The sequence below is a fragment of the Streptomyces sp. NBC_01497 genome (assembly GCF_036250695.1).
Lineage (GTDB): Bacteria > Actinomycetota > Actinomycetes > Streptomycetales > Streptomycetaceae > Streptomyces.
Genome location: NZ_CP109427.1, coordinates 5,641,853 through 5,872,538 on the forward strand (window position 1 = coordinate 5,641,853; position 230,686 = coordinate 5,872,538).

The 230,686-nt window shown below is 71.9% G+C and carries 194 protein-coding genes, 7 tRNA genes and 3 pseudogenes (1 of these 204 only partly in view); 136 read left to right on the forward strand and 68 right to left on the reverse strand.

The genetic code is table 11. The annotated features are described in order from the left end of the window. Position 1: 1 nt before the first annotated feature. A complete protein-coding gene (locus tag OG310_RS23715; RefSeq protein WP_329457887.1) occupies positions 2-1,249 on the reverse strand; it encodes an acyltransferase family protein in 1,248 nt (415 codons plus the stop codon). A gap of 469 nt (positions 1,250-1,718) precedes the next feature. Between OG310_RS23715 and OG310_RS23720 the strand changes: the two genes are divergently transcribed. Next, positions 1,719-1,913 carry a hypothetical protein gene (locus OG310_RS23720; protein ID WP_329457888.1) on the forward strand — a complete coding sequence of 65 codons (195 nt, stop codon included), beginning with the start codon at positions 1,719-1,721 and terminating at the stop codon, positions 1,911-1,913. Positions 1,914-2,288: 375 nt separating this feature from the next. On the opposite strand, the gene OG310_RS23725 is transcribed toward OG310_RS23720, so the two are convergent. The 3 genes from OG310_RS23725 to OG310_RS23735 all read right to left on the reverse strand — a co-directional run bounded on the left by OG310_RS23725 (position 2,289) and on the right by OG310_RS23735 (position 5,144). Further along, positions 2,289-2,483, reverse strand: coding sequence for a hypothetical protein (locus tag OG310_RS23725; RefSeq protein WP_329457889.1), 195 nt, complete (start codon positions 2,481-2,483; stop codon positions 2,289-2,291). A 1,201-nt stretch (positions 2,484-3,684) separates the two neighbouring features. Beyond that, complete coding sequence (locus OG310_RS23730) at positions 3,685-4,344, reverse strand: YdcF family protein (protein WP_329457890.1); 660 nt, start codon at positions 4,342-4,344, stop codon at positions 3,685-3,687. Continuing rightward, positions 4,344-5,144, reverse strand: a complete 801-nt coding sequence (locus OG310_RS23735) for a GntR family transcriptional regulator (protein WP_329457891.1) — start codon at positions 5,142-5,144, stop codon at positions 4,344-4,346. Before OG310_RS23735 ends, OG310_RS23730 begins: the two co-directional genes overlap by 1 nt. Before the next feature lie 161 nt (positions 5,145-5,305). On the opposite strand from OG310_RS23735, the gene OG310_RS23740 reads away from it, so the two are divergent. The 13 genes from OG310_RS23740 (at position 5,306) to OG310_RS23800 (ending at position 13,046) form a co-directional block, all read left to right on the forward strand. Further along, positions 5,306-5,635 carry an SCO3933 family regulatory protein gene (locus tag OG310_RS23740; protein WP_329457892.1) on the forward strand — a complete coding sequence of 110 codons (330 nt, stop codon included), beginning with the start codon at positions 5,306-5,308 and terminating at the stop codon, positions 5,633-5,635. Between the two features lie 5 nt (positions 5,636-5,640). Continuing rightward, positions 5,641-6,990: an FtsK/SpoIIIE domain-containing protein gene (locus tag OG310_RS23745; RefSeq protein WP_329457893.1), complete on the forward strand. Its 1,350-nt coding sequence runs from the start codon at positions 5,641-5,643 to the stop codon at positions 6,988-6,990. An 84-nt stretch (positions 6,991-7,074) separates the two neighbouring features. Further along, positions 7,075-7,260 (forward strand): hypothetical protein, encoded by a 186-nt coding sequence (locus OG310_RS23750; RefSeq protein WP_329457894.1) that lies wholly within the window; start codon positions 7,075-7,077, stop codon positions 7,258-7,260. 66 nt (positions 7,261-7,326) lie between these two features. Next, positions 7,327-8,016: a DUF2637 domain-containing protein gene (locus tag OG310_RS23755; protein ID WP_329457895.1), complete on the forward strand. Its 690-nt coding sequence runs from the start codon at positions 7,327-7,329 to the stop codon at positions 8,014-8,016. Positions 8,017-8,035: 19 nt separating this feature from the next. After that, positions 8,036-8,224 carry a mobile element transfer protein gene (locus tag OG310_RS23760; protein WP_329457896.1) on the forward strand — a complete coding sequence of 63 codons (189 nt, stop codon included), beginning with the start codon at positions 8,036-8,038 and terminating at the stop codon, positions 8,222-8,224. A 15-nt stretch (positions 8,225-8,239) separates the two neighbouring features. Further along, positions 8,240-8,590, forward strand: coding sequence for a SpdD protein (locus OG310_RS23765; RefSeq protein ID WP_329457897.1), 351 nt, complete (start codon positions 8,240-8,242; stop codon positions 8,588-8,590). Positions 8,591-8,595: 5 nt separating this feature from the next. Next, the gene (locus OG310_RS23770) at positions 8,596-9,138 is read left to right on the forward strand and encodes a GGDEF domain-containing protein (RefSeq protein ID WP_329457898.1); all 543 of its coding nucleotides are present in this window, start codon (positions 8,596-8,598) and stop codon (positions 9,136-9,138) included. 94 nt (positions 9,139-9,232) lie between these two features. Further along, on the forward strand, positions 9,233-9,415 hold the full coding sequence (locus OG310_RS23775; RefSeq protein WP_329460338.1) for a hypothetical protein: 183 nt from the start codon (positions 9,233-9,235) through the stop codon (positions 9,413-9,415). Between the two features lie 5 nt (positions 9,416-9,420). After that, positions 9,421-9,594 (forward strand): hypothetical protein, encoded by a 174-nt coding sequence (locus tag OG310_RS23780; RefSeq protein ID WP_329457899.1) that lies wholly within the window; start codon positions 9,421-9,423, stop codon positions 9,592-9,594. Positions 9,595-9,656: 62 nt separating this feature from the next. Then, positions 9,657-10,298 (forward strand): DNA methylase, encoded by a 642-nt coding sequence (locus OG310_RS23785; RefSeq protein ID WP_329460339.1) that lies wholly within the window; start codon positions 9,657-9,659, stop codon positions 10,296-10,298. Continuing rightward, positions 10,295-11,692 (forward strand): replication initiator protein RepSA, encoded by a 1,398-nt coding sequence (gene repSA, locus OG310_RS23790; protein WP_329457900.1) that lies wholly within the window; start codon positions 10,295-10,297, stop codon positions 11,690-11,692. The genes OG310_RS23785 and repSA overlap by 4 nt, the downstream gene beginning before the upstream one ends. Continuing rightward, entirely contained in the window at positions 11,689-11,901 is a 213-nt protein-coding gene (locus tag OG310_RS23795) for a helix-turn-helix domain-containing protein (RefSeq protein WP_329457901.1), read from the forward strand. The genes repSA and OG310_RS23795 overlap by 4 nt, the downstream gene beginning before the upstream one ends. Beyond that, positions 11,901-13,046 carry a tyrosine-type recombinase/integrase gene (locus tag OG310_RS23800; RefSeq protein ID WP_329457902.1) on the forward strand — a complete coding sequence of 382 codons (1,146 nt, stop codon included), beginning with the start codon at positions 11,901-11,903 and terminating at the stop codon, positions 13,044-13,046. The genes OG310_RS23795 and OG310_RS23800 overlap by 1 nt, the downstream gene beginning before the upstream one ends. 64 nt (positions 13,047-13,110) lie before the next feature. On the opposite strand, the gene OG310_RS23805 is transcribed toward OG310_RS23800, so the two are convergent. Continuing rightward, positions 13,111-13,184, reverse strand: a tRNA-Gly gene (locus OG310_RS23805). Positions 13,185-13,457: 273 nt separating this feature from the next. On the opposite strand from OG310_RS23805, the gene OG310_RS23810 reads away from it, so the two are divergent. From OG310_RS23810 to clpX, 5 genes are all read left to right on the forward strand, one after another. After that, positions 13,458-13,534, forward strand: a tRNA-Pro gene (locus OG310_RS23810). A gap of 192 nt (positions 13,535-13,726) precedes the next feature. Continuing rightward, positions 13,727-15,145, forward strand: a complete 1,419-nt coding sequence (tig, locus tag OG310_RS23815) for a trigger factor (RefSeq protein ID WP_329457903.1) — start codon at positions 13,727-13,729, stop codon at positions 15,143-15,145. Positions 15,146-16,063: 918 nt separating this feature from the next. Then, positions 16,064-16,669 (forward strand): ATP-dependent Clp protease proteolytic subunit, encoded by a 606-nt coding sequence (locus OG310_RS23820; protein WP_329460340.1) that lies wholly within the window; start codon positions 16,064-16,066, stop codon positions 16,667-16,669. A 47-nt stretch (positions 16,670-16,716) separates the two neighbouring features. Continuing rightward, complete coding sequence (locus tag OG310_RS23825) at positions 16,717-17,391, forward strand: ATP-dependent Clp protease proteolytic subunit (RefSeq protein WP_329457904.1); 675 nt, start codon at positions 16,717-16,719, stop codon at positions 17,389-17,391. Between the two features lie 211 nt (positions 17,392-17,602). Beyond that, positions 17,603-18,895, forward strand: coding sequence for an ATP-dependent Clp protease ATP-binding subunit ClpX (gene clpX / locus OG310_RS23830; RefSeq protein WP_329457905.1), 1,293 nt, complete (start codon positions 17,603-17,605; stop codon positions 18,893-18,895). Between the two features lie 192 nt (positions 18,896-19,087). Here the strand turns inward: clpX and OG310_RS23835 are convergent, their stop codons facing one another. Then, positions 19,088-20,176, reverse strand: coding sequence for a hypothetical protein (locus OG310_RS23835; protein ID WP_329457906.1), 1,089 nt, complete (start codon positions 20,174-20,176; stop codon positions 19,088-19,090). A gap of 137 nt (positions 20,177-20,313) precedes the next feature. Between OG310_RS23835 and OG310_RS23840 the strand changes: the two genes are divergently transcribed. The 18 genes from OG310_RS23840 to obgE all read left to right on the forward strand — a co-directional run bounded on the left by OG310_RS23840 (position 20,314) and on the right by obgE (position 46,400). Further along, a complete protein-coding gene (locus OG310_RS23840; protein ID WP_329457907.1) occupies positions 20,314-22,935 on the forward strand; it encodes a valine--tRNA ligase in 2,622 nt (873 codons plus the stop codon). A gap of 192 nt (positions 22,936-23,127) precedes the next feature. Then, complete coding sequence (gene folC, locus OG310_RS23845) at positions 23,128-24,642, forward strand: bifunctional tetrahydrofolate synthase/dihydrofolate synthase (RefSeq protein WP_329457908.1); 1,515 nt, start codon at positions 23,128-23,130, stop codon at positions 24,640-24,642. Positions 24,643-24,651: 9 nt separating this feature from the next. Beyond that, positions 24,652-25,026 carry a DUF4233 domain-containing protein gene (locus tag OG310_RS23850; RefSeq protein ID WP_329457910.1) on the forward strand — a complete coding sequence of 125 codons (375 nt, stop codon included), beginning with the start codon at positions 24,652-24,654 and terminating at the stop codon, positions 25,024-25,026. A 199-nt stretch (positions 25,027-25,225) separates the two neighbouring features. Continuing rightward, positions 25,226-25,642, forward strand: coding sequence for a nucleoside-diphosphate kinase (gene ndk, locus OG310_RS23855; RefSeq protein ID WP_329457911.1), 417 nt, complete (start codon positions 25,226-25,228; stop codon positions 25,640-25,642). Between the two features lie 294 nt (positions 25,643-25,936). Further along, a complete protein-coding gene (locus tag OG310_RS23860; protein ID WP_329460341.1) occupies positions 25,937-26,956 on the forward strand; it encodes a rod shape-determining protein in 1,020 nt (339 codons plus the stop codon). A 158-nt stretch (positions 26,957-27,114) separates the two neighbouring features. Further along, positions 27,115-28,140: a rod shape-determining protein MreC gene (mreC, locus tag OG310_RS23865; protein WP_329457912.1), complete on the forward strand. Its 1,026-nt coding sequence runs from the start codon at positions 27,115-27,117 to the stop codon at positions 28,138-28,140. Between the two features lie 9 nt (positions 28,141-28,149). Beyond that, positions 28,150-28,830, forward strand: a complete 681-nt coding sequence (gene mreD, locus OG310_RS23870; RefSeq protein ID WP_329457913.1) for a rod shape-determining protein MreD — start codon at positions 28,150-28,152, stop codon at positions 28,828-28,830. Beyond that, positions 28,827-31,094 (forward strand): penicillin-binding protein 2, encoded by a 2,268-nt coding sequence (gene mrdA / locus OG310_RS23875; RefSeq protein WP_329457914.1) that lies wholly within the window; start codon positions 28,827-28,829, stop codon positions 31,092-31,094. The genes mreD and mrdA overlap by 4 nt, the downstream gene beginning before the upstream one ends. 3 nt (positions 31,095-31,097) lie before the next feature. Next, a complete protein-coding gene (gene rodA / locus OG310_RS23880; protein ID WP_329457915.1) occupies positions 31,098-32,297 on the forward strand; it encodes a rod shape-determining protein RodA in 1,200 nt (399 codons plus the stop codon). Between the two features lie 125 nt (positions 32,298-32,422). Continuing rightward, positions 32,423-33,970, forward strand: a complete 1,548-nt coding sequence (locus OG310_RS23885) for a CYTH and CHAD domain-containing protein (protein WP_329457916.1) — start codon at positions 32,423-32,425, stop codon at positions 33,968-33,970. A gap of 175 nt (positions 33,971-34,145) precedes the next feature. Beyond that, positions 34,146-36,083, forward strand: coding sequence for a TIGR03960 family B12-binding radical SAM protein (locus OG310_RS23890; RefSeq protein WP_329457917.1), 1,938 nt, complete (start codon positions 34,146-34,148; stop codon positions 36,081-36,083). Between the two features lie 201 nt (positions 36,084-36,284). Beyond that, positions 36,285-36,731: a BP74-related protein gene (locus OG310_RS23895; RefSeq protein ID WP_329457918.1), complete on the forward strand. Its 447-nt coding sequence runs from the start codon at positions 36,285-36,287 to the stop codon at positions 36,729-36,731. 239 nt (positions 36,732-36,970) lie between these two features. Beyond that, the gene (locus OG310_RS23900) at positions 36,971-37,513 is read left to right on the forward strand and encodes a GNAT family N-acetyltransferase (RefSeq protein WP_329457919.1); all 543 of its coding nucleotides are present in this window, start codon (positions 36,971-36,973) and stop codon (positions 37,511-37,513) included. An 815-nt stretch (positions 37,514-38,328) separates the two neighbouring features. After that, positions 38,329-39,120 carry a TIGR03936 family radical SAM-associated protein gene (locus OG310_RS23905; RefSeq protein WP_329457920.1) on the forward strand — a complete coding sequence of 264 codons (792 nt, stop codon included), beginning with the start codon at positions 38,329-38,331 and terminating at the stop codon, positions 39,118-39,120. Between the two features lie 237 nt (positions 39,121-39,357). Then, positions 39,358-43,254 carry an Rne/Rng family ribonuclease gene (locus OG310_RS23910; RefSeq protein WP_329457921.1) on the forward strand — a complete coding sequence of 1,299 codons (3,897 nt, stop codon included), beginning with the start codon at positions 39,358-39,360 and terminating at the stop codon, positions 43,252-43,254. Positions 43,255-44,188: 934 nt separating this feature from the next. After that, entirely contained in the window at positions 44,189-44,509 is a 321-nt protein-coding gene (gene rplU / locus OG310_RS23915) for a 50S ribosomal protein L21 (protein ID WP_329457922.1), read from the forward strand. A gap of 14 nt (positions 44,510-44,523) precedes the next feature. Beyond that, a complete protein-coding gene (gene rpmA / locus OG310_RS23920) occupies positions 44,524-44,778 on the forward strand; it encodes a 50S ribosomal protein L27 (protein ID WP_329457923.1) in 255 nt (84 codons plus the stop codon). A 170-nt stretch (positions 44,779-44,948) separates the two neighbouring features. Next, positions 44,949-46,400, forward strand: coding sequence for a GTPase ObgE (gene obgE / locus OG310_RS23925; protein ID WP_329457924.1), 1,452 nt, complete (start codon positions 44,949-44,951; stop codon positions 46,398-46,400). Positions 46,401-46,453: 53 nt separating this feature from the next. Here obgE and OG310_RS23930 read toward each other — a convergent pair whose 3' ends face one another. Next, the gene (locus tag OG310_RS23930; RefSeq protein ID WP_329460342.1) at positions 46,454-48,091 is read right to left on the reverse strand and encodes a stealth conserved region 3 domain-containing protein; all 1,638 of its coding nucleotides are present in this window, start codon (positions 48,089-48,091) and stop codon (positions 46,454-46,456) included. A gap of 603 nt (positions 48,092-48,694) precedes the next feature. On the opposite strand from OG310_RS23930, the gene OG310_RS23935 reads away from it, so the two are divergent. The 13 genes from OG310_RS23935 (at position 48,695) to OG310_RS23995 (ending at position 65,463) form a co-directional block, all read left to right on the forward strand. Further along, a complete protein-coding gene (locus OG310_RS23935; protein ID WP_329457925.1) occupies positions 48,695-50,194 on the forward strand; it encodes a bifunctional cytidylyltransferase/SDR family oxidoreductase in 1,500 nt (499 codons plus the stop codon). 150 nt (positions 50,195-50,344) lie between these two features. After that, positions 50,345-52,459, forward strand: a complete 2,115-nt coding sequence (locus OG310_RS23940) for a hypothetical protein (protein WP_329457926.1) — start codon at positions 50,345-50,347, stop codon at positions 52,457-52,459. A gap of 300 nt (positions 52,460-52,759) precedes the next feature. Further along, the gene (locus OG310_RS23945; protein ID WP_329457927.1) at positions 52,760-53,827 is read left to right on the forward strand and encodes a glucose-1-phosphate thymidylyltransferase; all 1,068 of its coding nucleotides are present in this window, start codon (positions 52,760-52,762) and stop codon (positions 53,825-53,827) included. Then, positions 53,824-54,810: a dTDP-glucose 4,6-dehydratase gene (gene rfbB / locus OG310_RS23950; protein WP_329457928.1), complete on the forward strand. Its 987-nt coding sequence runs from the start codon at positions 53,824-53,826 to the stop codon at positions 54,808-54,810. The genes OG310_RS23945 and rfbB overlap by 4 nt, the downstream gene beginning before the upstream one ends. A 148-nt stretch (positions 54,811-54,958) precedes the next feature. Continuing rightward, complete coding sequence (rfbD, locus tag OG310_RS23955; protein WP_329457929.1) at positions 54,959-55,861, forward strand: dTDP-4-dehydrorhamnose reductase; 903 nt, start codon at positions 54,959-54,961, stop codon at positions 55,859-55,861. A gap of 92 nt (positions 55,862-55,953) precedes the next feature. Next, on the forward strand, positions 55,954-56,748 hold the full coding sequence (locus tag OG310_RS23960) for a class I SAM-dependent methyltransferase (protein WP_329460343.1): 795 nt from the start codon (positions 55,954-55,956) through the stop codon (positions 56,746-56,748). A gap of 227 nt (positions 56,749-56,975) precedes the next feature. Next, positions 56,976-58,985, forward strand: a complete 2,010-nt coding sequence (locus OG310_RS23965) for a glycosyltransferase family 2 protein (protein WP_329457930.1) — start codon at positions 56,976-56,978, stop codon at positions 58,983-58,985. A gap of 51 nt (positions 58,986-59,036) precedes the next feature. Next, the gene (gene rfbC, locus OG310_RS23970; protein ID WP_329457931.1) at positions 59,037-59,639 is read left to right on the forward strand and encodes a dTDP-4-dehydrorhamnose 3,5-epimerase; all 603 of its coding nucleotides are present in this window, start codon (positions 59,037-59,039) and stop codon (positions 59,637-59,639) included. Positions 59,640-59,925: 286 nt separating this feature from the next. Then, positions 59,926-61,011 (forward strand): glutamate 5-kinase, encoded by a 1,086-nt coding sequence (gene proB / locus OG310_RS23975; RefSeq protein ID WP_329460344.1) that lies wholly within the window; start codon positions 59,926-59,928, stop codon positions 61,009-61,011. Between the two features lie 153 nt (positions 61,012-61,164). Continuing rightward, complete coding sequence (locus OG310_RS23980) at positions 61,165-61,716, forward strand: hypothetical protein (RefSeq protein ID WP_443078719.1); 552 nt, start codon at positions 61,165-61,167, stop codon at positions 61,714-61,716. A gap of 184 nt (positions 61,717-61,900) precedes the next feature. Beyond that, on the forward strand, positions 61,901-63,184 hold the full coding sequence (locus OG310_RS23985) for a glutamate-5-semialdehyde dehydrogenase (RefSeq protein WP_329457932.1): 1,284 nt from the start codon (positions 61,901-61,903) through the stop codon (positions 63,182-63,184). A gap of 109 nt (positions 63,185-63,293) precedes the next feature. Continuing rightward, entirely contained in the window at positions 63,294-63,920 is a 627-nt protein-coding gene (locus tag OG310_RS23990) for an SCO2584 family spore wall biosynthesis protein (RefSeq protein ID WP_329457933.1), read from the forward strand. 433 nt (positions 63,921-64,353) lie between these two features. After that, on the forward strand, positions 64,354-65,463 hold the full coding sequence (locus OG310_RS23995) for an SCO2583 family membrane protein (protein WP_329457934.1): 1,110 nt from the start codon (positions 64,354-64,356) through the stop codon (positions 65,461-65,463). 455 nt (positions 65,464-65,918) lie between these two features. On the opposite strand, the gene OG310_RS24000 is transcribed toward OG310_RS23995, so the two are convergent. Next, complete coding sequence (locus tag OG310_RS24000; RefSeq protein ID WP_329457935.1) at positions 65,919-67,064, reverse strand: M48 family metallopeptidase; 1,146 nt, start codon at positions 67,062-67,064, stop codon at positions 65,919-65,921. Between the two features lie 200 nt (positions 67,065-67,264). On the opposite strand from OG310_RS24000, the gene OG310_RS24005 reads away from it, so the two are divergent. From OG310_RS24005 to OG310_RS24035, 7 genes are all read left to right on the forward strand, one after another. Further along, entirely contained in the window at positions 67,265-67,423 is a 159-nt protein-coding gene (locus OG310_RS24005; protein ID WP_329457936.1) for a hypothetical protein, read from the forward strand. Positions 67,424-67,507: 84 nt separating this feature from the next. Further along, positions 67,508-67,657, forward strand: a complete 150-nt coding sequence (locus tag OG310_RS24010) for a hypothetical protein (protein WP_329457937.1) — start codon at positions 67,508-67,510, stop codon at positions 67,655-67,657. A gap of 37 nt (positions 67,658-67,694) precedes the next feature. Next, positions 67,695-68,309 (forward strand): nicotinate-nucleotide adenylyltransferase, encoded by a 615-nt coding sequence (nadD, locus tag OG310_RS24015; RefSeq protein ID WP_329457938.1) that lies wholly within the window; start codon positions 67,695-67,697, stop codon positions 68,307-68,309. Positions 68,310-68,361: 52 nt separating this feature from the next. Further along, positions 68,362-70,281, forward strand: coding sequence for an LCP family protein (locus OG310_RS24020; RefSeq protein ID WP_329457939.1), 1,920 nt, complete (start codon positions 68,362-68,364; stop codon positions 70,279-70,281). A gap of 386 nt (positions 70,282-70,667) precedes the next feature. Then, entirely contained in the window at positions 70,668-71,099 is a 432-nt protein-coding gene (gene rsfS / locus OG310_RS24025; RefSeq protein ID WP_329457940.1) for a ribosome silencing factor, read from the forward strand. Further along, complete coding sequence (locus tag OG310_RS24030; protein ID WP_329460346.1) at positions 71,096-71,782, forward strand: histidine phosphatase family protein; 687 nt, start codon at positions 71,096-71,098, stop codon at positions 71,780-71,782. Before rsfS ends, OG310_RS24030 begins: the two co-directional genes overlap by 4 nt. 73 nt (positions 71,783-71,855) lie before the next feature. After that, positions 71,856-71,928, forward strand: a tRNA-Ala gene (locus OG310_RS24035). Positions 71,929-72,166: 238 nt separating this feature from the next. Here the strand turns inward: OG310_RS24035 and OG310_RS24040 are convergent. Then, positions 72,167-73,210: a helix-turn-helix transcriptional regulator gene (locus OG310_RS24040; protein WP_329457941.1), complete on the reverse strand. Its 1,044-nt coding sequence runs from the start codon at positions 73,208-73,210 to the stop codon at positions 72,167-72,169. A gap of 249 nt (positions 73,211-73,459) precedes the next feature. Here OG310_RS24040 and OG310_RS24045 point away from each other — a divergent pair. The 11 genes and pseudogenes from OG310_RS24045 to holA all read left to right on the forward strand — a co-directional run bounded on the left by OG310_RS24045 (position 73,460) and on the right by holA (position 87,795). Continuing rightward, positions 73,460-74,822 (forward strand): annotated as a pseudogene (locus OG310_RS24045) (MFS transporter). Positions 74,823-75,164: 342 nt separating this feature from the next. After that, the gene (locus tag OG310_RS24050; protein ID WP_225012619.1) at positions 75,165-75,398 is read left to right on the forward strand and encodes a hypothetical protein; all 234 of its coding nucleotides are present in this window, start codon (positions 75,165-75,167) and stop codon (positions 75,396-75,398) included. Positions 75,399-75,562: 164 nt separating this feature from the next. Continuing rightward, positions 75,563-75,635 (forward strand) — tRNA-Ala (locus OG310_RS24055). A 252-nt stretch (positions 75,636-75,887) separates the two neighbouring features. Next, on the forward strand, positions 75,888-78,773 hold the full coding sequence (gene leuS, locus OG310_RS24060; protein WP_329457942.1) for a leucine--tRNA ligase: 2,886 nt from the start codon (positions 75,888-75,890) through the stop codon (positions 78,771-78,773). Positions 78,774-78,902: 129 nt separating this feature from the next. Beyond that, complete coding sequence (locus OG310_RS24065) at positions 78,903-79,592, forward strand: hypothetical protein (RefSeq protein ID WP_329457943.1); 690 nt, start codon at positions 78,903-78,905, stop codon at positions 79,590-79,592. A 505-nt stretch (positions 79,593-80,097) separates the two neighbouring features. Beyond that, a complete protein-coding gene (locus tag OG310_RS24070; RefSeq protein ID WP_329457944.1) occupies positions 80,098-80,943 on the forward strand; it encodes a DegV family protein in 846 nt (281 codons plus the stop codon). Between the two features lie 450 nt (positions 80,944-81,393). Beyond that, positions 81,394-82,788, forward strand: coding sequence for a helix-hairpin-helix domain-containing protein (locus OG310_RS38585; RefSeq protein WP_443078720.1), 1,395 nt, complete (start codon positions 81,394-81,396; stop codon positions 82,786-82,788). Beyond that, positions 82,785-85,343 (forward strand): ComEC/Rec2 family competence protein, encoded by a 2,559-nt coding sequence (locus tag OG310_RS24080; protein WP_443078721.1) that lies wholly within the window; start codon positions 82,785-82,787, stop codon positions 85,341-85,343. The genes OG310_RS38585 and OG310_RS24080 overlap by 4 nt, the downstream gene beginning before the upstream one ends. A 164-nt stretch (positions 85,344-85,507) precedes the next feature. Then, on the forward strand, positions 85,508-86,407 hold the full coding sequence (locus OG310_RS24085; RefSeq protein ID WP_329457945.1) for a YceI family protein: 900 nt from the start codon (positions 85,508-85,510) through the stop codon (positions 86,405-86,407). A 114-nt stretch (positions 86,408-86,521) separates the two neighbouring features. Beyond that, the gene (locus tag OG310_RS24090; protein ID WP_329457946.1) at positions 86,522-86,770 is read left to right on the forward strand and encodes a hypothetical protein; all 249 of its coding nucleotides are present in this window, start codon (positions 86,522-86,524) and stop codon (positions 86,768-86,770) included. A 38-nt stretch (positions 86,771-86,808) separates the two neighbouring features. Continuing rightward, the gene (holA, locus tag OG310_RS24095; protein ID WP_329457947.1) at positions 86,809-87,795 is read left to right on the forward strand and encodes a DNA polymerase III subunit delta; all 987 of its coding nucleotides are present in this window, start codon (positions 86,809-86,811) and stop codon (positions 87,793-87,795) included. Between the two features lie 948 nt (positions 87,796-88,743). On the opposite strand, the gene rpsT is transcribed toward holA, so the two are convergent. Continuing rightward, positions 88,744-89,010, reverse strand: coding sequence for a 30S ribosomal protein S20 (rpsT, locus tag OG310_RS24100; protein WP_329457948.1), 267 nt, complete (start codon positions 89,008-89,010; stop codon positions 88,744-88,746). A gap of 283 nt (positions 89,011-89,293) precedes the next feature. Here rpsT and lepA point away from each other — a divergent pair, with 283 nt between their 5' ends. From lepA to hemW, 4 genes are all read left to right on the forward strand, one after another. After that, on the forward strand, positions 89,294-91,165 hold the full coding sequence (lepA, locus tag OG310_RS24105; RefSeq protein ID WP_329457949.1) for a translation elongation factor 4: 1,872 nt from the start codon (positions 89,294-89,296) through the stop codon (positions 91,163-91,165). 261 nt (positions 91,166-91,426) lie between these two features. Beyond that, positions 91,427-93,316, forward strand: a complete 1,890-nt coding sequence (locus OG310_RS24110; RefSeq protein ID WP_329457950.1) for an AMP-dependent synthetase/ligase — start codon at positions 91,427-91,429, stop codon at positions 93,314-93,316. A gap of 962 nt (positions 93,317-94,278) precedes the next feature. Then, positions 94,279-96,438: a SpoIIE family protein phosphatase gene (locus OG310_RS24115; RefSeq protein ID WP_443078889.1), complete on the forward strand. Its 2,160-nt coding sequence runs from the start codon at positions 94,279-94,281 to the stop codon at positions 96,436-96,438. A 161-nt stretch (positions 96,439-96,599) separates the two neighbouring features. Further along, positions 96,600-97,832 carry a radical SAM family heme chaperone HemW gene (gene hemW, locus OG310_RS24120; RefSeq protein WP_329457952.1) on the forward strand — a complete coding sequence of 411 codons (1,233 nt, stop codon included), beginning with the start codon at positions 96,600-96,602 and terminating at the stop codon, positions 97,830-97,832. Between the two features lie 60 nt (positions 97,833-97,892). On the opposite strand, the gene OG310_RS24125 is transcribed toward hemW, so the two are convergent. Then, a complete protein-coding gene (locus OG310_RS24125) occupies positions 97,893-98,726 on the reverse strand; it encodes a DUF3097 domain-containing protein (RefSeq protein ID WP_329457953.1) in 834 nt (277 codons plus the stop codon). A 188-nt stretch (positions 98,727-98,914) separates the two neighbouring features. Continuing rightward, on the reverse strand, positions 98,915-99,784 hold the full coding sequence (locus tag OG310_RS24130) for an MBL fold metallo-hydrolase (RefSeq protein ID WP_329457954.1): 870 nt from the start codon (positions 99,782-99,784) through the stop codon (positions 98,915-98,917). Between the two features lie 241 nt (positions 99,785-100,025). Between OG310_RS24130 and hrcA the strand changes: the two genes are divergently transcribed. The 13 genes from hrcA to OG310_RS24195 all read left to right on the forward strand — a co-directional run bounded on the left by hrcA (position 100,026) and on the right by OG310_RS24195 (position 112,677). Beyond that, positions 100,026-101,042, forward strand: a complete 1,017-nt coding sequence (gene hrcA / locus OG310_RS24135) for a heat-inducible transcriptional repressor HrcA (RefSeq protein ID WP_329457955.1) — start codon at positions 100,026-100,028, stop codon at positions 101,040-101,042. Continuing rightward, complete coding sequence (gene dnaJ / locus OG310_RS24140) at positions 101,043-102,182, forward strand: molecular chaperone DnaJ (protein WP_329457956.1); 1,140 nt, start codon at positions 101,043-101,045, stop codon at positions 102,180-102,182. It begins immediately after the preceding gene. A gap of 558 nt (positions 102,183-102,740) precedes the next feature. Next, positions 102,741-103,814 (forward strand): nitronate monooxygenase, encoded by a 1,074-nt coding sequence (locus OG310_RS24145; RefSeq protein WP_329457957.1) that lies wholly within the window; start codon positions 102,741-102,743, stop codon positions 103,812-103,814. After that, a complete protein-coding gene (locus OG310_RS24150; protein ID WP_329457958.1) occupies positions 103,811-104,557 on the forward strand; it encodes a 16S rRNA (uracil(1498)-N(3))-methyltransferase in 747 nt (248 codons plus the stop codon). The genes OG310_RS24145 and OG310_RS24150 overlap by 4 nt, the downstream gene beginning before the upstream one ends. 185 nt (positions 104,558-104,742) lie before the next feature. Next, positions 104,743-105,102: a histidine triad nucleotide-binding protein gene (locus OG310_RS24155; protein WP_329457959.1), complete on the forward strand. Its 360-nt coding sequence runs from the start codon at positions 104,743-104,745 to the stop codon at positions 105,100-105,102. A gap of 15 nt (positions 105,103-105,117) precedes the next feature. Then, positions 105,118-106,029, forward strand: coding sequence for a ribonuclease Z (locus OG310_RS24160; protein ID WP_329457960.1), 912 nt, complete (start codon positions 105,118-105,120; stop codon positions 106,027-106,029). 115 nt (positions 106,030-106,144) lie between these two features. Then, positions 106,145-107,215, forward strand: coding sequence for a carbohydrate kinase family protein (locus tag OG310_RS24165; RefSeq protein WP_329460348.1), 1,071 nt, complete (start codon positions 106,145-106,147; stop codon positions 107,213-107,215). 218 nt (positions 107,216-107,433) lie between these two features. Beyond that, entirely contained in the window at positions 107,434-108,465 is a 1,032-nt protein-coding gene (locus OG310_RS24170) for a PhoH family protein (RefSeq protein WP_329457961.1), read from the forward strand. Positions 108,466-108,487: 22 nt separating this feature from the next. Then, on the forward strand, positions 108,488-108,985 hold the full coding sequence (gene ybeY, locus OG310_RS24175) for an rRNA maturation RNase YbeY (RefSeq protein WP_329460349.1): 498 nt from the start codon (positions 108,488-108,490) through the stop codon (positions 108,983-108,985). Continuing rightward, a complete protein-coding gene (locus OG310_RS24180; RefSeq protein ID WP_329457962.1) occupies positions 108,982-110,286 on the forward strand; it encodes a hemolysin family protein in 1,305 nt (434 codons plus the stop codon). Before ybeY ends, OG310_RS24180 begins: the two co-directional genes overlap by 4 nt. Beyond that, on the forward strand, positions 110,283-110,684 hold the full coding sequence (locus OG310_RS24185) for an MmcQ/YjbR family DNA-binding protein (protein WP_329457963.1): 402 nt from the start codon (positions 110,283-110,285) through the stop codon (positions 110,682-110,684). Before OG310_RS24180 ends, OG310_RS24185 begins: the two co-directional genes overlap by 4 nt. Before the next feature lie 237 nt (positions 110,685-110,921). Then, positions 110,922-112,331 (forward strand): WXG100-like domain-containing protein, encoded by a 1,410-nt coding sequence (locus OG310_RS24190; protein WP_329457964.1) that lies wholly within the window; start codon positions 110,922-110,924, stop codon positions 112,329-112,331. 4 nt (positions 112,332-112,335) lie between these two features. Further along, the gene (locus tag OG310_RS24195; protein ID WP_329457965.1) at positions 112,336-112,677 is read left to right on the forward strand and encodes a hypothetical protein; all 342 of its coding nucleotides are present in this window, start codon (positions 112,336-112,338) and stop codon (positions 112,675-112,677) included. A 114-nt stretch (positions 112,678-112,791) separates the two neighbouring features. On the opposite strand, the gene OG310_RS24200 is transcribed toward OG310_RS24195, so the two are convergent. The 5 genes from OG310_RS24200 to OG310_RS24220 all read right to left on the reverse strand — a co-directional run bounded on the left by OG310_RS24200 (position 112,792) and on the right by OG310_RS24220 (position 116,292). Continuing rightward, a complete protein-coding gene (locus OG310_RS24200) occupies positions 112,792-113,577 on the reverse strand; it encodes a class I SAM-dependent methyltransferase (RefSeq protein ID WP_329457966.1) in 786 nt (261 codons plus the stop codon). Between the two features lie 71 nt (positions 113,578-113,648). Further along, entirely contained in the window at positions 113,649-114,818 is a 1,170-nt protein-coding gene (locus OG310_RS24205) for a 4-hydroxybenzoate 3-monooxygenase (protein WP_329457967.1), read from the reverse strand. A gap of 139 nt (positions 114,819-114,957) precedes the next feature. Beyond that, complete coding sequence (locus OG310_RS24210; RefSeq protein WP_329457968.1) at positions 114,958-115,167, reverse strand: DUF397 domain-containing protein; 210 nt, start codon at positions 115,165-115,167, stop codon at positions 114,958-114,960. Between the two features lie 91 nt (positions 115,168-115,258). After that, entirely contained in the window at positions 115,259-115,468 is a 210-nt protein-coding gene (locus tag OG310_RS24215; RefSeq protein WP_329457969.1) for a DUF397 domain-containing protein, read from the reverse strand. After that, positions 115,465-116,292, reverse strand: a complete 828-nt coding sequence (locus OG310_RS24220; RefSeq protein WP_329457970.1) for a helix-turn-helix domain-containing protein — start codon at positions 116,290-116,292, stop codon at positions 115,465-115,467. The genes OG310_RS24215 and OG310_RS24220 overlap by 4 nt, the downstream gene beginning before the upstream one ends. 324 nt (positions 116,293-116,616) lie before the next feature. On the opposite strand from OG310_RS24220, the gene OG310_RS24225 reads away from it, so the two are divergent. The 10 genes from OG310_RS24225 to OG310_RS24270 all read left to right on the forward strand — a co-directional run bounded on the left by OG310_RS24225 (position 116,617) and on the right by OG310_RS24270 (position 131,898). Continuing rightward, positions 116,617-116,913 carry a hypothetical protein gene (locus tag OG310_RS24225; RefSeq protein ID WP_329457971.1) on the forward strand — a complete coding sequence of 99 codons (297 nt, stop codon included), beginning with the start codon at positions 116,617-116,619 and terminating at the stop codon, positions 116,911-116,913. Positions 116,914-117,132: 219 nt separating this feature from the next. After that, complete coding sequence (locus tag OG310_RS24230; RefSeq protein ID WP_329457972.1) at positions 117,133-121,533, forward strand: carboxypeptidase regulatory-like domain-containing protein; 4,401 nt, start codon at positions 117,133-117,135, stop codon at positions 121,531-121,533. Between the two features lie 312 nt (positions 121,534-121,845). Beyond that, positions 121,846-122,220, forward strand: a complete 375-nt coding sequence (locus OG310_RS24235) for a cytidine deaminase (RefSeq protein WP_329457973.1) — start codon at positions 121,846-121,848, stop codon at positions 122,218-122,220. Positions 122,221-122,270: 50 nt separating this feature from the next. After that, on the forward strand, positions 122,271-123,230 hold the full coding sequence (gene era, locus OG310_RS24240) for a GTPase Era (RefSeq protein ID WP_329457974.1): 960 nt from the start codon (positions 122,271-122,273) through the stop codon (positions 123,228-123,230). A 545-nt stretch (positions 123,231-123,775) separates the two neighbouring features. Next, complete coding sequence (leuA, locus tag OG310_RS24245; RefSeq protein WP_329457975.1) at positions 123,776-125,524, forward strand: 2-isopropylmalate synthase; 1,749 nt, start codon at positions 123,776-123,778, stop codon at positions 125,522-125,524. Between the two features lie 279 nt (positions 125,525-125,803). After that, on the forward strand, positions 125,804-126,451 hold the full coding sequence (locus OG310_RS24250) for a tellurite resistance TerB family protein (protein WP_329457976.1): 648 nt from the start codon (positions 125,804-125,806) through the stop codon (positions 126,449-126,451). Positions 126,452-126,969: 518 nt separating this feature from the next. Then, entirely contained in the window at positions 126,970-128,538 is a 1,569-nt protein-coding gene (locus OG310_RS24255; protein ID WP_329457977.1) for a hypothetical protein, read from the forward strand. A 4-nt stretch (positions 128,539-128,542) separates the two neighbouring features. Then, positions 128,543-130,039, forward strand: a complete 1,497-nt coding sequence (locus tag OG310_RS24260) for an NADH-ubiquinone oxidoreductase-F iron-sulfur binding region domain-containing protein (RefSeq protein WP_329457978.1) — start codon at positions 128,543-128,545, stop codon at positions 130,037-130,039. A 77-nt stretch (positions 130,040-130,116) separates the two neighbouring features. Further along, a complete protein-coding gene (gene recO / locus OG310_RS24265; protein WP_329457979.1) occupies positions 130,117-130,893 on the forward strand; it encodes a DNA repair protein RecO in 777 nt (258 codons plus the stop codon). A 177-nt stretch (positions 130,894-131,070) separates the two neighbouring features. After that, complete coding sequence (locus OG310_RS24270; RefSeq protein WP_329457980.1) at positions 131,071-131,898, forward strand: isoprenyl transferase; 828 nt, start codon at positions 131,071-131,073, stop codon at positions 131,896-131,898. 62 nt (positions 131,899-131,960) lie between these two features. On the opposite strand, the gene OG310_RS24275 is transcribed toward OG310_RS24270, so the two are convergent. Further along, the gene (locus OG310_RS24275) at positions 131,961-132,380 is read right to left on the reverse strand and encodes a Fur family transcriptional regulator (protein ID WP_329460350.1); all 420 of its coding nucleotides are present in this window, start codon (positions 132,378-132,380) and stop codon (positions 131,961-131,963) included. Between the two features lie 149 nt (positions 132,381-132,529). Between OG310_RS24275 and OG310_RS24280 the strand changes: the two genes are divergently transcribed. Together OG310_RS24280 and OG310_RS24285 are read left to right on the forward strand one after the other, a co-directional pair. Then, entirely contained in the window at positions 132,530-133,912 is a 1,383-nt protein-coding gene (locus OG310_RS24280; RefSeq protein WP_329457981.1) for a glycine--tRNA ligase, read from the forward strand. Between the two features lie 230 nt (positions 133,913-134,142). Next, positions 134,143-134,343 carry a DUF6243 family protein gene (locus tag OG310_RS24285; RefSeq protein WP_329457982.1) on the forward strand — a complete coding sequence of 67 codons (201 nt, stop codon included), beginning with the start codon at positions 134,143-134,145 and terminating at the stop codon, positions 134,341-134,343. Positions 134,344-134,549: 206 nt separating this feature from the next. On the opposite strand, the gene OG310_RS24290 is transcribed toward OG310_RS24285, so the two are convergent. Next, positions 134,550-136,076 carry an MFS transporter gene (locus OG310_RS24290; RefSeq protein WP_329457983.1) on the reverse strand — a complete coding sequence of 509 codons (1,527 nt, stop codon included), beginning with the start codon at positions 136,074-136,076 and terminating at the stop codon, positions 134,550-134,552. A gap of 102 nt (positions 136,077-136,178) precedes the next feature. Between OG310_RS24290 and OG310_RS24295 the strand changes: the two genes are divergently transcribed. After that, positions 136,179-137,135 carry an MmyB family transcriptional regulator gene (locus tag OG310_RS24295; RefSeq protein WP_329457984.1) on the forward strand — a complete coding sequence of 319 codons (957 nt, stop codon included), beginning with the start codon at positions 136,179-136,181 and terminating at the stop codon, positions 137,133-137,135. Positions 137,136-137,211: 76 nt separating this feature from the next. Here OG310_RS24295 and OG310_RS24300 read toward each other — a convergent pair whose 3' ends face one another. Then, complete coding sequence (locus OG310_RS24300) at positions 137,212-138,705, reverse strand: MFS transporter (protein WP_329457985.1); 1,494 nt, start codon at positions 138,703-138,705, stop codon at positions 137,212-137,214. An 88-nt stretch (positions 138,706-138,793) separates the two neighbouring features. Here OG310_RS24300 and dusB point away from each other — a divergent pair, with 88 nt between their 5' ends. The 4 genes and pseudogenes from dusB to OG310_RS24320 all read left to right on the forward strand — a co-directional run bounded on the left by dusB (position 138,794) and on the right by OG310_RS24320 (position 141,813). Next, complete coding sequence (gene dusB, locus OG310_RS24305) at positions 138,794-139,966, forward strand: tRNA dihydrouridine synthase DusB (protein WP_329457986.1); 1,173 nt, start codon at positions 138,794-138,796, stop codon at positions 139,964-139,966. A 311-nt stretch (positions 139,967-140,277) separates the two neighbouring features. Next, positions 140,278-140,466, forward strand: a pseudogene (locus OG310_RS24310) (aldo/keto reductase); the annotation flags it as partial. A gap of 119 nt (positions 140,467-140,585) precedes the next feature. After that, entirely contained in the window at positions 140,586-141,005 is a 420-nt protein-coding gene (locus tag OG310_RS24315) for an aldo/keto reductase (protein WP_329457987.1), read from the forward strand. 121 nt (positions 141,006-141,126) lie between these two features. After that, positions 141,127-141,813, forward strand: a complete 687-nt coding sequence (locus OG310_RS24320) for a hypothetical protein (protein ID WP_329457988.1) — start codon at positions 141,127-141,129, stop codon at positions 141,811-141,813. Positions 141,814-141,850: 37 nt separating this feature from the next. On the opposite strand, the gene OG310_RS24325 is transcribed toward OG310_RS24320, so the two are convergent. Then, a complete protein-coding gene (locus OG310_RS24325; protein WP_329457989.1) occupies positions 141,851-142,612 on the reverse strand; it encodes an SDR family oxidoreductase in 762 nt (253 codons plus the stop codon). Positions 142,613-142,800: 188 nt separating this feature from the next. Between OG310_RS24325 and OG310_RS24330 the strand changes: the two genes are divergently transcribed. After that, positions 142,801-143,736 carry a helix-turn-helix transcriptional regulator gene (locus tag OG310_RS24330; RefSeq protein ID WP_329457990.1) on the forward strand — a complete coding sequence of 312 codons (936 nt, stop codon included), beginning with the start codon at positions 142,801-142,803 and terminating at the stop codon, positions 143,734-143,736. Positions 143,737-143,778: 42 nt separating this feature from the next. Here OG310_RS24330 and OG310_RS24335 read toward each other — a convergent pair whose 3' ends face one another. Beyond that, positions 143,779-144,582, reverse strand: coding sequence for a GntR family transcriptional regulator (locus OG310_RS24335; protein WP_443078890.1), 804 nt, complete (start codon positions 144,580-144,582; stop codon positions 143,779-143,781). 309 nt (positions 144,583-144,891) lie between these two features. Between OG310_RS24335 and OG310_RS24340 the strand changes: the two genes are divergently transcribed. The 7 genes from OG310_RS24340 to OG310_RS24370 all read left to right on the forward strand — a co-directional run bounded on the left by OG310_RS24340 (position 144,892) and on the right by OG310_RS24370 (position 154,524). Next, positions 144,892-146,055 carry an ABC transporter substrate-binding protein gene (locus tag OG310_RS24340; protein ID WP_443078891.1) on the forward strand — a complete coding sequence of 388 codons (1,164 nt, stop codon included), beginning with the start codon at positions 144,892-144,894 and terminating at the stop codon, positions 146,053-146,055. Beyond that, positions 146,055-146,963 carry an ABC transporter permease gene (locus tag OG310_RS24345; RefSeq protein ID WP_329457993.1) on the forward strand — a complete coding sequence of 303 codons (909 nt, stop codon included), beginning with the start codon at positions 146,055-146,057 and terminating at the stop codon, positions 146,961-146,963. Before OG310_RS24340 ends, OG310_RS24345 begins: the two co-directional genes overlap by 1 nt. Beyond that, on the forward strand, positions 146,951-147,997 hold the full coding sequence (locus tag OG310_RS24350) for an ABC transporter permease (protein ID WP_329457994.1): 1,047 nt from the start codon (positions 146,951-146,953) through the stop codon (positions 147,995-147,997). Before OG310_RS24345 ends, OG310_RS24350 begins: the two co-directional genes overlap by 13 nt. A gap of 8 nt (positions 147,998-148,005) precedes the next feature. After that, a complete protein-coding gene (locus OG310_RS24355) occupies positions 148,006-149,130 on the forward strand; it encodes an ABC transporter ATP-binding protein (protein WP_329457995.1) in 1,125 nt (374 codons plus the stop codon). A 152-nt stretch (positions 149,131-149,282) separates the two neighbouring features. Next, positions 149,283-149,960: an HAD family hydrolase gene (locus OG310_RS24360; RefSeq protein WP_443078892.1), complete on the forward strand. Its 678-nt coding sequence runs from the start codon at positions 149,283-149,285 to the stop codon at positions 149,958-149,960. Positions 149,961-150,450: 490 nt separating this feature from the next. Further along, positions 150,451-153,087, forward strand: a complete 2,637-nt coding sequence (gene ppdK / locus OG310_RS24365; RefSeq protein ID WP_329460352.1) for a pyruvate, phosphate dikinase — start codon at positions 150,451-150,453, stop codon at positions 153,085-153,087. Between the two features lie 687 nt (positions 153,088-153,774). Continuing rightward, complete coding sequence (locus OG310_RS24370) at positions 153,775-154,524, forward strand: GNAT family N-acetyltransferase (protein ID WP_329460353.1); 750 nt, start codon at positions 153,775-153,777, stop codon at positions 154,522-154,524. Between the two features lie 217 nt (positions 154,525-154,741). On the opposite strand, the gene pcaB is transcribed toward OG310_RS24370, so the two are convergent. The 5 genes from pcaB to OG310_RS24395 all read right to left on the reverse strand — a co-directional run bounded on the left by pcaB (position 154,742) and on the right by OG310_RS24395 (position 159,086). Beyond that, the gene (gene pcaB / locus OG310_RS24375) at positions 154,742-156,004 is read right to left on the reverse strand and encodes a 3-carboxy-cis,cis-muconate cycloisomerase (protein ID WP_329457996.1); all 1,263 of its coding nucleotides are present in this window, start codon (positions 156,002-156,004) and stop codon (positions 154,742-154,744) included. Next, positions 155,991-156,611: a protocatechuate 3,4-dioxygenase subunit alpha gene (gene pcaG / locus OG310_RS24380; RefSeq protein ID WP_329457997.1), complete on the reverse strand. Its 621-nt coding sequence runs from the start codon at positions 156,609-156,611 to the stop codon at positions 155,991-155,993. The genes pcaB and pcaG overlap by 14 nt, the downstream gene beginning before the upstream one ends. Further along, entirely contained in the window at positions 156,611-157,381 is a 771-nt protein-coding gene (gene pcaH / locus OG310_RS24385) for a protocatechuate 3,4-dioxygenase subunit beta (RefSeq protein ID WP_329457998.1), read from the reverse strand. Before pcaH ends, pcaG begins: the two co-directional genes overlap by 1 nt. Beyond that, complete coding sequence (locus tag OG310_RS24390) at positions 157,378-158,115, reverse strand: CoA-transferase subunit beta (protein ID WP_329460354.1); 738 nt, start codon at positions 158,113-158,115, stop codon at positions 157,378-157,380. Before OG310_RS24390 ends, pcaH begins: the two co-directional genes overlap by 4 nt. A gap of 125 nt (positions 158,116-158,240) precedes the next feature. Beyond that, positions 158,241-159,086: a CoA transferase subunit A gene (locus tag OG310_RS24395; protein WP_329457999.1), complete on the reverse strand. Its 846-nt coding sequence runs from the start codon at positions 159,084-159,086 to the stop codon at positions 158,241-158,243. Between the two features lie 189 nt (positions 159,087-159,275). Here OG310_RS24395 and OG310_RS24400 point away from each other — a divergent pair, with 189 nt between their 5' ends. After that, positions 159,276-159,719, forward strand: a complete 444-nt coding sequence (locus tag OG310_RS24400) for a MarR family winged helix-turn-helix transcriptional regulator (RefSeq protein ID WP_329458000.1) — start codon at positions 159,276-159,278, stop codon at positions 159,717-159,719. A gap of 177 nt (positions 159,720-159,896) precedes the next feature. Here OG310_RS24400 and OG310_RS24405 read toward each other — a convergent pair whose 3' ends face one another. Further along, positions 159,897-160,556 (reverse strand): class F sortase, encoded by a 660-nt coding sequence (locus tag OG310_RS24405; RefSeq protein ID WP_329458001.1) that lies wholly within the window; start codon positions 160,554-160,556, stop codon positions 159,897-159,899. Between the two features lie 310 nt (positions 160,557-160,866). Beyond that, entirely contained in the window at positions 160,867-161,601 is a 735-nt protein-coding gene (locus OG310_RS24410; RefSeq protein WP_329458002.1) for a hypothetical protein, read from the reverse strand. Positions 161,602-162,115: 514 nt separating this feature from the next. Between OG310_RS24410 and cutA the strand changes: the two genes are divergently transcribed. Both cutA and OG310_RS24420 read left to right on the forward strand, forming a co-directional pair. Further along, complete coding sequence (gene cutA, locus OG310_RS24415) at positions 162,116-162,481, forward strand: divalent-cation tolerance protein CutA (protein WP_329458003.1); 366 nt, start codon at positions 162,116-162,118, stop codon at positions 162,479-162,481. Then, positions 162,478-162,909, forward strand: a complete 432-nt coding sequence (locus tag OG310_RS24420) for a gamma-glutamylcyclotransferase family protein (protein WP_329458004.1) — start codon at positions 162,478-162,480, stop codon at positions 162,907-162,909. The genes cutA and OG310_RS24420 overlap by 4 nt, the downstream gene beginning before the upstream one ends. A gap of 16 nt (positions 162,910-162,925) precedes the next feature. Here the strand turns inward: OG310_RS24420 and OG310_RS24425 are convergent, their stop codons facing one another. Then, positions 162,926-163,555, reverse strand: a complete 630-nt coding sequence (locus OG310_RS24425) for a SanA/YdcF family protein (RefSeq protein WP_329458005.1) — start codon at positions 163,553-163,555, stop codon at positions 162,926-162,928. Between the two features lie 640 nt (positions 163,556-164,195). Here OG310_RS24425 and OG310_RS24430 point away from each other — a divergent pair. The 4 genes from OG310_RS24430 (at position 164,196) to OG310_RS24445 (ending at position 170,992) form a co-directional block, all read left to right on the forward strand. Further along, positions 164,196-165,656, forward strand: a complete 1,461-nt coding sequence (locus OG310_RS24430; protein WP_329458006.1) for a deoxyguanosinetriphosphate triphosphohydrolase — start codon at positions 164,196-164,198, stop codon at positions 165,654-165,656. Between the two features lie 558 nt (positions 165,657-166,214). After that, on the forward strand, positions 166,215-167,486 hold the full coding sequence (locus OG310_RS24435; RefSeq protein ID WP_329458007.1) for an NAD(P)/FAD-dependent oxidoreductase: 1,272 nt from the start codon (positions 166,215-166,217) through the stop codon (positions 167,484-167,486). 72 nt (positions 167,487-167,558) lie between these two features. After that, positions 167,559-169,499 carry a DNA primase gene (gene dnaG / locus OG310_RS24440; RefSeq protein WP_329458008.1) on the forward strand — a complete coding sequence of 647 codons (1,941 nt, stop codon included), beginning with the start codon at positions 167,559-167,561 and terminating at the stop codon, positions 169,497-169,499. A 413-nt stretch (positions 169,500-169,912) separates the two neighbouring features. After that, positions 169,913-170,992 (forward strand): RNA polymerase sigma factor, encoded by a 1,080-nt coding sequence (locus OG310_RS24445; RefSeq protein WP_443078722.1) that lies wholly within the window; start codon positions 169,913-169,915, stop codon positions 170,990-170,992. Positions 170,993-171,159: 167 nt separating this feature from the next. Here OG310_RS24445 and OG310_RS24450 read toward each other — a convergent pair whose 3' ends face one another. The 5 genes from OG310_RS24450 to OG310_RS24470 all read right to left on the reverse strand — a co-directional run bounded on the left by OG310_RS24450 (position 171,160) and on the right by OG310_RS24470 (position 177,557). Further along, positions 171,160-171,330, reverse strand: coding sequence for a hypothetical protein (locus OG310_RS24450; protein ID WP_329458009.1), 171 nt, complete (start codon positions 171,328-171,330; stop codon positions 171,160-171,162). 336 nt (positions 171,331-171,666) lie between these two features. Beyond that, positions 171,667-173,598 (reverse strand): ABC transporter ATP-binding protein, encoded by a 1,932-nt coding sequence (locus OG310_RS24455; protein ID WP_329458010.1) that lies wholly within the window; start codon positions 173,596-173,598, stop codon positions 171,667-171,669. Then, complete coding sequence (locus OG310_RS24460; RefSeq protein WP_329458011.1) at positions 173,598-175,331, reverse strand: ABC transporter ATP-binding protein; 1,734 nt, start codon at positions 175,329-175,331, stop codon at positions 173,598-173,600. The genes OG310_RS24455 and OG310_RS24460 overlap by 1 nt, the downstream gene beginning before the upstream one ends. Positions 175,332-175,615: 284 nt before the next feature. Further along, the gene (locus tag OG310_RS24465) at positions 175,616-177,148 is read right to left on the reverse strand and encodes a xylulokinase (RefSeq protein WP_329458012.1); all 1,533 of its coding nucleotides are present in this window, start codon (positions 177,146-177,148) and stop codon (positions 175,616-175,618) included. A gap of 106 nt (positions 177,149-177,254) precedes the next feature. Further along, the gene (locus tag OG310_RS24470; RefSeq protein ID WP_329458013.1) at positions 177,255-177,557 is read right to left on the reverse strand and encodes a YtxH domain-containing protein; all 303 of its coding nucleotides are present in this window, start codon (positions 177,555-177,557) and stop codon (positions 177,255-177,257) included. Positions 177,558-177,768: 211 nt separating this feature from the next. Between OG310_RS24470 and OG310_RS24475 the strand changes: the two genes are divergently transcribed. From OG310_RS24475 to OG310_RS24485, 3 genes are all read left to right on the forward strand, one after another. Next, positions 177,769-177,841 (forward strand) — tRNA-Asn (locus OG310_RS24475). A gap of 5 nt (positions 177,842-177,846) precedes the next feature. Further along, a tRNA-Asn gene (locus tag OG310_RS24480) sits at positions 177,847-177,919 on the forward strand. A 167-nt stretch (positions 177,920-178,086) separates the two neighbouring features. After that, positions 178,087-178,160: transfer RNA gene (locus OG310_RS24485), tRNA-Ile, on the forward strand. A 253-nt stretch (positions 178,161-178,413) separates the two neighbouring features. Here the strand turns inward: OG310_RS24485 and OG310_RS24490 are convergent. The 7 genes from OG310_RS24490 to OG310_RS24520 form a co-directional block, all read right to left on the reverse strand. Further along, positions 178,414-179,580 (reverse strand): glycosyltransferase, encoded by a 1,167-nt coding sequence (locus OG310_RS24490; protein ID WP_329458014.1) that lies wholly within the window; start codon positions 179,578-179,580, stop codon positions 178,414-178,416. A gap of 432 nt (positions 179,581-180,012) precedes the next feature. Continuing rightward, complete coding sequence (locus OG310_RS24495) at positions 180,013-180,549, reverse strand: hypothetical protein (protein ID WP_329458015.1); 537 nt, start codon at positions 180,547-180,549, stop codon at positions 180,013-180,015. Positions 180,550-180,770: 221 nt separating this feature from the next. After that, positions 180,771-181,649, reverse strand: a complete 879-nt coding sequence (locus OG310_RS24500; protein WP_329458016.1) for a geranyl diphosphate 2-C-methyltransferase — start codon at positions 181,647-181,649, stop codon at positions 180,771-180,773. 15 nt (positions 181,650-181,664) lie between these two features. Continuing rightward, positions 181,665-182,936: a family 2 encapsulin nanocompartment cargo protein terpene cyclase gene (locus OG310_RS24505; protein WP_329458017.1), complete on the reverse strand. Its 1,272-nt coding sequence runs from the start codon at positions 182,934-182,936 to the stop codon at positions 181,665-181,667. 132 nt (positions 182,937-183,068) lie between these two features. After that, positions 183,069-184,481, reverse strand: coding sequence for a family 2B encapsulin nanocompartment shell protein (locus tag OG310_RS24510; RefSeq protein WP_329458018.1), 1,413 nt, complete (start codon positions 184,479-184,481; stop codon positions 183,069-183,071). 395 nt (positions 184,482-184,876) lie between these two features. Then, complete coding sequence (locus tag OG310_RS24515; RefSeq protein ID WP_443078723.1) at positions 184,877-187,648, reverse strand: NPCBM/NEW2 domain-containing protein; 2,772 nt, start codon at positions 187,646-187,648, stop codon at positions 184,877-184,879. 95 nt (positions 187,649-187,743) lie between these two features. After that, positions 187,744-188,493, reverse strand: coding sequence for a helix-turn-helix domain-containing protein (locus OG310_RS24520; protein ID WP_329458020.1), 750 nt, complete (start codon positions 188,491-188,493; stop codon positions 187,744-187,746). Positions 188,494-188,671: 178 nt separating this feature from the next. On the opposite strand from OG310_RS24520, the gene OG310_RS24525 reads away from it, so the two are divergent. Continuing rightward, entirely contained in the window at positions 188,672-190,267 is a 1,596-nt protein-coding gene (locus tag OG310_RS24525) for a phytoene desaturase family protein (protein WP_329458021.1), read from the forward strand. 209 nt (positions 190,268-190,476) lie between these two features. On the opposite strand, the gene OG310_RS24530 is transcribed toward OG310_RS24525, so the two are convergent. The 11 genes from OG310_RS24530 to OG310_RS24580 form a co-directional block, all read right to left on the reverse strand. After that, complete coding sequence (locus tag OG310_RS24530) at positions 190,477-190,803, reverse strand: hypothetical protein (RefSeq protein ID WP_329458022.1); 327 nt, start codon at positions 190,801-190,803, stop codon at positions 190,477-190,479. 68 nt (positions 190,804-190,871) lie between these two features. Next, complete coding sequence (locus OG310_RS24535) at positions 190,872-191,429, reverse strand: hypothetical protein (protein WP_329458023.1); 558 nt, start codon at positions 191,427-191,429, stop codon at positions 190,872-190,874. A gap of 527 nt (positions 191,430-191,956) precedes the next feature. Beyond that, entirely contained in the window at positions 191,957-193,573 is a 1,617-nt protein-coding gene (locus OG310_RS24540; protein WP_329458024.1) for a fused response regulator/phosphatase, read from the reverse strand. Beyond that, entirely contained in the window at positions 193,570-195,126 is a 1,557-nt protein-coding gene (locus OG310_RS24545) for a sensor histidine kinase (RefSeq protein ID WP_329458025.1), read from the reverse strand. Before OG310_RS24545 ends, OG310_RS24540 begins: the two co-directional genes overlap by 4 nt. Continuing rightward, positions 195,123-196,385 carry an ATP-binding protein gene (locus OG310_RS24550; RefSeq protein WP_329458026.1) on the reverse strand — a complete coding sequence of 421 codons (1,263 nt, stop codon included), beginning with the start codon at positions 196,383-196,385 and terminating at the stop codon, positions 195,123-195,125. Before OG310_RS24550 ends, OG310_RS24545 begins: the two co-directional genes overlap by 4 nt. After that, complete coding sequence (locus OG310_RS24555; RefSeq protein ID WP_329458027.1) at positions 196,373-196,795, reverse strand: ATP-binding protein; 423 nt, start codon at positions 196,793-196,795, stop codon at positions 196,373-196,375. The genes OG310_RS24550 and OG310_RS24555 overlap by 13 nt, the downstream gene beginning before the upstream one ends. Then, positions 196,792-197,166 (reverse strand): STAS domain-containing protein, encoded by a 375-nt coding sequence (locus tag OG310_RS24560; protein ID WP_329458028.1) that lies wholly within the window; start codon positions 197,164-197,166, stop codon positions 196,792-196,794. Before OG310_RS24560 ends, OG310_RS24555 begins: the two co-directional genes overlap by 4 nt. Continuing rightward, positions 197,163-198,014, reverse strand: a complete 852-nt coding sequence (locus tag OG310_RS24565) for an STAS domain-containing protein (RefSeq protein ID WP_329458029.1) — start codon at positions 198,012-198,014, stop codon at positions 197,163-197,165. The genes OG310_RS24560 and OG310_RS24565 overlap by 4 nt, the downstream gene beginning before the upstream one ends. Positions 198,015-198,405: 391 nt before the next feature. Continuing rightward, entirely contained in the window at positions 198,406-198,834 is a 429-nt protein-coding gene (locus tag OG310_RS24570; protein WP_329458030.1) for a hypothetical protein, read from the reverse strand. Continuing rightward, entirely contained in the window at positions 198,831-199,544 is a 714-nt protein-coding gene (locus OG310_RS24575; RefSeq protein ID WP_329458031.1) for a hypothetical protein, read from the reverse strand. Before OG310_RS24575 ends, OG310_RS24570 begins: the two co-directional genes overlap by 4 nt. Beyond that, a complete protein-coding gene (locus tag OG310_RS24580; protein ID WP_329458032.1) occupies positions 199,535-200,083 on the reverse strand; it encodes an RNA polymerase sigma factor in 549 nt (182 codons plus the stop codon). The genes OG310_RS24575 and OG310_RS24580 overlap by 10 nt, the downstream gene beginning before the upstream one ends. A 402-nt stretch (positions 200,084-200,485) precedes the next feature. Between OG310_RS24580 and OG310_RS24585 the strand changes: the two genes are divergently transcribed. The 4 genes from OG310_RS24585 (at position 200,486) to OG310_RS24600 (ending at position 203,578) form a co-directional block, all read left to right on the forward strand. After that, positions 200,486-200,962 carry an Asp23/Gls24 family envelope stress response protein gene (locus OG310_RS24585; protein WP_443078893.1) on the forward strand — a complete coding sequence of 159 codons (477 nt, stop codon included), beginning with the start codon at positions 200,486-200,488 and terminating at the stop codon, positions 200,960-200,962. A 118-nt stretch (positions 200,963-201,080) separates the two neighbouring features. After that, positions 201,081-201,389 (forward strand): hypothetical protein, encoded by a 309-nt coding sequence (locus tag OG310_RS24590; protein ID WP_329460536.1) that lies wholly within the window; start codon positions 201,081-201,083, stop codon positions 201,387-201,389. A 516-nt stretch (positions 201,390-201,905) separates the two neighbouring features. Continuing rightward, positions 201,906-203,015, forward strand: a complete 1,110-nt coding sequence (locus OG310_RS24595; RefSeq protein ID WP_329458033.1) for an SRPBCC family protein — start codon at positions 201,906-201,908, stop codon at positions 203,013-203,015. Positions 203,016-203,068: 53 nt separating this feature from the next. Continuing rightward, complete coding sequence (locus OG310_RS24600) at positions 203,069-203,578, forward strand: hypothetical protein (RefSeq protein ID WP_329458034.1); 510 nt, start codon at positions 203,069-203,071, stop codon at positions 203,576-203,578. 628 nt (positions 203,579-204,206) lie between these two features. Here the strand turns inward: OG310_RS24600 and OG310_RS24605 are convergent. The 3 genes from OG310_RS24605 to OG310_RS24615 all read right to left on the reverse strand — a co-directional run bounded on the left by OG310_RS24605 (position 204,207) and on the right by OG310_RS24615 (position 207,531). Then, on the reverse strand, positions 204,207-204,872 hold the full coding sequence (locus OG310_RS24605; protein ID WP_329458035.1) for a histone protein: 666 nt from the start codon (positions 204,870-204,872) through the stop codon (positions 204,207-204,209). Positions 204,873-205,192: 320 nt separating this feature from the next. Beyond that, positions 205,193-206,308 carry a PP2C family protein-serine/threonine phosphatase gene (locus OG310_RS24610; protein WP_329458036.1) on the reverse strand — a complete coding sequence of 372 codons (1,116 nt, stop codon included), beginning with the start codon at positions 206,306-206,308 and terminating at the stop codon, positions 205,193-205,195. 641 nt (positions 206,309-206,949) lie between these two features. Continuing rightward, on the reverse strand, positions 206,950-207,531 hold the full coding sequence (locus OG310_RS24615) for a glycoside hydrolase domain-containing protein (RefSeq protein WP_329458037.1): 582 nt from the start codon (positions 207,529-207,531) through the stop codon (positions 206,950-206,952). A 125-nt stretch (positions 207,532-207,656) separates the two neighbouring features. On the opposite strand from OG310_RS24615, the gene OG310_RS24620 reads away from it, so the two are divergent. Next, a complete protein-coding gene (locus OG310_RS24620; protein WP_329458038.1) occupies positions 207,657-208,475 on the forward strand; it encodes a hypothetical protein in 819 nt (272 codons plus the stop codon). A gap of 200 nt (positions 208,476-208,675) precedes the next feature. On the opposite strand, the gene OG310_RS24625 is transcribed toward OG310_RS24620, so the two are convergent. The 3 genes from OG310_RS24625 to OG310_RS24635 form a co-directional block, all read right to left on the reverse strand. Beyond that, positions 208,676-210,337 (reverse strand): GAF domain-containing sensor histidine kinase, encoded by a 1,662-nt coding sequence (locus OG310_RS24625; protein ID WP_329458039.1) that lies wholly within the window; start codon positions 210,335-210,337, stop codon positions 208,676-208,678. Positions 210,338-210,466: 129 nt separating this feature from the next. Beyond that, positions 210,467-211,510, reverse strand: coding sequence for a rod shape-determining protein (locus tag OG310_RS24630; protein ID WP_329458040.1), 1,044 nt, complete (start codon positions 211,508-211,510; stop codon positions 210,467-210,469). Between the two features lie 162 nt (positions 211,511-211,672). Further along, the gene (locus tag OG310_RS24635; protein WP_329460356.1) at positions 211,673-212,362 is read right to left on the reverse strand and encodes a hypothetical protein; all 690 of its coding nucleotides are present in this window, start codon (positions 212,360-212,362) and stop codon (positions 211,673-211,675) included. Between the two features lie 115 nt (positions 212,363-212,477). Between OG310_RS24635 and OG310_RS38590 the strand changes: the two are divergent. Together OG310_RS38590 and OG310_RS24640 are read left to right on the forward strand one after the other, a co-directional pair. After that, positions 212,478-212,714: pseudogene (locus tag OG310_RS38590) on the forward strand (SCO2400 family protein); the annotation flags it as partial. A gap of 351 nt (positions 212,715-213,065) precedes the next feature. Continuing rightward, positions 213,066-213,581, forward strand: a complete 516-nt coding sequence (locus tag OG310_RS24640) for a hypothetical protein (RefSeq protein ID WP_329458041.1) — start codon at positions 213,066-213,068, stop codon at positions 213,579-213,581. Between the two features lie 88 nt (positions 213,582-213,669). Here OG310_RS24640 and OG310_RS24645 read toward each other — a convergent pair whose 3' ends face one another. Then, positions 213,670-214,116 carry a MarR family winged helix-turn-helix transcriptional regulator gene (locus OG310_RS24645; RefSeq protein WP_329458042.1) on the reverse strand — a complete coding sequence of 149 codons (447 nt, stop codon included), beginning with the start codon at positions 214,114-214,116 and terminating at the stop codon, positions 213,670-213,672. A gap of 178 nt (positions 214,117-214,294) precedes the next feature. Between OG310_RS24645 and OG310_RS24650 the strand changes: the two genes are divergently transcribed. The 3 genes from OG310_RS24650 (at position 214,295) to OG310_RS24660 (ending at position 216,774) form a co-directional block, all read left to right on the forward strand. After that, positions 214,295-215,314 (forward strand): NADP-dependent oxidoreductase, encoded by a 1,020-nt coding sequence (locus OG310_RS24650; RefSeq protein WP_329460357.1) that lies wholly within the window; start codon positions 214,295-214,297, stop codon positions 215,312-215,314. 86 nt (positions 215,315-215,400) lie between these two features. Beyond that, positions 215,401-215,829 carry an organic hydroperoxide resistance protein gene (locus tag OG310_RS24655; RefSeq protein ID WP_329458043.1) on the forward strand — a complete coding sequence of 143 codons (429 nt, stop codon included), beginning with the start codon at positions 215,401-215,403 and terminating at the stop codon, positions 215,827-215,829. A gap of 72 nt (positions 215,830-215,901) precedes the next feature. Beyond that, positions 215,902-216,774, forward strand: coding sequence for an EI24 domain-containing protein (locus OG310_RS24660; protein ID WP_329458044.1), 873 nt, complete (start codon positions 215,902-215,904; stop codon positions 216,772-216,774). A gap of 144 nt (positions 216,775-216,918) precedes the next feature. On the opposite strand, the gene OG310_RS24665 is transcribed toward OG310_RS24660, so the two are convergent. After that, on the reverse strand, positions 216,919-219,402 hold the full coding sequence (locus tag OG310_RS24665) for a beta-glucosidase (protein WP_329458045.1): 2,484 nt from the start codon (positions 219,400-219,402) through the stop codon (positions 216,919-216,921). A gap of 292 nt (positions 219,403-219,694) precedes the next feature. Here OG310_RS24665 and OG310_RS24670 point away from each other — a divergent pair, with 292 nt between their 5' ends. Further along, the gene (locus tag OG310_RS24670) at positions 219,695-220,285 is read left to right on the forward strand and encodes a TetR/AcrR family transcriptional regulator (RefSeq protein ID WP_329458046.1); all 591 of its coding nucleotides are present in this window, start codon (positions 219,695-219,697) and stop codon (positions 220,283-220,285) included. A gap of 122 nt (positions 220,286-220,407) precedes the next feature. Here the strand turns inward: OG310_RS24670 and OG310_RS24675 are convergent, their stop codons facing one another. Then, the gene (locus OG310_RS24675) at positions 220,408-221,379 is read right to left on the reverse strand and encodes a GDSL-type esterase/lipase family protein (protein WP_443078724.1); all 972 of its coding nucleotides are present in this window, start codon (positions 221,377-221,379) and stop codon (positions 220,408-220,410) included. A 295-nt stretch (positions 221,380-221,674) separates the two neighbouring features. On the opposite strand from OG310_RS24675, the gene OG310_RS24680 reads away from it, so the two are divergent. Together OG310_RS24680 and OG310_RS24685 are read left to right on the forward strand one after the other, a co-directional pair. Beyond that, the gene (locus OG310_RS24680) at positions 221,675-222,169 is read left to right on the forward strand and encodes a DUF3145 domain-containing protein (protein WP_329458048.1); all 495 of its coding nucleotides are present in this window, start codon (positions 221,675-221,677) and stop codon (positions 222,167-222,169) included. A gap of 85 nt (positions 222,170-222,254) precedes the next feature. Next, positions 222,255-223,130, forward strand: a complete 876-nt coding sequence (locus OG310_RS24685) for an NAD(P)-dependent oxidoreductase (RefSeq protein WP_329458049.1) — start codon at positions 222,255-222,257, stop codon at positions 223,128-223,130. 200 nt (positions 223,131-223,330) lie between these two features. Here OG310_RS24685 and fabF read toward each other — a convergent pair whose 3' ends face one another. The 5 genes from fabF to OG310_RS24710 all read right to left on the reverse strand — a co-directional run bounded on the left by fabF (position 223,331) and on the right by OG310_RS24710 (position 228,283). Next, on the reverse strand, positions 223,331-224,593 hold the full coding sequence (fabF, locus tag OG310_RS24690; RefSeq protein WP_329458050.1) for a beta-ketoacyl-ACP synthase II: 1,263 nt from the start codon (positions 224,591-224,593) through the stop codon (positions 223,331-223,333). Positions 224,594-224,717: 124 nt separating this feature from the next. Beyond that, entirely contained in the window at positions 224,718-224,966 is a 249-nt protein-coding gene (locus tag OG310_RS24695) for an acyl carrier protein (RefSeq protein WP_329458051.1), read from the reverse strand. Between the two features lie 71 nt (positions 224,967-225,037). After that, on the reverse strand, positions 225,038-226,039 hold the full coding sequence (locus OG310_RS24700; protein ID WP_329458052.1) for a ketoacyl-ACP synthase III: 1,002 nt from the start codon (positions 226,037-226,039) through the stop codon (positions 225,038-225,040). 15 nt (positions 226,040-226,054) lie between these two features. Further along, positions 226,055-226,996, reverse strand: coding sequence for an ACP S-malonyltransferase (locus OG310_RS24705; protein WP_329460358.1), 942 nt, complete (start codon positions 226,994-226,996; stop codon positions 226,055-226,057). Between the two features lie 87 nt (positions 226,997-227,083). After that, positions 227,084-228,283, reverse strand: a complete 1,200-nt coding sequence (locus OG310_RS24710) for a PucR family transcriptional regulator (protein ID WP_329458053.1) — start codon at positions 228,281-228,283, stop codon at positions 227,084-227,086. A 42-nt stretch (positions 228,284-228,325) separates the two neighbouring features. Here OG310_RS24710 and OG310_RS24715 point away from each other — a divergent pair, with 42 nt between their 5' ends. Then, positions 228,326-229,000: a pirin family protein gene (locus OG310_RS24715; protein WP_329460359.1), complete on the forward strand. Its 675-nt coding sequence runs from the start codon at positions 228,326-228,328 to the stop codon at positions 228,998-229,000. A gap of 71 nt (positions 229,001-229,071) precedes the next feature. On the opposite strand, the gene OG310_RS24720 is transcribed toward OG310_RS24715, so the two are convergent. Next, positions 229,072-230,040, reverse strand: coding sequence for an alpha/beta hydrolase (locus OG310_RS24720; protein WP_329458054.1), 969 nt, complete (start codon positions 230,038-230,040; stop codon positions 229,072-229,074). Positions 230,041-230,276: 236 nt separating this feature from the next. On the opposite strand from OG310_RS24720, the gene OG310_RS24725 reads away from it, so the two are divergent. Continuing rightward, positions 230,277-230,686: the 5' portion of a MarR family winged helix-turn-helix transcriptional regulator gene (locus OG310_RS24725; RefSeq protein WP_443078725.1), read on the forward strand. Its footprint extends 106 nt past the window's final position; only the first 410 of its 516 coding nucleotides appear in the window; its start codon is at positions 230,277-230,279; the stop codon falls past the right edge of the window.

The following is a 230,686-nucleotide window of genomic DNA, read 5'->3' on the forward strand; positions in this document are numbered from 1 at the left end:
CTCAGCCACCGGCCCGGAACGCCCACGCCATGTCCGGCTCGGTCGCCCAGCGAAACGCCCGCCGGACCGGCGGACTGCACAGGACCGTCACGACCGCCGCCGCTGTGACGGACACCACGACCTCGCCCGACGGGGCGCTCAGCCACGGGTTGTCGAAGACCCCCGCGAACCCGAGGCCCTTGATCACGAAGCCGTGCAGCAGGTAGCCGCAGATCGTCCCCGTGCCCAGCACCGTGAACCACATGTGCCGGCCGGGCACCCAGGACAGGAAGCACGCCGTCAGCAGCATCGAGCAGAGGAACAGGCCCAGTTCCATGGCGGGCCCGGTCCACCACGCGTGATGCAGCTGCTGCGCGCTGGTGTTGTGGTAGAGCCAGCCGGACGCGAAGCTCGGGGCGATCACGTACGAGAAGGCCAGCGCCGCCAGGACCACCGGCACCGTGAGCATCCTCACTTCGCGGCGCCGCACCAGCTGGAAGTGCTCCGGCTTCAGGCACAGGCCGAGCACGAAGTACGGGAGGAACTGCAGCACCCGCTGGAGGTCCAGATCGGTACCGATCGACGGGCAGAACGACGCGAGCATCGCGATCACCAGTGCGACCGGCAGGGGGTGGCGGATCGCCTGCCACAGGGGCGTCGTGAGCCGCCAGACGAACAGGGCGATCAGGAACCAGGTGAGGAACCAGGGGTCCTGGAGGCTGATGGTCAGGTGGTGCGGCTTCTCCCCGGCCCAGCGCAGCAGCGAGTACGCCGTCTCGAAGATGACGTACGGCACCGCGACGCCCGTCACCAGCCGTTTCAGCTGGTGCGGCCTGGCCGTGAAGGTCCGGGAGAAGTAGCCGGAGATGACGATGAAGGCCGGCATGTGGAACGTGTAGACGACCATGTACAGCGCCTTGGTCGTGCGGCTGCCGTCCATGATCGGTTCCCACGAGTGGGCCACCGCCACCAGCACGATCGCCAGGTACTTCGCGTTGTCGAAGTACGCCTCGCGCTTCTTCGCGGCGGGCTTCGCGCGGGCGGCCGGCCCGGCCGTGGCCGCGGGCCTGTCGCGGGAACCGGTCTCCGTGCGCGGCGCGATGGTGGACGTCACACGTCCCGAAGACGTAGCTCGCGTGGACGGATGGCCCGTGCCCGGCGGCGTGTCGGCCACCGTGGTCGATGCGTTCGCGACGGCCGTGCGGGCGGATTCCTGCTGCCCGTCGCCCGGCCGGGAGGTCTTCTCATATCCCTGTGACGCCTGAACCATTTGACGCACCCTAGACCCGCACAATGCATTTCGTAAAACCGCTGTACCTGATGGCCCATAGGAGCGGGAAACTGACAACAACCGTGCGCTATGCCCTGATTCATCCGTCTTCAAGCGGGCATATCGGCACGCTCCGACGTGAGACCCCATCGCACCTCAATTGCCTTCCCGGCGCCCTGGTCGGCGTCGTCCATACATGCTGTGCTTTACCTGTGTGCGCGCTGAAACGATCGCGTGCGATTCATTTGATTTTCCCGGCGCATTGATCACGGCTGGATGCCGCGCACCGGCGGAAGGTTGCGGTTGCGATGGTTTGCGGGGCCTGAGGGATGGCGTGTTCTGGCCGTCGATGATTCGTCACTGGGCAGCACGGACACAGGGGTTGGTGGCACGATGGGTGCCAGCGGGGTGCGAGACGGAGCGCGGTCCCGCGGCCGGCTAGGCGGACCGACCGAGGGTGTGATCAGTTATGGCCGTTTCAGTGTCCGTAGCGGTGGTGTTGGCGCTCATCCTGGTGCTGATGATCCGCAGCAAGTCCATCAAGGGCGGACCCGCCATCGTGGCGATCCTGTTCGGTTTCTTCCTTGCGTCGACGGACATCGCTCCGTCCGTGAACAGGTTCATGAACTCGATAGGGGACACGATCAGCCAGATCCACTTCTGACCTGTCCCCGGCCGTCTCCGGTCGCCCGCCACCGTCTCGTCGCGCCGGCGGGCCACCGTGAGCGGCGGGCCACCGTGACGAGGGCGCTCACGGTGCCACCGCCGCGCGCGAGCGCGACGGCGACGACCGGAGTGGGAACGGGAAACAGCGACGGCCCGGCAGGCGGGACGAGACCGCCTGCCGGGCCGACGTCATGGCGGCAGGCGTCCACGTGCACGCCGGGGCGGGCAACGGGAACCCGGCCCGCTCAGCCGGCTCGGGACACTTTTACGCGGTCCCCCCGACCGCCGGGACGCCGGCCCGCGGGGGAGTGGCTGGGCCGCCGCGGGCCCCGGGGTCACCGACCGATCGGGTTCGCGTGGGCCGCGCTCGTGCTCAGTCGCCGTCGGGCAGCTGATCGACGGGGTTCCCCGCCGACTCCCGCCGCTGCGCCACCGCCGCGGCCAGGGCCAGCAGGGCCTCGACCTGAGCGTGCGCCAGGAGTTGGTCCGGGCTGCGGCCGCCCCGCCACTTCTCACTTGCGTCCAGTAGTTCCCGAGCCCTGTGAGCATGCGCGGCATGGTCCGACACAAGAACCCCCCGTCGTGTTCGAGGTCTTTACCGTAGCGATCGCGGCAGGCCGGCGCTGCAGTTTGCACGGAGGCGCCGGGCGCGGGCGACCGCGTCCCCTCAACTCAACGCGCCCCCGGGGCCGTCGTGGGGGCGTACAAGGGTGAACGGTCCATGGGCGCGGGGGCCGCAGGTCCGGACGCGGGCCGACCGAAGGCCGGAAACGGCCGGGGGCCGGGCCGGGGAGATGAACCCCGGCCCGGCCCCCGGCCGATGGAGCGGGCGACGGGAATCGAACCCGCGTAGCTAGTTTGGAAGACCTGCTACGTTGCCCAAGCCTGACCTGCGAGTCCTGTGACCTGTGCATGTAGTGCTGCCAGACCTTGGGACCCCGCAGTTCCCCGCCGCGTCCCCTTGCGCCGGGCACGCAACGGGCACGTCACATCAGCTTGAGGATGATCGGTGTCAGGGCCGTTATGGCGCTGGCGAGCGCTGTGATGAGAGACACGACGTCGGTGACTCTCCGATGTTGAGTCGGCCGACTCACCTGGGGTAACCTCACGCTACCGCTAAAGTCTTGTTCACTCACGACTTTGGTGGGCGGGCGATCGTCATGCGGCATGTGATTGATCCTCGTTGACAGGCTGTAGGGCACGGATCTTGGCGGAGCGTGCCGTACGGCCACTTTGGCGTTCAATTCTCGGAGATTTTAGCGTACTTGCCGCTCGCCTCACGCGGCCCAACTTCCCCGACCACCACTCGCCCTTGCTCCCATCCCGTCCGCCTTCGACCCACACACCGTGGAGCGGGCGTGGTTCATGGCGTCCAGGTGGAGCGCGCCACTGTACGAACGACCTGGACGCCATGGGCCGCGTCTGCTCGGCTCTGCCTGGGTCGAAGGTGGTCGGGATGGGAGCCCCCCACGCTCACCCCGACGATGCCGGCACTCGCAGGACGGGCCATCCCACCCCGGACGCATGAGCGCCCCCGCCGGAGGCATGTCCTTGTCCGTGAGCTGCCGTAGGGCCTTCGGTTCGTCTCCTTCTGGCCCCGGCCCTTCCCTCTCGTGGGCGCGCGTCGGCGCAGCGCGGGCGGAGCGGGCCGAAGGCAGGAGCGGCGCCCGGAGCGGAGCCGGGAAGCGCGCCCGGCGGAGCGGAGCGCAGCCGGGTGCCTTGATGAGGTAGAGAAACCTGTAACAGCCCCTGGCTTCGGGTCGGTTGGACTACACGCCTGCCGGGTCGATGAGGCGGCTGGTAAAGCCCGCGTGGCACAGCCGGTCGTAGGCCTGCATCACATCGTCCGGCACTGTCTGGCCGATCATGTAGCCCTGCTCTGGGTAGATCAGTAGCCGCTGAAGCGCACCCACGAGCATGTCGATGACCAGGCGGCCGTCTCCTATGGAATCGACGTACTCGCCGAACGTCATCGGGGTGGACGCGCTGATGATCTCGACTTCCGGCCACACCTTCCGGGCGGTGGCGTATGCCCGCCTCTCTTCATACGGCTTGCTGACCAGGAGCACGGAGGAGACGGTTACGCCGGCCTCTTCCAGCACGGCCTTGGAGAAACGGATGTTCTCGCCGGTGTTCCTCGCCCTGGGCTCGACGAGTACGGCGGAGCCGGGTACGCCGAGTTCCAGCGCCCGTTCCCGGTAGTGGACTGCCTCGCCACGCGGCATGCGCTCACGCGTGGTCGGGCTGGTCGCTCCGGTGAAGACAAGCAATGGGGTCAATCCGCGCTTATAGAGGCTGACCGCTGTGTCGGCCACGCCCAGGTCATGGCTACCCAAGCCGATCGCGACTGAGCAGGGCCTCAGGGTGTGGCCGACCTGGTGGTAGTCCCACAGACGTTGTGCGTCGTCCCATGCTTGCGTCGAGATCATTACTGCCCCTTCTCCCGCTTCGCGGAGTCCGGGACCTTGAAGTCGTACTCCCAGGCAAAGCGCGAAGCAGCGTGCACACCAATGGCGAACTCCACCACTGTGTCAGAGGCGGTGTAGGTCGTCCGGTGCAGCTCTACGACAGGCTCACCCGGAGGGAGCTGCAAAAGCTTCACCTCCTCGGAGGACGGCGGACGAGCGAAGATCCGTTCTTTCATGTGGTCGATCTCGTACCCGGCGTCGTACAGCACTCTGAACCCACCGCCACGTCCGGCAGGGCCGGGGGTCGGGTCCACGATTCGCGTGCCCTCGACGTGCTCCGGTCGGTAGTAGCTCGTGAGCGTGTGGGTCGGCTGGTCGCCTTCCTTCACGACGCGAGCGCGCGCGTAGACCTCTGCGCCCTCAGGTAGACCGTGTGCTGCCGCGACGAGCGGCGGGGCCTCGATGCGGCTCACCGTTTGGGTCTGCTCGTTCCGGCGGTAGCTGCGTCCTGACGCCACCCGGTCCGCGATAAACGCCACCTCGTCACCGTCACGCCACTTGGCCTTGTCGTATCGGGCAATACCGAGCCGCTTGAGCGGCACTCGCTGGCGTACGACCGTGCCGTGACCTCGTGACGACGTGACCAAGCCTTCGGCCTCAAGGGCTTTGTAGGCCTGGTGGACGGTGGACTTAGAGCCCTCGCCGTTCTCGACCAGTTCCCTGATCTGCGGAAGCTGTGTGCCAGGCGGGTATTTGCCCTGCTCACCCCGCTTGATCTCTTCAGCCAGCTTGTCCGCCAGCTCCCGCCACTTTGGCGCCATTGGGCGTCTCCTCTCGACAGATCTAGTCAAACACAGTCCCAGGACTGTTGACAGTCCTAGGACTGCGAGTCATAGTCTTCCTAACGCGTTCGCAGTCCTAGGACAGCGAGCCGCGCGGCCTTATTTGGGCTGCGCCAACGCATCGACTCAGGGAGTACTACATGCCGTCCTTCAAGATCGACGTTTCGACCGCTGTGGTGTTCGTGGCGACTGCGCCGGCGCCGAAGCTCGTCAACAAGCAGACCGGTGAGATTGCGATGGACCGGGAGACCGGTGCTCAGCTCGCGACGGTGGGTCTGCTGATCTCGGATGAGGGGGAGGGCAACCTCTACCAGGTGACCGTGCCGTCCACGGGTATCCCGGAGGGACTCGCGCCGGGTACTCCGGTGTCGGTGATCGGCCTCAAGGCGCGGGACTGGGAGAACGAGTTCAACGGGCAGAAGCGCCACGGGATCAGCTTCCGCGCGGTCTCCATCGTGGCGGGGGCCTGATCCCCATGACGGACGTGTCCACGCTGCTCGAACTCTCCGGCGTCGCCGCCGGTGCGGGCGGGATCGGCTATGCGAAGGTCCGCGCTCCTCGCGTGTACTGGTCGCTGGTGGGCCTGCCCGTCGCGATAGGCCGCTTCACCACCACCTACTCCTCGACCATGGACGTGTGCGGCCTGACGGTGCAGCCGTCGCGTCTGCGGGCGTTCCTGGTCCGCAATGTGGCCCGGCGCTCGGAGGTGCAGCCGGTTCCGCCGAAGGTCCGCCGGGTGCGGGGCACGTCGACGGGGATGCGGGTCACGCTGCGTCTGCCGGCCGGTTTGGAGCCTGCCGACGTGGCCGCCGCGTCCGAGCGACTGCGTCACGCCTGGGGTGTCCACTCGGTGCACGTCACCACGACCAAGCCCGGCTTCGTGGAACTGCGGATGACCGGCTACGACGTCCTGCGGCGGGTGCGGATGCCGCGCCGGGTGCCCTCGGGCCCCATGGTGGTGCCGGTCGCGCAGCGCGATGACGGGTCGGCGTTCGTGCGGGACTACCGCAAGGTTCCGCACGCTCTGACTCTCGGGGCGAATCAGTCGGGCAAGTCCATGTACCAGCGCAACCTGGTCAAGGGCCTCGCCAAACTCCCGGTGGGCCTGGTGGGGATCGACTGCAAACGCGGTGTCGAGCAGCGCCCCTACGCCGCACGGCTGTCGGCTCTGGCGACGAACCGGGATGAGGCTGCCGGCCTGCTGGACGTCCTGGTCTCGGAGATGGAGACCAGGTTCGACCTGCTGAGCGAGTACGGCGTATCCGACCTGTGGGAACTGCCCGCAGAGGTGCGTCCGGTGCCGCTGGTGGTGCTGGTGGATGAGGTCGCGGAACTCTTCCTCACCTCGGCACGGAAGGAGGAGGAGCGCCGGGACGGGATGGTCATGCAGATGGTCCGTCTCGCCCAGATGGCTCGCGCCGTGGGGATCTTCCTGGAGGTGTGTGGGCAGCGTTTCGGCTCCGAACTCGGCAAGGGTGCTACCGCTTTGCGTGCTCAGCTCACGGGCCGGGTCGTGCACCGGGTCAACGACAAGCAGACCGCTGAGATGGGGCTCGGGGACATCGCCCCGGAAGCCGTGTTCGCTGCGACCGCCATCCCTGCGGATCGCCCTGGCGTCGCGGTGGCCGGTGACTCCTCCGGTGGCTGGTCCCGCATCCGCACACCGGAAACCACCCCCGCCGAAGCCGGCGCCGTCTGCCGCGCCTTCGCCCACCTCACCCCGGACCTGCCGTTCCTGGCAGCGTTCCGGCCCATCGTGCCCGCCGATCCGGCCGCACCAGTCGAGGGCCCGTCGCTGGTCAAGCCCCGGCCCGTCACCGACTAACACCCCCTGCTCCACCGGTTGGCGTGACCGTCTCGCGCCAGGTCCCTACCCCGCCCATGCCTGAAACCGGAAGGGAGAACCGCCATGGCCCGCAAGACCACCACCCGCTCCGCCGCGAAGGTCCCGGCTGAACCGTCCGCCTGCACGTCGTGCAAGGGCTCGGGGCAGGTTGCCCGGACCGTCCGCGTCGGCCGCCGGCAACGCGTCGTCGGCCAACAGGAGGGCCTGTGCCTGACCTGCCTCGGCTCCGGACTGGACCCCAACGCCTGACCACCCGGGCGCCGGGCGGCCACCTCGACCGCCCGGCCCCTCAACCTCTGAAAGGAGGTGTCCGGTATGCCGCGCATCCGCTTCGACGCCGTGTTGATCCAAGCAGTGATCGCCGGAGCACTGTCCTTCGCCCACCTGCACGACCTGGCCGAAGCCGCCGGACAACATGGCTGGAAAGCCTGGGCCTACCCCATCAGCGTCGACCTGCTGTTGATGGCCGCATGGCGCCGCATGCGCACCCTGCACGCCGACAAGCAGCCGGCTGGCTCCGCGTGGGCCTGGTTCGTCGTCGCACTCATCGCCTCGCTCGGGGCGAACGTCTCGACCGCCGGCCTACTCGACCTGCACGCCGTACCCGCCTGGCTGCGCATCCTCGTCGCCGGATGGCCCGCCATCGCCTTCCTCGGCGGCACCCTGCTGGCCCACAACCCCACCTCGACGCCCGACGAAATGCCGGTCGAGCTGGCGCCGGAACCGGCCGCTGACCTGATGACTGTCGAACGCGAGGCTGACCAGGCCCCAGAACTGCCCGCCCCCGAACCGGCACCCGCACCCGATCCCGCTCCGAAATCGATACTCCCGGAGCCCGCTACCCCCTCACCCCCGGCGGTTCCTCCGGCCCTGCTCGACCACGCGCGCAAGCTCGCCGACACCCACCACGCAGCAACCGGCCAGTCGATCGACGCGGACACCCTCCGTCTCCGCCTTGGCGTCGCCGGCCCCCTCGCAGCCTCCATCGCCGCGCAACTCGCCTGACACCGAAGGGACGTTCCTCATGCCGCGTCCGCGCCGCTTCTACGACGTGATCCGCATCGGCCCCGTACAGGTCGGCTCGCACTACGACGGTCACGGCCGCACCAAGCACACCGCGACCTGCACGGCGCCCGGCTGCAACTTCTCCACCGACAAGCCCGACAGGTCCGGCGCCGAACTCGCCGCCCGCACCCACCGCTGCAACCCCTGAGGAAGGACAAGCCCCGTGTTCACGCCGAAGTACCCCCGCCCCGACACCGCCCCCAACCCCACCACCCTGCCGCCCCTGGCGCCGCTCGTGCCCACCTCGGACGGCCACGTCCCGGCCTGCACTTGCAGCCACACCCACACCCCGACCACCCCCACCCCGGGCCCGGCTCCGGTTGCGATGCGGCCGACGGTTCAGTTCACGCCCGGCGCCCTCGTCGCCCTCGCGGCCGGCGGTACCGCGGCTGTTCTGGTGATCGGCACGGTTCTGGTCTCGATACTCCTCGCCGTCGCCATCACGGGCGCTTCGGTCGCGGTGTGCGCCATCGTCATCCGCTCCCTGCTCAACAGCCAGCACAAGGCCCGGTGAGCCCCATGGACCCGATGTTCCTCGCGGCCGTGGCACCCGTGACCGGATGGGCCCTGCACGGCGGGCTGCTCGCCCGGCGCCTGTCCACCGCCCGCCGTGACCCGCTCACCGGCCTCCACACCCGTGCCGGCTTCACCACGCGGGCCGAACGCCTCATCCGCCGTTCGCCCGGCGCCGTGGCGGTCCTGGTCGACCTGGACGACTTCAAGCAGATCAACGACACCCACGGACATGCGGCCGGAGACGCGGTCATCGCCGCTACTGGCCTTCGGCTCGCCGCCTGGACCACCCGGCACGGCGTCGCCGCCCGTCTGGGTGGAGACGAGTTCGCCGCGCTGGTCGTCGGTGAGCCGCGTACCGCCGGGCTTCCGGCGCTAGCTGCCGCCCTCAACCGGCCGGTCCTCTACGACGCCGGTGTACTCCCGGTCTCCGCCTCGATCGGCGTCTGCCGCCTGACCGACCTCACCATGCCCCGCCTGACCGACGCGCTGTCTGCCGCTGACGCCGCCATGTATGCGGCCAAGGGCCACGGACGACGCAACCGATAACGGCCCCCGGGGCGGCCTCAACCGCCAAGTTTCCGCCGCCCCGGGCGCCTGCAACCCCCACCAGATCCAACGGACCCGAGAGGGAAACCCCATGATGCCCGACCACGCCCCGACCCTGCCCGTCTGCCGCCACTGCGACGGCTTCCCGACCGTCCACATCACCACCGGCACCCGCCGCCCGGACGGCACCCGCGCCACCCTCGCCGCCGTCTGCCCGGCCTGCAAGGGCACCGGCCACACCCTCCCCGCCGCCGCCCTCGCCCGCGCCGGCCGGTGAGCCTCGTGGCCCTCCTGAACTGGCGCTCCCCGGAGCACTACGACCACACCGGCGACCAGCCCTGCGTGCTGTGCGACAAGCCCACCCCGCTGCGCTCCGACCGTGGCAAGCCCGTCCACAAGGTGTGCGCCGAAGCCTGGATCGACGCCCACCCCCCGAAGAAGGAAGACGAGCGGTGACCACCTCCGCCACCGGTCCCCGCCGGGTCCTGGATCTGTTCTGCTGCTCCGGCGGTGCGGCCATGGGCTACCACCTGGCCGGCTTCGAGGTCGACGGCATCGACATCACCCACCGGCCCCGCTACCCCTTCACCTTCCACCGTGCCGACGCCCTGACCCACCTCGCCCACCTGATCACCACCGGCGACATCGCCCGGTACACGCTCGTGCACGCCTCCCCGCCCTGCCAGGACGGATGCGCCCTCACCGTGGGAACCAACCGCTCACGCGGCTGGGGACGCGACCACGTCCAACTCATCCCCGAACTGCGCACCCTCCTCGACGCGACCGGTCTGCCGTACGTGATCGAACAGCCCAACGGCAAAGCCCCGATCCGCGCCGATGTGCGCCTGTGCGGCGAAGCGTTCGGCCTGGGCGTGCTGCGGCATCGCTCTTTCGAGCTGGGCCGCTGGGCCACCGCACAACCGGCCCACCCTCGGCATCGCGGCTATGTGCGCGGCCACCGCCACGGCGTCTACCGGGACGGCCCCTACGTCGCCGCCTACGGCTCTGGTGGCGGCAAAGCCACCGTGCCCGAGATGCAGACGGCCATGGGGATCACCTGGACCGACGTGCGCGAGGAACTGACCGAAGCCATCCCGCCGGCCTTCACCCGCTGGATCGGCCACGCCTTCACCACCGCCCGACAGGAGATCCTCGCGTGAACACCACCGCCACCCTCGCGGCGGCGGGCCTCGACCCGACCACCCTCCACGACCTGTTCAGGGTGGCCGGGTCGGACGGCTTCGACCGCTGGCAAGAACAGATCCGCCGCACCGGCGGCTGCGCCGAACCCATCCACCTCATCGGCTCCACCAAGACCATCGACCCCACCACCGGCACCGTCCTGCACTCCTACTCGACCGACAAGGAGCCTGGTGGGCGTCTGCGGGTCGCGTGCGGCAACCGGCGCGCTTCCCGGTGCCCGGCCTGCGCCTGGACCTACGCCGGCGACACCTACCACCTCATCCGCGCCGGCCTCACCGGCGACGAGACCAAAGGCGTCACCACGACCGTGCGCGACCACCCCCGCGTCTTCGCCACCCTCACCGCGCCCTCGTTCGGGCCGGTCCACAACCGGCCCACCTCCGGCCGCTGCCGCTGCGGCACCCGGCACCCCGAAGGCGCGTCCGAACTTGGAACCGCGCTCGACCCGGCCACGTACGACTACGCGGGCGCGGTCCTGTGGAACAACCACGCCGGACACCTCTGGCGCTACGTCACCATCTACCTGCCCCGCGAACTCGCCGCCCGCGCCGGCATCACCCAACGCGAACTCAAAGAAGAGCTCCGGGTCTCCTACGGGAAGGTCGCGGAGTACCAAAAGCGTGGCGCCATCCACTTCCACGCCGTGATCCGCTTCGACGGACCAGACGGCCCCGACACCGCCCCGCCGGCCTGGGCCACCATCGATCTCCTCACGGACGCTCTGCGGGCTGCTGCTGCGCGTGCTGAGGTCGCTCTGCCGGCGTCGGGCGAGTACCCCGCGCGGGTCCTGCGGTGGGGGACGCAGCTCGACGTCCAGCCCATCGGCGCCTTCGGCCACGGCGAAGCCCTCACGGAACAAGCCGTCGCCTCCTACGTCGCCAAATACGCCACCAAAGCCGCTGAGACCACCGGGACCGTGGATCGCCGGATCGGGGAGCTGTCCGAGCTGGACAAGCTGCCGGACCTGCCCGACCACACCCGCCGGCTCATCCAGGCCTGTTCCGAACTCGACCCGGCGTATCCGGATCGCAAGCTGTGGCGCTGGGCTCACATGCTCGGCTTCCGGGGTCACTTCTCCACCAAGTCCCGCCGCTACTCCACCACCCTCGGTGCCCTGCGACAGGTACGCGCCGACTACCGCGCCACTCAGCAACGCGAAGCCCTCGGCCTGCCCGACCCCGACGACGACCCAGAGGCGACCACGCTCACGCTCGCGCACTGGACCTATGCCGGCCATGGTCACACCCCCGGCGAATCCTGGCTCGCCGCCCAGCTTCACCGAGACATCCAGCACAACCGCGACTCCGCCCGCGAACACCGCGCCGAACTGGACGACCTGGAAGGGGAATGATCAACGTGACTGACCGCCTGCTCACCGTGGACCAAGTGGCCGGCCTGCTCGGTACGACCGTGCGCTTCCCGCGACGGCTGATCGAGGAACGCCGCATCACGTTCGTCAAGATCGGCCGTCACGTCCGCATCCCCGAGAGCGCAGTGGAAGCGTTTGTCACGGCTCACACGGTCATGCCGTCGGCTCGACGTCTGCGGGGTGTGGCTTGATGGCAAGCAAGAAGCGTTCGTTCGGCCGTGTGCGAAAGCTGCCTTCGGGGCGCTATCAGGCGCGGTACCTCGGTCCCGATGGCATCGACCGCCCGGCGCCCCACACGTTCCGAACCAAGCGGGACACGGATGACTGGCTTGCTGAGCGCCAAGCCGAACTCCGGGGCGGCGACTGGTCCGATCCCGACGCCGGGAAGGTGGCCTTTGGCGGGTACGCCAAGACGTGGATCGAGGAACGAGGTATCGGGGCCTCGACTGCGGATCTCTATCGGTCCCTGTTGCGTAACCATCTGGTACCGACCTTCGGCACGGTCGCCGTTGCTGACATCACCCCCGCCATGGTGCGAGCCTGGCGCGTCGCCCGGCTGGGCTCTGGTGTGGGGCCCTCGACGGTCGCCAAGTCGTACGCCCTCATGCGAGCGGTGCTTATGACGGCGGTCGAGGATCAGTTGATCCGCCGCAACCCTTGCCGGGTCAAGGGCGCCAGCACCACGCAGACACCCGAACGCCCTACAGCGACCGTTCAGGAGGTCTACGCCGTCGCGGGGGCAATCCAGCCTCGGTACCGTGCGCTCGTGCTTCTGGCGGCCTTCTCCGGGCTGCGTTGGGGTGAGCTGGTCGGGTTGCGCCGGCGGGACCTCGACTTTCAGGCGGGCACTCTTCGTGTGCGCCGGAATGTGGCTGAACTCCACGACGGTTCCCGGCTGATCAAGGAGCCCAAGAGCGCGGCCGGCAAGCGCACGGTGGCGATTCCGAACGTGATCACGGGCGAACTCTCGGCGCATCTTGCGGTCTACGCCGAACCTGGTGCGGATGGACGCGTGTTCGTAGGGGCCAAGGGTGCGACGCCTCGCCGGAACCACTTCAACAGGCTGTGGCGGCGAGCATGCGCGACGGCTGAGATCGCGGGTCTGCACTTCCATGATCTTCGCCACACGGGGAACACCCTGGCGGCGGCCACCGGGGCCAGTACGCGCGAGTTGATGACGCGCATGGGGCACAGCACGGCTCGTGCGGCACTGATCTATCAGCACGCCACTGCCGAGCGCGAACGACTGATCGGCAACGCTGTGAGCGCCGCTGTCGAACAGGCGCGAAAACAAGATCCCGACGCGAACGGGCATGCGGCGGGCACGTCGGACTGAGCGGAGATCACGAACGACTGAGGGCCAGGCCGGAGGATGAACCTCTGACCTGGCCCTCAGTATGTGGAGCGGGCGACGGGAATCGAACCCGCGTAGCTAGTTTGGAAGACTAGGGCTCTACCATTGAGCTACGCCCGCGCGGGCCCGGCATGCCCCGAGGGGCGGTCCGAGCGCGTACGCAGAGCATCGTAGCGGTTCCGGGCCGTTCTCCGCACGCCGGTACCCGGTGGGTCCCCGTGGTGCCGGACGGAGCGCCCGGCACGGGATGGACTGCGCGCCGTCCCGCTCACGCTCCCGTGACCAGCGCGCCCCCGGCCGGGAAACACCAGGCCCCGTACGTGGTGGGACGGCTCTCGCGCAAAAGGAGTCCGACGCAGTGCCTCCGGGCATGTACCCTACGTGTCGCACCGACGGGGTGTGGCGCAGCTTGGTAGCGCGTCCGCTTTGGGAGCGGAAGGTCGTCGGTTCGAATCCGGCCACCCCGACCAGTCGACAAGTCGCGCGTATCCGTAGATCGCGTTGTGGGGCGCTTCATGCTTGCGGTTACTATGCAAGCTGCGTGCCCGTGTGTCTGACGTGTCTCCGAGGACCCCCAGGAGCCGGGCCGCTCAGCAGGCCGCCGCACATGTACGAGTGCGCGGCAGGCACACCCGAGAATCAGCCACCAAGGAGACCGAACCGTGAAGAGCGCCGTGGAGACCCTGAACCCGACCCGGGTTCGGCTCACTGTCGAGGTGCCCTTCGAGGAGCTCAAGGACAGCCTCGACGCGGCGTACAAGAAGATCAACGAGCAGGTCACGGTGAAGGGCTTCCGTAAGGGGAAGATCCCGGCCCGCGTCATCGACCAGCGTTTCGGCCGCGGTGCTGTGCTGGAGGAGGCCGTCAACGACGCCCTTCCGAAGTTCTACACCGAGGCGGTCAACGAGGGTGAGCTGAATGTCCTCGGCCAGCCCGACGTCGACATCAAGGAACTGAAGGACGGCGAGCTGCTCTCCTTCACCGCCGAGGTCGACATCCGACCCGAGATCACGATCCCGGACTACTCCGGCATCGAGGTCACGGTGGACGCGGCCGAGGTCAGTGACGAGGACGTCGACAAGTCGGTCGAGCAGCTGCGTGACCGCTTCGCCTCCACCAACGCGGTCGAGCGCGCCGCCGCCGAGGGCGACGTCGTGACGCTCGACCTGGAGGCCAAGATCGACGGCGAGGTCCTGGAGGACGGCGTCGCGAACGGCATCGACTACGTGATCGGTTCCGGCGACCTGCTCGACGGCATCGACGACGCGGTCACCGGCCTGGAGGCGGGCGGCGAGGCCACCTTCACCTCCGAGCTCAAGGGCGGCTCCGCCGAGGGCAAGCCCGCCGAGGTCACCGTCAAGGTCACCGAGGTCAAGGCCCGCGAGCTGCCGGAGCTGGACGACGAGTTCGCCCAGACGGCCAGCGAGTTCGACACCCTGGAGGAGCTCAGGGCGGACAGCCGCAAGCGCCTCGTGTCGATGAAGCAGTACGACCAGGCCACCCAGGCCCAGGAGCGTGTCCTGGACGAGCTGCTCAAGCTCGTCGAGGTGCCGATCCCCGAGAAGCTGCTCGCGGACGAGGTCGAGACCCGCAAGCACAACCTGGAGCACCACCAGCTGCCGCAGATGGGCGTCGAGCTGGAGCAGTACCTTGAGATCCAGGGCAAGACCCAGGAGGAGTTCGACACCGAGACCTCCGAGCAGGCGGTCAAGGGCATCAAGACCCAGTTCATCCTGGACGAGCTGGTCAACAAGGAGAAGCTGAACGTGAACCAGGAGGAGCTCACCGAGCACCTCATGCGTCGCGCGCAGTCCTCCGGCATGAGCCCCGACCAGTTCGCGCAGGCTGTCGTCGAGGGTGGCCAGGTGCCGATGCTCGTCGGCGAGGTCGCCCGCGGCAAGGCGCTCGCCGTGGTCGTGGAGGCGGCGAAGGTCGTCGACACGAACGGCGAGACGGTCGACCTGGACGACGACGAGGACGACGAGACCGAGACGGTCGAGGGCGCCACGGAGTCCGTCGAGGCCGCGGAGTCCGCCGAGACCCCCGAGGCCGGCGACGGCGAGGACAAGCCGACCGCCTGATCGCGGACCACGCACCACGGACGGGCCCCGGACGCACACCGCGTCCGGGGCCCGTCGCGTTCCGTCGCGCACGCACCCGCGAGTGCGCGCCCGTGCGCGCACGCGCGCACGAGAACAGGTCCGTGGCCCGTGCACGCACCCGCGGGCCACATTCACGCGAGAGCCCGTGCCCGCCGGAGCGCCCCCGGTGGTCCGCGACCGGCCGAGCGCTGCCGTCGGCTCCCTGCCCCGGCCGGATCCCCGTCGGCCCGCGCCCGCCTCGCCGCCTGCGCCCGGCCGGCCGAACCCGCCGCGCGCACCACCGCCGCCGGCCCGCACACACGGCCCCGCAGAGCGCCCCGGGAGGCCCGGGGGAGGCCCCGGGGGAGGCCGGACCGGCACACCACCCCGGACGGCCGACGGGCTCGCGCACACACCCCACGCGGCTCCCGCACAGGCGCCTCCGTGCCCCCGTGCGCGCCGCGCGCCACCGCCGTCCGGGACGGTGTGCCCGCACACCGCGGGGCCGGGCCGCCCCGCGGTGTCGGCGCCGCCCGGGCGCGCCCCCGCGCGCCCCCAGAGTCCCCGCTTCCGCGCACCGCCGGCAGGGGTCGGGGCACCCCCGCGAGCATCCGTACAGGCGTGCGGGTGCCGCCGCGTCCGGGCCGGTCAAGGGTGCGGGCCGCCCCCGCCGGGCGGCCCCGCCGGCGGTCGCGGTACGGTCATCCGCACCCGTCGCCGGGGCCCAACTACCTTGCGCTCCGAGCGAACAGCTACGGAACCGGGATGGCGCCCGCCGACCTGGGGGTTAGGGTCCATGAGTACGAGAGCCGGAGAAGTCGTCCGGGTGCAGTGCGGCCCGGCCTCCGAATCTCGGGACGACGACGCTGAGACGGCCGATGCCGTCAGAGACGAGCAGGTGGACACGTGACGAATCTGATGCCCTACGCCGCCGGAGACCCGTCCATCGGTGGGGGCCTCGGCGACCAGGTCTACAGTCGGCTGCTCGGCGAGCGGATCATCTTCCTCGGCCAGCAGGTGGACGATGACATCGCCAACAGGATCACCGCGCAGCTTCTCCTTCTCGCGGCCGAGCCCGAGAAGGACATCTTCCTCTACATCAACAGCCCCGGTGGGTCCGTCACGGCCGGTATGGCCGTCTACGACACCATGCAGTACATCCCCAACGACGTCGTGACCATCGGTATGGGTCTCGCCGCCTCCATGGGGCAGTTCCTGCTGACCGGTGGCGCCGCGGGCAAGCGCTTCGCGCTGCCGAACACCGACATCCTCATGCACCAGGGATCCGCGGGCCTCGGTGGCACCGCGTCCGACATCAAGATCCAGGCCGAGCAGCTGCTGCGCACCAAGAAGCGCATGGCCGAGATCACCGCTCGTCACACCGGCCAGACCGAAGAGACGATCATCCGCGACGGCGACCGCGACCGTTGGTTCTCCGCCGAAGAGGCCAAGAACTACGGCATCATCGACGAGATCATCTCCGCTGCCTCGGGAGTTCCGGGCGGCGGCGGCACCGGGGCCTGAGCCACCCGCCCCGGCCCGTCCCCCGAAGGTCTCCCTAGGTCACAGGAATGGTGAACACCGACATGAACAACACTTCCGCGAGCGGCCTGTACACGGGCCCGCAGGTGGACAACCGCTACGTCGTCCCGCGTTTCGTCGAGCGCACCTCGCAGGGCGTCCGCGAGTACGACCCGTACGCCAAGCTCTTCGAAGAGCGCGTGATCTTCCTCGGCGTGCAGATCGACGACGCGTCGGCCAACGACGTCATGGCGCAGCTGCTGTGCCTGGAGTCCATGGACCCCGACCGTGACATCTCCATCTACATCAACAGCCCCGGCGGCTCGATGACGGCCCTCACGGCCATCTACGACACGATGCAGTTCGTGAAGCCGGACATCCAGACCGTGTGCATGGGCCAGGCGGCCTCCGCCGCCGCGGTGCTGCTCGCCGCCGGCACGCCGGGCAAGCGGCTCGCGCTGCCCAACGCGCGGGTGTTGATCCACCAGCCGTCCAGCCAGACGGGCCGCGAGCAGCTCTCCGACCTGGAGATCGCGGCCAACGAGATCCTCCGTATGCGCACGCAGCTGGAGGAGATGCTGGCGAAGCACTCCACGACCCCGATCGAGAAGGTCAGGGACGACATCGAGCGGGACAAGATCCTCACCGCCGATGACGCGCTCGCCTACGGTCTGGTCGACCAGATCGTTTCCACCCGTAAGACCACGGCCGCCGCAGCGGCCTGACCGGCGCGCGCTCTTGGCGCGGTTCTCCCAGCCGTCCCCGGGGTCATCCCGGGGCCGCCTTACGACGACCGTACGGATGTCGTACGGTCGTCCGGGTGCAAGGTGAACCGTGCCAAGAGGGGCCCGAACACGGGGCCGGGCAAGGTACCGTCGGATATGAGGCACAGGAGCCGCTGAACCAAGCTGCTCCCAGGCGAAGGGGAAGCACCTCGTGGCACGCATCGGTGATGGCGGCGATCTGCTCAAGTGCTCGTTCTGCGGCAAGAGCCAGAAGCAGGTGAAGAAGCTCATCGCAGGGCCCGGGGTGTACATCTGCGACGAGTGCATCGATCTCTGCAACGAGATCATCGAAGAGGAGCTCGCGGAGACCTCCGAGGTGCGCTGGGAGGAACTGCCCAAGCCGCGCGAGATCTACGAGTTCCTTGAGGGCTACGTCGTCGGGCAGGAGCCCGCGAAGAAGGCCCTGTCGGTGGCGGTCTACAACCACTACAAGCGGGTGCAGGCCGGCGAGAACGGCAGCGGTTCCGGCCGTGAGGACGCCATCGAGCTCGGCAAGTCCAACATCCTGCTGCTCGGTCCGACCGGCTCCGGCAAGACCCACCTCGCGCAGACGCTCGCGCGCATGCTCAACGTCCCGTTCGCCATCGCCGACGCGACGGCGCTGACGGAGGCCGGCTACGTCGGCGAGGACGTCGAGAACATCCTGCTGAAGCTGATCCAGGCCGCGGACTACGACGTCAAGAAGGCCGAGACCGGCATCGTCTACATCGACGAGATCGACAAGGTCGCGCGTAAGAGCGAGAACCCGTCGATCACCCGTGACGTCTCCGGTGAGGGCGTGCAGCAGGCGCTGCTGAAGATCCTGGAGGGCACCACCGCCTCCGTACCGCCGCAGGGCGGCAGGAAGCACCCGCACCAGGAGTTCATCCAGATCGACACGACGAACGTGCTGTTCATCGTGGGCGGCGCGTTCGCCGGGCTGGAGCGGATCATCGAGTCGCGGGCGGGGTCCAAGGGCATCGGTTTCGGTGCGACGATCCGCTCGAAGCGCGAGCTTGAGGAACGCGACATGTTCCAGGAGGTCATGCCGGAGGACCTGGTGAAGTTCGGGATGATCCCGGAGTTCATCGGCCGCCTCCCGGTCATCACCTCCGTGCACAACCTGGACCGCGAGGCGCTCAAGCGCATCCTGGTCGAGCCGCGCCACGCACTGGTCAAGCAGTACCAGCGGCTGTTCGAACTGGACGGCGCGGAGCTGGAGTTCGAGCCCTCCGCGCTCGAAGCCATCGCGGACCAGGCGATCCTGCGCGGTACGGGCGCGCGCGGCCTGCGGGCCATCCTCGAAGAGGTCCTGATGTCGGTGATGTACGAGGTGCCGTCCCGCAAGGACGTGGCCCGCGTGGTCATCACCGAAGAGGTCGTCCACTCGCACGTGAACCCGACGCTGGTACCGCGCGAGCCGCGGATCGTGAAGAACGACGGACGGCACGAGAAGTCCGCGTGACCCAGGGCATATGAAGCACACCGCGACCACGCGGGGCGCCCGGCCGGCTGACATCGATCAGCCGGCCGGGCGCCGTCGTGTGCGGGGCGCGGTGCCCATGACCCGGGTGTACGTCAGGCCTTGACGCGCACGTCGTTCAGCCGGCCGGGCGCCGTCGTGTGCGGGGCGCGGTGCCCGTGACCTGGGTGTACGTCAGGCCTTGACGCGCACGTCGTTGCGGAGCTTGGCGGTGGTCTCCGCGACCTCCGAGACCGGGGTCGTCTTGCCCGCGAGCACGGATGCCACGTCGGTCGTCGTGGCGAAGCCGAGCGTGCTGTGGTCGGCCCACACGCAGATGGGCAGCGTGATCTCCTTGGGTCCCGCGCCGGAGCCGTCGCCCTTGACCTTGATGTTCTGGCACTCCATGACCGCGTCCTTCAGGCCGGCCGGGGTGACCTTCTGGGGGGTGCCCACCAGGGTCTCCCCGCCGCTCTTGTCGGCCGTCGACTCCTTCTTCGCGGAGTCGAAGAACGCGTCGAGGGTCTTCTGCGGGTCGTCGATCTGCCCGTAGACGCCGCCGTAGTCGAGCCCGATCTGTGCGAGCGGGTTGCTCTTGTCACCCTTGACGTAGGCGGCGGAGATGTCCTTGGGGTTCTTGACCCCCGCGCTCCTCGCGTCGGCCAGGTCGTCCGAGGCCGAACTGTCGCTGCCGGGCTTCTTCGTGAACTGGCCGTCCAGCACGGTCGCGGGGGCGGTCAGCTTGTGCGGGCCGTCGTCCGCGATGTCCGAGCCGCTGCCGCCCGACGTCAGGAAGTAGACGCCGCCGGCGATGACGGCGCACGCGACGACGACGGCGGTGATGACGAGACCCGTCTTCTTCTTCTTCTTGGGGCCGTCACCCATCGGCTGGGTCGGGTAGGGGCCGGAGCCGTAGGGCGGCTGCTGGCCGTAAGGATTCTGCTGCCCGTACGGCGGCTGACCGGGCTGTCCTGGCTGCCCCGGCTGGCCGGGCTGACCGTACGGACCGGGCTGGGCATACGGGTTGGGCCCCCCGGGCCCCGGTACGCCCTGCTGCGGCTGACCGTAGGGCCCGGTGGGCGGCTGCTGCGGGTAGCCGTAACCAGGCGCCGGGGGAACGCCGGGCTGCTGCGGCACTCCGGGCTGCTGCTGCGGGTAGCCGGGGCCCGGCTGCGGTCCGCCCTGCTGCGGCTGCCCGTAAGGGCCGCTTTGTCCGTACGGCCCGGGCTGCTGCGGCTGTTGAGGCTGCGGCCCCCCGTAAGGCCCGGGCTGGTTGTCACTCATGCGGTCCGATCCCCTCGTATGGATGTAGCTGACCGACATCCTGACGGATGTGAGCACGACATGGGGGTCCCGGGGTCACACCGTTACGCTCGGCAATCCGTTTCGGAGTGGCCCCGGGACACCTTTAAACTGGCCCCGTGACCGAGAACTCAGCGCAGCAGCCACCAGCACCCCGTGAATTGCCGACCCAGTACGCGCCGGCGGAGGTAGAGGGGAAGCTGTACGAGCGCTGGGTGGAGCGGGGTTACTTCGAGGCGGACGCGTCCAGCGACAAGGACCCGTACACGATCGTCATCCCCCCGCCGAACGTCACCGGTTCCCTGCACCTCGGCCACGCCTTCCAGCACACCCTCATGGACGCCCTCACGCGCCGTAAGCGCATGCAGGGGTACGAGTCCCTGTGGCTGCCCGGCATGGACCACGCGGGCATCGCCACGCAGAACAAGGTCGAGCAGCAGCTCGCCGAGGAGGGCAAGTCCCGCCAGGACATCGGCCGCGAGGAGTTCGTCCGCCGCACCTGGCAGTGGAAAGAGGAGTACGGCGGCCGGATCCTCGGCCAGATGCGCCGCCTCGGCGACGGTGTCGACTGGTCGCGCGAGCGGTTCACGATGGACGAGGGCCTCTCCCAGGCCGTCGGCACGATCTTCAAGCGCCTCTTCGACGACGGCCTGATCTACCGCGCCGAGCGCATCATCAACTGGTGCCCCCGCTGCCTCACCGCGATCTCCGACATCGAGGTCGACTACCAGGACGACGACGGCGAACTCGTCTCGCTGAAGTACGGCGAGGGCGACGACACCGTCGTCGTCGCCACCACCCGCGTCGAGACGATGCTCGGTGACACGGCGGTCGCGGTCCACCCGGACGACGCCCGGTACGCGCACCTCATCGGCAAGCGGATCAAGCTGCCGCTCACCGACCGCACGATCCCGGTCGTCGCGGACGCGCACGTCGACCCCGAGTTCGGCACGGGCGCGGTCAAGGTGACCCCCGCGCACGACCCGAACGACTTCGCGATCGGCCGGCGTCACGGCCTGGAATCCATCACGATCATGGACGAGCGCGCCGTGATCACCGTCCCGGGACCCTTCCAGGGCCTGGACCGGTTCGAGGCGCGCTCCGCGATCGTCGAGGCGCTGCGCGAGCAGGGCCGGATCGTCGCGGAGAAGCGGCCGTACGTCCACAGCGTCGGGCACTGCTCGCGCTGCGGGACGACCGTCGAGCCGCGCCTCTCGCTGCAGTGGTGGGTCAAGGTCGAGCCGCTGGCGAAGGCCGCGGGCGACGCGGTCCGCGACGGCCGCGTCAAGATCCACCCCGAGGACATGTCGAAGCGGTACTTCGACTGGGTCGACAACATGCACGACTGGACGATCTCGCGCCAGCTGTGGTGGGGCCACCGCATCCCCGTCTGGTACGGGCCGAACGGCGAGACCGTCTGTGTCGGACCGGACGACGAGGTCCCCACGGGCGAGGGCTGGACACAGGACTCCGACGTCCTGGACACGTGGTTCTCGTCCGCGCTGTGGCCGTTCTCCACGCTGGGCTGGCCGGAGCGCACGCCGTCGCTGGAGAAGTTCTACCCGACGGACGTCCTGCTCACGGGCCACGACATCATCTTCTTCTGGGTCGCCAGGATGATGATGTTCGGGCTGTACGCGATGGACGGAGTGCCGCCGTTCCACACCATCGCGCTGACCGGCCTGGTCCGCGACGAGAACGGCAAGAAGATGTCGAAGTCGTTCGGCAACGTCGTGGACCCGCTGGACTGGATGGACGCCTACGGCGCGGACGCGGTGCGCTTCACCCTCGCGCGCGGCGCCAACCCGGGCGCGGACGTCCCGATCGGCGAGGACTGGGTCCAGGCGTCCCGCAACTTCGCCAACAAGGTCTGGAACGCCACCCGGTTCGCGCTGATGAACGGCGCCACGGTCGAGGGTGACCTGCCGCCCGCCGAGCAGCTCTCGGCGACCGACCGGTGGATCCTGTCCCGGCTGAACCGTACGGTCGCCGCGGTCGACGCGTACTACGACGACTACCAGTTCGCGAAGCTCAGTGACGCGCTCTACCACTTCGCCTGGGACGAGGTCTTCGACTGGTACGTCGAGCTGTCCAAGACGACGTTCGCCGCGGGCGGCGAGGGCGCCGCGGCCTCCCGCCGGGTCCTCGGGGAGGTCCTGGACGTCACCCTGCGCCTGCTGCACCCGATCGTGCCGTTCGTCACGGACACCCTGTGGACGACGCTGACCGGACGCGAGTCCGTCGTCATCGCCGAGTGGCCGGCCGACAGCGGCTTCCGTGACGAGGTGGCGGAGCGGGAGATCCAGCACCTCCAGGAGGTCACGACCGAGGTCCGCCGCTTCCGCGCCGACCAGGGCCTCCAGCCCGGCCAGCGGGTGCCCGCCCGGCTCGACCTGTCGGGCACGTCGCTCGCCGCGCACGAGCCCGCGATCCGCGCGCTGCTGCGCCTGCAGCCGGAGGGCGACGACTTCCAGGCCACGGCGACGCTCCCCATCGCGGGTGCCACGGTCGCGCTCGACCTGTCGGGCACGATCGACGTGGCGGCGGAGCGCAAGCGCCTGACGAAGGACCTGGGCGCCGCCGAGAAGGAGAAGGCGCAGGCCAACGGGAAGCTCTCGAACGAGGCGTTCCTGGCGAAGGCGCCGGACCAGGTGGTCGACAAGATCCGGGTCCGCCTCGCGAAGGCGGAGGCCGACATCACCCGCATCACGGCGCAGCTGGCCGGCCTGCCGCAGGCGTGAGGCACCACCCGTGACGGGCGGCGGGGCCGCCCGTCACGGTCTCGCCCGTCCGCACCGGGCAGGGTCGGGCCCGCCGCCCGCCCCGTGGGGACGACCGCCCGCACCCGTACGACAGCCGGGCCGCACCGGCACGCGGGGCGGCGGACCCCGCCCCGCACCGACCGGCCCCCGCGGCTCCGTAGACTGGGGTGTGTGAGTGAGACCCCCCAGTCCGGCGAGCACGACGAGCACGACGACGACTTCGACGCCATCGTCGCCAACGAGACCACCCGCGACCCCGACCTCGCTGTGATCGAGGCCGGCAGCCGTACCCTGCGGGCGCAGGCCGGCCCGCCCGATGGCGATGTCCCGGGCCGTCCCGAGGACCCCGAGGTCGACGCGGCGCTGCGCGCCGCCGAGGCGGAGCTCGCGAACCGCTGGGGCGAGACCCGGCTCGACCCGTCCACGGTGCGCATCCGGGCGCTGCTCGACCTGCTCGGTGATCCGCAGCGCGCCTACCCGTCGATCCACATCACGGGAACCAACGGCAAGACGTCCACCGCCCGCATGATCGAGGCGCTTCTCGGCGCGTTCGACCTGCGCACCGGCCGGTACACCAGCCCGCATGTGCAGTCGATCACCGAACGCATCAGCCTGGACGGGGCGCCGATCCCCGCCGAGCGGTTCGTCGAGGTGTTCGAGGAGCTCAAGCCGTACATCGAGATGGTCGACGGCGGCCAGGAGCACCGGCTGTCGTACTTCGAGGTGTTGACGGGCATGGCGTACGCCGCGTTCGCCGACGCACCGGTCGACGCCGCCGTCGTCGAGGTCGGGATGGGCGGCACCTGGGACGCGACGAACGTGATCGACGCGGGTGTCGCCGTGATCACCCCCATCTCCCTGGACCACACGGACCGTCTCGGCTCCACGCCCGGCGAGATCGCGGGCGAGAAGTCCGGGATCATCAAGGACGGCGCGACGGTGGTGCTCGCGCAGCAGCCGGTCGACGCCGCGCAGGTGATCCTGAAGAAGGCCGGCGAGCGGGGCGCGACCGTGGCCCGCGAGGGCCTGGAGTTCGGTGTGCTCGCCCGGGAGATCGCCGTCGGCGGGCAGCTCATGACGCTGCGCGGCCTCGGCGGCGAGTACGGGGAGGTCTTCCTGCCCCTGCACGGAGCGCACCAGGCGCACAACGCGGCGGTGGCGCTCGCGGCCGTCGAGGCGTTCTTCGGCGTCGGCGCCACCCGGCAGGACCCACTCGACCAGGAGCGGGTCCGCAAGGCCTTCGCGACCGTCACCTCGCCCGGCCGTATGGAGGTCGTGCGGCGCTCGCCCACGGTCGTCCTGGACGCCGCGCACAATCCGGCGGGCGCACGCGTCGCCGCCGAGGCCGTCAGCGAGGCGTTCGACTTCAGCCGCCTGATCGGTGTGATCAGCACGAGCGCGAACAAGGACGTACGGGGCGTGCTGGAGGCCCTGGAACCCATCTGCGCCGAGCTCGTCGTCACGCAGAACTCCAACTACCGGGCGATGAGCGCGGACGAGCTGGCCGCCGTCGCCGTCGAGATCTTCGGCGACGACCGCGTACAGGTCGAGCCGAGGATGGACGACGCACTGGAGGCGGCGATCACCCTCGCCGAGGAAGAGGGCGAGTTCTCGGGTGCCGGTGTGCTCGTGACAGGTTCGGTCATGACGGTCGGCGAGGCCCGGCTGCTGCTCAAGAGGGGCTGACACACGGTCATGCGTACGCTCTGTTCATCGACCCTGCTCGCCGAGTTCTTCGTGATCGGCTTCGCGGGCCTGGTCGCGATGAAGTCCGATTCCCTGTCGATGACGGCCGTGTGGACGGTGTGCGGCGTCGCGATGCTGCTGTCGCTGCTGCTGTGCGGCGTGATCACCCGCCCGGGCGGCGTGCAGCTCGGCTGGGTGCTGCAGGCGGCACTGCTGCTCAGCGGGTTCGTGGTGCCGATGATGTTCATCCTCGGCGTGGCCTTCGCCGCGCTGTGGTGGGCTTCGGTGCACTACGGGCGGATCATCGACGAGCACAAGGCCCGGTGGGCCGCCGCGCTCGCCGAGAACGAGGCCGCGCGGGACGGCGCCGCGGCGCCCGAGTAGCGTTCCGCGCCCCGATTAGCGTTCCGCGCCCCGGGTACGGCGCCGGCTCCGCGCCGTACCCGCACGTCACCCGCGCGGCCCGTGCCGCCTTCGCCGCGCTGTCACCCGCCCGGCCGAGTGCGGGCGGCGGGAGCAGCACCGGTAGCCTCGCAGCACCGTGTCGCGTTCTGTGTCACCCGTTACCCAAGGAGCCGCACCCATGACGACCCAGCGCACCCTCGTCCTCCTCAAGCCGGACGCCGTACGGCGGCACCTCGTCGGTGAGATCATCGGACGGATCGAGCGCAAGGCCGGCTGGAGCCTCGCCGCCATGGACCTGCGCAGCCTCGACCAGGAGACCCTGGAGCTGCACTACGGCGAGCACCAGGGCAAGCCGTTCTACGAGCCGCTGGTGGAGTTCATGGCGTCCGGCCCGGTCGTCGCGCTCGTCGTTCAGGGGGAGCGCGTCATCGAGGGCGTGCGCGCTCTCGCCGGACCGACTGACCCGATCGCCGCAGCGCCGGGGTCCATCCGGGGGGACTTCGGCACCATTGTCCGGGAAAACCTGATCCACGCGTCGGACTCCGAGGAGTCCGCCATTCGGGAACTGAAGATTTTCTTTCCCGGCCTTTCCTGAGCGGCTGTCAGCCGAATAGCCTGTCCGCCTGGGGCGACCGGAGGAATTCGGTCGCCCAGGGGATTGTCCCGCCCGCTTCCGGGAACGCAACGCCGCGACACTTCGTCACCCTTACTGAGGTGGGCCACCGCGCCGATCCGGGGTTGACGGCACTACGATGACCTCAAGCCCAGCGAGCCACCGGCTTCGCGTGCTTCACCACGCTTCGCGTGCTCCACCACCCACCTCGCCATCCTGAAAAGCCATCAACAGCTTCGATTTGGGAAGGCCAGACGCATCCTCATGGGGAACAAGATGTCGTTCATCGGCCGTGACATGGCTGTCGACCTCGGGACCGCCAACACGCTGGTGTACGTCAGAGGCCGGGGGATCGTACTCAACGAGCCGTCCGTCGTCGCCATCAACACCAACACCGGGGGCATTCTCGCGGTCGGTTCCGAGGCGAAGAAGATGATCGGCCGGACACCCGGCAACATCGTGGCCGTCCGGCCCCTGAAAGACGGCGTGATCGCGGACTTCGAGATCACCGAGCGCATGCTCAGGTACTTCATCCTGAAGATCCACAAGCGCCGCTATCTCGCCAGGCCCCGCGTCGTCATCTGCGTGCCCTCCGGTATCACCGGGGTCGAGCGCCGCGCCGTCATCGAGGCGTCCACCCAGGCGGGCGCGCGCCAGGTGCACATCATCGAGGAGCCCATGGCCGCGGCCATCGGTTCCGGGCTGCCGGTCCACGAGGCCACCGGCAACATGGTGGTCGACATCGGCGGCGGCACCACCGAGGTCGCGGTGATCTCGCTCGGCGGGATCGTCACGGCGCAGTCCATCCGGGTGGCCGGCGACGAGCTCGACAACGCGATCATCCAGCACATCAAGAAGGAGTACTCGCTGCTGCTCGGCGAGCGGACCGCCGAGAGCATCAAGATCACCATCGGTTCCGCGTTCGACCTGGAGAAGGACGAGCACACCGAGATCCGCGGCCGGGACCTGGTCTCCGGGCTTCCCAAGACCGTGGTCATCTCCGCCGCCGAGGTCCGCAAGGCCATCGAGGAGCCGGTCAACGCCATTGTGGACGCGGTCAAGACGACGCTCGACAAGTGCCCGCCCGAGCTCTCCGGCGACGTGATGGACCGTGGGATCGTGCTCACCGGCGGCGGCGCGCTGCTGCGCGGACTCGACGAGCGGCTGCGCCACGAGACGGGCATGCCGATCCACATCGCCGAGAACCCGCTGGACTCGGTGGCGCTCGGTTCCGGCAAGTGTGTCGAGGAGTTCGAGGCGCTCCAGCAGGTGCTGGACGCCCAGCCGCGCCGCTGACCGGTCGTCGGCCCCCGGGGCCGCCCGCGGCGGGGTCCGTTCGCGAGCGGTGACCCACATGTCAGCGAGAATCCGCCGTACGGACGCTGTCGCGCCGTACGGCGGGTCGTTGATACACAGGCAGGACAATTCCTACGAGGAAGGCACGGCCGCCGCACGTGAGGGACACAAAGGAGAGCCGGCTGCTCCTGGTGCTGCTGATTGTCGTCGCGTTCGCCCTGATCACCGTCGACATCCGCGGGGGCGAGAACTCACCGGTGGACGGGGCGCGCCACGCGGCCGCCACCGCGTTCGGGCCCGTGGAGAACGGTGTGGCGGGCGCCGTCGACCCGGTGGGCAACGCCATAGCTGCGGTACGGGACTCGAACACCCGGCACAACCGCATCACCGATCTGGAACAGCAGAACGCGCAGCTGAAGCGTGAGCTCGGCAGTGACGACCAGAACCGCAACAAGGCCCGCGAGCTGGACAAGATCCTCAAGGTGGCCGGCGCGGGACAGTACGGGGTGAAGGGCGCTCAGGTCGTCGCCATAGGAGCGGCGCAGGGCTTCTCCTGGACGGTGACCCTCGACATCGGCTCCCGTGACGGCATCCAGCGCGACATGACCGTCCTCAACGGGGACGGCCTGGTCGGCAGGGTCACCACGGTCGGCCCGAGGACGTCCACGGTGCTGCTCGCCAACGACCCCGACTTCACGGTCGGTACGCGGATGGAGCGCAGCGACGAGCTGGGCTTCGCGACGGGCCAGGGCGACCGGCCCATCTCCGTCCAGCTGTTGAACGCCAAGGCCAAGGTCAAGGTGGGCGACCGGCTGGTCACCTTCGGATCCAGCAAGGACAAGCCGTTCGTGCCGGGCGTGCCGGTCGGCCGGGTCGTACGCGTCGATCCGTCGGGCGGCGACCTGACGCGGACGGTGTACGTGCAGCCGTTCGTGGGCTTCACGAAGCTCGACGTCGTCGGCGTCGTGGTGCAGGCCCCGCGCCAGAACCCGCGGGACACGGTCCTGCCGCCGAAGCCCAGGACCCGGCCCACGCCCACCGTCACGGTCACGGTCACCCCGTCCGGCACCACCGGGCAGGGCACCGGAACGGGCGCCGGGCAGGGCGACGGCCAGGGGACGGGCGACGGCGGCGACACCGTGCCCGACCCGAACGCGAACGCGAACGCCGACAACCAGGAATAGAGCTGCTCCATGCGCATCAACCGGATTCTGCTCTCGGCCGCGCTCGTCGTGGTCGCCCTGGTCCTCCAGGTATCCGTCCTCGCGAGACTCCACCTGCCCGGCGCCGTGCCCGACCTGATGCTGCTGGTCGTGCTCGCCCTGGCCTTCGTGTACGGGCATGTCGGCGGCGCCCTCATCGGGTTCGGCGCGGGGCTGCTGACGGACCTCGCGCCGCCCGCCGACCACGCGGCCGGGCGGTACGCGCTGGTGCTGTGCGTGGTCGGCTACCTGGCGGGCCTCGTCCGCCCGGAGAAGGGCCAGATCAGATCGGCCCTCGCGCCGATGCTGGCCGTGGTCTGCGCGGCCCTCGGCTCGACGCTGCTGTACGCGGGTGTCGGTGCGCTCGTCGGGGACACGGCCGCCCGCCATGTCGGCCTCGGGGGGCTGCTGTTCACCTCCGCCGTGTACGACCTGCTGCTGGCGCCGTTCACGGTGCCGTGGATCATGGCACTGGCCAGGAAGGCCGAGAACGATCCGATGGCGGAGTCGCAGAAGGGCTCGGGTCTCGGCGTGGGCGCCGACGTCGCCGCGGGCTGGATCGGATCCGGCACCGGGCTGAAGATCGGCGGCCAGCGCGGGGGACTGCGCGTCAGAGCCGCCCGTAACCGCGCGGCCAAGGCGGGGCGCATCAAGGGGGTCAAGCGACTGTGAGCAACATTCCCGAGACCGGGCGGACTCCCCGGGTGAAGGTCCGGGTGATCGTCATCCAGGTCCTCGTCTTCTCGCTCCTGCTCACGCTGGGCGGGCGGCTCTGGTACCTCCAGATCCGCAACGGCCAGCAGTACACCCAGGAAGCCGACAACAACCACGTGCAGCAGGTCGTGCAGCCGGCGGTGCGCGGCTCCATCGTCGACGACCAGGGCGTCCCCCTCGCCGACAACGAGACCCGCCTCGTGGTCTCCGCCAGCCGCACCGAACTGCTGAAGCAGCCCGACGACGGGCGTGCCGTGCTCACCCGGCTGGCCACCGTCCTCGGCATCGACCCCACCGACGCGATCGACAAGGTGAAGCTGTGCGACGCGAAGACGCCGCAGCCCTGCTGGAACGGCTCCCCGTACCAGCCCATCCCGATCACCGACAAGGCCACCACCCAGCAGGCGCTGCAGATCATGGAGCAGCGTGAGGACTTCCCCGGCATCACCGCCGAACCCACCGCCGTACGCAGTTACCCCGGCCCTGTCGGGGTGAACGCGGCGCAGGCCCTCGGCTACCTCGGTCCGGTGACGGACAAGGAGGTCGCGGCGTCGGAGAAGACCGACAACCCGCTGCTGCGGTCCGACAACGTCGGCCGGGCCGGCCTGGAGAGCGAGTACGACCAGCAGTTGCGCGGCAAGTCCGGTGTCACCCGCTACGAGGTCGACAACCTCGGCCGGGTCATCGGCAAGGCGGGCGCGACGCCCGCGCAGCCCGGCAGCAACCTCGTCACCAGCATCGACTCGCGGGTCCAGGCGCTCACCGAGAAGGAACTCGCGGAGGCGATGAAGGGTCTGCGCAAGCAGTACGACCCCGTCACCCACGAGAACTTCAAGGCCGACTCGGGCGCCGCCGTCGTCATGGACGTCCACACCGGCCGGGTCATCGCGATGGCCAGCAACCCCACGTACAACCCGAACGTGTGGACCGGCGGCATCTCATCCGCCGAGTACAACAACCTCACCGACAAGAAGTCGAACTACCCGCTGCTCAACCGCGCGACCCAGGGCGAGTCGGCGCCCGGCTCGACCTTCAAGGTCATCTCCACGAGCGCCGCCATCAACGCCGGATACGCTCCGGACGGCGGCTACCCGTGCACCTCCTCGATGACCGTCGGCGGCCGGGAGTTCAAGAACTTCGAGGGCGAGAACTACGGCGACATCAGCATCGCGAAGGCGCTGGAGGTCTCCTGCGACACCGTCTTCTACGACCTGGCCTACGACCAGTGGAAGAAGGACGGCGGGATCAACCCGAAGCACCCGAAGGACTGGTTCTTCAAGACGGCCCACGCGTTCGGCCTCGGCAAGAAGACCGGCATCGACCTGCCCAACGAGGTCTCAGGACGGGTGCCCGACCGGACGTGGAAGCAGAACTACTGGGACGCCAACAAGGTCGCCTGGTGCAAGGACGGCAAGAAGGACGGCTCGTACGTCCAGCAGATCGAGTTCGAGAACTGCAAGGACGGCTACCAGGTCCGTCCCGGTGACTCGCTGAACTACGCGATCGGGCAGGGCGACACGCTGCTCACCCCGATCCAGGAAGCCGTCATGTACTCGGCGATCGCCAACGGCGGCACGATGTACCAGCCGAGCATCGGCAAGGCGGTCGTCAGCGCCGACGGCAAGAAGGTCGCCCCGATCACGCCCAAGGTGACCGGGCACCTGCCGGACACCAAGAAGACGATCTCGTACATCAACGACGCGCTCGAAGGCGTGGTCACGAGCGGCACGGCGGCCTGGCAGTTCGGCGGCTGGCCGCAGGACAAGATCGCCCTGCACGCCAAGACCGGTACGGCGGAGGTCGCCGGCAAGCAGAGCACCGGCTGGCTCGCCACGTACACCAAGGACTACGCGGTGATCATGACGATCTCGCAGGGCGGTACGGGTTCCGGCTCCGCCGGTCCCGCCGTCCGCAAGATCTACGAGGCGATGTACGGCATCGGGGCCGACGGCACGGTGAACCCGAAGGACGGCATCCTGCCGAAACCGGTGAGCGCGATGCCGAAGATCCAGTCGGACGGTTCGATCGACGCGCCGGTGCTCAAGCCGTACAAGGCGCCGAAGAAGAAGGAACCGGTCGACCCGAACGCCTCGGCCAGTCCGAACGCCACGGCGACCTCGAACGCCTCCGTGCCGCCGGCGCAGCCACCCGCCGACACCGGGGGCGGCGGCAACCAGCAGATCGCCGCGGGCCTGCCCGCGAGCATCGTGCGAAGGGACTGAGCCATGACCGGTACCAGTGGCTTCTCGGTCTCCGGGTACGGGCCCCAGCGCACCGGCTGGGCGCGGATGGCCGCACGCGACTCCGTCGTGCGCAAGCTCGACTGGCCGCTGCTGCTCTCCGCGATCGCGCTCTCCCTCATCGGCTCGATGCTGGTGTACTCGGCGACCCGCAACCGCACGGCGCTCAACGGTGGCGACCAGTACTACTTCCTTGCCCGCCACCTGATGAACACCGGCATCGGCCTCGGGCTGATGATCGGGGTCATGTGGCTCGGCCACCGCACGCTGCGTGGGGCGGTGCCGATCCTCTACGGCCTGTCGATCCTGCTGATGCTGGCCGTCCTCACCCCGCTCGGCTCGACGATCAACGGCGCGCACTCGTGGATCGTGATCGGCGGCGGCTTCTCGGTCCAGCCGTCGGAGTTCGCCAAGATCACCATCCTGCTCGGGATGGCGATGATCCTCGCCTCCCGTGTCGACGCGGGTGACACCGAGCACCCGGACCACCGCACCGTCGCCAAGGCGCTCGGTCTGGCCCTGGTGCCGATGGCCGTCGTCATGCTGATGCCCGACCTCGGCTCCGTGATGGTCATGGCGGTGATCGTGCTGGGCTGCCTGCTGGCGTCCGGCGCGCCGAAGCGGTGGATCCTCGGCCTGATCGGCGCGGGCGTCGTGGGCGCGGTGGCGATCACCGCGCTCGGCATCCTCGACCAGTACCAGATCAACCGGTTCGCGGCCTTCGCGAACCCGGACCTGGACCCGGCGGGTGTCGGCTACAACACCAACCAGGCGCGGATCGCGATCGGCTCGGGCGGGCTGCTGGGCAAGGGCCTCTTCCACGGCTCGCAGACCACCGGGCAGTTCGTGCCCGAGCAGCAGACCGACTTCGTCTTCACGGTCGCGGGCGAGGAGCTCGGTTTCGTCGGGGCGGGCCTGATACTGCTGCTGCTCGGCGTCATCCTGTGGCGCGCCTGCCGCATCGCCCGGGAGACCAGCGAGCTGTACGGCACGGTCGTCGCGGCGGGCATCATCGCATGGTTCGCCTTCCAGGCGTTCGAGAACGTCGGCATGACGCTGGGCATCATGCCGGTGGCCGGTCTGCCGCTGCCGTTCGTCTCGTACGGCGGCAGTTCGATGTTCGCCGTGTGGATCGGCGTGGGGTTGCTGCAGTCCATCCGGGTGCATCGGCCGATAAGGGCCTGACGCCGGGAGCGGCACCGCGGGACGGCCCGCGTCAGGGGCCGGCCGTGCAGGAGACTCGGTCCGGCCGATGGGGCCGCCCCGGCGCAGTGCGCTTAGGGGCGGCCCTTCTCGGTTACACGCCCTGTATGGCGGACACCACGCGCGAAGTCGAACACAAGTACGTATTTCCCGGCGAGGCCCAGGGAGACGGCCCACCCGCGCTGCCCGATCTGACGGGCGTCGCGGGAGTCACCGCCGTACGCGCCGAGGGCATCACGGAACTCGACGCCGTGTATCACGACACCTCCGACCTGCGGCTCGCCGCCGGCCACGTCACCCTGCGCCGCAGGGAAGGCGGCCACGACGAGGGCTGGCACCTGAAATTCCCGGTGGGCCCCGGCGTACGCGACGAACTGCGCGCCCCGCTCTCCGACCACCTGCCCGACGATCTCGCCCGGCTGGTGCGCTCCAGGACGCGGGGCGCGGACGTCGCCCCCGTCGTCCGCCTGCGCACCTCCCGCGCGATCACCCGGCTGCTCGGCAAGGGCGGCGCGCCGCTGGTCGAGATGGCGGTCGACGCGGTACGGGCCGAACGCCTCGGCGCGGGCGCCGGCGCGGGCCCCGCCGTCTCCACCTGGACCGAGGTGGAGGCGGAACTCGAACCCGGCGCGGACCCCGCCGTCCTCGACAAGGTCGACAGGAAGCTCCGCAAGGCCGGCCTCGCGCCCGCCCCCTCCGCGTCCAAGCTCGCCCGGGCGCTCGCCGAGACCGGCCCGCCGGCGCCCGAGGCCCGGCAGGAACGCGGACCGTCGACGGCCGGCGACCACCTCCTCGCGTACCTGCGCGAACAGGCCGAGGCGATCGCCGCGCTCGATCCCGCCGTCCGCCGCGACCTGCCCGACTCCGTCCACCAGCTCCGCGTCGCCGTGCGCCGCCTGCGGTCCGCGCTGCGCAGCTACGGCCGCATCCTCGACCGCGCCGTCACCGACCCGCTCGGCGGCGAACTGCGCTGGCTCGGCGCCGAACTCGGCGTCGACCGCGACAACGAGGTGCTCGCGGCCCACCTGCGCGCCCGCGTCGACGCGGTCCCCGCGCCCCTGCTGCTCGGCCCGGTGGAAGCACGACTGCGGCGGTGGACGGCGGCGAGCGGCAGCCGCTCCCGCGAACTCACCCTCGCCACCCTCGACAGCGACCGCTACCTCGCCCTCCTCGACTCCCTGGCCGCGCTGCTCGCCGATCCGCCGCTGCGGGGGGCCGCGGGCGCCACCCCGCGCACCGCCCTGCCGAAGGCCGTGCTGAAGGAGTACGGCAAGCTGGCGCGCCGCGTCGCGTACGCGCTGGACCTCCCGGCCGGTAAGGAGCGGGACCTCGCCCTGCACAGCGCCCGCAAGGCCGCCAAACGCGTCCGGTACGCGGCGGAGGCGGCCGCGCCTGGCGCGGGGAGGCCGGCGAAGGTGTTCGCCCGCCGGATGAAGAAGGTGCAGCAGCTCCTCGGCGAGCACCAGGACGGGGTCGTCGCGCGTGAGGCCGTCCGCGACCTGGCGATCCAGGCGCACGCCGGCGGCGAGACCGCCTTCACCTGGGGCCTGCTCTACGCGGGCGAGGACGAACGGGCCCGGGCCGCGGAGCGCGCACTGCCCCGGGTATGGGCCAAGGCGTCGAGGCCCGCGGCCCGCGCCGCTCTCAAGCGCTGAGCGGCGGCCCGCCCGGCGGCGCGGCCCCGGGCCCCGGCGGACGGCGGCCGGGGGCGCACGCGGCGCGGGGTACGCTGACTAATCGCCCCGGCGCCCTGGTGCGTCCCGCATCCCGCGCGCGGGGGCGAGCCGCCCGCTCGGGCGTACCACACAGCCGGCCCACGAAAGATCCGCGATGCCTGCCGATTCGGTCTTCCCGCAGCTCGAAGCTCTGCTCCCGCATGTACAGAAGCCGATCCAGTACGTGGGCGGCGAGCTGAACTCCACGGTCAAGCCGTGGGAGGAGTGCGACGTGCACTGGGCGCTGATGTACCCCGACGCCTACGAGGTCGGCCTGCCCAACCAGGGCGTCATGATCCTCTACGAGGTGCTCAACGAGCGCGAGGGCGTCCTCGCGGAGCGCACGTACAGCGTCTGGCCGGACCTGGAGGAGCTGATGCGCGAGCACGGCGTCCCGCAGTTCACGGTCGACAGCCACCGGCCCGTCTCCGCCTTCGACGTCTTCGGTCTCAGCTTCTCCACCGAGCTGGGCTACACGAACATGCTGACGGCCCTGGACCTCGCGGGCATCCCGCTGCAGGCCAAGGACCGCACCGAGGACCACCCCGTCGTGCTCGCGGGCGGCCACGCCGCGTTCAACCCGGAGCCGGTCGCGGAGTTCGTGGACGCGGTCGTGATCGGCGACGGCGAGCAGGCCGTCCTGACGATCACCGACATCATCCGCGACTGGAAGGCCGAGGGCCGTCCCGGCGGCCGCGAGGAACTGCTGCTGCGCCTCGCGAAGACCGGCGGCGTGTACGTGCCGGGCTTCTACGACGTCGAATACCTGCCGGACGGCCGAATCGCCCGCGTGGTGCCGAACAGGTCCGGCGTGCCGTGGCGCGTGTCCAAGCACACCGTCATGGACCTCGACGAGTGGCCCTACCCGAAGCAGCCGCTGGTGCCGCTCGCCGAGACGGTGCACGAGCGGATGTCCGTGGAGATCTTCCGGGGCTGCACGCGCGGCTGCCGGTTCTGCCAGGCCGGCATGATCACCCGCCCGGTGCGCGAGCGCTCCATCACCGGCATCGGCGAGATGGTCGACAAGGGCCTGAAGGCGACCGGCTTCGAGGAGGTCGGCCTGCTGTCGCTGTCGTCCGCGGACCACAGCGAGATCGGCGACATCGCCCGGGGGCTCGCGGACCGGTACGAGGAGGACAAGGTCGGCCTCTCCCTGCCGTCCACCCGGGTCGACGCGTTCAACATCGACCTGGCCAACGAGCTGACGCGCAACGGCCGCCGCTCGGGCCTGACCTTCGCGCCCGAGGGCGGCAGCGAGCGCATCCGCAAGGTCATCAACAAGATGGTCTCCGAGGACGACCTGATCCGTACGGTCGCCGCCGCGTACGGCAACGGCTGGCGCCAGGTGAAGCTGTACTTCATGTGCGGCCTGCCGACCGAGACCGACGACGACGTGCTCCAGATCGCCGACATGGCGATGAACGTCATCCAGAAGGGCCGCGAGGTCTCCGGCTCGGGCGACATCCGCTGCACGGTCTCGATCGGCGGCTTCGTACCCAAGCCGCACACGCCCTTCCAGTGGGCGCCGCAGCTGTCCGCCGAGGACACGGACTCCCGCCTGAAGAAGCTGCGGGACCGGATCCGCGGCGACAAGAAGTACGGCCGCTCCATCGGCTTCCGCTACCACGACGGCAAGCCCGGCATCGTCGAGGGCCTGCTGTCCCGCGGTGACCGCCGCGTGGGCGCCGTGATCCGCGCCGTGTACGAGGACGGCGGCCGCTTCGACGGCTGGCGCGAGCACTTCTCGTACGACCGCTGGATGGACGCCGCCGCCAGGACCCTCCCGGAGCAGGGCGTCGATGTCGCCTGGTACACGACCCGTGAGCGCTCCTATGAAGAGGTCCTGCCCTGGGACCACCTGGACTCGGGTCTGGACAAGGACTGGCTCTGGGAGGACTGGCAGGACTCCCTGGACGAGACCGAGGTCGAGGACTGCCGGTGGACCCCGTGCTTTGACTGTGGCGTCTGCCCGCAGCTCGACCTCGACATCCAGGTCGGCCCGACGGGCAAGAAGCTGCTGCCGCTGACCGTGGTGGGCGGCGCGGGCAACTGACCTCCCGGCTCCGGGGCACGCGTGTCCCGGAGCCGTGTGCGGTGCTCTCCCGTATGAGCGAATCAGGCGGCTCTGTGGTCACAGCGGGCCACCGGGTCGCGTGAACGAGCCGACGAACCGTGCGCTCTGCGTAGTCGGTGCCTTACGTTCGGTGTCCACGGTCGTGGTGAACACGGCCCCACAGGCACGGAGTTGCCCCGAATGCGACGTAAGACCCGCAAGCTCGGCACCCTGGCGGTCGCCGCACTGCTGTCCCTCGCCGCGGCATCCACCGCACGGGCGGCAGACACCAGAGCTCCTTTCGACGGCGCCGCGTACTTCAACCTGAGGGACACCACCGGCTCCGACTTCGTCGTCAAGCTCACCGATCCCGCCAGGATCCGGGAAGCACGCGAGATCGTCGACAAGGGCGAGCGCAAATACCTCATCGGCCGCATCGTCAAGCAGCGGGCCGACTACAACCGCCGCTGGGACTTCCACTACAACCCGGACACCGTCAGCTTCGCCGACCAGGTCATCGAGGTGTGCGACGCGACGATCCCCTACGTCGAGGACCACCTCGACGAGGCCGGCGGGCCCTTCCTGCCCGGCCTGTACTGGTGCCCCTGGAGCGGCCGCCTCACGAGGGAACTCCCCGCCGCCCCCTGACCCGCCACCTCCCCGGCCCCCGGCCGTCACCGCTCCCTGACCCGCCGCCGCCCGGGCCCCGGCCTCCACGGCTCTTGACCCGCCGCTCCCATGGCTCCGGCCCCGGTCGCCCCCTCACCCCCCGGGCGGCCGGGGCCGGTTCGGTCAACGGCGCTCCGGTGCGGCGCGGCGCGAAGGGCATGCGGCCGTGCGGGGGAAAATGGCCGGTGGGACGGTTTCCGGCACGGCAGAATGGGGCGATGTCACCTCGTCTCGTCGCCCCCGACGCCCGCTTCAGGGCCTCGTTCCTCGCCGCCATCCAGGAGTTCGTCACGGGTGCGGAGGGCGACAGCGGACAGGTCGTCGCCGGGCAGGAGATGGAGCGGTACGGGGCGGGATGGGCGCGGCCCGCGGTGTTCGCGTCGTATGTGGACGGTCTCAACGCCGAGCGTTTCGAGGAGACTCCGCGCGTCGAGGGGTGGGTGCCGTGCACGCACCTGTGGTTCGTGGAGGGGGACGAGTTCCTCGGACGGCTCTCGATCCGCCACCGCTTCACCCCCTTCCTGCTCGAATTCGGCGGGCACATCGGCTATTCGGTCCGCCCGTCCGCCCGGCGGCGCGGCCACGCCACCGCGATGCTGCGCGCATCGCTGCCGCTCGCGGGTGAACTCGGCCTCGATGAGGTGCTCGTGACGTGCGACGCCACCAACGTCGCGTCGAAGAAGGTGATCGAGGCGGCGGGCGGCAGGTTCGAGGACCGGCGCGGAGAGAAACTGCGCTACTGGATCGGCACCGGACTCTGAGACGCGTCACCCCGTCGGCCCGCTCGGCTGCCGGCCCGCCGGTCCGCCGCCGGCGGCGCGGTGTGTTCGAGGCGCTGGGATCCGGCGCGGCGGTGGTGCGGCGGGTGCGGATTCGGCTCGCATGTCACCCGGCCCCGCGGCCCCGTTCCTTGACTCGCCATGGCGGAAGGGATGTTGGACGGTCCGGCCGGCACTTTTGGTCCGGGCGGGGGCGCGGCGGCGGGTGGTGTGCCGGCGATGCGGTCGCGGGTCCGCGGTGTCCGCTGTTCGATGGGGTGTCGGTGTGTCCGGTGTGATCGGTGTGGACCGTGTGGTGGTGCCCTCCGCGCGGGCTGTGTCCGCACTGGGTCCCGTGGGTTCGCGCCGTAGGTGTCACAGGTGTCACAGGCGTCACAGGTGTCGTGTGGGGCGGTGGGGGCGTCGGTGTGCGGTACCCCCGAGCATCGGCAGCACCGGGGCCGGAGGGCCGTCCCACGGGGCCGACGTGCACCCCGCGCCGTTTCGCCCCCGGAGCGTGCCCGCCCGGTCGCCGGGGAATGCCGGAGGGCCGGCGCGGACCGGGACGGCGTCCGCGTCCACCCGGCTGCCGGAGCCTCGGGAACCGGACGGAGCCCCACCGCGTACTCTTGGTGGTACGCAGTACAACGTCCGTCCCCGGCGCGGGGCCCGCACCCGAATCACCTTGAGCGATCAGGACTGATGCCGGAGACGGAGCCAACCGCACGCCCAAGGGCCGCGCCCGAGCGCACGGCCCCGCACCGAGGAGAGAACCACTGGGCAAGCGACAGCCCGAAGGCCCGCCGCCCGCACCCGCGGTGCAGCGCATCCGACTGCGCTACACCAAGCGCGGCCGCCTCCGGTTCACCAGCCACCGTGACTTCCAGCGCGCTTTCGAGCGGGCTCTGCGCCGCGCCGAGGTACCTATGGCGTACTCGGCGGGGTTCACGCCGCACCCGAAGGTGTCGTACGCCAATGCCGCACCCACCGGCACGGGCAGCGAGGCCGAGTTCCTGGAGATCGCGCTGACGCAGCCGCGCGACCCGCAGGCCCTGCGGGAACTGCTCGACGCGTCGCTGCCCACGGGCCTCGACATCGTCGACGCGGTGGAGGCCCGGGTCTCCGGACTCGCCGAGCGGCTGACGGCTTCCGTGTGGGAGCTGCGGCTGGACGGGGTCGAGGCAGCCGAGGCGGAGCGCGCCGTGGGCGTGTTCCTCGCGGCGGACGCCGTCGAGGTGGAGCGTCGTACGAAGAACGGCATGCGGGCGTTCGACGCGCGCGGCGCCGTCGTCGACCTGCGGGTCGTGCCGGAGTCCGCGACGGACTCCGGCTCCGCGGGGGCGGGCCCCTGTGCGATACTGCGCCTGGTTGTTCGGCACGAAACACCCGCCGTACGACCCGACGACGTCCTGTCCGGTCTCCGAGCTGTGGCCGACCTGGCGCCGCCGGTCCCCGCAGCGGTGACCAGGCTGGCGCAGGGGCCCCTCGACGAGGAGTCCGGCACGGTGACCGACCCGCTCGCGCCTGACCGCGAGGCGGAGCCGGCGGGCCACAACACGGCCCCCGGAACCGCCGCCGCGACGGCGGGAGTGGACCCGGTCTCCGCATAGGACGGTCGTCACCGCGCAGCCCTCGAATCCGGGAGCCACCTGGATCGGGCAGCGCACCGACCAGAAGACTTTCGCCAGGCCGTACCCGCGTCACATGCGGGTAGGGAACCGGCGAGCCAGACACAGAGTTCCCGTGCGGCGCCCGCGCCCCGGGCGGTGGCGGACGCGCAGTGCGCGGACCGCCGCCGGACCGGAATCAGGCGCGGCGCCCGGGAACGTGACGGGAGAAACGCCCGGATGTCCATTGACCCCACGTCCTCCGGCACGGCCGGTAGGACCACAGAAGAGAACAACAGCCCCAGCGACACCCTGCCGCCGCGCCGCAAGCGCCGCGTGGCGTCGCGCCCCGCGGGACCGCCCACCGGCGACCCCGTAGCCGCGGAGACCACGGCCGCCCCGGCCGCTGCCGCCGCCCCCGTCGAGGAGCAGGCCCAGGCCGCGTCCGAGGACGGGACGGCGCGCCCGCGCCGCCGCGCCACCCGCAGGGCCACGTCCCCCGCCGGCGCTCCGCAGGGCCAGGCAGCACCGACGGAGCCGGAGACCGCCGAGGTCCCGGCCGAGGAGGCGCCCGCGCCGCGTGCCCGGCGTCGTGCGACCCGTAAGGCGACGGCGCCCGAGGCGACGGTCGAGGAGACGGCTGCCCCCGAGGTGGCTGAGGCTCCGGCCGAGGAGGCGCCCGCGCCGCGTGCCCGGCGTCGTGCCACCCGTAAGGCGACGGCGCCCGAGGCGACGGTCGAGGAGACGGCTGCCCCCGAGGCCGCCGAGGTCCCGGCCGAGGAGGCGCCCGCGCCGCGTGCCCGGCGTCGTGCGACCCGTAAGACCGCCGCTCCCGAACCGGAGCCGCAGCAGACAGCCGCCGCCGAGGCCGAGGAGACGGCCGCCGAGGCCGTCGCCGTCTCCGAGGAGGCGGCGCCCGAGCCCGCGCCGCGGGCGCGCCGCCGGGCCACCCGCAAGTCGACCGCCCCCGAGACGACGCCCGAGGAGGCGGCACCCGCCGCCGAGGCCGTCGCGGAGGAGCGCCCCACGCGCTCCCGCGGCCGCCGCCGGGTCGCCGAGACCGAGACCGGCGCGGTGGCCGAACAGACCCCGGCGCCCGCACGGGGCAGCCGCAGGACGGCGCGCCCGAGCGTCGCCGTCTTCCGGGCGCCCGTCTTCACCGAGCCGATGTTCCAGACGCCGGAGACCGCGGCCGCCGCCGCTGCCGCCGGCGGCACGGTCGCCGCCGACGAGGAGGACGACGAGCAGGCAGCCGACACGGCCGCCCCCGTCGCCCCCGTCCCCGCGGTCGAGGAGCAGGGTCCCGGCCGCCGCAGGCGCCGTCGCCGCGGTGAGGCCGCTGAGGCCCCCGAGCAGGAGACCCCCGCCGAGCAGCCGCGTGCCGCGGCCGAGCAGGACCGCGCCACCGACGAGGCCGACGACCGCGACGGCAACGCGGACGACTCCGACGGCGCGGACAGCGACGACGGCGACGACCGGCCGTCGCGCCGCCGCCGCAGGGGCGGCCGCAGGCGCCGTCGCGGCGAGTCCGCCGACGACAACGCCGGCGAGCACGACGAGACGCCGTCGTCCCGCGCCGAGCAGGGCGAGCACGATGACCGCGCGTCCGACGACGGGCACGACGACTCCGGGTCCGAGGGCCGGCGCAGGCGGGGCGGCGTCGACCGTACGGACGCCGGTGAGCACCCGGACGACACCGAAGAGCACGACGACGAGGACGACTCCGACCACGACGACCACGGCTCCGGCTCGTCCAGCAGCCGTCGCCGGCGCAGGCGCCGCCGTCGCAGCGGCGACGCGGGACCCGAGACGGACAACGGCAACGGCGGCGACGACCCGGAACGCACGGTCGTCAAGGTCCGTGAGCCGCGCAAGAAGGAGGAGCGCGGCACCGGCGTCGACGAGGTCCAGTCGATCAAGGGCTCCACGCGTCTGGAAGCGAAGAAGCAGCGCCGTCGCGAGGGCCGCGAGCAGGGCCGCCGCCGGGTGCCGATCATCACCGAGGCGGAGTTCCTGGCGCGCCGCGAGGCCGTCGAGCGCGTGATGGTCGTACGGCAGAGCGGCGAGCGCACGCAGATCGGCGTCCTTGAGGACGACGTGCTGGTCGAGCACTACGTCAACAAGGAGCAGGCCACCTCGTACGTCGGCAACGTGTACCTGGGCAAGGTGCAGAACGTGCTGCCGTCGATGGAGGCCGCGTTCGTCGACATCGGCAAGGGGCGCAACGCGGTCCTGTACGCCGGTGAGGTGAACTTCGAGGCGCTCGGCCACTCCGGCGGCCCGCGCCGCATCGAGACCGCGCTCAAGTCCGGCCAGTCGGTGCTCGTGCAGGTCACGAAGGACCCGATCGGCCACAAGGGCGCCCGCCTGACCAGTCAGGTCTCGCTGCCCGGCCGGTACCTCGTCTACGTGCCCGAGGGCTCCATGACGGGCATCAGCCGCAAGCTGCCCGACACCGAGCGCGCACGACTCAAGACCATCCTCAAGAAGGTCGTCCCCGAGGACGCGGGCGTCATCGTCCGCACCGCGGCCGAGGGCGCGAGCGAGGACGAGCTGCGCCGCGACGTCGAGCGGTTGCAGGGCCAGTGGGAAGAGATCAAGAAGAAGTCCAAGGCGAGCGGCAGCACGAACGCGCCGACGCTGCTGTACGGCGAGCCGGACATGACGGTCCGCGTCGTCCGCGACATCTTCAACGAGGACTTCTCGAAGGTCATCGTCAGCGGCGGCGAGGCGTGGGACACCATCCACGACTACGTCGAGCACGTCGCGCCCGACCTGGCCGACCGGCTCCAGCGCTGGACGAGCGAGGTGGACGTCTTCGCGACGTACCGCATCGACGAGCAGCTGATGAAGGCGCTCGACCGGAAGGTCTGGCTGCCCAGCGGCGGCTCCCTGGTGATCGACAAGACCGAGGCCATGATCGTGGTCGACGTCAACACCGGGAAGTTCACCGGCCAGGGCGGCAACCTGGAGGAGACGGTCACCAGGAACAACCTGGAGGCGGCCGAGGAGATCGTGCGCCAGCTGCGGCTGCGCGACCTCGGTGGCATCGTCGTCATCGACTTCATCGACATGGTGCTGGAGTCCAACCGGGACCTGGTGCTGCGGCGCCTGCTGGAGTGCCTGGGCCGCGACCGTACGAAGCACCAGGTCGCCGAGGTCACCTCGCTCGGCCTTGTGCAGATGACGAGGAAGCGCGTCGGGCAGGGACTGCTGGAGTCGTTCTCCGAGACCTGCGTGCACTGCAACGGACGCGGTGTGATCGTCCACATGGAACAGCCGACGGCCCCGGCCGGCGGCGGGTCCGCGAGCGGCTCCGGCGGCAAGCGGGGCAGGAAGCGCCGCGGCGGTTCCGGCGGCGCGGACCACGACCACGAGCACGAGTACGAGTACGCCGGTGACGAGCACGCCGAGGAGGCACCGGCCGCCGAGACGGAGCCGGAGGAGACGCTCGCCGAGGTCGCCGCCGAGGTGGCGGCACCGGCCGCGCTCCCCTCGCCGCAGTTCCAGCCCGACGAGGAGCTGTACAGCAGCGTCGCCGAGGCGGAGGCCGCGGCGGGCCGGGGCGGCCGTACGCGCCGCAGGGCGACCCGGAAGGTGTCGGCCCCGGCCGGCTCACCCCGCACCACCGACGAGACGGCGGCCGCCGAGGTCGTCGTGCCCGCTGCCGAGACCCGCACCGAGGAGCCGGAGCCGGAGCAGCGCCCCGAGCCCGCCCCCGCGGTGGTCGCGGCGCCGCCGCGGGAGCGCCGCAGGGCGACCCGCAAGGTCACCGCGCCCGCCGGTTCGCCGTCGGGTGACGGCGGTGCGGTCGTAGTGGTGGCGTCCGGCGCTTCGAAGGCGGAGACGCCCGCGGAGACCGAGGCCCCGGCCGCGGAGCCGGAGACCGTCACGGGCGCGGAGTCCGAGGAGGCGCCGGCGGCCAGGAAGACGGCCCGCAAGGCCGCCGCCAAGAAGGCCCCGGCGAAGAAGGCCCCGGCCAAGAAGGCGGCCGCGAAGAAGACCGTCGCGAAGAAGACGGCCACCAAGGCGACCGCGAAGAAGACGGTCAAGAAGGCGTCGGCGAAGAAGACGTCGGCGGCCGAGCAGTCCGGCCCTTCGGGTGTGGTGTCCGCCACGGACGCCACGGAGGACTGACCGCCGCGGACGACCGGCGCTCCTGAGGCAGCGACGGCACCGGCAGGACGTCCGGTACCGCGAAGAACGGCCCCTGGCCCGTCCCCCGCACCCATGTGGCGCGGGGGACGGGCCGGGGGCCGTTCGCCACCCCGGCCACGGTCTCCTGCCGTGCGCGATCTCCCGTGGCGGGAGGGGCGGTCGGGGAGAGTCCCCAGCACCTCTGCCGCGGCCGTACGGGGATCAGGTGACGTGTGCGCGGCGACGACGCACCGGAATCGTCCACGTGCCGGACCGGGCCCCGGAGTTGACCGCTGCGGCGTTGGCGCGCGCGATCGGGCCGGCGGCGGTCTACCGTGCTCCGGCTCACGAACGGCGGTGCCGGCGGCGGCGGACGGTCCCGGTGCCCTGACAGCGGAACTCCGGTGCCGGGTGCCTGAACGGGCCGGGAGCCGGGCGCGGACCCGGGTGAACGGCGGGGCGCGCAGGCCCGCGTGACCGGCAGGGGCGGCCGGTGGCCGTAACCACCCAGCCGGGGGAGAAGCCGCCGTTCACCACCGCACGTCCGCACGTCCGCACGTCCGCACGTCCGCACGTCCGCACGGACGACTGGACGACTCTCGGGCCCGAGAGGCGGGCCGCCCGCCGAGCCACGGACCGCGGCCGTGTCCCGACCCGGTGGCTGTCCCTACGGTCACGCCGGCGGGGGCCGTTGCGGAGCCGGAACCGTAAGCCCGCCGGGGCCGGAACCGGAGGGCCGCCGGGGCCGGTTTGACCCTCTGGTGGGCTGAACCGTATTCTGGACCATCGGCGTGTCTGTGTGCATGCCCGCCTCTGAGCACCCACCTCCCGGTTTCCGGGGGAGGCCGCTCATCCAATCCGGACTGTCATGGCCTTCGGGCCGTGCGGGCGGCTGGCGTCAGGGGTTTCCGTTCCGAATGAGAGTGAGATCCGCGTGTACGCCATCGTGCGCAGCGGTGGTCGCCAGCACAAGGTTGCTGTCGGCGACATCGTTGAGGTTGACAAGATTTCCACTGCCAAGGTGGGCGACACGGTCGAGCTCTCGACCCTGCTCGTGGTCGACGGCGAGGCCGTCACCAGCGACCCGTGGGTGCTGGACGGCATCAAGGTCACGGCCGAAGTGGTGGACCACCACAAGGGCGTGAAGATCGACATCCTTCGCTACAAGAACAAGACCGGCTACCGCCGTCGCCAGGGTCACCGTCAGCAGTACACGGCGATCAAGGTCACCGGTATCCCCGCGGCTGCGAAGTAAGGGACTGAGGATTCATGGCACACAAGAAGGGCGCATCGTCCTCCAGGAACGGGCGCGACTCCAACGCCCAGCGGCTCGGCGTGAAGCGCTTCGGCGGTCAGGTCGTCCTCGCGGGTGAGATCATCGTCCGCCAGCGCGGCACCCACTTCCACCCCGGCAGCGGGGTCGGCCGTGGCGGCGACGACACCCTGTTCGCGCTCAACGCCGGCGCGGTCGAGTTCGGCACCAGCCGCGGCCGTCGCGTCGTGAACATCGTTCCGGTCGCCTGACCCACCGGTAGCGGTTCACCAGTTCTGCGCTCAGGGCGGACCCCCTTCCTGTACGGGAAGCGGGTCCGCCCTTTGCGTGTTACCCAGTGAGACGTACACGTTCGTGTGTTTCCGCACGCTTGTGGATGTCTTCGTACATTCTCGTTGTCTTCTCCAGGAGGAAGCCCACCATGACCACCTTCGTGGACCGCGTCGAACTGCATGTCGCCGCGGGTAACGGGGGCCACGGCTGTGCCTCCGTTCACCGGGAGAAGTTCAAGCCCCTCGGCGGACCCGACGGCGGCAACGGCGGCCGGGGCGGCGACGTCGTCCTCGTCGTCGACCAGTCCGTCACGACACTGCTCGACTACCACCACGCCCCTCACCGCAGGGCCACCAACGGCAAGCCGGGCGAGGGCGGCAACCGCTCGGGCAAGGACGGCCAGGACCTCGTCCTGACCGTGCCGGACGGCACCGTGGTGTTCGGCAAGGACGGCGAGGTCCTCGCCGACCTCGTCGGCCAGGGGACGACGTACGTGGCGGCCCAGGGCGGCCGTGGCGGCCTCGGCAACGCGGCGCTCGCCTCGGCCCGCCGCAAGGCGCCCGGTTTCGCGCTCCTCGGCGAGCCGGGCACGGGCGGTGATGTCGTCCTGGAGCTGAAGACCGTGGCGGACGTCGCGCTCGTCGGCTACCCGAGCGCGGGCAAGTCGTCGCTGATCTCCGTGCTCTCGGCGGCCCGGCCGAAGATCGCGGACTACCCGTTCACGACGCTGGTGCCCAACCTCGGCGTCGTCACGGCGGGTTCCACCGTCTTCACCGTCGCCGACGTGCCCGGCCTCATCCCCGGCGCGAGCCAGGGCCGCGGCCTGGGCCTTGAGTTCCTGCGCCACGTCGAGCGCTGTTCGGTGCTGGTGCACGTGCTGGACACGGCGACGCTGGAGTCGGACCGTGACCCTCTCTCCGACCTCGACATCATCGAGGAGGAGCTGAAGCAGTACGGGGGGCTCAGCGGCCGTCCCCGCCTCGTCGTCCTGAACAAGGTCGACATCCCCGACGGGCGCGAGCTCGCCGAGATGATCAAGCCGGACCTCGAAGCGCGCGGCTACCGCGTGCTGGAGGTGTCCGCTGTCGCGCACATCGGCCTGAAGGAGATGTCGTTCGCGCTGGCCGAGATCGTCGCCGAGGCCCGCGCGAGCAAGCCGGTCGAGGAGGCCACCCGGGTGATCATCCGGCCGAAGGCCGTGGACGACTCCGGCTTCCGGGTGACGCTGGAAGAGGAGGAGGACGGCGCCGGCGTCTACCGCGTACGGGGTGAGAAGCCCGAACGCTGGGTGCGTCAGACCGACTTCAACAACGACGAGGCCGTCGGCTACCTCGCGGACCGGCTCAACCGGCTCGGCGTCGAGGACGCGTTGCTGAAGGCCGGCGCCCGGCCCGGCGACGGTGTCGCGATCGGCCCCGAGGAGAACGCGGTCGTCTTCGACTGGGAGCCGTCGATGGCGGCGGGCGCCGAGATGCTCGGCCGGCGTGGCGAGGACCACCGCCTGGAGGAGCCCCGCCCGGCCGCCCAGCGGCGCCGGGACCGGGACTCGGAGCGGGACGAGGTGGCTCGGGAGTTCAGGGACTTCGACCCGTTCAACTGAGCGGCGGGGCGCGGGGCGGCGGAGCGCGGGTGCGCTCCGCCGCCCCGGTGTCCTCAGAGCTCGAAGGTGCTGCGCTCGGGGAAGTACTGCTCGAAGAAGTTGATCAGCATCTCGGACTCCTTCTCGTAGTTCTCCGGCTCCGAGTTGGTGTCGTTGATGCAGAAGGTGTCCATGTCGCGCCGGTGGAGCAGCCTGCGCAGCCTGCCGGGCGTCTCAGGAGTACTCAGGTCGGTGTACATGTACCGGATGTTTCCCGGGACCGCGCGTGTCGTCAGGTAGGCGTAGTAGTGGTGCAGCGAGGACGTGATCGAGTAGTCGCCGCTGTGCCGGAACTGGTGCGCGGCGGTCTCGGAGAAGACCTCGGGGAACTTCGCCTCCAGGTCCTCAAGGACGGCCCGCTGCTGGGGGTGCGGTGTGTGCTTCATCTTGTTGCGCATGGTGCGGCCGAACAGCGACTCGATCAGGAGGCGGTTGTTCTTCGCCGCGGACAGGACCGGGGGGTCGTCGGCGCTCGGCGCGCCGAGGTCCACCTGGGCCTTGGAGAGGAAGAACTTGCTGAGGCCGTTGGCGTGGAAGAAGTTCTCCGCCGTCACGGGGCGGCCGAAGCACACGTCGTCGTTGACGTACAGGTAGTAGTCGGAGAGACCCGGGATGCGGTGCAGCCTCGACTCGATGGCGTGCGAGTTGAACGTGGGAAGCACGCCGGTGCCACCGAAGAGTTCCCTGTGCGACACGACCTGGAGGCGCTCGTTGGAGGGGTCGAGCCACACCGGTACCTGGTCGTCGGTGACCAGGTAGATCTTCCGCACGAACGGCGCGTACTTCTCCAACGAGCGCAGCGAGTACTTGAGTTCGTCCCGGCTCGCGAATCGCGAGTCGTTGGCGGCTTCGTCGTTGAGGCGTCCGAGGCCGTGCGACTCCATGGTGGCCGACTTGCGGGCCCGCCATTCGGGGTCGTTTCCGTCGACCCAGGTGTACACGACGTCGATGGGGAAGGTGACGTCGAACATGCGCGGAGCCGTGAACGGCTCCAGCGTCGGGTATTCCCGTTCGTTGATCGACAGGGCGGCCGGCAGTTTGTCGGACAGGGGGATACGGGCACCGGTGCGGTTCGGGCGGGGCGCGACGAGAGAACCGTCGTCCGGCGCGGTCGACCAGAATTCCAGCTCGCAGGCGTGTGCCGCGCCGAGGTAGGACTGCCCGGTCGTGGAGAGGTAGACGGAGAAGACCCGTACGCCGCCGACCTCGTCGGAGAGGGGGTAGCGCGCGAGCTTGCTGAGCCGGGTCGGGCGGGCGAGGTCCCCGATGTACACGGCGTTCTCGGCGTAGGCGTCGTGCAGGGCCGCGAGGGCCCTCTCCCGGTCGTGCTCGTGGGCGGCGACCGTGATCCGCTGGCGCGCGTCCGCCGCGTCCACGACCCAGTACTCGACGTTCGCTGTGGTGAGCGCGTCGACGACGAGGTCGAGGTTGCGCTGGCGGGCTCCGGCCGCGCTCACGCCGTCCTCGGCGACGCACACCCATGCGCGGTTGCCCAGTTGGGCGATGCGCAGCGGTGCGGCGGAGTCGGTGAGCGGGCGGGCCTGCATCTGGGTGCTGTACCGCTGGATCGCGCGCTTGGCCCGGCGGCCGGGCCCGCCCTCCATCGCGGCGGTCCTCACCTGCTCGGCCATCTGCGTGGGCAGGGAATCCATCACGCTCTTGCGTATACGGACGGGCACCACATGCCGCATTTTCACTGTTCACTCCGAAGCGTATCCGGTGGTGGCCGCGTGGCCGGTCAGTGTTCCTCGCGGCCGGTTTCTGGCGCCGTGATCACCAACGGATTTCGGATGCGCGCCCGTTCGCTCTCGCGTCGGAGTGCATCCGTGTCCCCCCGGGTGCTTGCTGTGGCTCCTGTCCCATTATGCCTGAGTGTTTGCTGTGAAGGGACCAGCACGAAGCGTTCTGTTTCGGTATTGTTAACTTTCCCTCATCTTGGCGCTGTTACCGCTCCGCTCGTCGCGAGGAAGCGCTGAGGCTCCGGAGCCGGACTCTCTTCCGCTTCGCGGGGTTGCCCTAACCCGTGTGGAGATTGGGTGAGAATGGGGCGATCTTCCGGTGGTTCAAATGAGAAGACGATGAGAATCGGCCCTTCCATAGTCCTGCCTCTGTACTACAGCCGGGTGCCGTGGAGGGTTGTGCGGGGGTTTATATCTGATTTAAAGCAGGTGGCGGGGTCTTTCCCGCGCCTTGCGTGGTGCTCACGGAGAGTGCAACCATCACGCTGCCCCCATCGTCGCTAGGTAGGTTGCTCTGTGTCTGTGCCGCGTGATGCCCAAATTCGAACCACGGCAGTCGTTCTCGCCGGTGGCACCGGCCAGCGTGTGGGCTTGTCCATTCCCAAACAGCTTCTGAAGATCGCGGGCAAGGCGGTCATCGAGCACACCCTCGCGATCTTCGAGCAGTCGGAGAGTATCGACGACATCATCGTGCTCATGGCCCCCGGATTCGTGCCCGATGTCGAGAAGATCGTCGCCAAGGCGGGCTTCACGAAGGTCACCCAGGTCATCGAGGGTGGCACGACGCGCAACGAGACGACCGAGCGCGCCATCGCGGTGCTCGGCGAGGGGCTCGCGGAGGGCCAGGACCGCAACCTGCTCTTCCACGACGCCGTGCGGCCGCTGCTGTCACAGCATGTGATCACCAACTGCGTCCAGGCCCTGGAGCGCTACCAGGCCGTGGACGTCGCCATCCCGTCGGCCGACACGATCATCGTGACGCGCACGCACGGTGAGGACGGCGAGTTCATCACCGACATTCCGGACCGCTCCCGGCTGCGCCGCGGCCAGACCCCGCAGGCGTTCAAGCTCTCCACCATCCGCAGGGCGTACGAGGTCGCGGGCGCCGATCCCAACTTCCAGGCCACCGACGACTGTTCCGTGGTCCTGAAGTACCTGCCCGATGTGCCGGTGCACGTCGTGGCGGGCGACGAGTACAACATGAAGGTCACGCAGCCCGTCGACGTCTTCATCGCCGACAAGCTGTTCCAGCTCGCGTCCACCGCCGCGCCCGCGCCGGCCGACGAGGCCGCGTACCGCGAACTGCTCGCCGGCAAGACGGTGGTCGTCTTCGGCGGCTCGTACGGGATCGGCGCGGACATCGCGGAGATGGCGGAGGGCTACGGCGCCACCGTGTACGCGCTCGGCCGCTCGACCACCGGTACGCACGTCGAGAACCCGGAGCACGTGGACGACGCCCTGTCGAAGGCGTACGCGGAGACCGGGCGCGTCGACTACGTGGTGAACACGGCGGGCGTGCTGCGCATCGGCAAGCTCGCCGAGGCCGACAACAGCGCCATCCAGGAGGCGCTGAACGTCAACTACCTGGCGCCCGTCCAGATCGCCCGCGCCTCCTACAAGTACCTCGTGGAAACGAAGGGCCAGCTGCTGCTGTACACGTCCAGCAGCTACACGCGGGGGCGTGCCGAGTACAGCCTGTATTCGTCCACGAAGGCGGCCATGGTGAATCTCACCCAGGCGCTCGCCGACGAGTGGGCGGGTGAGGGCATCCGGGTGAACTGCGTGAACCCGGAGCGCACGGCGACGCCGATGCGGACGAAGGCCTTCGGGGAGGAGCCCGCGGGCTCGCTGCTGTCGTCGGAGGCCGTCGCCCGCACCTCGCTCGACGTGCTGCTTTCCGAGCTGACCGGGCACGTCATCGACGTGCGGCAGCAGGATCCGACGCGCGGCGCGTCGGAGGCCTCGGGGTTCGAGCAGGCGCTGGCCGCCGTGCTGGACCGACACGGCGATGTGTAATAATCGCTGACAAGTTGCACTAATCGGGCCTCTTGGTCAATCGTCCGGCTGGGCCGGCGAATGAACCCGGGGGCCCGAGTGCGTGAAGCCCTTTCTTCACATTTCCGATCGATTGTGAAATAACCGGCAACCCTCTGGAGCAGGTTCTCCGTGATTTCGACCGCCATTCGACTGGCCCGTGTGGGCAGCCGGTCCGAGCTTGCAGCGGCAGTCCTCATGGGACTCGGTTATCCGTGCGTGATGCTCGCCGCATTGATTCCCAACCTTTACTTCTTCGCCGCGGCAGCGGCAGTCACTTATATCGCCGACCGCTATCTGCACCAGCGCGGCAGCTATTTGATAAACCGTCTGGAGAAGGTCAGGGCCGGAGTCGCGATCCGATTCCTGGCGCGTCAGCTTCTGCTGATCCTGCTGCTGGCGCGGCTGCACCTGGCCGGCGCCAGCCTGATGTACGTGGCGGTGGCGGCCTTCCTCGTCTTCTACGCGCTCAACACCGTGCAGGGCGCCCTGATCACCCTGATCAGGAAGCGCCGGTCCATGCCGGTCGTCACGCGCAACATCGACCTGAGTTCCCTGAGCATCCCGGCCGCGCCGCCGCGGTTCCTCATGGCCCAGTCGGTCGCGAAGATGCTCCACCTCGACATCCCGATGGAGATCGGTGTGTTCGTGGCCGCCGCGAGCGGCACGTTCGTGTTCGGGTACCTCGGTGCCGCCGTGTCGACCGGTCTCGGTCTCCTCTACATCCTCGTGCTGGCCCCGAGCCTGCGCCCGCGGAGCATCGTCCCCCCCGCGCCCCGCGTCCTCGCCGCGATCGACACGTGGCTGCGCGCGTACCGGCCGAGGACGGTCCTGTACTTCTCCGGCTCCAAGGAGTCCGCGTACCAGGTCAACATGTGGCTGGAGGCCATGGAGCAGGTCGAGCGCCCGCTGATCGTGCTGCGGGAGCGCGGCATCGCGAGCCAGCTCGCGCCCACGTCCGTGCCGGTGATCTGCGTCCCGGGCGGCACGAACCTCATGAACCTCGACCTGTCCACGGTGCGGGTCGCGCTCTACGCGGCCAACGTCGGCAAGAACATCCACCTGCTGCGCGTGCCCACCATGAAGCACGTCTTCATCGGCCACGGCGACAGCGACAAGATCGCCAGCATCAACCCGTACTCCAAGGTCTACGACGAGGTGTGGACGGCCGGGCGTGCGGGCCGCGACCGGTACGCGCTCGCCGACGTCGGGGTCCGCGACGAGGACATCGTGGAGGTGGGACGGCCGCAGCTCGCCCCGATCAAGACCTGGACCGGCGAGTGCGGCAAGCCGATCCCGACCGTCCTGTACGCGCCGACCTGGGAGGGCTGGGACGACAGCCCCGGCAACACCTCGCTGCTGCTGGCCGGCGAGAACATCGTCAAGCAGCTGCTGGAAGCCCCGTCGCCCGTGCGGGTCATCTACAAGCCGCACCCCTTCACCGGCATCAGGGACAAGCGCGCGAAGGCCGTCCACCAGCGGATCGAGGCCCTGCTGGAGGCCGACACGGCCGCCCGCCGCGCCGGACCCCGCTGGGCGGAGGCCTCGGCAGCCGAGCGTGCCGAGCGCCAGGCCGCGGCCGACAGCGTGGCCCGCGTCGAGGCGAGGCTGGACTCGCTCGCCACCTCGGGCCGCGTCGGGGGCGACGAGTCGGAGGTGTCCCGGCTCGCGGTGGCCGATCAGGAGCGCCTCGACGAGATCAAGCGGCTGCGCGCCGAGTGGAACGACGCCTACTGGCGCTCCTTCGGCTGGTGGGAGCACCGGACCGTGACCGGCGCAGAGCCGAAGCTCTACGACTGCTTCAACGAGTCCGACGCCATGGTGTCCGACATCTCCAGCGTCGTCTCCGACTTCATCGCGAGCGGCAAGCCGTACGCGGTGACCGACTCGGCGGGCGTCGGAGAGGCGGAGTTCCGCCGGCAGAACACCGCCGTACGGGCCGCGGTGATCCTCTCCAACGACGCGCAGGAGATCGGCGAGATGCTGAGCGCGGTCGCCGACCCCGCCGCCGACCGGCTCAGGGCCCGCCGTGCCGAACTGAAGCACTATCTGCTCGGTCCGGAGAAGCCGACGTCCATCGAGCAGTTCAACGCCGCCGTCGACGCGCTCGCCATCCAGGCGGAGGCGCGCAACGCGGGGGTCGCCAAGCGGCTCTCCGAACCGGAGGAGGCCGCAGGGCTCGACGACTCGGCCCCCGGGCCGGGCGACGCGGAGCGCGACGCGCACGACTCCCCCGTGCGGGGCTGAGGCGGCCGTAGCGAAGCACAGGGGGAGACGTGGGGAAGCGTGCTGGAGTCCGGTGGGAAACCCACCGGACTCCCTCGCGTCGGGTACCGGACGGCGGGTGCGCCGGCCTGTGTCCTGCACCACAGGCGTGCGGCCGTGCAACCACCACCGGCGATCCACGGTCTAGCTCCATGTGAACGGTCCTGTTCTTGGCGGTCCGCGCCGTGTCCCAAGCCGGTCGGCGAGGCGTTCCACGTGGGTAGAGTCGGACCGGCGGGTCACGTTTGTACCGCATCGTCGTGTCGGCAGGGGATACGCATAGTGAAAGCTCTCGTACTGTCCGGAGGCGCTGGCACCCGCCTGCGGCCCATCACCCACACCTCGGCCAAGCAACTGGTCCCGGTGGCGAACAAGCCCGTGCTGTTCTACGGGCTGGAAGCCATCGCGGAGGCCGGTATCACCGAGGTGGGCGTCATCGTGGGGGACACGGCGCAGGAGATCCGGGAGGCGGTCGGGGACGGCTCGCAGTTCGGCATCCGCGTCACCTACCTCCAGCAGGACGCGCCCCTCGGGCTCGCCCACGCGGTGCTGATCGCCCGCGAGTTCCTCGGCGACGACGACTTCGTGATGTACCTCGGCGACAACTTCATCGTCGGTGGGATCAGTGGTCTCGTGGAGGGCTTCCGCGAGGAGCGCCCCGACGCGCAGATCCTGTTGACGAAGGTGCCGAACCCGACCGCGTTCGGCGTGGCGGAACTCGACACGACCGGCGCGGTGGTGAACCTGGAGGAGAAGCCGAAGGAGCCCAAGAGTGATCTCGCGCTCGTCGGCGTCTACCTCTTCACGCCCGCCGTCCACGAGGCGGTGCGTTCCATCGAGCCCTCCTGGCGGGGCGAGTTGGAGATCACGCACGCGATCCAGTGGCTGATCGACAAGGGCCACGACGTCCGCTCCACCATGATCTCCGGGTACTGGAAGGACACCGGCAACGTCACCGACATGCTGGAGGTCAACCGCCTGGTGCTGGAGAGCGTCGAGGCGGTCTGCGAGGGATCGGCGGACGAGAGCAGCGAGATCGTCGGCCGGGTCAGGATCGAGAAGGGCGCGACGATCACCGGCAGCCGCATCGTGGGCCCCGCGATCATCGGCAGGGACACCGTCGTCAAGGACGCCTACATCGGCCCGTTCACCTCTGTGAGTGAAGGCTGCCGCATCGAGGACAGCGAGATCGAGTACTCGATCGTCCTGCGCAACTCCTCCATCTGCGGGGTGCGCCGCGTGGAGACCTCCCTCATCGGCCGCGACGTCGAAGTGACGCCCGCCCCCCGCAACCCGTCCGTCCACCGCCTCGTCCTGGGCGACCACAGCAAGGTGCAGATCTCGTCATGACCACTCGCATTCTGGTGACCGGTGGCGCGGGCTTCATCGGCTCGCACTACGTCCGCACGCTGCTCGGCCCGGCCGGCCCCGGCGACGTCCGCGTCACCGTCCTCGACAAGCTCACCTACGCGGGCAACCCGGCCAACCTCGACGAGGTGCGCGAGCACCCCGGCTTCGACTTCGTGCAGGGCGACATCTGCGACCCCGAACTGGTCGGCAAGCTGATGGCCGAGCACGACCAGGTGGTGCACTTCGCGGCCGAGTCGCACGTGGACCGCTCCATCGACGGCGGCGCGGAGTTCGTCCGTACGAACGTCGTCGGCACGCACACCCTGATCGACGCCGCGCACCGGGCCGGCGTCGCCGTCTTCGTGCACATCTCCACCGACGAGGTCTACGGCTCGATCGACGAGGGCGCCTGGCCCGAGACGGACCCCCTGGCGCCCAACTCGCCGTACTCGGCGGCCAAGGCGTCCAGTGACCTGATCGCCCTCTCCTACCACCGCACCCACGGCCTCGACGTGCGGGTGACCCGCTGCTCCAACAACTACGGGCACCACCACTTCCCGGAGAAGGTCATCCCGCTGTTCATCACCAACCTGCTGGACGGCCGGAAGGTCCCGCTGTACGGGGACGGCGGCAACGTCCGCGACTGGCTGCACATCGACGACCACGTGCAGGGCATCGAACTGGTCCGCACGCGCGGTGAGGCCGGCGAGGTCTACAACATCGGCGGCGGCACCGAACTGTCCAACAAGGAGCTGACGGGGCTGCTGCTCCAGGCGTGCGGCGCCGACTGGGACACGAGCGTCGAGTACGTGGCGGACCGCAAGGGCCACGACCGCCGGTACTCGGTGGATTGCTCCAAGATCCGCCGGGAGCTCGGCTACGAGCCCCGCAAGGACTTCGCCGCGGGCCTCGCCGAGACCGTGCGGTGGTACCGCGACAACCGCGCCTGGTGGGAACCGCTCAAGGAGCGCGCCGCGCTGTGAGCCCGGGGGCCCCTCCGGCCCGCGAGGCGCGCACGAGGCGCGCACGAGGCGTGTGCGAGGCCGGACCGCCCCGGGCGGGGCGGCCCGGTACCCATCTGGACGCTGGTGCCCGGCATCGGGCCCGGCACCGAGACGAACGGGAGCGATGATGAGCGGCGGCTGGCTGGTCACGGGTGCGGGCGGAATGCTGGGCCAGGACCTGCTGGCGAGACTCGCGGCGGACGGGGACCCCGCGACCGGCCTCGACCGCGCGGCCCTCGACATCACCGACGCGGCAGCCGTGCGCGCCGCACTCGACGCGCACGCGCCGTCCGTGGTGGTCAACTGCGCCGCCTGGACGGCCGTCGACGACGCGGAGGCCAAGGAGGACCAGGCCCTCGCGGTCAACGGTGACGGCCCGCGGGTGCTCGCCGAGGGCTGCCGGGCCGCGGGGGCCGCGCTGATCCAGGTCTCCACCGACTACGTCTTCGCGGGCGACGCGAGTGCCCCGTACGCCGAGGACGCGCCGACGGCGCCGCGCTCCGCGTACGGCCGGACGAAGGAGGCCGGGGAGCGCGCGGTGCTGGAGATCCTCCCCGACACCGGCTACGTCGTGCGCACCGCCTGGCTGTACGGCGCGGGCGGCGGCAACTTCGTCCGGACGATGATCCGGCTGGAGGGCGTCAAGGACACCCTCGATGTGGTGGACGACCAGCGCGGCCAGCCCACCTGGACGGCCGACCTGGCCGGCCTCGTCGCTGGGCTCGGCCGCGGCGCCCTCGCGGGTACCGCGCCCGCCGGTGTCTACCACGGCACCGGCGCGGGCGAGACGACCTGGTACGGCCTCACCCGGGAGATCTTCCGGCTGCTCGGCGCCGACCCGGAGCGGGTGCGGCCGACCACGAGTGCGGCATTCGTGCGTCCCGCTCCCCGGCCGGCCTACAGCGTCCTGGGGCACGAGCGGTGGGGCGTGGCGGGGCTCACACCCCCGCGGAGCTGGCGAGACGCACTCACAGAGGCCTTCCCCGCCCTGCTGGCCGCCGAACGTGACACGACACATCCGGCGAAGTAGCGCCCTGTGGGAGTTTACGAGCCGTCCGCGGACCGACTAACTTCACTGGGAATCAAGGCAAATGTTTGCGATTCTCAGTGAAGGGCACCACAGTGGACCGCCACGGCTTCCTACGCCAACTGCACCGCGTGTACAAACCCCGGAACTACTTCGAGATCGGCGTCAACGACGGGCGCAGCCTGACGCTCTCCCGCGTACCGTCCGTCGCCGTCGACCCGGCCTTCAAGGTCGTGACGGAGATCGCCTGCGACGTCCACCTGGTCAAGCAGACCAGTGACGACTTCTTCGCCCGCAAGGACCCGCTGCTGCACCTGCGGCCGGGCCGCAACCCGTTCCGGGCGCTGGCGCGCCGGGACCCGATGGCGCTGTTCGGCGGCGACCCCAAGCTGGAGCTGTCGTTCATCGACGGCATGCACATCTTCGAGTACGCGCTGCGCGACTTCATGAACGTGGAGAAGCACGCGCAGTGGTCGAGTGTCATCGTCTTCGACGACATGCTGCCGCGCAATGTCGACGAGGCCGCCCGCGACCGCCACACCGACGCGTGGACCGGTGACGTGTACAAGGTCGCGCAGGTGCTCCGGCGCTTCCGTCCCGACCTCACCGTCGTCGAGGTCGACACGGCGCCCACGGGTGTCCTGGTCGTCTTCGGCATGGATCCGTCGAGCACGGTCCTCAAGCACAACTACGACGCGATCCTGAAGGAGTACGTGGTCCAGGACCCGCAGGACGTCCCGGAGGCGGTCCTGACGCGCAAGACCGCGGTCTCGCCGGAGGCGCTCCTCGGCGCGAGCTTCTGGAGCGATCTCGCGCGCGCCCGCGACCTGCGCAAGTCGCGGTCGGCGTTCACGCCGATCCGTAAGCGGATCGAGGCGGTCGGCAGCTGAGGGACGCGGCAGGCGGTGGCGGAACGGTCGCGCAGCGGCTGTTTCCGCCGCCCCGCCCGGTGAGGTGTTCCGGCGTCTTCAGGAAACTTCCGGGAAACAAACCGGAAAGTCATCGGGGTGCTCGGCACATACTCATCACAAATCAATCACATGAGCCGTGCCTATATCCTGGGCGCCACGCGGCCCGGAGTTCCGGGGCGTATTTCCTACGAGTTGGGGCTTGGTGCATGTCCGTCAAGGTCAGCGTGGTCATTCCGGTGTACAACCCCGGCCCGTACATCGAGGACTGCATCGCGTCCCTGCTGCGGCAGAGCCTTCCCGACGACGCCTATGAGGCCATTTTCGTCGACGACGGATCCAGTGACGGGACGCCGGCCCGCCTCGACCGGCTGGCCGCCGAGCACCCGCACATGCACGTCGTCCACCAGGAGCCCTCGGGCTGGTCGGGCAAGCCGCGCAACGTCGGAACGGCCCAGGCGCGGGGCGAGTTCGTGATGTACGTCGACAACGACGACTGGCTCGGTGACCAGGCGCTGGAGCGGATGTACGACTACGGCGTGGCCAACGCGGCCGACATCGTGGTCGGGAAGATGGCGGGCAAGGGCCGTCCCGTACCGCTGGAACTCTTCCGGGTGAACCGTCCGAAGGCGAACGTCGACAACGCCCCCCTGATCGACAGCCTCACGCCGCACAAGATGTTCCGTAAAGAGTTCCTCGAAAAGCATCACATTCGCTTCAAGGAAGGTAAAAGACGGCTGGAGGACCACGTCTTCCTCGCCGAGGCATATCTCCTCGCGTCCAGCGTCGCGGTGCTCAGCGACTATGTGTGCTACTACCACGTAAAACGCGACGACGCCTCGAACGCCGGGTTCCAGCGTTTCGACCCCGCCGGGTATTTCACCAACCTGCGCGAGGCCCTCGACGTGGTGGAGCGCCACACCGAACCCGGCCGGCTGCGCGACAAGCTGTACCGCCGCTGGCTGCGCAACGAGATGGTGGAGCGGCTGCGCGGGCAGCGCTTCCTCACCCTGCCCGAGGACTACCGCAGGGAACTCTTCGACGAGATCCGCGCCGTGGTCACCGAGCGCATGGGACCCGCCGTCGCGGCCGGTCTCCAGCCCACCCAGCAGGTCGCCGCCGCGCTGATCTCCACCGGCCGCTTCGAGGACGTCGGGACGTACGCCCGCTGGGAGGCCGGGATCAAGCCCACCGGGCGGCTGGAGAGCCTGGAGTGGGACGAGGACGGACGCCTCGCCCTCGGGCTGACCGCCGAGTTCCAGCTCGACGGCGCGCCGCTGCGCTTTCGCACCGAGGACGGCGAGCCGCAGCTCGACCTGCCCTTCGACGCCGCGACCGCCGAGGCGCTGCGGGCTGCCGGTGCGAGCACCCGGGCCACCCTCGACAAGGCGAAGGTCGGCCTCGTCGTCAAGGAGCGCTCCAGCGCGGCGGAGTTCTACCAGCCGGTCGACTTCACGGTGGACCGCGTGCCGCTGGGCCCCGGGGAGACGGACCCCGCGACCGTCGCCGAGCCGGGCGCGGCCGCCGGCGACTTCCGCGTGGTGCTGCGCGCCCACGGCACCGTCGACCCCGCGACCGCGGCCGGCGGCGGCCCGCTCGGCCCCGGCATCTGGGACGTGTACGTACGGATCATCGCCTGCGGCTGGTCGAAGGCCGCCCGGCTCGGCTCCGTACGGGACGAGGCCGTCGACAAGGCCCGCAGGAGCGCCCTCACCGGCGAACCGCGCCGCCTCGTCATGCCGTACTGGACCGAGGGGTACGGCAACCTGTCGCTCGACGTCGACTGCGCCACCAACTGGATCACCAAGGACCTCGCGCCGCTCACCGCGCAGGACCTGACTCTCACCGACGGCACGCTGGGCTTCCCCGTGCCGCTCCACGCCTGCGGCGACGAACCGGCGCTGCTCCGCTTCAGGCCCGTACGCCGGGGCACCGCCGCGCAGGTTCCCGCGACCATCGCGCCCGGCGACGGCGGCGCCGTCCTCACGGCCGCGCTGACCAGCGGCGAACTCGCGCGCGGGACCTGGACGATCGACCTCGGTGTGCCCTCGGCCCGGCGCGGCGTGCCCCGCTGGACGCCGCTGCCGGTGGGCGTGAGGTTCCGGGCCGACGGACGGGCCTCGTTCGCGCCCGCGGCGTCGCTCACCCGGGCCGCGCGGCCAAGGTCGCTGCCGCGGCGGATCATGGGAAGGGTGCGTCGCGTCTTCAGCAGGGCGTGAGCGCGCCCGCGTACGAGCACCAGCACAGCAGCGAGCCAGAAAGCAGAGCCCATGCGACCCCTGTCCATCGAAGGTGCCTGGATCCACGAGCCCAAGGTCTTCCCCGACGACCGCGGCTCCTTCCACGAGTGGTTCCGCGCCGCCGACCTGCGCGAGGCCGACGGCCACGACCTCACGCTCGCCCAGGCCAACTGCTCCGTCTCCCAGCGCGGCACGCTGCGCGGCATCCACTACGCGGACGTGCCGCCGAGCCAGGCCAAGTACGTGAAGTGCGTACGCGGCGCGGTCATCGACTTCATCGTCGACATCCGCACGGGCTCGCCCACGTACCGCAGCTGGGAGGCCGTGCGCCTGGACGACCAGGCGCACCACGCCGTCTACCTCTCCGAGGGCCTCGGGCACGCGTTCTTCGCCCTCAGCGACGAGGCGACCGTCGTCTACCTCTGCTCGTCGGGTTACGCGCCCGAGCGCGAGCACGGCATCAACCCCTTCGACCGCGAACTGGGGATCGAGTGGCCGGAGGGCATCGAACCGCTGCTGTCGCCGAAGGACGCCGAGGCGCCGTCGCTCGCGGAGGCGGAGCGGCAGGGCCTGCTGCCGTCGTACGAGGAGGCCAGGGCGTTCCGCGCCCGGCTGGGCACGACGGCCGGCTGACCGTTCGGTGCGCGGCCGCGGCCGCGCTGTCCAGCAGGTGAAAAGGCGAGGGCCGCCACGGACCGTGCGCGTACGCTGACCCGCGCCGGGGACTCTCCGGCGCCGCCGGGTGGCGGCACCCGCAGGGACCCGCCCTGGGCGGCGGACGGCGAGAGCAGGGGCACAGCAGGTGGCAGCGGCGAGGCAGCGGGCGGGCGCGGGGCAGGCGGCGCAGAGTGCCGGGACGCGGGCGCCTGGGGCGGCCCCCGCGCCGGCCCGGCGGGACGCCGTCACGGCGGCCCGCCGGATCGTCGTCAAGGTCGGCTCGTCCTCGCTCACCACCGGCACGGGCGGTCTGGACGCCGACCGGGTCGACGCCCTGGTCGACGTCCTCGCGGCGGCCCGGGACAGCGAACGGGAGATCGTCCTGGTCTCCAGCGGCGCCATCGCGGCGGGCCTCGCCCCGCTCGGGCTGGAGCGCCGCCCGCGCGACCTGGCCCGCCAGCAGGCCGCGGCCAGCGTCGGCCAGGGCCTGCTGATCGCCCGCTACACCGCGTCCTTCGCGCGCTACGGCGTCCGCGTCGGGCAGGTGCTCATGACGTCGTTCGACACGAGCAGGCGCACCCACTACCGCAACGCGTACCGCACCCTGGAACAGCTGCTGCGGATGGGCGCGCTGCCCGTCGTCAACGAGAACGACACCGTCGCCACGGACGAGATCCGCTTCGGCGACAACGACCGGCTCGCCGCGCTCGTCGCCCACCTCGTCCGCGCCGACCTGCTGATGCTGCTCTCCGACGTGGACGGCCTCTACGACGGCGACCCCTCCACCCCCGGCACCTCACGCGTCGGCGAGGTGCGCGGCCCCGAGGACCTCGTCGGGATCACGATCGGCGCCGCGGGCAAGGCCGGTGTCGGCACCGGCGGGATGGTCACCAAGGTCGAGGGGGCCCGGATCGCCACCGGCGCGGGCGTCCCTGTCGTGCTGACCTCCGCCAGCCACGCCGCCGACGGCCTCGCGGGCCGCGACACCGGCACCTACTTCCACCCCACCGGACGCAGATCGCGCGGCCGGCTGCTGTGGCTGGCGCACGCCTCGGCGCCGCGCGGCGCCCTGACACTCGACGACGGGGCCGTGGCCGCCGTGGTGGAGCGGCACACGTCGCTGCTCGCGGCCGGGATCGCCGCCGTGGAGGGCGAGTTCGCGGCGGGCGACCCGGTCGAACTGCGGGACGCCGGCGGCCGGGCCGTGGCCAGGGGCCTGGTGAACTTCGACGCGAAGGAATTGCCGCAGCTGCTCGGCCGCTCCACCCGCGACCTGGCGCGCGAGCTGGGCCCCGCCTACGAGCGGGAGGTCGTACACAAGGACGATCTGGTGGTCCTCCAGCACTGACGTGACCCCCCGTTGGACTGAGAATCAGGCCGATCGCCTCCGTGGCGGCGCAGAGGTTCATCAAAACGCCCCCAAGGGGGGCCCGGGACTGGTCAACTTTGTCCTGGGGCCAGGAACCGGGCAGCGGCACAACTGATCAACAGGAGGCGGCCGGTGAGACGAGTGCGTCCAGGCACGGCGATCCGCACGAGCGGCGGAGGCACCCACGCCCGGCGGGCCTCGGGCGCGGACTCGGTCCTCACGAGCGTCGACGCGGGGGCAGCCTTCAACGAGTGCGACGAATACGGTGAATGCGACGGCGTGCCCGGCCCGGGGGAGCACACCTGCCGCGAGCCGGATTCCGCGGACGGCGAGGGCCGCCCCGTCTCCCGCCTGTGGCATGTCACGCTCAGTGTCTCCGGCGGCCAGGCGCCCATCGCGGACGTCAGGCGCGCCCTCGAACAGCTCGCGCACGACCATCCGTTCCTGCTGACCAGCCGGTACGCCGTCGACCACGCGGAGATCAGGTACTGGGAGGAGGCCCGCGACCTGCACGACGCGGCCGCCGTCGCGCTGCGCCTGTGGGGCGAGCACCGCTCCAGCGCGCGGCTGCCCCCGTGGGAGATCGTCGGCCTGGAGGTCATCGACCGGGACACGTACCACCAGCGCGTCGCGGAGGGGTACGGTCCGCCGCCGGCGGCCCGCGTCGGCATCCATCCGTTCTGAGCGTGGCCGGGCCCGGTCCCGGGTGGCGTCCGGCGGTGTTCCGCACGCGTCCCGGCCGTCGTGCGGGCGGGGCCCCCGCCGCCGGTGGGACCCGGCAGGGCCGCCCCACGGCGCCCCTCCCGCGGGTGTCTCGGAGTGCGGGATGCGTAAGAAAGGCCCGCCCGGCGCCCATTACCCTGCGGGCATGACCTCGCTTTCGCCGTACGACAACCTCTCTCCGGTCGCCAGGGCCGCCTACCGGTCGAAGTCGGCCGCGGCGGACCTCGCCCCCCTGCCGCGCGCGGTCAAGGACGACGCGCTGCTCGCGATCGCCGACGCGCTGGAGGTGCGGACCCACGAGATCGTCACGGCCAACGCCGAGGACGTCGAGCGGGCCGCGGCGGCGGGTACCGAGGCGTCCATGATCGACCGGCTGACCCTGACGCCCGAGCGGGTCCGGGCGATGGCCCACGGCGTACGGGACGTGGCCGCGCTGCCCGACCCGGTCGGCGAGGTCGTGCGCGGTTCGACCCTGCCCAACGGCATCGACCTGCGGCAGGTCCGGGTGCCGCTCGGCGTGGTCGGCATCATCTACGAGGCACGCCCCAACGTCACCGTCGACGCGGCGGCCCTGTGCCTCAAGTCGGGCAACGCGGCGCTGCTGCGCGGATCTTCGTCCGCGATCGCGTCCAACACCGCGCTCGTACGGGTGCTGCGGGACGCGGTCGGCGGAGCGGGCCTGCCAGCCGACGCGGTCCAGCTGGTGCCCGGCGAGGACCGGGACTCCGTACGCGAGCTGATGCGGGCGCGCGGCCTGGTGGACGTGCTCATCCCGCGCGGCGGGGCGTCCCTGATCCGTACGGTCGTCGAGGAGTCCACGGTGCCGGTCATCGAGACGGGCACCGGGAACTGCCACGTGTACGTGGACGCCGAGACCGATCTCGACATGGCGGTCTCGATCCTCGTCAACTCCAAGGCGTCCCGGCCGAGCGTGTGCAACGCGGCGGAGACGCTGCTCGTGCACCAGGACGTCGCGGACGACTTCCTGCCGCGCGCCCTGGACGCGCTCGCCGAGGCGGGCGTCACCGTGCACGCGGACGAGCGCGTCCTGCCGTACGGCGAGGCGAGCAAGGCGACCGTCGTCGCGGCCGGCGCCGACGACTGGGAGACCGAGTACCTGTCGTACGACATCGCGGCGGCGGTCGTCGACTCGCTGGACGCGGCGGTCGCGCACATCAGGCTCTGGTCGTCCGGCCACACGGAGGCCATCGTCACCACGTCGCAGGCGGCCGCCCGGCGTTTCACCCAGTTGGTGGATTCCACGACGGTCGCGGTGAACGCGTCCACCCGTTTCACCGACGGCGGGGAGTTCGGCTTCGGCGCGGAGATCGGCATCTCCACCCAGAAACTGCACGCCCGGGGCCCGATGGGGCTGCCCGAGCTGACGTCGACGAAGTACATCGTCACGGGCGACGGTCACACACGGTGATGGCGGGAGCGGCGTCCGGTGGCCGGGTGGCGTGGTTCATAGCGGTCGATGACGGGAAGAGTGCGGACTCTCCCTGCCCAAAGCGACTCCGCCGGTTTACGCTGTAGTGGTGCCGGACGACGTGGGGGGCAGGCCGTTCAAGGACGGCCGGGAGCCCGACGACGACCGCGGAGCGGACGAGGAGTTCGCGACCGTGGTGTTCGACGAGGACTTCGTCCGGGCGGCCACCTTCCACGAACCGACCGCCGTCGAACGACTGCTCGAAGCCGCCCAGGCGCGCGCCGACGCCGACGCGGCCCGGCTGCGGGGCGGCAGACAGGCCCCCGACGAGGAACACGAACTCTGGGACGAGCTGTACAGCCGCAGGCACCCCGACGAGTTCGACGAGGACGGCGCCTACGACCCGGACGACCCCGACGTCCCCCGTCCCTACGGCCGGCACGGCGGCGTCCTGCGGCCGTATCGCGGACGCGCACGCTGGCACCGGCCGATCGCCTGGCTCCTCGCGGTGCTGATGGGCATCGGCATGGTGGCGCTGGCCTTCTCCGCCGTCCGCGGCGCCGGCGGTGGCGGCCGGCAGGACCAGGTGCCGCAGCCGGCCTCCACGGGCATCGACGCGCCGCGCGCCGAGCCCTCGGGAGACGCGGACGCGGACAGGCCGGACGGCGACGGCGGACGCGACGCCCGGAACCGGTCCGCCGCACCGCTCGTCTCGGCGGTGCCGAGGACGCGCTGAGAGCGCTCGGCGGACTGGGCGGACTGGGTGGGCTCTGCGGGCGGGAAGGATGCCGACCGTGCCCGGCGGGACGGGTGCCCGATGTGACGCTGCCGGCGGTGACGTGTGCGGATGGTGGCATCCGCAGGCGGTGACGTCCACCGGGGTGCCGGGCCGGCCTGGTCGCCGCAGAAGTGTCCGTGTTACCGCCGGCGGTGCCCGGCGTGACGCGCCGAGGTTGCCCGGCGGGACGGGCGCCGACGTGTCCGGGTGGGCCGTCCGGGGAACCCCTGAAAGGTGTGCCGCGTGGCGGCCGACAGCGCCGTGGGCGCCCTTCTCCGGCGGGAACCGGACGGAGGGCTCATCGCAACGTTGATCATTCATGGCCGGTTCTGTCGCAAGTTGACCGGTAGCGCGGCGTTTACCTTCTGCGGCTACGGCCTACTCTGAAGATATGGCAGGGCACGGAGACCCGCCCGAAGGGACGCCCGAGGGGACACCCGAAGGGCCTCCCGGCGGCGATGACGAATACCGATCGGTCGTCTTCGACGAATCGTTCGTCCGTGCTGCCCGCCTCCAGGAGTTCTCCGCACAGGAGCGCATGACGGACCGTGAACACGCCGTCCGGGTGCGCGGAGCCCGGACCGGCACCGTCTCGCACGGCTTCCGCAACGGCCCCCGCCAGCTCCTCGCGCTCTTCGTCCTGATCGCGCTGGCCTTCGGCACGGCCGTGTACCTGGGTTTCCGCCAGCCGTACCGGGCGGTGCTGCCGGCGCGCGACGCGGGTCAACTGCGCATGACGGTCGTACCGCTGGCCCCGGCCGGGACCGTCCCCGGCGGCACCCCGGCCGAACTGCTAGCGCACAGCCCGGCCGTCCACTTCGCCGTCGGTGCCGCGGGGATCGTGCCTCCGGCCTCGGTCGAGCGCACGGCCGACTTCTCGGAGAGTCAGATCCGCGTGGCCCTGTCCATCACCAGGGACTACCTGGAGGCGTCCTCACTCGACGCAGCCGTCCTCGCCGGTCGCGACCGCGAACCCGTGCGGACCCTGCTCGACCCGGATCAGATCCCGCAGTTCGACCACGCGTTCGCCGCACCCGCAGCGGACGGGCTGTCGGACCCGGCGGGATGGCTGGTGGCCTTCGACCCGGCCAAGGTCCGGCAGGTCCCCGGCACCGCCCGGGTGCGCGGTTCGCTGGACTACCACGAGACCGCGGACCGGGCCCTGGAGGTCACCTCGAACCACACGTTCGTCTACACGCTGCGGCCCGCGGGTCCGGCGACCGCCGACGAGGCGTCACTGTTCACCGTCCGGCGTGAACTCAGCTTCCGCTTCGACGGCGAGGATCTGGACAAGCACTGGGTGCAGCTGGTCGAGAGCGAGACCGGCGCGGGTCCCGAAGCGTGCTCGGCGGGTGCGGGCAGGACGTTCACACCGCTCCTCGCGGGCGCCAGGGCCCCGTCGGGCAGCCCGGCGGGCGTGAATCCGTTCGCCACGGGCCATCTGGCGGGGGAGCTGTGCGGGGTCCTCACCACGTCGGCACCGACGCCGACGGCCCACTGACGGCGAAGACGGGGCCGCGACCGGCCGCACGGCCATGAGGGCGCGCGCGATGACATCGCGCGCCCCCCTGCACGGTCGGGACGTGACCGTGCTCTCCACGGGCCGGAGAGCGACGAGCCGGTCGGGTGTGGGTCCGGTACGAGCCGGGAAGCGACGAGCCGGTCCCATCCGGGTCCGGTACGAGGCGGACAGCCAACAGCCGGTCCGGTACGAGCGGATCCGGCACGAGCGAATCGGACACGAGCGGGTCCAGCACGAGCAGGAACCGGTGGCGGGACCGCGCGATCGGCCGGGCCCGTCCGTGGACCTGACCTGACCTGACCCGGCTCGGCCGCCTTCCCGGCCTCGGCCCGGCCGTGTTCCCGCCGCGACGCGGACCCCGGCTCCAGAGTTGGCCCTGACTCCGGATCTGACCCATGCCCCGGCGCGGGCGGCCGATCGCGCGCCGGCGTCCGTCAGCCCTGAGCGGGTCCCGCCGCAGGACCGGCGCCCTCACCGTCGTCGCCGGGACCCCCGCCGTCCGAGCTCCGCGTACCCGTGCCCGCGGAGCTGCCCGGAGCGCCTGGGCCGCCCCCCGTGCCGCCCATGAAGCGGTCCCGCAGCTTGCCGCCCAGGTCGCCCGCACCGCCCGCGATATCGCCCACGAGCTTGAACAGCGGGTCCTTGGTGCTCTTGACCGTGTCCGCGTAGTGCGACGCCGAGTCGCGGAACGAGTCGGCCACCGAGGCGTCCTTGTCCTCGTCCCGGTGCGGGTAGTGGCCGTCCATGATCCGCTGGTAGTCGCGGCTCGCGGCCCACTTCTTCAGTTCCGCCGCACGCACCGTCGTGAACGGGTGCGAGCGCGGCAGCACGTTGAGGATCTTGAGGACCGAGTCCCGCAGGTCGCCCGCGCTCTCGTACTCCTGCGCCTGGGCGAGGAAGGCGTCCACGTTCATCTCGTGCAGATGGTTGCCGCCCGCGATCTTCATCAGCCCGCGCATCGACGCCTGGAGGTCCTGGCCCACCAGGAGGCCCGCACGGTCCGCGGACAGCTCGGACTTGCGGAACCACTCCCGCAGCGCCGTGACGATCGCCATGATCGCCACGTTGCCGAGCGGGATCCACGCCACCTTCAGCGCCAGGTTCGTCAGGAACAGCAGGATCGTCCGGTACACCGAGTGCCCGGACAGCGCGTGGCCGGTCTCATGGCCGACGACCGCCCGCATCTCCTCCTCGTCGAGCAGTTCCACGAGCCCGGTGGTGAGCACGATGAGCGGCTCGTCGAGCCCGATGCACATCGCGTTGGGCACGGGATTCTGCGCCACGTACATCACCGGGACCTTCTTCAGGTCCAGGATGTACGAGGCGTCCAGAAGCATCTCGTGCAGGTGCGGGAACTGCGCCTCGCTCACCCGTACGGAGTCGGACAGGAACAGCAGGCGCAGGCTCCGCTCGGGCAGCAGCCCGCTCAGCGCCTTGAAGACCGTGTCGAAGCCGGTGAGCCTGCGGAGCGCGACCAGGGCCGAACGGTCGGCGGGGTGCTCGTACGCCCGGGAGGAGATACCGGGGAAGCGCCTGCGCTTCCGCATCGGCACCTTGGTGTGGCTGCTGTCGTCCGTCATCGGCCCGTCCCCTGTCGGTCGCGTCGCTCACGTCGGTCGCGTCATCGCCCCGTGCGGCGGGCCGCGCGGGGCGCGAGGCACCGTCCCCCTGCCGGAACACAGCCTAGGTCCTGGGGCTACCGTGTGGCGGGGGGCCAGAACCGTCTCGGGGAACGAGTTACCGCGAGGCGGTTTGTGAGAGACCGAGGAGCGCACCCGTCATGCAGGCAACCAGCACACTCATGGCCGCGGCCGCGGCGTCGGACCAGCCGGGTGCGGGTCCGGTTCTGCGCATCTTCCTCGTCGTGGCGATCGTCGGCGGGGTCTTCCTCGCCTGGTTCCTGCTGCGTGGTTACGGCGACAAGGGCAACAACGACTGAGTCGGCATGGGCGTGCCGGACGGGCCCGCATACGATGTGCCCGAAGTCACCGAACCGATTCCCGATCGATAGGTCCTGTTGAAGATGATGCAGTCAGCCACCTCCGCAAGCCTCGCGACCCTCGCGGAGGGCAGCAACCACGAGAGCCTCAGCCCCTACCTGACCGGTGGCGGCGCGCTGTTCGGTCTGCTCCTGCTGCTCTGGATCACCACCCGTTTCAACCGGGACCGCTGAGCGGGGTCGAACCCACGTGCCAGTACGCTCTACGCGCATGGGAGAGCAGCAAGGACCCACCGGGTCCGGCAGGCGCCGACTCGGCGTGATGGGCGGGACGTTCGATCCGGTCCACCACGGCCACCTGGTGGCCGCGAGCGAGGTGGCGGCACTGTTCCACCTCGACGAGGTGGTCTTCGTGCCGACGGGCGAGCCGTGGCAGAAGAGTCAGAAGGCGGTGTCCCCGGCGGAGGACCGCTACCTGATGACGGTCATCGCCACGGCGTCCAACCCTCAGTTCTCGGTCAGCCGCAGCGACATCGACCGCGGCGGCCCGACGTACACGATCGACACGCTGCGCGACCTGCGGGCCGCCCACACCGACGCCGATCTCTTCTTCATCACCGGCGCCGACGCGCTGTCGCAGATCCTCACGTGGCGCAATGCCGAGGAGCTGTTCTCGCTCGCGCATTTCATCGGAGTCACCCGTCCGGGGCATGATCTGACCGACGACGGACTCCCCAAGGGCGGTGTCTCCCTGGTGGAGGTCCCCGCGCTGGCGATCTCGTCCACGGACTGCCGGGAGCGCGTCGTCAAGGGCAACCCCGTCTGGTACCTCGTACCGGACGGTGTCGTGCGGTACATCGACAAGCGCCAGCTGTACCGCGCCTGAGCGAGGGGGCGCCCGAGCGCCCGAGGCACGTCACCCACGAAGAGGGGCACCGGTGAACGACCAGCAGCAGCCGTACGGTCCAGGTCCTTACGACCCGTACTACGGCGGGCCGCGGATCCTCGGGTACGACGAGTACGGCCGGCCGGTGTACGAGCAGCCGGCCGGCGCGGGGCAGGCCCCGGCGCGCGGCGCCGACGAGCAGGGCTACGGCGGTTACGACACCGGGCAGCAGCCGCCGGTGCAGGACGACGGCACGGGACGGCCACAGGCCCAGGGCCAGGCCCAGGGGTACGGGTACGACCCCTACGGCCAGGCGCCCCAGCAGCCGTCACCTCAGCAGCCGCCGCACCAGCAGCCGGGGGCTCCGGCCGGGCCCGGTCCTTCGGCGTACGACCCCTACGCTCAGCGGGGCGGCCAGGGCCAGGTCCCCGGCCAGAACCAGGGGTACGGGTACGACACCGGGCAGCAGCCCGCGGTCGTCGACACGACGCAGCAGTGGAACATCCCGCAGCAGCAGGCACCCCAGCAGCAGGCACCCCACCAGCAGCAACAACAGGTGCCGCAGCAGCCGTTCGCGCGCCCGTCGCAACCGTCCGGGCCCTCCCGTCCGCCCGGCCCCGCGCAGGCGGGCCCCGGGGTGGATTCGGGCGGGGCCGCGACAGGCCGGCAGCCCGCCGTCCCGGGACAGCGCTCGGCGTCCGAAGAGGGCTACCACACCGAACAGTTCTCTTTCATCGAGGAGCCCGACGAGGACTCCGAGGACGTCATCGACTGGCTCACGTTCACGGAGAGCCGCACCGAGCGGCGCGAGGAGGCCAGGCGGCGCGGCCGGCACCGGTTCGTCGCGCTGCTCGTGGTGCTCGCCGTGGTGGTCGTCGGAGGTGCCGGCTACCTCTGGTACGCGGGCAAGCTGCCGGGCCTCGACGGGCCCACGAAGAAACAGGGAGCCGCCCCGGGCGGCCCCCAGAAGCGCGACGTCATCGTCGTCCACCTGCACGACACGGCCGACAAGTCGACGTCCACGGCCCTCCTCGTGAACAACGAGACGACCGGCGAGGGCAGCACGGTGCTGCTGCCCGGCACGCTGACCGTGACCAACGACGACGGCACGACGACCACCCTCGCCAAGTCCGTCGCGCAGGACGGCTCGGACGGCACGCGCGAGTCGATCGGCAACCTCCTCGGGACGAAGGTCGCGGGCACCTGGCGCCTGGACACCCCCTACCTGGAGAACCTCGTCGACCTCGTCGGCAACATCGACGTGGACGCCGACGCCGACGTCCCCGACACGAAGAAGGGCGCGCCGCCCGTCGTCCACCAGGGCAAGGACCAGACCCTGAGCGGCAAGATGGCCGTCGCCTACGCCACGTACCACGCGCCGGGCGAGAGCGCGGACAAGCAGCTGCAGCGGTTCGGGCAGGTCATGCAGGCGACCCTGCGGAAGATGTCGAGCGATCCGAAGGCCGCCACGACCACCGTGCAGACGCTCGCCCAGATCCTCGACCCGTCACTCACGGACAAGGACCTCGGCGTGGCACTCGCGAACCTGGCCGCCCACGCCAAGGAGGACCGCTACAAGACGGTCGTCCTGCCGGTTGGCCAGGACGGGTCGCTCAGCTCCCAGGGCGAGAGTGACGTCAAGCAGCTCCTGGGCGGCACCGTCAGCGCGCCGGACCAGAACGGCGTGCCGCGGATCGGTGTGAAGAACGCCACGGGCGGCAAGGCCGCGACGGAGAGCGCGCGGATCGCGCTGGTGAACGCCGGATACACCGTGGTCGACACCGGCTCCGCCTCCGGTACGGCGGCGTCGTCGGTCACCTACGGCGACACCAAGAACAAGGCACTGGCGAGCGAGGTGGCCAAGACGCTCGGCCTGTCCGCGAGCGCGGTGAAGAAGGGGTCGGCCGGCAGCTCCGACCTGGCGGTCGTGCTCGGCGGGGACTACAAGCCGTCGAAGACGGGCAACGGATAGGCCGCGGCTTCGACCGGAGCCGGGCGGCGCTTCTGCGGAGGCGTCGCCCGGGGGACGTCACGTCGGGTCCGGCGGAGACCGGCCACCCGGCCCGCGCGGGCCGGACACCGGCCGATGCGGGCGCGCACCGGTGGGCCCGGCCCCCGCAGGCCCGAGCCCCTACGGGCTCCGATGCATGCGGGCTCAGGCGAACCCGGACTTCCGTCGGTGCGGGCCCGGACGGACGCGGCCTCGGGAGGGCCGGCCGGGCACCTCGCTGACCTGCCGTTCCGGGTCCGCGCCGGCCCCCGGGGCCCGCGGGATCGGGGCGCGCGGAGCGTGGGCGCGGTGGCCCGGCGGTCCGTGAGATCCTGGACATCTCCCTGCCCCCCGACGAAAGCCTGCTTGTGACCGCTACGGACCGCGCCACCCAGCTTGTCCAGATCGCCGCCCAGGCGGCCGCCGACCGCCTGGCGCACGACATCATCGCCTACGACGTCAGTGACGTCCTGTCGATCACCGACGCCTTCCTGCTGGCCTCCGCGCCCAACGACCGGCAGGTCAAGTCGATCTCCGACGAGATCGAGGCGCAGCTCCAGAAGGAGCTCGGCATCAAGCCCGTCCGCCGTGAGGGCGACCGGGACGCCCGGTGGATCCTCCTCGACTACGTGGATGTCGTCGTCCACGTCCAGCACAGCGAGGAGCGTGTCTTCTACTCCCTGGAGCGGCTCTGGAAGGACTGCCCCGAGCTGCCGCTGCCCGACGACGCCGTGAAGACCAAGGGCAAGGGCGAAGAGCACGCCGCACTGTCCGCCAGGGCGGACGAGGACGCGAGCTGAGCGCCCGCCCGGAGCCCGTCGCCGTCGCGCCGGGGACGCCCCACACGCCGCGCGACCGTCGGATCATCCTGTGGCGTCACGGCCAGACCTCGTGGAACGTGGAGGGCCGTTTCCAGGGCTCCACGGACATCGAGCTCACACGGACCGGTGTCCAGCAGGCCCGGCGTTCGGCTCTGCGGCTGACCCGGTTGACGCCGCACGCGATCATCTCGTCCGACCTGCGCAGGGCCGCCGCGACGGCCGCCGAGCTCGCCGCGCTGACCGGACTCGCCGTGCTGCACGACGCGGCACTGCGGGAGACGTACGCGGGTGACTGGCAGGGACTGACGCACACCGAGATCAACGAGCGGTACGGCGACGAGTACCTGGCCTGGAAACGCGGCGAACCGATCAGGCGCGGCGGCGGGGAACTGGAGACCGAGGTCGCCGACCGGGCGGCGCCCGTCGTGCTGCGGCACGCGGACGCGCTGCCGGACGGGGGCACACTCGTCGTGGTCAGCCACGGCGGTGCGATCCGCACCACCATCGGCCGGCTGCTCGGGCTCGAAGCGCCCCACTGGGAAGGCCTCGGCGGTCTGACCAACTGTTTCTGGTCGGTGCTCGGCGAAGGCATCCGCGGCTGGCGCCTGCTGGAGCACAACGCGGGCAGCCTGCCGGAGCCGGTCATGGGCGACGACGACTGATTTCACTTTCCGGCGGCCCGCAGGCTAAAGTTCTTCTTGTTCGCAGCGCGGAGCGCAAGCGCGAAGAACACGCGGGGCTATAGCTCAGTTGGTAGAGCGCCTGCATGGCATGCAGGAGGTCAGGAGTTCAATTCTCCTTAGCTCCACAGCCTTTCCGGGGAGACCCGGAGAAACCGCCTCGGTCCGGTCACGGATCGGGGCGGTTCGCGTTTTCCCCGTCTGCGGTCTGCGGTCTGCGGTCTGCGGTCTGCCGTCTGCCGTCTGCCGTCTGCCGTCTGCCGTCTGCCGTGGTCTGTGGTCTGTCCGTGGCCCTTTCCATGCGGGCGGCGGTGGGCGGCCTGTGGGAAAGGTCCCCGTACGGCCCGCCGGCTCGCGGCCGTGGATTCAGGGCGTACGCGCGGCAGCCACCAAGCGGTCCACGCGGCTCGCGCTCTCCGCGTCGGCCGGTGTGTACGTGACGATCCGGCACTCGGGCATGCCGTTGATGTTCAGGGACAGCGAGCGCAGGTACATCTCCCCGGCCGTCGCGTGGCGGAAGCCCTTCAGCCGCGTGCCGGGCGGCACCACGTCGCCGCGCCCCCAGAGTTCGGCGAACAGCGGACTCCGCTCGGACATCCCGTGCACGAAGCGCTCCCACTCGGGCTCACCGACATGGCGTCCGTACGCACCCCGCAGCGTCGCCACCATCAAGGGCAGCTCCTTTTCCGGATGGGTCGGTTCCACGCCGCCGCGGTCGAGGAACATCATGCGCAGCGCGTTGGGCCGGTGGCGCCCCGGGGACCCTTCGTCCGCCGCCGGGACGGCGGTCGTACCGGCCCCGGGCGAACCCGAGCCGGGAGCGAGGAGGCCGCCAAACCCCGGGACGGAAGCGGGACCGAAGGCCGGATCGCGGCCCGGATCGGAGGCGGGAGCGCGACCCGAGCCGGATCCGAAGGTCCCGGTCGCCTGGAAGACCGCGCGATAGGCGGCGTTGGTCGCCAGGACGTCGTAGCGCCCGTCGTACACCGCGGCCGGGCGTGGATGGAGCGCGTCGATGATGCCCTGCACCTCCTCGCCCATCGTGTCGGGCCACGCGGCCTCGCCCCCGTACTCGTCGTACGCCACCTCGGCAAGGCGGTAGAGGTGTTCGCGCTCGGCGTCGTCCAGTCGCAGCGTGCGCGCGACCGCGTCGAGCACCTGCGGCGACGCGTTGATGGGGCGGCCCTGCTCCAGCCACGTGTACCAGGTGACCCCCACCCCGGAGAGCTGCGCGACCTCCTCGCGGCGCAGCCCCGGCGTGCGGCGCCTGAACCCCGGCGGCATGCCGACGTCCCCCGGTGTGACGCGGGCCCGTCTGCCGCGCAGGAACGCGGCCAGTTCGGACCTGCGCCGCCGGCCCGGCGCGTGCCGGGGCGCACTCGTGACGAGCGTGCTGTCCGTGCTGCCCATGAGCGCATTCTCCGTTCCCGCCGTCCGGCCTGCCAGGTGCCGTCAGTACCAGCATCGACGGGCTCTGCCCGCCCGTGTCCGCGCGGACACAGGCTCGGTGCCATGACCACCGCCACCACTCCTGTCCCCGTCCCTGGCGAGTCCGGCCGCCCCGGCGACGCGGTCCCCTCCAGTGAACGCCACCCCACTGACAACCGACGGCCCCTCAGACGCGGCCCGCTGCTGGCCGTTGTGCTCGGAGCCCAGTTCATGGCACTGCTCGACTCGTTCATCGTCAATGTCGCGGCCCCGACGATCCGTGACGAATTCCATGCCACCGGAAGCTCGTTGCAACTGGTGGTCGCCGGCTACTCGGTCGCGTACGCGGCGCTGCTGATCACCGGGGCGCGCATCGGCGACCGGTTCGGTCACGGGCGCGCGTACCTCGCCGGGCTCGCCGCCTTCACCGTCGCGTCCCTCGCGTGCGGACTGGCGGGGAGCAGCGGGCAGCTGATCGTGTTCCGCGTGGTTCAGGGCGCGGGCGGCGCGATCATGATCCCGCAGGTCCTCAGCCTGATCCAGCGCCACTTCACCGGCGAAGGGCGTGGGCGCGCGCTCGGCGCGTACGCGGCGGTCCTCGCCTCCGGCGCCGCGGCGGGCCAGGTCGTGGGCGGGCTGCTGGTCAGCGCGGACCTCTTCGGTCTGAGCTGGCGCCCGGTCTTCCTCGTCAACGTGCCGATCGGCGTCCTGCTGCTCGCCGTGGGCGCCCGCGTGCTGCCCGGGCGGCGGCACGAGGCGTCCGGGCCGGGCCGCGGGCTCGACCTGCCGGGCCTCGCGGTGCTGGCGGCCGTCCTCGCCCTGCTGACGATCCCGCTGGTCCTCGGTGAGCGGGCAGGGGTGGCCCGCGGGGTGCTGGGCCATGCTGGGCGGCTCCGTGGCCCTCCTGGGCGGCTTCCTGGTGTACGAGGCGCGGCTCGCGGCGCGGGGCGGCCATCCGCTGATCGCGCCGCGCGTGCTCCGCGTCCCGGGGCTCGTTACGGCCGCCGTACGGATCCTGCTGATCATGGCGGTGAACGCCGGCTTCCTGTTCACGTTCACGCTCCACGTCCAGGGCTCGCTCGGGTACAGCCCGCTGCGCGCGGGCCTCACCTTCCTGCCCACCTGCGTCGTGTTCGGCGTGGTGGGCCTGACCTGGCGGCACTGGCCGGCCGCCGTCCGCCGCGCCGCGGTGCCCTGCGGGTTCCTCCTCACGGCCCTGGCCTGCGCGGGCCTCGGCCGGGCGCTCGGCCGGGGCGGTGACGGCGGGCCGCTCATGTGGACCGCGCTCGGTGCCCTCGGGGCGGGCCTGGCCCTCGGCTTCACCCCGGTCCTGACCGGAGCGCTGGCGTCCGTACGGATCGAGGACGCGGCCGACGCGAGCGGGCTGCTCGTGACCATCACCCAGATCGGTCAGCTCGTCGGTGTCGCGGGTCTCGGCGCCCTCTACCTGGGGCGACTGCCCCGGCCGGGGGCGCATGGCGGGGCGCACGGCGCGGCCGACGCCCTCCTCGTGACTCTGCTCGTCATGGCGGGTGCGGCCCTTTTGGGAGCACTCGCCGGGCTCGTGCGGCGCCGGGCGCCGCGAGCCGCGTGACGAGGCGATACACCCGTACATCCTGGATTCTGCGGCTATCTGCATGTATCGGCGACGGGTAACGACCAGGCTGTCAGCCGCCGAAGGTGCCTCCCGTACGGCTGACCCCTCCGGCCCGGCCATGGCAGAATCGGGACGGCCGGAGGGGACGAACGGCCAGGACCGGGAGGAGAGCACGATGTCCGCCAGCGGCATCGACGACGATGCACTGCCTGAGGCGGCGGACAGGACCGGCGCGGTTCGCTGCCCTTCGTGCGGTTCGTCCCATGTGGCACAAGTGCTCGGCGACAACGGTGGAGTTTCCTACGTGTGCACGGCCTGCGGCCACAGCTGGAGCTAGTGATGGGCGCACACAGGCGTACCTGCGACTGGTGCGGCAGCGGTACGCCCATCGTCAGGGACATGGATCCCCTCAACCCCGACTTCCAGTACTGGTGTGAGGAGTGCGCGCGGGCGCTGATCATAAAAGGCGACCCGATCGAGACCTACCGCGAGCTGGAGGGCGAGCCGATCTACGGGCGGCTGCTCGACGAACACTGCACGCTGAAGCGCTTCTACTCGTTCGCGAGAGCCTGACCCCGCCCGATCCGCTGGGTGCGAGGCGCGGGATGCGGGCGCCTGTTCCGGGGGCCGGATGCCCGCCTCCTCTGGAGGGTTCGCTGCCACCCGTCACGCGCGTCCCCGCCGGATATGGATTTGGTGATCCCCCCTGGTCACCGTGTACTGTTGGCGCATCGCACGGGGCTATAGCTCAGTTGGTAGAGCGCCTGCATGGCATGCAGGAGGTCAGGAGTTCAATTCTCCTTAGCTCCACAGTGATCCACGTCACGTGGATGTGAACGAAGGGCCTGTCCGTACGGACGGGCCCTTTCGTATGGCCGGTGCGGCGCGTAAACCCCCTGCGGTAACCTGTCCTCATGCGTGCCGTACGCCTTCTGCTTAGCGAGCCGCGCTGATCAGTGCCGACGGATGACAGATCCGGTCGGAGTCAGCGCGGCGTCCCCTCCTGTGTGAGGGGTTTTTTCATTCCCGCGTGCAGAGACGACCGATGGAGCTTCTGAGGACATGAGCGAGACGAATCCGGCTGCCGCGGGTGCGGAGAACACCGCGCCCCACCGTTACACGGCCGTCATGGCCGCCGAGATCGAGGCGCGCTGGCAGGACTTCTGGGACGCGCAGGGCACCTACGACGCGCCCAATCCCAGCGGTGATCTGGCCGGGGACCCCGCCATGGTGGCGCGGCCCAAGAAGTTCGTCATGGACATGTTCCCGTACCCCTCGGGTGTGGGCCTGCACGTGGGCCACCCGCTCGGCTTCATCGCCACCGACGTCCACGCCCGCCACCAGCGCATGACGGGGCACAACGTCCTGCACACGCTCGGGTTCGACGCCTTCGGCCTGCCCGCCGAGCAGCACGCGGTCGCCACCGGGACCCACCCCAGGGTCTCCACCGAGGCGGCCATGGAGAACATGACCCGTCAGCTGCGGCGGCTGGGTCTGGGGCACGACAAGCGGCGCGCGGTCGCCACGATCGACCCGGAGTTCTACCGCTGGACGCAGTGGATCTTCCTGCAGATCTTCAACTCCTGGTACGACCCCGCGGTCAACAAGGCGCGTCCCATCGAGACGCTGGTCGCGCAGTTCGAGAGCGGGCAGCGCCCCACTCCCGACGGCCGTCCCTGGGCCGAACTGAGCGGCGCCGAGCGCGCCGACGTGCTGGGCGGGTACCGGCTGGCGTACGCCTCGGAGGCACCGGTCAACTGGTGTCCCGGTCTCGGCACCGTCCTGGCCAACGAGGAAGTCACCGCGGACGGCCGCTCCGAGCGCGGCAACTTCCCGGTGTTCAAGAAGAAGCTGCGCCAGTGGAACATGCGGATCACCGCGTACGCCGACCGTCTGGTCGACGACCTGGACCAGTTGGACTGGCCGGAGGCCATCAAGCTCCAGCAGCGCAACTGGATCGGCCGCAGCGAGGGCGCGCGCGTCGACTTCCCGGTCGGTGACGGCGGCGACGCCATCACCGTCTTCACCACCCGTGCCGACACCCTGTTCGGCGCCACCTACATGGTGCTGGCGCCCGAGCACGAACTCGTCGAGAAGATCGTTCCGGCGGCCTGGCCCGCCGACACCCACGAGGTGTGGACGGGCGGCCACGCGACGCCGGCCGCCGCCGTCGACGCGTACCGCAAACAGGCCGCCGCGAAGTCCGAGGTCGAGCGGCAGGCCGAGGCCAAGGACAAGACGGGCGTCTTCACCGGCGCGTACGCGATCAACCCGGTCAGCGGCGATCAGGTGCCCGTGTTCATCGCGGACTACGTCCTGATGGGCTACGGCACCGGCGCGATCATGGCGGTACCGGCCCACGACACCCGCGACTTCGCCTTCGCGCGCGCCTTCGAACTGCCCATGCGCTGCGTCGTGGAGCCCACCGACGGCCGCGGTCAGGACCCGGCCGCGTGGGACGACGCGTTCGGCTCGTACGACGCGACCATCGTCAACTCCACGGGTGCCGACATCACCCTGGACGGCCTTGGAGTGGCCGACGCCAAGGCCCGCGTCACCGCGTGGCTGGGCGAGCAGGGCATCGGCGAGGGCACGATCAACTACCGGCTGCGCGACTGGCTGTTCAGCCGGCAGCGGTACTGGGGCGAGCCCTTCCCGATCGTCTACGACGAGGAGGGCACCGCGCACGCGCTGCCCGAGTCGATGCTGCCGCTCGAACTGCCCGAGGTGGACGACTACTCGCCGCGCACCTTCGACGCCGACGACGCGGACACCGAGCCGGAGACGCCGCTGTCGCGCAATCAGGAATGGGTCGACGTGGACCTCGACCTGGGCGACGGGCGGGGCGTCAGGCGCTACCGCCGCGAGACGAACACGATGCCCAACTGGGCCGGTTCCTGCTGGTACATGCTGCGCTACCTGGACCCGACCAACACCGAGCAGGCGGTCGCCCCGGACATCGAGCAGTACTGGATGGGCCCGCGCCCGGGCATGCCGCGCGGCGGCGTCGACCTGTACGTGGGCGGTGCCGAGCACGCCGTACTGCACCTGCTGTACTCGCGACTGTGGATCAAGGTGCTGTACGACCTGGGCCACATCTCGGCGTCGGAGCCGTTCCACAAGCTGTACAACCAAGGCATGATCCAGGCGTTCGTGTACCGCGACAAGCGCGGTATCGCGGTGCCCGCCGCCGACGCGGAGGAGCGCGACGGCGTGTACTTCTACGAGGGCGAGCCGGTCAGCAGGCTGCTGGGCAAGATGGGCAAGTCGCTGAAGAACGCCGTCACGCCGGACGAGATCAGCGCCGAGTTCGGCACGGACACGCTGCGCCTCTACGAGATGGCGATGGGTCCGCTGGACGTGTCCAGGCCCTGGGACACCCGTGCGGTCATCGGGCAGTACCGGCTGCTGCAGCGGTTGTGGCGCAATGTCGTCGACGAGGCGACCGGCGAGGCCACCGTGTCCGACGCCGAACCCGACGACGAGACCTCGCGCGCGCTGCACAAGGCGATCGACGGCGTCACTCAGGACCTCGACGGGCTGCGCTTCAACACCGCGGTCGCCAAGATCACCGAGCTGAACAACCAGCTGACCAAGGCCGGTGGTCCGGTCGCGCGATCGGTCGCCGAGCGGCTGGTGCTGCTGGTCGCGCCCTTCGCCCCGCACATCGGCGAGGAGCTGTGGCAGCGGCTCGGCCACACCGACAGCGTCGTCCACCAGGACTTCCCGGTGGCGGACCCGGCGTTCCTTGTGGACGAGACGGTGACGTGCGTGGTGCAGGTCAAGGGCAAGGTCAAGGCCCGCCTGGAGGTGTCCCCGGCCATCTCGGACGCGGACCTGGAGGCCATGGCGCTCGCGGATCCGGGAGTGGTGGCTGCCCTGGCCGGCGCGGGCATCCGGAAGGTGATCGTCCGGGCGCCCAAGCTCGTGAACATCGTTCCGGCGTAGCGGCGTCACCCTGCCGCGTCAGGGTTTCCCGTAAGGGGCGGTTGGGGGTGGTGAAGGAACCCCCGACCGCCCCGCTGCGTTTACGGTGGTAGTGACGCTTTGAGAACCCGACCTTTCGGAGGGCCACCCATGGAAGCCGTGCTCCTGATCGTGGTGCTCCTCTTCGTGGCCGCCGTACTGCTGGGCGCGTACGTGACGGTCAAGGCGGTCGGCGCGGCCAAACGGGGCGTGGACCGCACGATCTCCCAGGCACGGCGCTCGGTCGAGGACACCACCCTGCGCGCCAAGAGCTTCGGCCAGCCCGGGGTGCCGGGCGAACTGGCACAGCTGCGGCTGCGGCTGCGCACGTCCATGCGGGCGACCCAGGACGCGTTGTACGCGGGGGCCGAGCAGGACGCGTCGCTGGAGGAGTCCGTGCGGCTCTTCGGTCGTCTCAGCGCACACGGGCACGAACTGGAGGAACAGCTCAAGCAGGCCGAGCGCGATCCGGACCGCGCGCGGGTCGGCGCCCGCGTGAAGGAGCTGCGGGACCGGACGGAGCAGGTCACGCGCGCGGCGGACTCGCTGCGCTGGGCGGTCAGGGACCGGGCGCGGAAGTTCGCGGACGACGACCTGTCCACGCTGAGCGCGGACATCGACGTGGAATCCGGGGCGCTGCGCCACTGGGCCCCTGTCCAGGAACCGGACACCGCGCCATGGCCGGCGGACGCACGCGGGCCGGAGGCACTCGACCCCTCGGACCCGCGGCGTTTCGAGCGCACCCACCCTTGGCAGAAGGAACCGCGTCGCCCGTCGTCCCGGCCGGAGACCTCGAACTGAGCCGGAGCTGTGTGCTGCCCCGGGATGTCTGCCGCCGAGCCGGGACGAGCGCCGAGGGGACGAGCAGCGACCCGGAACGAGTGCCGGAAGCGATGAGTACCGACCCGGAACGAGTGCCGGACGGGAATGAGTACCGACTCGTGCGCCGGCCGGGGCGTCCGCTGATTCGGGGTGGGCACCAGCCCGCCCGCTGACCTGGGATCTTTGGTGATCCTGGGGCGGCCACTGCCCCCGACTGCCGACCTGGGACATGCGCGTATCAGGGGGTATCAGGGGGTATCCGGGAGCGGACTCAACCAGGGAGGCCCGCACGCGGTCCTGTCCGGTACGGCGGCCGTGCACCGTGATCGGGGAGGCGGCCCGGCGGCCCTGGCGAGTCCGGCCGGCGTACCCCGGGTCCGGGGGGTGCGGGCGTCCCGGAGCGGGTAGGTGCGCAAGGGCCTGGGACGCGGTTTCCCGAGGCCCGGGCCGTCTGGGCCGGGCGGCTGCGGGTAACCTCCGGGTCATGTCCCGCCATGTCGCCATCGTCACCGATTCCACGGCCTACCTGCCCCCTTTGACGATGCGACGGCACAGCATCACGGCGGTCCCACTGACCGTGGTGGTGGGCGGCGAGGCGCTGGAGGACGGCAGCGAGATCTCGGCAGGCGCCGTGGCCGAGGCACTGCGCAAGCACCGCTCGGTCACGACGTCCCGGCCCAGTCCCGAGACGTTCGCCGCGGCGTACCGGAAGGCCGCGGAGGCCGGGGCGACAGGCGTGGTGTCCCTGCATCTTTCCGCCGAGTTCTCCGGGACGTACGACGCGGCGGTGCTCGCGGCGAAGGAAGCCCCGGTGCCGGTCCGGGTCCTGGACACCGGCGTGGTGGCCATGGCCCTCGGCTTCTGCGCATTGGCCGCGGCCCAGGTCGCCGACACCGGCGGCGGGCTGGACGACGCGGTCGCCGCCGCGGAGAAACGGGCCAGGGCTACCTCCGCGTACTTCTACGTCGACACGCTCGACTATCTGCGCCGGGGCGGCCGGATCGGCGCCGCGCAGGCGCTGTTGGGGTCGGCCCTCGCCGTGAAGCCGCTGCTCCACCTCGACGAGGGCCGGATCGAGCTGCTGGAGAAGGTACGGACAGCGTCGAAGGCCATCGGACGGCTGCGGGACATCGTGGTGGAGCGGGCGGGCGCCGGAGAGGTGGACATCGCGGTGCACCACCTGGCGGCCCCGGAGCGAGCGGCGGCCCTGGCCGAACAGCTCGGTGCGCGGGTGCCAGGCCTCGCCGAACTGCACGTGAGCGAGGTCGGGGCGGTCATCGGCGCGCACACCGGGCCCGGGCTGCTCGGTGCGGTGGTGTCGCCGCGGTGACGGGCCGGCCCAGCGCTGCACTGTGACGGCCCGGCCGGGCGCTGGGCGGTGACGGGCCTGGCTGGGCGATGGGCGCTGGGCGGTGACGGGGCCGGCCGAGCGCTGAACGGTGATGAGCCGGTCCGGGCTGAGCCGTGACGGGTACGGCCGGGAGCGACGGTGCCGGGGGAGCGACGGTGTTCGGCTGGGACCGGCCGCGGGCGGAGGTCGGAGCTCGGAGCGCGAGGGTCGGAGGCCGGGAGGCCGGGAGGTCGGAGGTCGGACGTCGGCCGATGATGGGGTCCGCACCTTTCGCCGGGCGGTCGGCGGGCGCCGTTTCTCCTGTACGAGGGCGGGCCGGGTCGTCCCATTCACCCTCGCGAGTGTGCGAGTTATCCACAATCCCGCGCGGTGTCCACAGATTCTGGCCGAGAGCGCCGCGATGCCGCACGGATACCTACCGTGGACCGCATGACCACGCTCCGTGTTCGATCCATCGGTTCCCGTTCCCGTTCGCGTCCCCGTTCCCAGGCCCGTACCTCTTCGTCGTCCTGCTCCTCCTCGGCCTGTTCGGGCGCCTGGGCCGTCCACCGCGCCGCGTCCGGCGGACCCGGTCGCGGGCCGGGCTCCGACGGGCGCACCCGTGCCCCGCGTCCCTCCCGGCTGCTTGCCCGCGCGCGGACACCCCCGGGCCGTACGGCTCCGGCGCCCGAGCCCGGGGCGCGGCCCTGCGCGCCGGATGCCGCGCGCGACCGGGCCGCCGCCCTGCTGGGCGCGGGCCACGCGGCGCCGGTCCCGGTGGCAGGACCGGTGGAGACCTCGGCGACCGGCCCTGCGGACGCGACGGTGCCGGGACCGGCGAAGGCCGCGGTGCCAGGCGTGACGAAGGCACCGGGACCGGCGAAGGCCCCGGTGACAGGACTGACGAACGCCCTGGGAGTGACGGCGACGACGGGGACCCTGCCGCCGGCCGGAGGGCGGGCCCCGGCCGCGCCGTTGACCCGCCCGCCGGCGATCCCCCCGGCCGAGGTGGTGCCCGAGCCGCCCCCTTCGCGCCCCGGCGGTCCTGCCGCTTCGAGGGGGTGGTCACGAGGCGCGGTGAGCGGCGGTGAGCGGTTCGTGTCCGCGGTGCGGGACCGGCTGCCGGTGTGGGCCCGGCTGCGGTTCGGTATCGAGCCGAGGGCGCTGGCCGCACTGGGCGCCGTGCTGGCGGTTGCGGCGATCCTGGCTGTCCAGCACTTCTGGGTCGCGCGCCCCCGCGCCGTCAGCGCGCCCGAAACAACGGGAACCTCCCAGGCGGCGGGCACCGCACATCCGGCCGGCGCGCACCCCGGCCGGCCGGCGCCCGCCGCTGGGCCTCCGCCCTCCCCACCGGCTCCATCCGCCTCGTCAGCCCCGGGGTCCCCGGATTCCGCGTCGAGCACCGGGGCGGGCGGGGTCGTGGTCGATGTGGGGGGCGCCGTACGCCACCCCGGCGTGCTGCGGCTTCCCGCGGGCTCGCGGGTGGAGGACGCGCTGCGCGAGGCCGGGGGACCGAAGGACGGTACCGACCTGTCGACGCTGAACAGAGCCCGCGTACTGGTGGACGGCGAGCAGGTGGTCGTGGGTGCGCCCGCCGGAGCGGCCCCGACCGGTGGCGTGCCCGCGAGTCCGTCCGCGCCGGGCGCGCCCGCCGGCCCGCTCAACCTCAACGTCGCGACGCTGGAGCAACTCGACACGCTGCCGGGCGTCGGCCCGGTGCTGGCGCAGCACATCCTCGACTACCGCACGCAGAACGGCGGTTTCCGCAGTGTGGACGAACTGCGCGAGGTGAACGGCATCGGCGAGCGGCGGTTCGCCGATCTCCAGGCGCTGGTGCGGCCATGACACAACGGGGAGCGCCCGGTACGGCCCGGCGCCCGGAGCAACACCCCGAGGGGCATCCGGAGGAACGTCCCGGAGAACACCTCGGGGGACGTCCGGATGACCGGTCCGTACAGGTACACCGGCTCGGGGACGCGGATCCGCGCCAGGATGCTCCCGCCGATCTTCGGCTCGTGCCGCCGGCGATGGCCGCCTGGGGGGCCGCGGCCCTCGCTGTCGGTGTCCCGGGCGTCTGGGCGGCCGTGGCGGTCGCGGGATGCCTGGCGACGGCGGCCGTGCTGTGGGCGTGGCGTTCGCGGGCGTGGTGCCTGGTCCTGGTGGCTGCCCTGTGCTGCGCGGCGGCGGGTGCCGCCTCCGGAGGGCTGCACGCGGCCGACGTCCGGCGCGGCCCGGTCCCGGAGATCGCTGCCCGGTACGGGCGCGCGGAGGTGGAGGTGACCGTCACCTCCGATCCCCGTCCCGTGCGCCAGAAGGTCACGGGGGACCATCTCGGGGCCGCCCGGCTGATGTTCGACGCCGACGTGGTGGAGGTGGCGTCGCGGGCCGGGCCCGCGGCGGTGGTGAGGACGCCGGTGCTCGTGTTCGTCGAGCCCGGCGCCAACCAGGCTGCGTGGCGGGGGTTGCTGCCGTCCACGAGGCTGCGGTTCACCGCCCGGCTCGCGCCGCCCTTCGAGGACGACCCCGGGCATGCCGCCCTGGTGCAGCCTGCGGGGGCAGGGACGGCCCCGGCGGTGGTCGGGCGCCCCTCCTGGTCCCAGCGCACCGCGGGCGGGCTGCGGGCCGGGCTCCGGCGGGCCACACAACCGCTCCCGGCCGACGCGCGGGCCCTGCTGCCGGGGCTCGTCGTGGGGGACACGTCCCGTATCCCGCCGGAACTGGACGCCGCGTTCAAGGCCACCGACCTCGCTCATCTGACCGCGGTCTCCGGCGGGAACCTGAACATCGTCCTCGCGCTGCTGATCGGGCCGCCCGCACTCGCGCTCCGGGCGGAACGGCGGGGCCTCGCGGCCCGGCTGGGGATTCCGCTCCGGATCACCGCGGTGCTCGGCGGGGGACTCACGCTGGCGTTCGTCGTGGTGTGCGGGCCCGAGCCGAGCGTGCTGCGGGCCGCGGCATGCGGCCTCGTGAGCCTGCTCGCTCTCGCGACGGGCCGGCGCAGGTCACTCGTCCCTGCGCTCGCCGCCGCGGTACTGGCCCTGGTGCTCTACGACCCCTGGCTGTCTCGGAGTTACGGGTTCGCGCTGTCGGTCCTCGCCACCGGGGCGCTGCTGACGGTCGGACCCCGGTGGTGCGCCGCGCTGGTGCGGCGCGGGGTGCCCGTGCGCCTCGCGGAGGTGCTGGCGGCGGCGGGCGCGGCACAGGCCGTCTGCGCACCGGTGGTCGCGGTGTTCGCCGCCCGCGTCGGGCTGGTGGCGGTGCCGTGCAACCTCGCCGCCGAACTGGCGGTCGCACCCGCCACGGTGCTCGGTTTCGCGGCGCTGGTTACCGCTCCGGTGGCGATGCCGGTCGCGCTGGTGCTGGCCCGCTGTGCGGGGTGGCCCGCCGGCTGGATCGCCGGGGTGGCCAGGGCGGGAGCCGCGCTGCCGGGCGCCGAGACGACCTGGCCGAGCGGGTGGCGGGGCGGGCTGCTGCTCGCTGTGGTGACGGTCGTCGTGCTGCTGGTCCTGCGCGGGCTGCGCCGCCGTCCGTGGACGGCCGCGGGCTTGGCCGTACTGCTGCTCCTGGCGCTGCTGCGACCGCCGCCCGTCGTCCGGTACATGACCGGCTGGCCGCCGCCCGGCTGGTCCTACGCGATGTGTGACGTGGGGCAGGGAGACGCGACGGTACTGGCGGCTGGTCCGGGGAGCGCCATCGTGATCGATGCCGGGCCGGACCCCGTCCCGGTGGACCGATGCCTGCGGGAACTCGGGGTGGCACGCGTTCCGCTGCTCGTGCTCACGCATTTCCACGCGGACCATGTCACGGGGCTGCCGGGGGTGTTGCGCGGCCGCTCGGTCGGTGCGATCGAGACGACGACCTTCGCGGAGCCGGCCGGTGAAGCGGCATTCGTCCGGCGCACGGCCGCCGCGGCCGGAGTGCCGGTGGTACCCGTCGTGCCGGGGGAGCGGCGTTCGGTCGGCCCGTTGACCTGGCGAGTGCTCTGGCCACGGGCCGGGCCGGGCCCGGTGACGGGCGAGCCCAACGACTCCAGCGTCACGATGCTCGTGACAGTCGGTCACGGTCCGACGCTGCTGCTGCCGGGCGATCTGGAGCCGGAGGCGCAGCGCGCACTGCTGCGGGACGGGGGTCTGCTGCCACAGGTCGACATCCTCAAGGTCGCCCACCACGGCTCCGCTTACCAGGATCCGGCCCTGCTGCGGGACCTGCGGCCGCGCCTCGCACTGATCTCGTGCGGGGCAGGCAATCCCTACGGGCACCCCTCGCCCCGCACGGTGGGGGCTTTGCAGGCGCAAGGGGCGGTGGTGTTGCGTACGGACACGGACGGCGAAATCGCCATCACGGGAAGGGGGCGGGCACTACGCGCGGTGTCCCGTGTGGCGGACCGGTCGTCGCGGTGAAGGGGACGTCTGCCATCATCGGCTCGTCGGGGAAGCGGACGGTCGGATTCTCACAACCGTTCCCTACGTTTGCCTCGAACAGTTCAAGAGTGATCGAATGCCAATCCGTTCAGGGGTCTGAGGGCAGGACGCCCTGAGGAGTCCAGAGCACAGGGGTAGTCAAAATGATCAGCTTGTTCGGTCGGCGGAAGGCCGCGAGCCAGAAGAACAACCCGCTTTCCGGACTTTCCGTGCCCCCTGGCGCGGGACTGCTGACGTGCCGTGTGCTCGACCCCGTGAGCGAGCCCGTCGGCAACGCGGAGTTCACGGTCAGCGACTCTCAGGGCCGCAAGGTCCTCAGCGGTGAGACCGACCCCTTCGGCGGCGTGGCGGCGATGGTGCCCGTCGGCGAGTACCGGGTAGCGGTGTCCGCCGACAGCTTCAGCCCGTACAGAGCCAGTGCGACGGTCGCGGAAGGCGGCGCGCTGGCCTCCCTCGGCGACATCACGCTCCAGGCCGCGGCATCCTTGCCGCTGCCGTCGCCCGGCGAGTGGGAGATCGAACCCGCCCACTCCCGCATCGGGTTCGTCGCCCGTCACATCGGACTCGCCCGCGTCTACGGCCGGTTCGACAACTTCGCCGGCGCGATACGCATCGGTGACGCCATCGAGGACTCGGCGATGCACGTCGTCATCGACGCCGCGTCGATCGACACCAACGTGCAGATGCGCGACAACCACCTGCGCTCGGGCGACTTCCTCGACGTCGAGAACTACCCGACGATGGAGTTCTACAGCGACCGCTTCCAGCACCGTGGCGGCAACACCTGGCTGATCACCGGTGCCCTGACCCTGCACGGCGTCACCCGCACGGTCGCCATGGAGGCGACCTACGGCGGTGTGCGCGTCGGCATGGAGAACGAGACGCGGGCCGCCGTACGGGCCACCGCCGAACTCCACCGCGAGGACTACACGATCAACTGGCAGACGATGCTGGCACGCGGCATCGCGGTCGTCGGCTCCAGCATCAAGATCGAACTGGAGATCCAGATCGTGCCCAAGGGCACGGAACTCCAGTTCAAGTAGGAGACTGCAGGAACAGCAGGAGACAGGCGGGACGTCCGGACGGACGGAGCCCGGTTCGGGTGTGGCGCGTGCCGCGGCGGCCGGGCCCCGCCGACAGGACGACAGGTGCGGCGCATGGACGAAGACGTGACACATCTGCTGGTGCTGCCCGACCGCGACGCGGCGCAGGAGGCGGCCGACGGACTCGCGGACCGCTTCGGCACCACGCGGGAGCCCCAGCTCGTCCGGGACGCCCTCGCCGGCGAGGACGACGCCGAGGACGCCCAGTGGCTGGTGCTCGTCTCGGATCCGGAGGGGCGCATCGCCCCCGCCGACCTCGACGCGTACGCAGCCGGCTGGGACGGCTGGGTCGAACGGCCCTAGAAAGGGTCCTGTCGGTGGGGCGTGCCATGCTGGCAGCGATGGCCACCAAGAAGACAACCAGCGACGACCCGCTCGCCCCGCTCACGCTCGCCGTCGGGCAGGAGGACCTGCTCCTCGACCGCGTCGTGCAGCAGGTCGTACGGGCCGCCCGCGCCGCCGACGCGGACACGGACGTGCGGGACCTGACATCGGACCAGCTCCAGCCGGGGACACTCGCCGAGCTGACGAGCCCGTCGTTGTTCGCCGAGCGCAAGGTCATCGTCGTACGCAACGCGCAGGACCTGTCGGCGGACACCGTCAAGGACCTCAAGGCCTACTTCGGCGCGCCCATCGAGGACATCACCCTGGTGCTGCTGCACCCCGGGGGCGCGAAGGGCAAGGGGCTGCTGGACGCGGCCCGCAAGGCGGGGGCCCGCGAGGTGGCCTGCCCGAAGACGACCAAGCCGGCCGAGCGGCTGACGTTCGTCCGCTCCGAGTTCCGGGCCCTCGGCCGTTCCGCGACGCCCGAGGCGTGCCAGGCGCTCGTCGACTCCATCGGCAGTGATCTGCGGGAGCTCGCGAGCGCCGCGTCGCAGCTGGTCGCCGATGTCGAGGGCACGATCGACGAGGCCGTCGTCGGCCGGTACTACACGGGCCGCGCCGAGGCGTCCAGCTTCACCGTCGCGGACCGGGCCGTCGAGGGCCGCACGGCGGAGGCTCTGGAGGCGCTGCGCTGGTCGCTGTCGACAGGGGTCGCGCCGGTACTGATCACCAGCGCCCTCGCGCAGGGTGTGCGGGCCATCGGCAAGCTGTCCTCCGCGCGCGGCGGCCGCCCCGCCGATCTGGCGCGCGAGCTGGGCATGCCGCCGTGGAAGATCGACCGGGTGCGCCAGCAGATGCGCGGATGGACACCGGACGGGGTCGCCGTCGCGCTGAGGGCCGTCGCCGAGGCCGACGCGGGTGTGAAGGGCGGCGGGGACGACCCGGAGTACGCCCTGGAGAAGGCGGTCGTCACGATCGCCCACGCGGCCCGCCCCCGGCACTGAGCCCCGCCCGGCACGGAACCCCCGGCACTCAGCCCCACCCGCCACGGAACCACCCGCCACTGAACCCCCGCCCGGCACTGAGCCCCCCGCCCGTGACGGAACCGCCGGCACTGACTCCTCGCCCCCGCCACTGGGCCCCACCCGGCACGGAACCCCCGGCACTCAGCCCCACCCGCCACGGAACCACCCGCCACTGAACCCCCGCCCGGCACTGAGCCCCCCGCCCGTGACGGAACCGCCGGCACTGACTCCTCGCCCACGCCACTGGGCCCCGCCCGGCACGGAACCCCCGGCACTGAGTGCCTCGCCCGTACCGCTGGCGACCGGGTGCCGCCCGGCCCCGGCTCCCGCCCCGGCCCCGCCCCCGTTCCCGCCCCCGGCTGCGCCTGTGGGCCTCCGGGCGGGCGAGTCCTTGACGGGAACGGTTCCGGACGACGAGAAAGCGGTTCCCTGCGGTCGGGAAACGGCTCCGGACGACGGAAACCCGGGCACGCGGATCGGGAGCTGTCCTGGCCGTGCGGAACGGAATCCGTCCTGGTCTCCCGGGACGGGACCCGTCCCGGGAGCCCGGATCGGGAGCTGTCCTGGCCGCGCGGAACGGAATCCGTCCTGGCCTCCGGGGACCCGTCCCGGGCGCCCGGATCGGGAGCCGTCCCCGGCCGTGCGGAACGGAATCCGTCCTGGCCTCCCGGGACGGAAACTTCCGGGCCCGCAGGACGGAAACCGTCCCCGGCCCGTCGGACGGAAACCGTCCCGGGCGCGCGAAAGGCCCCGGCCTGGAGTGGCCGGGGCCTTCACGTACGTCAGGTACATCCGGTGGAGTCGCGCCCGCGTGGCGAACGCAGTTCGGCGCGCGGCTCCGGGTGCCGGGCGGGAGCGGGAGAGAGGGGCCCGCTGGGTCCTGCCCGGTGTCGATCAGTCGATCGGGTCAAGCACGAACGGGACCGTTCAGCCCTGGAGGCCGTTCACGGTGGACGCCAGCGCCGACTTCTTGTTGGCGGCGGCGTTCTTGTGGATGACGCCCTTCGACGCGGCCTTGTCGAGCTCGCGGGAGGCGAGGCGGGCGGCCGCGGTGGCCTTCTCGACGTCGCCGGCCGCAGCGGCCTCACGGGTCTTGCGGATCGCGGTCTTCAGGGAGGACTTGACGGCCTTGTTGCGCAGGCGCGCCTTCTCGTTCGTCTTGTTCCGCTTGATCTGGGACTTGATGTTCGCCACGAAAGAGCCTTTGCAGGTTCGGTGATCTTGAGTGATCTTCTTTGGGTGTGTGCCGCGTACGCGGACGCACGAGACACAGCTGTTCAGGCTAGCAGCCCCGGTATGACCGGCCCAAATCGGTCGCGGGCCGTCCGTCGTGGGACGATGGAGGCTGCGTATCGATCCGATCCGATGTCGACCCGAGACGAGACGACGCGCCCCTAAGGAAGTCAGCCGTGCGGACACCCCTCCGTACCGTGAGCGGCCTCGGCGGGGCGGCGCTCCTCAAGAATCAGGACCCTGCGTGCCCGCGACCCCTGTCAACGTGCCCGAGCCCAGCCGTACGGACCCGGCGCTGATCCGTAACTTCTGCATCATCGCGCACATCGATCACGGCAAGTCCACGCTCGCCGACCGGATGCTCCAGCTGACCGGTGTCGTCGACCAGCGGCAGATGCGCGCTCAGTACCTCGACCGCATGGACATCGAGCGCGAGCGCGGCATCACGATCAAGTCCCAGGCCGTCCGGCTGCCGTGGGCGCCCCGCACCGGTGAGGACCAGGGCAGGACCCACGTCCTCAACATGATCGACACCCCCGGGCACGTCGACTTCACCTACGAGGTGTCCCGCTCGCTCGCCGCCTGTGAGGGCACGGTCCTGCTGGTCGACGCGGCGCAGGGCATCGAGGCGCAGACCCTGGCTAACCTCTATCTGGCGATGGAGAACGACCTCACCATCGTCCCGGTGCTCAACAAGATCGACCTGCCGGCCGCGCAGCCGGAGAAGTTCTCCGAGGAGCTGGCGAACCTGATCGGCTGCCAGCCGGAGGACGTGCTGAAGGTGTCCGCGAAGACCGGGCTCGGCGTGGACGTGCTGCTCGACAAGGTCGTCGCGGAGGTGCCCGCGCCGGTCGGTGTCGCCGATGCCCCCGCCCGCGCGATGATCTTCGACTCGGTCTACGACTCGTACCGCGGCGTCGTCACGTACGTCCGTGTCATCGACGGTCAGCTGGGCAAGCGCGAGCGCATCAGGATGATGTCCACGGGCGCCACCCACGAACTGCTGGAGATCGGCACCAACTCGCCGGAGATGCTCGCGGCCGACGGTCTCGGCGTGGGCGAGGTCGGCTACCTGATCACCGGGGTGAAGGACGTCCGGCAGTCCAAGGTCGGTGACACGATCACGTCCCACATCAAGGGCGCGACCGAGGCGCTGGGCGGTTACAAGGACCCGAAGCCGATGGTCTTCTCCGGGCTCTACCCGCTGGACGGCTCCGACTACCCGGAGCTGCGCGACGCCCTGGAGAAGCTCCAGCTCAACGACGCGGCGCTGGTCTACGAGCCGGAGACGTCCGCGGCGCTCGGCTTCGGCTTCCGGGTGGGTTTCCTCGGGCTCCTGCACCTGGACGTGGTCCGGGAGCGCCTGGAGCGCGAGTTCGGCCTGGACCTGATCGCGACCGCGCCGAACGTCGTCTACCGGGTGGTGATGGAGGACGGCAAGGAGCACACCGTCACCAACCCGAGCGAGTTCCCCGAGGGCAAGATCGACGCGGTCTTCGAGCCGGTCGTACGGGCGACGATCCTCGCGCCGAGCGAGTTCATCGGCTCGATCATGGAGCTGTGCCAGACCCGGCGCGGCACCCTCCTCGGCATGGACTACCTCTCCGAGGACCGGGTCGAGATCCGCTACACCCTGCCGCTCGCGGAGATCGTCTTCGACTTCTTCGACCAGTTGAAGTCGAAGACCCGCGGGTACGCCTCGCTGGACTACGAGCCCACCGGCGAGCAGTCCGCGGAGCTGGTGAAGGTCGACATCCTGCTGCACGGCGACAAGGTCGACGCCTTCTCCGCGATCACGCACCGGGACCAGGCGTACGCCTACGGGGTGCGGCTCGTCGCCAAGCTGCGCGAGCTGATCCCGCGGCAGGCCTTCGAGGTGCCGGTGCAGGCCGCGATCGGCTCCCGGGTCATCGCGCGCGAGACGATCCGCGCCATCCGCAAGGATGTGCTGGCGAAGTGCTACGGCGGTGACATCTCCCGGAAGCGGAAGCTGCTGGAGAAGCAGAAGGAAGGCAAGAAGCGGATGAAGATGGTCGGCAGTGTGGAGGTGCCGCAGGAGGCCTTCATCGCGGTGCTGTCCAGCGACGATTCCGGTCCGGGCAAGGCGAAGAAGTAGGCAGGGGCGGGCCGGCGGAGCCGGTCTCGTCAGCCCCCGCGACGCACGGCGTCGCGGGGGCTCTCCCATATGTCCGCCATGTGTCCGGCCTGTGCTCGGCGCTCACGGTGTGTGGGAAATGTCGCCCCTCTTACGCGCGTGCGACCTGGGCCCTAGTCTGATTACCGATCGGTAGCTACTTGTCGGTCGGTTACTTGAACGCCATACGTCTCAGGATCAGATGCATCGTGCGGTACGACCCGTACGGTTCCGGAGGAAGCCGTGAGCGACACCCAGAACTTGATCGAGAACCGGCCGCCCTCCGTGGCGACTCTCTTCATTGAGCGCGTGGCCGCCACGCCCGAGGCCGAGGCGTTCCGCTACCCCGTGCCCCCCGCGTCGGGCACGGGCCCCGACGACTGGCACTCCCTGACCTGGGGCGGGACCGCGGAGCGGGTCTACAACATCTCGGCAGGGCTCATCGCGCTCGGCGTGCGGCCCGAGGAGCGGGTCTCCCTCGCCTCGTCGACGCGGATCGAGTGGATCCTCGCCGACTTCGGGGTGATGTGCGCGGGCGCCGCCACGACCACCATCTACCCGTCGACCAACGCCGACGAGTCCGTCTTCATCCTGTCGGACTCCGGCAGTCGCGTACTGATCGCCGAGGACGCCGCCCAGCTGGCCAAGGTGCGCGCCCACCGCGCGGAACTGCCCGACCTCGCCCATGTCGTGGTGATCGAGGCGGCCGACGCCACGCCGGTCCCGGACGACCCGGAGGGCTGGGTGCTCTCCCTCGACGCGGTGGAGAAGCTCGGCGCCGGGGAGCTGGCCGTCCGGCCCGACGCCGTCAGGCAGCGGATCGACGCCCTCAAGGCCGACCAGCTCGCCACTCTCATCTACACCTCGGGTACCACCGGGCGGCCCAAGGGCGTACGGCTGCGGCACGACTCCTGGTCGTACATGGCGAAGGCCATGGCGGCGACGGGTCTGATCTCCGCCGAGGACGTGCAGTACCTGTGGCTGCCGCTCGCGCACGTCTTCGGGAAGATGCTGACGTCGGGCCAGATCGAGGTCGGGCACGTCACGGCCGTCGACGGGCGCGTCGACAAGATCATCGAGAATCTGCCGGTCGTGAAGCCGACGTACATGGCGGCCGTCCCGCGGATCTTCGAGAAGGTCTACAACGGCGTCGCCGCCAAGGCGCGTGCGGGCGGCTCGGCCAAGTACAAGATCTTCCAGTGGGCGGCCCAGGTCGCCCGCGAGTCGGCGAGGGTCTCGCAGGAGAACTTCCAGCGCACCGGCAACGACTCCCTGCCCTTCGCGCTGGCCGCGAAGCACAAGGTCGCGGACGCCCTCGTGTTCGCGAAGATCCGGGAGGCGTTCGGCGGCAGACTCCGCGCGGCCGTCTCCGGGTCGGCGGCGCTCGCCCCCGACATCAGCTACTTCTTCTCCGGCGCGGGTGTGCCCGTCCTGGAGGGGTACGGGCTCACCGAGACGAGTGCCGCCTGTTTCGTGAACCCGGGCCCCGCCTACCGCACGGGCACGGTCGGCAAGCCCATGCCGGGCACCGAGGTGCGCATCGCCGACGACGGCGAGATCCTGATCCGCAACCCTGCGGTCATGGTCGGCTACCACGGGCTGCCGGACAAGACGGCCGAGGTGCTGGAGGCCGACGGCTGGTTCCACACCGGTGACATCGGCGAGCTGTCGACCGACGGATACCTGAAGATCACCGACCGCAAGAAGGATCTCATCAAGACGTCGGGCGGCAAGTACATCTCGCCCGCGGAGGTGGAGACCCAGTTCAAGGCGGTCTGTCCGTTCGTCTCGAACATCCTGGTGGTCGGCGGGGGCCGCAACTTCTGCAGCGCCCTCATCACCCTGGAGGAGCCGACGATCGCGCAGTGGGCCGCCGAGCACGGCCTCGGTGGGAAGCCGTACGCCGAGATCATGGCGGCGCCCGAGACGGAGCGGCTGATCGACGGCTACGTCCAGCGTCTCAACGACGGGTTGCAGCGCTGGCAGACCATCAGGAAGTTCCGCCTCCTGCCGCGTGACCTCGACATCGAACACGGCGAGCTGACGCCGAGCCTCAAGCTCAAGCGGCCCGTGGTGGAGCGCGAGTACAAGGACCTCATCGAGGACATGTACGCGGGAACGCGCGAGGCGTGAACACGGGCTGCCCGGTGTCCGCGAGCCGCGTGGTCCGAGTGTTCGCCCGGCGTGTACCGCCGCGCGGAATGTGTGAGGTGCCGGTGTGAGCGTCGCCCGGTGTGTGTGAGCCTGCCCGTCCCCCCGGTGAGCCGTCCGGTCCGCAGGGGCCGGGCGGCTCACGCGCGTGCGGCGCCCCGAGCGTGCGCCTGCGTACGCCGGTACGCGAATCGGGGCGGACCCGCGTGAGACGGATGTTCTACGCGGACCGGCCAGGATGGTCTCCGGGTGCGTAATCTCTGCCCTTCTCCCGGGCCTTTTAGGTGACTTGGCGTACGCGGGCCGAGTCTGTCTGCCACCCTTGCCGAATCAACCGACGCGGTGCGGGTGCCGTGCCGGGATATCGAACACGCAGCACACAACCGGACGCGGGAGCCGCAGTGGGGCCCATTCCGATCCAGCGTGCGAACGACCCCGAGAACACGCGCGGGGCACGGTCCGGGGCCGGCACGCCGCCCTTCGTCCGTATCAGTCTGGAGAGCGACCCGGTCGCCCCGGCGGAGGCGCGGCGGCTGGTGCGTGCCGCCCTCGCCGAATGGACCGCTCTCGGCCTGCTGGGCCCGTGCGCCTTCTGCGGCGCGAACGCGGGCGGTGGGGGCGAGGTGCCCGGGGAGCGCGCGGGTGTGCCCGGGGCGGGCGGTCCCTCCGGGCTGCCCGGATCCTCCGGGTTCGCCGATGACGCCGATGACGCCGGGATCACCGGGGACGCTGGAAACGCCGCGCTCGCCGGGGACGCCGAGAACGCTGAGCCGGCCGGGGTCTCCGCGTGCACCGGGGGCCCCGGGGCCGACGAGACGGCCGGGACCACCGGGTGCCGTGGGTCCGCCGGGGCTCCGCGGGACGGCGGGGACACCCTGCTCGGTGCGCACCACCACCCCCTCGCCGTGGACGGCGTGGTGCTGGTCGGGACCGCCGGCGAGGCGCTGAACACCGGCCCGGGGGACCGGCCGGCCGGAGCCGGGCCCGCGGGGGCCGCCCCGGGGCCCGCCGCGGAGGCCGGTTCCGCCCCCGGGTCCCCGCACCTCGCGGAGTCCGGGGCCGACGCCTGGGCGCCGCGCGCCGCGAGCGGTGCCGTCTGCCCGCCCGGCGGACACAGCACGGACCTGATCGCCGACGACGCCGCGCTGATCGCCGACGAACTCGTCACCAACGCCGTGGTGCACGCCGGCACCTCCGTGGAAGTGCGCTGCCGGCTCACGGAACGGCCCCCGGCGGACTGGGCCGTGGCGCAGGGCGCCGAGGAGGAGGCCCCCGGGCTGCTGGTGGAGGTCTCCGACCACCATCCCTCCCGGGCGCCTGCCGACCCCGGGACGCCGTACGGGCGCTCGGGGCCCTACACGGCCGAGTACGGACGCGGGCTGCAGATCGTGGCGTCCCTGGCGGAGCGCTGGGGCGTCACCTACCGGACGGGGCTCAAGACGGTCTGGGCCCGGATCGCCCTCGACGGTACGGGCACCGCCGGCCGGCTGCCCGTCAGGGCGGACGAGGAGGTCCCCGACCGGGCCGGGGGCGGCAGCGCACGGGCCGAGACCGACTGGCGCGGGCACGGCGCCCTGTCGTTCCTCGCCGAGACGTCCGACCTGCTGGCGGGCCAGCTGGACGAGGAACTGGTCGCGGCGCTGGCCGGGCAGTTGCTGGTGCCGAGGCTCGCCGAGTGGTGCGCGGTCTGGCTCGACGGCTCGGGTACGTCCTCCCGCCTCGCGGGCGTGTGGCACGCGGACGAGGCACGCGTGGAGGGGCTGCGCGCCCTGCTGGAGAGACGGCCGCCCCGGCCCATGGACCCGCCGTACCCGGGTCCTGTGGAGATCCCGGGGCCCGGCACGGAGTACGACGGGGGGCCTGCGGACAGCGGCCGGCCGCTGTCCGCAGGCCGGGCCTCCCACGCAACCGGCAGCACGGGCAGCGCTGTTCGGGGCACCGCCGCCGTCACCGGTGGCGACGCGCCCGGTCAGGGGCCGGGTCCCGGCGCTCAGGAGGACTTTGGCCCCGGCGAGGGGGCCCTTCCCGGGCCGGGTGACGGGCCCGACGTCATGCCTGTGGGCGTCACCCTGTCCTGCCGGCTGGTGACCAACGGCAGACCCGTCGGCACGCTCCTGCTCGGCAGACCGGGCAAGGCGCCGGTTCCTGACGAGATCGTCGAGCTGATCGAGGACTTCGCACGCCGCGTGGCCCTCGCGGTCGGCGCGGCGCGCCGCTACACCCGGCAGGCCACCATCAGCCGGGTGCTCCAGCGCGGACTGCTGCCGAGCCAGGTCGCCAGGATCCCCGGCGTGGCCAGCGGGCTGGTCTACGAGCCGAGCGACGAGGGACTCGCGGGCGGGGACTTCTACGACGTGTTCCACTGCCCCGGCGACCGCTGGTGCTTCATGCTCGGCGACGTGCAGGGCAGCGGCCCCGAGGCGGCCGTCGTGACCGGCCTCGCCCGGCCCTGGCTGCGGCTGCTGGGACGGGAGGGCTACCAGGTGGGCGAGGTGCTGGACCGGCTCAACCGGCTGCTGCTCGACGACGCGACGGAGGCGGCGGAGGCCGCGTCCGCGATGGCGGCGGCGAGCGCGGCGGAGACCATGGCGGCGGGCGAGGCGATGGCGGCCGGGCTGCCGCTGACGGACCTGCCCCTGCCCGAACTGCCCGTCGTCGGCGCCTCGGAGGGCTACCACCCGCGTTTCCTGTCGCTGCTGTACGGGGAGCTCGTGCCCCTTCCCGTCGGCGGCAAGGGCGGTGGCGCGCGCTGCACGGTGGCCAGCGCCGGGCATCCGCTGCCGCTCCTGTTGCGCCCGGACGGGAGCGTACGGCCCGCCGCCGAGCCGCAGCTGCTGCTCGGGGTCGCCGAGAACACCCCGTACGAGAGCCAGACCTTCGATCTGGAGCCGGGGGACACCCTGCTCTGCGTCACGGACGGCGTGAGCGAGCGCCGCTCCGGCGGCCGGATGCTGGACGACGGCGACGGGCTCGCGCGCGCCCTCTCCCAGTGCGCGGGGCTGACGGCGGAGGCCGTGGCCGAGCGCATCCGGCGGCTGGTGCACGACTTCGACGGGGCGCCGCCGGACGACGACCTGGCGCTGCTGGTGTTCCAGGCGGAGTGAGCGGACGGCCGCGCGGACGGCGGGAACGGGGCGGGCGGAGCGCCCGGGTCCCGGGCGTCCGGGCCCCGGCGCACGGGCTCGCGCGGTCTCCCGGGCAGCACCCGGCGGGCCCCAGGAGCGGGGGAACAGGGGAACACGCGGCGTACGGGACAATGGAGGGCATGCCCTCCGCACTGCCCGACGGCGACCCCGTGCCCGAGACCGGGGAACTGCCCGCGTCCGCCCTCGTCGGCGCGGCCGACCGGCCCCTCGGCTTCTACCTGCACGTCCCGTACTGCGCGACGCGCTGCGGCTACTGCGACTTCAACACGTACACCGCGACCGAGCTGCGCGGTTCCGGCGGCGTTCTCGCCTCGCGTGACAACTACGCGGGCATCCTCGCGGACGAGGTCCGCCTCGCCCGCAAGGTGCTGGGCGACGACCCCCGCCCGGTGCGCACGGTCTTCGTCGGCGGCGGTACGCCCACCCTGCTGGACCCCGCCGACCTGGTGGGCATGCTCGCGGCGGTCCGTGACGAGTTCGGCCTCGCCGACGACGCGGAGATCACGACGGAGGCGAACCCGGAGTCCGTGGACCCGGCGTATCTGGCGGCCCTGCGGGAGGGCGGCTTCAACCGTGTCTCGTTCGGCATGCAGAGCGCCCGGCAGGACGTGCTGCGGATCCTGGAGCGCAACCACACCCCCGGCCGCCCCGAGGCCTGCGTGGCCGAGGCCCGTGCCGCCGGGTTCGAGCACGTCAACCTCGACCTGATCTACGGCACTCCCGGGGAGAGCGACGACGACTGGCGCGCGTCCCTCGACGCGGCCGTCGGGGCGGGCCCGGACCATGTGTCGGCGTACGCGCTGATCGTGGAGGAGGGCACGCGCCTCGCCCGCCGAATCCGGCGCGGTGAGATCCCGATGACGGACGACGACGAGCACGCCGACCGCTACCTGATCGCGGACGAGGTGCTGTCCGCGGCGGGCTTCTCCTGGTACGAGGTGTCCAACTGGGCCACCGGTGAGGCCGCGCGCTGCCTGCACAACGAGCTGTACTGGCGCGGAGCGGACTGGTGGGGCGCGGGCCCCGGCGCCCACAGCCACGTGGGCGGGGTGCGCTGGTGGAACGTGAAGCATCCCGGCGCGTACGCCGCCGCGCTCGCCGGGGGCCGCACCCCGGCCGCTGGCCGGGAGCTGCTCACCGCAGAGGACCGGCGCGTGGAGCGGATCATGCTGGAACTGCGGCTGCGTGAGGGCGTCCCGCTCGGCCTGCTGCACGAGGACGGCCTGCGCGCGGCGGACCGGGCCGTACGGGACGGCCTGCTGGAGCCGGCTTCCCACGAGGCGGGCCATGCGGTCCTCACCCTGCGTGGCCGGCTGCTGGCCGACGCGGTGATCAGGGACCTGGTGGACTGAGGGCGCCCGGCCGGCCTCCGCGCACGTCCCCGGCGGACCACGGCGCGCGGACGGCCGCCGTCAGGGTCCTTCGGGGCCGCCGATCGTGACGAAGTCGATCAACTCCTCGACCCGGCCGAGCAGTTCCGGCTCCAGGTCGCGGTAGGAGCGGACCGACGCGAGGATGCGCTGCCAGGCCGCGCCGGTGTTCTCCGGCCAGCCGAGGGCACGGCAGACGCCCGTCTTCCAGTCCTCGCCCCGGGGGACGCGGGGCCATGCGGCGATGCCCACCGATGACGGCTTCACCGCTTCCCACACGTCGATGTACGGGTGACCGACCACGAGCACGTCCGCGCCGGACGCCGCCGCCGCGATGCGGGACTCCTTCGTGCCGGGCACCAGGTGGTCGACGAGTACGCCGAGGCGCGCGTCCGGTCCCGGAGCGAAGTCGGCGACGACCGCCGGGAGGTCGTCCACGCCGCCCAGGTACTCCACGACCACCCCCTCGATGCGCAGGTCGTCGCCCCAGACCCGCTCCACCAGCTCCGCGTCGTGCCGGCCCTCGACGTAGATGCGGCCCGCCCTGGCCACCCGCGCGCGGGCACCGGGTACGGCGACCGAGCCGGACGCCGTGCGGGACGGCGCCTTCGGGCCCCCGCCGGGGGCCGGGCGGACGAGGGTGACCGGCTTGCCCTCCAGCAGGAACGCGGCGGGCTCCATGGGGAAGACGCGGTGCTTGCCGAAGCGGTCCTCCAGGGTGACCGTCGGGCCCTGCGCGGTCTTCTCGCAGCGGATCACCGCGCCGCAGAACCCGCTCGACACCTCCTCGACGACCAGATCGGCCTCGGCCGGGACCTCGGGGACGGGCGTGGAGCGCTTCCACGGGGGCGTCAGATCAGGGCTGTAACTCCGCACGCGCCGACCTTATGCCGATCACGGCCCGATGTCCCGGCCCCGCCCCTCCTTCGCGCCGCGCCCGGCACGGTCGGGCCGCTCCGGAACACCCGGCCCCGAACACCGCCACCGCACCACCGTCAGCGGAACACCCGCCCCAGAACGCCCCCCGACAACCCCCGGCGACCCCCCGCGACACCCGCCACCGGTCAGGGCGTCGGCGATCCGGCCGCCGCGAGCGTGGCCCGCTGGGCACGGACGAACGCCGCGTCCACCACGGCGCCGTGCCCCGGCACGTAGAGCGCGTCCTCGCCCCCCAGCCGCAGCAGGCGCTCCAGCGCCGCGGGCCAGCGGTCGGGACAGGCGTCGGGACCGGCCTGCGGCGGGCCGGACTCCTCCACCAGATCGCCGCAGAACACCACCGGCGGGCCGTCCCCGCCCCGTACCAGCACGGCCAGGTCGTACGCGGTGTGCCCGGGCCCCGCGTTCACCAGGACCGCCCGTACGCCCCCGCCCAGGTCCAGCTCGTACGGCTCGCTCCCGACCTCGCGCCATCGCGCCGCCGGGCTCGCCGGGACGGCCGCCACCCGCGCACCCGCGACGTCACCCGGACCGCCCGGACCGCCCGGACCGCCCGGACCGCCCGGACCGCCCGGACCGCCCGGGGCGGCCAGGGCAGCCAGGGCGTCGGCCCCGCGCCGCGCCCGCGCCGGGGGCAGGCCGTGGCGCACGGCGTCCGCGTACAGGGCGTCCCGCCCCCGCGCCTCTCCGAGCTCCCGCGCCGTCCCGGCCGCCGTGAGGACCGCGGCCCCGGGGAAGGCTCCCGCGCCGAGCACATGGTCGAAGTGCGGGTGCGTGAGTGCGAGATGTGTCACGGGCGCGCCCCCGGTGAGCCGACGTGCCGCCGCCCTTAGCGCCGTGCCCTGCCCGAGGGAGGCGCCGGCGTCCACGAGCAGCGCGCCGTCCGTGCCCACCACCAGGCCCGCCGTGCAGTCCCAGCCGGGCAGCCGCACCCGGCTCACGCCCGGCGCCGGGCGCTCCCAGCCGCCGGCCGGCAGGCCCTGTCCGCTGCTCCCCATGCGCCGCTCTCCTCACGTCCGTGCCACCGCGCCGGTCCCGGGCCCGGGCGGCCCCGGGGGGAACCTCTCACGCCCTCGGGGGCACCCGGGGCCCGATCGCGTGGAACACTGCCTTGCTACGCGTGCACCCCCCGGCCGTACACTGGCTCGGAAGGAGCTGGCACTCCACCGGATCGAGTGCCAAAAGCGGTCGCACAGCGCGACGAGGGACGACGAACGACGAACGCTGGAGGTGTGCGCCGTGCTCAGCGAACGCAGACTCGAAGTGCTGCGCGCCATCGTCCAGGACTACGTCGGTACGGAGGAGCCCGTCGGCTCCAAGGCGCTCACCGAGCGTCACCGGCTCGGGGTGTCGCCCGCGACGATCCGCAACGACATGGCCGTCCTTGAGGACGAGGGCTACATCGCGCAGCCGCACACGAGCGCGGGCCGCATCCCCACCGACAAGGGGTACCGGCTGTTCGTGGACAGACTGGCGGGCGTGAAGCCGCTGTCGTCGCCCGAGCGCCGGGCCATCCAGAACTTCCTGGGGGGTGCCGTCGACCTGGACGACGTGGTGGGCCGCACGGTGCGCCTGCTGGCGCAGCTCACCCGGCAGGTCGCCGTCGTGCAGTACCCGTCCCTGACGCGTTCGACGGTGCGCCACGTGGAGCTGCTGTCGCTGGCGCCCGCGCGCCTGATGCTCGTCCTGATCACCGACACGGGACGGGTCGAACAGCGCATGATCGACTGCCCCGCGCCGTTCGGCGAGGTGGCGCTCGCGGACCTGCGGGCCCGGTTGAACAGCCGGGTCGTGGGCAGGCGCTTCTCCGACGTGCCGCGTCTGGTGCAGGATCTGCCGGAGTCGTTCGACGCGGAGGACCGGCCCACGGTCTCCACCGTCCTCGCGACCCTGCTGGAGAACCTGGTCGAGGAGACCGAGGAGCGCCTGCTGATCGGCGGCACGGCGAACCTCACCCGGTTCGGACACGACTTCCCGCTGGTGATCAGGCCGGTGCTGGAGGCACTTGAGGAACACGTCGTGCTCCTCAAGCTGCTCGGCGAGGCGGGACAGCCGGGCATGACGGTCCGTATCGGGCACGAGAACGCCCATGAGGGACTCACTTCCACATCTGTCGTAGCAGTCGGCTACGGTTCGGGCGACGAGGCAGTCGCCAAACTCGGCGTGGTCGGACCGACCCGCATGGACTACCCCGGAACGATGGGAGCGGTACGCGCAGTGGCACGTTACGTCGGACAGATCCTGGCGGAGTCGTAAGTGGCCACGGACTACTACGCCGTACTCGGCGTGCGCCGCGACGCGTCCCAGGACGAGATCAAGAAGGCATTCCGGCGGCTCGCACGCGAGCTGCACCCGGACGTCAACCCCGATCCCAAGACGCAAGAGCGCTTCAAAGAGATCAACGCCGCTTACGAGGTCCTGTCGGACCCGCAGAAGAAGCAGGTCTACGACCTCGGCGGAGACCCGCTGTCCAGCAACGGCGGCGGTGGCGGGGCGGGCGGCTTCGGGGCCGGTGGCTTCGGCAACTTCTCCGACATCATGGACGCGTTCTTCGGTACGGCGTCGCAGCGCGGGCCCCGCTCGCGCACGCGGCGCGGCCAGGACGCGATGATCCGGCTGGAGATCGAGCTCAACGAGGCCGCCTTCGGCACGACGAAGGAGATCCAGGTCGACACGGCCGTCGTCTGCACCACGTGCAACGGCGAGGGCGCGGCGCCCGGAACCTCGGCCCAGACCTGCGACATGTGTCGCGGTCGCGGTGAGGTCTCGCAGGTGACGCGGTCGTTCCTCGGCCAGGTCATGACCTCGCGTCCGTGCCCGCAGTGCCAGGGCTTCGGCACCGTGGTGCCGACCCCGTGCCCCGAGTGCGCGGGCGACGGGCGCGTGCGCTCCCGCCGCACGCTCACCGTCAAGATCCCGGCCGGTGTCGACGACGGCACCAAGATCCAGCTGGCGGGCGAGGGCGAGGTCGGACCCGGCGGCGGCCCGGCCGGCGACCTGTTCGTGGAGATCCGCGAGCTCCCGCACGCGGTCTTCCAGCGTCGAGGGGACGACCTGCACTGCACGGTGACGATCCCGATGACGGCGGCAGCGCTCGGCACGCAGTGTCCGTTGGAGACGCTGGACGGCGTGGAGGACGTCGACGTACGGCCGGGCACGCAGTCCGGCCAGTCGATCCCGCTGCACGGCCGTGGCGTGACCCACCTGCGCGGTGGCGGCCGGGGCGACCTGATCGTCCACGTCGAGGTCACGACCCCGTCGAAGCTGGACGCGGATCAGGAGCACCTGCTGCGCGAACTGTCCAAGCTGCGCGGCGAGGAGCGCCCGACGGGCCAGTTCCAGCCGGGGCAGCAGGGGTTGTTCTCCCGTTTGAAGGATGCGTTCAACGGTCGTTAGGCGGTGTCGGGCCGGGGGTCCGGGGGTTGTCCTCCGGGTGGGCACGGTCAGCCGGGGCAGCAGGGGTTGTTCTCCCGTTTGAAGGATGCGTTCAACGGTCGTTAGGCAGGCGGTCGGGCCGGGGGTCCGGCGGTTGTCCTGTCGTCAGGGAGCGCGGGGCCGGGGGTCGCCCCCTCCCGGGCCGGCCGGGTGCGGCAGGGGCTGACCCGGCCGCGGACGCGTTCGACGGCCGTCGCATCGTGATGTTCCGCCGCCCACCGGTGTGTGTGCCGCCCTGTTCGGGGGCCCGCCGGTGGGCGAGCGTGTTCCTCCGTATGCGTCCCGCTTCTGGCGTCCCGCTTCTGACCTCGCTCCTCAGGGGCCTCTTCTCGGCCGTCCGGTTTCCGCGTGCCGCGGGTGCGGCGCGTGTCGCGGCAGTGGTGGTTCACCGTCGTGTGTACGCGAGAAATATGACCATTCCGTCCAGGCTCACCACCACGACCGGTGGTCATGCCTCTGGCATATGTCGGATGTCAGGGCGATTCTGAGGTCCGGTACGGGCATGGCACCATTCCCTGCATGCCTTCCACGCTGACCGATCTCTTTCGGTATCCGATCGTGCAGGCCCCCATGGCAGGCGGAGCGTCCTGTCCCCAGCTGGCCGCGGCGGTGTCCGACGCGGGCGGTCTCGGCTTCCTGGCCGCCGGCTACAAGACGGCGGACGGCATGTACGAGGAGATCAAGCACCTGCGTGGGCTGACGGGCGCGCCGTTCGGCGTGAACGTCTTCATGCCGGGCACCCGCCACGCCGACCGCGGGTCCGTGGAGCTGTACCGCAGCCAGCTGGCCGGTGAGGCGGACTGGTACGACACGCCGCTCGGCGATCCGGAGACCGGCTGGGACGACGGTTACGACGCCAAGCTCGCGATCCTGCTCGACGACCCGGTCCCCGTCGTCTCGTTCACCTTCGGCTGCCCGCCGCGGAAGGTGTTCGACCGCTTCCGCCGCGCCGGTACGTACACGATCGTGACGGTCACGACGCCCGAGGAGGCGCGTGCCGCCCAGTGGTCCGGCGCCGACGCGGTCTGCGTGCAGGGCATCGAGGCCGGGGGGCACCAGGGCGCGCACAAGGACGACCCCGCCACGGACGGTGCGGGCATCGGCCTGATGTCGCTGGTCGTCCAGGTCAAGGACGCCGTGACGCTGCCGGTCGTGGCGACGGGCGGCATCATGCGCGGTTCGCAGATCGCCGCGGTCCTCGCGCTCGGCGCCGAGGCCGCGCAGCTCGGCACGGCGTTCCTCGTCGCGGACGAGTCGGGCGCGCCGGACCTGCACAAGCAGGCCATGACGAACCCGCTGTTCGCCCGTACGGAGCTGACGCGGGCGTTCTCCGGCCGCCCGGCCCGCGGGCTCGTGAACCGCTTCATGCGCGAGCACGGCCCCTACGCGCCCCAGGGCTACCCCGAGGTCCACCATGTGACCTCGCCCCTGCGCAGGGCCGCGGTGAAGGCCGGGGACCCGCAGGCCATGGCGCTGTGGGCGGGCCAGGGGCACAAGATGGCGCGGCCCATGCCGGCGGCGCAGCTCGTCGAGGTGCTCGTGGCCGAGGGGGACGCGGCGCGCGCCGCGATGAATCTGGGGAGTACGTCATGACGGCGCCGGTCTTCGTGGTGGGGGAGGGCACCGTGCTGCGCCCCGGCACCCTCACGCTGGAGGGGCCCGAGGGGCGGCACGCGGTGTCCGTACGGCGCCTGCGGGCCGGTGAGGAGGTCGTCCTGACCGACGGGGCCGGCACCGGGGCGTACGGGAGCGTCGCGGCCGTCGAGGGCAAGGACCGGCTGCTGGTCGACGTCACCGAGGTCCGCACGGAGCCGGAGCCCGCGCCGCGGATCACCGTCGTCCAGGCCCTGCCCAAGGGCGACCGCGGTGAGCTCGCCGTCGAGACGATGACCGAGACCGGCGTGGACGCCGTCGTGCCCTGGGGCGCGGCCCGCTGCATCACGCAGTGGAAGGGCGAGCGCGGGGCCAGGTCCCTCGCGAAATGGCGGGCGACGGCGCGGGAGGCGGGCAAGCAGTCCCGCCGGCTGCGCTTCCCCGAGGTCACGGAGGCGGCCACGACCCGCGAGGTGGCCCGGCTGCTCGCCGGGGCCGACTTCGCGGCCGTGCTGCACGAGGACGGCGGCGTCGCCGCCCCCCTGGCCACGGCCGAACTGCCGCGCGCGGGCCGGCTGGTGCTGGTCGTCGGTCCCGAGGGCGGCGTCTCGCCGGAGGAACTCGACGCGTTCGCCGCCGCGGGGGCGGCCCCGTACCGGCTCGGGGGCAGTGTCCTGCGCACCTCCACGGCGGGGACGGCGGCCGTGGCCCTGCTGCTGACCCGCACCGGCCGCTGGTCCTGAACCGCGCGCGAAGCGCCCGGCGGCGCCCACGGCGACGTGCGGCGCGTCGAACGGGACGCGACGGGTCGCGACGGGCCGTCGGGCGCCCGGACGGGCCCGGCGGCGCGCGCGGGCGGGGCGAACGCCGGGCGCCCGGACGGATACGATGCCCGACGTACGGAGCGAAGGAGATGAGGGCCCGGATCATGGCAGGAGAACCGCAGGCGGATTGCCTGTTCTGCAAGATCGTCGCGGGGGACGTGCCCGCCACGGTCGTGCGCGAGAGCGCGACCACCGTCGCCTTCCGGGACATCAACCCGCAGGCGCCCACGCACGTCCTCGTCATTCCCCGGGCGCACTACCCCGACGCGGCGTCCCTCGCCGCCGCGGAACCGGGGATCGCGGCCGATGTGCTGCGTGAGGCCGCCGCGGTCGCGGCCGACGACAAGGTCGACGCGGGCGGTTACCGCGTCGTCTTCAACACCGGCAGTGGCGCGGGCCAGACCGTCTTCCACGCGCACGCCCACGTCCTGGGCGGGCGCGGCCTCAACTGGCCTCCCGGATAGCGGGCGGCGGACGCCATGTCCGTACGCGAACTCGTCGTTCTCGGCACCGCGAGCCAGGTGCCGACCCGCCGGCGCAACCAGAACGGCTACCTCCTGCGCTGGGACGGCGAGGGGCTGCTGTTCGACCCGGGCGAGGGCACGCAGCGGCAGATGCTGCGCGCCGGGGTCGCCGCGCACGACATCGACCGGCTGTGCGTGACGCACTTCCACGGCGACCACGCGCTCGGCCTCGCCGGGGTGATCCAGCGGATCAACCTCGACCGCGTGCCGCACCCGGTCACCGCGCACTACCCGGCGAGCGGGCAGCACTTCTACGAGCGGCTCGCGTACGCGACGTCGTACCGCGAGAGCGTCGCGATCGCGCAGGGCCCCGTCGCGGGCGACGGGCTCGTGACGCTCGCCGAGACGCCCGCGTACACCCTTGACGCGCACCGGCTCTCGCACCCGGTCGAGGCGTACGGCTACCGGCTCACCGAGCCCGACGGCCGCACCATACTGCCCGCCCTGCTCGCCGAGCACGGCATCGCGGGCCCGGACGTCGGCGTGCTGCAGCGCGAGGGCGAACTGCGAGGTGTGCGGCTGGCGGACGTCAGCAGGGCCCGGCGCGGCCAGCGGTTCGCTTTCGTCATGGACACCCGGTTGTGCCAGGGCGTGAGCGTGCTGGCCGAGGGGTGCGACCTGCTGGTCGTGGAGTCGACGTTCCTCGACGAGGACGAGGCGCTGGCCGTGGACTTCGGTCATATGACGGCCGGGCAGGCCGGATCCGTCGCACGCGAGGCGGGCGCCCGGCACCTCGTCCTGACGCATTTCTCCCAGCGCTACGACGACCCCGACGTCTTCGGTCGGCAGGCCCGCGCGGCGGGCTTCACCGGCGACATCACGGTCGCGGACGACCTCATGCGCGTGCCGCTGCCGCGGCGGAGATGACCGGATCGGGCAGACTGGCGGGAACGCACGCAACCAGGAGCACGCCGTGATCCCACGTGAACGCACCGGAGAGACGTCGGCAAGGACAGGACGAGGCAGTGGCGCGGAGCCGCGCATCGACCCGCTGGGCGGGCTGAGGGCGCACGGCGACCCCGACTGCGACGTCTACCTGACCGGAACCGTCTTCCTGGACATCATCCTCACCGGGCTCGACAGCGCGCCGGTACGCGGCACCGAGTCCTGGGCGCGGGGCATGGGATCGAGCCCCGGGGGCGTCGCGAACATGGCGTCCGCCCTGGCCAGGCTCGGCCTGCGGACCTCGCTGTCCGCCGCGTTCGGTGACGACCACTACGGCGAGTACTGCTGGGACGCACTCGAACAGGGCGAAGGCATCGACCTCTCACGTTCGCGCACCGTGGCGGGCTGGCACTCCCCGGTCACCGTCTCCATGGCGTACGAGGGCGAACGCACGATGGTCTCGCACGGTCACGAGGCGCCGCCGCCCGCGGGCGCGCTGCCCGAGTGCCCGCCGCGCGCGCGGGCCGCCGTCGCGTCCCTTTCGCCCGGCCGCCCGCAGGAGTGGGTCGCGACCGCCGCCGCGAACGGGGCACGGATCTTCGCCGATGTCGGCTGGGACGACACGGGCCGCTGGGACCTGGGCGCCCTCTCCGATCTGGGGCACTGCGAGGCCTTCCTGCCCAACGCGGCCGAGGCGATGCGCTACACGCGCACCGACTGCCCGCGCGCCGCCGCCCGGGCGCTCACCGCGTACGTGCCCGTCGCCGTCGTCACGCTCGGCTCCGAGGGCGCGTACGCCGTGGACGGCCGCACCGGTGAGACCGCCGAGGTGCCGGCCATCGCGGTCGAGGCGCTCGACCCGACCGGCGCGGGAGACGTCTTCATGGCGGGCTTCATCACCGGCACCCTCGCGGGCTGGCCCCTCGCCGACCGGCTCGCCTTCGGCGGCCTCACGGCCGCTCTCTCCGTGCAGGAGTTCGGCGGCTCCCTCTCGGCGCCCGGCTGGGCCGAGGTGGCGGCCTGGTGGAGCTACGCGCAGAGCGACGGCGGCCAGGACCCGGACGGCCTGCGCCGGTACGCCTTCCTGACGTCCCTGCTGCCCGCCCCTGCCCGGCCCTGGCCGCTGCGGCGCGCGGTGCCGACGATCGGTTTCGGCCGCTCGTCCTGACGTACGGCGTGCGTCCGCGACCCGGCGTGGCGGGGGACGACGGACGGTGCGGGCCCGGGTGGGGAGCGTGACCGTGGCGTAGTTTTCCCGATGCGTTCCCTTCCTGGTCGAAAAGTCCTTCGGGCATGTCGGTACGGGGTCGTACGCTGGTACTCCAGAGGTTGTCGAGCAGCGAGAACCCTGCAACGGGAGGTATGTGCAGGCCACAGCGCCGGCCCATGACTCAGACACCCACAGCCCAGCAGCCCGCGCAGGACCGGGCCAAGGCCCGGATCACCGTCCCGGCCAAGCACCCGATGGTGACGGTCCTGGGATCGGGGGATTCCCTCCTCCGCGTGATCGAGAAGGCGTTCCCGTCCGCCGACATCCACGTACGGGGCAACGAGATCAGTGCCTCGGGCAGTACGCCCGATGTGGCGCTGATCCAGCGCGTGTTCGACGAGATGATGCTGGTGCTCCGCACCGGTCAGCCGATGACGGAGGACGCAGTGGAACGTTCCATCGCGATGCTCAGGGCGAGCGAGAGCGGCGGTGCGGACGGCACGGAGACGCCCGCCGAGGTGCTCACCCAGAACATCCTGTCCAGCCGGGGCCGGACGATCCGGCCGAAGACGCTCAACCAGAAGCGCTATGTCGACGCCATCGACAAGCACACGATCGTCTTCGGCATCGGCCCGGCCGGTACGGGCAAGACGTACCTCGCCATGGCCAAGGCCGTGCAGGCCCTGCAGGCCAAGCAGGTCACGCGGATCATCCTGACCCGCCCCGCCGTCGAGGCGGGCGAGCGGCTCGGCTTCCTGCCCGGCACGCTCTACGAGAAGATCGACCCGTACCTGCGCCCGCTGTACGACGCACTGCACGACATGCTCGACCCGGAGTCCATTCCGCGCCTGATGGCGGCGGGCACGATCGAGGTCGCCCCGCTGGCCTACATGCGCGGCCGCACCCTGAACGACGCGTTCATCATCCTGGACGAGGCGCAGAACACGAACCCCGAACAGATGAAGATGTTCCTGACCCGGCTCGGCTTCGAATCGAAGATCGTGATCACGGGCGATGTCACCCAGGTCGACCTGCCCGGGGGCACGAAGAGCGGCCTGCGCCAGGTCCAGGACATCCTGGACGACGTGGAGGATGTGCACTTCTCCCGCCTCACGTCGCAGGATGTCGTACGGCACAAGCTCGTCGGCCGTATCGTCGACGCCTACGAGAAGTACGACAGCCGCACCGGAAACGATCAGCGGCACTGACCGGGGAGTGTCCCAGCGCACCATGTCGATCGACGTCAACAACGAGTCAGGAACCGAGGTCGACGAGCAGGCGATCCTCGACATCGCCCGCTACGCGCTCACCAGGATGCGTATCCACCCGCTCTCCGAACTGTCGGTGATCGTGGTGGACGAGGCGGCCATGGAGCAGCTCCACATCCAGTGGATGGATCTCCCCGGCCCCACCGATGTGCTGTCCTTCCCGATGGACGAACTGCGTCCGCCGGCGAAGGACGAGGAGGAGCCCCCGCAGGGGCTCCTCGGGGACATCGTGCTCTGCCCCGAGGTGGCCCTGAAGCAGGGCCAGGAGGCCGATACGCAGCACACCATGGACGAGGAGCTCCAGCTCCTCACCGTGCACGGTGTGCTGCACCTCCTCGGCTACGACCACGAGATGCCCGACGAGAAGGCCGAGATGTTCGGCCTTCAGGCGGCCATCGTGGACGGCTGGCGGGCCGAGCACGGGCTTGAGGGCCCGTCGCCCGCGCCCACCGTGTCGTGAGCGCCTCACTGATCATCGGGGCGGTCGCGCTGATCGTCGTGGCCTGGCTCGCCGCCTGCGCGGAGGCGGGCCTCGCCCGCGTCTCCAGCTTCCGTGCCGCCGAGGCCGTACGGACGAACCGCCGGGGCGCGGCCAAGCTGGCGCAGGTCGCCTCGGACCCGACGCGCTACCTCAACATGGCGCTGCTGGTCCGGGTGGCCTGCGAGATGGCGGCGGCGGCGCTCGTCACGTACGTGTGCGTCAAGCAGTTCGACTCCACCTGGGAGGCGCTGCTGGTCGCCATCGGTGTGATGGTGCTCGTCTCGTACGTGGCGGTCGGCGTGTCGCCCCGTACGATCGGCCGCCAGCACCCGCTGAACACCTCCACGGCCGCCGCGTACGTGCTGCTGCCGCTGGCTCGTGTCATGGGTCCCGTCCCGGCCCTGCTGATCCTCCTCGGCAACGCCCTGACGCCCGGCAAGGGCTTCCGCAAGGGTCCGTTCGCGAGCGAGGCGGAACTGCGCGCGCTGGTGGACCTCGCGGAGCAGGAGTCGCTGATCGAGGACGAGGAGCGCCGCATGGTGCACTCGGTCTTCGAACTCGGGGACACACTCGTACGCGAGGTGATGGTGCCGCGCACGGACCTCGTCGCCATCGAGCGGTACAAGACGATCCGGCAGGCCACGACGCTGGCGCTGCGCTCCGGCTTCTCCCGCATCCCGGTGACGGGGGAGAACGAGGACGACATCGTCGGCGTCGTCTACCTGAAGGACCTCGTCAGGAAGACGCACGTGAACCGGGACTCGGAGTCCGACCCGGTCTCCACGGTGATGCGCCCGGCCTCGTTCGTGCCCGACACGAAGAACGCGGGCGACCTGCTGCGCGAGATGCAGCAGGAGCGCAACCACGTCGCGGTCGTCATCGACGAGTACGGCGGCACGGCGGGCATCGTCACGATCGAGGACATCCTGGAGGAGATCGTCGGCGAGATCACCGACGAGTACGACCGGGAACTGCCGCCCGTCGAGGAGGTCGGCGACGGCTCGTACCGGGTGACGGCACGGCTCGACGTGGAGGACCTGGGCGAACTCTTCGGCCTTGAGGCGTTCGACGACGAGGACGTGGAGACGGTCGGCGGACTGCTCGCGAAGGCGCTCGGCCGCGTGCCGATCGCGGGCGCGACGGCCGAGATCGACCTCCCGGACGGCCGCAGGCTGCGCCTGACGGCACAGGACCCGGCGGGCCGCCGCAACAAGATCCTCACCATCCTCGCGGTGCCCCTCCCGGCCGCCGCCGAGCGGGGGGACCAGGTGCCGTCGTGACAGCGCACGCCCGGGGCGCCGGGGACGCGGGCCGAGCGCTCACAGCCCCGGCGCTGCGGGCGTTCTGCCTGGACTTCGGCGCCGCGACCGAGGAGACGCCCTTCCCGCGCAACCCGGACGTGACGGTCTACAAGGTCGAGGGCAAGATCTTCGCGATCTGCGCACCGGCCGAGGAGCCCCTGAAGGTCTCCCTGAAATGCGACCCGGAGGAAGCCGTCCGGCTGCGCGCCGGCCACCCGGCGATCGCCCCCGGCTGGCACCTCAACAAACGCCACTGGAACACCGTGACGGTCGGCGGACTTCCCCCGCGCATGGTGCGCGAGCTGATCGAGGACAGCTACGACCTGGTGGTGGCGGGCCTGCCGCGCGCCACGCGGCTGCGGCTGGACCGGGCTTGAGGCGGTCGGGTCCGGGGCGGTCGAGGGACCGGTGCCTCCGGCTCCCTCTGCCGAGCGGTGAGGCCCTGCGTGCGGCCTCGTTGCTTCGCCGGGCGCCGGGGCCCCTTGTTCCTCGGGCTCGTTGATGTGACGCTTGGCGTCGTCGTCGGCAGCAGGGGGACGAGTCGTGCAACCCGGTGTTGAAGCCGGCCTCGGCATCTCGACCGGGGCAGTGGGGCCTCCGCCACGGAGTGGCCGGTGAGCCGCCCGGCGGACGATGGTGGTGGGGGCGGAAGCCAGTCGATCGATCTGTATCCGGATGATCTGAACGCGGTGGCGGGGAAGTTCGCCACGGGGCAGAACGATCTCGACACGGCGGCGAGTGCGCTGAACGCGGCGTTGCAGAGCGCGGCGGGTATGGCGGGCAACGACGATTACGGCCATAACTTCGCGCGGAAGTACGATCCGGCGGCCAAGGCGCTGTTCCACACGCTGTCCGCGGGTATCCGTGCGATCGGGCAGGCCTCGGAAGCTCTGGTGACGACGGCCAACAACTATCTCAAGGCCGATCACCACTCGAATGCCGCCAAGGGCAAGGGTGCGCCGAAGCTGTATCCGTGGCCGTTGGTGGTCACCGACATCATGTATCCGGACCCGGCGTCGGCGGTCGGGCCGGGGCATTCGTCGGTGCCCTCGGTCATCGCGAAGTACTGGCCGAACGGGCATCAGGACAAGCTCAGGGATGCCGCGACCGCCTATCGGACGGCGTCCACGGCGATCCAGGGGATCGGTCGGGCTCTGCACGGGCAGGTGCAGTCGCTGACGGACAACAACTCGGATGATTCCGTGCGTGCGATGGCCGGTTTCTGGGCCAAGATCTGGCAGGACGGCGGGAACACGGGGAAGGCGCCGCTGTCGGCGGCGCACGACGCGTGCGACAAGTTGGCGTCGGCGTGTGACAAGTTCGCGCATGCCATTGATGAGGCGCACAGCAGTACGGAGGAGAAGCTGGCCGGGGCGGGTATCGCGGTCGGTCTGACGACGGCGGTGGGCGTGCTCCTGACGGTGGTCACGGCTGGTGCTTCGGACGCGGGTGCGGCTGCTCTGGACGGGGCGGAGGCCGGTGCGATCCTCGGTGGTGTCGAGGCGACGGCGGAAGCGGCGATCGCGGAGATCGACACCGCTGTTATCGCGGATGTCGGCACGGAGTTGGAGGCGGCTGCGGAGGCCGTGCCCGAGATCGAAGCCGTCGACGCGGAGACCACCGAGGTCGACGAGGCACTCGACCGGGAACTGTCCGAGACCGAAACCCGCGACGAGGGTGAGCCGGCCGACGAGGACGTGCCGAAGACCTACGAGGAGAAGTCCACGGCGGTCCGCGACATCATGACGGACGAGGACGGCAACCTCATCGGCACCGAGGACGCCAAGGGCGTCCGTATGGTGACCGAGGAGCAAATCCAGCAAACCCGCACCGAGCTGCAGGAACGCCTGGGTGAGCCCACCATCAAGTCCACTCCGAAGGGCGACATCGAGACCTGGCGGCTGTCCGACGACCCGCCGTCCACCGTGACCTACCGGCCTTTCAGCAAATCAGGCGGGCCCACCATCGACATGAACGACGTGGACGGCCTGGACGCGAAGCGACTCCACATTCCGCAACACTGAGGACATGAGCATGCCGACCGACGAGGAATACACCGAAGAACTCGACTACCTGGCTGAGTACGTGCATGACGACTGGCTCGGGTTCTCCGTGGTCGTGGGAACGGTCGGAAAGCTGCTCGGCAAGGGGCGCACTCTGGAGGAGCGCACGGGGCTGCTCGTGCGTATCGTCGGCGATCTGCTGGCCCAGGGTGCCGAGGCGGGGGATCTGACGGACGATCCCGATCGCCCCTTCACCGCGTGGGGCACCAGCAGGGACGAGACGCTCTCACGGATCAAGTCCGCCATCGATGGCCTCGGTCGCCTGCCCGAGTCCGGGGATATCTGCTGGTTCACCGTCGACGACTGACGCGACGCAGCACCGTGGATCTTCCGCCGGGCACCGGAGTGCCGGTCATCCATGGGCAGAGCCGCCGGCTGCGGGGTGCTGACTACGACGGTCACCCGCGACCACGAGCGGCCGTCATCCTGTCGCGGTCTCCGCGTCGGCGATCAGCACCCGGTAGCCGTAGTCGACGCTCTCGCGGGTGAGCAGGTCCGCGTGGCGGCGGGCCCAGGCGCCGGAGTCGAGGTCGGCGCGCAGCCGTTCCATGGCGGGTTCGACGACGGCGGCGGGCAGTTGCGCGAACGTCGAGTTGGCAGCGCGCACCGCCGGGTCGAGGAACTGCTCGGGGCGGCGCCAGTAAGCGGTCTGGAAACCGTCGGTGAAGTCGTGCGGGATGGGGAACTCCAGCACCGTGTGCGCGCTCATCAGCCGGGCCACCTCGGCGACCGGCGTGAACCGGCCCTCCTCCAGCGTCCGGATCTCGGGCAGGTACTCGGACATCAGCCAGAGCTCCGGGCGATGGGACACGTCCCAGGTGAAGACCACCTGCCGCCGCGCGACGCGGCGCAGTTCGGCGAGGCCGCGCGCCAGGTCGCTCCAGTGGTGCACGGTCATCACGGCCATCGCCGCGTCGAACGAGCCGTCCGGGAAGGGCAGTTCCTCGGCCCCGGCCCGTACCTTCACCGGGCCCGGGTGCTGGTCGAGCATCACCTGCGACGGTTCGACGGCGGTCACGGCCAGGTCCTCCGGCTCGTACGAACCGGCGCCCGCACCGACGTTGACGACGGTCCGCGCGTCGCCGAGGGCGCTCCGCAACAGCGCCGCGAGCCGGGGATCCGGACGCCGGACGGCGCGGTAGCCGACTCCGATCCGGTCGTACACGGGAGGGGCGGTGTGCGGGTGGTCCGCGGAAGAGGTCTCCATGCCGCCATCCTGGCGTACGGGGCGACGCGGAGCTGCCCGCGGGCGTGGACCGGTGCCCGCCGCCGGGAGTGTCAGCCGATCCCGGCCATGAGGTCGGTGAAATGACGGGCGACGGTGGGGGATTCGGTCAGGCTCGCCAGACGGGCGCGGGCGAGGCCCCGGCGGAAGGGACCGACCCGGGAGGAATCCCCGGAGTCGTGCGTGGCCTCCAGCAGCCAGTTGCAGAACTCCATGTAGCGCCACACACGGCGGAGGCAGACGCCGGTGTAGTCGCGCAGCCCCGACTCGTCGTCGTCGTGGACCGCCGCGCGTACGGCCCGGGCGAAGACGTCGGCGTCGTGTAGGGCGAGGTTCATGCCCTTGCCGCCGAGCGGCAGGATGATGTGTGCCGCGTCCCCGACCAGGAAGAGACGGCCCCAGCTCATCGGGTCGTGCACCACACTGCGCAGAGCGAACACCTCCGTCTCGGTGATCGCCCCGGTGGGCAGCCCGGGATCACCGAGGCGGTCGCGCAACTCCGACCAGATCCGCGACGCGGGCCAGTCCGCGGGCGTGTCCTCGGACCCGCACTGGAGGTAGAAGCGGCTGGCCGCCGGGCCCCGCGCGAACTGCGCCGCGTAACCGGCGTCGCTGACGGACAGCATGGGGTGCGGGTAGGGAGACGTGTCCGCCAGCACCGTGAGCCAGCCGATGCCGCCATGGTCGAAGGAGGAGGTCGTCAGGGCGCCATCGGGAACGCTGGCCCGGCTGACACCATGGAATCCGTCACAGCCGGCCACGTAACGGCATGTGAGGGTGTGTTCCTCACCCGCCGCGTCGCGGTAGCGGACGGTGGGCCGGTCCGCGTCGAGGTCGTGCAGACTCACCTCGGCCGCGTCGAAGCGCAGGTCGACACCCTCGTCCAGCACGGTGTCGATGAGATTGCGCACGAGCACCTGCTGCGGGACGAGTACGCCGCCGACAGCGTCGTCACCGAGCACGTGGACGGTTCCGTCCACCCGGATCTCCAGACGCCCTGAGCGCGGTGCGCCCGCGAACAGCCGGTCGGCCAGGCCCCATCCGGCGAGCATCTCGGCAGCCTGGTACTCGACGATCCCGGCGCGCTGCCGCTTCTCGATGTGCTCGCGCGAGCGGACCTCCAGCACGACGCAGTCCACGCCGCAGCGGCGCAGCAGGGCGGCCACGGTCAGCCCGGCGGGGCCGCCCCCGACCACCACGACCGCCGTGTTCTCTGTGACCATGTTCCACCCCTCGCTCAGGCCGCTGCTCGCACGCAGGTCGAAGATCGAAACCGTTCGCGATCGACAGTAGCCGTCGAGGATGCCGTGCCACAGGACTTTCGCGACGCCCAGCACAGCGGGTACGGAGGCGTCGAGTCGGTCAGGCGGTGCCGAACTCCCCGGCCTTGACGCCCGCTACGAAGGACGTGAAGGCGCCGGTGGGGAGGGTGAGGGCGGGGCCGGCGGGGTTCTTGGAGTCGCGGACGGGGACGATGCCGTGCGCGGTGGCGAGGTTGGCGGCGACCTCGACGCAGTTGCCACCGTTGTTGCTGTAGGAGGACGTGAACCAACGCGGGATTTCGGTCGTCACGGGGTGCCCTTTCCTTGCGGATGGTGGGCGAGGCCCCGCCGGGCCGTCCGGGTTCGGTGTGGCGGGGCTTTCGCGCCGGGCCGGTCGGTGGTCAGGCGGTGCCGAACTCCCCGGCCTTGACGCCCGTTACGAAGGACGTGAAGGCGCCGGTGGGGAGGGTGAGGGTGGGGCCGGTGGGATTTTTGGAGTCGCGGACGGGGACGATGCCGTGCGCGGCGGCGAGGTTGGCGGCGACCTCGACGCACTGGCCGCCGTTGTCGCTGTAGGAGGACGTGAACCAACGCGGGGTTTCGGTCGTCACGGGGTGCCCTTTCTTACCTGCTGGATCAAGGCCACGGATGCTGCCTGCGACGGTGCTTCGGCCTGGAGTTGATGGTAGGCCGTCAATATGGGGAGTACGAACTGGTTGTCGCGTTCGAGATGGCCCTGTTGGGCGGACTCCGCGTAGGACATCAGCGACCGGTCCGGCAGGGTGAGGATGGTTACCGGAAGATTGAATGGGCGACGGGTTCCCATGGCGAACGGGGCGATCTGGAGCACGGTGGTGGGTAGTTCGGCGAACTCAATCAGCCGCGCGAACTGGGCCTCCATCACACTGCGTTCACCCACGGGCCGCAGGAGACAGCCCTCGTCCAGCACCACGAACACCAAGGGTGGCGGTGTACGGGCAATGGCGGCTTGTCGCTCCAACGTCAAGGAGACACGTTCTTCCGCCTGCTCGGGCGGGATGGCTCCTCGCTTGACCGCGCTCTGGGCCAGGGCGGCCGCGTACTCCGGCGTCTGGAGCAGACCGGGCATGACCCCGACCTCGTAGAGCCGGATCTCCGCTGCGCGGCTCTCGTGCTCGATGAACTCGGGGAAGCCCTCCAGCAGGCTGCCGTGCCGCATCTCGCGCCATTCACGTTCGAACACGTCGCCCGAGTTCAGGGCCTCGTCCGCGCGCCGCGCCAGGCGCAAGGTTGGAATCTTGCGACCCGTTTCGACGGACGACAGATGCGTGCTGGAATACCCGATCCGGTTGCCCAACTCATCCTGAGTCCAGCCGCGCTCCATCCGTAACCGGCGCATTCGCGCACCGAAGGCAGCCTGTGGCGACCTCTCCGGGTCCAACTCCTTGATGTTCACCGTGCTGACACCGACCTTTCGTCCTTTCCCGAAACGTTGAAGACGTCCTGACTCTAGGCCACGCTGAACGCCCTTGGTAGTGGAATGACTACGGAGAGGAGCCAACGTGTGTCCCGAGGGCGGCCCCCCGAACGATCAGGAACCATCACGCGCGCTGGCCTCGGCGCACACCTGCGCCGCCTCGTCCGCGTGCCTGACCTGCGGAGAACTCGAACGGGCCGAAGTCGCGGCCCGCTCCGAGCATGACCGCAGCAGGGCGGTGGACTGCCGGGTGCTGCTCCGACGTCACCGGGACGCGAACGGCTGTCCTGGCCGGAGGTCGGAGTGAGGGAACCGGGTCCGTTGTGGCCCGAGTTCAACCCCTTGCGCTTCCCGCCGTGCGCGTGCCCGCGCTGCCGCGACGACGAGGACGGGGACGGGGACAGGGGGAACGAGGCCGAGGCCGGTGGCGCGGCGGCCACCGCCCGGGACGCGGCCGTGACCGATGGCGAGGGCGCCGGGGCTGCGACCGGGGCCGACGGCGACTCCGTCCTGCTGCGGCGGCTCCGCGAACGGGTCGCGGAGGAGAACGCGTTGCGCAGCTCGCTCCGGGCGGCCTCGTATCCGCCGGCTGGAGCATGACGGGAAACGTGGCCACTTGTCGGGTGATGGCATCTCAACTCGCCCTGCTCGAAGGGGAGTCAGCGCCCGTCGCCGGTCCGCTCATGGTGATGTGTTTGCCTCGTCGTGGAATTCTTTTGACGTACGGCGGGAGATCGTTTTGTCGGCATGTCACCTGCCCCCCGCCTCGGGCATGTCTTCCGGTACCACCTCGTTCTCCTTCACCCCGTGGAGTTCCTCATGCGTACCCCGAGACCGGTCCCCACAGGGCCCGGCAGGCTCAGACGCCTGTTGTCCGGCCCCCTGCGCGCGGCCGAGAACCGGCCCGAACACGTACAGACCGAACACGTACAGACCGAGCACATACGGTCCGGCCGCAGCCGAGCGCACCGGTTCCTCGCAGCGACCGGTGCCCTCTCGCTCGCTCTCGTGCTGCTCCAGATACCCGCCCAGGCCGCGTCCGCCGCGCCTGTGGCCTCCTCGTCCGCCTCCGCGGCCTCCGGCCCGTCCGCCGAACGCGGCACCACGCAGTCGCTCTGCGGGAAGCCCAAGCCGGGCTTCGCCGCCTGCTTCGCCATCCGCCGCACCGACGTGCACTCCTCGCTCGGGCTCCAGCCGGGCACGGCGGGTGCCGACGAGGGACCGGCCGGGTTCTCTCCGGCCGATCTGCGTTCCGCCTACGCGCTGCCGGCCGACGGTGGAGCGGGCGCGACGATCGCGATCGTCGACGCGTACGACGACCCCACCGCGGAGTCCGACCTGGCCCTGTACCGGGCGCAGTTCGGGCTTCCCGCCTGCGACACGGAGAACGGCTGCTTCCGCAAGGCCGACGAGCGCGGCGGTGCCGCGTACCCGCAGGCGGACCCCGACTGGGCCGGTGAGATCTCCCTCGACCTCGACATGGTCTCGGCGATCGCGCCGAAGGCGCACATCCTGCTCGTCGAGGCGGACGCTCCCAGCAACGAGGACCTGGGCGCGGCGGAGAACACCGCGGTCGGCCTGGGTGCCAAGTACGTGTCCAACTCCTGGGGCGCGTACGACGACAGCGCCGGCAACAGGGCCTTCGACGAGGCGTACTTCAACCACCCGGGTGTCGCCGTGGTGGCCAGTAGCGGCGATTCCGGGTACGGAGTGAGCTGGCCCGCCTCGTCCCCGTACGTCACGGCCGTGGGCGGCACCTCGCTCGCCCGGGACAGCGGCACCTCCCGCGGCTGGTCCGAGTCGGTGTGGAACTCGGTGAACTCGGTCGGGATCTGGGGCGCGCCGGGCTCGGGCTGCTCCGTCGCCGAGCCGAAGCCGGCCTTCCAGAACGACGCGGACTGCGCCGGGCGTTCGGTGGCCGACGTCAGCGCCGTCGCCGACCCGGCCACCGGTGTGGCCGTCTACGACTCGTACACGGGCGGCGGCTGGAACGTCTTCGGCGGCACCAGCGCCGCGTCGCCGATCATCGCCGGTGTCTACGCCCTGGCGGCGTCCCCGGTCGCGACCACCTATCCGCAGTCGTACCCGTACCTGACGCCGAGCGCGCTCAACGACGTGACCAAGGGCGACAACGCCAGTTGCGCGAACGTGGGGCAGTGCGGTTACGGCACCACGCCCGACTGCACGCCCCGCTACGAGTGCGCGGCGGGCGTCGGCTACGACGGGCCCACCGGACTCGGCACGCCGAACGGCACCGCGGGCTTCAAGCCGGGACCGCACGCCACGGTCGACGGCACGGTGACGGACTCCGCCACCGGCGCCCCGGTGGCCGGAGCGACCGTGGCCCTGGGCGGTTTCCAGGCCACCACCGACGCCGGAGGGCACTGGACGATCGCCGCGCAGGTCGGTTCCTACCCGCTGTCGGTCAGCGCGTTCGGTTACGCGGACGCCGACCTCGGCACCCTGGACCTCGCCGACGGCGACACGGTGACGAAGGACGCGGCGCTCACCGCCGTACCCACCAGGACCATCTCCGGGACCGTTCGCGACGGCGGCGGCCACGGCTGGGGCCTGTACGCGGAGATCACCCTCGACGGCGTGCCCGGAACGGTCTTCACCGACCCGAAGAGCGGTGCCTACGCGGTCAAGGTCCCCGCTGACCACACCTACACGCTGCACGCCACCGCGCTCTACCCGGGCTACCGCACGGCCGACGCGACCGTGGCCGTCACCGGTGCGTCCGGGGAGGCCGACTTCGCCCTGCCGCTCGACACCACCGCCACCCTCGCTCCCGGCTACGCGATCACGTACCACGGCGGCGGGCTCCAGTCCTTCGACACCTCCTCGGCGCCGGGCGGCTGGACGGTCAAGAACAACACGGACGCCGGCGGCTTCGCCTTCGACGACCCGCTGAACCGCGGCAACCAGACCGGCGGCGGCGGACGCTTCGCCATCGTCGACGACTACGCCCTCGGCTGGGGCCCGACCGACACGGAACTGATCAGCCCCGCCTACGACTTCAGCAAGGAGAAGACCCCGGAGCTGGACTTCGACACGTCGCTTCCCGCGGCCCTGCGGCTCGACGACCCGACCGCGGACGTCGACGTGAGCACCGACGGCGGCGCCACCTGGAAGACGGTGTGGCACCACACCGACGTCGTGAGCGGGCCCTCGCACGAGGTCGTGCCGCTGACCGCCTACGCGGGCGAGTCCGACGTCACGGTCCGCTTCCACTTCTCCGGCAGCCTGACCGGCTACTGGGAAATCGACAACGTTGCCATCGGTACGCGCGCCCTGGCCACCGTGCCGGGCGGTCTGCTGGTCGGCCAGGTCGGCGACGCCAACACCGGCAAGGGCGTCACGGGAGCGACCGTCCGCAGCACCACCGCGCCGGCGGACACCGGGCGAAGCGTCGCCTCGCCCGGCGACCCCGCGACCGGCGACGGCTTCTACTGGGCCTTCTCCAGCGCCACCGGCAAGCGTGCCTTCACGGCCGACCTCGCGGGCTTCGGCTACCCGGCCGTCAGTCAGAAGGTGAACGTCAAGGCCGACACCGTCACCAGCGCCGACTTCGCACTCCATCCCGCCTCGCTGCGGGTGAACGAGAGCGCGGTCGGCGCCGACGTGGCCTGGGGCGACAGCAAGACCGTGTCCGTCACGGTCGAGAACACCGGAGGCTCACCGGCCCACCTCGCGCTCGGCGAGCAGGCGGTCGGTACGGCCGGCACTCCACTGGCACCAGTGACCGCGGCTCCCGAGCGGCACGCCGCCACCACGCTGACCCCGACGACCGCCCCCGAACCGGGCAGGGCCGCGAACGTACCGCGCGCGGGCGGCTCCGCCGAGCCCTCCGGCGACGGCGACGGCGGCAGTGCCTGGCAGCCGGCCGCGGACCTGCCGGGCGCCGGCTACGGCGGGATCGCCGCCGTCGTGAACGGTGTGCTCTACGCGGGACTCGGCGAGCAGCCGGGCGGGCAGTGGTCCAACTCGCTCTACTCCTACGACGCGTCGTCCGCGTCCTGGACGAAGCTCGCCGACGCCACCACCCGGCGGCTGAACCCCGCCTACGGCGTCATCCGCGGCAAGCTGTACGTCACAGGAGGCAAGGACGCGGCCGGTCAGCCGATAGCCGGCGGCGAGGTCTACGACCCGGCCACCGGCGCCTGGTCCCAGATCGCCGACCAGCCCACCGCATACGGCGAGTCGGGGTCGGCCGTGGTCGGCGACAAGCTCTACGTCGTCGGCGGCTGCGACGTCCTGAACTGCGGTACGACGGACGTCCAGGTCTACGACCCGGCGACGGACAGCTGGTCGGCCGGGGCGCCGTATCCGCGTCCGGTCTCCTACTCGTCGTGTGCCACCACGGACGGCGTGCTCTACTGCGCCGGCGGAGCCGACGAGCCGAGTGGTGTCCAGCCCACCGACACCGCCTCCGGCTACGCGCTCGACGCGGCGGCCGGGAAGTGGAAGCCGATCGCCGACGCGCCGGCCGACTTCTGGGGAGCTGCCACCACCGCCGCCGACGGGCAGCTGCTCGTCGCGGGCGGCGACCAGCTCAGCGCGCAGGCCATCACCAACCAGGCGTTCTCCTACGACCCGGCGCGCGACGCGTGGTCGGTACTGCCGAACCTGGCGGCACCGGTGCTCGGCGCCGCCGCCGCACCGGGCTGGTACGTGATCGGAGGAGAGGACGAACTCCTCGCGCCGCAGAGCGCGGTGAGCCGGCTCCCGGGCTACGACCAGCCGCACGCCGACGTGCCGTGGCTGTCGGAGAAGGCGTCCTCGCTCACGGTGGGCGCGGGCAGGTCGGTCACGGTGAAGCTGACACTCGACGCCACCGGCATGGGGTCGGCCGATCTCGGTGAGCACCAGGCCCGGTTGGTGATCGACAGCGACATCCCGTACGGCTCGGTCAGCGAACCCGTCTCCCTGTCGGTGACGGCCCCGGCGGGCTGGGGACTCCTGACCGGCACCGTCAGCGGCAAGGACGCGGCGGGCTCCGTCGCGCCGCTGCCCGGCGCCGTCGTCCAGATCGACACGAAGAACGGCGACTTCACGCTCGGCACGGACCCGGACGGCCGCTACCAGCTGTGGCTGCCCGCCAAGGACAACCCGCTGACGGTGATCGCCGCCGCCGACGGCTACCAGCCCGACACCCGGAAGGTGAAGATCATCAAAAACGGCACGACAGGCGCGGACTTCACCCTGGCGAAGAGGTAGGAGCCCGGCCGGGGCCGGCCGCCGCCGACGAGCGGCGTCCGGCCCCGGCGCGGACCGGCACGCCCGGTTCCCGCCCGTACCCACGCGGACCGGCGGCACGCGCGTACGCCCCGGCTCAACGCCGTCCCTCGAACCCCGCCTGCCTGCGCGGCGGTCCGGCCGCCGCCGGAACCGGGGGCGACCGGGCCGCCGCCGGAACCGGGGGCGACCGCGCCGCCGCCGGGACCTGGGGCGACCGCGCTGCCGCCGCGCCCGCCGTCCGGATCGCCCCGCGCACATCCGGCGCCGGACCCGCTCCCTATGCTCGGGCCCATGACACAGAGCACCGGACCAGGTCAGGAAGCCGTCGCCCTCGATCCCGAGGACCGCAAGATCGTCACGCTGGCGCGCAGCGCCCGCGCCCGCAACGGTGTGCCCGAGGGCGCGGCCGTCCGCGACGAGACCGGCCGTACGTACGTCGCCGGCACGGTCGCTCTCGACTCGCTGCGGCTGAGCGCCCTGCGTACGGCCGTCGCGATGGCCGTGGCGAGCGGCGCGACCTCGCTGGAGGCGGCGGCCGTGGTCTCGGCGGCGGACGCCCTCGCCGACGAGGACCGCGCGGCCGTCCGTGACCTCGGTGGCGCCGCGACGCCGGTGTTCCTCGCGGGCCCCGACGGCACCGTCCGCTCGTCGGTCACGGCGGGCTGAGCCCCGCTGACACGGCAGGGTGGTCGGCGAAGGGGCGGCGATCGGGGACAATGGCCCGCATGAGCGTCATCACCCCACGGTCCGAGACGGCCGAAGCACCCCACAAGGCGGGCTTCGCCTGCTTCGTCGGCCGCCCCAACGCGGGCAAGTCCACTCTCACGAACGCTCTGGTGGGCCAGAAGGTGGCGATCACCTCCAACCGCCCGCAGACCACCCGTCACTCGGTCCGCGGCATCGTCCACCGCCCCGAGGCACAGCTGATCCTGGTGGACACGCCGGGCCTGCACAAGCCGCGCACTCTGCTGGGTGAGCGCCTCAACGACATCGTGCGCGCCACCTGGGCCGAGGTCGACGTGATCGGTTTCTGTCTGCCCGCCGACCAGAAGCTCGGCCCCGGCGACCGGTTCATCGCCAAGGAACTGGCCGGGATCAAGAGGACGCCCAAGGTCGCGGTCGTCACGAAGACCGACCTGGTGGACTCGAAGACGCTCGCCGAGCAGCTGATCGCCATCGACCAGCTTTCCGTGGAGCTCGGCTTCACCTGGGCGGAGATCGTGCCGGTGTCCGCGGTGGCGGACCAGCAGGTGGGCCTGCTGGCGGATCTGCTCGTACCGCTGATGCCGGACAGCCCGCCGCTCTACCCCGAGGGCGACCTCACCGACGAGCCGGAGCTGGTCATGGTCGCGGAGCTGATCCGCGAGGCCGCGCTCGAAGGCGTACGGGACGAGCTGCCGCACTCGATCGCCGTGGTGGTCGAGGAGATGCTGCCGCGCACCGACCGTCCCGCGGACCGGCCGCTGGTGGACATCCACGCCAACGTGTACATCGAGCGGCCCAGCCAGAAGGGGATCATCATCGGCCCCAAGGGCAGCCGGCTCAAGGAGGTCGGGACGAAGTCCCGCAAGCACATCGAGGCGCTGCTCGGCACGCCGGTCTTCCTGGACCTGCACGTGAAGGTCGCGAAGGACTGGCAGCGCGACCCCAAGCAGCTGCGCAAGCTCGGATTCTGACCCGCACACCCGCACACCCGCACACCCGCACACCCGCGGACTTGGCCGCCCGTTCGGGGCGTCCCGTCCGTACGGGAAGCAGCTACGCCGTATACCCGGCCGTGTCCGGCCCGTACGGGGCCGGGCCGGTGTCGCACGCGTCCGCGGCGGGTCCCGCCCGCGGGCGCCGTGGTGTGTCCCGGCGGGGCGCCGCGATCCCCCGCCGAAGTGGTCCGCGTCACACCGCCGCTGACGTGGGCAGCCGCCGCCCGTGACCCGTATCACGCCGTGCTCCCGGGCGCCCCGCGCGCGTTCCGGCCGCCGGGTCCCGCATGCTGATACGGGACTCTTGCCGTCGGGGCAGGTGGGATACAGTTCCGACATCATGCGTTACGGGCTGCTTCTCCTTAGCTGCCGCGGCGAGGGTCTGTTGTCGTAGGTCGGCCCCCTCCCCGCGGAGTTCGGTGCTGCGGTGATCCACCGCCCCGTCGGCCGTCCCACAGTCTCGCGCGGACCTCAAGGTCCTTCACGGACCTCCGCGGACACCACGAGGAGCCCTTCGCCCCATGTCTCGTCAGACGCCGATCACGAACGCGACGCACACCCAGAAGTCCTCCGGGATGCCGATCCACAAGTACGGCCGGTACGACGCCGTGGACATCCCCGACCGCACGTGGCCCGAGAACCGGGTCACGGTCGCGCCGCGCTGGCTCTCCACCGACCTGCGTGACGGCAACCAGGCACTGATCGACCCGATGTCGCCGGCCCGCAAGCGCGAGATGTTCGACCTGCTGGTCCGCATGGGCTACAAGGAGATCGAGGTCGGCTTCCCGGCCTCCGGCGAGACCGACTTCGCGTTCGTACGGTCGATCATCGAGGACCCGGACGCGATCCCCGAGGACGTGACGATCTCCGTGCTGACCCAGGCGCGCGAGGAGCTGATCGAGCGGACCGTCGAGTCCCTGCGCGGCGCGCACCGGGCCACCGTCCACCTGTACAACGCGACGGCGCCGACGTTCCGGCGCGTCGTCTTCGGCGGTACGAAGGACCAGATCAAGCAGATCGCCGTGGACGGCACGCGGCTGGTGATGGAGTACGCGGAGAAGATCCTCGGCCCCGAGACCACCTTCGGCTACCAGTACAGCCCGGAGATCTTCACGGACACCGAGCTGGACTTCGCGCTGGAGGTCTGCGAGGCCGTCATGGACGTCTGGCAGCCCGAGGAAGGCCGCGAGATCATCCTCAACCTGCCTGCCACGGTGGAGCGTTCAACGCCGTCGACGCACGCGGACCGGTTCGAGTGGATGTCGCGGAACCTGTCCCGCCGCCCGTACGTGTGCCTGTCCGTGCACCCGCACAACGACCGCGGTACCGCCGTCGCCGCCGCCGAACTCGCGCTGATGGCGGGTGCGGACCGGATCGAGGGCTGCCTGTTCGGCCAGGGCGAGCGCACCGGCAACGTCGACCTGGTCACCCTGGGCATGAACCTCTTCTCGCAGGGCGTCGACCCGCAGATCGACTTCTCGCAGATCGACGAGATCCGCCGTACCAGCGAGTACTGCAACCAGATGGAGATCCACCCGCGCCACCCCTACGCGGGCGACCTGGTCTACACGTCCTTCTCCGGCTCCCACCAGGACGCCATCAAGAAGGGGTTCGACGCGCTGGAGGCCGACGCCGCCGCGCAGGGCGTCACCGTGGACCGGATGCAGTGGAACGTCCCGTACCTGCCGATCGACCCCAAGGACGTCGGCCGCTCCTACGAGGCGGTCATCCGCGTCAACTCGCAGTCCGGCAAGGGCGGTATCGCGTACGTCCTGAAGAACGAGCACCACCTGGACCTGCCGCGCCGCATGCAGATCGAGTTCTCGCGGATCATCCAGGCGAAGACCGACGCCGAGGGCGGCGAGGTCACGCCGGCCGAGATCTGGGCGGCCTTCCAGGACGAGTACCTGCCGAATCCGGACAATCAGTGGGGCCGGATCCAGCTGCGTTCCGGTCAGTCGACGGTGGACACGGAGGGTCGCGACACCCTGACCGTGCAGGCCGCGGTGGACGGCCAGGAGCACGAGCTGACCGCCACGGGCAACGGCCCGATCTCCGCCTTCTTCGAGGCTCTGGCCGCCGTCGGCGTGGACGCCCGGCTGCTGGACTACCAGGAGCACACCCTCAGCGAGGGTGCTCGTGCGCAGGCCGCGTCGTACATCGAGTGCGCGATCGACGGCAAGGTGATGTGGGGCATCGGCATCGACGCGAACACCACACGCGCCTCGCTGAAGGCCGTCGTCTCCGCGGTCAACCGCGCGGGCCGCTGATCACGCCGACGGCGGGTGATCACCCGTGGTGACATCGCCTGGGGTGATCACAGTATGACTTTCCGTGCACAGCCTCTGACCTGAGGGTTTTCCGAACCCCGCCCATCGGCTCCGGTGGGCGGGGTTCGGCCATGTCTGGTGAACTGGTTACGGGGTACTGACGTAGTTACGGGGATGTGGCTAACATCACGTCCACGGCGACGATGCCGAACCGTTATGGAGGTGCGCGACGTGCTGCGAGCTGAAGGAATCAGCGGCCGGAAAGTGCGCCTCTGCGGCATGCACACTTCGTGGAGCACCGTGGGGGACGGCGAGTTCTTCTGCCCCGACTGCGGAGGCGACCGCAACTACCGCCGCCGTACGGGCCGTCGGCGCTTCACCTTCCTCGGCGTCCCGTTGATGGCGCGTGGCAGCGCGGGACCCGTCGTGGAATGCGGCGCCTGCCGCACCCACTTCGGCCTGGACGTCCTCGACCACCCGACCACGGCACGGTTCTCCGCGATGCTGCGGGACGCCGTCCACACCGTGACGCTCGCGGTCCTGGCGGCGGGGGGCACCGCGTCGCGCACGGTCCGGGAGACCGCTGTGATCACGGTCAGGGCGGCAGGCTTCGATGACTGCACCGAGGACCAGCTGACGGACCTCGTCGAGGCGCTCGCCGCCGACACCGGCCGGTTCGTCTCCGACCCGGGACCCTGCGGCGCGGCCCTCGCCATCGAACTGCACGAGGCGCTGGAACCGCTGGCGCCGCATCTGGCGGCGGCGGGCCGGGAGTCGATCGTCATGGGCGCGGCACGCGTGGCGCTGGCGGACGGCGCGTACAGCCCGGCGGAGCGCGAGGTGCTGGCGACGGTCGGCGGCGCGCTCCAACTCGCGCCCGACGTGACGGCCCGGCTGCTCGCGGCGGCGTCCCGTACGCCGTCCTGACGGCGCGCGGCGGCTCTCCCGTCCCCTCGGACCCGGCCTGACCCTGACCCAGGCCACGGCCGGACCCTGGCCCCCGCCGCACGCGGCATGCGACGGGCCGAGCACCGGCACGACCGGCGCGCGGGCGATGGCTCGTTGATCGAACGCTACCGGTAACCCCTCACGCACGGTGACGTCGGTCACATCGCGGGTGGTCATCGCGGAACGGGGTGTCCGCCGGGGCCGTGACGCGGATCGCGGTGCCCGGCGCGTGGTGACCTGCGGGTGCCGGACCGGGCCAGTGCGGGGTGTGGTGCGGCGGGAGGAAGACAACGCTGTCGAGTTCGATGGGTGATGGTCCGGTCGTCAACTGTGGTGCGAGTGACGCACGTTCCCAACGTTGACGGGACATCACGGTTCGGGCACAGTTGCGCCCGCGGACGGTCACGACACCTCCTCGGGTGTGAACGGGGGATGACCGCATCACGCCATGACGCACACCAGGACCCGGAGGTCACGTGATGGCTGGCCCTACCCCCGTGCGACACCATCCACGAAGGACGCGCCGCTCCAACGCCGCCGTGCGGCCCGCCACACCCGGCCAGGACACCGCACGGCGCGAGTCGCCCGTACTCCCGCTGGCCGCCGGCGCGGGCGTCGGCGGGCTCGTCGTCCTGGCGGCCGCCGTCCAGCCGGTCCTGGCGCAGGGCACACTCGGGCACGTGGAGAGCGCACTCGTGGCCTTCCTCGACTTCTTCGTCGGTGTGTTCACACTTCTCGCGCTCACCGCCACGGTGGTGTGCGGCCTGCTCGCCGCCTACCGCTCGCTCCTCACACCGAAGTGGCGCGTCCTCGCCCAACAGGCCCACCGGGGGACGGCCGTGGCGGCTCTCGGCTGCCTGGTGGTGCACATCGCGGTCAAGGTGGGCGAGGGGCACATCTCCCTGGTCGCCGCCCTGCTTCCCTTCGCCGGAGGTACGCGCCTCGCCGTCGGCCTCGGCGTCTCGGCCGCCTACCTCATGGTCATCGCCGCGATCACCGGTGCCGTACGCGGCCGGTTCGCGGCCCGGCCGCGCCCGGGTACGTGGCGCGTCCTGCACGCCACGGCGTACGTGTGCTGGGCGTTCGGCCTCGCGCACGGCCTCGCGGCGGGCCGGCCGGCCAAGCCCTTCGTGCTCTGGGGCTACGGGATCTGCGCCGGGTTCGTCCTGCTGGTGCTGCTGGTCCGGGTGCTCGCCTTCGTCACCGGCACGGACGGGCCCCGGCGCGCCCGCACCGGGCTGCGCGCCTACGAACCGCGCGCCGTCGACCAGGACACGCTGGACGCCCTGGACGCCCTGTCTCTCGCGCGGCCGGGGCCCGGGCAGGCGGCGAGCGGCGCGTCACGTACCGGCGGGTCCGCTCGTCCGGCGCACACCGACCGCACCCCCCACGTCGCCGTGCAGGCAGGGGCGTTCGCGGGCGCACCGGCTCACGAGCCGTACCCCGGCGGGCAGTTCGCCGTCGTCCAGGAGCGTCTCTTCGACACCGGCCAGATACCCCTCGTGGCGCGGCACACCACCGCCCACACGCGCACCGTCGGGCAGTTCACGACAGGGAGTTTCGCGACGGGGCAGTTCGCGACGGGGCAGTACTCCGGCGGGCGGTATTCCCACGACACCGGCGGGTTCGCCGCCGCAGGGCAACCGCCCGCGGAGACTGCTCAGTTCGCCGCGACGCAACAGACCTTCTTCGACACGGGGCAGTTCGCGACGGTCCGGCAGCCGGGCCACGGCGGCGGGTTCGAGCGGCAGGCGGTGTACGACACGGGGGCGTACGGTGCGGGATTCCCCGATGCGCCCGGCACCGGATCGCCCGGCACGGGATCGCCCGGCGTCGGATCGTTCGACACCGGATCCCCGACAGTGCGGCGCGGCAACGGGCAGTACGGGACCAGCCAGTACGGGACCAGCCAGTACGGCACCGGCCAGTACGCCACCGGGCCGGTCGACCCGGGACGCCTGACCGCTCCCTCGTACCAGACCTGGGCGTGGGTCCCCGGGCCCGGGGACACCGGGGCGGCCGGGGGCGCGGTGCCGGGGCCCCGCCGCCCGACGACCGGGCGGTGACCCGATGAGCGGACCCGCGGAGCTGTACATCCACGAGGTGCGGCGGCTCGGCCCCGCCCGGCTGACCGCCGGTATGGACGTGTACCGCAGGCTGGACTGGCGGACCCACCGCGGCACCCACGGCCCGCTGCCGCACTACGGACCGACGTCGCTGCCGCAGCTCGCCGAGCGCGTCGGACTGCGCGGACGCGGTGGTGCCGGCTTCCCGTTCCACCGCAAGGCGCGCGCCGTCCTCCGGGCGGCCGGAGCACGCTCCGTCGCCCCCGTCGTCGTGGTCAACGGCGCGGAGGGCGAGCCGCCTAGTGCCAAGGACAAGGCGCTGCTCACGCGCGCCCCGCACCTGGTGCTCGACGGCGCGCTGCTCGCGGCCGAGGCCTTCGGCGCGCACGAGGTGGTGGTGACCGTGGCGGCGGGCGGGCCCGGCGAGGTGTCGCTCCCCGCGGCCGTCGCCGAGCGGAGCCGGACCGCTCCCTGCCCGGTACGGATCGTGTGCGTTCCCGAGAGGTTCGTCTCCGGCGAGTCCAGCGCGCAGGTGTCGGCCATCGGCGGGCACGCGGCGCTGCCCGCCACCCGCGCGGCGCGGGCGAGCGACGGCGGCCCCGGCGGTGTCGGCGGCCGGCCCACTTTGCTGTGCAACACCGAGACGTGGGCCCAACTCGCCCTCGCCGCCCGCCTCGGCCCCGACGCCTACGCGGTCGTGGGCACCGCCGAGGAACCCGGCACGCTCCTGCTGACCGTGAACCGGTTCGGCGGACACCCCCTCGTCGTCGAGGTGCCCGCAGGGGCCGGGCTCGCCACCGTCCTCACCTCGTGCGACACGGACCCCGGGCAGGGCGTGCTCGTCGGCGGGTACCACGGGGCGTGGCTCCGCCCCGAGGCCGCCCGGGCCGTGGAAGTCTCCCGCGCGGGCCTCGCGGCGGCCGGCGGCACGCTCGGCGCGGGCGCCGTCGTCGCGCTCCCGCACGACACGTGCCCGCTCGGCGAAACCGCCCGCGTACTGCGCTGGCTCGCCACGCAGTCCGCGGGGCAGTGCGGGCCCTGCAAGCGCGGTCTGCCCGAGGCGTCGGCCGCGCTGGAGCGGATCGCTCATGGCGGCGCGGGCCCGCAGGCGCAGGCCGCCGTGCGCCGCGCGCTCGGCTCGGCGGTGGGCAACGGGGCGTGCGCCCACCCCGACGGCACGGCGCGGTTCGTGCACACGGCACTGGACGTCTTCGCCGACGACGTGCGCGCGCACACGACGGGAACGGGCTGCGGCAGAGCCGTACGCGGCGCGCTCCCGCTGCCGCGCGAGCACCGGCCACGGCTGACCGTCGACTGGTCGCGGTGCACGGCACACGGTCTGTGCGCGGAGGTCGCCCCCGGCCTCGTCGAACTCGGCCCGCACGGCTATCCGATGCTGCACGGCGCCGATGTGGCGCCCTGGCAGGAGGCCGCCGCGCGCCGCGCGGTCAGCCAGTGCCCGTCCCTCGCCCTGCGGATCGCGGGACCGGCCACCGGGTGAGGCCCGTACCGGGGTGAGCCGCCGTACCTCGCGGCCCCCGCGCCGTACGGGCGCTCGCGTACGGGACAATGGACCGCATGAGTCTGTTCCGGGACGACGGCGTCGTACTGCGGACCCAGAAGCTCGGTGAGGCCGACCGCATCATCACGCTCCTGACCCGCGGGCACGGGCGTGTCCGCGCCGTCGCGCGCGGGGTGCGGCGCACGAAGTCGAAGTTCGGGGCGCGGCTCGAACCCTTCTCCCACGTCGACGTGCAGTTCTTCGCGCGCGGCAGCGAACTGATCGGCCGCGGTCTGCCGCTGTGCACCCAGGGTGAGACCATCGCGCCGTACGGCAGCGGCATCGTCACGGACTACTCCCGCTACACCGCGGGCACCGCGATGCTGGAGACCGCCGAGCGGTTCACCGACCACGAGGGCGAGCCCGCGGTGCAGCAGTACCTGCTGCTGATCGGCGGCCTGCGGACCCTGTCCCGCGGGGAACACGCGCCCCACCTGATCCTCGACGCGTTCCTGCTGCGCTCGCTCGCGGTCAACGGCTACGCGCCCAGTTTCGAGAACTGCGCGAAGTGCGGCCTCGACGGTCCCCACCGGTTCTTCTCCGTCGCGGCGGGCGGCATCGTCTGCGGCGACTGCCGCGTCCCCGGCAGTGTCGTCCCCTCCTCGGATGCGGTCGCGCTGCTCAGCGCGCTGCTGACGGGCGACTGGGCCACGGCGGACGCCTGCGAGGACCGCCACGTACGCGAGGGCAGCGGCCTGGTCTCCGCGTACCTGCACTGGCACCTGGAGCGTGGCCTGCGCTCGTTGAAGTACGTCGACACGGGCAACGCGCCCCGCAGGGCCACCCGGGCCTAGACGCAGCGCGGGCACGTCGACCCCGAGTGGCCCCAGGGGCCCGGGGCGGAATACCCTTACCCGCAGCCCCGGGGCCGTCAATCGCGTAGAAATCGCAGGTCAGGGCCGCTTTTGAGTGGTTGCCCGCGAGGTCGGCGGAGCAGGGCACAACGTCGCGAAGTCAGGAGAGCACGGGGCATGGCACGACTCATGGGGCGTTCCCGCCACGAGTACAAGACGCCGGAGCCGCACCCTTCCGGCGCCGTACCGCCGAAGATCCCCGGCGAGCTGGTCCCCAAGCACGTCGCCGTCGTGATGGACGGCAACGGCCGCTGGGCCAAGGAGCGCGGGCTGCCGCGCACCGAGGGTCACAAGGTGGGGGAGGGCGTCGTGATGGACGTTCTCAAGGGGTGCATCGAGATGGGTGTGAAGAACCTGTCGCTGTACGCCTTCTCCACCGAGAACTGGAAGCGCACGCCGGACGAGGTGCGGTTCCTGATGAACTTCAACCGCGACGTGATCCGCCGCCGCCGCGACGAGATGAACGAGCTCGGCATCCGCATCCGCTGGGTCGGCCGTATGCCGAAGATGTGGAAGTCGGTGGTGCAGGAGCTCCAGGTCGCGCAGGAGCAGACCGTCGACAACGACGCGATGACCCTGTACTTCTGCGTCAACTACGGCGGCCGCGCGGAGATCGCTGACGCCGCGCGGGCGATAGCGCTCGACGTGGCGGCGGGGCGCCTCGACCCGGCGAAGGTCAGCGAGAAGACCGTCGCCAAGTACATGTACTACCCGGACATGCCGGACGTGGACCTGTTCCTGCGGCCGAGCGGTGAGCAGCGCACGTCCAACTACCTGATCTGGCAGAGCAGTTACGCGGAGATGGTGTTCCAGGACGTGCTGTGGCCCGACTTCGACCGCCGTGACCTGTGGCGTGCTTGCCTGGAGTACGCACAGCGTGACCGCCGCTTCGGCGGGGCGCTGCCGAACAAGGGCGAGCAGCCGCAGGCCCCGGAGGCCGGCTGACGCGACGGCGGTGACCGCCCATCACGGACGGTCACCGCCGCGCCGGGCCGGCGCCCGTCAGATCACCTGCCGGCGCAGTCCGCGCACGTACCGAAGATCTCCAGGGTGTGGGCGACCCCCACGTACCCGTGCTGCGCGGCGACCGCGTCGGCCCACTGCTCGACGGCGGGTCCCTCGACCTCCACCGCCGCTCCGCACATCCGGCACACCAGGTGGTGGTGGTGCGACTCGCTCGCGCACCGCCGGTACACGGACTCGCCCTCCGTGGTGCGCAGCACGTCCACCTCACCCGCGTCCGCGAGGGACTGGAGGGTACGGTAGACAGTGGTCAGGCCGACGGAGTCGCCCCGGTGCTTGAGCATGTCGTGCAGTTCCTGCGCGCTGCGGAACTCCTCCACGTCGTCCAGTGCGGACGCGACCGCCGCACGCTGACGGGTGGACCTGCCGCGTACGGCGGGTCCGTCACTGTGCGCGGTCGTCACAGATGCCTCCTCGGCTTCGTCGGGCTTCCTCGGTACGTGGCTCACGGCTCCCTCCATTCTGCCAGCCGCCGCCGATTTGATCCGGGGGGTGAGGCCGCCGCTAATCTGAGGTATTCGCCGTTCGCCGTCATCGTAATGAAGAGAGCACCGTGGCCGCCGACAAGATCGACAGCATCGTCAACCTGAGCAAGCGCCGTGGCTTCGTCTACCCGTCCAGTGAGATCTACGGCGGTCAGCGTGCCGCCTGGGACTACGGGCCGCTCGGGGTCGAGCTGAAGGAGAACCTCAAGCGTCAGTGGTGGCGCTACATGGTCACCTCGCGCGAGGACGTCGTCGGTCTTGACTCCTCGGTGATCCTGGCCACCGAGGTCTGGCAGGCGTCCGGGCACGTCGAGACCTTCACCGACCCGCTCACGGAGTGCACGTACTGCCACAAGCGCTACCGCGCCGACCACCTTGAAGAGGCGTACGAGGAGAAGCACGGCAAGGCACCCGCGAACGGCCTCGCCGACCTCAACTGCCCGAACTGCGGCAACAAGGGCACCTTCACCGAGCCCAAGCAGTTCTCCGGCCTGCTGACCACGCACCTCGGCCCGACGCAGGACTCCGGGTCCGTCGCCTACCTGCGGCCCGAGACCGCGCAGGGCATCTTCACCAACTTCGCGCAGGTCCAGCAGACCTCGCGGAAGAAGCCCCCGTTCGGCATCGCCCAGATCGGCAAGTCGTTCCGCAACGAGATCACACCGGGCAACTTCATCTTCCGTACGCGCGAGTTCGAGCAGATGGAGATGGAGTTCTTCGTCAAGCCCGGCGAGGACGAGAAGTGGCACGAGTACTGGCTGGAGCAGCGCTGGAACTGGTACACGGGCCTCGGCATGCGCGAGGAGAACATGCGCTGGTTCGAGCACCCGTCGGAGAAGCTCTCCCACTACTCCAAGCGCACCGCGGACATCGAGTACCGCTTCCAGTTCGGCGGAAGCGAGTGGGGTGAGCTGGAGGGCGTCGCCAACCGCACGGACTACGACCTGAACGCGCACGCGAAGGCGTCCGGCCACGACCTGTCGTTCTACGACCAGGAAGCCGGCGAGCGCTGGACCCCGTACGTGATCGAGCCGGCCGCCGGTGTAGGCCGCGGCATGCTGGCGTTCATGCTCGACGCGTTCAACGAGGACGAGGCGCCCAACGCGAAGGGCGTCATGGAGAAGCGCACCGTGATGCGCCTCGACCCGCGCCTCGCGCCGGTCAAGGTCGCGGTCCTGCCGCTGTCCCGCAACCCGCAGCTGTCCCCGAAGGCCAAGGGCCTCGCGGAGGACCTGCGCCGCAACTGGAACATCGAGTTCGACGACGCGGGCGCCATCGGCCGCCGCTACCGCCGCCAGGACGAGATCGGCACGCCGTTCTGCGTCACGGTCGACTTCGACACCCTGGACGACAACGCCGTCACCGTGCGTGAGCGCGACTCGATGGCGCAGGAGCGCGTCTCCCTCGACCAGATCCAGACGTACCTGGGCTCTCGTCTCCTCGGCTGCTGAAGCAGGCGGCCACGGCGCCGCGCGCAGGGCCCGTCCCCGGTGGGGGCGGGCCCTGCGCGCGCCCACCGGATCGGCGCGGAGGATAATCCGGTACGGGCACGTCCGCCTCGCTGCTAGCGTCGCGGTATGCGTATCACGGGCATGTTCTTCCAGCACTACGAGTGAGGGTGCGCGGTCCCGCGCCGCCCACCGCATCGTCTGACCACTTCACATCACTTCGGGAGATACCCGTGGCCAAGAGCCGCAACAACCTGCTCGGCATCGGCGGACAGCGTAAGAAGCTGCCCAGCTCGGAGGGGCAGGGAACAGGACCGAGCACCGAGGACCGCGCGTCGGACGCCGAACGCAAGCAGGAACTGCTGCGCAAGATGCGCGAGCGCGCGGGGCAGGGACCGGCGGCCGCCTCCGAGGAGAGCGAGCCGGAGAACTGAGCCGGGGCGCCGTCCCTGACCGCCGGTAGCGGGCACCGGAGCACGGCGCGCAGAGGACGACGGGGCCGGGATCGCGAACGTACGCGATCCCGGCCCCGTGCTGCCAGGCGGCCCGGCGCCCAAGGAGGCCCGGCGCCCAAGGAGGCCCGGCGCCCAAGGAGCCGGGCGCTCACGGAGCGGGGGAGCCGGCCGAGGAGGCCCGGCGCTCAGGAGACCTGGCGCCGCAGCCGCAGCCCGAGCACCGCCGTCAGCACCACCAGCCCCAACTGCGTCAGCAGCGTCACGATCAGCGCATGGCCCATGTGCGCCGCGCCGGTGCCGGACAGCGTCAGGAACAGCGAGCCGAGCGTGGCCACCCCGAGCGCCAGCGCCGACTGCTGGGTCGTGACCATCACACCGCTGCCCACGCCCGCCCGTTCCGCCGGGACGTCGGAGAGCACGATCCTGAACAGCACCGGCAGTTGGAGGCCCTGGCCGAGACCGGCCAGCGCGGTGCCCGGCAGCAGCGCGAGCGTGCCGAGCGAGGGCCAGTCCCGCCACACCGCGAACGCGATGAGCGCGAGGCCCAGGCCCTGCAGGACGGCGCCCGCGGGCACGACGCGGCTGCCGTACCGGCGGATCAGCCGGGGGCCGGCGAGCGACGCGGCGAAGAACGCCACCGCCAGCGGTACCAGCGCGACCCCCGCCGCGACGGCGCCCATCCCGAGGCCCTGCTGGAGGGCGACGGCGAAGACGAACATGAAGCCGCCGAAGCCGATGGAGAACGGCACGACGAGGATCAGCCCCCGCCGCAGCGACACCTGGTGGAACAGGCTGGGCGGCACCAGCGGGGTCCGGCCGTCCCGGTCGGCGCGCCGCTCCACCGCGTACAGCGCGCCGGCGAGGAACGGGAACGCGGCCAGCGACAGCCAGGTCCACAGCGGCCAGCCCGCGGCCCGGCCCTCGGTGAGCGGGGCGAGCAGCGAGGTCAGGGAGGCGGCCAGCAGCAGCGTGCCGGGCACGTCGATCGGCGCGGGCGCCTGCGAGCGGGTCTCCGGCACGGTGCGGACGGCGAGGAACAGGCCCACGACGGCGACCGGCACGTTCACCAGGAAGATCGCGCGCCAGCCGGAACCGCCGATGTCGGCCGCGACGAGCACGCCGCCGAGTATCTGTCCCGCGACCATGGCGAGGCCCGCCGTCGCGCCGTACATGGACAGCGCGCGGGCCCGGCGGTGGCCGGTCGTGGAGGAGTGGATGGTGGCGAGGACCTGCGGGAGCATCAGCGCCGACGCGGCGCCCTGCGCGACCCGCGCGCCGACGAGGGACCAGGCGTCGGGTGCGAGGCCGCACGCGAGCGAGGTGAGGCCGAAGGCCGCCATGCCGGCGATGAACAGCCTGCGGCGGCCGAACATGTCGCCGAGCCGGCCTCCGAGGACGAGCAGGACCGCGTAGCTGAGCCCGTACCCGGCGACGACGAGTTCCAGGAGCGCGGCGCTCGCGCCGAGGTCGTGCTCGATGGTGGGCAGGGCCACGTTGACGATGAAGAAGTCGATGAGGGGGAGCGCGGCGCCGAGCAGCACCGTGAACAGGCCCAGCGAGCCGAGGACGGCGCCGTGCCGGTGGACGACCGCGCCGTTGTCGCCCGGCCCGCCGGGGGCGGCGTGCGCGCCGGTGGTGCCGGGGGCGGCCTTTCCCGCCGGTCCGACGGTGGTGGCCTTCGCGGTGACGGCGGAGGTGGATGCCTTGGTCATGGCATTGACGATCGCCCACTGCGCAGACAGGTACCAGAGTCTCTTCATCCTGGTACAAGAACTACCTGGTAACAGGGTGAGCCAGGGGGGAGACTGCACTCTATGACGACGACCACGACGACCACGACCGCACCGGCGCGCGGCGGGAACGGACACGAGTCGCCGGACGTCCGGCGCCAGGAGCTGGCCGAGTTCCTGCGCAGCCGGCGCGAGCGCATCGGCCCCGAGCAGGTCGGCCTGCCGCGCGGGGCCCGCAGACGCACCCCAGGACTGCGCCGCGAGGAGGTCGCGCACCTGTCGGCGGTCGGCGTGACCTGGTACACGTGGCTGGAGCAGGCACGCGAGATCCAGGTGTCCGCGCAGGTGCTGGACGCGCTGGCCCGTGCCCTGCTGCTCGACCCGGTGGAGCGCGGGCACCTGTTCGCGCTGGGCGGCGCGGTGGACCCCGACCCGACGACGCCGTGCCCGCAGGTGACGCCCGCGCTGCGCGGCATGCTGGAGCAACTGGAGCCGTTCCCCGCCGCCGTGCAGAACAGCCGGTACGACCTGCTCGCCTACAACAGCACGTACGGCGTGCTGCTGCGCGACCTGGACGCGCTGGCCCCGGAGGACCGCAACTGCCTCTGGCTCGCCTTCACCGACGACGACTGGCGCGCCTCGCTCGCCGACCGGGTGGGGGCGCAGCGGGCCATGGCGGCGAAGTTCCGCGCGTCCATGGCGGAGCACCTGAACGACCCGGCGTGGAAGGCCCTGCTGTCGCGGCTGCGCACCGCGTCCGCGGAGTTCCGCGAGGCATGGGACCGGCACGAGGTCGAATCGAACGGCGGCCTCAGCAAGCGCTTCGACAACGCGGTCGTGGGGCGGCTGCGGCTGGAGCAGACGCCGCTGTGGCTGGGGCCCAAGAGCGGGCCCGCCCTGATCAGTTACGTACCGGCGGACGAGGAGAGCCGCGAGCGGCTGGTGCGGCTGCACGCGTACGCCCGGGACCTGCGGGCGAGCAGGCGGGCCGCGGGCCGGGACGCGGCGGCGCGCGAGGCGCGGCCACTCGTGAAGGTCTGAGCGGGGCCACCCTTCGAGCGGTCCACCGCTGAGGGCAGGTCGCGCGGGCGCCCGGAGCGGGGCCGGGCGAGGGCCGTCACAGGGCGCGGGAGGAGCCCGTGCCCGCCGCGGCCGACGCGGGCGGTGCGTCCTGCTCGAAGCGGGCCGCCGCGCGCTGCGCGCTGCGCCGCGCCCAGTCGCCGCTGGTGACGATGCCGAGGACCAGGACGGCCAGGCCGCAGGCCGTCAGGATCCACCAGGCCGGGCGGGCGGCGTCCGTGAAGTCGTGGATGTACGACGCCGGTGCCTTGCCGTGGCCCGAGGAGGCGGCGACGCCGCCCGCGAGCACGGCGCCGAGCACGGCCACGCCCAGGGTGGAGCCGATCTGGCGGCTGGTGGAGGCGACGGCGGCGGCCACCCCCGCCTGGGAGCGGGGCATGCCGGAGACCGCGGTGTTGGTGATGGGCGCGTTCACCCAGCCGAACCCGAAGCCGAAGAGGACGTAGCCGAGCAGCAGCAGCGGTGTGTGCGCCTCCGCGTCCAGCACCGCGAACAGCACCCCGCTCACCGTCATCCCCACCCCCGCGATGATCAGCGAGGGGCGCGGGCCCCGGCTGCCCACGACCCGGCCGGAGAGCGGCGCGCAAATGCCCGTCATGGCCGCCATCGGCAGCAGGTAGAGGCCGGCGTGCAGGGCGCTCAGGTTCCGTACCTCCTGGAGGTACAGGGTGTTCACGAAGAGGAAGCCGCCGAGCGCGGCGAAGGCGCACACCGCGATCGCCGTCGCGCCGCTGAACGGGGCGCTGCGGAAGAACCGCAGGTCGATCAGGGGTTCCGGGCGCCGGGGCTCGTAGACGAGGAGGGCCACGAGGCAGAGAACGGCCAGGCAGATCAGCGCGAGGATCAGCGGTGACGTCCAGCCCGCCGAGGGGACCTCGATGATCGTCGACGTCACACCGGCCAGCACGCCGATGACCAGCAACTGGCCGACGGGGTCGGGCCTGCGGGCCTTCCCGGCCCGCGACTCGGGCACGAACTTCCAGGTCAGGATGAGCGCGGCCACGCCGATCGGCAGGTTGACCCAGAAGATCGAGCGCCAGCCGACGGAGTCCACCAGCAGCCCGCCGATCAGCGGTCCCGCCGCCATGGAGAGCCCGACGACGCCGCCCCACACGCCGATGGCGCGGGCGCGCTCCTTCGGATCGGTGAAGGTGTTCGTGATGATCGACATGGCGACCGGGTTGAGCATCGAACCGCCGATGGCCTGCATCATCCGGAAGATGACCAGCGTCTGAAGATTGGGCGCCACGGAACAGAGCGCCGAGCCGAGGGTGAATATCACCAGGCCGGTCTTGAAGACGCGGCGGCGGCCGATCCGGTCGGCGGTGGAGCCCGAGAGCATCAGCAGCGAGGCGAGGACGAGGGTGTACGCGTCGATGGTCCACTGCAGCCCGGAGAGGCTGGCGTGCAGTTCCCTCTGCATGGAGGGCAGGGCGACGTTGAGGACGGTGTTGTCGAGGCTGACGATCAGCAGACTCATGCAGCAGATCGCCAGCACCAGCATCCGCCTGCGATGGCTGAGCTCGGGCATACATCGATAGTACGCAAAACTAATGACCTTCATGTACGACGCACCTGGTTCGCGCGGGGCACCCCGCGCGATACGCGACAATGGGGCCATGACCACCGAGACCCTCACCGCGACCACGCCCGCCGAGAGGGCGGCCGCACAGCTGTCCGTCGGGCCGTATGCCGTAAGGCCTCCCGTGGTTCTGGCGCCGATGGCCGGAATCACGAACGCGCCCTTCCGCACGCTGTGCCGGGAGTTCGCGGGCGGCAAGGGCCTCTTCGTCAGTGAGATGATCACCACACGCGCACTGGTCGAGCGCAACGAGAAGACCATGCAGCTGATCCGGTTCGACCCGGGCGAGACGCCCCGCTCGATCCAGCTGTACGGCGTCGACCCGGCCACCGTCGGCAGGGCGGTGCGGATGATCGTCGACGAGGACCTCGCCGACCACATCGACCTCAACTTCGGCTGCCCTGTGCCCAAGGTCACCCGCAAGGGCGGCGGCTCGGCCCTCCCGTACAAGCGGCCGCTGCTGCGCGCGATCCTGCACGAGGCGGTGTCCAACGCGGGCGCGCTGCCCGTCACGATGAAGATGCGCAAGGGCATCGACGCGGACCACCTCACGAGCCTGGACGCCGGCCGGATCGCCGTCGACGAGGGCATCACCGCGATAGCCCTGCACGGCAGGACCGCGGCGGAGCACTACGGAGGCACGGCCGACTGGGACGCGATCGCCCGTCTCAAGGAGCACGTGCCGGAGATCCCCGTACTCGGCAACGGCGACATCTGGTCGGCCGAGGACGCGCTGCGCATGGTGCGCGAGACGGGCTGCGACGGCGTCGTGGTCGGCCGCGGCTGCCTCGGACGGCCCTGGCTGTTCGCGGACCTGGTCGCCGCGTTCGAAGGCACCGGCGAGATGACGCGCCCCGCCCTGCGCCAGGTCGCGGCCGTCATGCACCGGCACGCGCAGCTGCTCGGGGAGTGGCTCGGCGACGAGACGCGTGGCGTGATCGACTTCCGCAAGCATGTCGCCTGGTACCTGAAGGGCTTCGCGGTCGGCTCCGAGCTGCGCAGGCAGCTCGCGGTGACGTCGTCCCTCGCCCAGCTCGACGAACTGCTGGCGGGCCTCGACCTCGACCAGCCCTGGCCGGCCGGGGCCGACGGCCCGCGCGGACGGACGTCGGGCAACAACCGCGTGGTGCTCCCGGACGGCTGGCTGAAGGACCCCTACGACTGCGCCGGGATCGACGCGGGCGCGGAACTCGACACGTCCGGCGGCTGAGAGCGCCCGCGGGTCCCGCCGGGATACGGACGGGGCCCGCGTCCCGCCGGACGAAGACGGGGCCCGCGTCCCGTCGGAGGAAGACGCGGCACCGGGTGACGGTTCGGCGCCCCCTCGCGTGGTAGGCGCCCGGTACGCCGGTCCACTCCCGGCGTTCCGCGACCGGGAGGGACCACGATGGAGTACCGGCAACTCGGACGATCCGGCCTGCGCGTCTCCGTGCTCTCCATGGGCACCATGACGTTCGGCGGCAGGACCAGTTCGGCGCCATCGGCAACACGGACGTGGCAGGCGCCAAGCGGCAGATCGACATGTGCCTGGACGCCGGCGTGAACCTGATCGACACCGCCAACATGTACTCGTCGGGGGCGTCCGAGGAGATCGTCGGCGAGGCCCTCGCCGGCCGGCGCGACCGGGTGCTCATCTCCGACAAGGTACGGATGAGGGTGGGGGAGGGCCCGAACGACGAGGGCCTGTCCCGGGGGCACATCCTGGATCAGGTCGAACGGAGCCTGCGCCGCCTCGGCACGGACCACCTGGACAGCTACCACGTGCACGCTCGCGGGACGCCGAGTACGGACTCGTCCCGCTCTCGCTCGACCAGGGGCTCGGCGTCCTGGTGTGGAGCCCGCTCGCGGGCGGGCTGCTGTCCGGCAAGTACCGGCGGGGCGGGCAGGCGAGCGAGGGCCGCCACCTCACCGAGTGGAGCGAGCCGCCCGTACGCGACGAGGAGAAGCTGTACGACACCGTCGAGACGGTCGTCGACATCGCGTCCGCCCACGGCGCCTCGCCCGCGCAGGTCTCCCTCGCGTACCTGCTCGCGAAGCCCGCGGTCACCTCTCTCGTCGTCGGAGCGCGCAGGGACGAGCAGCTGGCCGACAACCTGGGCGCGGCGCAACTCGCCCTGTCGTCCGAGGACGTCGACCGGCTCGACAAGGTCAGGGCGCCCGGCCTGATCTACCCCCACTGGCACCAGGCGGCCAACGCGGCCGGGCGGTTCGGCGCGCCCGACCGCGCCCTGCACGACCCCGCCCGCTGACGGCCCCGCCCGCTGACGGCCCCGCGCCTGGCCCCGCCGGGCGCGCGGGAAGCGGCGCGGGGCCGGGAGCGGGCTGTTCCCGTGCTGCGCTAGCGTGGTCGCGTCGAGGGGGAGGGGTGCCGTGGAACGGGTCCGGCTGTGGTGGAAGCCCGTACTGGCGTGTGTCGTCGCGGTGCTCGGTGCGCTCTCGCTCGCCGGGCAGATCAAGATGGTGGTCCAGGGGCGCGCCGAGCTCGCCGACCTGCGCACGCACGGCACGCGCGTGCCGGGTGAGGCCCGTGTCATGACGCACTGCGGCGGCAGCGGCCGGTCGTACTCCTGCGGAACGTCCGCGGTCCGGCTGGACTTCACCGACACACGGAAGGTGCCGTGGCTGGTGGGCGAGAAGTCCGTCGCGTCCTCCCTGTACGTGCCGCGGGGCAAGCTGAACGACGAGGCGGCGATCGCGACGACCGTCGTGTACGACCCCGCCGACCCGGAGGACGCGCAGGCGCTCGGCGCCGTCGGCCAGAACGTTCTGGACCTCGCCCGCCACAACCTGTCCACCCTGGTCATCACGGTGCTGATGGCCGTGCTCGGCACGGGAGTCGCGCTCGGCTCCTGGCCGGACCGCGCGGCCAGGACGGCTGCCGCGGGCGCCGTGGCCGGGCGCAGGGACGCGCGCGCCATGGCGTGGCGGCGGGAACTGGACGAGAGCGACGAGGCGGTCCGCAGGGCGCGCGGCGACCGGGCGGACGGGGACGCCGGCGACGCCGAGTCCGGTGACGAAGGCGCGGGCGGGGGCCGGGGCGCGCAGAGCGGCGGTTGAGCCCGGGACGCCGCCCTGCCCCCGTCCGGGGACGCGGTCAGCCCTGGCGGCCGGGCAGCATGGCAAGGGCCCGGGAGCGCTGCGCGACCAGGCCGGCGTAGGTGCCGTCCCGCTCGGCCCAGCGGTGCATGAGGACCCCCTCGACGAGGATCTCGTCGGGGGTGGGTTCCTGCGCGAGCAGCCGCATGGTCTCGCCGGCGAAGTCGTCGAGCGGCAGTCCCTGCGGGTTCACCCCGTCCGGGCCCGCCGTCGCGACGGCCGGCGGGACGAGTTCGACGACTCCGACACCGGTGCCGTCGAGCTGTGCGCGCAGCGCCTCGGAGTAGGCGTGCACCGCGGCTTTCGACGCGGCGTAGGTGGGCATGGGCGGGAACGGCAGGAAGGCGATGCCCGAGGTGACGGTCACGAAGTCGCCCGCGCCGCGCCCGACCAGGTGCGGTGTGAACGCGTCGATGACCCGGATGGTGCCGAGCAGGTTGGTCTCGATCGTCGTGCGTGCCGCCTCGAAGTGCGCCGGGTCGCGCAGGTCTTCCAGGAGCATGACGCCCGACATGGTCACCACCGTGTCCAGTGCGGGATACCGGGCGAGGACGGCGTCACGGGCCCGTGCGACGGAGGCACCGTCGGCGACGTCGATGGGGAAGGCGCCGATGCCTTCGTCGGTGAGATGCGACAGTGCTTCCTCGTTGCGGCCGCCGACGGCCACGGTGCTGCCCGCCGCGGCGAACCGCCGGGCCAGCTCCCGGCCGATGCCGGACGTACCCCCGACGACGAGGACGGTGCGGTTGGAGAGATCCACGGGTCTTCCCTTCGGTGGTGTGCGCCGGCGGCGTTCAGGAGCGCGTCCCCGGCGCAGACGATCGCGGTCCTTCTCGAACGGCGATGCCGAAAGTCTCGACGGTGCCCGCCGGACGGGGTGAGGCCCCCTGATTCCCTGGTCCTGTCAGGGCCCCCTCTCCGGGGCGCGTGCCGCACTACCGTGGACGGATGAAGCATGAGGATCCCGGCAGCCGGCTCGGCGGCTACCTCCGCGCCCGGCGGGAGCTGGTCTCCCCGGAGGCGGCGGGGCTCCCGCCCGGCGCCAACCGCCGCGTGCCCGGCCTGCGCCGTGAGGAAGTCGCCCTGCTGGCCGGCATCAGCCCCGATTACTACCTGCGCCTGGAGCGGGGCCGCGACAAGAACCCCTCGCTCCAGGTGCTCGCGTCACTCGCGCGCGTCCTGCGTCTCGACGACGTCGAGCGGACGTACCTGCTCGGCCTCACGGCGGCACGCCCCAGGGCGCCGCGACGCAAGCGGCCCGAGCAGGTGCCGGACCGGGTGCACCAGCTCCTCGCCCAGCTGCAGATCCCCGCGTTCGTCGAGGGCCGCGCGTTCGACGTCCTGGCCTCCAACCCGCCGGCCGTCGCGCTCTCCCCGCGTCTGCGCCCCGGCCACAACCGGATGCGTTCGCTCTTCCTCGATCCCGAGGAACAGGCCTTCCAGCAGGACTGGCCCAGAGCCGCCGCGGGCTTCGTCGCCGCGCTGCGCACGAGCATCGGGGACGACACCGACGACCCCCGGTTCGTCGAGATCGTCGGGGAGCTCGCCCTCGCCAGCGGACGGTTCCGCACGCTGTGGGCCCGGCACGATGTCCGCGACCTCGACGGAGGCACGGCCACCGTCCACCACCCCGTCGTCGGTGACCTGCGGCTCCACCGCGACAAACTCCCCGTCGACGACGTCATCCTCGTCGTGTACTACCCCGACAAGGGCAGCGACAGCGACGAGAAGCTGCGCCTGCTCGCCGCACTCGCGGCAACGGATCCGGCTGATCCCGCCGATCCGGCCGATCCCGCCGATCCGGCCGATCCCGCCGATCCGGCAGGACGCACCGACGAAGCGCACAGCCGGCCAGGAGGGACCCCGCCCCCGAAGGCGCCGTGACGCCCGGGTGCCGGGGGACCGCACCGGCCCCCCGGTCATGACTCAGGGCGTCCGTGCCGGGTGCGGGGTCACGGACGGGCCGGCGTGCCGTTCCAGCGGAGTCGCCGCCGCCGAGTTGCTCACGGCGAAGGCGACACTCCCCGGCAGGTAGCGGCCGTCCGTCCACTCGATGGGACGCCCCGCCGCCGTGTATGTGAGGTAGCGCTGCCGCAGCAGCGGACTGCCCCGGCGTACGCCCAGCAGGCGCGCGTCCTGGCTGCCCGCGGCGACCGCGTCGATCAGGTGCTCGCCGTAGTGCGCCACGATGCCCGCCTCCTCGGCGATGCTGTTCATGATCGAGACGCAGTCCACGGGCAGGCCGAGCACGGCCGGCGCGACCCAGTCGGTGTAGGCGGTGCGCTCCACCAGCACGGGTTCGCCGTCCAGGTGCCGCAGCCGCAGGACGCACAGGACGTCGCTGTCCTGTGCCACCCCGAGCCGGGACGCCTCCTCGGCGCTCGGGCGCCGCGTCGCGCGGTCGAGGATGCGGCTCGACACCTCGCACCCCATGGCCTGCGCCCATTGCGCGAAACTGTTCAACTGCGCGAAGCTGTGCCGCCGTTCCTGGCGGAGCACCACCCGGCGCGCGCCCTGCCGCGAACCGATCAGCCCTTCGGAGGCGAGCAGGCCCACCGCCTGGCGCACCGTGCCCCGGGAGGCTCCCCACCGCTCGGCGAGGTCGCTCTCCGAGGGCAGCAGCCCGCCCACCGGGTACTCCCCTTCGAGGATCGACTGCCGCAGCGCCTCCGCTATCTCCACGTAGCGCGAACCGCTCACGCGTCCCCCTCGGCCGTACGGATGGTCCATGGTCGGCTGTACACAGATACGGGTACCCACCACGTACCGGGTCCTTAACTCTAACCGCACCCGGGTTCAGCGGTGACGCCGTCCCGGTGTCCCCTTCTGTCGGGATGTCAGGTAGGCCAAGCACGGATATGTCGGTCGTTGTGTCGTCCGTCCCGTCTTCCGTGCGTTGACCGCGAGAGGCCATGCCCCGTTCATTCCCCGGTCACCGCGACCGGGCGAACTGATTCCAGCTTGTCTGAACAAGTGGGGCCGTGAGGCCCGGACAGGCCTTCCATCCCCATGCCCTACGGGAGACACAGCGTGACCCGAATCCGTGTGCGCGACCACCGCCGGCTCATCGCCGCCGTGGCGCTCAGCACCGCAGCCCTCACCGCGCTCACCGCGTGCGGTGCCAAGCAGGACAACGCCGCGGACACCTCCGCGTCCGCGGGCGGCGTCAAGGCGTCGACCGCGACCTCGGCCGCCGCCTTCGGCGGTATGGACGCCCTGGTAGCCGCCGCTCAGAAGGAGGGCTCGCTCAACGCGATAGCCCTGCCGCCGGACTGGGCCAACTACGGCGAGATCATCAAGCAGTTCGAAGCCAAGTACAAGATCAAGGTCAAGGACGAGACGCCGGACGCGGCGAGCGCCGACGAGATCAGCGCGATCACGTCCCGCAAGGGCCAGGACCGCGCCCCCGACGTGGTCGACCTGGGCATCCCCTTCGACCGCAGCGGCGCCTCGCAGGGCCTGTTCGCCCCGTACAAGGTCGCGAGCTTCGACAAGATCCCGACGGCCCAGAAGGACCCGAACGGCCTCTGGTACAACGACTACGGCGGCTACATCTCCATCGGCTGCGACGCCAAGCGCGTCAAGGTCTGCCCCACCACCTTCGCGGACCTCCTGAAGCCCGAGTACAAGGGCCAGGTCGCCCTCAACGGCAACCCGAACAAGTCGGGTTCCGCCTTCGGCGGCGTGTACGCGGCGGCCCTCGCCAACAAGGGCGGCTTCACCGACATCCAGCCCGGTATCGACTACTTCGGCAAGCTGAAGAAGAGCGGCAACTTCATCCCCGTCGAGTCCACCCCGGCCACCGTGGAGAAGGGCGAGACGCCCATCTCCATCGACTGGGACTACCTGAACGCCTCCTACGCCGACGAGTTCAAGTCCAAGGGCGTCGACTGGAAGGTCACCGTACCCACCGACGGGCAGTACGCGCAGTACTACTCGCAGGCGGTCAACAAGGACGCGCCGCACCCGGCGGCCGCCCGGCTGTGGATGGAGTTCCTCTACAGCACCACCGGCCAGAACCTGTTCCTGAAGGGGTACGCGCGTCCCGTGCTGCTGCCCTCGATGACCGCCGACGGCTCCGCCGACAAGACGTTCGTCGCCAAGCTGCCGCAGGTCACCGGAACCCCGTCCTTCCCCGCCTCCAGCGACCTTGACAAGGTCAAGGGCGTCCTCGCCCAGAACTGGGACAAGGCCGTCTCCTGATGCCGTCCGACACCCTGCCCGCCGCGCCGGGCAAGCCCGTACCGGGCGCCGCCGACGGCAGCCGCCGTCGGCGGCGGGGGTCGCGCTCCTGGCTCGGCACCCTCCCGCTGCTCGTGTTCGCCGCCGTCTGCTTCGGGCTGCCGGTCGGCTTCGTCGTGTACGGGGCGCTCACCACCGACCAGGGCGGCGCCACGCACGCGACCGGCGCCAACCTGTCGACGTCGCTGCACGGCGCCTACCTCGGTTCGCTGACCGGCAGCGTCGAACTGTCCGCGCTGACCGCCCTGATCGGCTGTGTGCTCGGCATGCTGATCGCGCAGGCCGTGGTCACCTCGCGGCGCGGCGCGCTGCGCGAGTCGGTGCTGACCGCGTCCGGCGTGCTCGCCAACTTCGGCGGTGTGCCGCTCGCGTTCGCGTTCGTCGCCACGCTCGGCATCTCGGGCGTCGTCACCCAGATCGCACACCTCGGCTCGGCCGGCTGGAGCCTCTACTCGTTCCCCGGTCTCGTCGTCATCTACCTGTACTTCCTCATCCCGCTGATGGTGCTCGTCTCCGTCCCCGCGCTGGACGGGCTGCGCCCGCAGTGGCGGGAGGCCGCGCAGAACGCGGGCGCCACCACCGGGCAGTTCTGGCGTCATGTCGGCATCCCGGTGCTCGCGCCCACCCTGCTCGGCGGCTTCGTGCTGCTGTTCGGCTCCGCGTTCGCCGCGTACGCCACCGCGGCCGCGCTGGTCGGCGGCTCCGTGCCGCTCGTCACGCTGAAGATCGCGGACGCGCTCTCCGGCAACGTCCAGGTCGGGCAGGAGAACGTGGCCCTCGCGCTCAGCGCGGACATGATCGTGATCGCCGGGCTCGTCATGGCGGTCTACCTGCCCCTCCAGCGACGGAGCACCCGATGGCTGCACTGACCCCCACGGCGGACGGCGCGGACACCGCGCCCGCCGGCCCGAAGGACGTGTCCCGGCGCGGCGGTTCCCCTGCCGCGCGCCCGGCCCGGGCCCGCCGCGGGCGGCCGCGCGTGTGGCGCGGTGCCGTACTCGGCCTTGCGGGCGTCTACTTCCTCGTCCCGCTCCTCGCGTCGTTCGTCTTCACCGTCCATGTCTCCGGCCAGGGCGTGAACTTCGACGCGTACACCGGCATCTTCTCGGCCGACGGCTTCGGCCGGAGCCTGCTGCTCTCGCTCGGGCTCGCCGCCGCGACGATCGTGCTCTCGCTGCTGATCGCCGTGCCCGCCATGGTCGCGGTGCGCCTCGGTGCGCCGCGGCTGCGGCCCGTCGTCGAGATCGTCTGCATGCTGCCGCTGGTGGTCCCGCCGATCGCGCTGGTCAGCGGGTTGCAGAGCGTCCTCAAGTGGGGGCCCGACCACCTCGCCACGACGCCGCTGTACCAGACCTTCCTCGCTGTGCAGAACCAGTCGTTCCCGCTGGTGCTCGTCTTCGCGTACGTGGTGCTGGCGCTGCCCTTCGTGTACCGCTCGCTCGACGCGGGTCTGCGTGCCGTCGACGTCACGACGCTCGTGGAGGCCGCCCGCAACTGCGGTGCCTCGATGCCCTACACGCTCTGGCGGGTGATCCTGCCGAACCTGCGGTCCTCGCTGGCCGGTGCCGCCTTCCTCACGCTCGCGCTGGTGCTCGGCGAGTACACCATCGCCGCACTGCTGGGCTACGAGCCGTTCGCGGTCTGGATCGTCACCATCTCCGGCGACCAGGCACAGATGTCCGTCGCGGTGTCGCTGCTGAGCCTGCTGATCGCGTGGGCGCTGCTGCTCGTCCTGTCGCGCGCCGGTGCCCGCGCGGACAGCGGCGCCGGGGTGAGCGGCGGGCCCGCTTCCCGGGTGTCCGGCCCGGACGCCTCCGGCGCCTCCGCCACGGCTCCGGCCCCCCGTACGGCCCCGGCACCCGGTGCCGCCGCCCCCCTGCCCGCCCCCTCCGGCAAGGAGTAGTCCCTCCCATGGCCACATCCACCCTGTCCACCGCCCCCGCGGCGGACGGACGGCCCCCGGCCGCCGCCGGCGCCCTGGTCGAATTCCGCGGCCTGCGCCGGGAGTTCGGTCCCACCGTCGCCCTCGACGGGCTCGACCTGACCGCGCGGCCCGGTGAACTGCTCGCGCTGCTCGGCCCGTCGGGCTGCGGCAAGACCACCGCCCTGCGCGTGCTCGCCGGTTTCGAGCACCCCGACGCGGGTGACGTCCTGGTGGACGGCGAGGACATCACGCGGGTGCCCGCCAACCGGCGCGACGCGGGCATGGTCTTCCAGTCGTACAGCCTCTTCCCGCACCTCAGCGCCCGCGACAACGTCGCCTTCGGGCTGCGCGTACGGAAGGTGTCCGCGGCCGAGCGGCGCGAGCGCGCCGCCGAACTCCTTGACCTGGTCGGCCTGCCCGAGCACGGCGACCGCTTCCCGCACCAGATGTCCGGCGGGCAGCAGCAGCGTGTCGCGCTCGCCCGCGCGCTGGCGCTGCGGCCCCGCGTGCTGCTGCTGGACGAACCGCTGTCGGCGCTCGACGCGAAGGTCAGGCTCACGCTGCGCGAGGAGATCAGGCGGCTCCAGCTGTCCCTGGGCATCACCACGATCTTCGTCACGCACGACCAGGAGGAGGCCCTGTCGATGGCGGACCGTGTCGCCGTGCTGAACGCCGGCCGCCTGGAGCAGTGCGCGACGCCGGCGGAGCTGTACGAGCGGCCCGCGACCGCCTTCGTCGCCGAGTTCGTCGGCACGATGAACCGCCTGCCGGGTGTCCTGGCAGGCCCCGGCCGCGTCCAGGTCCTGGGCGTGGCACTGCCGGTCGACGGCGAGGCGCCCGCGGTGGGCGGCGGCGGGGCGGTCGAGGTGCTGATCCGGCCCGAGAACGTCACCGCGCAGCCCGACCCGGGGGGCACCGCGACCGTCGTCGCCGCGTCCTTCTTCGGCTCGGTGACCCGCATCCTGCTGGATCTGCCGGACGGCACGACCGTCAAGGCGGATGTGGCGTCGCGCGATGCGGCCGGTCTCGCGCCGGGGGTCCGCGCCACGGTCGCCCCGGCGAACCGTCCGGTCCTCGTCGTCGCCCCGGCTCGGGCGGGGAAGGCCGCGTGAGCGACCTCCGGGCCACCGGGAGCGCGCCCGGCGGGCGTGGCCGCGTCGGCGCCGAGGAGGCCCCGGCCGTCGTCGCCGCGGCCACGGAGGGTCCGCTCGTGGTCTCAGGCGCCCCTGCGGCTCCCGGAGCCCTCGCGGCGGTCCTGTTCGACATGGACGGCACCCTCGTCGACACCGAGTGCCTGTGGTGGGACACCGCCGCCGAGGTGGCGGCCTCGCTCGGTCACCAACTGGGCGACGACGACGCCCCCGAGGTCGTGGGCCGCGCCGTCCGGGACACCGCGGCGCACCTCGTGGGGGCCGTCGGCGCGGCGGGCGCCGGTGGCGCCGATGCCTGGTCCGCCGGGACCGCGGCGAGCGTCGAGGCCGTCGCCGCCGAACTGACCGCCGCCTTCTTCCGGCGCGTCGACGCGGGCGCTCCGCTGCGCCCGGGCGTCGGGCAGCTGCTGGCCTCTCTACGGGCCGCCGATGTGCCGTTCGCACTGGTGAGTGCCTCGCCGCGGGCGGTGGTCGACTCGGTGGTGGGTGGCGCGCTGGCCGGAGCGGGCTTCGCGTTCACGCTCTCGGCCGACGACACCGAACGGACCAAGCCGCACCCGGATCCCTACCTGGCGGCGGCCGGCCGGCTCGGAGTCCCGCCCAGCGCCTGCGTGGCCGTGGAGGACTCCCCGGACGGCACCGCGTCCGCCCGCGCGGCCGGGTGCGCGGTGCTCGTCGTACCGTCGCTGCTGCCCGTGGAGGAGGGCGAGGGCCGGTACTTCACGAGCAGCCTCGAAGGGGTGGGACCCGCGGAACTCGCCACCTGTCTGACCGCCGACTTTAGGCCATAGGGGGCGTGATATTCGCCACGTATGATTCGCGTTTTGCTCATATGAGCACTCGCGGCCCGTTTCTGAGCCCGAAGGGGTGGCACCCAGTGCCACCTCCTCGGCGTTCGACACGTGAACTCAGACGTCGTTGTCATCGCTCATATGAGCGGTTGGCGTCATGGGGGAGTCATTGTCCCTTCGTGTCCTGAAGGAGCCGGAGTGGCCCGGCCGCCCGACGACGCTTTAGATCCGGTGGCGGACGGGTGGTTATGGCCGTATGACAGACAGGTGGACATCTCCAGAAGCCTTTGATCTGGGTATGTTCCTCGCCGTCAGGGCAGCCACCGCGTCCCGAGGAGTCGAGACCGTGTCGGAAAACAAAGATCGGCCGGCGGAGCAGTCGGAGCAGACAGCGCCCGCGGAGCAGACCGAGCGGGCGGGCACGAGCGGCAAGGCCGAGGCCGCGGCCTCGGAGAAGTACGTCTACGACTTCACCGAGGGCAACAAGGGCATGAAGGGGCTGCTCGGCGGCAAGGGCGCCAATCTCGCCGAGATGACCAACCTCGGCCTGCCCGTCCCGCCCGGCTTCACCATCACCACCGAGGCGTGCAAGGTCTACCTCTCCTCCGGCAGTGAACCGGCCACGCTGCGCCGCGAGGTGAGTGCGCACCTCGCCGCCCTGGAAGAGACCATGGGCAAGAAGCTCGGCCAGAGCGACGACCCCCTCCTCGTCTCCGTGCGCTCCGGTGCCAAGTTCTCCATGCCCGGCATGATGGACACGGTGCTCAACGTCGGCCTCTCCGACGACTCCGTGGCGGGCCTCGCCGCCCAGGCCGGCGACGAGCGCTTCGCGTGGGACTCGTACCGCCGCCTTATCCAGATGTTCGGCACGACCGTCCTCGGCGTCGGCGGCGCACTCTTCGAGGAGGCCCTGGACGAGGCGAAGCGCGGGCGCGGCGCGGCGACCGACGTCGAACTGGAGGCGGCGGACCTCAAAAAGCTCGTCAAGGTGTACAAGAAGATCGTCTCGCGCGAGGCGGGCCGCGAGTTCCCGCAGGACCCCCGCGAGCAGATGGACCTCGCCGTCCGCTCGGTCTTCGAATCCTGGAACACCGACCGCGCCAAGCTCTACCGGCGCCAGGAGCGCATCCCCGGCGACCTGGGCACGGCCGTCAACATCGTCGCAATGGTCTTCGGCAACCTCGGCCCCGACTCGGGCACCGGCGTCGCGTTCACCCGTGACCCCGCCAGCGGCCACCAGGGCGTCTACGGGGACTACTTGCAGAACGCGCAGGGCGAGGACGTCGTCGCGGGCATCCGCAACACCGTGCCGCTCGCCGACCTGGAGACCATCGACAAGGTCTCCTACGACCAGCTCCTCGGCATCATGCGGACGCTGGAGAACCACTACCGCGACCTGTGCGACATCGAGTTCACCATCGAGCGCGGCACGTTGTGGATGCTCCAGACCCGGGTCGGCAAACGCACGGCGGGCGCGGCGTTCCGTATCGCGACCCAGCTCGTCGACCAGGGCCTGATCGACGAGGCCGAGGCGCTGCACCGCGTCAACGGCGCCCAGCTCGCCCAGCTGATGTTCCCGCGCTTCGACGACGACGCGAAGCGGGACCTCCTCGGCCGGGGCATCGCCGCGTCGCCCGGCGCCGCCGTGGGCAAGGCCGTCTTCGACTCGTACACGGCCATCAAGTGGTCCCGCTCCGGCGAGAAGGTCATCCTCGTACGGCGCGAGACCAACCCCGACGACCTCGAAGGCATGATCGCCGCCCAGGGCATCCTCACCTCGCGCGGCGGCAAGACCTCGCACGCAGCGGTGGTCGCGCGCGGCATGGGCAAGACCTGCGTGTGCGGCGCCGAGGAGCTGGAGGTCGACACCAAGAAGCGCTGTCTGAGCGTCGGTTCGCGGGTCGTCGAGGAGGGCGACGTCATCTCCATCGACGGCTCCACCGGGAAGGTCTACCTCGGCGAGGTGCCCGTCGTACCGTCGCCCGTGGTCGAGTACTTCGAGGGACGGATGCACGCGGGCGCGGAGGAGGCCGGTGAACTCGTCGAGTCCGTGCACCGGATGATGGCGTACGCCGACCGCAGGCGCCGGCTGCGGGTACGGGCGAACGCCGACAACACCGAGGACGCGCTGCGGGCCCGCCGGTTCGGCGCGCAGGGCATCGGCCTGTGCCGCACCGAGCACATGTTCCTCGGCGAACGCCGCGAGATGGTAGAACGGCTGATCCTCGCCGACACCGACGAGGAGCGCGACGCCGCGCTCGGCCAGCTTCTGCCGCTGCAGAAGGCCGACTTCGTGGAACTGCTCGAAGTCATGGACGGGCTGCCCGTGACCGTACGGCTGCTGGACCCGCCGCTGCACGAGTTCCTGCCCGACATCACGGAGTTGTCGGTACGGGTGGCCCTCGCGGAGTCCCGCAAGGACCACAACGAGAACGATCTGCGGCTGCTCCAGGCCGTGCACAAGCTGCACGAGCAGAACCCGATGCTCGGGCTGCGCGGCGTCCGGCTCGGCCTGGTCATCCCCGGTCTGTTCGCCATGCAGGTCAGGGCCATCGCGGAAGCCACCGCCGCGCGCAAGGAGGCCAAGGGCGACCCCCGCGCCGAGATCATGATCCCGCTTGTCGGCACCGTGCAGGAGCTGGAGATCGTACGGGAGGAGGCCCTGGGGGTCATCGCGGACGTCGAACGGGCGACGGGCACCCGGCTGAAGATCGCCCTCGGCACGATGATCGAGCTGCCGCGCGCCGCGCTCACGGCCGGTCAGATCGCGGAGGCCGCCGAGTTCTTCTCGTTCGGCACCAACGACCTGACACAGACCGTGTGGGGCTTCAGCCGCGACGACGTCGAGGCCAGCTTCTTCACCGCGTACCTGGAGAAGGGCATCTTCGGCGTCTCCCCGTTCGAGACCATCGACCGCGACGGCGTGGGCGCGCTCGTGCGGGACGCCGTGGAAGCGGGCCGGGCCACCCGGCCCGGCCTCAAGCTCGGCATCTGCGGTGAGCACGGCGGGGACCCCGAGTCCGTCCACTTCTTCCACGAGGTGGGCCTCGACTACGTGTCCTGTTCGCCGTTCCGCATCCCGGTCGCCCGCCTCGAGGCGGGCCGCGCGGCGGCGTCGGGCGCGTAACACCCCCTGGTGACAGGGGAGTCCGAGCGGGGGCCGTTCGCCCCCCTGACCGGAAGGGACGGCGGGCGGGGGCACCCGGCGTCACCGAAAAAGAGCCACCGGAGCCACCGGACCCGCGACCCCCTCACCGACGCGGGTCCGGTGGCCCCGGTCCACGAAGAGGCGGGCGCCGTGCGGGGCGCCCGCCTCGTGCGCCTTCTCCCCGCTCACGGCCGCTCGGCCCGGGAGCCTGTCCCCGCTCACGAGCGCCCGGTTCAGGGCCGCCCGGCTCATGGCCACCGCCGGGCTCGCCGCCACCGCCACCGCCACCGGGCCCGGGGCCCGTCCCGCACCGCACGGCAAAGCCCGTGGTGGGCCGCCCGCCCGCGCCGTACGCCAAAGCCCGTGGTGGGCCGCGCGCCCGCGCCGAAAACTGCCTTGTGCCGTCCGCGCCGGGCGTGGCACGATGCGAGGCGTCACTCCTCCCCGCGCATCCGTGCGCGACCTCACGGCTAGGACCGAAGACCTATGGACCCGGCGCCCCTCAGCGGCCGCCCCCGGCACTGAGCGGACACTGCTCCCGCTCTCTGCGTCCTGCCTGCCCGTACCGGGCACGGCGGCCCCACGTGCGGTGCCTCGCGCACCGTCCCGGCGTGACGCCCGGGAGACACCTGTCGCTTCTGTTCTCACGTGAGGTCGATCAACACCGTGGACACCCCTGTCCAGAACTTCGCCGTGGCCAACCTCCGCCGCCGCCCCGTGGTCGTCGAGACCGCGGGCTTCGTCGCGGGATTCGACCCGGACACCACCAGCCCGTACATCAACTACGCCACGCCGCTGCCCGGCGCCGAACCCACCACCGCCGATGTCGCGGCGCTCGTCGGGGAGTTCCGCGCACGCGGACTGAAGCCCCGCCTGGAATTCGCGCCCGTGGCCGCGCCCGCCGTCGAACCCGCCCTGCGTACTGCCGGGTTCATCACCGAGGAGGAGCACGTCTACCTGGTCTGCACGCCGGGCACCCTGACCGCTCCGGCTCCCGGCGGTCCCGCGGCGGACCTCCCGCGCACCGACGACGAGTACGCCGTGCTCGACGCCGCCCTGTGCGACGCGTTCGACGGCCAGTTCGCCCCCTCGCCGGAGGGGGCCGCCCGGTTGCGCCGCACGCAGGAACGCGGGGGAGCCGTCCGTCTCGTCCGCACCCCGGACGGCGGGTGCGCGGGCGGCGGTTCCTGCTCGCCCCCGGCCGTCGGCACGTCGGAACTGGCGGGGGTCGGCACCCGCCCGGCCCATCGTGGCCAGGGAGTCGCGGCGGCGGTCGTCGCGTCCCTGACGGAGGCGATGTTCGGCGCCGGCGCCGGGTCGGTGTGGCTGGAGTACTCCGGCGACGGCTCGCGCCGCGTGTACGAACGCCTCGGCTACCGGCCGGCGGGCAACCGCCTGTACATCTCGCTGCCGTAACCCGGACGGAGAGCCCGGACGGTCGTCCCGGAAGGGGCGTCCGCCCGGGCCGGTGGGATGCGTGACGCGGCGTACGGCGGCCGAAAGGCCGTAGGACACATACGACACGCAGGACAGGCGTGGTGGCCGTGCGTCCGCCCCGGGCCCCAGGGCACGCGGGGCGGCCGTGCGGTGGCCGGAAGCCGGGCCCGAGCGACCGTGCCTGATCATCCCCGTGTCACGTCCGTTCCAGCGCGCGGTCCACCAGGGCGCCCGCCGCCCCCGACCAGCGCTCCGGGGGCAGGAGGTCCCCGAAGCCCGCCGCCTCGGCCACCTCCGCGAACGGTGCGTCCGCCGCAGCCGCGCGGTCGATCAGTTTCCCCACTTCCTGCTTGCCCAGCTCCGTCGCGAAGCGCTCGCTGACGATCAACCCGCCCGTCAGGGAGAGGTTGCGCGCCATACGATCCGGGAAGATCCGCAATCCGGACGCCAGTTGAGCCGTGTGCTCAGCCGAACCGCCCGCGAGGCGCAGGAGTTCACGCAGCGGGGTCCACTCGGCGTGCCAGGCACCGGCCGGCCGCTCGTCCTCGGCCGGAACCGCGCAGAGCAGGACGGACAGGTGGGCGGGTGCCTGCCGGGCGGCGGCCGCCACCAGCGTCGCGTGCACGGGGTTCGCCTTGTGCGGCATCGCCGACGAAGCGCCGCCGCTGCCTTCCGCGACCTCGGCGACCTCCGTGCGCGACAGGGTCAGCACGTCCACGGCCGTCTTGCCCAGGGCCGAGCAGGCGAAGGCGAGCGCACAGCCCAGGTCCGCGACCGGGGTGCGCAGGGTGTGCCACGGCAGCACGGGTTCTGTCAGGCCGAGTTCCCGGGCGTACGCCGCCGCGTGGGCTAGCGCGGCCGCGCCGCCCAGCGCGGCCAGTGTGCCCGCCGCGCCGCCCAGTTGGGCGGGCAGCCGTACCGCCGCCAGGCGGTCGCGGGCGTCCAGGACCAGCGAACGCCAGCCCGCCGCCTTCAGCCCGAACGTCGTCGGGACCGCGTGCTGCGTCAGGGTGCGGCCCGGCATCACCGTGTCCCGGTGCTCCGCCGCGAGGCGCGCCAGCGCGGTCGCCGTACGCTCCAGATCCGCCAGGATCAGCCGCCGTGTCCGGGCTGCCACCAGCATCAGCGCGGTGTCCAGGATGTCCTGGCTGGTCGCGCCCCGGTGCACGTACCGCGCCGAGGGCGCGCCGACCGCGCCGCGCAGCGCCTCGGCCAGCGGGATCACCGGGTTGCCGCCCGCGCGGGCACGCAGGGCCATCTCCCGTACGTCCAGCCGGGCCCCGGCCGCCGCGATCGCCTCGACGGCCTCGCGCGGCGCGCCCTGTGCCCGGGCGAGTGCGGTCTCCGCCGCGACGAGGGCCCGTAGCAGCGCCGCGTCGCCGGTCGCGGACTCGGCCGCCGTATCCGTGGCGGCCGACGTCAGCAGCCCGAACAGCCCGCCGGCTTCAGTGGAACTCAAGGAAGACCGTTTCCCCTTCTCCCTGCAGGCGGATGTCGAAGCGGTAGGTACGGTGCCGCGCCGGCCCCTCCTCGCGGCGTGCCACCAGGGTCGCCCGCCGCGCCGGGTCCAGCGCCCCGAGCAGCGCGTCCCGTCCGTCCGTCAGGTACACCCGCGTGTAGAGGTGGTGGGTGAGGCCGCGCGCGAACACGCACACGCTGAGATACGGCAGCGGCTCCGGCACCCGGGGGGGCAGGGTCCGCAGCGTGTAGTGCCCGTCCGCGTCGGTCGGGACCCGGCCGAAGCCGGTGAAGTCCACGCCGTTGCGTCCGAGGAACCCGCCGGTCACCCCGTCGCGCCGCATCGATCCCGGCAGGCCCGTGCCGGGGCCGCCCTGCCAGAACTCCAGCAGCGCGTCGGGCACCGGCGCCCCCGCGCCGTCGTACACGTGACCGTGCACCGTGACGGCCTCCGGGTGCCCGGCGGGTGCGATGTCACCGCCACCGGGGAACGGCAGCGCGTACCCGTAGAACGGGCCCACGGTCTGCGAGGGCGTCGGCGCGGAAACCGGCGCCGGGGCCGGCCCGGACGTCGGTACGGATGGCGTTGCGGACGTCGGCTCCGGCATCAGCGACCCTCCTCGATCCAGGTGGCGGACGGTCCGTCCAGCACGATGTCCCAGCGGTAGCCGAGCGAGAACTCGGGCCGTGACAGCTCGTGGTCGTACGTCGCGACGAGCCGCTCCCGCGCCGCCCGGTCCGTCACCGACTGGAGGATCGGGTCGTAGGGGAACAGCGGGTCCCCTGGGAAGTACATCTGCGTCACCAGGCGCTGGGTGAACGCCTGCCCGAACACGGAGAAGTGGATGTGCGCGGGCCGCCAGGCGTTGTCGTGGTTGCGCCACGGGTACGCGCCCGGCTTGACGGTCGTGAAGGAGTACGTGCCGTCGTCGCCGGTGAGGACCCGGCCGACTCCGGTGAAGTGGGGGTCCAGCGGCGCCGGATGGTCGTCGCGCTGGTGTGCGTAGCGCCCGGACGCGTTCGCCTGCCACAGCTCGATCAGCTGACCGGCGAGCGCCCTGCCGCGCCCGTCGAGGAGCCGGCCCGAGACGGTGATGCGCTCCCCGAGCGGCTCGCCGTGGTGCTGCCGGGTCAGGTCGCGGTCCAGCGCGGTCACGTCCGTGCTGCCGAACACCGGACCGGACAGCTCGACCGTCTCCGGGTCTCCGTCGGCGGCGACCGCCACCAGCGGCTGCCGCGGGTGGCGGAGCACCGAACTGCGGTACGGGGCATAGGAGCGCGAGGGGTGGTGGGCGGCGGGAGCGCCGTCCGCGCGGCCCTTCTCGTACGCGTCGCGCGCGGCCCGGATCTCCGCCGATATCTCGTCCTGGGTGGTCATGACGCCTTCCTCCCCGCGGCCTTGAGCGTGCGCAGCGCGGCCAGCTCACCGGCCGTGGGCGGCGCGGTCGTGGCGACGTCGGGGGCGACCTTCAGGTCCCATCCGGTCGCCGCCCTGACCTGGTCCACCGTGACGCCGGGATGGGTCTCGGTCAGCACCAGCTCCGAGGTGGCCGGGTCGGGCCGCAGGATGCCGAGGTCCGTGATGACCGCGACGGGCCCCTCGCCCCGCATCCCGTACTTGGCCCGGTCGCCGGGGCCGGAGCCGTGGCCCATCGTCGTGACGAAGTCGAGCGTGCCGACGAAACCCCGGGGGGTGTGGCGCAGCACGAGCAGGACCTTCTTGCAGTTCGCGGCGATCTCCGGAGCCCCGCCGGCGCCCGGCAGCCGGGCCTCGGGCCTGTCCGCGCCGCGTGCGACGACCGTCGTGTTGACGTTGGCGAACCGGTCGACCTGGGCGGCGCCGAGGAAGCCGACGTCGATCCTGCCGCCCTGGAGCCAGTAGTTGAACATCTCCGGTACCGCGACGACCGCGTCGGCGGTGTCGGCGAGTTCGCCGTCGCCGATGGACAGCGGCAGCCGGGTCGGCCGGGAGCCGATCGTGCCCGACTCGTAGATCAGCACGAGGTCGGGCTCGTGGGTCGCGCGCGCCAGGTTCGCGGCGGTGGACGGCAGGCCGATGCCGACGAAGCAGGTACGTGAACCGGCCAGTGCGCGGGCCGCGTTGACCTCCATCAGCTCGTCACTGGTGAAACCGCCGGCGCGCCTCGCGTCCTGGTCCACACCGCCACCGACGCCACCGACGCCGCTGGTGCCGTTGTTGTCGCTGCCGCCGCGCGATGTCTCTCCGGTCGCGTCGCTCATCGTACGGTCGCCTCCGCTTCGCTGCTCCCGGCGCCGGCCGCGCCCCTGACCTCTGTGTCCAGCCAGCGCGTGAACGCCTCACGGTCCCGGGCGATCGCGTCCCACGCCGTGTAGAAAGCGTTGTCGCGCTCCGAGTAGCCCGTCGCGTACGAGGGGTGCGCACCGCCCGGCACGACGCTCACCGCGTCCACCACCCAGTGCGGCAGCACCACGGCGCCCGGTCGCGGCTCCAGCGCGTCCACGACCTCCTCGACGGTCACCAGCGAGCGCCGCGCGGCGAGGACGGCCTCCTTCTGCACGCCGGTCAGGCCCCACATCTGCACATTGCCCGCGCGGTCGGCGCGCTGCGCGTGGATGATCGCCACATCGGGGTTGAGCGCGCGTACCGCTGCCAACTCCTCGCCGGTGAACGGGCAGACGACCGTCGCGACGGTGTCCGTACGCGTCGGGAGGTCGGAGCCGCGATAGCCGCGCAACGTGGCGAAGGGCAGCCCGGAGGCGCCCGCCACATAGCGGTTGGCCATCCCCGCGTGGCTGTGCTCGTCGAGCTCCAGCGGGCGGGGCCAGCCGTTCTCCACGGCGTCCCGGAACCGGTGCAGCGACCCGACACCCGGGTTGCCGCCCCAGGAGAAGACCAGCTTGCGGACGAGGCCCGCCCCGATGAGCTGGTCGTAGACGACGTCGGGGGTCATACGCGCGAGTGTCAGGTCGGTGATGCCCTGGCGGATGATCTCGTGCGCGGCGGCGAACGGGATCAGATGGGTGAACCCCTCCAGCGCGACGGTGTCCCCGTCGTGGACGAGTTCCGCCACGGCGTCGTGGAGGCTGCGCATCCCGGCCATCCGGCCTCTCTCTCCTCGGATCACCGGAGCGGTGACCGCTCCGCGTGCTCGTTGTTCAAAATGCTCTGTGTACTGACGGTTCTCTACTGAACCCGTACACTTCCAGGCAGTTCGGCGGTCGTCAATAGCTCAGTACACGGAGCAAATGAAGTATTGGGCACGGTTATCCAACAGCGGAGTGTGGGGCGCATGGCAGCGGTCGATCTCAGTACGCACCCCGGTCACCTGGCCCGCAGACTCCAGCAGGCGCACACGTTGCTCTGGTCGACGCTCGTCTCGCAGGAGACCACCTCACCGCAGTTCGCCGTGCTCAACACCCTGGTGGAGAAGCCCGACATCGACCAGCGCACGCTGGGCGAGGAGGTACGGCTCGACCGCTCGACGGTCGCGGACGTCGTCGCCCGGCTGGCCCGGCGCGGCCTGCTGGAGCGGGTACGGGACCCACTCGACGGGCGGCGCAACGTGCTGCGCGCGACAGCCGAGGGGGCGAGGGCACACCGCAGGCTCGCCGCCCGGACGGAGGCCATGAACATGGTCTTCCTCGCACCGCTGGAGGAGGACGAGCGGGCGACGCTGCTGCGGCTGATCGCGCGGGTCGCGGACGAGGCGGAAAAAGTTCGCGACCGGGCGTGAGGTCTTCGGCGGTGCCGGGGCCGCGTGCTGGTGGCGTCGGGCGCAGGCGCCGCCGTCGGGCACGAGGTCCGAGCGCACGGCGGCCGTGGCGGCGGCCGACGCCAGGTGGAGCACGGCCGCGGCCACCTCGGGAGGCCGGCCGTCCGGCCGGGCGGCGACGCGTGCCGCCGTCGCGGCTCAGCCCCGGACGCCGGTGAGGTGGGCGTAGGTGACCACGTTGCCCTCGTAGCCCGTGCTCGGCGAGAAGCCGCCCCCGCAGGTGATCACGCGCAGTTCGGGGCGGTTCGCCGCCGCGTAGACCTTGTGGTTGGGAAAGGCGCTGTTCTTGTAGACCTCGACCGCGTCCACGCCGAACACCGCTGTGCGCCCGTCACGCCGGGTGATCTCGATCCGGTCGCCCTTGCGGAGCGTGCCCAGGTTGTAGAAGACGGCCGGGCCGCGCGCCGTGTCCACATGGCCTGCCACGATCGCGGTGCCCTTCGCGCCGGGCGTCGTCCCCCGCTCGTACCAGCCCGCGAGATCGCCGCGGGAGGCCGGGGGCGCGTCGAGGCGCCCGTCCCGGGTCAGGCCGAGGCCCGCCATCGGGGCGTCCACGCCGATACGCGGGATACGCAGCCGTACGGGTGCCGACGCCGGCAGCGGTGCGGGACCGGGGCGTGCGTGGGGGACCGCCGCCGTGCGCCCCGCGCCGCCGGGCTCCGCGTGGCCCGCGAAGGCCTGCGTCACCGTCGGAGCGGGTGGTGTCACGGGCCGCAGCCCCGTCTGTACGAGCCAGAGGCCGACGCAGGCGGCCGTGGCCAGCCCCCAGGCCCTGCCCTTGGCGCCGTTGGCGCTCATGCCGTGACCCTTTCTGCCCGGGCCGGGACCGGGACCGGGGACGGACCGAATGAACGGGTGGAGCGGGTGAGTGGGTGAAGACGACGCGGCTGCTGGGGCCGAGGCCGAGGCCGAGGCCGATGACGCAGCCGAAGCAGAGGGCGAGGACGCGGCCGGCGGGGCGGTGCAGCCGGGGGCCGACGCAGCCGTGCGCGGCGGATCGGACGGGAGAGCCGTGGCATGGAGGTCCCCGCCCGCGTCAGCGAAAAGCGTGACGAGGGCGGGGACTTGGGGCGGGTGCGGGCATTCGGCGGGTGGGATCCGCGGCCCGTCAGCTCTGCGTGCCGCTCGCCCGGCGACGCAGGAGCCATACCCCGCCCACGGCGGACCCGGCCAGAACGGCCGAACCCACCGCGACCTTGGGGACATCGACATGCACACTGCCGCCCACCCCGGTATGGAGGTGGCCGTGCGGTATCCCGGAAGGCGGCCCGGCCGGCCGGGCCGGCCCGGCCTGGTCGTCGGATCCGGCCTGGTCGTCGGATCCGGCCTGGTCGTCGGATCCGGCGGGCCCGACCGGGTACCCGGGGGCGGCCGGACGCGCGGACTCCTCGGGGTCGCCCGGGAGGAGCGACGCGCCGGGATCGTCGGGCGCCGGCGGCAGCCCGGGGTCCTCCACCCGACCGGTCTGCTTCTGGCTCCCCGCATCGAGCGGCGGCGACGCGGAGTGACCTGGCACCGCACCCGCGCTCGCCGCGGCCTTCGGGTCGTCCTGGGCCTGGTCGCCGTCGTCGGGGGGCAAGCCGTCCGACCCCGGTGCCACGTCGTCCTCGCCCGCACCGGCAACCGCCGTGCCTGTGCCCGTGCCCGGGGCCGTCGCGTCGGGCCCGACGGGCCCGGGCACGGGCACGGCCTTGCGGGCGACCGACGCGGGGGCGGCGGCCGGGGGACCGTATCCCGGCGATCCCGCGAGCGCGGGTGACGTGCCCGCGGCGGCCAGACCGAGCGACGCGGCGGCCAGTGCGGCACCGGTCATCAGGCGGGCGGTGCGGGCGGTCCTGGGCATGCTGTCCTCCGGGAAAGGGTGGTGTCTCCTCTCCAGAGGTAAGGCGTGCGGACGCCCCCGCGCCTGCTGAGGGCGTATCAGATGGCCGCCCCGGGGGAGCCCGGCCTGGGAGGGCTCGCGGCATCGCCGCAGTTCAGCGCGGGCTCCCTGCGTCACGGCCACGATCCCGGCCGCCTCGCGCCGAACGGGTGACGTGTTCCGCTTCCGCCGGAACGGGAACCCCTCGGCACGGGAACGGGAACCCCTCGGCGTCGCGGACCCGAGGGTCGGCAGCGCGGCCGGACCGCCGGTCGCCGCGCCCCGGCTCTCCCGCCGCCGCGGGCCCCGAGGACGGCACAACGGCACCGGACGGCCGGACGGCACGGGACGGCACAGAACGACGCGGAGCCCGGGGAGTCCGCGGTCCCTGGCGACCACGGCGACTCCGGCGACCGTGCGATCCCTTCGGCCCTGCCGCTTCGTCCCCTACCGTTGCCGTCCTGTGTCCCATCGGCCCCGACCGAAGGAGCGTTCCGTGCCCGACCCCGGTGCTTCGCGTCCAGCGACCCCGCCTGCGGGCGACTCGTGCCTGGTGGTGCTCACCACGACCGACAGTGCGGCCAAGGCCGAGGCGTTGGCGGCCGGCGCCGTCACGGCCCGCCTCGCGGCCTGTGCGCAGATCTCGGCGCCCGTCACCTCCGTCTACCGCTGGGAGGGCGTCCTCCGTACGGACCGGGAGTGGCAGATCGTCTTCAAGACGACCCACGACGTGTACGACGCGCTGGAGGCGCATCTGCGTGCCGCACACGACTACGACACCCCCGAGATCGTCGCGGTGCCCCTCGTGCGCGGGAGCGCGGACTACCTGGCCTGGGTGGCGGAACAGACCCGTACCTCGTGACCGGGCCACCCTTCTTCGTCTACGGCACGCTCCGCGCCGGGGGCGCCCATCATGACGCGTTCCTGCGCGGCAGGACGGCGGGCCCGCCGGTCGCGGCCGTCCTGCCGGGGGCAGCGCTGTACGAAGGGCCGGGCTACCCGTACGCGGTTCTGGAAGCGGCCGACGGCACCCTCGGCGCCGCGGCCGGCGAGCTGGTGACGGCCGCGCCCGGTGCGTACGCCGGCCTGCTCGCGGCGCTGGACCGGCTGGAGGGCTTCACCGTGCCCGGAGCACGGAACAACCTGTACGAGCGGGTGTACGGGCCGACGCGCACGGATCGCGGGGTCACGGTCATGGCCTGGGTCTACGTCGCTCCCCCGGATCTCGCCGCGGAACTGCGCGCACACGGCCGCCGCGTCCCGCACGACGACTGGCGGGCCCGCCCCTGATCCGGAGGGGCGCCGTTCAGCCGGAGCCACTCGTTGCGGAGGAGGACGCGAGCGCTCGCGCGACGCCGTGGTCCTTGGGGCCGAGGAACGTCGGGGCGGGCCGTAGCATCGCGTCGAGTGACGCCTTGTCCGCGGCCAGGACCTCGCGCGCCTCGCCGTAGTACCAGGTCACATCGTGCGGATCGGACGCCGGGACGCCGTACGCCTCGATGCCCGCCGCCCGGCACAGCGCCAGCGCGCGCGGCACGTGGAAGCCCTGGGTCACCAGGACCGCCCGCCGCACGCCGAAGATCTTCTCGGCGCGTGTACAGGAGTTCCAGGTGTCGAAGCCCGCATAGTCGTCCACGACGCGGGCGCGCGGCACCCCGTGCCGGACGAGATACGCGCTCATCGCGTCCGGCTCGTCGTAGTCCTTGGTGCTGTTGTCGCCGCTGACCAGCACCACCTTCACCTTCCCTGTCCGGTACAGCTCCGCGGCCGTGTCCAGCCGGTGCGCCAGGTACGCCGTGGGAGTGCCGTCGCGCAGGCCCGCGCCGAACACCACCGCGACGTCCGTCGCGGGCACGTCCGCCACCGTCCGCATCCGGTCGCCGGTGCTCAGATGCAGCCACGCGGCGGGCGCCAGCGCCAGTGCGCAGACCCCCATCACCGCCTGGGTCAGACGCCGCTGCCAGCGCCGTGTCCGCAGTGCGGCTCGTACCGCGCGCAGTGCCCGCGCCGCCCGTCCCGCCCGTCGCGCAGGCCCCGCCTGTTCCGAAGACCCCACCCGTTGCCTACGTCCCGCCTCTTTCGAAGACCCCGCCTGTTGTGAACGTCCTGTCCGTTGCGAAGATCCCGCCTGTTCCCTACGTCCCGTCTCTTTCCAGGATCTCGCCTGTTGTGAACGCGCCGCCCGCGACATCCGTCCCTCTCGCACGCCCTGCACTCCTCCCACCACGTCCGCCGCTCCACCGTCCGCGCGTTCCCGTCGGCGCCGTCGCCCGGGCCTCCCGCGTGACAACGGACCCCTCCTGCTCGCCGGCTCCCCCCGTGGGGGACGCCCCCTGGCCCCGCGCGGTTCGTTCCGCCGCTTGCGTACGGCTGTCACGACCGCCCGCGGCGGGTGCCGCCCGCGATCGGCACCACAGCCGTCTGTGCGCGCCCTGTCCCGACCCGGTCGGCGCGCTGTGTGATCCCCGCCGGTGTCCAGGCGGTATCCCGGTCGCCCCCGTTGGCACCCCGTACGGATCGGGTCCGCACCCGGGATGAGCACCGCTTTCCCGTCGGCTCCGGTTACCGTCGGGACCATGGCAGGCACTTCCGGCTCCACCCCGTCCCGCCCCTCTTCCGCCGGTTCCTCCGGCGCCGGTTCCCCTTCCGCGGATTCCTCCGGCGGGGGAGCCTCCCCCCACGAAGGCTCCGGCCCTGGCAGCGCCGGCCGCTACGGCCCCGCCGACACGGCCCGTTGGGTCACCGAACCCGACAAACGCCCCGGCCGGACGGCGTTCCAGCGCGACAGGGCCCGTGTCCTGCACTCCTCGGCCCTGCGCAGGCTGGCCGGGAAGACCCAGGTCGTCACCCCCGGCGCGCCCGGCGAGGAGTGGGACGCGAGCCCGCGCACCCGGCTCACCCACTCCCTCGAATGCGCCCAGGTGGGCCGTGAACTCGGGGCGGCCCTGGGCTGCGACCCCGACCTGGTGGAAGCGGCCTGCCTCTCCCACGACATGGGGCATCCGCCCTTCGGCCACAACGGGGAACGCGTTCTCGACCAGTTCGCCGCGGACTGCGGCGGGTTCGAGGGCAACGCCCAGTCCCTGCGGCTCCTCACCCGGATCGAGCCGAAGCGCTTCGCCGCGCCCGGCGCCGCTGCCCGGCCCCGTGACGGCTCCGCTCCCGCTTCCCCCGCATCGCCCGGCCCCGGCACCTCCCAGGTGGGTGTGGGTCTCAACCTGACCCGCGCGGCGCTCGACGCCGCCACCAAGTACCCCTGGCCGCGCGGTGGGGCGCCCGCGGCCACTCCGGCGGGCCACGTCAAGTTCGGTGTGTACGAGGACGACCTGCCGGTGTTCGCCTGGGTGCGCGAGGGCGTCCCCGAGGGCCGTACCTGCTTCGAGGCGCAGGTCATGGACTGGTCCGACGATGTGGCGTACTCCGTCCACGACTTCGAGGACGGTCTGTACGCCGGGTACATCGACCCCGCGGCCCTGGCCTCGCCCACCGAGCGCCAGGCGATCTGGGCCGTGGCCGTGGGCCGTTACACGGACCCCGGTACCGATCCCGCGGAACTGTCCGCCGCGCTCGACCGCCTGATGGCGCAGGAGTGGTGGCCCGACGTCTACGACGGTTCGGCCGTCGCCCAGGGCAGGGTCAAGGACGCCGCCAGTGAGCTCATCGGCAGGTTCTGCCTGAGCGCCGAGGGTGCGACGCGCGCCGCGTACGGTCCGGGGCCGCTGACCCGCTACGGTGCGCGGCTCGTGGTCCCGCGCCCCGCCCGGCTCGAATGCGCCGTCCTCAAGGCGGTGGCGGACCGGTACGTCATGCAGCGGCCCGAGCAGGAGGCGATCCGGGCCGACCAGCGGGTCGTCCTCACGGAACTCGCGCACACGCTCGTCGAACGCGCGCCGCACGGCCTGAACCCGCAGTTCCGCGCCCTGTTCGAGGCGGCAGCGGACGACGCGGCCCGCAAACGGGCCGTGGTGGACCAGATCGCCTCTCTCACGGACGCGGCCGCCCGGGCTCTGCACGCACGCGTCACCACCCGCCCGTAACGACACGATCGGCAGCCCGCCGTCGCCAGCCCGTAGCCGGCACTGCGTCCGGCAGCCCGCAGTCGGCGCGGCGTCCGTCCACCGGCCGCGGCCGTCCACCGGCCGCGTCCGTCCGCGGGCCGGCGCAGGCCGGACGCCGACAGCCCGGCCCCCAGCCGCCCTTCACACGCCCCGACCGCCCGGACGTGATCGCCCCCGCGGCACCTCGTGGCCCGCCCCGCCTGAGCACCGGTGCCCTGCGGCGCTCCACAGCCCGCCCCGCCTCCGCACCGGTGCCCCGGCATGCGGCAAGATCGACTCGACATCCATCCGTCATCCGCCGGCTGCCCTCCGGCCGCACAGGATCCACGCACCGTCCGCTCACCACCGACCCCCCCACACGCCCCGACGGCCGCCGGCCCTCCCTCGTCACCGGACACGCTCGTGCGGAACCGGTGGTATCCGGCATCACCGTCCGAAACGGGGCAAGAAGACACTCCCGTGGAGCACTCCCTCTTCCGCCATCACGCTCCGTGCGGGACGCTCGCAGATGGCGGCAGCACTACGAGGAGGCATCAAGTGGTCGACGCACATCGCACATTCGTCATCGTCGGTGGCGGTCTAGCGGCGGCGAAAGCGGCGGAGACCCTCCGCGTGGAGGGATTCACCGGCCGAGTGATCCTGATCGGTGACGAGCGCGACCACCCCTACGAGCGCCCCGCACTCTCCAAGGGCTATCTCGTGGGCAAGGACGAGCGTTCCAGCGTCTTCGTCCACGACCCCGCCTGGTACGCGAAGAACGAGGTGGAGCTGCATCTCGGGCAGACCGTCACCTCCGTCGACCGCGAGGGCCACGCCGTCCACCTCGGCGACGGCAGCTCGGTGCGGTACGACAAACTGCTGCTCGCCACGGGCGCCGAGCCCCGGCGGCTGGACGTCCCCGGCACCGGGCTCGCCGGCGTGCACCATCTGCGCCGGCTCGCGCACGCCGAGCGGCTGCGCCAGGTCCTGACCTCCCTCGGCCGTGACAACGGCCACATCGTCATCGCGGGCGCGGGCTGGATCGGCCTCGAAGTCGCCGCGGCCGCCCGTACATACGGGGCGGAGGTCACCGTCGTCGAGGGCGAGGCCACCCCGCTGCACCGGGTCATCGGCCCCGAGATCGGGCAGTTGTTCACCGACCTGCACGCCGAGCACGGAGTCCGTTTCCACTTCGGCGCGCGGCTCACCGAGATCGTCGGGCAGGACGGGGTGGTCCTGGCGGCCCGCACGGACGACGGGGAGGAACATCCGGCGCACGATGTGCTCGCCGCGATCGGCGCCGCGCCCCGGGTCGCCCTCGCCGAGGCCGCGGGACTCGCGCTCGCGGACCGGGCCGAGGGCGGGGGTATCGCTGTGGACGCGGCTCTGCGGACCTCGGACCCGGACATCCACGCGGCGGGCGACGTGGCGTCCGTGCCGTCCCCGTGGGGTGCTGCGGCCGGCGGCCGGGTTCGCGTCGAGCACTGGGCGAACGCGCTGCACGCGGGTCCGGTCGCCGCCCGCGCGATGCTCGGGCAGGACGTCACGTACGACCGTGTCCCGTACTTCTTCTCGGACCAGTACGACCTCGGCCTTGAGTACTCGGGCTGGGCGCCGCCCGGCGCGTACGACGAGGTGGTGGTGCGCGGGGACACCGGCAAGCGGGAGTTCATCGCGTTCTGGCTGAGGGGCGGCAAGGTGCTCGCCGGGATGAACGTCAACGTGTGGGATGTGACGGAGGACATCCAGCGCCTGATCCGCTCGGGCGTGCCCGCCGACACCCAGGCCCTCGCCGACCCGTCCGTACCGCTGGGCGGGATCGGGCGCTGAGTTCGCCGCCCGGGGGATGCCGGGCACCCCGCCCGGCGCGGGAGTACCCGTTCGTCCCCGTAGGATTCAGGCGTGGCCGGCAGGATCAACGATGACGACGTGAAGGCGGTTCGGGACGCGGTCCCGATCGACGCCGTCGTTTCCGAGTACCTCCAGCTGCGCAACGCGGGCGGCGGCAACCTCAAGGGCCTGTGCCCCTTCCACGACGAGAAGTCCCCGTCCTTCCAGGTCAGTCCGAGCAAGGGTCTCTTCCACTGCTTCGGCTGCCAGGAGGGCGGGGACACCTTCGCCTTCGTGATGAAGATCGACCATCTCTCGTTCTCCGAGACGGTCGAGCGCCTGGCGGTGCGCGCCGGCATCACGCTGCGGTACGAGGAGGGCGGCTACAACCCGTCGAGCCAGCGCGGGGAGCGTACGCGCCTGGTCGAGGCGCATGTGAGTGCCGCCCGGTTCTACGTGGAGCAGCTGGACTCCCCGGAGGCCGAGATCGGCCGGAAGTTCCTCGCCGAGCGCGGTTTCGACCAGGCCGCGGCGGAGCACTTCGAGGTCGGCTACAGTCCGGCCGGCTGGGACCACCTCACCCGGTTCCTGCGTGGGAAGGGTTTCACCGACCGCGAGTTGATCATGTCCGGCCTCTCGCAGGACGGCAGGCGCGGCCCGATCGACCGCTTCCGGGGCCGTTTGATGTGGCCCATCAGGGACATCTCGGGTGATGTCGTCGGATTCGGTGCGCGCCGCCTGCGCGAGGACGACAACGGGCCCAAGTACCTGAACACGCCCGAGACGCCCATCTACAAGAAGTCCCAGGTCCTCTACGGCGTCGACCTGGCCAAGAAGGACATCGCCAAGGCGAGCAGGGCCGTCGTCGTCGAGGGCTACACGGACGTCATGGCGTGCCATCTCGCCGGGGTCACCACCGCCATCGCGACCTGCGGCACGGCGTTCGGCGGCGACCACATCAAGATCCTCCGCCGGCTGCTGATGGACAACGGCAGCGCCCGGGTGATCTTCACCTTCGACGGCGACGCGGCGGGCCAGAAGGCGGCCCTGCGCGCCTTCGAGGACGACCAGAAGTTCGCCGCCGAGACGTACATCGCGATCGCCCCGGACGGCATGGACCCCTGCGAACTGCGCCTCGCCAAGGGCGACTCGTCCGTCCAGGACCTGGTGCAGCCACGCACCCCGCTGTTCGAGTTCGCCATCCGCCAGATCGTGAGCCGCTACGACCTGGAGGTCCCGGCGGGCCGGGCGGCGGCGCTCGACGAGGCCGCGCCGATCGTCGCGCGCATCAAGAACTCCGCGTCGCAGCACGAGGTCGCGGTGCAACTGGCCGGGATGCTCGGCATCCTCGACACGCAGTTCGTCGTCAAGCGCGTGTCCCAGCTGGCGCGCTGGGCCCGCGACCGGGGCGGCCGGGGCCCCGCGCCGGGGCCGGGCCAGGGCCAGGGCGCGGACCAGAGTCGGACCGGCCCCGGCGGCGGGTCCGGCCGGCCGGGCCCCGATGAGCGCAGGGGGCCCTCGGGCCCCGCGCTGTACCTGCGCAACCCGGTCTACGCGACCGAGCGCGAGCTGCTGAAGCTCGCGCTCCAGCGCCCCGAACTCGTGACGCCCGCCTTCGACGCCTACGAGACCGACGAGTTCACGGCCCCGCCGTACGCGGCGGTGCGGGCGTGCATCGACGAGGTGGGCGGCGCCGAGATGGGCCGCGCCGATGTCCGGGACTACCTGGCGCGGGTCCGCGAGGCGGCCCCCGACGACACGGTGCGCAAACTGGTGACCGAGCTGGCCGTGGAGGTCTTCCGCGGCAAGACCATCGACGAGCTGTACGCGGGCCAGCAGCTCGTGCAGGTCCGCATCCGGGCCGTCGACCGCCGTATCCAGGACGTCACGTCGTCCCTGACGCGCCTCGGCAACGGAGGCGACCCGCAGCAGTACGCGGCCGTGCAGAGCGAACTGTGGGTGCTGCAGCAGTACGGTCAGGCCCTGCGAAACAACGGCGTCGACGCCCTGTAAGCCCCGCCACCCACCGCCGGTACGGCCCCGGGCGCCGCGCCCCCTCCCGGGGCCCCGCGCCTCGTACCCGCCGCGTCCCTTCCCCGGGCTCCGCGCCCTGTACCCGAAGCCCTTCCCCGGGTCCACGCGTGACGTCCCCGGCCTCCGCGCGCCGTCCCAGGGCCCTGCCACGGCGTCGCCGGGTTGCCCCCGTGGCCGGCGGCGCTGACCTCCGGTGGTGGGCCGCGACGGCCTCCCCGGCCGTCCGCGGTGGCTCCCGGCCCTCCGGGGGCCCGCCGCGACGGCCTCCCGCGCGCCGGGTAAAAAGTGCGCGCACGCCCCTCGTGGCGGCGATGTGCCGTACGCCACACTGAGGGCGGGTTCTTGCTGCCGCACACTCCCGAGCCCGGCAGCGACCATCTGGAGGTCGCCTCGTGCAGACCCAGACACTGACCGCACCGGACGTGCCCCACTCCTCCCGGACACCCGACGGGCCCGGCGCCCCCGGCCTGCCCGAGGCGCGGGATCCGGGGGACACCCACGACGTCCCGGACGTGCCGGAGCCCCCTGGGCGCCGCCCCGGGGCGTACGTCGGCACCGGCGCCGCCTCCTCCGACCTGCTGCGCCAGTACCTGCGTGAGATCGGCCGGGTGCGGCTGCTGACCGCGGTGGAGGAGGTCGAACTCGCCCGGCGGGTCGAGGCCGGTCTGTTCGCGGAGCACAAGCTCGAAACGGTGCCGGGCCTGGACGAGCGCCTCGCACTGGACCTCGACCGGATCGTCGTCCTCGGCCGGATGGCCAAACGCCGTCTCATCGAGGCGAATCTGCGGCTCGTGGTCTCGGTGGCCAAGCGCTACGTGGGCCGCGGGCTGACCATGCTCGACCTCGTCCAGGAGGGCAACCTCGGACTGATCAGGGCGGTCGAGAAGTTCGACTACGCGCGCGGCTACAAGTTCTCCACCTACGCGACCTGGTGGATCCGGCAGGCCATGTCCCGCGCCCTCGCCGACCAGGCCCGGACCATCCGGGTGCCCGTGCACGTGGTCGAACTGATCAACCGCGTGGTGCGGGTACAGCGCCGGATGCTGCAGGAACAGGGATACGAACCGACGCCGGCCGAGGTCGGGGCGCAGCTCGGACTCGCACCCGAGCGGGTCGGCGAGGTCCTGCGGCTCGCCCAGGAGCCCGTCTCGCTGTACGCGCCGATCGGCGAGGAGGAGGACCTCGCGCTGGGCGACCTGATCGAGGACGGTGACGCCGCGTCGCCGGTCGAGTCCGCGGCGTTCCTGCTGCTCCGCCGGCACCTGGAGGCGGTGCTCTCGACGCTCGGCGAGCGTGAGCGCAAGGTCATCCAGCTCCGCTACGGCCTGACCGACGGCCGCCCCCGCACGCTGGAGGAGATCGGGCAGATCTTCGGCGTGACCCGGGAGCGGATACGGCAGATCGAGTCCCGCACGCTCGGCAAGCTCCGCGACCACGCCCTCGCCGACCAGCTCCGCGGCTACCTCGACTGACCCGCGCGGACCGGGTGGCCACGCGCACACGGTGCACACGCGCACACGGTCGCCGGCCGACGTGGCTTCGAAGGGCGCCGGGCGGCGCCGGCGCCGGGCATGAGGAAGCCCGCCCTCCGGTCCGAAGGCGGGCTTCGGCTGTGCGGGCGGGGCCCGATCTCACAGCTCTACGGGAACAACGCGATTCCCACGATCACCAGGAGAACGATGACGAGGACGATGGCACCGGCAGACCAGCTGCCCTGATGCTTCACACCCTTGGACCTGCCTCCGCGAGGCCTGTCCTCCTGGAGCGTGGGGTGCTGCGGCCTTCCGTGCTTGTAGAACGTGTCCGCCATGAGAACCCCCTTATGGTGGTCTCGATCACTCCTACGACCCGATTACCCGCAATTCGGACAAGCATGCACAGGCCCCTCCGGCCCTCTCCCGTCGCCGCGCCCAGGGGGCGGCCCGGTACGGCGCGGGGCGGACCGGAGCAGCGCCCACGTCGGTGCCGCGCCGCCGACGTACCGGATCGGAGCCGCGTCCGTAACGCACTGGAGCCCCGTCCGTACCGGACCGGAGCCGTGCTCGCGCCGGAGGCCGGAGACAGCGGAGGGCGCCCCCGCCGCGCCGCATCACTGCGTCGCCGTGGGAGCGCCCTGTGCCATGACGGCAGCGGGCCCGCGCCGCCGTCAGTCGACCTCGGCCACCGCCTGGGCGAACTGGGCCTGGTACAGACGCGCGTACGCGCCGCCCGCCGTGAGCAGTTCCTCGTGCGTCCCCTGCTCCACGATCGAGCCGCTCTCCATCACGAGGATCACGTCCGCGTCGCGGATGGTGGACAGCCGGTGCGCGATCACGAAGCTCGTCCTGCCGTGCGCGAGCCGCGCCATCGCCTTCTGGATGAGGACCTCCGTACGGGTGTCCACCGAGCTCGTCGCCTCGTCGAGGACCAGGATCACCGGGTCGGACAGGAACGCCCGCGCGATGGTGATCAGCTGCTTCTCACCGGCGCTGACGCCCGAGCCCTCGTCGTCGAGCACCGTGTCGTAGCCCTCGGGCAGCGTGCGCACGAAGCGGTCCGCGTGCGCGGCACGCGCCGCCTCCTCGACCTCTTCCCGCGACACCTCGCGGGAGGCCCCGTACGCGATGTTCTCCGCGATCGTTCCGCCGAACAGCCAGGTGTCCTGCAGCACCATCCCTATCCCGGAGCGCAGTTGCTCGCGGGTCATGTCCCGCACGTCGACGCCGTCGAGCGTGATCCGCCCTGCCGACACCTCGTAGAACCGCATCAGCAGGTTGACCAGCGTGGTCTTGCCGGCGCCCGTGGGGCCGACGATCGCGACCGTCTGACCGGGCTCGACCGCCAGCGACAGGTCTTCGATCAGCGGCTTCTCCGGGTCGTAGCGGAACGCGACCTTCTCCAGTGCGACCCGGCCGCGCGGCGGGGTGAGCATCTTGCGCTCCGGGCCGTCCGGCTCCTGCTCCTCGGCGTCCAGCAACTCGAAGATCCGCTCGGCCGACGCCACGCCCGACTGCACGAGGTTCGCCATCGAGGCGACCTGCGTGAGGGGCTGCGAGAACTGCCGCGAGTACTGGATGAACGCCTGCACGTCACCGATGGACAGCGCGCCCGACGCCACCCTGAGGCCGCCGACGACCGCGACCAGCACGTAGTTGAGGTTCGAGATGAACATCATCAGCGGCTGCATGATGCCGCTGTTGAACTGCGCCTTGAACGCCGCCTCGTACAGCAGCTCGTTCTGTTCCTCGAACGCGGCGGCGGACTCCTCCTGCCGGCCGAACGTCTTCACCAGCGAATGCCCCGTGTACATCTCCTCGATGTGGGCGTTGAGCTTGCCGGTGACGCGCCACTGCTGCACGAACTGCGGCTGCGACCGCTTGCCGATCCTCGTCGCCACCAGCACCGACAGCGGCACGGTGACCAGCGCGACCAGCGCCAGCAGCCACGAGATCCAGAACATCATCACGATGACGCCGACGATCGTCAGCAGCGAGTTGACCATCTGCCCCATCGTCTGCTGCATCGTCTGCGCGAGGTTGTCCACGTCGTTCGTCGCGCGGCTGAGCACCTCACCGCGCCGCTGCCGGTCGAAGTACGACAGCGGCAGGCGGGCCAGCTTCGCCTGGATGTCCTGCCGCATCCGGTACACGGTGCGGTTGATGATCCGGATCGACATCCGCTGCGCCACCAGCATCAGCAGCCCCGCCGCCAGGTAGACCAGCAGCGCCGTCAGCAGCGTCGTCCCGATCTTGTCGAAGTCGATGCCGTGCCCCGGCACGAAGTCGACACCCGACAACAGGTCCGCGACCGAGCCCTGGCCGCGCGTGCGCAGTTCCGCGATCGCCTGCGCCTTCGTCGAGCCCTGGGGCATAGAGCGGCCGATGACACCCGCGAAGATCAGGTCGGTGGCCTTGCCGAGGATCCTCGGCCCCTCCACCGACAGGCCCACGCTCACCACGGTCGCCGCGATCATCGCCACCAGCGCCGACCGGTACTGCGTCAGCCGCCGCAGCAGACGCTTCGCCGACCCCTTGAAGTCCGCGGAGCGCTGTGCGGGCGCGCCGGCCCCCATCATCCGCCCGGGTCCTGCGCCGCTCATCAGGCCGCCTCCGCCTCGGTCAGCTGGGAGAGCACGATCTCCCGGTACGTGTCGTTGGACGCCATCAGCTCCGCGTGGCGGCCCGTGCCGACCACGCGGCCCTCGTCCAGCACCACGATCCGGTCGGCGTCCCTGATCGTCGACACGCGCTGCGCGACGATCACCACCGTCGCCTGCGCGGTCTCCCGCGCGAGCGCGGCACGCAGCGCCGCGTCCGTCGCGTAGTCCAGCGCGGAGAACGAGTCGTCGAACAGGTAGATCTCCGGGCGCTGCACCAGCGTCCGCGCGATCGAAAGCCGCTGCCGCTGGCCGCCGGAGACGTTGGTGCCGCCCTGGGCGACCGGCGCGTCGAGACCGCCCTCCAGCTTGGTGACGAACTCCTTGGCCTGCGCCACCTCCAGCGCGTGCCACAGTTCCTCGTCGGTCGCGTCGGGGTTGCCGTACCGCAGGTTGGTCGCGATCGTCCCCGCGAACAGGTACGGCTTCTGCGGCACCAGGCTCACGGTCTTCGCCAGGAGCCGCGCCTCCAGTTCGCGCACGTCCTGCCCGTCCACCAGGATCTGGCCCGTCGTGACGTCCATCAGCCGCGGTACGAGGGAGAGCAGGGTCGACTTGCCGCTGCCCGTCGAGCCGATGACGGCGGTCGTCTCGCCCGGCCGCGCGGCGAGGGTCACCGCCTTGAGTACGGATTCCTCGGCGCCGGGATAGCGGAAGTCGACGTCCCTGATCTCCAGGTGGCCGTGGGCGCGCAGCTCCCGCACCGGGCTCAGCGGCGGTACGACGCTGGAGTCGGTGGACAGCACCTCCTCGATACGCTCGGCGCAGACCTCGGCCCGCGGCACCATGATGAACATGAACGTGGCCATCATCACGGCCATCACGATCTGCATCAGGTACGACAGGAACGCGGTCAGCGCGCCGATCTGCATGTGACCGCCGTCGATACGGTGCGCGCCGAACCAGACCACGGCGATCGACGACAGGTTGACCACCGTCATCACCGTCGGGAACATCAGCGACATCAGGCGGCCCGTCGACAACTGCAGTTGGGACACCTCGGTGTTGGCGGTCTTGAAGCGCCCCTGCTCGTAGTCGTCGCGGACGAAGGCGCGGATGACGCGGTTGCCGGTGATCTGCTCGCGCAGCACCCGGTTCACGCTGTCCAGCTTCTTCTGCATCTGCCGGAACAGCGGCCGCATCCTGCGCACGATCAGGCTCACCGCGAGCGCGAGCACGGGCACCACGGCCAGCAGGATCGACGACAGCGGCACGTCCTGGCTGAGCGCCATGATGATGCCGCCGACGCACATGATCGGCGCGGACACCATCAGCGTGAACGACATGAGTGTCAGCATCTGTATCTGCTGCACGTCGTTGGTGGTCCGGGTGATCAGCGTGGGTGCCCCGAAGTGGCTCACCTCACGGGCGGAGAAGCTCTGCACCCGGTGGAAGACGGCGGAGCGCACGTCACGCCCCACCGACGACGCCGTACGCGCTCCGTAGTACACGGCGCCCATGTTGCACAGCACCTGGCCGACGGAGACGGCGAGCATGATCGCGCCGAACTCCAGGATGTAGCCCGAGTCACCGCTCACGACACCGTTGTCGATGATGTCCGCGTTGAGCGTGGGGAGGTAGAGGGTGGCGACGGTCTGGAGCAGCTGAAGCGCCACCAGCAGACCGATCGGTCGTCTGTACGGAGCGAGGTGGGTCCGTAGAAGTCGTAGGAGCACGCGGGAGTCTCTCCGGGTCGGCGGACAGAGGTCGCCCCCATCTTGCGGCACCCGGGCCCCGGATTCCCACGGAATTCCGGCGGGAGGGCCGGTGGAATGGCCAAGGCCGGGTCAAAGCACGGAGCGTTGCGACGGGTGCACCGAAAACTGTACGGCGGGGGTACGACAACGCTCCCCGGCGCCGCCGCACCCGTCCCCGGGGCGCAGGCCCGCGAGCGGGCCCGGGGCGGGACCTGCGAGAAGATCCAGGGGCCGGGACCGGTGGGAGCGCCCGGGCACCTGTCCTACGAGAGGGAGGGCTCCCCGGGACCGTCCTGCCCCGCGGCCCGCTCACCGCCCGCGCCGCCCGTCGCGCCCGTCGTCGGACCCACGGCCCCCGACCCGTCGAAGGCGCCGGGGTGGATGTGCTCGCGGGTCGCGCGGTACTGCTGCCGTACGGCCGAGCCGACCGGCAGCTCGTCACCCGGCTCGAAGACCTGCGTCGCCGCGCCCTGCCAGGCCGGCGGGGTGTCCGGCGACAGCGTGCCGCCCGCGACCCCGAGTGCCCAGGCCGCCTGCCGGGCCGCGCCGAGCGCCGCGTACTCCGCCGGCTGCGGCACCACGACCTGCGCGCCCAGCACCGACGGTGCGATGGCCTGCACGGCCGGCAGTTCGGCCGCGCCACCGAGCAGGAACACCCGCCGCACCTGAACGCCGCGCCCGCGCAGGACGTCCATCGCGTCGGCCAGCGAGCAGAGCATCCCCTCGAAGGCGGCGCGCGCCAGGTGCTCGGGCCGCATCGACTCGCGGCGCAGTCCGCTCAGGGTGCCCGCGGTGTGCGGCAGTTGCGGGGTCCGCTCGCCCTCCAGGTAAGGCAGCAGGACAAGTCCGGATGAACCGGGCGTTGACTTGAGGGCGAGCGCGGACAGCTCCGCCAGGTCCTCCGTGCCCAGCAGCTCCGCGGTGCCGCGCAGCGCCCGTACCGCGTTGCTGATGTGCACGACGGGCAGATGCATGCCGGTGGCGTCCGCGAACGACGTGATCGTGCCCGACGGGTCCGCCAGGGCCTCGCCGTGCACCGCCATCACGGACCCGGACGCTCCGAGGGAGACGACCGCGTCACCGGGCACGAGCCCGAGGCCGAACGCCGCCGCCATCGTCTCGCCGGTACCCGCCGAGATCAGCAGCCCCTCGGGGGTCGTGCCCGCGGGCTCGGCCGGAGCCAGCACCTCGGGGACGCCGATCCGGTGGCCGAGTGCCAGCTCGATGAGGTCCTGCCGGTACGCGCCGGTGCCCGCCGCCCAGTAGCCGGTTCCGGACGCGCCGCCGCGGTCCGTGGTGCGGCGCACGGGCCTGCCCAGCAACTGCCAGACGATCCAGTCGTGCGCCTGCATCACCGAGGCGACCCGCTCAGCGGCCTCCGGCTCGTGCCGGGCCAGCCAGCGCAGCTTCGCCAGGATCTGGCCGGACTGCGGAACGGCGCCCACGGCCTCCGCCCACGCCCGGCGTCCGCCGAGGGCGTCGACCAGGTCCGCCGCGGCGACCTGGGCCCGCTTGTCGTTGCCGAGCAGCGCAGGCCGCACCAGGGCGCCCTGCCGGTCGAGCGCGATCAGGGCGTGCTGCTGCGCGGAGACGCCGATGGCCTGGACGCCTTCGAGCAGCCCGCCGGACGCGGCCTCACCGAGGGAGAGCAGCCAGGCCTGCGGATCGATGTCCGCGGCCTTGGGATCCACCGGGTGCGGGGCGTACCCCTGGCGCAGGACGGCACCGGTGTCGGTGTCGCAGACGACGATGCGTGTGGCCGCGGACGAGCTGTCGAGACCGGCGACTATTCCCATGGCACAGGATTCTACGGACAGCGGTCGGCGGGCCCCGACGCCCGTCGAAGCCCGCCGACCTGATGTCCGATTGTCCGGCCGCCCGCGCGGGGAGCAGGCCCGAGGCTCAGGTGTTGCTGCTGCCCCAGTCGTCCTCGCCCGGACGACCGTTGCGCTCGCGCAGCGACCGCACCCGGTTCGCGACGGACGCGGGCACCTTGTCCTCGACCCGGCCGCTCACCGAGTGGTACGCCTTGCCGGCGAACTCGCGGCCGGTCTGCGCGGCCGTCTCCGTGGCGTTGCGCACCGCCGGGTTCTGCGAGACCTGCTGCGCGGCCTTCTTCAGCTTCTCGTAGCGCTCGCGGCCTGCGCGGGTTCCCAGAACGTATCCGAGAGCCAGACCCGCGATGAACGTGAGGCGGTACCTCATTGGCTGCCACCCTTTCCTAGCGTCGGACCGTGGGGACCATCTGCTGCCTGGTTGCTGTTGCGCCTACCCCGTCCGGCCCGGGATCACCCGACGTGACCCGGCACGATACCGATTGGCGGAGCACCCCCCTGCTTGCGCTAATGTATGTGTCGCAGCGAGCACGCGCCGCCTGGGTGACCCGGACCGGCGATGCCCGTCGCAGACGCAGCAATCCCCTGTAGCTCAATTGGCAGAGCAGCCGGCTGTTAACCGGCAGGTTACTGGTTCGAGTCCAGTCGGGGGAGCGCGGTCCCCTGTAGCTCAATTGGCAGAGCATTCGGCTGTTAACCGGAGGGTTGCTGGTTCGAGTCCAGCCGGGGGAGCACTTCTCAAAAGGACCCTTCGGGGTCCTTTTTTCTTTTCCCCGGAACCGCGGGGCAGGCAGCGTGGTCCTCAAGGTCGGAGCATGCCGACCAGCCGAGGCGGGAGATCGTATGACCGGCTATGCTGCGGCAGACGGCGCGTACACATGTGCGCGACGCGCCGTGTGGGGGCGGTAGCTCAGCCGGTTAGAGCAGCGGACTCATAATCCGTCGGCCGTGGGTTCGAGTCCCACCCGCCCCACTCGAACGAATGTACTGATGGGCGATCAGGTTCACGTTTTGCCGTCGCGCGGGATCCATTGTCCCCTCCGCTGAGTCGCGGGCCCCTTTCGCAAGGACTGCCCCGCCCAGCCTCAAAATCCGTACGTGGTCGAATCCCGTACGCGTGTCAAAGCCCGCACGCGCAGCGAAGCCCGTACGGCCTCCCAAGCCCCCAGGAGCAGGCCGCTCCGGTCATGCGGAGACCTGCCCCGGGCCCCCGCACCACCCTCCGGTCAGGCCAGTCGGGCCTTCTCGAACACGGTGACCGCTTCTTCGATCGGCGGCAGGGCGTCGAGGGAAGCGGCCGTCCGGCGCGCCGCGGCGGCGAACGCGGGCTCGGAGAGCACCCGGACGAGAGCGGCACGCACCGGAGCCGCGTCGAACGGGGCGTCAGTGCCGGGGTCCACGGACAGGCCGGCACCCGTCGACGCCACCCCCGTCGCGTTGCCCGGCGCGTCGCCCCCGTGCGGCACGATCACCGACGGCAGCCCGGCGGAGAGGACCTCCATGACGTTGCCCATCCCGCCGTGGTGGATCACCGCGGTCGCCTCGCGCAGGACCTGTTCCTGGAGCACCCAGTCCACGACGTGCGCGTTGGGGGGCAGTGCAGGCCAGGCCTGTTCGTCGGGGTTGCCGCCGTAGGTGACGAGCAGGCGCACGGGCAGGTCCGCCACGGCCTCGACGATCGCCCGCAGCCGGGCCCGGTGAACGGCATCGCGCATGAGGACGGTGCCGAAGGTGACGTACACGAGGGGGTCCTCGCCGTTCGTCCACCACTGCGGCAGGTTCTCGGCGACGGCCCCCGCGCCGGCCGTGCGGAACCGGTGGATCTCGGCCGGGGCCGCGGTGTAGGGCTCGTCGAGGAACTCCGGCAACCGGGTCAGGCAGGGCGTGCGCAGGCAGTGCCCTTCGGGGTCGGGCGGAAGACCGACGGATTCGCGCAGCCGGGAGACCGCCCCGGCGGCCTCGTCCCGTACGGACAGGAGAATGCCGGTACGGCTGTGCAGCATCTGCACGTGGGGGACCGACCGCAGGTCGGCGGCGACCGCCGAGGCGAATTCCACGGCGTCGCGGAAGATCACATCAGGCTGCCAGGCGTCGATCGCGGCGAGGACCCCGGGCAGGAACGCCCGTGCCGCGACATCGCCCCAGACCTGGCGGACCATGATCTCCCTGATCCTCCCGGGCTCGCGGGCGATCGCGTCGTGGAACGGCGCGAGCACGTCGGGGGCGATGTCGTCGCACTCCCAGAGACCGAGGCCGGCGTCCTTCACCAGGTGAGCGGCGGAGCGGGGGGTCGCGACCTGGACCTCGTGCCCTGCGGCGACGCAGGCCCGGGCGAAGGGAAGCATGGGGCGCAGATGCCCGGCCTCGGCGGTCGACGACATGAGGATGCGCATGGTGCTCTCTTTCGGGCCGCCTGCCCGGCGGAGATATGAGGAATGAAAAAAATGAGAATGTCGGGCCTGCAGTCTAGATCGCCGGGCCCCGCGTCGACGCGGCGGGCGTAGGGCCCCGCTTCCTCCGTGGTGGTCGATCGGCGCCCAGGAGGGCGGCGGCCCCGTCGAGGACGAGGACAGCGCCCACTGCCCCGCGTTCGGCGCCGAGTCGGACCCGGGACCGCTCCCGTGCCCCCGGGCGGGCCTCCCCACGCGGTGCGCGCGATCGTGGCCGAGCCGGAGACGACGCGCCCGCGCCCCGCGCCCTGCGCCGCGCCGCGGGAGCCGCCGGGCGCGCACTCCCGGCTCCCTGCGGGCCGGCGCCCGCCCCCGGCCGGCGGGGACGGGCGCCGGAATCGGTGTACGGGCCCCGGGGCCGTCCGGGACGGGCGGTCACCGCTCCGTGCGGAAGTAGGCCCACGAGGAGCGGGAGTCGAGGCGGGAAGCGGTCCTGAGCCACCGCGTGCCGTTGTGGTGGATCGCCGGGTAGCGCCCCTGCTCATCCGCGAACAGCAGGCCGTACCGGGTGGGGAACACCGCGAAGACGGTGGCGTCCGACTCCTTCGAGAGGCGGACTCCGTTGGCCCCCGCGGCGTGCCACCAGGAGTGGTGGACGTAGTGGGAGAAGGTCTGCTCGATGGTGTAGCCGTGGCCCCTGCGGTGGAAGACGACGCGGTCCCCCCTGTCGCCCCGCCTCTCACCGAGGAGGACGTAGTCCCGGTTCAGGTGCACCGCGATGTGGACGCCGCTGTCCTCGGCCGGGTCGATCAGATGGACGCGGGTGCCCACCGGCACGGGAGCGACCGGCCGTACCGCGGCGGCCGGGTGGGGAGCGGGGTGCCGGGCGGTCGCCGCGGGGGCGGGTCCGGCGGCGACGAGGGGCAGCGCGGCGAGCAGGGCGAGGCCGAGGGCTCGCAGGATCTTGGTCATGCGAACGTCGTAGCGGGGCGGACGAGGAACATGCCCGGGACCGGCGCAGGCGTCACCCGGACGGCCTCATCAGTCGTATCGCACGGCACGGCACGGCACGGCACGGGCGTCGGCGGGAGCGCCGGCGCCGGCATCGCCTCCGATCCGGCCGGGGCACGCGCCCGCGCCGGTGCCCCGGGTCCGTCGGCGGACGGACCCGGGGCACCGGCGGACCGCGTCGCTCAGACGCGGTCCGCCGCGATCAGGAGGTACTGGAAGGAGCCGTCCTTGTACGAGTTGATGAAGGCGTCCTCGATGCCGGTGACCAGGGACGATGTGGCGCGCAACTCCCAGTAGGGCAGGGTCGCCGCGGTCAGGTCGACGATGGCCTGCGGCACGAGGCGGTGGTCGGCCATGGCCTTCAGGTACTCCCGGCGGGAGTGGATGTTGCACTCGAAGTGCGCGTTGATCTGGGAGACCCACTTCGAGGGCTGCCCGTAACGCGGGTTCCAGCAGCCCGTGATGGTCACGTAGCGCCCGCCGACGGACAGCACGCGGGAGTGCTCGGCGAACAGGTCGTCCAGGTCGACGTACATGCTGGACTCGTTGTTCCACGAGCCCGCGGCCTCGCCCGTCGCGAAGGGCGTGTCGAGCATGTTGCACACCCGGGCGCGGACGTGGTCCTCGATGCCGAGTTCCTGGGCACGCCGGTTGGCGAACTCGGCCTGTTTGGCGGAGAGGGTGACGCCCTCGGCCTTGCATCCGAACCGCCGGTGCGCCATGACCATCGAACCGCCCCGGCCGCAGCCGGCGTCCACCACGGTGTCCTCGCGCCCGGGGGAACCGAGGTGGTCCAGGAGGACTTCGGCCTGCGCGGACTCCAGCCGGTGGAGTTCCGCGATCAGCTTCTTCTCGTACGCGCTGTCGGAGGGGTCTCCGAGGGCACCGTGGTCGACGTCGCCGATCCCGTAGTGATGGTGGTAGAGCCCGTCGACGTCGCCGAGGCGCAGGTTCACGGGCCTCGCCTCCTGGTCCCAGTAGCGGGCGATGTCGCCCTGGTACGGGGACGCCGGAGCGGGGATGAATACGGGGGTGGCGGTGGTGAGTTCGGTGCTGGTCACGGTGAAGTGCGCTCCTTACCAGAAATCGGGCAGGCTGTATCGGTAGGTGTTGGTCCGGTGCCAGTAGTGGTTGCCGTCGACCCACACGGCCACGCCCCGAAGGAAACGGAGCACGCTCGGGACGGGGCAGGCGGCCGCCAGGTCGGCTGCTTCGGTTTCGAAGCGGTGCATGAGTTCGTTGTGGACCTCGACGGCCTTCAGGTAGGCGTCCCGGTCCGAGGCGGCCTCCCGTTCGGCGATCACCACGGGCAGGTTGAGGTGCCGGCCGGGACTGTCGAGTTCCTTGGTGTACGAGTACAGGTCGTTCACGATCGTGGTGGCGTTGCCGGCGAGCGCGATGACCCGCTGCATGGCGGTCCGGGCGTGCAGGTCGGCAGGCAGTTCGTAGCCACCGACGGTGTCGGTGATGGTGGGGCAGGGGCGGAAGTTGTTGAACTGGCGCATCGCCAGGTACTCCCACACCTCGGGCACGTGGTCCGTCTCGGCCCAGGCCGCCTCGGCGAGGTAACCCAGGTGCAGACGCGCCATGTCGTGCCGGTACCGGTCGGCCTGCGAGTCGGTGGCCTGCCGGCCGAAGTACTCCATGGCGGAGCGGTAGGCGCGCCGGGGCCCGTCCGAGCCGAGTGAACTCGCCCAGTGCGGCTCGTACTCGCCGGTCGTGTACAGCGGGTCGAGGGCGGTGTGTGCCAGCAGGAGCCGGCTGCCGAGTCCGACGGGTGAGCCGCCGTGGTCCTCGCAGTAGCAGTCGTCGACCGCGTTCTCGGCGACCATCAGCCGCGTGGCGATCATCAGGTGCTCGACGGTGGGGGCGTCGGGATGGCAGGCGACCATGTAACGGCCGACGGAGAAGCCGTCGAACTGGTCCTCCCACTCCGGGGGGAACGCCTGGACCTCGTCCACCGCCCAGGCCTTGATCCTGCGGCTGACCTCCGCCACCCGCTCCGGGTCGGGCGGCTGGACCGGGTGGTGGTAGAGGCCGGGGATCGCTGTCCCCTCCACAGCCGTCTCCTCCACCGGTGTCCCGGGCTCGGGAGGGGCGGGGGGTTGCGGTCGCCGGCCCGGACGCAGACCCGCGGTGCCCAGACCGCTCGGGCCGCACAGGATCCGCTCCAGCGCGGTGCTCGCTCCCCCGACGACCGCGGTGTCCCGCGGTGCGTGCCCGGCGACCGTCTCGTCCGGCGGTCCGGTGCCGGGTGCGGGTGCGGGAGCGGGGACGCGGGCCCCGAAAAGGGGCGGCGCGGCGGCGGGCAGGCTCGGCTGCAGAGAGGAAGGCCCGGGATCGGGCATCCGTGACTCCTTGGTGAGGTGGGTGGGCTGCCCGGGGGGCCGGGCATCGCGTGCCAGGCCGGGGACCTGGACCGGTGGCCGGCCCGCGTCGGCGGGCGGCCCGCCGGCCGTGTCGCCGAACGAGCGGGCCCGCTAGTCGCGTCCGCGGGCGATCTGCACGTCCTCCAGTACGCCGAGTGCGTCGGGCAGCAGGATGGCGGCGGAGTAATAGGTCGTGACCAGGTACGAGATGATGGCCTGCTCGCTCATGCCCATGAAGCGCACCGACAGGCCCGGCTCGTACTCGTCCGGCAGGCCGGTCTGGCGCAGGCCGATGACGCCCTGGTTCTCCTCGCCGGTCCGCATGGCGAGGATCGAGCTGGTGTTCTCCTTGGTGATGGGGATCTTGTTGCAGGGCAGGATCGGGACGCCGCGCCAGGCCGGGACCTGCTGGCCGCCGAGGTCGACGTGGTCCGGGTGCAGGCCGTAGGCGTTGAACCCGCGCCCGATCGCCGCGATCGTCCGGGGATGCGCCAGGAAGACCTTGGTGCCGCGGCGGCGGCAGAGCAGTTCGTCGAGGTCGTCCGGGGTGGGCGGGCCGGAATGGGTCTGGATCCGCTGCTTGAAGTCGGCGTTGTGCAGCAGCCCGAATTCCGGGTTGTTGACGAGCTCGTATTCTTGGCGTTCACGCAACGCCTCGATGGTGAGCCTGAGTTGCTCCTCGGTCTGGTTCATCGGACCGTTGTAGAGATCCGCGACCCTGCTGTGGACGCGCAGAACGGTCTGCGCGACCGAGAGTTCGTACTCACGCGGGTGGAGTTCGTAGTCGACGAAGGAGCCCGGCACCAGGGCTTCGCCGGTGTGGCCGGCGGACATCGGGATCTCGGCTTCGCCGTGCCGGGTCTGCGGCCGGTCGGAGAGCGAGCCGAACCATTCGAGGTGTGCCTGGAGGCCCGGTGCCGCCGCGCATACGGCGGCGAAGTCGGCGCGGGACAGGGTGAGCAGGGTGCCGGCGGTCTGGGCGGTGGCGGTGCAGTCCCACCTCGCGTCGCCGTCCAGGAGGGCGCTCTCACCGAAGCACCCGCCGTCGGCGAGGGTGGTGACGCGGACCTCGTCGCCGTACTTGCCGACGGCGCTCTGGACGATTCGGCCGTGGGCGATCAGGTGGATCCGGTCGGCGGGGGTGCCGCGCTCGACGAGTACCTCGCCGGCGCCGAAGTCCCGCTGGACGCAGCGGTCGGCGAGCGCGGTCAGCACCTCGACGTCGTCGAAGCCGCGCAGCAGGGCCAGTTCGCCGAGCTCGCGGGGGATCACCCGGACCTCGGAGCCGTTCTGGAGGAACTCGACGCGCCCGTCGCCGACGGTGTAGCTCAGCCGGCGGTTCACCCGGTAGGCGCCGCCCTTGGTCTCGACCCAGGGGAGCGTCCGCAGCAGCCACCGGGAGGTGATCTCCTGCATCTGCGGCGCGGACTTGGTCGTGGTGGCCAGGTTGCGGGCGGCCGCGGTACCCAGGCTGGACTGGCGGGGCGGCGCCGGCTGCGCTTCCGGACTGGTCTCAACGGTCATCGGGGCGAGTTCTCCTTCGCGGCGGAGGTGATCGGCGCGGGCGCGCCGACCGGTGGAAGAGGAAAAGAGGGGAATCGCCGGCAATCCGTCCGGAACACTGGGAACGGTAATGGCGCCCGGACCCAACTCGCGCGGAACCGCTGCTGAGTTACCTCGATACGGCGATCTCGGCCGGCATCAGGTTTATCGCGAGGGGCGTTGGTAATCGCGAGTGGGCGGTGCGTTCACGCCGCCTTTTCCCCTGCACGGCACCGTGCGGCACCCGTCGCACGGCGGATGCGGGCACGCGAGACGCCGTGCGGGCACGCGCGACGCCCGGGCCCCTGTGCGCGGGCCCGGGCGTCACATGACGGGTGCGGCACCTGACCCGCTGAGGGGCAGGTGCCGCGCGGTTCTCAGCCGGAGCAGGTGAGAGTGGGCGTCGCCCAGTCCCCGTGGTCGTACGCGTTGCCGTCACCGGCGTCGCCCACGACGAGGTCGAGGCTCTGCACACCGTCGAGATCGGCGCTCAGCTGCTGGGCCGGGTCCCCGCCCTTGATGGTCTTCGTGGCCGCCAGCGTCTTGCCGTCGCCGAGCACGCTGAAGGTCATGGAGCCCGAGTTCCCGGCGTCGTCGTCATTGCCGACCGTGGTGGTGAACTTCGAGCAGTTGCCGCCCAGGTAGACGGTGACATCGCTGACCGAGTTGGTTCCGAGGCCCTTGGCGTAGACCTTGCCGTCGATGGTGAGCGGCGTGCCGTCGCCGGCGTTGGTGCCGCCGACGGACTGGTCGTGCTCGACGGGACCCCAGCCGTTGGTGGACGACACGAAGTCGAGGTCGCTGACGTCGGTGGTCCCGGTCGGCGGGGGCGGGTTGGTGACCGCCACCTGGGTGTCGCCCCGCAGCCACTGCGCCACGCCGCCCTGGGCGAAGGTCGCCGTCGCGCTGATCGTCGCCGTGGACGCCTTGTCCGTGGGCGCCGTCAACTGCCAGGTGGCGACGGCACTGTGGCCGGGCTTCACCTCGCCGAACACCTGGGGCTGCGCGTCGAAGGTGAACCCGGGAGCCGTGAGGCTGAGGTTGACGCCCTGCGCCGCCTTCGCGTGCGACGGCACCGTGACGGTGGTGGACAGCGTCAGGGACTTGCCGCGCTGGACGCTCGTCGCCGACGGGGTCACCGCCAGCGAGGCGGCCGGGGTGGTGGCGGCCGTCTTCTTGAAGGAGAGGTTGTCGAACTGGTCGGTGTCGTACGACGTGAGGCCGAGCCCGCCCTGCCCCGCGGTGTAGCTGCTGTCGTGGACCGTTCCGATGTCCTTGCCGTCGACGGACGCGGTGATCGCCGAGCCGCTGAAGGACAGGCCCAGCCGGTGCCAGGTGCCGGTGCCGAGTGCGGTGGTCGCGGAACGGGTCAGCACCGTGCGCGTGCCGTTCGCGTCGCTCTTGAAGAGGGTCCAGGCGCCGGTGTCGCTGATCTGGAAGAAGTAGCCCTGCTGGTGGGACTGCGGGCGGTTCTGGGTGCCCGCGCGTCCGATCAGCTCGACCGTGCCCGGCTTGGCCAGTTCGACGTCGGACTGGAGCGAGTAGTTCGTCCAGGTGGGGTCGCCGACGAGGGTGAACGCGTCGCTGTCGTCCTGCCATTCGATCGGCTTGGTGGCCGCCATCTGCTGCAGGCACATGCCGTGGCGTCCGGCGGCGCACTTCTGGACCTCGAAGGAGCCCTGCATGTCGGAGACGTACTTCGCCTCCGTGCCGGCGGCGTCGTGGTCGAAGTCGTCCGTGTAGGGAAGGGCCAGCGCGTGCGCGGCGGGAGGCGTCGCGGTGCCCTTGCCCTGGCCGGTCGTCGTGGTGAGCGTGTAGACGTAGCCGGGCTTCATCGTCAGGGAGTACGCGCCGTCGCTCGGGGTGATGTCCTGGGTGTGGATGAAGTCCGTCGCGGGGTTCGGGTTGTTCACGTCGGTGGCCCACACGTGGACCGTGCCGGTGGACAGCCCGCCCGACACGGTGAGGTTCGCGGTCTGCGCCTCGGTGGCCGAGGTCGTCTCCAGGACCGTGGAGTAGTCCTTGCCGCCCGGGGACTTCAGCGTGATGTAACTGCCGTTGGTCTCCGAGCCGCCGAGGTAGCCGGAGGCGGAGTCGACGAACTTCCAGCCGGGCTGCGCGAACTGGGTGACCTGCGCGGTCGCCCAGGTGTTCTCGCCGATGGAGTAGTTGCCCGACCAGGGGGATCCGGCCGTCGAGAGGCCCACGGTGGAGTACGGGAGATTGGGGTAGATCGCGGCGAGCAGCGGCCAGTTGAAGTAACTGGTCATCTTGGCGTCGACGTAGCCGCGTGTGATGGAGCGGATCAGGGCGGGTGCGCCGGTGTTCATGTCCTGCGAGCCGTTCTCGGACGCCCACAGCGGTTTGCCGTTGTTCTTGGCGGTGTCGGTGCTGGAGCAGGTGTCGGCGGGGCCGCCGTCACCCTGGCAGGGGTAGTGGGCGCCGATGATCGACACCGCGTCGTTGAACGCCGGGTCCTTGGCCATGTCGTCAGCGACGTCCCAGCCGCTGTCGTCGGCCACGAGCTGCACGCCGGAGTACCCGGCGGCGTCGAGGGCGGTGCGCAACTGGACGTACCAGTCGGCGTCGTGACCGCGCTCGTTCCAGCCGCCGAGGTAGCTGATGTCCAGGCCGTGCTGCTTGGCGCAACCCAGCCAGGAGATCAGGTAGTTGATGGTGTCGGTGGACCAGAACCCGCCGTTGATCCAGCCGGGCGCCGCCCAGGCCAGCCCGTACAGGCCGATGTCCGGGTTGCGCTTCTTGGCCTGCTCGGCGAGCCAGAACTCGTAACCGGCATCACAGTTGATCTTGCCCTTGGTGTGCTCGATCGACGGCTCCGAGCCGTCGGTGGAGTTGGCGTCGCCGCCGATCTCCAGCTTCAGCAACTGGAGATCGGCCCCGTAACCGGGCTTGAAGAGGTAGTCGAGGATCTGCTTCTGCTGGGCGGCCGGATAGTCGGTCAGCAGGCGGGAGTTGCCGCCGCCGCCGCTGATCGCGCCGATGCCGTCGAAGGTGCGGCCGCTCTTGCTGCCGTCGACGCTGATCGACGTGGCGGGTGCCGCGTGGGCCGGCGTCGCGCCCGACGCCAGCAAGGCGGCCAGCAGGGCCAGCACCCAGAGGGGGATGAGTCTGCGCACATGAGTCAACACGCGGGGCATGGTTGACGCCCTTCACCAGAGGAGGATGGGGCTCAGTGTCTCTACGTGTTGAATATTCGGTCAATACCGCGAACAAAGAAACAGAATCAAACATCCGATGGGTCGTCATGTCCCTGGCCAGAGGCCGGGAGGCGGGGCGGTGTGAGGGCGGGTCGCGACAGCTCCGTGGCGATCCTGCCCGCCGTCCGCCGCGTGGCGTTCACCATCGGGTCGGGGATGCCGGCCCCTCCGGGCAGCATCAGTGACACCGCGCCGGTGTCCGACGGGGACAGGCGCAGGGGTGCGGCGACGCAGCTGACCCGGGGATCGACGCCGCCCGCGTCGATGACGGGACGCATGTCTCCCGTGTGTGCCCGCTCGTGGGCGCGAACCACGGCGAGCCGGGCGACGGGCAGGCCGACCGCGGCGAGATCGTCCTCGTGCAGCAGGCCCGGTCGCGGCGCGCGGGCGACGGGCCGGTCCCCGGGCAGCACCTCCACCATCAGCCCCCGGCCGCCGATGTCGACGCTCAGCGCCACCAGCCCGCCGGTCGCCCCCGCCAGTTCCATCAATGGCCGCTGGGCCACCGCGCGCAGCCGTGGCTCCGCGGGCACTTCGGCGCCCAGCTCCATGATCACGGGACCGAGCCGCCAGCGGTCCCCGGTGCGCTCCACGGCTCCGGCGCGCCGGAGATGGGCGAGAAGGCGGGTGACGGTCGTACGGGGCAGACCGCACGCGCGCTGCACCTCGCTCACGCGGGCGGACCCCAGTCCGCGCAGCGATCCGAGCACCGCGAAGGCGCCTGAGACGACGGTTCGGGACGCCTCGGCTTCGGGGTTTCGGCCCGCCGCATCCACAGGACGGATTCTTCCACTTCCCCGGATCAGTGACCACGCAGCGGTTGCCGGCGGTGGTGGCCGGCCCGTGCCCGTCGTGACCGCATAGTGGTTACCGGCCCGCGGGTGGTCTGCCGCCGTGACCGTTCAGCGGTCACCGGGCGCGCCACCGGCCACGGCCCCTCCTAGCGTCGACGACATGAATGACATTTCCGGAATACCAGACAAGGCGGACGTCGTCTTCGTGGGGGCGGGCCACAACGCCCTGGTCGCCGCGGCCCTTCTCCTCGATGCCGGGCGAAGCGTGTGCCTGCTGGAGAGGATGTCCGAGCCCGGCGGCTGGGTCAGAACGAGCGAGCCGGGTGCGCCCGGCTTCCTGCACGACCGCTGGTCCGCCCTGCACCCCGGATTCGTCGGCGGGCCCGTCTGGGCGGAGCTCGGCCCGCACCTGGCGCGGCATGGACTGGAGTACGCCACGGCGCCGCTGGGCAGTGCCTCCTCGCTGCCCGACGGACGGTCGGCCGTCGCTCCCGTCGATCCCGCCGCCTTCGGCGGGGAACTGGAGCGGCTCGGCGAGACGGCGGGCTGGAAGGGCCTCTTCGATGCGGTCGGCCCCTATGTCCAGCCCCTGTTCGGCCTGCTCGGCACCGGCCTCGACAGCGCCGGTGCGCAGAAGGAACTCGCCGGCCTGATCGACGGCAGCAGGCAGAGCGCCCTGCCGTTCGGCCGGTTGCTCACCACGAGCGCGGCGGACCTCGTCAGGGACCACTTCGCGACGGACGAGCTCAGGTGCCTCGCCGCGCCCTGGCCGCTGCACTTCGGCGCGGGGCCCGAGGAGCCGGCCGGCGCCCTGTGGACGGTGTTCGCGCTGGCCGCGCTCGCCGGGGGCAACCCCGCACCCGTCGGGGGGAGCGGACGGCTCACCGACGCCCTCGTGGGCCTCGTCACCGAACGCGGCGGCGATGTCCACTGCGGTGTGGACGTCGACGAGGTCCTTGTGCGCGACGGGCGGGGCATCGGCGTCCGCACGCGGGACGGGGCGGCCGTCGAGGCCGGCGAGGCGGTCGTCGTCTCCACCACACCCGACCTGCTCTACGGCCGGCTGCTGAGGAACACGCCCGGTGTGCCCGCGGGCGTGCGCGAGCAGGCGGCGGCGTACCGGTACCGGCGGGGCTGCTTCCAGATGAACCTGTCCCTGTCCGCGCGGCCCCGCTTCCGGGACGGCCGGCTCGACGCCGGGGGCGCCATCAACCTCGGCCGGGGCCTCGACGAACTGGTCACGTCCGTCCGCCAGGCCGACGCGGGGCTGCTCCCCGAACACCCCTCCATCGCCTGGCACGAACCGACCGCCGTCGACCCGACGCGCGCGCCGGAAGGACGAGCCGTGGTGCGGATGCAGGTTCTCGACACCCCACTCGCGCCCACCGGGGACGCCGCGGGTACGGGATACGGGACGCGGGGCTGGAGCCCGGACACCGCGCAGGCGTACGCCGACCGCATTCTCGCCGAAGCCGAACCGCACGTGCCGGGCCTCACGTCACTCGTCATGGAACGCCACATCACGACCCCCGCCGACCTGGCGAGGCAGAACCCCAACGCCGGCCCCGGCGACCACGCGGCGGGCTCGAACGCCCTCGCGCAGGCCTTCACCCAACGGCACGTTCCCGCCCACAGGGGCGGCTACCGCACGTCCGTGCCGGGGGTCTGGCTGATCGGCGCGGCCACCTGGCCGATGGCGGGGGTCAACGGATCCTCCGGCCGAGCCGTCGCGCGGACCCTCACCGGTACGGCATGAGGGCGGCCGGTTCCGGGCAGCGGATCGCTCGGTGGAGCGTACGGGGCTGGTGGCCGGCCGGGTCCCGGTGGAGCGTGTGGGCCTGGTGACTGGCGCCCGCGGGCGCGGCGGAACGGACGGGACGCCTACGGCGCTCGCCTTCCGGCGGCCGGGGGCGCCCGCGACAGCGCGGGGCCGTCTCACGCGGGCGGCCCGATGGCGGGGCCGTCTCACGCGGTCGGCGGCGACACGTCGTCGAGGTGGCCCAGGTGCGCCGTCACGTCGTCGGCGAAGCGTGTCAGCAGCCGGCCGAGGTCGTCGCGGTCCCGGTCGGACCAGTGGGCGACGGCCTCGGTGAACCAGCCGATGAGCGTGCGCGCGTAACGGTCGGCGGCACCCGCCCCCTCGGCGGTCGGCTCGATCAGGCTGACACCCCGTTTCGTTCGGGTCGCCGATACGGCGCACCAGCCCGCGCCGCCAAGTCTGCCCTCGTCCTGCCCGATTACGCGCCGGCCGCGTAGCGGTCCGGCGGAACGGGCGGGCGCGGGGCGGCGCATGGCGGGGGCCGACCGCAACGGGCGTGGCGCCGGAAGCGATCGGCGGAAGGCGCGAGCCGGCCCGCCGATCAGGCGGGACCGGCGGGGCCCGTGGGGCCGGTGGGGCCGGCCGATGCCTGCGGCCCCGACTGACGGATGCGCTCGCGTTCGGTCCCGGCCGCCTGGCGGATGTGCTCGCGCGTGGTCTCGGCCCGCTGGCGCAGCCGTTCACGTTCGGTCTCGGCCGCGTCCTTGCGCAGTTCCACGTACGCCCGCACGCCGGCGACGCCGAGTCCGGCGCCGAACAGGGTCAGCAGGGAGTCCGCGGCACTGGGCCGGGCCGCGCGGTCGGCACCCGGCATGTCCGGCAGGGCCCGTTCCATCTCCCACGGGCCGCGGGCGGCGGAGTACCGGGGGACATCGAGCACCTCGTCGATGACCTGGTCGGGCAGGTCGTACTTGCACGTCAACTCGGTCCGCGACATGCGGATCAGCCAGAAGTCCCGGCGGATCGCGGCGTACAGCTCGATCTCGGTCCGTGGGGCACGCCGGCCGACACAGACCGCGTCGACGGCCTGGTCGAAGGCGTTCCGCACGCCGAGCCGGTCGGTTGCGGCGGGCGGATGCTGTCCGCGCGGCAAGGTCATGGGGACTCCTTCGAACGGGGAGGGGAGGCGGCGGCCCGCCGGCGGCCCCGGGGTGCGGGCGTACCGGGTGGCCCCCGGTACGCGAAGGACCGGTGGAGGACGGCCGAGGGCCGGTGGAGCGCCGGACACGTACGGGTTGAGGACGAACCGGTGACGGACCGAGGGCCCGCGGGAGAGGGGACCGGACGTCGGCGACTCCCCGCGGAACTCGGGCCCCTGAAGCACTCACCCGCCACGCTCACACCGGAGAACGACGGCCGTCAGGGACCTTCGGCCAGGCATCCGCCGGCGGCCGACAAACCATCCCTACCGGCCCGCACCGGCATCCGCCAGCGGATCGGCGAAGGATGACCCGGTCGTGTGGCTCGCACATACGTTCTGACGCGGGGAGATCGCCGGCCCCCGACCGCGCCCTTGCGTTCGGGCCTGCCCGTCCGCCGCGTGGCGCCGCTCGTCGCAGCGCCGGCAGGGGGCGGGCGCGGGGCCGAGGGCTCGCGTCTCGCGGCTCGCGGCTCAGGGTTCACGGATCAGGAATTCGGAGTCAGTTGCACGGCGAGCAGGGCGATGTCGTCCTCCTTGTCCTCGCCGAAGGTCCGAAGGAGCTCGTCGCAGAGGGCTTCCAGCTCCCGGGGTCCCGATGCCGTGGCCGCGCGGAACGAGGCGAGGCTGTCGTCGAGGTCCTGACCGCGCACCTCCACCAGCCCGTCGGTGATCAGCAGGAGCCGGGCGCCCGGCACCACGTCGTACACGGACGGCGCCGGATGCGGCAGGGCGAGGCCCAGCAGCGGCCCGTGCTGCTGGAGGTAGGCGGCGTGGCCGTCGGGGGCGAGCAGGAGCGGCGGGATGTGCCCCGCGTTGGAGACGTGGACCCGTCGACCGTTCGGATCGACGAGGACGAGGCACAGCGTCACGGTCAGGCCGGGGCGTGTGTGGCCGAGGAGGACATCGAGCCGTTCGAGGATGCGGTGCGGCGCGTGGCCCTCCAGGGCATAGGCGCGCAGCGCGTGGCGGATCTCGCCCATGACCGTCGCGGCGACCAGCGAGTGCCCCGCCACGTCCCCGACCGCGAGCAGCAGCCCGTTCGGGGTCTCCAGCGCCTCGTAGAAGTCCCCGCCGATCTCCGCGTGGTCGGAGGCCGGCCGGTAGCGCACGGCGAGCGCCGTGCCCGGCACCGAGGGCAGCCGGTCCGGCAGGAACGTGCGCTGGAGGGCGAGCGCGAGGGTGTGTTCCTCGTTGTAGGTGCGCAGTGCCTCCAGGGCGAGCGCGCAGGCGTTGGCGAGTTGCTGGAGCAGTTCGCGCTCGTCGGTGCCACCGACCGCGTGGGCGGGGACGGCGATGCAGATGGGGGGCCGGTTGAGTTTGGTGCGGGCCACCACCAGCGCGACGTCCCCCTCCAGCGGGTCGAGGGGCAGCAGCGCGCGCCACTGGGTGCCCGGCATGAGCCGCACCTCGGCCCCGGTGCCGCTGCCGAGCGTGTACGAGGCCAGCTGGGCGAGCAGTTCGGGTCCTGCGGGCATCGAGCGGGGAACGGAACCCGGTCCGGCGGCGAAGCTGTGCACCGCCTGGCCCCGCGGGCTCAGGAAGATCGCCGCAGCCGGGCAGGACAGGAGGTCGGCCGCGCCGCGGGTCGCCGACGCCGCGAAGGAGTGGAAACCGATGGCCCGGTAGACGTCCAGGGTCGCCCGGTTGAGCGTGGTCAGCCGCAGTGCGAGCCGTTCCGCCCGGCGCCGGGCCCGGGCGTAGCGCAGGGCCGCCGTGACGGTGGCCAGGAACTCATCCGGGTCGATCGGCTGGTTGAGATACGCGTCGGCGCCCCGGCGCAGCCCCTCCGTATGGTCGTCGGTGCTGATCGCGACGGCGGACACGTGGATGACGGGGAGCGCGGTGGTGCGGGCCTCGGCCTTGACGCGTTCGCAGACCTCGAACCCGGTCATGTCGGGGAGCTGGACGTCGATCACCGCCGCGTCGGGCAGCGGGGTGCCGGTCTCGGCGAGCAGAGCGAGTCCCTGGGCGCCGTCGGCGGCGCCGATCACGGTGTGACCGACGCGTTTGAGCCAGCTGGAGAGGATGTAGAGGTTGGTCTCGTCGTCCTCGATCACCAGGATGGTCCCGGGCGCGCTGTCGCGTCTCGCGATGTCGGTCACTGATCCACCTCGGAGTCCTGTGTCCCGCTCGCGGGCGTGGTCGCGGGCCCGGCACCGGGCGTCGGTACCGGTGCCGCCGCGGGTACGGGCGCCCGCGCGGGTACGGCATCGGATACGGTCCGGGCCGCCGGTACCCGCGCGGTCCCGGCGTCGGGTGTGGGCGCGGTCCCCGGTGGAGGCGGGCCCGGCGGTTCGGGCCGGAACGGCAGCCGGACCTCGGCGCGGGTGCCCACGCCCGGGGAACTGCTCAGCACGAGCGTCCCGCCCAGCAGTTCGGCCAGCGTGCGGGCGTAGGGAAGTCCGAGTCCCGTGCCCCGGTGGCCCCGTTGGTGCGGGCCCCGGACCTGGTAGAACTCCTCGAACACCCGGGCCAGTTCCGGCTCCTCCATCCCCACCCCGGTGTCCACGACGGTGAAGGTCATCCAGTGCGGTGACTGCGTCAGGTCCGTCTCGAACTCCAGCCGCACCTCGCCCTTGTCGGTGAACTTCCAGGCGTTCGAGAGCAGGTTGCGCAGGATGCGGGTGAGCAGTACCTCGTCCGTGAAGGCGACGGGCAGCGTGGTGGGGTCGGGGGTCAGCAGCACGACCTCGGACGCGGGCCCCGTGCCGCGCAGCACGGCCGCCAACTGACCGACGAGGGTCCGCAGGTCGACCGGCGCGGTCTCGATCTCCACCTGGCCCGACTCCGCCTTGGCCACATCCAGAAGGTCGTTGACCAGGGAGAACAAGGTCTGACTCGACGCGTCGATGAGAGACACCTGCCGGCGCTGGTCGTCGTTCAGCGGCCCGGAACCCGGCGTGAGCAGCAACCGCGACAGCGCGACCACCGCGTTCACCGGCGTGCGGAGCTCGTGGCTGATGTTGGTCCAAAAACGCGTCTTGGCCTCGCCGGTCTCGCGCAACCGCCGCGACTTCTCCTCCAGTTCGGCATGGAGGGCGACGACGCCGCTGTTCGTCTCCTCCAGCTCCTCGGAGAGCTCCGTGTAGAGGGCGACCACGCCCTTGTTGGTCTCTTCGAGCTCCTCGTTGAGCCGGCGCAGCTCCTCGCGCTGCGCCCGCGTCTCCTCCAGGGTGGCGATCAGGTCGCGGGTCTGGGCCCGGAGGTCCTCGGCGGGCGTCATGGGCGCGTGGCGGTGCAGGGCGTCCCGTACCCGCCGGTCACGGCCAGGGTCCCCGCCCGCCGCGCCGGGCGGGAGCGGGTGCTCCACGACGATCCGCCCGCGCGGCGGCCCGGGTTCGTAACGGACCCGGTGGACGAGGCGGGACGCCGGTTCCAGGTCGGGGCCCGCGCCCTCGCCGACCGTCCACTCGAAGACGACGGCGAGCGCGGACACCGGCGCGGGGACCAGGGTGAAGGTCACCGTCAGCCCCTCGCAGCCGAGCCGGTCGCGGCCGAGTTCGCTCAGCGCGGTGGCGATACGCACCTGGTCCTGGCGTTCCATGCCCAGCGCCTCCGCCGCGCTCTGCCCGCTGCGGCGCAGGGCGAACACGTCCTGCGCCGAGGCGAGATCGAACACCGCGAGAGGAGCGGGCTCCCGGGGTGGCACGCTCACCACGCCCCCTTGAGGACCACGATTCCGGCGTCGTCGTGTCGGACGGCCGCTTCACGCAGCAACTGTCCTGCCACCACAGCAGGAGAGTGGCGCAGCAGCCCCGGCAGGTCGGCGGCCGTCCAGCGCTCGGTCAGTCCGTCGGAGTGCATGACCAGGGCACTGTCCGGCTTCAGGGGCAGCTCGAACGTCCGCAGACTCCTCATCTGCTGGCCGACGATGCCCGGTGCCGAGAGCAGTCCGCTGCGGGAGTCGGGAGTGAGGAGGAAGCCGCTCACATTGCCCACGCCGCAGAACAGCAGGCGCCCCGCGGACGGTTCCACCCTGGCCACGGCGACCGCGCCGCCCCGGGTACCGCGCAGCGCCGTGTGGATGTCACGCAGCAGGCCCTCGGGATGGCGCGCCGCGCTCTGCCGGAACGCCTTGACCGCTGCCTCACTCGCCAGCGCGGCGAGGGGCCCGTGTCCCAGCCCGTCGCACAACATGACGAGGAGCGAGGGGTCGGGCGAGAGGGCCGGGAGGGGGGCGGCCGTCGCGGTGGACCGGTACGCGTCCCGGGCGATCGCGCCACCGTAGGTGCTCTGGAAGGAGGTCCCCGTCCACGGGTCGCGGGAGGCGGCGGACCCTTCCCGCAGGGTGCGGGACGTCGCGGGCCGGCCGGTGTCCGGGCCACCGGGCGCCGGGCCGGTCCTCGGGTCGTGGTCGACGCCGGGATCGACGCGTACCGCCCAGGCGTCCCCGCAACTCGTCTCGCCGCTGATGGGGCGGGTGACCCCGGAGGCGACGGAGGTGTCCGGTCGCGCCGCCGTCGCGCCGCCGGCCGGGGCGAGGCCCCGCGGCCAGAACTGCGCGGCCATGACCGTGCCGCGCCCCGGGATGGAGTGGATGTCGAACGCGTCGGCGAGCCGCACCAGCGCCCCGAGTCCGATGCCGAGCGTCCCGGCCGTCGACGTGCCGTCCAGCAGGGACTGCGCGACGTCCGTCATGCCGGGGCCGGTGTCCACGGTGACGAACTCGACGCCGGCGCTGTTCGCGGTCCGCAGCACGCGCAGCAGCAGTGCTCCGTCGCTGGCGTGCCGGTGGAGGTTGGTCGCGGCCTCGGTGACCGCCAGCGCGACCTCGGAGGCCCGGTGGCTGTCCAGTCCGACACGGCGCGCCAGTGTCGCCGCCGCGCCCCGTGCCGCCGAGGACAGGCCGACATCGTCCCGGAACCACGCGACGTCCTCGTGGTCGAAGACCTTCAAGGTGGTCACCGCGCCCACTTGACGATCGTGACGATGGTGCCCCGGCCGACCTCGGTGTCCAGGGCGAACTCGTCGACGAGCCGGCGCGCGCCGCTCAGTCCGAGGCCCAGTCCGCCGCCGGAGGTCCACCCGTCGGTCATCGCGAGGTCGATGTCGGGGATCCCGGGGCCCGAGTCCTCGAAGACCGCGGCGACACCGAGCCTTCCGAACTTCTCGACCAGGCCCGACGTGAGCGCTCCACCGCCGCCGTACACCAGGGTGTTGCGGGCGAGTTCACTGGCGGCCGTGATGAACTTCGTCTGGTCGACCAGGGTCAGCCTGCACCGCTGGGCGAGTGTCCTGACCTGCTGGCGCGCCCGCACCACGTCGTCGTTCTGGTCGATGGCCTGCGTCTGTGGCGCTTGATCGGCTGCCCAGGCGGGGGTCATCGCGGGTCCGTGCCGCCGGCGGACCGCCGCAGCAGCGCCAGCCCCTTCTCCAGGTCGAGCGCCGTACGGACGCCGCCCAGCGACAGTCCGAGCTCCACGAGCGTGATCGCCACGGCGGGACGCATCCCCACCACCACGGTCTCGGCGTCGAGCAGCCGCGATATGGAGGCGATCGTGGCCAGCATGCGGCCCACGAAGGAGTCGACGATCTCGACCGCGGTGATGTCGATGACGACACCCCGCGCGGAGCGCGCGACGATCTGGGCGGCGAGATCCTCCTGGAGGTTCAGCACCGTCTGGTCCTCCAGGTCCACCTGGATGGAGACGAGGAGGATGTCGCCGATCCGCAGAACGGGAACCCGTTCACTCATCGCTGGACGCTCCTGTGGGCGACGAGGTCGACGCCCGACTTCTTCAGCGCGAGCTGCAGGGCGTCGGCGAGGGTCGACTTCGTGACGATGTCACCGAACTCGATCCCGAGCGCCACGATGGTCTGCGCGATCTGCGGACGGATGCCCGAGACGGTGCACTCCGCGCCCATCAGCCGTGCGGCCACGATCGTCTTCAGCAGATGCTGGGCAACCTGCGTGTCGACGGCGGGAACCCCCGTGATGTCGATGATCGCCTGCTCGGAGCCGGTGTCCACGAGCGCCTGGAGGAGCTTCTCCATCACGACCTGCGTACGCGCCGAGTCCAGCGTCCCCACGAGCGGAACGGCTATGACACCGTCCCAGAGCTTCACCACCGGCGTCGACAGCTCCATGAGCTGTGTGGCCTGCGCGCTGATGATCTCCTCGCGGGTGCGGGTGTACGTCTCCATGGTGAAGAGCGCCAGATCGTCGAGGACCCGGCTCAACTGCAGGTAGGCCCGGGTGTCGTCGGCTGAGCCGTCCCCCAGCGCCGGTTCGAGCACCGTCTTCAGTGCGAGCACGCTGATCGCGGTTTCGGTGGGGGTGAAGCCCTGCCGGGCCCGGTTGCGCGACAGCTCGGTCAGCAACGCCCGGATCTCCGCCATCTCCTGGCTCTGGGGGTCCTGGCCTCCCGAGCGCAGCGCCGCCACGAGCGCCGAGTACAGCTCGCGCAGCTCCCGGGCGATCTCCGCTCTGCTGATGCGGCCCTTGAGGGACCCCGCGACACTGTCGACCCACTGGTCGGCGAGGCCCTCGCGGTCGGCGGACAGCAGTCTCACCAGGCCGGCTGTGGTTTCCTGCTTGCTCATCGCCGATACCCCTCACGTGCTAAGAAGTCATGAATCGAAGTCATGAATCAGACAACACTCGGCCGAAGCGTACGGCATGGCACTACCGCCCTCCCCGGGGGACGGCGTGCGACGGAAGGCTTCGGAAAAGGCGCTCGACGGCGCTTTTGGGGGAGGGCGGCGGCAGTGGCTGCTCGCGAGGAGCCGCCCCTCCCGGCACCCTGCTGGACAGTACTTCGGCGCCCGGGGGGCCGAACTCGGCGGGGTGGCGCGGCGAAACACGCGTACGGATCGCGGCCCGGGCGCGGCAGCGGCCGGGGTGTTCGACAACTGTGTGCCCACCGGCTCGGGGCCAACGGCTGGTACCCGGCCGGGAGCTGGGGCGGGGGTGCGGCGGAACGCGGGGCGAGGACTACCGGTGCCGGACAGTGATACGGGTGACGTAGACCACCACGTTGACCGGCTCGGGTCCGGAGGCCGAGCCAGGTCCGGGGGCTTGTACGGGCCCGGGCACGGGCCCGGGTCCCGGCGAACTCCGGTCACCGAGGTGGGCACTGACGGCGGACCGGACGCCTTCGCGTACGTCACGCGCGGTGTCCAGCGGCCGGCGGCCGTCGTCCACTACGCAGCGGACCTCCAGGAGCCAGGCGCCGGTTCGGCCGTCGCGCCGGGCACGGACGCCGGATTCGGGGGACGGGGAGACCGGCCCGGGGGAACGCACCCGCTGGGCCGCGCCCGCCAGGGACCAGCGAAGGCTCGGGTGCAGGCCGCTCACGCCGGGTACGGCGAGCGCCGCCTCGGCGGCGACCCGGGGAACGTCGGCCGCATCGAGAAGGGTCATGGCGTGCCTCCCCCGGGGTGCGTCGGACGCCACGGACGCGCGGGGTGCGACGGGTGCGGCGGGTGGGCCGGGACGGCGGTGGCCGGGAGCTCGACCGGTTCGAGCACCGACACGATCCGCAGGTCGATACGGCCCGGCACGATGCCGATGTGCTGCCGGGCGGCGGACGCGACGGCCCGCCGGGCTCTCGCTGCCCTGGCCGGCAGCGGTGCGTCGAGGGCGACCGCCAGCGTCATCGCGATGTCCACCTGCCGGGCGCCGTCGGCGCCGGGCACGAGACGGCAACTCGCGGCGCGCACGCCGGGAACGCCGTCCGCGGCCCGGCGCAGGACGGCCGCCGCCGCGGTCTCCGCGATCCGCAGGTCGCGTCCCGGGTCATCGAGGGGGAGCAGCCGGCCGAGTCGTCCCTCGGCGCGCACCGCGCGCATCACCCGGTCCGCGACCGTCGTCCCGCCGGGCCTGGCGGCCCGCAGCGCCTGGACGGCTGTGTCCAGCGCGGCCAGCTCCGCGACGGTCCGCCGGCAGTAGGGGCAGCCTGCGGCGTGCGTGTCGGGTGGGCCGGTGCTGTCGCGTGCCCGCTCCCAGACCTCACCGACCAGTCGTCCACAGGGCAGCCGCTCGCCCCCGCGGAGGCGGGCGGCGCCGCCGGTCCGCTCGGCAGCGGCCGTGCCGCCGCCGGGAGGTGTGGCGCCCGCATCGCCTAGCGCCATGAGGCCATCTCCTTCATCAGGTTGCATCGTGCCCGGAACAGCCTGCCGCGCACGCTCTGTTCGCTCGTGCCGACGGCGTGAGCGATCTCCCCGTAGGACAGGCCCTGGATCTCCCGCAGGACCCAGCAGGTCCGCTGCTCGGCACGCAGCCTGCGCAGCGCCCGCGACAACGCGTCCTTCGTCGCGGCGCTCTCCGCAGCGCGCGCGGGCTGGCACGCGACGTCCTGTGTCGCCGGCTCGGGTACCGCGTCCAGCGGTTCCACGGGGAGCCGGGCCCGCAGCACACTCAGACACCGGTTGGTGACAATGCGGTACATCCAGGTCTGGAAAGCGGCGTCCCCCCGGAAATCGGGCAACCGCCGCCAGGCGCCCACCAGGGCGTCCTGCACGGCTTCCTCCGCGTCCGCCCGGTCACCGAGCAACCCGTACGCCAGCGCCAGCAGCGCCGCGCTGTGCCGGTGCACCAGGACGGCGAACGCGTCGTCGTCGCCGTCGCCCGCCCGCGCGGCCAGCAGTTCGTCGTCCAGATCGGCCGGCATCGCCGGATCCCCGCGGTCCCCCGATTCGTCCGGGGGATCATGGCGCGCCGGTGCTTCGTGGCCGGCTGCCGTGTGGAGCCGGTGGCGCGCCAGGGGCGGCCCGGCGACGGGCGGCGGACGGGCGGGCGGCCGCCGGTCGAGGGAGGGGCCTTTCGGCATGGGCGTCCGCGCCTCGCTTCCCCGCAGTTACTCCCAGGGATGCGCGCCACCGCCCCGCGCAGCGCGGGCGGCACCGCCCTGCTGCGCACGCATGCCCGGGTCGTTCGGCCCCGAGCCTCTTCTCCAGTTTACGTGAGGTATGTCACGAAAAGGGCGTGAGGATTTCGTCCGCCGCGCGTCTAAAGCAGTGAGGGTCGCTGATCCGGGGCCCCACTCGTCGCCCAGGAGGGTGTCATGACGCAGATGACAGACCGCACAGCCGCCGGCACGCAGGGGAAGACCGGTGGGGAGAAGGCGGGCAGTTCCATGAAGGAGGGTCTCGGAGCGCCGGAGGTACGCGGGCGGACCACGATCGCGGACAGCGTGGCGGAGAAGATCGTCGGCGTGGTCACGCGCGACGTGCCGGGGATCCACGGTCTCGGGACGGGCATGGCGCGGACGATGGGAGGCATGCGCGACCGGGTCTCCGGCGGGCGCCCGAGCGTGACGCGCGGCGTACAGGTCGAGGTCGGCGAGAAGCAGGCAGCCGTCGACCTGGACGTGGTCGTGGACTACGGCGCGCCCATTCCTGACGTCGTCGCGGATGTCCGCGCCAGCGTCATAGCGGCGATGGACCGGATGACGGGCCTCGAAGTGGTCGAGGTCAACGTGGTCGTGGACGACGTCGACCTGCCCGGCGACGACGACGAGGACGCGAAGAACGACGACCGGGTGGCGTGATCCCCGGCGGTCTCCTCCCGCGGTGCGGCCCGGGCCGCACCGCGGGAACGCCGGCCCGTGGACCGTACGGCGCAGGTCGAACCGCCGCGCAGGTGGCGGCACGTGACAGGAGAGAGCGATGAACACAACGGTGATCGGTCTGCTCACGGGTTTGGCACTGGGCTTCGCGGGCTACTTCGGTGGCTTCGGGGCGCTCGTGGTGGTGGCCGTCGTAGGAGCGGCCGGCCTGCTCGTCGGCTATCTGGCCCGGCGCGACGGATATGTCGCCGGGCTCCTGCGGGACCACCGCGCGGACGGCCGGGAGGATCGTTTCCTGCCCGGCCGGGACGACGGCCGGCGCGGCCGTCGCCCGCGAGAGCGGTACGAAGGCGGCAGCGCGCGTCCGGAACCCCGGCCCCGGGCGCCGTTCAGGGAACGGGTCCAGTGACCTCGGCGCTGCCCCTGCCGGACGGGCCCGGGGCGCTGCCCCCGCCGGTTCGGACCGCCTGACCGGTATCCCGCTCCAGCGGCGCTCGACGCGCCCGGTCGAACGACCTGTCCGCCGCGGAGCGCCGTCGGTGGGTCCTCCTCCCGCCCGCGGCATGGATCTCCCCGCAGAAGGTGGCGGATCGGCAGCGCGGGGCCGTCGCGAGAAAGCCGGTCGCGCACGCTGCGCGTCGGTGTGCATACCGGGCGGAACAACGGCCCCGCCAGGTTCCTTGTCCGCTCAACAACCGTAAGGGGCACGGTGAAAGGACCGACATGCCGTACCCGGGCGGGCCCCGCACACTGGCACAGGGGGATCGGACAGCCGTGCGGCGGACATCGCGGCAGCAGGCCGAAACAAATCACACACCGTATCCGGATGACGCCGTCAGGAAACTGTCCGGCGAAGATCAGGACGCAGCGGAGATGATGAGAAATGGCAGGCACACGACAGAATTCCTCGCCCTTGGGTGAACTCATGGCGCGCCTTCTCCGGGAGGAGGGATCGCGGGCCTTCGACGGCGCCGTCGGTCGTCTCGCGGAAGGTGCGAGCGGAGCACTGACCCATGTCACCGATCGCCTGACGGACGTCGCGGAGAACGACGGACGGCTCCTCGGCGGCGGCCCGTCCGCCGGCGTCGGGGGAATGTCCGCGGCCGCCGCACTGATGGGACTCACCGAGTCGTCGGTCACGGGGCGGGCCGCGGGGAAGGCGAAGGACGCCGCCAAGGGCCTCGTGGGCGGTAAGGCGGAGGACGCCGCGAAGGGCGCCGGCGGAAAGGCCGAGGACGCCGAGGACGAGGCGGAGGACTCGGCCCAGGGTTCGAAGGGCGGCGGCATCAAGGCCGGTGACCCGAAGGTGACCAACATCATCGAGGTCCTCGACATCGGCATGCCGCTGCGGACGGTGTACGACTTCTACACCCAGTACGAGGACTTCGGCGATGTCGTCAAGGGCGTGCAGAGCGTCACCAAGGACGACGACATCACGAGCAAGTGGAAAGTGAAGATAGCTTTTTCGAACCGGAGCTTCGAGGCCACCGTCCAGGAACAGGTTCCCGATGAACGGATCGTATGGACCTCGGAGGGATCCAAGGGATCCACGAACGGCGCGGTGAGTTTCCACGAACTGGGCCCGACCCTGACCCGGATCGTGGCCGTCGTCGAGTACTACCCGTCGGGCTTCTTCGAGAAGACGGGCAACCTGTGGAGGGCCCAGGGCCGGCGGCTGCGGCTGGACCTGAAGCACTTCCAGCGGTACGTCACCCTCACCGACGAAGAAGCCGAGGGCTGGCGCGGCGAGATCCGCGACGGCGAGGTCGTGCGCTCGGACGAGGAGGCGCGCGACGCCGAGTCGCAGGACGAGGACGAGGCCGACGACACGGCCGACGACGACGGCGAGCCGGCGGACGAGGAAGACGCCGACGACACGGCCGACGACGAATACCGGGACGACGACGAAGAGTTCGAGGACGAGGACGAGGACGTAGACGACGACGAAGACGACGACGACGACGAAGAGGACGACGGCGAGGAATACGAGGACGAAGAGGACGAGGACGAGGACGAGAAGGCGCCGGCTCGCTGACCCTCCGGCGTCGGGCGGCGCCGGAGTCGGGGGCGCGCGGGAAGGACTGAAGGATGCAGCGCGACTTGCTCGGGATCTATCTGAACGACCATCTGGCCGGAGCCACGTACGGGGTGGCACTCGCGCGGCGCATCGCGAACCAGCACCGTCGCTCACCGCGCGGTGCGGATCTCGAACGCATCGCCGAGGAGATCGCACAGGACCGCCAGTCCCTGCTGAGGATCATGGAGGAACTCGGTGTGTCCGCGCGCAGCTACAAGATCTACGGAGGCATGGCGGCCGAGAAGTTGAGCCGGCTGAAGCCCAACGGGGTCGTGTACCGGCGTTCCGGGCTGAGCACGGTCGTCGAACTGGAGACACTCCGCCTCGGCGTCGAGGGGAAGAGCCTCGTGTGGCGGACGTTGCTCGCGGTCGCGACGGACGAGGGCCGTTCCGACACGTCCGAACTCGACGAGCTGCTGCAGCGGGCACGGGACCAGATAGCCACCCTGAGCGCTCTTCGACTGGCGGCCGCGAAGAGGGTCTTCGCCGTGGGGGAGCGGCGTATCGCGACACCTGCCTGACCGCCCCCACGTCAGCGCCGGCCGACTCGCTCGGCCGACTCGCTCGGCCGGCTCGGCAGCTCGACCCGACCCGGCCCCGGGTCGGCGTGTCCTGTGCCGGATCGTCGCGGACGGAGTCGTCGTCCCGCGTGTCCCGGGACGCGTCCGGCCATCTCACGTGCCGCGTCGGTGAGTCGACGGATCAGGCACGCCGCTTCCGGTTGCCGCAGGAGGAGAGCGGGCGGTGAGAGCGGTCACCACGGGCGGGCGTCAGCGGGCGACCGTCAGGTCTTGTGATCCGCCGCATCACTGAGGTACGACACGGACGGGTCTGGGAATGTCTCCCGTGCCGGGCCATCCGGGCACCTGACTCCGTACGTGACGTGACGGATGTGAGGTGTCCATCGGACCAGTCGATGTCCAGCCACCCGGCCACTCGGCCACCCGGGTCGCTTCACGTGGTGACGTCGGGCTCGTAGCGGACGCGGTGTATCGGGCGTGGCGTAGCGGCGTGGGCGTAGCGGACGTCGTGCGGGTTGCGGCACGCGTCGACCGGACCCGGTCACCTGTGACCGAGCCCGGTCAAGTCCTGCCGAGGACCTCCGGATCTTCTACCGGAGACCTCCGGCCAACCGAGTCCCTTCCTTCTTCACTTCCGGCCCTCGGAGCGGCCGCCGCGTCCAGGGCGGGAAGGCCGGGAGGGAGCGGACCGGGCGGCCCGCTTGGCGGGTGCGGCCTTCTTGGCCGGTGCGGAAGCCGCCTTCTTGGCCGGAGCCGCTTTCTTCGCCGCCTTCTTCGCCGGGCGGTCCGCCGCATGCGGGGCGCTCCGCTTCTTCCCGGCCGCCCGCGAGGGACCCGGACGTTCCGATTCGCCGGCATCCCGGTGGTGGCGCCGCCTGTTCGGCTTCGCGTCGGACTCCTCGGGGGCCTCTTCGGCCTCTTCCCGCGGTTCTTCCTGGTCAGCGTCCTCCCGGTCGTCCTCGTCGTCCTCCTTACCGAGGACTGAGCCCGCGCCCGGCAGGCGACTGCTGATCCCGCCGGTGACCGACTCCAGCCCCCGGCCGACCACGGACGACAGGGCCTTGCGCGCCGCCTCGACGCCCTCCGCCCGCACCTGTTCCTCAAGTTCGGACACCTGCGGCACCTCACGCACCCGCCGCAGGCCCTCCACCACCAACTGCTGCGGGTCGAAGCCGAATCGACGCCCGAGCAGGAAGGTCATCGTCGTCAGAGCGAGTCGGCCCTTCTTCGTGCGGCCCAGAATGTAGCCGCCCGCGAGCGCGGCAGCGAGAGAGGCCTTGGTCTCATCGTCCATGGGTACGGCACCTGCCTTTTCACGAACTTTTGCGCACTTGGGTAGCCGGGCGGGAGCCGCCGGGCGAGAACCGGCGGGAGTGGGGCAGCCGGTCACCAGCGATGGCGGCTCCCATCGGCACGCCGTCCACCCGGGCGCCGCCCGGGGCACAGTTCCGTTGTCGCTTTCCTTCCACTCTGCGCGGCCCGCTCGGATGCTGCCAGTCGCCCGCCCGACGGCGCGTCCGGAGCTCCGGGCGTCGGCGTCCATGCCTCGGGCCGCGCAGGCTCGGGCCTGTGCCGTGCGCGCAGGGCGGACGGAGCCGGCATCGCGGACGCTCCCTAGCGGCCGGCCGGGGGAGACCCGGCGGTGCGGAACTGCTGGTGACGAGAGTCGGCGAGCTGGTGGGGAGGTACGCGTTCGATGATCAGGAGGGCGACGTCGTCGGTGGGCTGGCCGCCGGTGTGGGCGAGCAGGTCCTCGTGGATGCGTCGCAGCATGGTTTCGGGCCCTCGGGCGGGGAAGGTGGCGACCCGTTCGGCGAGGGGATAGAAGGATCCGGCCGGTGAGCGGGCCTCGACGACTCCGTCGGTGTACAGGACGAGCAGGTCGCCAGGTTCGAAGATGAACGGCTCGGAGCGGGGCCCGGTCGCGGGCGGCGGCGCGCAGATGCCCAGGGGAGGCGCGGGGTGGCGCGCGTTGAGGACCGTGACCTCCCGGTCGTGGACCAGCAGCGGCGGTGGGTGTCCGCAATTGATCATCTCGGCGTGGGAGTCGTGGTCGGGGAGGTCCAGTAGGAGGGCGGTGATGAAGTGCTCACCGGGATCGGGCCCGGTGTCGGCGACCTCTTCGAGATTGCGGCAGACACTGTCCTCCAGGGTGGCGACGAGTTCGGACAGGTGGGCGTGCCGGTGCGCGGCCTCGCGGAACGCGCCGAGCACCAGCGACGCCTCGCCGATGGAGGACAGGCCGCTGCCCCGCACGTCGCCGATGATCGCCCGGGTGGAGGGGTGGGCGGCGCGGGCCGTCGCGAAGAGGTCCCCGCCGATCTGGGTCTCGTCCTCGGGGGTCAGATAGAGCCAGGCGACCCGCAGCGGCCCGATCCGCCGGGGCGGGGGCCGCAACAGGACTCTCTGTGCCGTCTCGGCCACCGAACGTGCCCGGTTGAGCTGCCGGTTGCGTCGCTCCCGCGCGATGCACACGAAGTACACGAGGGTGGACAGGACGGCCAGGCCGATGATCTGCGCCACGTGGTTCGGCGTTCCCAGCCCGCCATGGAAGACGGCGATGAAGATCTGCGCGGCCACCGCCAGCGCCCCGGCCAGGGCGGTCATGCGCGTCCCGGCCACGGCGGCGGTGAGCGCCGGCGCGATGACGAGCAGCGGGCCCAGGTGGACGGTCTCGGGGGCCATGACGTCCACGACGGTGATCGCGGCGATCAGGACGAACGGGATCATCACCATCCCGCATCGGCGCCACGACTGCTTCAGGAGGCGCCGCGCCGCATTGCTTCCGGCACCCATCGGCCTACGGATGCTCGCCGGGCTTCGGGCGCCCCTCAACGCCCTCCACCCTCTTTCGAGAGTGAGGGGCGCCATGAACACGGTCCCGGTCGCGGGTGCTGCCGCGGTGGGACGTCCCGGTCGGTGAGGGGCGCCACTAGGGGGTCAACATCCATCGCGGATCCATTCGAAACCGGATGAAAACGGGCACGTCCTACGGTACGCCGACCTCATGCCCGCGCTCCGGCGGACAGCGGGCGCCCGCGGCGGCGCGCTCGCCGGGACCCGTGGCCGGGCCGCCCATCTGCGTGCAGGGCCCGTCGCGGGCCCACCGGGCCGCCGCCACGGGCGGGTGGGCCACCCAATGACGCGGCGCGGACGCGCGGCGGCGGCCGGACCGCACGGGTCCGCAAGGGACGGCGCGGTCCCTCGCCGGGCCGGACGGTTCCTGGCGGGGCCGGACGGTCCTCGCCGGGCCGGTTTCTCGCCGAACCGCATGGTTCCTCGCCGGACCGGTGCGGGGCGCGCGGCGGAGCGGCTCCCCGGCCGCGGCCGACCACCTCACCAGCGCCTGGGTGCCCGAGCCGCACGGGCTCTCAGCGGGGCGCCCACTGGCCGTAGTCGTCCGTCGTCGCGGTGTCCAGGTCGCAGCCCGCGCCGCCGATGGTCTGCTGGGCGCCCTGGCGGATCTGAGCGCGGGCGTCCCACTGGCCACCGGACCAGGCGGGCGTCTGCCACGCCCAGTTGACCTTCTTCGCGTCGAGGGCGCGCTTCACCGGGTAGTAGCCGCCGTAGATGCCGACCCGTTCGCGGCCGATCACACCGGCCGCGCCGTCCAAGTACGCGTTGATGTCGTCCTGTTGGCCGGGGCTCGCGTCGAAGTCGACGGCGAAGTAGATCGGCCGGTCCTGCGGCATGCCGAGAGCGGCCGCCTGCTGTTCCGCCTTCTTCGCGTCGGCCGCGCCGGCTTTGCTGCCGGAGAGGGCACGCTGCGCGCCCGTCTCCCATACGACCACGCACGCGACGCCGTGCGAGGTCAGGTCGTTGGCCTCGGTCTTGCTGAGGTTCTTGCCGTCGTCGTCGCTGAGGTAGCGGCAGGCGAACTTCTTGCCCGCCGCCTTGAGCGCGGCCCCGCCGGGGTGCGTCCACGCGTAGTCGACTCCCGCGATACCGGACATGGTTGATACCTCCCGTTTCATCACCCCCCGTGACTGTGTCGGACCTCTGGGTCATCTGCCCGCCGAATGTGGAGGTGAACATGGCTGCCGGGGGCGCTTCGGCGTGCGTGCCGTAGTGTTCTTTGATGCTTCGCATCCTCTACGTCACCGACCTCGGCTATGAGGCCGCCGGCCGCCGCTACGGTGACGAGGACATCCGGCTCTCCGCCCGGCTGCGTGAACGGGGTTTCGCCGTCGCGCTCTGTCACCCCCTCGACGCGGCCCGCCTGATGGGGGACTTCGACCTCGTCCTCGTCCGCAACAGCGGCCCCGTGCTGGACTACCGGGCGGCGTACGACGCGTTCCGCACCGAGGCGGCGGCCCGGCGGACACGGGTGGTCAACCCCCTGACCGGGCGGGGCGACATGGCGGGCAAGGGCTACCTGGTGGAGCTGACACGCGCCGGGTTCCCGGTCATACCGACCGTCGACCGCGCCGCCGACCTGGCTCTGCTGCCGGACGCCGAGGAGTACGTCGTCAAGCCGGTCGACGGCGCCGACTCCCTCGGTCTGTCCTTCGTGGCGCCGGGCGCCCTGGCGGCGGTGGACCTCACGGGGATGCTGGTGCAGCCGCGCATACCGTTCCGCTACGAGGTGTCCTTCTACTTCGTCGACCGGGATTTCCAGTACGCCCTCCACACGCCGGACCCGGGGCGCCGCTGGGAGCTCACGGCGTACGAGCCGAGCACGGAGGATCTCGCCTTCGCGCGGCGGTTCGTCGAGTGGAACGCGATCGACCACGGCATCCAGCGCGTCGACGCCTGCCGGGCGCCCGACGGGGCGCTGCTGCTGGTCGAGTTGGAGGACCTCAACCCCTATCTCTCCCTGGACCTCGTCGAGGCGTCGGTGCGTGAGGCGTTCACCGACCGTCTCGCGGTCTCCCTGCGCGCCGCGGCGGCCCTCTGACGAGCCGCGCCGCCCGGAGCCCAGGGCCAGAACGTCCACCGTGCGCCGCGCCGCGCATCTGACGAGCGGCGACTGTCCGCCGCCGACCGGACCCCCGGCCTGCGGGCCCCGACCGCACCGCCTCGGGCGCCTCGCCGCCCGCTCACCGGTGGGCATCCCGCCACCACGCCTCCGCCGCCCCGCTCACCGGGCGGCCCGCCTCAGAGGTCCGGCGCCTGCCAGGTCGTCGTGGTGCCCCTGCCCGAGCCGTCGTCGCGGGCGCCGTCGTCCTCCACCAGCAGCCGCACCGCCGTCCGCCCGTCTGGCAGCCGGGTGCTCACGTCCACCTCGACCGTCACCGCCGTCACCCCGTTCCTGCGGTGCGCGGCCGCGAGCGCGCCGCGCAGCGCCGACAGCAGCGCCGCGTCCACGGGCTCGCGTACCGCCGACTCCACCGGGCCGAGGAACCGTACGGAGGGACGGAAGCCCAACAGGGCCGCCGCGCCGTCCGTCTCGCGCAGGACCCTGCCCCGCAGGCTCGTCGGCGCCTCGGCCGGCGGCTGCTGCAGCGCGAAGATGGCGGTGCGCACTTCCTGGATGGTCGAGTCGAGTTCGTCGGTGGCCCGGCCGAGGAGAGCCGCGGTCTCGCCCGCGCCGGCCCTGCGCCGGGTCGACTCCAGCATCATCTCGGTGGCGAACAGCCGCTGCACGACCAGGTCGTGCAGGTCGCGCGCGATCCGGTCGCGGTCCTCGAACACCGCGAGCCGCTCCCTGTCGTGCTGGGCGTCGGCGAGGACGAGCGCGAGCGCGGCCTGCGAGGCGAACTGCGAGGCCAGCAACCGGTCCACGGGCGTGTACGGGTGGCGGCCGCGGGACCTCGGCACGGTCAGCGTCCCGATCAGCCGGCCGCCGTGCTGCAGCGGCAGCATCATGCTCGGCCCGAACCGGCCACGGACCGGAGTCGTCATCCTCGGGTCGGTCGCCGAGTCCTCCAGGAACACCGCCTCGCCGCCGAGCAGTTGGGTGAGTACCGCCGAGCCCGGCAGGATCGTCGTGCCGACCATGCCGTCGGCGATCGCCGGATCGGCCGCGGACGCCGCGACGATGCGCATCCCGCCCTCGGGCGTCGGCAGCAGTACGGCCCCGGCGTCCGCGTCGGCGAGTACGCGTGCCGATTCGGCCACCGTGGTCAGGGCGTCCTCGGCGGACTCACCGGTCAGCAACGCGGTGGTGACGGCCGCCGCGCCCTGGATCCACCGCTCGCGCTGGCGGGCCCTGCCGTATGTACGGGCGTTGCCGATCGCGATGCCGGCCTGGGCGGCGAGGGTGTGCAGCAGCACGATGTCGGACGGCGTGAAACCGTCTCCGTCTCCGTCCTCGTTCCCGCGGTCGTTACCTCCGCGGTCCTCGTCCCCGCCCCGGGCCCTGTCGTCGCCCGCCGCGCCCTCGTGCGCGCTGTGCGCGTTGTGCGCGGCTTCCGTATCGCGCGCATCGCCGTCGTCGCCTTCGTCAGCTTCGTCAGGTCCGTCGGTTCCGTATGCCCGGCCGCCCCCGGTCGCCGCGGTGTCCCCGCTCGCGCGCTTCCCGCTCACGCGCAGAGTGCCGAACTCCTCGTCCACGACCCGCACCGGCACCTCGGCCCGCGCACCGCCGTCGTCCGTGCCGGCCGAGAACAGCTCGGTCAGTGGTGCGCTCTCCGGCTGTACGACGCCGAGTTCGCCGTACCGGGCGCCGACCAGTTCGACGGCCGCGTCCACGATGTGCTGGAGCGTGACACCGAGTTCGAGGTCGGTGCCGATGCCGAGCACCGATTCCAGCAGTACCGGCAGCCGGTCGCTGTACGCGGGGCCGGCACGCGTGGGCTCCGCCGCCTCGCCGCTCACCCCGTGGGTGCCGCGCCCACCCGGCTCACCGGAGGCCCCACCCGGTGTCCCCGGACCACCGGCCCCCTCGGCCGCGCCGGACGCCCCGGGTGCGGGATCCTCCTGGTGGCCTCGCACGGCGGCGGGCGGTCAGTGGGCCTCGGCCAGCGGGTCCAGGACCAGCGGCTGGACCCTGCCCTCCAGCATGGTGCCCATGCCGAGGATGGTGCACAGGTCGGGCCGATCCGCGATCGCGACCGGCATGCCGGTCGCCTCGCGCAGCATGGCGTCGAGGCCGGGCAGCAGCGCGCTGCCGCCGACCATCTTGATGCCCGTGTCGGCCAGGTCCGCCACCAGGTCGGGCGGGCACACGCGCAGGACCCGTCCGATGCCGTCCTTCACGGCGGTCAGCGGGGTGTAGATCGCCTCGCGCACCGCCGCCGTGTCCACCTTCACCGACCGTGCCACGCCCGTGGCGACGTCCCGGCCGTGGATCTCCATCGAGGTCGGGCCCTCCGCCGTCAGGCCGTCGCCGCTCAGCGCCAGCTGGATCGGGCGCACGGACTGGCTCGGCAGCACCAGTTCGTGGTGGTGGCGCAGGTGCTGGATGACGGCCTGGTCGATGGCGTTGCCGCCGACCGGGATGCGCTGCGCCGTGACGATCGAACCCAGCGAGAGGACGGCGACCTGAGTGGTCGCGGCACCGCACATGATGATCATCGTGGCGGTCGCGTCCTCGACGGGCAGGCCGCAGCCGACGGCGGCGGCGATCACCGTGTCCACCAGTTCCACCCGGCTCGCGCCCAGACCCACCAGCGTCTCGATCGCGGCGCGCTGGGCCAGCGGGTCGCTGTCGTGCGGGGTGGAGGCGGCGGCGCGCAGCCGGGGCTTGCGCCGCAGTTGGCGGCGCAGCTTGTCGCCGAGCAGATGGCGCAGCATGCGCTGGGCCATCTCGATGTCGATGACGGTGCCGCCGGTCACGGGCCGTACGACGCGGATGTAGTCGGGTGTACGGCCCGTCATCTGTTCGGCGAGCGTGCCGACGGCGATCAGCGATCCGGTACGGGTGTTGATGGCGGCACAGCTGGGCTCGTCGACGAGGAGACCGGCCCCCTTCACGAAGACCCGGGTCCGGGCGGCTCCCATGTCCACGGCGATGTGGCAGCGGCGCAGGTTCTCAAGACTGACGGTCACGGCGGATCTCCCGAGCGGCAGGGACGGTCACCGGCGGCGCGGGCCCCGGTCGATACTAAAAGCCTGCTGCGCCACGGGCCCCGGCGCGCGCTGGGCTGGGCCGGTCGGCGTACCGCCCCGGGGCCGCCCCGGCCGCGGGCCCCGGGCCGTGGACCCCGGACGCTAGGCGGGCGCCCACCGCTGGAGGAGCCCCCAGGTGAACTCGGCGACGTACTCCGTTCGGTCGACCCTGTGCGTGTCCTCGGTGGACGGGCCCTCGCCCGCCGGGACGGGACCCGCACCGGAGCGGCCGGTGCGCGGGCGGCCCGCGTCCGTGCCCCCCGGTCCGGCCGGCGCGCGAAACGCGAGCCCGAACCGTGTCGGTGCCGTGCCCTCCAGGGGCCTGGCGGGCGGGAAGGCCCGCGCCAGTTCGTCCACGGTGCAGCCCCACGGCCGCAGGTCGGCAGCCGTCACCAGCGTGGGTCCCGGCGCACCGGGCGCCCGGACGAGCCACTCGTTCCACACGGCTCCGCCGGGCGCGACCATGATCTCGAAGCGCAGGCCGGGCCAGAGCGGTACGGGCCACTGGAGCGCGTCGCAGTCCAGATCACCCACTCTGCGGCGGAACGCGCGTTCCGGCTCGCCGAGCACGGACCGGTAGCGCGCGCGGGCCCCCCGGCCGCGCGCGGAGCGCACCATCGCCTGCCAACGGCGGTTTGCCTCGCGCAGGTCGGCACGGGAGGCGCCGAGCACGCGCCGGGCCTCGTCGACGAGGTCCGGCTGGTGATCGGCCATCCTGCGCAGCAGGACGAGCTGGAAGGCGCCCGGGCCGAACGCGCCCGGTGGACCGCTGCCTGGAGTGCTGCCCGACATCATGGACGCCATCATCTCCAATCGGACAAGCCGGTACAGGACGCGGGGTTGTGCACAGGATCTCCACACGGGCGGCTGTCTGCGGAGTCATCGCGCCGCATAACCTGCGAGCGCCATGGACTACTGCGATCAGTGCCGACGGCACCTCAACGGCGCATTGACCTGCGCCGGATGCGGCAGGTCCGCGGAGGAGCTGCGGTGGACCCCCAGCCCGGCGCGGGACTCGCGGCCCGCCGCACCACAGGAGCGGGGCGTCGGCGCCGCCGGTGCGAACGGAACGTACGGGCCGGACGACAGCGCGTCGCGGCAGCACGCCGACGAGGTCCCGGCCCGGCCCGCGGGCGCTGACCCCTCCCGTCGAGACGGTTACGCGCAAACGGCGGGCGACCCCTACCGACCGGCTCAGGCGGATCGCACGACCTACGCGGACCGCGCGGGTCGGGCTGACTACGGCGACCCGGCGGATCACCGGGACCACGCGGACCACCCGGACCAGGCAGATCACCCGGTTCACTCGGATCACGCGGATTCCCCGGACTCCCCGGACCACGCGGAGTACCCCGGCCCGGACGGCGAGGGCCGCCCCGGTGACACCGCGCCTGGCCCCGACGGGCCCGGGCGCACCGACCACCGTGCCGCCCGTCGCCGCCGCCCGGCCCCGCGCAGGGCCCGCAGCAAGCGCGGGCGCAGGGTTCTCATCGGCGTGCTGGGCGTCGTGCTCGCCGCGGGCGCACTCAGCCTCGCCCAGTTGGCACTCGACCCCGGGGGCGGTACCGGCGGCGGAGGCAGCGGTGTCTCGGACGACAGCACCGGTCTGGACTATGACGGCGACCCCGGGGCCACGGGCAGACCCGCCGTCCCCGGCTCCCCGGTGAACGACACCGGTACGGGCGGCAGGCCCGGGGGAGCGACCACCGGCACGGCGGGCGCGGACCCCTCCGCGTCCGACGGCACGGGGAGCCCTGATCCCAGCGGCAGCCAGAGCGCGGACGCAAGTACGGCAGGGGCGTCCCCCGGCGACGGTGCCACGGCGGGCGGTACCGGTGGGACGAGTCCCACGGGCGGCCCGGTGACCGGTCCCGGCGACCCGTCGGAGCCGGGCTCGACAGGACCCGGCGCACCCCCGGCCACCACGCCCGCGGCGCCGCCCCCGCCGGACGATCCCACTCCGTCGCCGACGCACAGCCACTGCCGGCCGATCCTGATCTGGTGCGCGTGACGCCCGGCTCGCCGGGGCCCGGTCCGCGCTGACGCACAGGTCGCCGGGGCCCGGTCCCTGAGCCGCGGTCCGTAAAGGGGGTGGTGCCTCAGCCGCCGTCGGGGCCGTTCCCGGATCCGAGCATCCGCTGGAGCATGTCGCGCAGTGCCCGGCGCTCGGCGTCCGACAGTTCGGCCAGTGGCTCGCGCGCGAAGTCGAGCGAGTCCCGCAGCAGGGCGGCCGTGGTGAGCCCGGTCGCGGTGGCCGCGGCGAGTTTGACCCTGCGGTCGGCCGGGTCCGGCCTGCGCTCGACCAGGCCGCGCGCCTCCAGTCGGTCGACGATGCCGGTCACGTTGGAGGGTTCGCATTTCAGCTTCTGCGCGATTTTGCGCATGGCCATGGGTTCGAGGGACAGCAGTCCCAGCAGCCGGGCCTGTGCGCCGGTGAGCGAGTGCTCCGCGGCGGCGTGCTCGTACTCCTCGTAGTAGCGGGCCACGACGGAGCCGATGAGCTGGACGACTTCGAGGGTGAGCGGGTCGGTTCTGGAGGTGGCCATGGTCACCAGGGTACCCAATTGCTTGACAACATGAAATATTAAGATGCAGGGTTGTTTCAGGTGATGAAGCTTCTGGCACCGGCCTCCGGTCCGGCGGCCTTCGGACTTCCCCCGCCTGAGGAATCCGCACGCAGCATCCGCACCGCACCCCACACGCACCCCTTCAGGAGGTACCCGGATCATGACCGCACTTCCCACGTCCAGCCGTGCCTGGCATCTGATCGCCCGCCCCGAGGGCTGGCCGTCGCCGGGTGACGTCGCCCTGCGCGAGATCCCGGTCGGTGAGCCGGGGCAGGGCCGGATCCTGGTCCGCAACCTGTACTTCTCGGTCGACCCGTACATGCGCGGCAGGATGAACGAGGTGAAGTCGTACGTGCCGCCCTACGAGCTGGACAAGCCGATGGACGGGAGCGCGATCGGCGAGGTCATCGCCTCCGCGGCGGACGGGTTCGCCGTCGGCGACCACGTCATGCACGGCCTCGGCTGGCGGGAGTACGCGGAGTTCCCCGCGAGCCGCGCGGTCAAGGTGGACGCCTCCAAGGCGCCGCTCCCCGCCTACCTCGGTGTGCTCGGCGTCACGGGCCTGACGGCCTACGCGGGCCTGCTGCGGACCGCCTCCTTCAAGGAAGGGGACGCGGTCTTCGTCTCCGGCGCGGCCGGCGCGGTCGGCAGCATCGTCGGGCAGATCGCGAAGATCAAGGGCGCCTCGCGGGTGATCGGTTCGGCGGGCTCCGACGAGAAGGTCAAGCACCTGCTGGACGAGTACGGCTTCGACGCGGCCTTCAACTACAAGAGCGGACCCGTCAAGGAACAGCTCAAGGCCGCCGCGCCGGACGGCATCGACGTGTACTTCGACAACGTCGGCGCCGAGCACCTCGAAGCGGCGATCTCGCGCATGAACAACTTCGGCAGGATCACGCTGTGCGGCATGATCGCGCAGTACAACTCCACCGAGCCGCCCGCCGCACCGCGCAACCTCGCCCAGGTACTGACCAAGCGGCTGCGCATGGAGGGCATGATCGTGATGGATCACATGGACCTGCGTGCCGAGTTCGTCAAGGACGTCGCGGGCTGGCTCGCCGACGGCCGTCTCCAGTACCAGGAGACGACGGTGGAGGGAATCGAGAACGGCTTCGACGCGTTCCTCGGTGTGATGCGAGGCGCGAACACCGGCAAGATGATCGTTTCCCTCGGCTGATCGTTTTCCCGGCCACTCACCTGGTTCCAGACCGCCGCGATCGCGGGAGCGACTCGCGGCGCACAAGCAGAACGGACACACTTCACATGTCGGTAGAGCAGATAGAGCCCCTGTACACGGCCGTCGCGACGGCGGAGAACGGCAGGGACGGCCGGGTCGCCTCGGACGACGGTCAGCTGGATGTCGTGGTCAACCCCCCGAAGAGCATGGGCGGCAACGGCGCGGGGACGAACCCCGAGCAGCTGTTCGCGGCCGGTTACAGCGCCTGTTTCCAGGGCGCGATGGGCGTGGTCGCCCGCCAGGAGAAGCTGGACATCAAGGGTTCGACGGTGACCGCGAAGGTCTCCATCGGCAAGCTCGCGAGCGGCGGCTTCGGCCTCGCGGTCGAGCTCGTCGCGTCGGTGCCGGCGCTCGACGACGTCGCCACGAAGGACCTGCTGGAGAAGGCGCACCAGGTGTGCCCGTACTCCAACGCGACGCGCGGCAACATCGAGGTGACGCTGTCCGCGGCCTGATCGCCGCGACGGTGTGACGGCCCGGCCTTGAGCCGGGAGCACCACCAGGCCCGCCCCGCTAGGGTTGCCCGCATGGGTGATCTCGGGGCGGGTTTCCGCTTTCTGGTGAAGGGCCAGCGCTGGGTCGGGGAGCACGGCCGGTGGTTCGGGTTCGGCCTGCTGCCCGGTGCGGTGAGCCTGCTGGTGTACGCGGGGGCGCTCGTCGCCCTCGCCTGGGGCGGGGGCGACGCGGTGTCGTGGGCGACACCGTTCGCCGACGACTGGGCGTCGCCGTGGCAGGGGCTGTTCCGGGACGGGATGACGGTCCTGCTGTTCGCGCTCGGCCTCTTCCTCGCCGTCATCACCTTCACCGCTGTGACCCTCCTGATCGGCCAGCCCTTCTACGAGGCGCTGTCGGAGGCGGTCGAGCGGGCGGAGTCCGGCGACGGCGTGGTCCCCGAGTCGGGCCTGCCCTGGTGGCGCGAGATCCTCGTGTCCGTCAAGAACAGCCTGTACGTGCTGGTGCGGGTGGTGATCTGGGGTGTGGTGCTGTTCGCCCTCGGCTTCGTCCCGGTACTGGGCCAGACCGTGGTACCGGTCATCGGCTTCTGCGTCTCGGGGTTCTACCTGACCCAGGAACTCACGGCGGTCGCCATGGAACGCCGACGTGTGGGCGCGCGCGAGCAGTTGGCGTGGCTCAAGGGCCGCCGCCTGATGGCGCTGGGTTTCGGTGTGCCGCTCACGCTGGCGTTCCTCGTACCCGTGGTGGCGATCTTCCTGATGCCGGGCGCGGTCGCGGGCGCGACGCTGATGGCCCGGGCCCGGGAGGAGGAATCCGCCGCCGGCCCTTCAGGAATTGCCGGCCCCGGTGCCCCCGCGGCCGGAGCGGCGGTGCCGCCCCCGGCGGGTGCCGCCCGTCCCGTCCCGGCACCCGCGCCGCCGTCCGGGCGCCCGGACGGCACGTAACCGGGAAAGGCCCTGCCGGACCGGCGGGGCCACCGCCCGGGTGCTTCCGCAGGCGGGTACGGCCCGGGGCGCGCAAGGCTCCGCCCGGACGCGTACGGCCCCGGGGCGGCGTCAGGTTCCGCCCCGAGGCCGTACGGCCGGGTTTCAGCGCTCCACGGTCAGCGGGGCGCTCAGGCGGACATCCGTCAGGGAATGTGCCGCCTGGATCTCATACCTGCCCTCGATCAGCGACCAGGAATCCGTTCCCTCGTCCCAGATCTCGAAGGCGCGTCGCCGCAGCGGCACACTCACCTCGACCGTCTCGCCCGGGGCGGCCTCCACCGAGGCGAACCCCGCCAGCCAGCGGGCCGGGCGCTCCGGGGCGGCCGGGTCCTGCCCGGTACCGGGCACGGCGTACAGCTGCACGACCTCGCGGCCGGGCCGCGCGCCCGCGTTGCGCAGGCGGACACGGACCTCCGTGGGGGTCGCGTCGAGCGTCTCGTAGCCCCACTCGGTGTAGCCGAGGCCGTGGCCGAACGGGTACGCCGGTACGGACCCCGCCTTCTCCCAGGCCCGGTAGCCGATGAACACGCCCTCCTCGTAATGGAGTTCGCCGTCCGTCGGAGTGGTGTCCGTCACCGGCGCGTCCGCCAGCGCGACCGGCCAGGTGGTCGGCAGCCGGCCGCCGGGCTCCTCGGCGCCGAGCAGCACCTCGGCGAGCGCCGCGCCGCCCTGCTGGCCGGGGAACCAGCTCAGCAGCACCGCCGCGACGTCCTCGCGCCACGGCATCTCCACCGGGGAACCGGAGTTGACCACGACCACGGTGTACGGGTTGGCTGCGGCGACCGCCCGGACCAGGTCGTCCTGGCGGCCCGGCAGCCGCAGGTCCTTCCGGTCGAAGCCCTCGGACTCGACGCGCTCCGTCGTGCCCACCACGACGACCACCGTGTCGGCGGCCGCCGCCGCGAGCGCGGCCTCCGCGATCAGTTCGTCCGGGTCGTGCTGCGGACCGAGGTGCAGGAGCGAGAACCCGATCGCCTTCATCGGCGCGTCGGTGATCTTGTAGACCGTGTCGCGCAGCGAGATGTCCACGCTCTGCCCGGCGGCGAGCCGCACCCGGCCGCGCTCGGTCTGCGCACCGAAGAACGCCTCGAACGGGTCGGACGACTCGCCCCGGTCCTGGTAGCCGTCGAAGAGCACCTCACCGTCGACGGCGAGGGTGAAGCCGCCGAGGCCACGGGTGCCGAACGCGTGGTCGCCGGTGTCACGCGCCGTGAACGTGCCGGTGATCTCGACGCTGTCCAGATCGTCGTACGACACGCCGTCCGGCAGGTCGCTGCCGACCCACTGCACCCGGCCGTTGGGCAGCTCGACCGTGGCGAGCACCCGGCCGTCCGCCGAGCGCGCCGTCGCCCGCAGGTCGAAACCCTCGGCGGCGAGCGCCAGTTCGGTGTTGGGATCGGCGCCGATCGTATAGGTCAGGGACCCTTCGGGCAGTGCGGCCGTCAGCCCGTCCAGCGGCGTGACGACAGCCGCGGGGAAGACGGTTGCGGAACCGCCGCCGAGGATACGGGCGTCCCGGGCCGACGCGCCGATCAGCGCGATCCTCGGGGTGCGGGCCGTTCCGATCGGCAGCGCCGGGTGGCCGTCGCGTGCCTCGTTGCGTACGAGGACGAAGGAGCGGCGGGCGATCTCGCGGGTCAGCGCCTCGCCGTCCACCGGGGCGGGCGGCTCGGTGACCACGGCGGGAGCGCCCGGCAGGATGCCGACGCGCGCGGCGAGCCGCAGCACGTTGCGCACCGCTCCGTCGACGGCGGACTCCGCCACCTCACCCGCCCGTACGGCGGCGGCCAGCTGCTCCCCGTACACGGTCCGCGGACCGGGCATCGCGACGTCCAGCCCGCCGAGGATGTCGCCCACGGTGGAGCGGGCGGCCAGCCAGTCGGAGACGATGAAGCCGTCGAAGCCCCACTCGCCGCGCAGCACCGTCTGCTGGAGGTAGCGGTGTTCGGTCATGGAGGAGCCGTTGACCGTGTTGTAGGCGGCCATGACGCCCCACGGACGGGCGTTCTTGACGATGGCCTCGAACGGCGCGAGGTACAACTCCCGCAGCGTCCGCGGCGCGACGACGTTGTTGACCGTGAAGCGGTCCGTCTCCGCGTCGTTGGCCACGAAGTGCTTGACCGTCGTGCCGACGCCGCCGTCCTGCACACCCCGTACGTACCCGGTGCCGATCTCCCCGGTCAGGTACGGGTCCTCGCTGTACGACTCGAAGTGCCGCCCTCCCAGCGGTGAGCGGTGCAGGTTCACCGTCGGTGCCAGCAGTACGTGCACGCCCTTGCGGCGGGCCTCCTGCGCGAGCAGCCGCCCGGCGCGGCGGGCCAGTTCCGGGTCCCAGCTCGCGGCGAGCGCGGTGGGTGAGGGCAGTGCGACGGACGGGTCCTCAGGGGTCCAGCGCACGCCGCGGACGCCCACGGGGCCGTCGGACATGACGAGCGACGGCAGTTCGATCTCGGGCATCTCGGGCAGCGACCACTGGTCCTGGCCGGCGAGCAGCCGGGTCTTCGCGTCCAGGTCGAGTTTGGCGAGCGCTGTCTCGACGCTCTCGTTCCGCGCGTCGTCGGCGGGGGTGGTGGGTGCGTCGGTCAAGGCCGACCTCCAGGTACCGGATGAGGTGGTGGGGGAGCGGGAGCGTGCGGGGGTGGGGCTGGGGTGAGGGGAGAAGCGGGGAGAGGAGGGAGCCGCGCGGGGGAGCGGGAGGGGAGGAAACTGGGCCGGTGGGGCCGGTGGCTGCGGGGCCATGACCGTTCAGGGCCCCACCGACGGTTACATGATGGGCCAGCAGCCTGTAGTTGAGTAGGTGTCGTTATCGCTTCGTAATTTTCTGGTCGCGCGCATGGCGTACGGTCCTGACCAGGGACCGACCGAAAGGCCGAGGTGGATGGCGGCGAGAGCCAGAAGTGAGGAGCGGCGCGCCGAGATCATGCGCGCCGCGCTGGAGGTCATCGCGGAGCGCGGCTACCGCGGCACCACCCTGGGGGCGGTGGCCGAGCGGGTCGGCCTCACGCAGCAGGGGCTGTTGCACCACTTCCCCAGCAAGGAGGCGCTGCTCGTCGCGGTGCTGGAGGACCGCGACCAGTGGGACACGGGCGGCGGCCCGCGCAGGCGCGAGGGGTGGCGCCTCGAACTGCTCACGTCGCTGGTCGACTACAACGCCATGCGGCCCGGCATCGTCCAGACGTTCTCCGCGCTGCTCGGTGAGAGCGTGACGGAGGACCACCCGGCACGGGCGTTCTTCACCCACCGCTACGAGCAGGTGCGGGCCGACATGTCGGAGTCGCTGCGCGACGAGTTCGGGGAGCGCCTGCCGAGCGGCCTGACCCCGGAACAGGCGGGTCCGCTGCTCACGGCGGTGATGGACGGCCTCCAGTACCAGTGGCTGCTCGACCCGGAGGCGGTCGACATGCCCACGGTCTTCCGCCACTTCCTCACCCTGCTCCGGGGCGGCGACCCGGGCCCGGCCACCGGCTGAGGCCGCCCCACCGCCGGCCGGATCGTCGCCGCCCGCCGCGCCGACCGTGCCCGGAGGGCCGCGACCGCGGCCCGGCGCCGAAGCCAGGAACAGCCCCCGATTCCGGTGTCCCGAACGAGGCGTCAGCGTGTCGAGGAGGCCGGATCCGCCGATGTGACACGGGCGTAGGCGATCTCGGCGAGTTTGCCCTGGCCCGTCCTGCCCGGGTGGAACAGGTCCCAGGGGCTCAGCAGCGCCGTCGTGAAGCGGTAGTCGAACACCGCGCCCCCGTCGTAGCGGCAGCGCGCGTCCTTCGCGCAGACGTCCCGGAGGACGCCGTTGTACGCCACCACCCGGTCGTACACGCTCTGCCTGCGCCGCTGTGCCGCCGGGCTGTCGCTGGCCGCGTCACCCAGCATCGACGCGCAGATCCCGAGTTTCCACACCTCGCGGCCGAGCGGGTCGCCGCGCCCCGTGGACCACAGGCGCCGCAGGTCCGGCAGGCTCGCCACGTACACCTGGGTCGTCGGCGACGCCGCCCGCAGCCGGCGCATCGCCGTCTCGAACGACGTGCGGAACGACGCGAGGGGAGTCATGGCGGCGACCGAGGGGCGGCAGGCGTCGTTCGATCCCGCGAGCACGGTCACCAGGCCGGGCCGGTGCGCGGCGACCTTCGTCATCTGCTCGGGGAGGTCCGCCATCCGGGCGCCGGAGCGGGCCGCGTTCCAGCTGTGCGCCTTCGCGCCCGCGGGGCCCAGCAGCCGCAGCGCGAGGCTGTCCACGGCGGTGTCCGTGCCCGTCGACCAGGACACCGACGGGCAGTCGCTCAGCAGCCCGCACGCGTCGAAGCCGCGGGTGATGGAGTCGCCGACGGCGGCCACGGACGCGGGTTTCGTGTTCCAGACGGGCCCGGGGGCCGGGGCGGGGGCGTGGGTGGCGCGGTGCGGCGCCGCCTCGTGGGGGTGCGCCCCACAGCCGGCGGCCGTGAGCAGCGCGGCCACGGCGGCCACCGCGACGCCCCCGGCGCCGCGCGGCCGGGAGCGGGCCGGGGAACGCGCCGGAGGGGTCGCCGTACGCGCGGGCCGCCGTCGCGGGCCTCGGAATCGCCACCGCATGAAACGCCGCCCTTCCCTCTCGCGTGCCAGGTGAAACCGCCTCTGGACTATGCGCCCGTCCGTCCCGTCCTCGCGAGTGAAAGCTTCGCGTAAATCGGACCCAGGACCGACGGTACGTCACCCCCGCACCCGCGCCACACGGTAACTTTTTCATCGTCCGACCAGCGGCACGCGATCTTCACAGCTCCGATAGGTTGCATCACGTCACATCCTGTCTGTTTTGCGGAGTTCTGCTTTCGATGATGTTTACTGAGGCCGCTGGGAAGGCGAACCTCGTCCCACACTGGAGGTCCCGGTGACGACACGTGGAGTCCTGTACGTGCACTCCGCACCGCGCGCGATGTGTCCCCATGTCGAGTGGGCGGTCGGGGGCGTGCTCGGGGTACGGGTCCAGCTCGACTGGATCAGGCAGCCCGCCTCGCCCGGCACCTGGAGAGCCGAGTTCTCCTGGAAGGGACAGGCCGGCACCGCCTCCGAACTCGCCTCGTCCCTGCGGGGCTGGCAGATGCTCAGGTTCGAGGTCACCGCCGAGCCGAGCCCGGCGGCCGAGGGCGAGCGCTACAGCGCCACCCCCGATCTCGGCATCTTCCACGCCGTCACGGGCGTGCACGGGGACATCCTGGTGCCGGAGGACCGGCTGCGGGCCGCGCTGGCCCGCTCGGCGCGTGGCGAGAGCGTCCTGGAGACGGAGATCGCGAGGCTGCTCGGCAAGCCCTGGGACGACGAACTGGAGCCGTTCCGCTACGCGGGCGAGGGCGCCCCGGTCCGCTGGCTGCACCAGGTCGTCTGACCCGCCGCCGGGTCGCGGGAACGGGCCCGGCCCGAGCGGCCCGCCGGGCGACGGGCACCGCCTCCACGGCCGTACGGTGGTGACCATGGCTGATCACACGAACGTCGCCCTGCTCGGCACCGGCATCATGGGGGCCGCCATGGCCCGCAACCTTCTGCGCACGGGCCACGGCCTGCGCGTGTGGAACCGCACACGGGCGAAGGCCGAACCGCTCGCCGCCGACGGAGCCCAGGTGTGCGACACGGCGGCGGAGGCCGTCAGGGGCGCCGACATCGTCATCACGATGCTGTTCGACGGGCCCGCCACGCTGGAGACGATGCGGGAAGCGGCCCCGGGCCTCGGGCAGGGTGCGGTGTGGCTGCAGTCCACGACCGTCGGGGTGGACGACGTGCCGCGGCTCGCCGCCTTCGGCGCGGAGCACGGTCTCGTCTTCGTCGACGGCCCCGTCCTCGGCACCAAGGCGCCCGCGGAGGCCGGGAAGCTCACGGCCATCGCCGCCGGGCCGCAGGCGGCCCGTGACGCGCTCGCCTCCGTGCACGACGCGATCGGGGCGCGCACGATCTGGGCCGGTGACGACGGGTCGACGGCCGCCGCCACCCGTCTCAAGCTCGTCTGCAACAACTGGACGCTCGCGCTCACCCACGGCGCGGCCGAGTCCGTCGCGCTGGCCAAGGGCCTGGGCGTGGACCCCCAGGCGTTCCTGGACACCATCAAGGGCGGCCTGATGGACTGCGGTTACCTCCACGCCAAGTCCGGCATGATCATGAACGATGACTTCACGCCGAGCTTCGCCCTCGACAACGCCGCGAAGGACGCCCGGCTGATCGTCGCCGCGGCCGACGCCACCGGCGTGCGGATGGACGTCACCGAGGCGGGAGTCGAGCGGTTCCGCCGCGCCGCGGCTTCGGGCCACGGCCACGAGGACATGGCGGCCACCTACTTCGCCAGCTTCGACGACTGAACAGCCGCGGCGCCCCCCGGCCGTCCGCGACCCGGCCGGCGCCGCGAGGTCCGCGGACCGTCGGCGGACGTCGGACCCGCGCGCGCCCCGCGGACGTCGCTGACGTCGGCGCCGCCCTGACGCACGTCGGGCCCCGTTCCCCCACGAGCGTGGGGGAACGGGGCCCGAATCGTTTCCGTGCGGCGGCGCCGGACGCGCCGTCAGAGGGTGCGCAGCGCCAGGACCACGTTGTGGCCGCCGAAGCCGAACGAGTCGTTGACCGCCGAGATGGTGCCCTCGGGCAGCGCCCTCGGCTTGTCACGCACGATGTCCGCGTCGACCTCGTCGTCCAGCTCGGTGACGTTGATGGTCGGCGGGGCGATGCGGTGGTGCAGCGCCAGGATCGTCGCCACGGTCTCGATACCGCCGGCGCCGCCCAGGAGGTGGCCCGTCATCGACTTGGTGGCGGAGATCGCCACGTGGTCGAGGTCGTCGCCGAAGACCTTGCGCAGTGCCTTGATCTCGCCGAGGTCGCCCAGCGGGGTGGACGTGGCGTGCGCGTTGACGTGCACGACCTCGGACGGCTTCAGGCCGGTGTTCTCCAGCAGGTGGCGCAGCGCGGCGGCGATGCCGTCGCCCGTCGGCTCGGGGGCCGTGATGTGGTGGGCGTCCGAGGAGATGCCCTGGCCGAGCACCTCGCAGTAGACGCGGGCGCCGCGCGCGGCGGCGTGCTCCGCCGTCTCCAGGACGATCAGGCCGGCGCCCTCGCCCATGACGAAGCCGTTACGGGTCTTGTCGAAGGGGCGGGACGCCTTCTCGGGCGCCTCGTTCTCCTTGGACATCGCCATCATGTTGGCGAACGCCGCGATCGGCAGCGGGTGGATCGTGGCCTCCGTGCCGCCCGCGATGACGACGTCGGCGCGGCCGGTGCGGATCATCTCGACCGCGTAGCCGATCGCCTCGGCGCCCGACGCGCAGGCGGAGACCGGGGTGTGCACGCCGGCGCGGGCGCCGATCTCGATGCCGACGTTGGCCGAGGGGCCGTTCGGCATCATCATCGGCACGGTGTGCGGGGAGACCTTGCGGGGCCCCTTCTCGCGCAGCGAGTCGTACTGGTCGAGCAGCGAGGTGATCCCGCCGATGCCGGACGCCACGACGGCGCCGAGCCGGTCAGGGTCGACCGAGGTGTCGTCCCCGGCCCTGCCGGTGAAACCGGCGTCCGCCCAGGCCTCGCGCGCCGCGATCAGCGCGAACTGGGCCGAACGGTCGAGCTTGCGGGCCAGGGGGCGGGGCAGGACCTCGCTCGGGTCGACCGCCGCGGAGGCGGCGAACCGTACCGGCAGATCCGCGTAGCGCTCGTCCTCAAGGGTGCGTACCCCGGAACGGCCCGCGAGCAGGCCCTCCCAGGTAGACGCGCTGTCGCCACCCAGTGGTGTGGTTGCGCCGATACCGGTGACGACCACGGTGCGATTGGTCGAGCTCACTGGAATTCTTTCTCCACGTGTAGAGGGGCTGAATTCTTACGGCGCCACCACCGGGTGGCCTCAGCCGTTCGATCCGGCCGGGGTACGACCGGACCGGGGTGCCATCAGTTCCGACGAGGGGACGTCAGGCCTGGTGCTTGGCGATGTAATCGGCAGCGTCACCGACGGTCTTGAGCTCCTTGACGTCATCGTCGGGGATCTTGACGTCGAAGCGCTCTTCGGCGGCGACGACGACCTCGACCATCGACAGGGAGTCGACGTCCAGGTCGTCGGTGAAGGACTTGTCCAGCTTGACGTCCTCGACCGGGATACCGGCGATCTCGTTCACGATCTCTGCGAGACCGGCGACGATCTCTTCCTGAGTGGCGGCCATGTCGGGCGCTCCTTCAATAGTGGCGGTTGTACTTCGGTACGGTCCCGAGCCGGTGGCCGGGTGAATCGTGCCTAGGGGAGGGTAACGACCGTCGCGGCGTAGACCAGACCCGCCCCGAAGCCGATGACGAGGGCGGTGTCGCCGCTCTTCGCCTTCCCGGTCGCAAGAAGCCGCTCCATCGCGAGCGGAATCGAGGCGGCCGAGGTGTTGCCGGTGGTCTCCACGTCACGCGCGACCGTGACGCTCTCCGGCAGTTTGAGAGTCTTCACCATCGAGTCGATGATCCGCATGTTCGCCTGGTGCGGTATGAAGACGTCCAGGTCGGCGGGGCCGATACCGGCCGCGTCGAGGGCCCGCTGGGCCACCTTCGCCATCTCGAAGACGGCCCACCGGAAGACGGCCTGGCCCTCCTGGGTGATGGCGGGGAAAGCCTCGGGCGAACCGTTTCGGTAGGCCGTCCACGGCTCGGTCTGACGGATCGTCTCGGCCTTGTCACCCTCGGAACCCCAGACGGTGGGGCCGATCATCGGCTCCTCGGAGGGGCCCACGACCACGGCGCCCGCGCCGTCTCCGAAGAGGAAGGCGGTGGCCCGGTCGGTCAGGTCCGTCAGGTCGGACAGGCGCTCCACGCCGATCACGACGACGTGTCCGGCGGAGCCTTCCACGATGAGGCTCTTGGCGAGGGTGAGGCCGTAGCCGAAGCCCGCGCAGCCCGCGGAGATGTCGAACGCGGCGGGCTTGCCCGCGCCGATCTTGTCCGCGATCTCGGTGGCGATGGCCGGGGTCTGCTTGAAGTGCGACACCGTGGCGACGATCACGGCGTCGATCTGCTCGGGCCGAAGGCCCGCGTCGGCGATGGCCTTTCCGGCCGCTTCTATGGACATCGCGGCGACGGTCTCCTCCGGGGAGGCCCAGTGCCGGGATGCGATTCCGGAGCGCGAGCGGATCCACTCGTCGGACGAGTCGATCGTCTGAAGGATCACCTCGTTGGGCACGACGCGCGTGGGGCGGTAACCGCCCACGCCCATGATGCGCGCGTACGGCGCGCCCTTGCTGGGGTTGATCTTCGACATGCTCGGAAGGCTCCTTTATCCGGCCGCGGTGGACTGCTCGGCGACCAGCGTGCGGGCCGCGTCGAGCTCGTCAGGGGTCTTGAGCGCGAGTGTCGTGACACCCGGCAGGTCACGCTTGGCCAGACCGGCCAGCGTGCCACCGGGGCACAACTCGACCAGGGCGGTGGCACCCAGGTCCTGGAACGTCTCCATGCACAGGTCCCACCGCACGGGGTTGGCGACCTGGCCCACCAGGCGGGCCAGGGCGTCGGCGCCCGTGGTGACCGTCTGCCCGTCCCGGTTCGAGACATACGGGAGGGCCGGGTCGCGCGGCGCGAGTTCCTTGGTCGCCGCGGCGAGCGCGTCGACCGCGGGGGCCATGTGGTGGGTGTGGAAGGCGCCGGCCACCTTGAGGGGCACGACACGCCGTACGCCCTCGGGCTTGTCCTCGGCGAGTGCGGCGAGCTGCTCCATGGTGCCCGCCGCGACGATCTGGGTCTTGCCGTTCACATTGGCCGGCGTGAGGCCGAGCCGCTCCAGGTGCGCGACGGAGGTGTCCCGCTCGCCGCCCAGCAGCGCCGCCATACCCGTCTTCGTGACCGCGGCGGCCTCGGCCATCGCGAGCCCCCTCGTACGGACCAGGCGCAAGGCCTCGTCATCGCTCAGCACCCCGGCGAGCGCCGCGGCCGCGAGTTCGCCGACGCTGTGTCCCGCGACCGCGCCGACGGCCGCGGTGATCTCACCGTCACCCGGGAACAGCTGCCGCGCCGACAGCAGTGCGGACGCCACCAGCAGGGGCTGGGCGACCGCCGTGTCGCGGATCTGGTCCTCGTCGGCCTCGGTGCCGTAGTGGACCAGGTCGAGGTCGATGAGGGCAGACCAGCGCCGCAGCTTCTCCTCCGCGCCGGGGAGGTCGAGCCAGGGGGTCAGGTAGCCGGGCGTCTGGGCGCCTTGGCCGGGAGCGACGAGTACGAGCACTCTCACACTCTCTCTTGTCGGTGGTCCTGGACGCCCGTGATGACAGGGACGAAGAACCGAGGGGGTAATTGTGGAGACTCTACAAGCTCAGAACTGGATGTCCGCGTCGGCGAGCCGACCCAGAATCAGCGCGATTCGCAGCGTGAAGGCGGATCGTACGTCGGAGGGTGACCATCCGGTGACGTCTGTCACACGGCGCAGGCGGTAGCGCACAGTGTTGGGATGCACAAACAGCATGCGGGCCGCGCCCTCCAGGCTGCTCGCCTGCTCCAGGTAGACACTCAGTGTTTCCAGCAGCGCGGAGCCCGCTTCTTCGAGCGGTCTGTAGATCTCCTCCACCAACTGCTCGCGTGCGGCGGGGTCCGCGGCGATCGCGCGCTCGGGCAGGAGATCGTCCGCGAGGACCGGCCGGGGCGCGTCCTGCCACGCCGAGCACGCCTTCAGTCCGGCGGCCGCGGCCTGCGCGGAGCGGGTGGCGGCCTGCAGGTCGGGGACGACGGGTCCCGCGACGACCGGCCCGGCCGCGTAGGGGCCGATCAGCGCCTTGGCGACCTGGAGCGGGTTGTCGGAACCGCCCGCGATCACCACCAGGCGGTTGCCGAGGACGCCGGTCAGCACCTGGAGCTTCGCGTGCCGGGCGGCGCGCCGGATCGCCTCGACCGTCAGCTCGCTGTCACCCTCGGGCGCCGTGCCCAGTAGTACGCACACATGTTCGGGTGAGCTCCATCCGAGTGCCGCCGCCCGGGACACGGCCCCGTCGTCCGCCTCCCCGGAGAGCACCGCGTTCACGACGAGGGACTCCAGCCGCGCGTCCCACGCGCCGCGTGCCTCGGCCGCCTGCGCGTACACCTGGGCCGTGGCGAACGCGATCTCGCGCGCGTACAGCAGCAGCGCCTCCCGCAGCACGGTCTCGTCACCCGGCGCGGCGATCTCCTCGACCGACGACTCCACGACCTCGATCGTCGTGCGCACCATCTCGACGGTCTGCCGCAGCGTGATCGCCCTGGTCAGCTCGCGGGGGGCGGTGCCGAAGACGTCCGTCGAGATCGCCTGCGGCCGCTCGGGCCTGCGGAACCACTCGGTGAACGCGGCGATGCCGGCCTGCGCGACGAGCCCGATCCACGAACGGTTCTCCGGGGGCATCGCCCGGTACCACGGCAGCGTCTCGTCCATGAGGGCGATGGCGTTCGCGGCGAGCCGCCCCGACGACTGTTCGAGACGGCGCAGCGTGGCGGCGTGCGGATGGGGTTCGTTCGCGGGTTGAGGCACGGGACAAGACTGCCTCATCAGGACAAGCGCGCGCGGGGCCGGGGCTACCGTAGGGCTGTGATGTCCGTACGGTACGCAGAGGACCGCTACCCCGGCGGGGAAGAGGCGGCTGGTATCGCCTCCCTGCACGCTTTCTCCTTCGGCGGTTTCTACGACCCCGGCAACCTGCGCTTCGGTGCTCTCATCGCCTGCAACGAGGAGCGGCTCGCGCCCGGTGCGGGCTTCGACGAGCACCGGCACAGCCATACCGAGATCGTCACCTGGGTGGTCACCGGTGAGCTGACGCACCGCGACTCGGCGGGCCGCACGACGCTCGTGCGGCCCGGCGACCTCCAGCGCCTCGCCTCCGCGGCCGGGGTGCTGCACAGCGAGCGCAACGAGGGCCCCGAACCGCTGGTCTTCGTGCAGATGTGGCTGGCGCCGCTGGAGCCGGGCGGCGATCCCGCGTACGACATCGTGCGGGGCATCGCCGACTCGACTCCGTACGCCCTGCCCGAGGCCGGCGCGATGCTGCACGTCCGGCGCCTCGGGCCCGGGGAGCGCTCGGCGGTGCCGGACGGCGCGTACCTCTACGTCCACGTCGTGCGCGGCGCGGTGCTGCTCGACGGCGAGGAGCTGAGGCCCGGCGACTCGGCCCGGATCACCGAGGCGCGCGGCCTCGAACTGACGGGTCACGGGGCGGACGACGAGGACCGCTCCGAGGTCCTGGTCTGGGAGATGGCCCCGCCCGGCTGATCCACCGAGGGCCCTCACGGTCCCGCGCGGTCCCCCGGGGCACGGGCCGCGGGGGACGGCCGGGGCGTGTCTCAGGCGGTCAGGGCCCGGCGCAGGGTGTCCACGGCGAGGCGTATCGCGGCGTCGGCGGCGTGCGTCTCCCGCAGGGCGTCGACCATCACGAAGTCGTGGATGATCCCCTGGAAGCGCACGGCGGTGACCGGGACGCCCGCCTGGCGCAGCTTGTTCGCGTAGGCCTCGCCCTCGTCGCGCAGCACGTCGGCCTCGCCGGTGATGACGAGGGCGGGCGGCAGCCCGGTCAGCTGGTCGGTGGTGGCGCGCAGCGGGGAGGCGGTGATCTCCGCGCGCTGCGCGGGGTCGGTCGTGTACTGGTCCCAGAACCACCGCATGCCCTCGCGGGCGAGGAAGTAGCCCTCGGCGAACTGGTGGTAGGAACCGGTGTCGAACGAGGCGTTCGTCACCGGGTAGAAGAGCACCTGCTGGACGAGGGGCACGTCCCCGCGCTCCTTGGCCATCAGCGTCAGGGCCGCCGTCATGTTGCCGCCGACGGAGTCGCCGGCCACGGCGAGTCTCGTGGCGTCCAGGCCCTTGGCCGCCCCGGCGGTGACGATCCACCGGGCGACGGTGTAGTTCTGCTCGATGGCGACCGGGTAGCGCGCCTCCGGCGAGAGCGCGTACTCGGGGAAGACCACGGCGGCGCCGGTGCCGACGGCCAGTTCGCGCACCAGCCGGTCGTGGGTGTGCGCGTTGCCGAAGACCCAGCCGGCGCCGTGGATGTACAGGATGACGGGGAGGGTGCCGGTCGCCCCTTCGGGCTTGACGATCCTGACCCGTACGGATCCGGTCGGTCCGCCCTCGACGGTGATCCACTCCTCGTCCACGGCGGGCTTCGCGGTGTCGCCCGACTGGACCTCGTCCACCGCGGCGCGGCCCTCGGCGGGCGGCAGCTGGAACAGGAACGGCGGCTTGGACGTCGCCTCGGCGAAGGCAGCCGCGGCCGGTTCGAGTACGGGGGTGACGGGGGCGGCGCTCTCGGACATGTCTTCTCCTCATGGCGACGGGGTGCGACGAAGCGCGTCCCGCCTGCGGATCCGTACGGAGGGTTTCCGTCCGGACACCTGGAAGACTAGAACGCTTTTAAATCGTGCGCAAGGTAATCGAGTAAGAGGGGATCGCCTCCGAGGGAGTTGTCTTCTTCTGGATCGGGGGCGAGGGGCTACGCTGGAAGATCCGCGGCCGGAGGGGGACTCCGAACGCGGGGAGAGAGGGGCGCATCATGCGCACGGAAGCAGAGACGGACCCTGCGCGCCCGGATGCGGAGAGTTCCGCACAGGCAGGCGGGGAGCCGGAAGTCTCGCTGCTGCTGAACGACCAGATGTGCTTCGCGCTGTACGCGGCGTCGCGCGCGGTCACCACGCTCTACCGGCCGCTGCTGGACGAACTCGGTCTGACCTACCCGCAGTACCTCGTCCTCCTCGCGCTCTGGGAACACGACGGAGTGCCCGTCAAGGAGCTGCGGCGCGCGCTCCAGCTCGACTACGGCACGCTGACGCCGCTGCTGAAGCGGCTGGAGGCCGCCGGGCTGCTGCGACGGGAGCGGCAGGCCGACGACGAGCGCACGGTACGGATCGGGCTGACCGAGGAGGGCGCCGCGCTGCGCGAGCGGGCACGCCCGATCCCCGCGGC

What these genes read in the sequence shown, in the direction of transcription:
- OG310_RS23715 (WP_329457887.1), bottom strand. Translation starts at nt 1,249, where the DNA reads ATGGTTCAGGCGTCACAGGGATATGAGAAGACCTCCCGGCCGGGCGAC.
- OG310_RS23720 (WP_329457888.1), top strand. Translation starts at nt 1,719, where the DNA reads ATGGCCGTTTCAGTGTCCGTAGCGGTGGTGTTGGCGCTCATCCTGGTG.
- OG310_RS23730 (WP_329457890.1), bottom strand. Translation starts at nt 4,344, where the DNA reads ATGATCTCGACGCAAGCATGGGACGACGCACAACGTCTGTGGGACTAC.
- OG310_RS23735 (WP_329457891.1), bottom strand. Translation starts at nt 5,144, where the DNA reads ATGGCGCCAAAGTGGCGGGAGCTGGCGGACAAGCTGGCTGAAGAGATC.
- OG310_RS23740 (WP_329457892.1), top strand. Translation starts at nt 5,306, where the DNA reads ATGCCGTCCTTCAAGATCGACGTTTCGACCGCTGTGGTGTTCGTGGCG.
- OG310_RS23745 (WP_329457893.1), top strand. Translation starts at nt 5,641, where the DNA reads ATGACGGACGTGTCCACGCTGCTCGAACTCTCCGGCGTCGCCGCCGGT.
- OG310_RS23750 (WP_329457894.1), top strand. Translation starts at nt 7,075, where the DNA reads ATGGCCCGCAAGACCACCACCCGCTCCGCCGCGAAGGTCCCGGCTGAA.
- OG310_RS23755 (WP_329457895.1), top strand. Translation starts at nt 7,327, where the DNA reads ATGCCGCGCATCCGCTTCGACGCCGTGTTGATCCAAGCAGTGATCGCC.
- OG310_RS23760 (WP_329457896.1), top strand. Translation starts at nt 8,036, where the DNA reads ATGCCGCGTCCGCGCCGCTTCTACGACGTGATCCGCATCGGCCCCGTA.
- OG310_RS23770 (WP_329457898.1), top strand. Translation starts at nt 8,596, where the DNA reads ATGGACCCGATGTTCCTCGCGGCCGTGGCACCCGTGACCGGATGGGCC.
- OG310_RS23775 (WP_329460338.1), top strand. Translation starts at nt 9,233, where the DNA reads ATGCCCGACCACGCCCCGACCCTGCCCGTCTGCCGCCACTGCGACGGC.
- OG310_RS23785 (WP_329460339.1), top strand. Translation starts at nt 9,657, where the DNA reads ATGGGCTACCACCTGGCCGGCTTCGAGGTCGACGGCATCGACATCACC.
- OG310_RS23795 (WP_329457901.1), top strand. Translation starts at nt 11,689, where the DNA reads ATGATCAACGTGACTGACCGCCTGCTCACCGTGGACCAAGTGGCCGGC.
- OG310_RS23800 (WP_329457902.1), top strand. Translation starts at nt 11,901, where the DNA reads ATGGCAAGCAAGAAGCGTTCGTTCGGCCGTGTGCGAAAGCTGCCTTCG.
- OG310_RS23820 (WP_329460340.1), top strand. Translation starts at nt 16,064, where the DNA reads ATGCCCTACGCCGCCGGAGACCCGTCCATCGGTGGGGGCCTCGGCGAC.
- OG310_RS23825 (WP_329457904.1), top strand. Translation starts at nt 16,717, where the DNA reads ATGGTGAACACCGACATGAACAACACTTCCGCGAGCGGCCTGTACACG.
- OG310_RS23835 (WP_329457906.1), bottom strand. Translation starts at nt 20,176, where the DNA reads ATGAGTGACAACCAGCCCGGGCCTTACGGGGGGCCGCAGCCTCAACAG.
- OG310_RS23850 (WP_329457910.1), top strand. Translation starts at nt 24,652, where the DNA reads ATGCGTACGCTCTGTTCATCGACCCTGCTCGCCGAGTTCTTCGTGATC.
- ndk (WP_329457911.1), top strand. Translation starts at nt 25,226, where the DNA reads ATGACGACCCAGCGCACCCTCGTCCTCCTCAAGCCGGACGCCGTACGG.
- OG310_RS23860 (WP_329460341.1), top strand. Translation starts at nt 25,937, where the DNA reads ATGTCGTTCATCGGCCGTGACATGGCTGTCGACCTCGGGACCGCCAAC.
- mreD (WP_329457913.1), top strand. Translation starts at nt 28,150, where the DNA reads ATGCGCATCAACCGGATTCTGCTCTCGGCCGCGCTCGTCGTGGTCGCC.
- rodA (WP_329457915.1), top strand. Translation starts at nt 31,098, where the DNA reads ATGACCGGTACCAGTGGCTTCTCGGTCTCCGGGTACGGGCCCCAGCGC.
- OG310_RS23885 (WP_329457916.1), top strand. Translation starts at nt 32,423, where the DNA reads ATGGCGGACACCACGCGCGAAGTCGAACACAAGTACGTATTTCCCGGC.
- OG310_RS23890 (WP_329457917.1), top strand. Translation starts at nt 34,146, where the DNA reads ATGCCTGCCGATTCGGTCTTCCCGCAGCTCGAAGCTCTGCTCCCGCAT.
- OG310_RS23895 (WP_329457918.1), top strand. Translation starts at nt 36,285, where the DNA reads ATGCGACGTAAGACCCGCAAGCTCGGCACCCTGGCGGTCGCCGCACTG.
- OG310_RS23900 (WP_329457919.1), top strand. Translation starts at nt 36,971, where the DNA reads ATGTCACCTCGTCTCGTCGCCCCCGACGCCCGCTTCAGGGCCTCGTTC.
- OG310_RS23910 (WP_329457921.1), top strand. Translation starts at nt 39,358, where the DNA reads ATGTCCATTGACCCCACGTCCTCCGGCACGGCCGGTAGGACCACAGAA.
- rpmA (WP_329457923.1), top strand. Translation starts at nt 44,524, where the DNA reads ATGGCACACAAGAAGGGCGCATCGTCCTCCAGGAACGGGCGCGACTCC.
- obgE (WP_329457924.1), top strand. Translation starts at nt 44,949, where the DNA reads ATGACCACCTTCGTGGACCGCGTCGAACTGCATGTCGCCGCGGGTAAC.
- OG310_RS23930 (WP_329460342.1), bottom strand. Translation starts at nt 48,091, where the DNA reads ATGGATTCCCTGCCCACGCAGATGGCCGAGCAGGTGAGGACCGCCGCG.
- rfbB (WP_329457928.1), top strand. Translation starts at nt 53,824, where the DNA reads ATGACCACTCGCATTCTGGTGACCGGTGGCGCGGGCTTCATCGGCTCG.
- rfbD (WP_329457929.1), top strand. Translation starts at nt 54,959, where the DNA reads ATGAGCGGCGGCTGGCTGGTCACGGGTGCGGGCGGAATGCTGGGCCAG.
- OG310_RS23965 (WP_329457930.1), top strand. Translation starts at nt 56,976, where the DNA reads ATGTCCGTCAAGGTCAGCGTGGTCATTCCGGTGTACAACCCCGGCCCG.
- rfbC (WP_329457931.1), top strand. Translation starts at nt 59,037, where the DNA reads ATGCGACCCCTGTCCATCGAAGGTGCCTGGATCCACGAGCCCAAGGTC.
- OG310_RS23985 (WP_329457932.1), top strand. Translation starts at nt 61,901, where the DNA reads ATGACCTCGCTTTCGCCGTACGACAACCTCTCTCCGGTCGCCAGGGCC.
- OG310_RS23995 (WP_329457934.1), top strand. Translation starts at nt 64,354, where the DNA reads ATGGCAGGGCACGGAGACCCGCCCGAAGGGACGCCCGAGGGGACACCC.
- OG310_RS24000 (WP_329457935.1), bottom strand. Translation starts at nt 67,064, where the DNA reads ATGACGGACGACAGCAGCCACACCAAGGTGCCGATGCGGAAGCGCAGG.
- OG310_RS24005 (WP_329457936.1), top strand. Translation starts at nt 67,265, where the DNA reads ATGCAGGCAACCAGCACACTCATGGCCGCGGCCGCGGCGTCGGACCAG.
- OG310_RS24010 (WP_329457937.1), top strand. Translation starts at nt 67,508, where the DNA reads ATGATGCAGTCAGCCACCTCCGCAAGCCTCGCGACCCTCGCGGAGGGC.
- nadD (WP_329457938.1), top strand. Translation starts at nt 67,695, where the DNA reads ATGGGAGAGCAGCAAGGACCCACCGGGTCCGGCAGGCGCCGACTCGGC.
- OG310_RS24040 (WP_329457941.1), bottom strand. Translation starts at nt 73,210, where the DNA reads ATGGGCAGCACGGACAGCACGCTCGTCACGAGTGCGCCCCGGCACGCG.
- OG310_RS24050 (WP_225012619.1), top strand. Translation starts at nt 75,165, where the DNA reads ATGGGCGCACACAGGCGTACCTGCGACTGGTGCGGCAGCGGTACGCCC.
- leuS (WP_329457942.1), top strand. Translation starts at nt 75,888, where the DNA reads ATGAGCGAGACGAATCCGGCTGCCGCGGGTGCGGAGAACACCGCGCCC.
- OG310_RS24065 (WP_329457943.1), top strand. Translation starts at nt 78,903, where the DNA reads ATGGAAGCCGTGCTCCTGATCGTGGTGCTCCTCTTCGTGGCCGCCGTA.
- OG310_RS24070 (WP_329457944.1), top strand. Translation starts at nt 80,098, where the DNA reads ATGTCCCGCCATGTCGCCATCGTCACCGATTCCACGGCCTACCTGCCC.
- OG310_RS38585 (WP_443078720.1), top strand. Translation starts at nt 81,394, where the DNA reads ATGACCACGCTCCGTGTTCGATCCATCGGTTCCCGTTCCCGTTCGCGT.
- OG310_RS24080 (WP_443078721.1), top strand. Translation starts at nt 82,785, where the DNA reads ATGACACAACGGGGAGCGCCCGGTACGGCCCGGCGCCCGGAGCAACAC.
- OG310_RS24085 (WP_329457945.1), top strand. Translation starts at nt 85,508, where the DNA reads ATGATCAGCTTGTTCGGTCGGCGGAAGGCCGCGAGCCAGAAGAACAAC.
- OG310_RS24090 (WP_329457946.1), top strand. Translation starts at nt 86,522, where the DNA reads ATGGACGAAGACGTGACACATCTGCTGGTGCTGCCCGACCGCGACGCG.
- holA (WP_329457947.1), top strand. Translation starts at nt 86,809, where the DNA reads ATGGCCACCAAGAAGACAACCAGCGACGACCCGCTCGCCCCGCTCACG.
- hemW (WP_329457952.1), top strand. Translation starts at nt 96,600, where the DNA reads ATGCCCTCCGCACTGCCCGACGGCGACCCCGTGCCCGAGACCGGGGAA.
- OG310_RS24130 (WP_329457954.1), bottom strand. Translation starts at nt 99,784, where the DNA reads ATGGGGAGCAGCGGACAGGGCCTGCCGGCCGGCGGCTGGGAGCGCCCG.
- OG310_RS24145 (WP_329457957.1), top strand. Translation starts at nt 102,741, where the DNA reads ATGCCTTCCACGCTGACCGATCTCTTTCGGTATCCGATCGTGCAGGCC.
- OG310_RS24150 (WP_329457958.1), top strand. Translation starts at nt 103,811, where the DNA reads ATGACGGCGCCGGTCTTCGTGGTGGGGGAGGGCACCGTGCTGCGCCCC.
- OG310_RS24155 (WP_329457959.1), top strand. Translation starts at nt 104,743, where the DNA reads ATGGCAGGAGAACCGCAGGCGGATTGCCTGTTCTGCAAGATCGTCGCG.
- OG310_RS24160 (WP_329457960.1), top strand. Translation starts at nt 105,118, where the DNA reads ATGTCCGTACGCGAACTCGTCGTTCTCGGCACCGCGAGCCAGGTGCCG.
- OG310_RS24170 (WP_329457961.1), top strand. Translation starts at nt 107,434, where the DNA reads ATGACTCAGACACCCACAGCCCAGCAGCCCGCGCAGGACCGGGCCAAG.
- ybeY (WP_329460349.1), top strand. Translation starts at nt 108,488, where the DNA reads ATGTCGATCGACGTCAACAACGAGTCAGGAACCGAGGTCGACGAGCAG.
- OG310_RS24195 (WP_329457965.1), top strand. Translation starts at nt 112,336, where the DNA reads ATGAGCATGCCGACCGACGAGGAATACACCGAAGAACTCGACTACCTG.
- OG310_RS24200 (WP_329457966.1), bottom strand. Translation starts at nt 113,577, where the DNA reads ATGGAGACCTCTTCCGCGGACCACCCGCACACCGCCCCTCCCGTGTAC.
- OG310_RS24205 (WP_329457967.1), bottom strand. Translation starts at nt 114,818, where the DNA reads ATGGTCACAGAGAACACGGCGGTCGTGGTGGTCGGGGGCGGCCCCGCC.
- OG310_RS24230 (WP_329457972.1), top strand. Translation starts at nt 117,133, where the DNA reads ATGCGTACCCCGAGACCGGTCCCCACAGGGCCCGGCAGGCTCAGACGC.
- OG310_RS24235 (WP_329457973.1), top strand. Translation starts at nt 121,846, where the DNA reads ATGACACAGAGCACCGGACCAGGTCAGGAAGCCGTCGCCCTCGATCCC.
- era (WP_329457974.1), top strand. Translation starts at nt 122,271, where the DNA reads ATGGCCCGCATGAGCGTCATCACCCCACGGTCCGAGACGGCCGAAGCA.
- leuA (WP_329457975.1), top strand. Translation starts at nt 123,776, where the DNA reads ATGTCTCGTCAGACGCCGATCACGAACGCGACGCACACCCAGAAGTCC.
- OG310_RS24250 (WP_329457976.1), top strand. Translation starts at nt 125,804, where the DNA reads ATGCACACTTCGTGGAGCACCGTGGGGGACGGCGAGTTCTTCTGCCCC.
- OG310_RS24260 (WP_329457978.1), top strand. Translation starts at nt 128,543, where the DNA reads ATGAGCGGACCCGCGGAGCTGTACATCCACGAGGTGCGGCGGCTCGGC.
- recO (WP_329457979.1), top strand. Translation starts at nt 130,117, where the DNA reads ATGAGTCTGTTCCGGGACGACGGCGTCGTACTGCGGACCCAGAAGCTC.
- OG310_RS24270 (WP_329457980.1), top strand. Translation starts at nt 131,071, where the DNA reads ATGGCACGACTCATGGGGCGTTCCCGCCACGAGTACAAGACGCCGGAG.
- OG310_RS24290 (WP_329457983.1), bottom strand. Translation starts at nt 136,076, where the DNA reads ATGACCAAGGCATCCACCTCCGCCGTCACCGCGAAGGCCACCACCGTC.
- OG310_RS24295 (WP_329457984.1), top strand. Translation starts at nt 136,179, where the DNA reads ATGACGACGACCACGACGACCACGACCGCACCGGCGCGCGGCGGGAAC.
- OG310_RS24300 (WP_329457985.1), bottom strand. Translation starts at nt 138,705, where the DNA reads ATGCCCGAGCTCAGCCATCGCAGGCGGATGCTGGTGCTGGCGATCTGC.
- dusB (WP_329457986.1), top strand. Translation starts at nt 138,794, where the DNA reads ATGACCACCGAGACCCTCACCGCGACCACGCCCGCCGAGAGGGCGGCC.
- OG310_RS24330 (WP_329457990.1), top strand. Translation starts at nt 142,801, where the DNA reads ATGAAGCATGAGGATCCCGGCAGCCGGCTCGGCGGCTACCTCCGCGCC.
- OG310_RS24335 (WP_443078890.1), bottom strand. Translation starts at nt 144,582, where the DNA reads ATGGACCATCCGTACGGCCGAGGGGGACGCGTGAGCGGTTCGCGCTAC.
- OG310_RS24345 (WP_329457993.1), top strand. Translation starts at nt 146,055, where the DNA reads ATGCCGTCCGACACCCTGCCCGCCGCGCCGGGCAAGCCCGTACCGGGC.
- OG310_RS24350 (WP_329457994.1), top strand. Translation starts at nt 146,951, where the DNA reads ATGGCTGCACTGACCCCCACGGCGGACGGCGCGGACACCGCGCCCGCC.
- OG310_RS24355 (WP_329457995.1), top strand. Translation starts at nt 148,006, where the DNA reads ATGGCCACATCCACCCTGTCCACCGCCCCCGCGGCGGACGGACGGCCC.
- OG310_RS24360 (WP_443078892.1), top strand. Translation starts at nt 149,283, where the DNA reads ATGGACGGCACCCTCGTCGACACCGAGTGCCTGTGGTGGGACACCGCC.
- ppdK (WP_329460352.1), top strand. Translation starts at nt 150,451, where the DNA reads ATGAAGGGGCTGCTCGGCGGCAAGGGCGCCAATCTCGCCGAGATGACC.
- pcaG (WP_329457997.1), bottom strand. Translation starts at nt 156,611, where the DNA reads ATGCCGGAGCCGACGTCCGCAACGCCATCCGTACCGACGTCCGGGCCG.
- pcaH (WP_329457998.1), bottom strand. Translation starts at nt 157,381, where the DNA reads ATGACCACCCAGGACGAGATATCGGCGGAGATCCGGGCCGCGCGCGAC.
- OG310_RS24390 (WP_329460354.1), bottom strand. Translation starts at nt 158,115, where the DNA reads ATGGAGGTCAACGCGGCCCGCGCACTGGCCGGTTCACGTACCTGCTTC.
- OG310_RS24395 (WP_329457999.1), bottom strand. Translation starts at nt 159,086, where the DNA reads ATGGCCGGGATGCGCAGCCTCCACGACGCCGTGGCGGAACTCGTCCAC.
- OG310_RS24400 (WP_329458000.1), top strand. Translation starts at nt 159,276, where the DNA reads ATGGCAGCGGTCGATCTCAGTACGCACCCCGGTCACCTGGCCCGCAGA.
- OG310_RS24405 (WP_329458001.1), bottom strand. Translation starts at nt 160,556, where the DNA reads ATGAGCGCCAACGGCGCCAAGGGCAGGGCCTGGGGGCTGGCCACGGCC.
- OG310_RS24410 (WP_329458002.1), bottom strand. Translation starts at nt 161,601, where the DNA reads ATGCCCAGGACCGCCCGCACCGCCCGCCTGATGACCGGTGCCGCACTG.
- OG310_RS24425 (WP_329458005.1), bottom strand. Translation starts at nt 163,555, where the DNA reads ATGGGGGTCTGCGCACTGGCGCTGGCGCCCGCCGCGTGGCTGCATCTG.
- OG310_RS24430 (WP_329458006.1), top strand. Translation starts at nt 164,196, where the DNA reads ATGGCAGGCACTTCCGGCTCCACCCCGTCCCGCCCCTCTTCCGCCGGT.
- OG310_RS24450 (WP_329458009.1), bottom strand. Translation starts at nt 171,330, where the DNA reads ATGGCGGACACGTTCTACAAGCACGGAAGGCCGCAGCACCCCACGCTC.
- OG310_RS24455 (WP_329458010.1), bottom strand. Translation starts at nt 173,598, where the DNA reads ATGAGCGGCGCAGGACCCGGGCGGATGATGGGGGCCGGCGCGCCCGCA.
- OG310_RS24465 (WP_329458012.1), bottom strand. Translation starts at nt 177,148, where the DNA reads ATGGGAATAGTCGCCGGTCTCGACAGCTCGTCCGCGGCCACACGCATC.
- OG310_RS24470 (WP_329458013.1), bottom strand. Translation starts at nt 177,557, where the DNA reads ATGAGGTACCGCCTCACGTTCATCGCGGGTCTGGCTCTCGGATACGTT.
- OG310_RS24490 (WP_329458014.1), bottom strand. Translation starts at nt 179,580, where the DNA reads ATGCGCATCCTCATGTCGTCGACCGCCGAGGCCGGGCATCTGCGCCCC.
- OG310_RS24495 (WP_329458015.1), bottom strand. Translation starts at nt 180,549, where the DNA reads ATGACCAAGATCCTGCGAGCCCTCGGCCTCGCCCTGCTCGCCGCGCTG.
- OG310_RS24505 (WP_329458017.1), bottom strand. Translation starts at nt 182,936, where the DNA reads ATGCCCGATCCCGGGCCTTCCTCTCTGCAGCCGAGCCTGCCCGCCGCC.
- OG310_RS24510 (WP_329458018.1), bottom strand. Translation starts at nt 184,481, where the DNA reads ATGACCGTTGAGACCAGTCCGGAAGCGCAGCCGGCGCCGCCCCGCCAG.
- OG310_RS24525 (WP_329458021.1), top strand. Translation starts at nt 188,672, where the DNA reads ATGAATGACATTTCCGGAATACCAGACAAGGCGGACGTCGTCTTCGTG.
- OG310_RS24530 (WP_329458022.1), bottom strand. Translation starts at nt 190,803, where the DNA reads ATGCGCCGCCCCGCGCCCGCCCGTTCCGCCGGACCGCTACGCGGCCGG.
- OG310_RS24535 (WP_329458023.1), bottom strand. Translation starts at nt 191,429, where the DNA reads ATGACCTTGCCGCGCGGACAGCATCCGCCCGCCGCAACCGACCGGCTC.
- OG310_RS24555 (WP_329458027.1), bottom strand. Translation starts at nt 196,795, where the DNA reads ATGACCCCCGCCTGGGCAGCCGATCAAGCGCCACAGACGCAGGCCATC.
- OG310_RS24560 (WP_329458028.1), bottom strand. Translation starts at nt 197,166, where the DNA reads ATGAGTGAACGGGTTCCCGTTCTGCGGATCGGCGACATCCTCCTCGTC.
- OG310_RS24565 (WP_329458029.1), bottom strand. Translation starts at nt 198,014, where the DNA reads ATGAGCAAGCAGGAAACCACAGCCGGCCTGGTGAGACTGCTGTCCGCC.
- OG310_RS24570 (WP_329458030.1), bottom strand. Translation starts at nt 198,834, where the DNA reads ATGACCCTTCTCGATGCGGCCGACGTTCCCCGGGTCGCCGCCGAGGCG.
- OG310_RS24575 (WP_329458031.1), bottom strand. Translation starts at nt 199,544, where the DNA reads ATGGCGCTAGGCGATGCGGGCGCCACACCTCCCGGCGGCGGCACGGCC.
- OG310_RS24580 (WP_329458032.1), bottom strand. Translation starts at nt 200,083, where the DNA reads ATGCCGGCCGATCTGGACGACGAACTGCTGGCCGCGCGGGCGGGCGAC.
- OG310_RS24585 (WP_443078893.1), top strand. Translation starts at nt 200,486, where the DNA reads ATGACAGACCGCACAGCCGCCGGCACGCAGGGGAAGACCGGTGGGGAG.
- OG310_RS24590 (WP_329460536.1), top strand. Translation starts at nt 201,081, where the DNA reads ATGAACACAACGGTGATCGGTCTGCTCACGGGTTTGGCACTGGGCTTC.
- OG310_RS24595 (WP_329458033.1), top strand. Translation starts at nt 201,906, where the DNA reads ATGGCGCGCCTTCTCCGGGAGGAGGGATCGCGGGCCTTCGACGGCGCC.
- OG310_RS24600 (WP_329458034.1), top strand. Translation starts at nt 203,069, where the DNA reads ATGCAGCGCGACTTGCTCGGGATCTATCTGAACGACCATCTGGCCGGA.
- OG310_RS24605 (WP_329458035.1), bottom strand. Translation starts at nt 204,872, where the DNA reads ATGGACGATGAGACCAAGGCCTCTCTCGCTGCCGCGCTCGCGGGCGGC.
- OG310_RS24610 (WP_329458036.1), bottom strand. Translation starts at nt 206,308, where the DNA reads ATGATCCCGTTCGTCCTGATCGCCGCGATCACCGTCGTGGACGTCATG.
- OG310_RS24615 (WP_329458037.1), bottom strand. Translation starts at nt 207,531, where the DNA reads ATGTCCGGTATCGCGGGAGTCGACTACGCGTGGACGCACCCCGGCGGG.
- OG310_RS24620 (WP_329458038.1), top strand. Translation starts at nt 207,657, where the DNA reads ATGCTTCGCATCCTCTACGTCACCGACCTCGGCTATGAGGCCGCCGGC.
- OG310_RS24635 (WP_329460356.1), bottom strand. Translation starts at nt 212,362, where the DNA reads ATGTCGGGCAGCACTCCAGGCAGCGGTCCACCGGGCGCGTTCGGCCCG.
- OG310_RS24645 (WP_329458042.1), bottom strand. Translation starts at nt 214,116, where the DNA reads ATGGCCACCTCCAGAACCGACCCGCTCACCCTCGAAGTCGTCCAGCTC.
- OG310_RS24655 (WP_329458043.1), top strand. Translation starts at nt 215,401, where the DNA reads ATGTCGGTAGAGCAGATAGAGCCCCTGTACACGGCCGTCGCGACGGCG.
- OG310_RS24660 (WP_329458044.1), top strand. Translation starts at nt 215,902, where the DNA reads ATGGGTGATCTCGGGGCGGGTTTCCGCTTTCTGGTGAAGGGCCAGCGC.
- OG310_RS24670 (WP_329458046.1), top strand. Translation starts at nt 219,695, where the DNA reads ATGGCGGCGAGAGCCAGAAGTGAGGAGCGGCGCGCCGAGATCATGCGC.
- OG310_RS24675 (WP_443078724.1), bottom strand. Translation starts at nt 221,379, where the DNA reads ATGCGGTGGCGATTCCGAGGCCCGCGACGGCGGCCCGCGCGTACGGCG.
- OG310_RS24685 (WP_329458049.1), top strand. Translation starts at nt 222,255, where the DNA reads ATGGCTGATCACACGAACGTCGCCCTGCTCGGCACCGGCATCATGGGG.
- OG310_RS24695 (WP_329458051.1), bottom strand. Translation starts at nt 224,966, where the DNA reads ATGGCCGCCACTCAGGAAGAGATCGTCGCCGGTCTCGCAGAGATCGTG.
- OG310_RS24700 (WP_329458052.1), bottom strand. Translation starts at nt 226,039, where the DNA reads ATGTCGAAGATCAACCCCAGCAAGGGCGCGCCGTACGCGCGCATCATG.
- OG310_RS24710 (WP_329458053.1), bottom strand. Translation starts at nt 228,283, where the DNA reads ATGAGGCAGTCTTGTCCCGTGCCTCAACCCGCGAACGAACCCCATCCG.
- OG310_RS24715 (WP_329460359.1), top strand. Translation starts at nt 228,326, where the DNA reads ATGTCCGTACGGTACGCAGAGGACCGCTACCCCGGCGGGGAAGAGGCG.
- OG310_RS24720 (WP_329458054.1), bottom strand. Translation starts at nt 230,040, where the DNA reads ATGTCCGAGAGCGCCGCCCCCGTCACCCCCGTACTCGAACCGGCCGCG.